Genomic DNA, 221,938 nt, shown 5'->3' on the forward strand with positions numbered 1-221,938 from the left:
ATGCCGACCTTGGCACGGATGACTTTCTGTTCCTGAGTCATGGCGGACTCCTTGTGGATTCCGCCGCACACTGGCACTCCGGGCTACGCCCTTCGCACCAACGTGCGGCGGCATGGATAACCAACCACTGTCAGATTTAGTCTAGGCTAATACAAATCATACTCCGCGGGAAATCACCGTCGCCCGTGTAATCGGAGGTGAAGTTCGGCGCTATCCCGACAGGGCGGGGTCTTCGTGGACCGCAGCGTTCGAGCAAGACCTGATGCAGGATGTCTTTGGCTTCCCCCTTGCCGATTAGTTGGTTGTTCACTTCCGCCTATGCGACGATTCATCGTGATGGCGTCCGGCGTCAAGTTCAGCGCGATGGCCCGGGAGGGCATCTGATATTTGAAGGAGGCTTAGCGCGTTCGCTTATACACAAATGTCTGCACTGCCGCCCTCATCCCGTAGGCCACGCAGTGTTCTTGCTGCAACATGAACCTCTTTGAGTCCAAGCCAGATTGTTTCGACATCGGGTTCGCCATCGTGCTTGGGGCCGAGGAATCCGCCGAGGCGCGTGATCAGGCGCAGAATTTCATTGAGCTTCGGCGTTGCCGGTTGCCGTACTTTCGTCAGCAAGTAGGCACCCCGAATCGAAATGCTGACGTTGGGTTCCGGCCGAGACCTCTATTCTGTCTATTCCGCAGAGCTGCCGACATCTGCACCCGCCAACCCGTGGCCAGGAGGCAACCATGGATCGCCACGACTTTCTTGCCCTTGGCAGCGTGCTGCCGCAGATCCGGCTGGCGCTGGCTGAGCGCGGCATGGCGTAGAGCATGAGTCCACGGCCCGGGCGTATTTGGCGGCTTGCGCATCGGACGCGTGTGCGCGCGTAGCGACGTTTTCACCGCCGCCCGGGCAACCTTGATCCGGTGATGCTGGCCATCCTGCTCGAACGACAGGTAATTCGCCGTCCACACCATCTTCTCGATGTGGCGCGTCTCGATGCCTTGCGCGGTGACGGCACTGGCCGTTATGGGGGATGAGGGTGCCGAGTATTCCCTCCGTGGGAATATGGCGGGAATAGAACACCGCTTTGGGACGCACAAACAAAAACAGCGCCTTGGCTAAGGCGCTGTTTTTGCAAAGAAAATTCTGGGGTGGCTGATGGGACTCGAACCCACGACGACAGGAATCACAATCCTTGTTCAATTTTCATTGAAATCAATGGGTTAGGTTGTTTCATTGGAATTTGACCCACCCTGAAACCCGCGTCGCTTCGTGGTCATTTTCGTCAAGTTCCAACAAATTCAGGCTGTCGGCCGCACTTTTCTGACCCGCCGCCGGTCGTAGATTTTGGCCACCATCTTGCCGTCGGCGTGGCCGGTGGCATCCGTAATCCGGTCGTCGCCTTCCTCCATCCGATCGGTCACCGCGCTGGGTCGCATGTCCGCCAGCGTGAAGCTGCTGAACATGACACCACGCTCTTCCGCGGCCTTTCCACAGTACCCCATCAGGCGTTTCCAGATCGTGTTCCAGCCGCTGCGGCTGTACACCTGGCCGGAGGTGTTGCCGAACACGTAGACGCTCGCCGTGCGCTGGAGCGCCAGGGCTTCGTCGACTGCATGGCGCAAAGCCGGGGACCAGCGTACGACCTTGGTCCGTTGCATCTGCCCGGCCTTGCGCTTGCCTACGGGCACCAGCAGGCCGTCAGGCGTGATGGCCTGGCGCACAAGGCTGCGCATCTCCTCCGGCCGGCTGACCGTCAGGTAGGCCGTCTGCACGCACAGGGCGAGGATCAGGTAGCTGCCGCCGCGCACCCGCGCGATCTCGACGGCCAGCGCCACTTCTTCTGGCCTCACGTACTTCTGCCGCGGCTTGGTCGGGTTGTACTTGATGCCGGTGCACGGGTTCCTCTCCAGTTCGCCTAGCCGGCGCCCATACTCGAGCGTGGCCGACAGCAGAGCGACTTCCTTGTTGGCTTTGGCCGGTGCCCCCTGTTTCGCCCGCAGGTCCAGGTATCGGTAGATGTGATGCGGCTTGATCGCCGCCGGCTTCACCTTGCCGAACACCTTGCAAACGGTCTTGGCCTCGACCCGGTTCTCGGTCAGCGTTACCGCGGCCTTCTTCCTTTCGTCCGCCTCGGGCAGCCCTTCTTGCCAGCTGAAGTAGGCATCGAAAAGAGCCTGAGTGGTGCCCGCCAAGACAGCATCACCGTTCAGCTCGTCTGCGCGCCGGCGCGCCTCGCGATCGATCTCGGCCACGGCCTCGGCGTTGTTCCTCTGCGCGGACAGGCGGAAGGCCCATTTCCCGTCGGGCAGCTTGTAGCCATAGCTGACCTTGAACTTGCCCTCGCGGCGGTAGAGCCGGAAGGGCAGGCCGTCAGGTGTCTTGCGTCTCGAAATCATGCGGCTAGCGCTTCAAAGTTGGGTTCTTGTTCAGGTTCGTCGGTGCCGGTGGCCGACGCAAGGCCGGAGAGGCGCGCCTGGAAATATGCGCGGCTCACCTGCGGCACGCCGGCGATGTTCACCGCGAACGGCCAGCCGTGTTTCTTGAGCCAGCGCTTCATGCAGGTGTGGCTGCGAGGCTGGCAGCCAACGAGTTCGGCGAGTTCATTCACCGTGAGATACGTGCTCACCTCGGTCTCCAATCCGCCAAGCCTGGCGGGTCAATTCGATGATTCGTTTTGCGGCGACTTCCACTGCTTTCCTATTTCTACTCATCACATGGGTAAATGCGATTTACCCATGTGGTTGGTGTTTGATGGTCTATGGCATGAATGGCTGCGGCCGGACCCTGGCCGCGATATAGAGGGGATGCTTTGGACTGCCGTCCTGATTTAGCCCGAGCTGGTAGAGCAAGGGGCCGCGCCCACACATGCGGATGATGCGCAGCACCTCCGCCGCGCGTACCGGCGCCGCCTTGTGTGCGCCCCAGGCGCAGATCACGAGCGAGCAGCGATCAAGCGCGTCCATGATCGCGCCGTCGTTCCGGTCAGCCCGGTCGCCCAGCGGTGCCGGATGGGCCAGCAGGCCGTCCGGGTCAGTCGAGCGCAGCGGGAACAGATTCACCACTTCCAGGCGGCCATAGCGCCCGGCCAGCGCGCGCTGCAGGCAGCGGGTGATCGTCGGGTCGTTGACCTGGTGGTCTGCGGTCGACGGGTTGAGCATGATGAAGCCTAGGGCCGACCGGCTGCGATCCCACTCGCGCCAGAGGCGGTAGCGGTACTGCTCACAGTCGGAGAGGATGCAGCCTGCTTCGCCGTCGAGGGTCTGGGTGGTCAGGTGCTTCATGCTAGTTCCTCCCGGATTGCTCTAACGCGTGCGCCAGGTGGCGGGCGTAGGTGGAGACGGCGCGCCAATAGGCCGCCATCGGGCCTTTGCGACGACGCCAGGCCTGTTCGGCTTCCATGTTTGCCTCTTCGCGAAGTTCCCGGAAGACCGCGCTAACCGCGCGCCGCTGTTCCGGAGGAAGGCTCATGAGCTTCTTCGCTGCGGGGAGTTTCAGCAGCGGGTTGAGGTAGCCCATTACGCAACCCCCGTCGCGCTGGTAAAGAGGGCGGGGCGTCGTTTGGCCATGCTAGGATTTAGAAAGACCAACCGGAGTTGCGCATGGCTGCTAAACCGAGTCTCACGCGAGTTGAATATATCGAGATGGTGAACGAACGCATGCGAGAGCATCCGGAGTACACCAAAGAGATGTACGTCCACTTTTATCCGCCGGGGGTCGAACCTGAGAAGGCCAGCGGAATTTATATTGCTGGGCCCATCGCTGCGAGAGGGGTTGTGGCGGCAACGGACGCGAAGATCTTTGCCGAGTTCGATTTCGAGGGACTGCCGGCTCAGTAGCGCGGTTCTCGTTTTCACGACGCGCTCCCCGGGTAACCATCGTGCTGCACGCCGTCGAGCAGGCGGCCGGCGGCCTTCTTGCCGATCCTCTCGGCATAGTGAACGCGCTCGCCGTGGAAGCCGTGGCCGCCGGCTAGGTTGATCCAGCGACCCGTCTTCCGGTCCATCTCCGCGCAGCGCCGCCAATCAGGGTCGTCTCGGTCGCGGTCGTAGTTCATCGCGTGCTCGCCCCATTGCTTGAATAGGAACGGCACGCCAGCCGCCGTGCACTGATCGCGCAGGCTCCGCGCCCAATCCGGATGCATCGGGCGCGCGCCGGGGCCGCTCTCGCCGCCGACGATCACCCAGTCGACTCCCGGATAGCGTTCGTTGCGGCTGCAGTGCGGCTGGTGGTGCCACCGCAGCGCGTCGCCGAAGTAGCCGGGACTCGTCGTGTACTGGACTGCGGTCAGATCCACTGGCCCCAGCAGCGGCTCCATGCTGAGGAATCGTACGCGCGCCGGCACCGCCAGCAGCTTCGGGATGTCGCGGTCGGCCTCCTCCTGGTTGCAGACCGTGGCGCCGATCCAGACGTTGGGCAGGTAGTTGTCGCGCCATCCCTCGCGGCCAACTGTGAGCGCGCGCATGGCCTGCTCCAGCATCTCCGCAGCGTTGCCGATGCGCTTCGTCAGCAGCAGCCAATCCAAGTTGGGCGTCTCGATGATCAACCGGAGCAGGTCAAAGCGCCATTGCGCACTGACGGCGTTATCGAACACATCTGCCAGGCTGGCGCAGAAGACGCGCCGGCGGCGCCCATGCGCGGCGAAGAACTCGTCGTGCTGCGCATTCCAGCGTAGCGGCAGCTTCCAGTTGGCGGCGGACGTGCGGTGCCGGTCTTCTTTGGCGCCCCAGGTCACGCCCAGCGCACGGGCCGGCGTCGACACCTCCGCATAGCAGTGGTCGCATGCGGGCGAGACCTTGGCGCAGCCGATCCATGGATTGAAGGTGGCATCGGTCCACTCAATTTTGGTGTTTTCGCTCACGTCCTGGCCCTCCATGTTGATACCCCGCTAAAGAGGGTGTGGTAAGAACGGCGCACGGTCAGCGCGACATGGCGTTGCATACTAGGCTTGATATGGCAGCCGTTGAATTGCAGCGCACTCAGGTTTCGATAGGAGAAGAATTCCCCATGTCCATCGAAAAGTACCGTGGTTACGTAGTTGAGGGTTTTGCAAAGCCTGTGGAAGGCGGAATGTTTGAATCCCTGGGCCGGGTGAGTAGGGGCGACAACGTGATTGCCGAGTCCGACGTGCTTGAGTCTTGCGCGAGGTATGGGGACGCTCAGGCGCGGGCCATCCAATGGGCTCAAGAGTACGTCGATCGCCTGGAAGACCCGCGTTGAGTTCACGGCGGCGCTGCTTCGCACTATGGTGGCGCTGAAGAGGATGGGGCGTTCCTTGGTCATACTGTTTCCTCGAATTTGATTTGCCCAAACATGGTTAATGCGAGGCGACAGTGCTTATGGAAAAATTCGCCAATCTTTGGGAGGCGCGCATGTCGAACGAATGGGATTTCGAAGAGAATCACCACCGGTTTTGGACCGAAGCAAAGCAAGAAGCCGACGGCACTTTCACGGGGCGTGTGCATCTGGTCGAGATAGCGGATCTCAAGCGCCGGTTTGATCCGGCATGGACGATTCCTTTGCCCAGTACGACAGCACGTGCTGAAGATGCACTGGCGCAGGCGAAGGATTTCGCCATTCTGTTGGCGAAGTCCGGGGCGTTGCGGTTCTTGTAGGCGATTCACGTCGATACCTCCAGCATTCCTCCACCATTCAAGGAGACGCGATGACACCCGCCACCATTTTCTCCATCATTGAGCAGCCAGAAGACGGTTTCGACGGTATACGCTTTGTTGTTCGCGTTACCCAGCCTCTCGTTAAACAACGAACCTACCGTGGCATGGCCACGCGAAATGCTCTTCTTGAACTCGGCAAGGGCAACAGCGAAATTGCTGGCAACTACCAAGCAATCTTCGCCTTTCACAAGAAGAAATTTGAGCAACGGGCTGAAGAGCTTTGGAATAATCAGGAAGAGACCGTTGAATACGTCATTGATCAGACGAATGCCTCTGACGGCGGTGGATTCGTGAACAACGGCTAGGCTCATGGTGCCACCTCCGGCTGGACCACAGACAACGCCACTGCCACCGGCCGCACCCACACCGGCGTGGCCGACAGCCTGAACGTCTTCCCGGTCTCTGCTAGCAGCAGCGTGGTGTCCATCACCTAGGTTATGGCGCCATGGTGTCTTGGGAGCGCTCATGCCGCTTCTCCAAATAGTGATTCCTGAATGGGATGTGCCTTCCGTTCCCAGAAGACCAACGACTGGCGTGACTCGATCCGCTCGCGCATGACCTGCGCACGGGATTCCTTGCTGGCCGGTGTATAGGTGCCACGCCAGGCGCTATCGATGCCCACGTTCTGCGCGATGTTCGTGCTGTCGGCGCTGGCGAACGGGAAGCGGCTGAACACCTCGGGATCGAGCATACGCAGGCCGTGGAGCTTGCAGACCGGTCGGCCGCTGCGATCGCAGACCACGTCCATGGCCTCAGCCATGCGTGTCCACCACCGCGGTGTTCCGATCGTCGCGAACTCGCCCGAACTACCGAGGCAGACGCGCGGCCACTCGAGCGCGATGCGCTCTAGGCGGTCTAGGCTTTCATGCAGGTGCCAGACAGGCGCGCCCACGCCCGGCGCACGATCGCGCCAAGGCCACTCGGCCAGCAGCGCGTCGTTTGCGGGCTCGTCGCCATCGATCACATCCGGGATCACCGCGAAGTCGAACGAAGGATAGCGATGCAACTCGGCCACCCATTCGTAATAGGGCTGCCAGTCCGTAACCGGCGCGCCAGAGCGCCAGGCCGAGAAGGCGCCGTTGTCCACCGCGAACGATTGGGCCACGTCCAGGACTATGCCGAGTTGCTCCGGGTACCGAAACGACACGAAGGCATGGCCGGAGAAGATGGCCTTGGCCGCCGCGGTCGTCGGGGTGATGGGCATGCCATGGTAGTGGATCATCGGATGCTTTCCATCACGCTTTCGATGAAGACGCGCGCCGCTTCAGCATTGATGGCGTTTCCATAGGCGCGCAGTCGTCCCACTCGGCTGGCAGCCCCATGAGCCAGCGGCTGTGTGCCGGGTTCAACTGGCCGCCACTTTCCATCTCGGCACAGGAGCCAGTCAGCATCTCGCCAGAGGCCGTTAGTCGGGCCGGGCAGTCCTTGAGGAAATAGCCGGCCTGCATGCCAAGGTCCGTCACCGTTGCGTGCGTCCGCCCCATGGACCGCAGCTTGCGTTCCACATGCGCCTCCGGTGTCCCGCCCGGTTGATTCGCCGTCGGCGTGGCCCAGCCGGCCAGATGCACCGCTACGTCCGCTAGGCCAATCTGCGGGTCCGTCGGCTTTCGTCCGCTCGTGATCGGCGGACGCGGCTTGGCGTCCACTATCGTCGCGTTCGGCGTTGGCCAGCCCGACAGCACCACCGCATGATTGAGCGTGATGTTTGTGGTCGTGAAATTCTGTGAGGGCTGGCGCACGCTGTCCATCTGCGTGGGGGTAGGCCAACCCGCGATCTGTACCTGATCGTTCAAGTTCGCCATGCCGTGGCCCTGCGCCTTCTTCTCTGCGATGTACTCCGGCGAGTGCGCCGGGAAGTGATCCCGCGCGCAGGGCGTCGCCCAGCCGGCCATTGCTGAGGCCGTGTGCAACGAATGCCCGCGCGTGCCGCGCTCCAGCGCCCCCCTTCCGCCGGCCTGCTCCGAGTCCTGCCAGGTTGGCGTGGGCCACCCAGTAGGCTCGGTCTCGGATGTGCGGCGCACCGACGCCCGCAGACGGGAACGGCTGCGCCCCGAAGGCGTAGTCCACGGCTTCCATGTCATCGTGTACAAGGTCGATCCAAGGGTCAGCATCCTTGCTCGCAACCTGCTCTCCAAAGACGACTGCAGGGCGGCACTCGCTGATGAGGTGGTACCAGAACGGCCAGAGGTGCCGCTCGTCAGCAAAGCCAAGTCCTGCGCCTGCCGCGGAGAAAGGTTGGCACGGACAGGAACCAGTCCAAACAGGTCTGTCATCGGCCCAGTCGGCGCGGCGGAGCGCGAGCGACCAGACGCCCACACCGGCGAAGAAGTGGCACTGTGCGTATCCGCGTAGGTCGTCAGGTCGAACATCCCTCATATCCCTTTCGTCGACGTCACCGGCGGCGATGTGGCCAGCGGCAATCAGGTTGCGCAGCCACTGGGCTGCGTATGGCTCGATCTCGTTGTAGTAGGCGGGGGTCATGCTAGGATGCCTGCCAAAAAAGGGGGGGCGAAATGACGGAAATCAGGTATCGCTACTACGTAGTCACGTTGATAGCGATCTCGGTCACTGCTCTTCTTGGGTGGTTGTTCAGCCTGTGGAAGCCGAAGGACAGTGCAGAGGTGGCGAGCTGGGTTCAGGCAGTTGGCAGCATACTTGCGGTCGCCGTGGCCGCGCTCATACCGTTCATTCATACCCGCCTGATGGAAAGAAGGCTGCAAGCATCTCGAATGGAGTCGTTGCGGATATTGGCGAATCTCGCGGTGCACTTGATGTCGGATCTTCGAGCCGCGTTTGCGACTGAGGTGGCAATGTGGAACTACACCGCTTCGCGAAACCTCCTCGATTGGGATGAAGCCGCCGGCACACTCGCCACGTTCCCAGTTTGGGATGTCGCCGATGTCGATGTTGTGAAATACCTCGGGCCCATTCGTGATGCACTGAGAGTTTGCCGCGAGATTGCGCATATGCTGCCGCTGGAGGTGAACAGCCCGGCGTTCGGCAAGGCTCAGCTCGACGTGGGAGGGTCCCTTGTGAGCGCGCAAATTTGTGCCGACTGGATAGCGGAATTGGCTGGATTCGCATCCTATCGCGAAGGGAAATAGAGAGTCTTGATCGGGCCTGCTTACCGCGAGTGTCGTGTATAGATCCATGACCGTGCACTTCACACCCACAAGCCGCTCGAAGGTGCGCACGGCGGCCGGGTCCACGTCGATGCCGCCGATGCACTTCCAGGTGGCCACCATGTTGCCCACCTGGGAAGCGGCCTTCTTGAAGCCCTTGGCGCCGCCGCCGAGGCCGCAGCAGAAACCGAACGTCTTGTATTCGCGGCGGATCATGCGCGTGCCTCGTTGTAGGAGAAATTCTCGTTGTAGGAGAGCCCATTTCCTACATCCGACCTGCAACCCAATGCGTATCCTGAAGGAAGGCGAAAGTTGAATAGGAGAGCCTTATGAAGCCCATTCTTTTGCTGCTGGCCGCTTCCGTTGCGCTGCTGAGCGGCTGCGTTGTGGCCCCCTATGGAGATGAGCACCGAGGCGGCGGCGGATACTACGGCGGTGATGGCCGAGGGGACCACGACCGCGACCACGGCGATCGCCGGGACTACGGTGGTGATCGAGATCGGTGGCAGGGCGGGCCGCGCTACTAACGCCGAGTCAGTGAGGGCATGGGCAGTCATGCGCGGTCCTTTTTGTTGAGTGAGTAGGCCACGCACGCGCACGGCGGCGTGGTGTGCATCATGGTCGGCTGCTCGGCCATTTCGGCGCGGTCGATGCGCTCAATCTCGGCGAGGATCAGCGCACCAGCCTTCACGAGGTCGCGGCGGGGCGTGGTCGGCTTCCACCATGCCTGCGTCCACGGGAAGAAAGACGGCACCTCGTCTGCCCATGCTGCGCCACCGGCGTTTGCTGCATAGCAGCCGGCTGCGAGTGCCATCTCGCCATTGCCATGCTTGTCGTCGTGCTCTGGCGTCCAGCCTTCTGCCTCAACCTGACGGCCGCGCTCGGCCAGCACGTCGCGCGCCGCTGCGGTGCTGTCGTGTTTGTCCGCGCTGGGCTGCTCCTCGCCGCCAAGCGTGGCATTGGCGCGGTCAACCATTCGGACCGCCCAGCTATAGCCCGCCGGGTCGGACTTCTTGACCCAGTTCGCCATGACCCGCATAGCATCGCGCGATTCGAACAGCGCCTTGCGCAGTTGCTCAACGCGAGTCAGTACTTCCTTGCTGGGCTGCTCTGCGGCCAGGAGGGCGCGGGCTTGCCATACGATCCACGCATCTGCCTCGTTTAGGTCGTCAGTAACACTCTTTGGGGTCTGCTGCGCATACCAGTGGTTAAACGCGTCTCGCTCGTCATCGCTGGGCTGCTCTGCGGCCAATTTCGTCACGTCGCGAGAATGGTCGGCCAGGAGGGCGCGGACACGATGCATGTCTTCGATAGCGAACCAGCCGTCGAAATCAAAATCGAGATCGCCAGACAACAGGTGGACGCCATACAGATCGTGCAGTAGTGCCAACGTCTTGACGCTCGGTTGCGGGGCGGCAGGCGATGCTGCGAGCAGGCGACGATAGTTGTCGATGCTGCCATAGAACGGAATATCATCTTCATCGAACCCGAATCCTGCTGCCTTCGCCTGCCGGATTACCTCTGCGTTGGTAAGCACAGGCGATGCGCTCGGTTGCGGGGCGGCCTGGGCGAAGATGTCGTGCACGCAAGCCAGAAAGTTCTTTTCGGCCGCCACGGTATGCCCGGGCTTGAAATGACCCATCGCAATTTCCAGAATGCGCGCATCTGAAAGCCTCAGCGCCATCGGCTCGCTTTCCGGCTGCTCGTTGCGGAGGGCAGCGTCAAAGTTGACAGCCATCTCTTGCGCCTCGTTCAGCATGGCTACGCTAACCTCTTTGCCCCAGGCGTTCTTGATCGGATTCGAGCAGCACTGAGCGAACAGCGAGGTATGAGCTTTCTCAACGGCCGCGATCAGCTTGCGCAGCATTTCGCTGGCGGTTTCGGTTTGCTGGCTCACTTCGGTTCCTTGTTGTCGCCGGCCATCTTCTTGAGCAGGCGGTAATGGGCGTAGCCACCGATCACCAGGCAGATGAGCATGCCGGCGACGGTGACGACCAATGCAACTTGGCAGTTCATGCTGCCGTGGCGAGATGCCGCTTGATGCCGTAGTACACGGTGCGGCAGCCGGCCAGGTCGACGGCGGCGTTGTGCGCGCCCACCAGGTCGGTGCCGGTGAAGTGCCGGAAGGCTTCGCCCAGGTTCGGCGACTTGGGCGTGCGGCGGCCGGCAGCCAGCATCTTCTCGGTCGGCGGCAGGTTGATGATCTTGGTGCTCTTCGACTGCGTGCAGAAGGCGGGGGCGGTCTTCCATTGCTCGTGGAATCCCTCGTCGTGGTCGAGCTGGCGCATCAGCTCAATGCGCACCATCCGCATATCGAAGGACTCGTTGTGGGCGACGCGCAACTGCGACTTCTTCCACATGTCGATGAAGAGGGTGAGCGCCTGCTCGATGGGTACGCCGAACTGCGCGGCCTTCTCGTTGGTGATGCCGGTCAGCGCTTCGAGCTCTTCGGGGATGGTCCAGCCGTCGGGCCGGATCAACAGGTCCATGAAGGCCAGCGTGGTGCCGGTGTCTTCGTCGTGCAGCTCGGCCGCGATCTGCGTGATGTGCGGCTGGCTCGGGTCTTCGCTAGGCAGGCTCCATTGCGGCAGGCCGGAGGTCTCAGTGTCGTAGAAGAGGATGGGCGTCATGATGTCGTTCCTGTGGGGGTAGCGGTGGTGGGTGCTTCGATCAGGGCGGCTGGTCAGTGGAATGAGACGGCACCGTTCTGTGCGGCCATGTCGAAGGCGTTGCGCCATTCGGCGTATTTCTCGCGGAAGTACTCCGACTCGTGCGCATCGGCGCGCGCCTGGAAATTGGCGAAGTCCTTTGCGAGCTTGGCGCTCACCACCGGGCCGATGGTGCCTTCGCAGTCCGAGAAATTGATCAGCTCGTAGAAGGGGCCAGCGCCGGCTTTCCATGCACCAGCATCGTGGCGTTGCTCGACCGTGCCGAAGGATTCATAGCCCACGGCGGGGTAGCCGGCCAACTTCGCAAGGTCCTCGCGCCAGCGGTTGTATCTGCTGTACGCGCCACAGCAGAAGCCGTCGCATTCCTCTGCGCTATAGACGGTGCCGGCTTCGATGCCCTCCATGCGCCCCGGGAAATCGGGGTTCTCGCGGAACATGCGCTCGCCGTCGTCGTCGTGCTCTGGCTGGCCGTCGGCGTCCAGTTCCGGGTTCTCCACCTTCGTTAACCCGCGATATACAGTGATGTCCAGTCCCACAATTTCTCCTTTGCGCCGGATCTCGGCTAGTTGGTTGGCAGGCGCTGTCTCAGCGCCGCGCGGTCATGCAAAGCGCCTCAAAGCGGCGCAGGCCGGCTTCCCAGCCGCGCAGCTCGCCGCGGCCAACGATGCGTTCTGGGCGGGGCTCGCTGCTGCCCGGCGCGGCGACGAAGAACACACGGGTGGTGCCGTCGACGCCGCTGCGGATCAGCTCGTTTGCGTGCAGGTCGTCCAGCACCTCGCGCGCCTCGGCGTTGCTGCGCTTAAAGTTGTTCGCGATCTGCGTCGGCGTGAAACGCTGGCCGGTGCGCTCTTGCAGATAGGCCAGCACCGACTTGCGAGTGAATTTCATTGCGCGCGGCATCAGTGGCCCCCGCGTGTGGCTGTGATCTGGGTTTCGACCCACTTTTGAACCTCTTCCTCAATCCAGCCGCTGGCGCGGCCAAGCTTGATCGGGGAGGGGAACGTGTGTTCCTTGATGCGCTCGTAGATCGCGGTCTTGCCCAGGCCGACCAACTGGCTGACCTCGGGCAGTCGGATGATCCGGCGTTGTGCTTCGGTGTTCACGAGAAGTGCCTCCCATGCAGTTCGTCCAGCTTGTCGACCTGGTTGCCGGTGAGCTTCGTCACTTGGCCGGCATGCATGTGCTCGGCCAGCTTGCGCACGAAACCCTGTTCCCAGTCGTTCAGGTCCTTGGTGCCCAGCAGCCCTTCCAGGCGTTGGATCATCACGGTCGTGCTCACCATCACGCGGCCTCCCGCACGGTGCCCACCTCGCGGTCGGCGATCCAGAACGAGGCGATCGATTCCGGCAGCGCGCCCGGGGGCGACTTGAGGCTCATGAAGATCAGCGCGGTGTCGATCGCGTCGGCGGCGGCCAGGTCGTCGAGCCAATACAGCAGGCGATCGCGCTCGGGCCCGATCAGCACGTCCGCGCGATCCAGCACCAGCAGACGAAGGCCGGTCAGGCGCGAGATGGCCTCGGCGATCATCGCGTCGGCGCGCCAACGCTCGGACTCAGACAGCAGCGCATACGGGCGGCCGCCAGCGGCGGTGATGGTCATGTCCGCCTCGATGCCGATGCGCATCCACTCGGATTCGTTCGCGGCGGCGGCCAGACGCTCGTTGATTGGGTCCAGCGCCTCGGACAGCAGATCGGCGGGGATGCCGCTGGGGCCAAGGGCTTCCGCGAGCGCGTCCCATGCGGCCACGTCGGCGTGGTGTTGGCCGGCCCGCTTGGTGAGCTCACCAGCCTGGGCGGCGGCACGCTGCGACGCGCGGGCGGCGTCCAGATCCTTGCCGAACTGGGTGATGCTGCCCTGGATGGCTTCCAGGCGGCTCGCGATAGCCTGGCGTTCCACGTCGTCGGCGCTGTCGGTGGCCTCGCCAGCTGCCTGGTCCTGCAGCAGGCGCAGCTGCTTTGCCGCGGTGTCGGCGGCGTCGCGCTCGGCGGTGCGGCTCTTCAGCGCGTTTTCCAGCACCGTCAGGCTGCGCTCGTACTCGGGCAGGCGGCCAGCGGCCTCCGGATCGACCTTCGCCGACTCGTACTTGGCCAGCTGGCCGGCCAGGAAGAGCAGCATGGCGCCGCAGTCCGGGCAGGTGCAGGGCATGCCCGCCACTTTGCCGCCGGCGGCGTCGCGCAGGGCGGCCACCTTGGGCAGGAAGGCATCGCGCTCGGCCAGCGCGCGGGCGGCGGTGTCCTGTGCCTTGGGCAGCAGCTCGGCCTTGGCGCGCAGGTCTGCGATCTGGTTGGCACGCTGTGCGCGCTGGCGTGCCGCGGCGTCGATCTCGCCCAGCTGGCGCTGCAGCTCGCCGGCCTCGGTGGACAGGACCTTGATGGTTTCCTCGGACTCGGAGATCAGGCTGGCGAGTTCCTCGGGGTCCTCGGCGTCAGCCGGCAGCGGGGCGACCCAGCTGGCCGCCTTGACGCTGCCATAGGTCTCGCCGGTCAGCTCGCGCCAGGCGCCCTTCGCAGCGGTGGCCTTGCCGCCGGCTTCCTTGGCGGCGGCGTCGAAGCCGGCGCGCACCAGCGGCAGGACGGCTTCGATCTTCTTAGCGTTGCATTTGCGTGCCAGCAGGCGCTCCCGCACCTGGTCGGTGCCGATCTTCAGACCCATCAGGTCGAACAGGAACGCTCGGCGCTCTTTCACATCCATGCGGGCGAAGCGCTGGGCATCCAGCACGAACGGCGTGCGCGCGTCGGTGGGAATGCCCTTGGTGGCCTTGCCGGAGGGCAGCACGATGCTGTTTGCCTGTGGGCCGACAGAAACCACAATCGAACCAGATTCGGTTCCATCGCGCAGCAGCTTGGCGTATTCCTTCTTCAGGCCGACGCGGACGGTCTCCTCGGTGAGCGCCATGCGGACGGCTTCCTGAATCGAGCTTTTGCCGGCGCCGTTGGGGCCGCAGATCAGCGAGACCGGCGTGGCCGGGATGATGTCGGCTGCCCGGATGCCGAGGAAGTTACGGGCGTGGATGGCGGTAATGCGCATGGCGAGTTACTCCTGTTCCTCGGTGCTCTTCAGCACGTTGCGGTGGCCTTCGAGGTCGGGCATGCTCACGACGCCTTCGGCTTCCAGGTGCTCGATCAGGCGGCCGGCGCGGTTGTAGCCGATCTTGAAATGGCGTTGGATGAGGGTGATGCTCACCTTCTGCTTTTCGACCACGAAGGCCACGACCTGGTCGTACAGCGGATCGGCGCCGGTCTGCTCTTCGTGCCAACGCTTCCAGCCCTTGACCCAGGCGATGCAGAGTTGGCCGGCGATCTTCGGGCAATCGGATTCGGGCTTGCCTTCACCGGCGGCCTTGTGACCGGCCTCGTGCGCGGCTTCCAGTTCTTCCTGCAGGGGCTGTTGCTCAATCGTCAGCGGCGTCTCGGTGAAGGTGGCGTCGACCACGTTGTCGTCGGCAGGGGCGCCGTCGGTACCGGGCATGCCGTCACCATCGCCGTCGGTGTATTCCTTGCCGAGGTCAAAGGCGCGCTGGTCGGATTCGCCGCGGACTTCATCCATGCCGTCGGTGAACTCGTTGTCGCCACTCAGGACCAGCATCACGGCTTGGCCCTCGGCATCGACCAGGCCATGCAGGTTGGGCGCCGACTTTCCGATCTTGATCGTTGCTTGCGCGCCGCCCTTGAAAGTCACCTTGTCCAGGTCGCCCACCACCACGGTGCGGCCCTGGCTGGCGATCAGGTGGACGGCCATCTTCACGGATGTGTCGACGCGGTTGCGCAGGCGATCGAGGATGTCGTCTTGCTTCTTCTGCGACAGCTTCACCCAGGTGTCGGGCATCATCTTCATTTCCAACACAAGAGCGGACAGCAGATCCTTGCCCAGCGTGCCGGCGGTCATGTTCAGGGTGTTCTTGAATTCAGGCGATTGGTTCATTTCTGTGTCCTGTCAGGTGTTGGGGTGGGGTACTCGCTGCATCCGCCGGCCTTGCTACGCCGCCTTCCGGTCGGCGGCAGACTCCGTGGCATCCGCTTTCCCCCCTGATCGTTCAGTCGGCGTTGATTGGCGCGCGTGCGCGGCGGGCGGGCTGCGCGGCGGCGGCCTCATCCGGCGGCGCCAGCTCGCGCATACGGCGTGCCGCTACCGAGTTCAGCGTGGCCTTGGCCTTCTCGTCGGAGATCTGCTTGATGAGGCTGCGCGCATAGTCCAGGTCATCGATGGTCCTGGCGGTCAGCAGCTCGCGGTTCACATCCTGGAAAGTGAGGGCGGCTTCGCCGTCGCCGGTGCCTTCCTGGCCGACCTGTTGGCCTTCGTCCAGCGGCAGTTCGCGATCTGCCGCATCGTCGCCGGGGACATCCGCCACCTCGGGCTCGGCTGCAGCGGTGGCAACCGGATCGGGCTGGCGCTTGACCACGTCGGCGGGCTGTGTCGGCTGGGCGCGCGCGGTGTTACCGCGAAGGTCGTCTACCGAGGTGCTGGCCACCGTGTACGAGCCGTCCGGGTTCAGATCGATGATGTCCTGCGCTTCCTCGACGGATTGCAGGCCCATCAGCAGCTCGGGCGCATAGAGCTTCCCGAAGAAGCTGGCAGTGCGGTAGCGCAGCATGACCTCGTCCATGGTCTGCCACTTGCTGCCGTTCTTCGTGTACCAGCCTTCCTTGACGGCCATCTCGATCGTCACCGGCGGCGATTCCAGGCGCTCTTTGGTTTCGCGCTCTACCGCCCAGGCGATGGCGATCTTGTCGATGATGGTCACCTTCTTCGTGACGACATTGCGGTTGCCGTTCTCCCACACGGTTTCCACGCGCTCGACGGTCTTCTCGCCGAGCACCTTGATGTCGAAGCGCAGCGGCGAGAAGCGGCCGCAACCGTTCACGGCGGCGATGATCCACTGCGACGACCAGGACGGACGGCCCTCGACGATGTAGAGGTTCTGCATCACCATGAGTGGGTCGGCGCCCATGCGCTGCGCCATGTTGAGCGCCACCACGCTGTTCGCAATTGCGTTCGGGTTATCGCGCGATTCCTTCACGTTGCCGAACTTGTCGAGCTTCTCGATGACTTTGCGATAGGCGGCCGGCACCAGGGTGGACGACGACAGCAGGTTGGCGGCGCGTTGCATCAGCTCGAAGGATTGCGACGAGCCGAAGCCCATGGTGACGATGGGGGCGGGCTCGCGCACGGCGGGTGCGCGCATTTGTTCGAGGGTGGCGGTTGCTGTGTTCATGGTCGTGGTCTCGGTCAGCAGTAGGGGTCAGGACTTGTAGTGGCAGGTTGCGTGCCGCGGGCAGTACTTCGCCGAGCACAGGACGGATTTGCCGTTGCCGTAGAAGGCGCCGGAATGAATTAGGCGAGAGGCGTGCTGCAGTAGGCCGGGCTGCTCCTCGGTGCCCAGCAGCGCCGTGCGCGGCGACTCGATTTCGCCCACCCCCACGCGCTGCGCGGCGGCCGTCTTGCCGGTGTTCAGCCCGACGATCTGCGCGGGCGCGGTGATGGGGATGCCGACCGCGTGTTCGGCGAGCAGCTCGTAGACGCCCAGCTGCGGGCCGTGGCCGGCCGTGACCGCAATGCCGTCGGCGCCCACGGCGCGCCCGCCTGATTTGAGGTCGGAGATGCCCGCGCCAGCGGCGGTGGTGCGCACGCGGTCGGTGGTGCCGGTCAGCGCGATGCCCAGTTCGGGGATCTCCAGGCGCTCGCAAGCCACCTCGACGCCGATGTAGTGCTGGAGCGGCGCGATCTCGGCGCAGTAGCGCGAGTGCAGCGCCAGCCCGATGCGCTCGGCATCGTCCGGGTTGGTGTCTTCCCAGTCCACCTCGGCGCTCTTGTCCCGCAGCGTGGAGACCAGCGCGCTGGCGGCGTCGTCAGCGGTGATCGGCTGGCCGTCCAGTTCCGCCTGGTCGAACGCGGCCGTGCCGGCATGGATCGACGTGCCTAGGTGAGCTGCCGGGCCGGAAGGCATGCGCATGCCCAGCAGGTGCTTGGCTTCCCAGCGCGCGGGGCAATCAAACAACTCGGCCAACGAGCTGGCGCGGATGGTGACGATCTTCATGGCGTGTTCTCAGCAGTTGTGGATGCGGGTCAAACGGCGCCGGCGCGGATCGCGACGGTCAGGTACCAGATGAAGCCGATGGCCAGGCCGTAGCCGATGGCGCCGGCCCACTGGCGGGCGCGCGAGCATTTCGCAACGGCCAACAGGGCGTTGGATTGGGGGTCGTAAGTCATGTCAGCTTCCGGTGGGCGGTGGGCTTGATGGGGCTGCTCTTGGCCTGGGCCGCGTCGTAGACGCAGAACAGGGCGGTCATGGCCACGGTGGTGCCGATCCATAGGGCGATCAGCTGGGCGACCGGGTGGCGCACGAGCTTGCGCAGGCGGCTCACGATTGCTGCTCCAGTGCGGCCAGCATGGCGTCGGCAATCTCAATGGCGCGCCGCGAGGCGAGCTCCGTAGTGCCGTTGCTGAACACGTCCACCAGCGCCGGGTTCGAGACGATGGCCTGCATGGCCTTGGTCGCGATGTAGGCACGCTGGGTCAAGCCGGTGCTGTCCAGATACATGCTGCCGACGAGCTGGCTCGTCTGCTCGTCGGGGGCGAGGGCGCTGTAGGGGAACGCCGAGTTGTCGCCTTTGCGCGTGCTCATGCTGCTTCCTTTGCGAGTTGAAGGCAGGCGGCCACGACGCGCCGGCACGTCTGCACATCACACCATCCGATGTGGCATTCCCCGACGTTCGCGATACCGAGCGCGCCGGCCAGCCAGGTGTAGGCTTCCGTGCGTGACATACGACTGCTTTTCCACAGTGGGTTGAAAGCCGCCTTGGCCTGCTTCCGGGCTTCCCGTGTGGGCGCATCGGCGAGCGTGCCCAAGGGGATGCCCGTGAAGGGATGCATGCCTACGTAGGCGCCGCAGTCATCGCCCATGCAGAGGTAGGCCCACGGCCATTCGCCGTACTCGCGGCCGTAGATCATCTCGTTGCTCACGATCTCGACAGGCTCACCGCAATGGCAGCACTTGGTCGGCGCCGGCAGCGGGTTGAGCACGCGCGCAATGGCGCGGCGCGAGGGATTCCAGGGTGTCTTTGCTTCGCTCACGCTGCAACCCCAGTGCCGTTGAACAGAAGGCGGTTCGGCGTGGCCTGGCGCATCACGCGTGCTTCGGCGGCGCGGTCGCGATCCATCTCGACGCTGGCGCGCGCCTTGGTGACCAGTTCGTCGTGCAGGTCGGTGTAGTGCCCGAGCTGGACGATGTCGTGGTCTTCGCGCGTCATGCCCGAGTAGTCGAAGTTCTCGATCTGCAGGAATTTCGCCAGCGCGTCGGTCCGCTCTTGCGGAGACAGGTGGCTGAGGATTTCGGCGGGGCCCATATGTGCGGCCCCGATCAGTAGCCGAGCAGGTCGCGGGCGGCGGCCACGGTGGCCGGGATGGTTTCCTTCACCTCATGGGCGACGCCGTTGTGGCACTCGATGCTGGTGACCGTCAGCGTGCCGTCGGCGGTGTTGAAGGTCGTCAGGGCCGGACGGTCGTGCAGATCAATCCAGGCCATCAGGCGGACTACCTGGGGTGCGGCGATACCATGGCATTCGTTGTGCGTAAGGCGGGTGGCGGTCATTTCTGTCTCCGGCGAACCGCTGTGAACGTCAGCGGTGTATGAATACTAGCGATGCTAGTCATTCATTTCAATAGCTAAGCTAGTCGCGTTTGATTGTTTGTTTTAATAGCTGTGCTAGTTTTGATAGCGGGCGCCTGAATCCCGTGGTGCGCGAGGCGAAAAAAAACCGCCTCGCGGCGGTCTTGCTGGCGGCCTAGACTGGTCTGGGGCGACCTTGGGGGAGGTGGGATGGAACCGGATGACGTGATACGCCAGTTCGAGCAGCTGGCGCTGGATGAGGAAATCGAGCTACCGATCGACGATGCGATAGCCGGCCTGGCGGTGCTGCTGGCCGATCCAGCTATTCAGGGGAAGGAGAGGGTATTGCTGACAGATGTGGGGGCGACCCTATACCGGCTGGGGCTTGATGCGGGAGTGAGGGCGGTGCTGGGGCGGTGATGCCGGATCGTCTCAGGGCACGAGTGGCGCACTGAAGTTTTCTCGGGCGGGGGACGCAAAAAGCCGCCTGAATGGCGGCTTGCGGGAGGGCTTTGAGGAAGGGGGCGCCTGTGGCAGATCGGCGACAGGAAGTCGCTCTAAATCCTTCTGGTACGGGTTAGGACGAGCGAATCTCAGTCCTCCGAATCCTACGATAGTAGGGGAATTGACTTGGATAACGGTCTCGAAAACACTGCTCTAGGAGGTCAATCAGCTCCTCTGTCGCCCACGAAATACCTTCGAGGATGTCACTCTCAGCCGATTGCCGATGGAAGGCGCTCTTGGTGAAATTCTCTAGGGAAATCGATTGGCGAAGCCTAACTATGCCCGGGGCAAACTCCTGGTCATCAAAAAAGCGGAGACGCAACAAGCGCCGCTCCAGAGAGTCCAACAAAGACAAAGTGCTCCGAGCTAAATTTCCATCAAAGCGGCGAGCGCAGTGGAAGCTGTGTGCAATAACTTCTAATTCGTGTAGTGCTTTATAGGTCGCATCGAGCTCTGTTCGGACCTCTTTTTTCCGTTCGCGGGCCTCACCCAAAAAGTGAACGACCACCCACCCAGCTATGACTAGCAGCCATGTTATGAACTGGGGCCAAACCGGAGCTTGGCTAACTGGCACTATCTTGGGCCACCCGAAAGTCTTGGTTTTGCGTCGGAGATATAACCGAGAATCTCAGTGACCAAACTTGCACGTTTAGAGTGCAATTTTAGGACTTTGAGTGCCCTCTCTTTCGTAGTTCGACACTCCCGGATCAGGCCCCCAAATGCTTCTTCGAGAAAAGAGGAGCCATAGGCTCGTGCGCCATCAAGTTCGATGACGATGTCGTCCTCGACGTTGATGATAGGGACCAGCATTTCCTCGCGGAAACGCTCGCCGCTGTAGGGGCCATCGGATAGGTAGCGGCCGGCCGGGTATCTTGAGAACTCGTCGGCGACGCGGATCGTTTTCATCATGCTTGCCTCAACGGTATCCGCCATTGGATCAGTGTTCCGAGGATGCTATCACGGAAATTATAGGTGCCAGTCTTGGCTCGTTGCTTGTAGTAAACCCCTGAATTGCTATGGATCGTGAGGTGACTGTCTTCTAGTTGGTTCACAAAGTCCAGGAGCTGCCAGAGCCCGCGACCACGACCATCTTGGCCGGTGCGCGTGGCCCCGAGTTTTACTGCTTCGGTCAACACATCGGCGTCCTTAGTCTTACCCAGGGAGGTTAGCCAGTTCCAGATCGTGGGGTGTTTGAACGGGAACGTGCGAGGAATTCCAACGCCGAGGTCACATAGCACCACATTGAGATAGCCCTCTTTTGCCGTAGAGAACATCCACCACTGCTTCTGCGAGATCGGAATCAAACCGTCATCACGGGCCCCATCGTATGCATGGTGTATGACATTTGTCATTGCCTCCGTCATGCCCACGTAGAGTGCCTCGTGAAGGGGCTGTGCCAAGCTCCCCTCGAACGGAATCCCCACGACATCCTCGTAGCGCTCGCCATCTACCGAACTACCTGTTGCAAAGTTCCAGTGGATTACGTCCGCACGTGACGGCGTGATCTTTTTTCCGCAACCCAGCAGGTCGAGCAAACCAATCTGTTTGAGTACCTCTGCGACTTTCGAGTTCGCTGGGAGTCGGCATTTGATCTTCACCTGCGGATAGTCAAAGCGAAGCCGCCGGACCTCCGCGTAGAGAAGCAGCATGCCATCGGCAAATGCCTTTCGCGTGCGGCTGAAATCCAAGACTGTGTGCTTGCCCTCCGTGCCAACGGTTTGCCGGAGGGATGCTATCGCAGAGAGCAGGCCCGCCCTCATCTCCTCATGATTAATCCGAAGCACCTCCGGAACTTCGACGGATGGCCACGCCCTTGGCTTTGCCTTTGGCGTCGCCTTTAGCTGGTGGCGGAGAGGGGCAATGGACTTCGAGGGGAGGCGGGAATGCCGATCAAGAAATAGCTTTCTTTTGTAAGGGAGAAGCTTCATAGGTTTCAGTCTGGCCGCCAGGCCGACGTCTTCACAATGCCCGCGACATAGTGCATCCGCTCGATCTGGTCCTGAGGGACCCGCAGCATGCCATGGCGCTCGTTGACCGACGAGAGGCTGACCACCCCATCGCGCACGTAGGCCAGTTCCTTCACCATGACGCGGCCGTCCTGTGACTTCACCAGGACCTCGTCGCCGTTGGTCACAGTGCGGTTCGGCTCGATCACGACAAATTCGTTGTGCTTGATGCGCGGGCGCATGGAATCGCCATTGCATCGAAGAGCGTAGGCATCGGGATCGTTCGAGGGGAACGTGAGAAAGCCATCGCCGTGCCCAACTGGATACTCGATGTCCGAGAAGTGGCCGTTGTCGCCAAGTTGTGCCATGCCAACAACTGGAATGCGCCGGAAGCTGTTTGGGGGGATTTCAACGATGTCGAAGGCGAGGCTAGGTTCGTCGAGCTCTGGCTCGACTTGGCCGGAAAGCTTGCTATCGCCCTTGCCGTTCGCTAGCCATTTCGGGCTGTAGCCGTACGTCTCCTGCAACTTCACGATGTGGTGAAGTGGCAGTTTAGTGCCATCGCCCTCGAGCCATGCACGAACGACGGCCGCCTCGACGCCCAGTACCTTGGCGAGGGCCGCGGGGTCGAGCTGCTGCTCAGCCATTACAAGAGTCAGCCGGTCGACAGGGCGCCCGGAATCCCCTGAGGTAGGCGCAGGTACGGGCACTGCTTCGGTGATCGAATTGGACGCCCGCCGGATTTCCTCCGCCAGGCGCGGGCTGAACGTGTCGACGTCAACCCCCAAGCCCCGGGCAAAGCCGGTCGCGGCCTTGATGTTCAGCGGGCGGCGCGCATTCAGGTACTGCCAGACCATGCCTTGACTGCCGATTTCAAACCGGCTGCCGAACTCCTCCTGGCTCATCCCGCCCTTGCGTTCGTTGTATAGCGCCTTCAGTCGAACGGAGTCTTCGACTTGCCACTGCTCCAGGGAGTTACTTGCTCGCGTCATGCGCGCGAGTTTAGCAATGCTATTAGATTCCACAACGAGCATAGCTATTCCTTTTTTCACTAGCTATGCTAGTATTGTGTTTATGAAACTCGCCGAATACCTCGACTCGACCAAGACCAGCCAGGCGGCCTTTGCCAAGCTGCTCGGGGTCTCCCAAGGGCTCGTCTATCAATGGATCGCCGGGAAGCGCCCGATTTCTGCCGAGCAATGCCCGGTGATCGAGCGCATTACTGGCGGGGCAGTGACGTGCGAGGAATTGAACGGCAGGGTCGACTGGGCCTTCGTGCGAGCCTCGCGCGTCGGCGCGCCGAGGGATGCGCCGTCGAAACGGTCGCGAAAGCCAAAGGCCGCCACCCACGAATCCCATCCCGAGGCCGCTTAAAAGCGACCCGACCAATACGACCTTTGCCGCGCCTCTCGGCGCGCCACAACTGAACGGGCTGCGGCCCGACCGGGGGAATCACCATGCTGCGACGTACGCAGATGGCTGCACATGACCGAAGCAGGCGCGACCGCGCCGGCCGGGCCGCATCCTGCAGGGGCGCTCGGTGATGGCATCCGTTTCCCATGTTTCCCTTTTCCTGCCGGCGGCCTCGGCACGCCAGCTGCGTTGTCTTGTTGGATTGAATCTTATGGAACGGTTAATGCACACGGGAGCACCGCATGCCTAGCCTGGAATCGATGGTTTTGAACCGCGTTGCTCCCATGACCCAGAAGCGCGTCGCCGAGCTGATCGGCGTCGAGCCGACGAACTTCTCGCGCTTCCTGAACAACAACGGGCACAGCCTGCCGTTCGCGAAGATCTGCCAGCTGTTCGAAGTACTCGAGCTGGACGTGGTCGCGCCCGGAGACGGCAGCACGGTCTGCCTGCCGCGCGCCGAGTACGAGGCGCTGCGCTGCCTGGCCAAGAAGGGATTGGAGGGCGTGTGATGGACGACCTGATGATGGGCTGGGTGGCGCTGGTGATCGTCCTCGTGGGCGGCCTGGTCCTGTGGACGTGGGGAAACAAATGAAAGTCCTTTTTCTCGACATCGATGGCGTGCTGAACAGCCGGCGCACGCTGATCGCGCACAACGGACTCCCACACGGGTTCACGCCTGACGATATGGGGATGTTCGACCACGCAGCCATCGGCCTAGTCCGCGACCTGTGCAAGCACTCCGGTGCGGTGGTCGTCCTCTCGTCGGCTTGGCGCACGCACCATCTCGTCGAGGAGGTTGCGGTTGGACTTGGTCTTCCGGTTATCGACCGCACACCGAGCCTCGCGGGCAATCGAGGGCAGGAGATTGCGGCTTGGCTCGCCGAGCATTCCGCAGTGATGGTCTACGCGATCGTCGACGACAACAGCGACATGCTGGAGTCGCAGCGTGCGCATTTTGTTCAGACGAGCGAGGAAGAGGGGCTTTCGTACCGTGACTACGTGGCCCTGAAGCGGATTCTGAGTGGCGAGGATGCCGGCTATTCGCACAAGGCGTTGTTCTGGGAGGAAGCATGAACCCGAGCCTGTACTGCACCAACTGCTCTGCGACTGACCATACGCTCTCGCGGTGCCCCTGGCTCCGCGGCGTGCGGATTGCAAGGCCGGCATGAAACGCAATATGAGCCGATGGGAAGTCAGGCGCATCGTGCTGAATGTGATCGTCGACGGCCCATTCGAGCGCCGTCAGTTTGAGGATCTCGTGGAGTTCGCATGGATGACAGTGCTTGGGCCAATCGGCCTTTGGGCATGCGTCATTCGCTGGGCCTACAGGTTGGCAAGGCTCATTGCCGTCCCCGTGGCTTTCCCGGCGACAGTGTTCTATTTCCGACGTAAGCGCGTGAAGCAGATCAAGGCAAACCGCGCAGCCCGGATCGCGAGGCCCCAATGACGTTCACCTTAGACGCATGGCAGATCCTGGCGATTGTGCTGCTGTCCGGCGTCTCGGGCGCGGCGGCGACGGTGATGTTTGTGGCGTGCTACGCGGCGCGTCGGCAGGCTCTGGAGGGATAGATGACACCACATAAGCAACTGATCTCGCACGACCCCGAGCACGGGTTTTGGGGCGACTGCTGGCGGACCTGCATTGCCTGCCTGCTCGACATGGCGCCGGCAGAGGTGCCGAACTTCGCGGCGGGCGGCGACCAGGAGGCGGCGGACGTGGCGTGCCGCGCCTGGCTCAAGGCGCGCGGCTACAACCTGGTCAAGTTCTGCATGTTGGCGGAACACGCGCACGCAGCGGCCGATTGGTTCGACGACACGCTGTACATCCTCTGCGGCGCGAGCCCGAACATCCCTGGCGTGGCGCACTGCGTGATTGGGCGTGGGGCTTTCGAAGTGGTATGGGACGTCGCGCGGAGCGGTGCAGGTCTCGCCGGTCCGTGGGAGGACGAAATCGGCCAGCGGGTTTACTGGGTCGAGTTCATTGTGCCGCTGCAACAAGCGGCGCTTCGGGAGGCCGCATGAAGGTAGCGGATCTGGAAGGGGTGATGTTGGACTACTGGGTAGGGAAGGCTGAACGCATCGTCCCGGCCAGCCTGCGGATCGCCCAGCCGCAGAATGTTTGCGAGTGGCGGGAACCCCATAGCGGAACGTGGCGGCGGTGGACCCCGGCCACGAAATGGGCGCAGGGCGGCCCGCTCATCGAGCGCGAGCGCATCACGTTCGCGCAAAGCGGCTTGCGGTGGTCGGAGGAGAAGCAAGACCTAGAGGCGATCGTGCCGCCGCTTTATGTCGCCGCAATCGGGAGGGATGGCCGAATCGTTGGTGAAGGCAGGGGGCTGACACACCTTGTCGCCGCAATGCGCGCCTACGTCGCATCGAAGTTTGGCGAAGAAGTCCCGGAGGTGTCCCTGTGAACTGCAAGCCCGGCGATCTTGCCTATATCGCGCGCGACGACTTCCCCGAGAACATCGGCCGCGTCGTCGAGATACTGCGCCCCGCGATGCTCGACGGTACCGAAGCGCCAGGGTTCTGGTGGGAGGTTCGCGCAATCGGTGCGCCGATGCCCACCCTGTACCACGGCGAGGAGGAGTTCGCGGGATATGTGAACGAGATGGAATCCTTGGATGCCGACCTGCGCCCGATCAGCGGCGTGCCGGTTGAGGATGAGGTTTGCGACGAGGTGACGGCGTGACGGACTGCCTATTTCGAGCCCTGAACCGAACCATGGCCGAGGGCGTTAGACAGGGCTTTGTATTTCCGGTACGCATCCGAGTATTGCAGGTTCAATTGCTGAAGATGCGTGCCGTCTACGCCGCCCAGCCTGTACCGCTCCTTCTCTATCTCAAGGAGCCGCAGCGCCTCATCGCACTCTTTTTTCAGCGCATCAAGGAGCTTTTTATCTCGGTTCGCACGGCTCATGTCAGTCTCTCTGGTCGTTGGTCGGAAATCCTAGCATGTTGACCAACTACTGCTACCAAGGCGACTGCTGCGCCGTCATGCGCGACCTGGTCGCCGCTGGCGTGCGCGTGCAGTGCATCGTCACCAGCCCGCCGTACTGGGGCCTGCGCGACTATGGCGTGGCCGGCCAGCTCGGGTTGGAGCCGACGCTGCGCGAGTTCCTGGACAGCATGGTCGAGGTGTTCGACCTGTGTCGCGAGCTGCTGGCGGACGATGGCACGCTGTGGCTGAACATGGGCGACGGCTACGTGCCATGCCGCGCGGCTGGCGTAAAACCCAAGGACGTCACGGGCCAGCCGTGGCGTCTCGCCCTTGCGCTACAGGACGCGGGCTGGTGGCTGCGCCAGGACATCGTCTGGCACAAGCCGAACCCGATGCCTGAGAGCGTGCGCGATCGCTGCACGAAGGCCCACGAATACGTGTTCTTGCTCACGAAGTCCGAGCGCTATTTCTGCGACTTTGCCGCCATGCAAGAGCCGGTCAGCGGCGGCGCGCACTCGCGCGGCGCGGGCGTGAATCCGAAGGCCGATATCCCGAGTGGCTGGGACACGTCCGCCGGTGGCCACCGCGCGCTGAAGGGCAGGTATGCCGGTACCGGCGTTGGCTTCGGCCGCGGCTATGACAAGGTCGCGAAGCCGCGCGCCAAACAGAATGCCTCTTTCGCAGCGGCTGTGGCGCCGCTGGTCGACACCCGCAACCGCCGCAGCGTCTGGACCATCCCGACGCAGTCCTATAGCGAAGCCCACTTCGCCACATTCCCTGAGGCGCTGGTCGAGCCCTGCGTGCTCGCCGGCAGCCGCCCCGGCGACATCGTTCTCGATCCCTTCATGGGCTCGGGCACGGTGGCCAGCGTGGCGCAGCGCCTGGGCCGCCGCTGGCTTGGCGCCGAGCTGAACCCCGAATACATCGCGCTGCAGGCCGAGCGCACGCGCCAGCCTGGGCTGGTGCTGGAGGTTGCTGCATGACATGGACCCACGACGCCCTGCAGGAAGACCTGGCGCAGTACCTGCGCGACAAGACTCAGCGCATGGTCTGGACGAACATGCAGATGGGCCCGGTCGGCTCGCCGCGGCCCGACGCTTACAGCCTGCCGTTCAGCTTCACCCGCTTCATGCCGCTGGCCTACGAGGTGAAGGTCTCCGTGGCCGATTTTCGCCGGGACGTGACCGCCGGCAAGTGGCAGAGCTATCTGCGCTATGCCGCCGGCGTGACCTTCGCCGCGCCGGCGGGCCTGATCACCAAGGGCGACATTCCCGAGGGTTGCGGCCTGCTGTTGCGCAGCGAGGCAGGCTGGCGTGCTGCCAAGGCGCCCACGCTGCGCCCTGTCGAGAACCTGCCGCTGGAGGCCTGGATCAAGCTGCTCGTCGATGGGCTGGAACGCCAGGCGAAGCTGCGCTATCCGCAGGCGGCGGACGAATATGGGCTGATCCATCGCGTCGAGCAACGCCTCGGCAAGGAAGTGTCTCGGCTGTTGCACGACCGGCGCGCCGCGCGGTACCGCTACGAGTCCGCCACCGAGAGCCTGAACAAGAGCGCAAAGGCGGCAGAAGCCGAATACCGCAAGACCCTGGACGAGGCGCGCAAGAACGCCGAGCGCGACGCAGCGCGGATTGATGGCGCACGCGCCGAGCTGGCGCAGGCATTGGGCCTTCCGTCGGACGCCAGGACGTTTGAGATTACCAACGCCGCGCAGGCAGCAGCGCGGCGGCTGGACGCGGATGCTGAGGTGCAGCGGCTGAGAAGCCTGTTTGAGCGCGTTGAGAGCGCCATAGCGAGCGTGGACCGGCCGCTGCCGGAGATTGCGAGGGCAGTATGAATCATGAACACCAACCGTTAACACCATCCGACTGCGACTTGCGAGATTTCCAGTTTATGCCGCTCGACGTGGTACGCCTGCGCGACAGCGACTTGGCCGCGCTAGAGGACCCGGCCGCGTGCTGGGCCGCTGTGCTGCTGTGGTGCGCCGCGTGGCACCAGTTGCCGGCGGCGTCGTTACCCGATGACGACCGCGTGCTGTCGCAGCTCGCTGGCTTCGGCCGCGTTGTGAGGGAATGGCAGAAGGTCCGAGAGGGGGCGCTGCGCGGCTGGATCAAATGTAGTGATGGCAGGCTCTATCACCCCGTTGTGGCCGAGAAGGCGCGCGAGGCCTGGCATAGCAAGGTAGAGCAGCGCTGGAAGACCGAGTGCGCCCGCATCAAGAAGCACAACCAGAGACATGGGACATCGGTTCCTTTCCCCACGTTGGAGCAGTTCATGTCCTCGGGACGTTCTCGTATTGTCCCTAGGGACAAGCCCGATATGTCCACCGGGACAGAGGATGATTGTCCCGGTTTTGTCCCTCGGGAAACGTCATCCAAGGGACAGGGAGAGGGACAGGGACAGTTAACTAAAAGCAATAGCGGCGGCGTAGGTAGTTCGAACGTGGTGGACCCTGTGGATAACTCGGCATCGCCGCCGCCGCTTTCCGCCGATGAAATCGGCAACCACCTGTTGCAGCTGGAAGCCGAGCGGGGCAAATCCCTCGCCCTGTCCTCGCGCGCGCACGAGGCGTTGCTCCGGCTTGCGGGCCGCCACATCGCCATGCCCGTGTTGCTCCGGGCTCATGCTCTCGCGTGCGCGCGACGGGCTGCCGACCAGGACGCGTCCCCGGTGAACCCGGGGTTCCTTGAGCCGTTCGTGGACGAGGCGCTGGCCGAGCTGCGCAGCGCGCCGCCGGCGGCCGGCTGGGACGAGACTCGCGATGGCGTTCGCGCCAAGGCCGCAGAGCTTGACGTCCCTCCGCAGCCCGATGAAGAGCCGTGGCACTGGTTCCGGCTGCGCGTCATCAAGGCCGCGGGCGACCCGCACCTGATCGAGCGCGAGGTCAGCAAAGCCGAGCGGATGAACCCGAACGAGCACGAGCGGGTGTACCGGCTCATGTACGGCGTCGCGCCGGGGCAGAGGGCCGCATGAGCCCGCTCGAGCAGTGCGACCTGTGCCGCCGGCAGGGCGGCCGCCTCGACTTCAACCACGTCTGCTGCCGCGTGCGCTTCCTGCTGAAAATGCCCCACGTCGAGATCCGGCGCGCATGGATCGACTACTGGCGCAAGCGCGACGGCGACACCATGGCGACGGAGATCGAGAACGAGGTCAAGGCCCGTTGGGCGGAAAGGAACCGAGCATGACGACATCGCTGTTCGACGGCGCGCCGCAGCTGCGCCGTGTTGAGTTCTCGGTGCCCGGGCAGCCGGTGGCCAAGGGCCGGCCCAAGTTCTCGCGCCAGGGCGGCTTCGTGCGGACCTACACGCCCGAGCCGACCGCGCGCTACGAGAACCTGGTCAAGCTGGCCGCTACCGCCGCCATGGCCGGTAAGCCCCCCATCGAGGGACCGGTGGAGCTGTGGCTCGACATCAACCTGCAGATCCCGAGCAGCTGGTCGAAGAAGCGCCAGCAACTGGCCGCCGCGGGCCAGGTCGCAGCAACGAAGAAGCCGGACGCCGACAACGTGCTCAAGGCCGTCAAGGACGGGATGAACGGCATCGTCTGGGTCGACGACGCCCAGGCGGTCGAGTACCGCATCAGCAAGCGCTACAGCACCGCGCCCGGTGTGTGCGTCAGCGTGGAACAACTGCCGCTGCAAGCGGCTTGAAGGAATGAAATTGACTGGGGAAACCATGACCGAAGAACGCCTGTTCGACAGTTCTCACGCGGCGCTCGTGTTCGCGTTCAACTTTTCCGGGCAGCAGTACCAGGCGTCGGCGATGAACAAGGCTATKACGCCGCAGATCGGTTCCGGCAAGGGGCTGGTCGGTGTCGACGGCGCGGCGCAGGCCGGCATGATCCGTCGAGAATTGGGTACGCTGCCGCAATTGCACCAGGCCGTGCTGACCGCGCGCGTTGCGCCGCGCGACGTGCCGTGCGAGTGCGGCCGTGCCTGCTGCGTGGGGAAGCAGCTCAATGCCGAGTGGGCTGACGCCATTGTCTGGCTGACCGAGCGCGCCATGCAGCAGCTGTCCGGGTCGTTCTCGCACTACCGCGTGCGTCGGTCGATCCTGGAAAAGATCTTCGGGGTGAAGGTCAATCTGGCCGACATCGCCGAGGCCTGCGGCGCGCACCGCAACACGGTCAGCGACCAGAACGCGAAGCTGAAGCTGTGGATCGAAGGGGAGAGGGCGAAGAAGGGCGGCCAGTTGAATGCCGCGCCCGGGGTCGAGGCGGTCGCCTGGATGGCGATTGACGGTCGCCTGAAGGCCGCGCGGATGGTCGGCGTCGAGGAGGCTGCGTAGGGCCGTTTTCCGAGTTTTTCTTGACAATGTGCAAATCGTGCACAAAAATGGCTCGTATTCGATACACCTGCGAATTACGTCCAAGGCCCGCGCAAGCGGGCTTTTTGCTTTTTTGGAGCCCGCCAGGTTCAGCCTCGCGGGCCTTTTGCTTTGGGCACTTAGGCGTACTTGCTACGCGTAATCGCCAAAGCGATCAGGGTCGTCTGGCATCGTCCACTTGATGGCTTCTTCTTTGACGTCTACCGCCTGTTTCGGTGGTGGCAACGTCGTGTGAGGTGCGAACGCCAAGATTAGCGCGGACTGTGGCACGTTGAGGACTTCCTCGCCGTCTTCAGACCAGCACCTGAGACTGACAGACATAGTGCCTCCGGTATGTGATTCCAGAAATCCCTGCTGCATTGGGAATGCAGAGGGGGTGAACTCTTACCTTAGACCCGCTTTATGACAGTTTGCTGACGTCAATGGCGACAGGAAACTGGATGCAGACCTGGAGCCAGCCATGTTCCTGCCGACCCATTGGTTCCTGCTCTGGGGCGTGTGGTTTCAGGCGCCCTGGCGAATGCCGGACGCCTGATCCATCCGCTACGCGACGCTCAGCTCAAGGCGTTTGCCGAGGGCGGCCATCGCTTCCGCGATGCGGTCGATTTTGGTCGTATGGCCGAGATCGATCAGCCGATTCACTTCCTGCTTCGTGGTGCCCAGGCGCGTGGCCAGGTCGCTGGGGCGCACCTGCTGCGCCAGCATCTCGTTGAGCAGCAAAACCTTGGCCGCCGCGCTGAGGGGAAGGGCAACAAGCCGTTCCCCTTCCTCTGCCTTCGAAGGTGGCGGAACAGGGCGCTTGTCCTCGAAGTAAAAATCCATCGCGGTGAGAAGCGCGTCGGCGGCCATCTCGCAGGCCTCGACCTCCGTATCGCCCTGGGTGATGGCTTCCGGGATGTCGCGGAAGGAAACGACGAAGCCAGCCGGACGACCGTCTTCGGTAACGTCCGGCGTAAAGATGGCGGGATATTGCATGCTGGTCCTTTCGATCAGTGCGGTGAAGCGTCGCGGGACAAGCCCCTTTCGGGGCCGCCCTCACTTTAGGTTCAGTTGTTTTTTGATCCCTTCTACCGTTCCCTTCTTCAGTTCGGTGTGTCTCGGGATCACCGTTTGCTTTCCGTTCAGGTAGACCTTCAAGTGGTTGCTGCCTTGCTTGAAGGTCGCCCCCTGTTGGGAGAGCCACCGGACAAACTCACTTTGCTTCACCGCACCTCCGTTGTTTGTTGCGATGGATGTATAGTAATCAAAAATGTTTACCAACACAAGAGGTTGAGTAAATATTTTTGTGTACTCCGCAGCGAGTGGGGTGGCTCAACGTGTCGCAGGCGAATCAATAAGCTCGTGCAGGCGTTTAATGTGCCAAATACGGTGCAGCGCCGCACCGCGTAGCGTATGCGCTTGCAGTTGCTATGCCTCCGCACCACGATCTCCATGGCTATGAGCTTCGCTCGTAGCCGATACCAGTGTCTCCTCCACCCACCCCGTGGTGGATTGCCCGGCTCCCCGTCGGGCTATTTTCTTCCCCATCCCGCGCATTGTTGTCGTCTATGAAAGCAGCCAATCAGCTCGCCATTGCCTACCGCGCGGTGGATGACTTGGTCCGGTACGACAGGAATGCGCGGACGCACAGCGCGGCCCAGATCGAGCAGATCAAGGCCTCGCTGCGCAAGTTCGGTTGGACGAACCCGGCGCTGATCGCCGGCGACGACCTGCTGGCCGGGCACGGCCGGATCGAGGCCGCGACGCTGATGTGGGCAGCCGGCGAGACCATCCACCACTGCCCGGTGCCCGGCCAGGTGCCCACGGTCGACCTGTCGCACCTGTCGGCGGACGAGCGTCGCGCCTACATCCTGGCGGACAACAAGCTGCCCGAGAACGCCGGCTGGAATGTGGACCTGTTGGCGGTCGAGCTGGCGGACCTGCGCGACGCTGACTTCGACCTGTCGGTGATCGGTTTCGACGCGGGCGAGCTGGCCGAGCTGCTGGACTCGCCGCAGCCCGGGCCAGGCCCCGGTGGTGGTCGCTCGCTGGCCGAGCAGTTCATGGTGCCGCCGTTCAGCACGCTCAACGCGCGCGACACGGCCTGGCAAGACCGCAAGAAGGCCTGGCTGGCGCTGGGCATGCAGTCCGAGCTGGGCCGCGATGCACCGGCGTTCTCGTCGGCGTCCGACCAGCAGAAGGCGGATCGCGGCGCGCCCGCGCAGCACCGCACCAGCATCTTCGACCCGGTGCTGTGCGAGCTGGCATACCGCTGGTTCTGCCCAGCCGACGGCCTCGTGCTGGACCCGTTTGCGGGTGGCAGCGTGCGCGGCCTCGTCGCGGCGCGCCTGGGGCGCCAGTACATCGGCATGGACCTACGGGCCGAGCAGGTGCAGGCCAACCGTGCGCAGCTGGATCTGCTGCACGCCGGCGACCCGGCACCAGCCTGGCACGTGGGTGACAGCCGCAAGATCGGCCAGCACCTGGCGGACGTCGAGGCCGATTTCGTGTTCTCGTGCCCGCCGTACGCGAACCTGGAACGGTACTCAGACGACCCGGCGGACCTGTCCACGATGGACTATCCGGCGTTCGTGACGGCCTACCGCGAGGTGATCTCTGGCGCGTTGGGGCAGCTCAAGCCGGACCGCTTCGCTTGCTTTGTGGTCGGCGACGTGCGCGAGAAGCGCGGCACCGGCTGCTACCGCAACTTCGTGGCCGACACTATCGAGGCGTTTCTGGATGCCGGCATGCAGCTGTACAACGAGGCCATCCTGCTGACCGCGCTGGGCAGCCTGCCCATCCGCGCGGCCAAGCAGTTCAGCGCCAGCCGGAAGCTCGGGAAGGCGCATCAGAACGTGTTGGTGTTCGTGAAGGGCGACTGGAAGCGGGCGGTGGCCGCGTGTGGCGATGTGGAGGTGTCCGACGATCTGTTTTCCGAAGCGGCAGACGACTAGCGGAGGGATTGGACAAGCCAGCCTGATCCGAACATGAAGCAAGCGAGGGATGTGCTGCCAAGCCATTTGAACCAGCTCGACTCCTTTGTATCCAGCATTTCAGGGTGGACGTTGTCATTGCTGGCAATGGCCTGTATTTGGCCGTTCCGGTAACGGTGGAGAGTCTGGCTACCCATGAACACCCCGAGTGTTGCTGCATAAAGACCGACAGTGAAGAGCCAGATCCAGCCACCAATGACCACTTGCTTGCCTTGCATCATGCTTGCGCCAGCTAAGGTCGCGGCGGCAGTTATGCCGAAGCCATTCAGGATGATCACGTGCTTGAGTGATTCCAGCTTCCAAGTCCAGTACTGACTGAACACGTTCGCGTAGACAGCAAGCTTCTCCGCTCGCAGATGGGATGTTGTGGCCGGTGTCTCCAGCGTCCAGGCTGGGGGTGCTTCCTTCAGGGTGTTGCTGCTGGGGCGTCTCAGGGTCTTTCGTGGCTGTGCCATGCTCGTTCCTTGGGGGTTGGTATCTCATTTGTCGGAAGCCGCACGGATTTTTAGACCCATCGGAAGTCGGGTATCGATGAGATTGATATGGCCGGACGCAAACCTTTTGAGCCGACAACGGCAGACTGCAAGTTGGTAGAGAGCGCCGCGGCCTTTGGCATCCCCCAGGATGAGATCGCTCGGTTGATCATCAACCCGCAGACGGGCAAGCCGTTGGCGGCCGTGTCCCTGCGCAAGCATTTCCGCACGGAGCTGGAAACTGGCGCCACGAAAGCCAACATCGCGGTGGCGAATTCGCTCTTCCGCGCGGCCACGGGCAGCGGCAAGGGCGCGGTGACGGCGGCTATCTGGTGGACGAAGTCGCGGATGCGCTGGCGCGGCGACGGCACGGACCCCGAGGACGATACCCCGCCGGCGGCGCAGAACTTCACGTTTGTAGTGCAGGATGCCCGGCGCAACGTCGGCGAGCCCGATGGTAGCGATTAGCCCGACCCTGAACATCCCGCAGGCCGAGTTCCTGCGCATGCCACACAAGTTCCGGGCCTATGTTGCCGGTTTCGGGTCCGGCAAGACCTGGGTGGGCTGCACCAGCATCTGCCAGCACTTCTGGCGGTGGCCGAAGATCAATCAGGGGTACTTCGCACCGACTTACCCCCAGATCCGCGACATCTTCTATCCGACGATGGAGGAGGTGGCGGCCACGATGGGCCTGCGGGTCAAGGTCAACCAGAGTAACCACGAGGTCCACGTCTACGAGGGCCGGCGGTACCGCGGCACGATCATCTGCCGGTCGATGGAGAAGCCGGAGACCATCGTGGGCTTCAAGATCGGCCACGCGCTGATCGACGAGTTGGACGTGATGAACCTGATCAAGGCCCAGACGGCCTGGCGGAAGATCATCGCGCGCATGCGCTACAACGTGCCGGGGCTGCGCAACGGCATCGACGTGACGACGACCCCGGAGGGGTTCAAGTTCGTCTACCAGCAGTTCGTCAAGGCCATTACGGAGAAGCCGTCACTGGCGAGCCTGTACGGGCTGATCCAGGCCAGCACGTTCGACAACGAGCTGAACCTGCCGGATGACTACATCCCGTCTCTTCGGGAGAGCTATCCGCCGCAGCTGATCGAGGCGTACCTGCGGGGGAAGTTCGTCAACCTTGCAGCCGGGTCGGTGTACCCGAACTTCAGCCGGAAGCTGAACCACACCGACGACGCCACGGCGGCCGGCGAGCCGCTGCACGTCGGCATGGACTTCAACGTACTGAAGATGGCCTCGGTGATCTACGTGGTGCGCGACGGCACGCCGCGCGCGGTCGGCGAGCTGACCAAGGTGCGAGACACGCCCGAGATGGCGCGGATGCTGAAGGAGCGGTTCAAGGACAAGGGCCATGCCGTCTTGATCTATCCCGACGCGAGCGGCCAGAACACCAGCAGCAAGAGCGCCAGCGAGTCGGATCTGTCGATCCTTCGGAGCGCTGGGTTCCAGCTGCAGGTCAACCCGACGAACCCGGCCGTCAAGGATCGGGTGAACTCTGTCAACGCCCTGATCCTGAACGACAAGGGCGAGCGCCGGCTGAAGGTCAACACGCACCTGTGCCCGGAGTTCACCGAGGCGCTCGAGCAGCAGCCCTACGACAAGAACGGCGAGCCGGATAAGTCGACCGGCCACGACCACGTCAACGATGCCGGCGGCTACCCGCTGGTGAAGCTGTGGCCGATTGTGAAGCGCACCGCGACCGTCCGCCCCATGAGCATGTAGGCGGCGCATATCACCGAGCAATCTTGCATGACATCGACCGTCCGAGAGCAAACAGCCGCCGTGAAGGCGATGGCGGAGAACTATCCGCTCATCACCGCGCTACTGGGCGGCACGACGGCCATGCGCGCTGCGGGCATCAAGCACCTTCCGCAGTGGCCCAATGAGGCCTCCGATGCGTACAAAGCACGCCTGGCTTCGGCCACGCTGTTCCCAGCCTTTGGCCGCACGTGCGAGGTGCTGACCGGCAAGCCGTTTTCCAAGCCGATTACGATTGGCAAGGACGTGCCGGGGCGCATTGCCAAGTGGTGCGAGAACATCGACCTGCAGGGCCACAATCTGCACGCGTTCGCTGCGGCGGTGTGCTTTCACGCCATTTCCTATGGCCTCTGCGGCATCCTGGTCGACTTCCCCAATGCCGGCGGCATTCGGACGAAGGCCGAGGAAGAGGCCGCCGGCGTGCGCCCGTACTTCGTCCACATCCACGCGCAGAGCATCCTCGGTTGGCGTGCGGAGCGGATCAACGGGGTTCAGACGCTGACGCAACTGCGGTTCCTGGAGGCGGTCGCCGAGCCTGACGGCCAATTCGGCGAGCGGGAGATCGAGCAGGTGCGGGTGCTTTACCCGGGGCGCTGGGAGGTGTGGCGCGAAGCCGAGAAGGCCAACTCGACGGAAAAGGAGTGGATCCTTCACGACGAAGGCGCCACGACGCTGCAGAAGATCCCGTTCGTGCCGGTCTATGGTCGGCGCATTGGATTCATGCAGGGCGTTCCGCCGCTTGTCGAGCTGGCGCACATGAACGTTGAGCACTGGCAGTCGAAGAGCGATCAGCAGACGATTCTGCACGTCGCGCGCGTGCCGATCCTGTTCGCGAAGCTGCTGGGGGATTCGCCGATCACAGTGGGTGCATCGTCCGCGGTCAATGCCGACCATCCGGATGCGGACCTTCGGTTTGTCGAGCACGGCGGCAAGGCGATCGAGGCGGGCAGCAGGGAGCTGGCGGCGCTTGAGGACCGGATGCGCCAGGTCGGCGCCGAGCTGCTGGTAATCAAGCCAGGCAACCTGACCGTCGCGCAGACCGTCTCCGATAACGAGGCCGGCATGTGCACGCTGCAGCGGATCATTCAGGACGAAGAGGACGCGATCGACGCGGCCCTGCAGCTGGCTGCCGAATGGGTGAAGGAATCCGAGGGCGGCCACATCCAGATCTTCAACGATTTCGGCGTGGCGTCGCTGGCGGAGGCCTCGATGGAGATTCTGCGCGATATGAACGTCGACGGCACCTTCTCCGACGAGTCGCTCTTCAACGAAGCGAAGCGGCGCGGCCTCGTTAGCCCGGAACTGACCTGGGAAGACGAGAAGAAGCGCATCGCGCTGAACGCTCCCAAGCCCGGTAAGGCGAACATCAACGACTAGGCGAACCAAATTCTTTTCTGCAGCCGCACGGCCTCTTCGGGCCCTGCGGCTGTTTTTTTGCCGGCCCGCGGATGCGGAACGGCGCGTGGGTCGGATGACCCGGTTCACTGGCTGGATAGCCAAAGGAATGAGCATGAAGCTGAAGATCGACGAGCATGGCCACGTGGTGGTCCAGGACGGCAAGCCGGTGTATGTGCATGACGACGGCCGAGAGATCCCTCACGACGCAGCCGGGACGGTAGCCACGATCTCGCGTTTGAACGGCGAGGCAAAGTCGCATCGTGAGCGCGCCGAGGCCGCCGAGGGCCGGGCAAAGCTGTTCGAGGGCATTGACGACGCTGACGCGGCGCGCAAGGCACTGGAAACCGTCCGCAACATCAAGGATGGCGAGCTGATCACGGCCGGCAAGGTTGAGGAAATCCGGGCGGCTGCCAAGAAGGCCGCCGAAGAGCAGGTCGCCGCCGCCAGCAAGTCGCACGTCGAGGAACTCGCGCGCGTGAAGACCGAGCGCGACACCCTCCAGAGCACGCTCTACGACGAGCGCATCGGCGGCAGCTTCGACCGTTCCAAGTTCATCGCCGAAAAGCTGGCCATTCCCGGCGACATCGCCAAGGCCGCGTTCGGTAAGGCATTCAAGATCGAGGACGGCAAGACGGTTGCCTACGACGCGACCGGAAACAAGATCTTTTCCCGTGTGCGCCCCGGTGATATCGCCGACTTCGACGAGGCGCTCGAAACGCTCGTCGAGAACTACCCGCATCGCGACCAGATCCTGAAAGGGTCTGGCGCCAGCGGTGGTGGTGCGAGCGGCGGTGGCTCGTCGGGCGGAAAGCGCGCCTACACCCGAGCCGAGTTCAACACCTTCGATCCGGCCAAGCAGCAATCGGTGTCCGCCGAAGTTCGCGCCGGCAAAGCAACCCTCAACGACTAAGCGGTGGCGGCCCTTCCTGGGCCGCTCTGCGGATCACGCGGTATCTAGCCAAGCCTTGGATGAGGCGCGGCGCTATGGGCTGGATGGCCCGATCAATCTCAAATCGTACCAACCACCCATATTTGGAGTATCCAAGTGGCAAACACTCTGACTGGCCTTATCCCGACGATGTACGAGGCACTCGATGTGGTGTCTCGCGAGCAGGTCGGCTTCATTCCCGCGGTGTCGCGCAACAGCTCGGGCGAGCGCGCTGCGCTGAACCAGTCGATCCTGATCCCGATCGCGCCCCCGGGCACCATGGCCGACAACACGCCGGCCGTCACCGCCCCGAACACGGGCGACTCGAACATCGGCAACGTGTCGATGACGATCAGCAAGTCCAAGCACGTGCCGATTCGCTGGAACGGCGAAGAGCAGACCGGCATGATCAATGCGGGCAGCTACGGCGGCGTGCTGATGAACCAGTTCGCGCAGGCTTTCCGCACGCTGTGCAACGCGATCGAGGTCGACCTGTTCACGACCACCTACCAGAACGCGTCTCGCGCCTACGGCACGCCGGGCACGGCGCCGTTTGGCACTGCCGGCGATCTGTCGGACATCGCCCAGCAACGCAAGATCCTGGACGATAACGGCGCGCCGCAGACCGACCTGCAACTGGTGCTGGGCTCGGCGGCGATCGCCAACCTGCGCGGCAAGCAGAACGTGCTGTTCAAGGTGAACGAAGCTGGTACCGATGACCTGCTGCGCCGCGGCATCATCGGCGAGCTGGAAGGCCAGATGCTGCACAACTCGAATGCCGTTCAGGCGGTGACGAAGGGTACGGGCGCGAGCTACACCACTGACACGGCCGGCTATGCGGTCGGTGCGACGGCGATCAACCTGATCACCGGTACCGGCACCGTGCTGGCCGGCGACACGGTGACCTTTGCGGGCGACACCAACAAGTATGTGGTGGTGTCGGGCACCGCTGCCCCGGGCGCGATCACGCTGGCGGCGCCCGGTCTGAAGCAGGCCATCGCCGCTTCGGCGACCGCGGTGACGGTGGGCGCAAGCGCAACGCCGAACGTTGGCTTCAGCCGCTCCGCAGTGCAGCTGATCACGCGCGCGCCGAAGATGCCGATCGGCCCCGATGGCAAGGCGATGGACATGGCCGACGACGTGGTGCAGATCACGGACCCCGTCTCGGGCCTGGTGTTTGACGTCGCTGTGTACCGCCAGTTCATGCAGCTGGTTTACCACGTGCGCCTGGCGTGGGGCACGCAGGCCATCAAGAGCAACCACATCGCCGTGCTGCTGGGCTAAACGCCGCGGGGCGGCGCTGTGCCGGCCGCCCCGGCTTCCAAAGGAATCATCATGCAATGCGAAACTGTCAAGGTGGTCTCCCCGGTGTCGGAGGGGAACCCGCTGGGCTTCATCGTCATCAACAAGTCCGACCTGACCAACGAGCACGAGCTGTTCGAGGCCAAGCGGCAGCCTGTCGCCGCGCGAATCGATCTCGATACGGCACTGGCCAGTCTGCCTGGCGAGTACACCGACGCGGAATATGTGGTGACGCAGATGCGTGCCCACTTCGGCGACATCTTCACTGCCGACGACGAAAGCAAGGTGCGCTCGCTGGTCAAGTCGAAGGACAAGAGTCCGTCCGACGGTCTGAACGTTGAGCAGCTCAAGGCAGCGCTGACCGAGAAGGGTATCGAGATCCCGGACGGCGCCAAGAAGGCGGACCTGCAGGCCCTGCTGGATGCCTCGGCTCAGGGGTAACCGATGCTGACAGACGCGCAACTGACCGATGTCCGGCGATTCATGGGCTACCCGCTCACCGGGCTGACGATGCCCATCACGGACTACCAGGACGTGGTCTACGGCACGTTCGGCATGGTTGTGATGTCGCTGCACCAGCGCCTGACGACCCTGTCCGCGAGCGAAGAGGCCGTTCTGATCAATACCTACCTGACGAACCTGGCCACGCTCGAGAGCGCCATTCCGGCGGTCAGCGACAACCTCGACACCGACCAGGCGGCAGTCTGGAAGCACAACGCACGCGAGCAGGCCGACCGGGACCGGTTGTTCGACTCGTGGCGCCGGCGCTTGTGCGAGTTCATCGGGTTCGCGCCTGGGCCGGTGTTGGGCCGCGGTGGGATTTCCATCGCAAGGGGATAGGAGAGCGCTGTGACAACGATCGCATGGGACGGAACGACGCTCGCCGCCGACCGCTGCTCTTGGTCCGGCGGCGTGCGCCGGCGCGTCCGCAAAATCTACCGGGTGAGGGCGCCTGGCGGCCGCGTGTTTCTCGTCGCCTTCTGCGGCAACGGCGATTTCGCCATGGCCATCCTGGCCTGGATGCGCGGCGGGGGCCGCCCCGACCCGGCGCACTTCGACGTCGACAAGACCAGCACCTGCGCCGTCGTCATCGGCGAGCGCGGCGGCGTGTGGCAGCTGTCTGGCGCGCTCTCCTACGGGTGCCGCATGCGGGAGCGGATCTTCGCCCAGGGCGCGGGCCACGAGTTCGCCTGGGGCGCGCTGGAGGCGGGCGCGACCGCGCGCCAGGCTGTTCTGATCGCGGCCAAGCGCAGCGACTATGCCGCGCTCGGTGTCGACTGCGTGAGGTTCTGATGGATGCAGCCAAACTCCAAGACCGCATCTATGCCGGCTATGCCAAGGCGGCCAAGCGGATCGGCTACGTCTACGACGTCTACCGGCCGGCCAGCGCGGCTGACCCGCTGACGGCCAAGGTGGCAAGCCTGAATGCTTCGTTCAGCGCGCAGGAATGGTCATACACGCGGCCCAACCTGCCGGACAAGCCGTACTGGTACTGCCTGCTCGACGGCCGCCAGACGCAGGTCGGCGACTACGTGGTGCGCGGGCCTGCTGCGCACTTCATCGCCGGCATGCAGCCCGAGCTGCCGATCCTGACGGTCGAGTGCAACGGCAAGGTCTGGCTGGCGCGGCCAGCTGCATCCGACGCCGTCGGCGATGTGGGCTATTCGGGCAGCTGCGGCCATGTCGACACGCCGGTGCTGGGCACGCCCGGTGGTCCGGGCTGGCCGGCGTCGATCCTGTTCGGTGGCCGCACCCGTCGGTATGAGCCGCTGCCAGCGTCCGCCGACGAGCATGGGTTCCAGGTCTTGCTGCCGTCCAGCATTCCCGTGGCGCTGCGCGCCGCTGACACGTTGACGGACGACCTTGGGCGCCGGTTCCTGGTGGTGGGCGCCGAGCGCACGGACCAGCTCTGGCGCATCGATGTGACTGAGGTGCATGCATGAAGATCGAGGCGTGCCGCGCGATGGTTGAGCGCGCAAAGAGTGACCAGGAACTGGCTGAGCTGATCGCGAAGATGCTGCACGAGGCGGACGCCGCGAAGGCGATGCTGCGGCGCGCCGGATATGGCGTGACAGGGATGGGCCTGCTCGCTACTCTCCACGAGGTGCTTGATGGCTGATCTATCCGACGCCTCGCGCGCGCTGGTGGCACTGGTCGCGCAGACCGCCTACCCAGGGGGCACCGGCCAGCCGTCCATCAGCGGGCAGCCAATCAAGGTCTACGCGGGCTGGCCGAACCCGGCGCAGCTGGCGGACGATATGGCCGCCGGGAAGGTGCACGTCAGCGTCTTCCCGCGCGCGGTGAAGCCCGTTGATAACGCGATTTCGAAGTGGCGGACCATCACCCCGCCGGTCCACACGGTCACGCTGACCGTGGCGGGGCAATCCGTCACGCTTGGCGGTGCGATGTCGACGCCGCAGAACCTGGTCGTGTTCGTCGAGGCGGTGCCCTATGTCTATTCGGCGCAGCCGGGCGACACCCTGGCAAGCGCGGCAACGGCGCTGGCGACGCTCATCGCTGCCGACTACCCTGGCACCACCAGCTCGGGACAGGTGATCACGATCGCCGGCACTCTGGTGACCACCAATGACGGCGTGAACGTCGTGCTGGCCGACGGCACGCCGGTCTACATACAGGGGCCGGTGCCGCCGGTGTTCTGCCGCGTCGGCGGCGCTGCCATACGGCTGCGAGAGGTGCGCCGGCAGGATCAGGAGTTCCTCATCACCGTCTGGGCGAACTGCTACGACGCGCGCGACCCGCTGGCCGGCGCGATCGACTCGGCGCTGGCCGGCATCAACCGGATCACGCTGCCCGATGGGTCGTTCGGGACGCTGCGCTCGCGCGCGCTGTCCAATTCGTGGGACGACCGTGGGCAAAAGGAGCGAATTTACCGCCGTGACCTGGCCTGCTGGATCGAGTACTCGACCACCGTGCAGGCGCAGCACTACGAGGTGACGCAGGGCCAGGTCGTTATCGAGAACGACGCGCCGGCCGTCATCAAAACCATCTACATGTGAGGCCCACCATGATTCTTCGCGTCATTTCGCCATTCAACGGCTACCAGATCGGCGACGAGATCACCGATGCTCAGGAAGTGGCCGCCGTCCTGGCGTCCGAGCAGTCGAACAACGTTGTCAAGGTGGCCGCCCCGCCGGCCAAGTCCAAATAACCCACATCGCATCAATGCGGGCCACCTGAGGGTGGCTCTTTTCGTTTCTGGAGCCATCCATGACCGTTGTTCAAGCAGGGCAGGTGAACCTGACGGCACAGCAGGTGCCTGGCGTCATCGTCGCCATCCAACCCCCGGGCCCGGCGCCCATCAACGGCGTGCCGAGCAACATCGGCGGAATCGTTGGCACGGCCACCTGGGGGCCGGTCGGCGTGCCCGTTCCAGTCTCCGACTATGCCGGTGGTGCTGCGGTGTTCGGCCCGATGCAGGCGCGCAAGTACGACCTGATGACGGTGCTCAACTGGGCCGGCATGCAGGGGAACGTTGGCGCTTTTGCGCTCGTGCGCGTGACCGACGGCACCGACGTGGCTGCCGCCGCGACCTTCAGTACGAACTTCGTGACCCTCACGTCGAAGTACACCGGTTCGCTGGGCAATAGCATCTCGGCGATCCTGGGCGCCGGCACCGCGGCCAGCACCACCAAGCTGACCATCACGCTGGCCGGCTACCAGCCGGAGGTCTACGACAACATCCCAGGGGCCGGCGCCACGCTGCGGGACAACATCGTCAAGGCCGTGAACTTCGGCAACAGCCAGTTTCGGGGACCGTCGACGATGTGCGTGGCCACCGCTGGTGCTGGTACCGCGCCCCCGACCCTGCCGGCCACCGTCTCGCTCATCGGTGGCACCGACGGGGCGGCCTCCATCACCGGTTCGATGCTGCTGGGCGCGGACACGGCGCCCCGCAAGGGCATGTACGCCCTGCGCAAGTCCGGGGCCAGCGTGATTGCGCTGGCCGACTGCGACGACTCGACGACCTGGTCGACGCAGGTTGCCTATGGCCTGGGCGAGGGGTCTTACATGCAGATGGTCGGGCCGGCAGGCGACACCATCGGCAATGCCGCGACGACGAAGGGAGCTGCCGGCATCGACACATACGCGGGCAAGGTGATCTTCGGCGACTGGGTGTACGTGAACGACACGACCATCAACCAAGTGCGCCTCATCTCTCCGCAAGCGTTCGCGCTGGGCCTGATGGTCAACCAGTCACCCGAGAAGAGCACGCTGAACAAGCAGTTGCAGGGCATCGTCGCTACCCAGCGGACCTACAACAACCAGCCTTACTCGACCGCCGAGCTGCTGCAGCTGGTGCAGGCCGGCATCGACGTGCTGACCAACCCGTCCCCGGGCGGCAAGTACTTTTCATTCGTGCTGGGCCTGAATTCGAGCAGCGACCAGGCATTGCGCGAAGACAGCTACACGCGCCTGACGAACTACATCGCGTACAGCATCGATGCCTGGGGCGGGAAGTTCACTGGTGAGCTGCAAGGCTTCGACGACGAGGACGATACCCGTTCGAATGCGTTTGCCGGGCTGGATCAGTTCATGTCGAACATGGCAGACGTGAGGCCCAAGATGATCGACGCCTACAAGGTCGTGCTCGACAGGACCAACAACCCTGACGCGCGTATCCGCGCGGGCTGGATGCAGGCAAACGTCCAGGCGCGCTACATGGCGGTCGTCCGCAACTTCCTGGTCAACCTGCAGGGCGGCCAGACCACCGTGATCGTGCAGTAAGCACCCGATAACACCGCCCGGCTCGCCGGGCTTCTCTCTTTCTGGAGAACAACATGCCGCAACAAGGGCTTTCCGTCGGGCGCGATACCACGCTGGTCATCCAGACCCCGACCGGTCCACTGCAGATCCCGAAGCTGACCACCTTCCGGAAGAAGCAGGACACCACGCAGGAACGCGTGAAGCTGATCACCGGCCTCTCTGTGCACCTACGCTTCTTTGATGGCTGGTCCGGCTCGTTTGGCGTCAACCGGGCTGGCCCGGAGATCGAGTCGTACTTCGACCAGCTCGAAACGGACTACTACTCGGGAATCAACGAGCAGCCGTGCCAGATCTACGAGACCGTCTCGGAACCGAGTGGCGCAATTTCGCAGTGGCGCTACGACGGGGTCGTGCTGTCGCTCGACGATGGCGGCGAGGCCGCTGGAGACGCCTCGGTCAAGCTCTCCCTAACATTCATGGCCTCGCGCCGCAAACGGATCGCCTGAACTCATGAGCACCCCAACCGTTACCCTTCGCCCTTCCGAAGAAGTCGTCGCGCGCGCCGCGGCGGAAACCACCGTGTCCGATTCGACAGGGCGCCAGATCACCCTCAAGAAGCCCGGCATCCTGGCGCAATTCCGCCTGGTCGAGGCCATGGGGCCCGAGGCAGCAGAGAACAGCGTCTACCGGTACATGTGCCTGCCGGTGCTTTACGTGGCCGCGATCGATGGCGAGCCGGTTCTGCCGCCCACCAGCAAGCTGGAACTCGAAGCGCTGATCCAGCGCCTGGACGAGGCCGGTATGGTGGCCGTGCAGCAGGGCATGGCCAGGATCGATGGCGCTGCCGGCGGCGGGGGCGCGGAAGCCGCAAAAAACTAGCGCGGGCCCCGGCGTTCAGGCAGGCCATGCTGCTGATCAAGAATGGCGTGCCGTACGACGTGGCCTTTTCCTACACGGCCGAAGAGCGCTTCGCAGCCTGCGTGGTGATGCGAGAGTTTGATGGCGAGAAGTTCGACTGGGAGGCGATGGCCTTCAGGGAGCGGGGATGAAGACATTTCGCAGTATGGCCGACTTCGCCAACCACTTGACGATACTTGCCGCCGAGGCCCCCGCCGTCACGCACCACGTGACGGAGAAGGGCGCGGAGCTGATCCAGAAGATCGCCAAGTCGGAGATCGCCCATTACCAGCCGGCCGTCGGCCCGTTCGCGAAGTGGGAAGAGCTGACCGCTGAAACCGAGTTCGACAAGATCCGGAAGGGCTATCCCGTTGACGCGCCATTGCTTCGCAATGGGCAGATGCGCGACAGCATCGAGACGACTGTGATCGGCAACGAGGCGGTGGTGGGTTCGAATGACCAGAAGATGGTCTGGCACGAACTCGGAACTCGGACGATTCCCCCGCGCGCCGTGCTAGGCCCGGCGGCTATCCGTGCCGGTAAAGACATTCAGGCGAGGTTTGGCCGGACTGTCGCTGCCTGGTTGGCGGGCCGGAGCTGGCGCAACCCGCGGCTCAAGTAGGCCGGAGATCGCGCCTGCGAGAGCGGGTAGGCCAACAAGCAGGATGGCAAGCGTCACGAAAACGCGACGCACACGGCGGTCTAGGCGCGCTTGCTGCTCTTCATCGCTCAGCACCAATTCTTGTCGCACGCCAGGGTATTGCATCCATGAAGTGTGCTCTGCTAGCCACTTGTGAATGCGGATCTTCAGCGAGTGCATGGGTTCGGCAACGGACTCTGGAATGATAAGTATAGGCCACCATGATCGACGTTTATAAGATCGGCGCCACCCTGGTCCTGAACGACCTCATCGCTCCGCAGCTGCTCAAACTCGCCTCCGAATTCCGGAAAGTCGACGCGCTGGCGGCCAACGTGAACCGGCATCTGGCCCAGATGGACAGCCACGTGGCAGGTATCCGCGGCATCGCACGCGCCAGCGGCACCATGGCGAACAACATGGGTCGGGCCAATACCGAGGCCGCACAGCTCGCGCGCAGCATGAATGCCGTGCACGCCGCTGGCGTCGCGGCCTCGCGGTCGGCCTTTATTGGGCAGTTCGGTCCAGGTGGTGGGGGTGGCGGGCGCCGGCCACCCGTTCCCCCTGGGCCGGTAGGCTTCAATCCAATTCCGCCGAGGCGCCAAGGCGCCGGTGGGGCTGGTGGCGCTGCCGGTGGCGGGGGCGGCTTTGGCGGGCACGGCGGTAACGTGCATGTCGGCTCGGGTGGTTTCGGGGTGGGCGCAGTCGGCATGGGGCTGCCCGGCGGCGCGCTGGCGCCTGTGGCGGCCGGCTTCGCGGGCCTGTACGTGACGAAGGCCCTGTACGACGCGGGCAAGGAATACCAGCTGGCCGCCGCTCGATTCAGGACCATGAACCTGGGCGATGAAGTCAACAAGGACGCGGACAAGTTTGCCCGCGGCACTAAGGTCTTCGGCACGTCCAGCGCCACGCTGATGGAAACCCTTCGGGAATCCGTGGGCATGTTCGGCAATCTGGATGTTGCCAAGCAGGTCGCGCCGACGCTGGCGGCCCTGAACGCAGCCAACTCCGTGCTGTTCAGCGGCAAGGTGGGCAGCCTTGACGAGGGGGCGGTGCGCGCGGTCATGCGCTTCAACGACATGCGCGGCCTGACCAACAACAAGGAAGAGTTCATGCGCGGGCTGGATCTTGCCCAGCGCATGGTGACCGGCTCTGGCGGTGCGCTCAAGTTCACCGACCTGGAGGCCATGGCCAAGACGGGCGGCGCGGCGTTCAAGGGGCTGAGTGACCAGGGGATCATGAACCTGGCCACGCTAGCCCAAGAGCAGGGCGGTTCTCGCACCGGTACGGCGCTGATGTCGATGTATCAGAACCTGGTCGCCGGGCGCACGCCGAAGAAGACCATGGCCGCGCTCGCTGACGCCGGCCTGGCCGAGCTCACCGAGGTGACTAGCGGCAGCGTGGGTGGGAAGACCATCAAGTCGATGGCGCTGAAGAACATCGTCGACGAGAAGATGCTGCGCGAGGATCCTGCGCAATGGCTGATGACCTACGCCACTGGTGCTGCGAAGAAGGCCGGCGCCAAATCCGATTCCGAGGTGATCGCCTTTGTGAACCAAATTCTTTCGAACCGGCAGGGGTCGAACATGGGCGCCAACTTTACTACGCAGCAGGCGCAGGCACTGCGCGATGCGAAGCTGGTGAAGAATGCCAAGGGTGTCGAGGGCACGATCAAGGAAGCGAAGGAAACTGCGCCAGGCGCCGAGGCGGACTTTATCGCCGCGTGGGAATCAATGAAGTCAGAGATGGGTAAAGGCATTCTGCCCACGGTCACCAAGCTGCTGAACACAGGCGCCGACTTCTTCCGTTCGGTGAACGACTGGGGGCAGAAGAACGCTGGGCTGAGCGAGAAGCTTCAGGCCGCGGGCAGTCCGTTCTCTCTCGATCCGCGTGCCATCGGCACCGGCGGGGCGATCGGCTGGGGCTATCGGGCGATAAAGGCGTACCTCTCACCCGATGTCAGCGACCAGAACGACCGCCGACTGGCCAAGGCGGATCCAATCGGCACCCCTGCGCCGCAGATGGTCCAGGTAAATACTGCGATCAAGCTGGACAGTCGGGTGCTGGCCGAAGCCACCAGCTTCCACCAAGCCCGGGACCTCGCTCGACCCCAGACCGGCCCCGGCACCTTCGACACCGGCATGGGCATGCGCCCGCCAGCACTGAGATAAGCCATGACCGACTTTGTCATGCAGCTCGGCGACTTCCAGTTTGATCGCGAAGAGGTCCCCGAGAAGATCCCGTTTGGTGGCGAGCAGCAGCTGGCGGTCCACCGTCTGGTGGGCGGCGTGAAGGTCGTGGACGCCATGGGCGCGTTTTCTGCGCCACCAGAGTGGTCGGGCTGGTTGCGCGGTCCGAAGGCGTTGGCGCGCGCGCGGGCGCTCGATGGGATGCGGGTGGCGGGGGCGCCGGTGGTCCTCAAATGGTCTGAGCTGGTGTACGCCGTGCTGGTCCGGGAATTCCGGGCGGACTTCGAGCGCTTCTACCAGATCCCGTACCACATCACTTGCGAGGTGGTGGAAGACCTCACACTCTCCACCGCCGGCAAGGGCGGTCCCAGCATCGATAGTCTGATCAACGGAGACATCGCCTCGGCCGACAGCCTGGTCTCGGGTATCGGCAATATCTCGCTGTCGAGCATCATGGGCACCGTGAAGAACGCCGTCAGCAACGTGTCGAGCTTCGCCAACGCGGCGCAGTCCACATTAAATAGTGTGCTGCAGCCGATCGCGGCCCTGCGCAATGAGGCGCAGAGCATCGTCGCGCAGGTGAACAACACGCTGGTCAACGTGACCACGCTCGGCGGCATCCTGCCGAACAACCCCATTGCACGCCAGGTGCAGACGATTTCGGGCCAGATCCTGGCGGCGCAGCAGCTGCCGGCGCTGATCCAACTCGATCGCGTCATGGGCCGGGTGCAGTTGAACGTCGGATCGATCTACGCCAGCGCGAAGCAGGTCACTGTAGCCGGCGGCAACCTTATGGACATGGCCGCCAAAGAGTGGGGCGACGCCATGGCCTGGACGGGGCTGGCGAAGGCCAACCCGCAACTCGGCGGGGATCCGCAACTGCCGCCCTCGGTCCAGACGGTGACGATTCCGCCTTCCAAGGACCAGGTTGGCGGACTGGTGAACTCATGAGCCTGAACGAACTCCCTGTGCAGGCCACTTCCCGGCAGCCGCGCGGCATCGTCAAGGTCGCCGGCGTGCGCGTGGATGCCTGGATCGACTGGTCAGTGGACAACAACACGTTCTACCAGGCCGACACGTTCCGCGTGTCGTTCGCGGTGACCGCGCTGCCCGCCGAGACCAACGCGGCGTGGTTTGCGGCTCAGAAGGAAGCGTTCGTCGAGATCTTTGCCGGCTTCCCGGGCGATCCGTCCAACTTCAGCGAGTCCGACCTGCAAAGCCTTATTTATGGACGGGTGGACGACCTTGACTATGACCCGGTCGCTACCACCCTGGTGCTGACCGGGCGCGACCTGACAGCGGCGTTCATCGACGCCAAGACGTCCATGCAGTACCAGAACCTGACTTCGTCGGAGATCGCAATCCAGCTGGCACAGGCGCACGGCCTGACGCCAGTCGTGGCAGCGACGACGACAAAGGCCGGCAGCCTGTATGCCTATGACCACGTGCGAATGGTCGACCAGCGCAGCGAGTGGGACTTGCTCACGTGGTTGGCGTCGGAAGAGGGGTTCATCTGCTACGTGAAGGGGCAGGAGCTGCATTTCGAGCCGCGGCAGGAAGACACGCTGCCAGTGGTGCCAGAGGACAAGGCCGCCCTACAGAAGGAGTTCGATGAGGTGTCGGCAGCGTGGCGGGCCGAGCAGGAGAAGGCGAAGGCCTTGAACAAGGCGGCGCTGGCCGATTCCGATGCGAAGGATGCCGCGGTGGCCGCTGGCGACGATGCAGCGGCCGCAGCCGCGCAGCAAGCGGGGCTGGCAAAGGTGGCAGAGGCGACCGCAACCCTGGATAGGGCGCGCGGGCTGTACAAGAAGCGCTACCACGACCTGAACGAGCAACTCAGCGGCATCTCGTCCGCGCCAGTGGGTGGGCCTTCCAACGTCTATGAGCTGCGCTGGGTTGTGGATGGCCAAGGGAACCCTTCGGCCAACGTGCGGGATCTGCGGCTTTCGCGAAGCCTGACGGTTGCGAAGGGCGTCACAGTGGTGGTGCGGTCCTGGCACTTGAAGCCGGGTAACAGGATCACGGCCTATTACCCGAGCCGCGGCAAGACAATCCAACCGGGCAAGGCGTCGCCCTTTGGAAACCAGCAGATCTACACGATCAACCGCGGCGGCCTGGATCAGGACCGGGCCAACAAGCTTGCCGAGAAGACGCACCGCGAGATCACGCAGCACGAGATGAAGTTGCGCGCGCGGCTGCCGGCCGACAACGTGCTGACGCAGACCACCCTGGTGCGCCTGAACGGCACCGGGACCGCCTTCGATCAGGACTACTACGTGGACGGCATCACGCGCCAGATGAGCCTGGAAGAGGGCTACGTGATGGACATCTCGGCCAAGAACCACAATCCCGACTCGGTGCCGCCCCTATGATGCAGCGCTTTCGCAACCAGATGGCCCTTGCTGCCGAGCTGGCGCAGGCCGGGCGGGCGGAATGCTGCGTCGGCATCGTCACCAGCTACGACCCCAGTAACGCTTCAGCAAAGGTCCGCCTGGAACCCGCCGACCCGGACTTCCCCGACCGTACCCTGACAGGCTGGCTGCCTGTCGCCTCGCCATGGGTCGGCAATACCTGGGGCCTGGACGCGCCGCCCAGCCCTGGCGACCAGGTTGAGGTGAAGTTCTTTGGGGGCGAAATCGAGACTGGCTACGTGTGCGGGCGGCTGTACAGCGACGCGGCGCGGCCACCCGGCGCGCCGTCCGGCGAGTTCTGGATCGTCCATCAATCCGGGTCGGCGCTGCGGTTCAAGAACGACGGCACCGTCGAGGTGGTGGCTCAGACCACGGCCAAGTACACCGCCCAGTTGCACCACTTCGTCGGGCCCGTGCAGATGGACAACACGCTGCTGGTCGAACAGACCATCACCGGGCAGGGCGGCATGGACATCTCGGGGGACAACGGTTCGGGCGCCACCTCGACGGTGACCGGCAACCTGGACACCACCGGCACCATCCACAACAACGGCGTCGACATCGGCAGCACGCACCGCCATAGCAACGGCAACGGCGGCGCCAACACAGGCACACCGGTATGACCCAGCAGCTTCTCAACGACGTCGACCACTGGGTCGGGAACGACCTTGGCGTCTCGCCGACCGGCGATCTCGGACAGGCCAGCGGTGACACGCGCACACAGCAACGCATCGTGCGCCGATTGGTCACCAACCCAGGCGAGTACATCTTCCACCCCGAATACGGTGCGGGCCTGCCGGCCAAGATTGGCCAGAACGCCGATCTGCCTGCGCTGCGCGCGCTCATCCGCGGCCAGGTCCTGATGGAAGACGCGGTTGCCCGGCAGCCCGAGCCCGAGGTGGACCTGCAGCAGATCAATTCCGGCTTCGCCGTGACCGTCCGGTACACCAGCGCGACCACGCGCAAGCCGGTAACCCTCAGCTTTGACGTGAACCGCTGACATGGCCATTTCCACGAAGGACTTCACCACGCTGGTGCGCGAGAGCGTGACGGCCATTCAGGGCTATGCGAGCGTCCTGCTCGATCTCACGATCGGGTCGATCCTGCGTGCGGTTGTGGAGGCGAACGCCGCGGTGACGGTCTGGCTCGAAAGCCTAATCATGCAGGTCCTGGCGATCACGCGTGCGGCTACGTCCAGCGGTGCCGACCTGGACAGCTGGGTGGCCGACTTCGGCGTGAGCCGGCTGCCGGCCACCTACGCGACCGGGCAAGTCACATTCTCTCGCTTCACCGCGACGCAGCAGGCCGTGGTGCCGGTCGGCGCCACAGTCCAGACGGGCGACGGCACGCAGCAGTACGCTGTCGTCGCCGACACGACCAATCCGGCCTACAGCGCCACGCTGGGCGGCTTTGTGTTGGTGGCGGGCACGCCTAGCGTGAGTGTGCCCGTCCTGGCGGTGCTGGCCGGCGCGGCCGGCAACGCTGTAATCGGGGCGGTCTCGGTGATTGCCGGGGCGATTTCGGGCGTGGATACCGTCACGAACGGCGCCAGCTTTGCCAACGGCGCTGACGCTGAATCGGACCCAGCCTTGCGCACGCGCTTCATCGCTTACATCCGCAGCCTGTCCAAGGCCACAAAGGACGCCGTAGGCTACGCCATCACGTCCCTCAAGCAGGGCGTCACGTACGCGCTGGTCGAGAACCAGACGTACGCCGGCGCGGTGCAGATGGGTTACTTCTATGTGGTGGTAGATGACGGCACCGGCGCGCCCGGCAGCACGTTCCTCGCCACCGTGGCGAACGCGATCGACGCAGTGCGGCCGCTGTGTAGCAGCTTCGGTGTGTTCGCGCCGGCGCTGGTGAATGCCTCGGTGGCGATGACGTGCACGGTTGGTGCCGGCTACGACGGCGCTGCCACGCGGCAGCTCGTTGCGACGGCCCTGGCGAACTACATCAACGCGCTGCCGCGCGACGTGGTGGCGCAGACCATGACGCTGCCCTATAGCCGGCTGGCACAGGTGGCCTATGATGCCTCGCCGGGGGTCACCAACGTGACGGGCGTTACTCTGAATGGCGGCACGGCTGACCTGGTGGCCACGGCCAAGCAGACTGTCAAGGCCTCTACGATCTCGGTGGCATAAATGGCAGTCGGCGATCAAAACGATGTCCACCGCCGGCTGCGGGGCTACCTGCCGCGCTGGTTCCCCGATGAGAGTCAATCCCCAGTCATTACCGGCCTGCTGCAGGGTCTGGCCTACACCAGCGCCTTTATCTACAGCCTGCTGAGCTACGCCCGCCTGCAGACGCGAATCAAGTCCGCCACCGACGGCTGGCTCGACATGATCGCAGCTGACTTCTTCGGCTCGGCGCTGCTGCGCGCGGCAAACCAGTCGGATGACTCGTTTCGGGCGCGGATCCTGATCAACCTGTTCCGCGAGCGAGCGACGCGCGCGGGCCTGATCCGGGTACTGCAGGACCTGACGGGCCGCACGCCGGTGGTGATCGAGCCGACGCGGCCGGCGGACACTGGCGCATACGGCGGTCCTCTGATCGGGTACGGCGTGGCCGGGGCGTACGGCTCGATGCTGATGCCATTCCAGGCCTTCGTGACAGCGTTTCGCCCGGCCGGCACGGGGATTCCAGTCATTGCCGGCTACGGCATCTCGACCGGGGGCTATTCGCAGGCCTCCCGCGCCGCCTACGCCTCTCTCTCAATGATCCAGGGGGGCGTGACCGACGCAGACATCTACGCCGCGATCGACAGCGTCAAGCCGGTGGCCACGATCGTGTGGACGCGGATCAGCAGCTAACCCTACCTTCACAGCTTTGCTTTGCGGCGCCTACGGGCGCCGCTCTCATTTCCGGAGCCTAAATGGACCGCCAGATCGTCTACCCCGGCCAGATCCCCCTCGAGACGGATCTGCTCAACACCAACAAGTACGCCATGGTCGCGCTGGCCAAGATGGCCGCTGCGATGCTGGGTACCGCCACCGTGGTGAGTGGCCTCGGCTGCGTGCCGACCGGCCCGGCCTCGTTGCAGGTCGTCGTGAACCCCGGGGAGATCTACAGCCTTGCCAACATCGACGCGACGGCCTACTCGTCGCTGCCGGCGGACACCGCGCACAGCATCCTGAAGCAGGGCATTTCCCTCGACCCCGTCACGCTGAGCTGCCCCGCGCCGGCCACCGCCGGCCAGAGCGTGAACTACCTGATCCAAGCGGCATATCAGGACTCGGATACCGGCCTGATCACGCTGCCGTACTACAACGCCAGCAACCCCACGCAGGCCTGGTCCGGCCCGGGCGGCAGCGGCGCCCAGCAGGCAACCGCACGCAAGGGCATCGTTAGCATCCAGGTGAAGGCCGGCGTGGCGGCCACCACTGGCACGCAGACGACGCCCGCGCCGGATGCAGGCTACTCTGGCCTGTGGGTGGTGACGGTCGCCAACGGCCAGACCACCATCACGTCGACCAGCATCGCCCAAGCGCCCAACGCGCCAATCCTGCCGGCGGACCTGCTGCATGCGATCCAGCAGAATGCGCTGACGACGGCAGTGGACACCGGCACGGCCAATGCCTATGCCGTCAGCTACTCGCCGCCGATCACCACGCTGACCGACGGAATGGTGCTGTGGTTCAAGGCCAAGACGGCAAACAATGGCGCCTCGACGCTGAACGTCAACGGCTTGGGCGCGCAGCCGATGGTCGGTGGCGCGCACAGCGCGCTGCAGGGCGGCGAGATCGTCGCCGGCGGCAAGGCTCAGGTCGTCTGGCGCGCGGACATCAGTTCGTTTGTGCTACTGGAATGCACCGGTGGCGCGCTGCAGGTTGCGCCTGCGACACAGCCACAGCATGCGGTGCAGCTCACCCAGGCGTCCGGTATCGTGGGGTCGGCGCGCAACGCCCAGATGCTGGTCGCAGCCGCGTCCTCGACGGCCACGTTCACAGCCGACGAGCTGATTGTCGAATCGGCGCTCGGTGGGGCACGATACTGCCTCGCCGGGGTCAATCAGACGATCAACCTGGCCACCACCGGCGCAGGCGGCATGGACGGCGGGACCCCGCCCGCCAATGGCTACGTGGGGATCTACGAGATCTACAACCCTACCACCAACAGCCGTGCGCTTTTGGGGCGCGATGCGACTAGCGTGCTGCTGCCTGATGTCTATGGTGGCGCAAACATGCCAGCCGGCTACACGGCGTCGGCGCTTGTTGCCGTGTGGCCGACCGACGGCGCCGGGAAGTTGGTCTCGGCAAGCATGATCGGTCGTAGGGTTCTGATCCCCACGACGGGGGTTCTCAGTTCCAGCGCTCAACAGGCATCGCTCACGCCGCTGTCCCTTGCGGGGGCGGTCCCGAAGAATGCAAGGCATGTCAGGGGCTGGTTAAGCGCCCTATGCAATACCGTCGGAACGGCGCAGAACATGTCCCTTTCAAGCGCCGCCTCGGCGTTGGGGTCGGCATACTTCGGCGCCGCCGCCTCGTTGGCCGGCGTGAGCACCATTGGCATGGTGGAGATCGACATCGTTGTCCCCCAGACGGTCTACTACACGGCGCAGACTACAGGCGGCATCGCGACGTTCAGCATTTCCGTTATGGCATACGATTTCTAACGAGAGGCGTGCGATGAAAGACATTTGCGTGCAGTTTTTGGACGCATCGGAAGCCACGGTGGTCTCCGTGTTTGGTGCCCCGCAGGACCCGGCCGCATGGTCGAACTTGGGCCGGGTTCCGAGTGATGATCCGAGGTATGCCGCCTATTACGACTCGCTTCCCGAGATGTCGCGGCAGTTCATGGTCGCGTCTGGCGCCTGAGTTGTGCCGGTGGTTCTCTACGGCACCAAGCCGAGCGGCGCCGTTAGCGTGAGGGTTTAGAATGCGAAGGGATAAAGATCCAAGCAATTCGGGGAAGGAAATTGGACAAAAGCAGAAGACGGCTCATAGCCAGCATCTGGGGTGCTAGCTTGCTAGTCGGCGGCGTTGGCATTCGGTCGCTAAGTGTCAATCGCTTGCATCGAGTGCGCCCGGTCGGATTTGAGTACGTGCCGGGAAGCATTCTCGGATGCGCTGGGCCTGGCCGCGCTCGGCATGACATCGATCTGCAGGCGCTCTTCGACCAGCGGTTCAGGTCCGAACAGGGGGCGACGGAGGTATGGGTGGACCCCGTCAACGGCTCTGACTCCAACAAGGGCGGCCAGAGCCACCCCTACCGGTCAGTCGGCGCGGCTATGACAAACACTCCGTCGCTAGGCTGTATTTGGCTCAAGCCAGGCACGTATACGGATCGACTTGATCTTCGCGCTTCGCAAAACATGATAGGCAATGGGTCGATTGCGCGTGCGGTGCACATCAAGGCTTGGGGCGGTCCTGGCTCAGTGACGTGGCGCGCGCCAGGCGCCCAGCCGGGTCAGATGGAGTGGCACAGCGGCTACCCTACATCGACGCTCTTTGATGCGGTGCCGCCGGGTGGCGAATTCGTGTCGCACATCGTTTTCCACGAGCAGGACCGCGAAGTACAACTGCAGTGGTACGCGACGGCGGCCGAAGTCAACGCCGTTGGATCAGGCTGGAGCCAGAACCCCAGCACCAAACGAATCTACCTGCGGCACGAGAACCGGGATTTCACCAAGACGGCTGAGCTCGGCCGGGTCGAGATCATGTATGAGCGCCCGGCTGACCATCTGATCTACGGCGCCAAGCTCTACTTGGAGGGCATTGCGATACGGGGCGACAATCAGCTCTCCGTAATCCCCCAGAATGGCATCCGCCCCATCGTGTACGCAAAGGACTGCCGCCTTCAGTATCTGGGGTACCACAACCTACAGGTGAAAGGTGGCGAGATCTACCTGCAGAACTGCCTCACCGAACGCAGTCTCAACGGGGATGGGCTCAACTACAACGATGATGATGCCGGGCGATCATCAGAAGTTGTCGAGATCGATTGCATTGGCCGGCTGAACGGCGTCATCCAGTATCGCAAGTTCACTGGCGTACGGAACTGTCAGGGTAGTAGCGGCCACGGCAGCACCAGGGTGTGCAGGATCAACGGGGTCTATGAGGGGAACTACGGGCAGAACATCGCTGACACTGGCCACGGCAGTAAGACGTGGATGGTTGGCTCCAAGCTAGGAAATGCATCCAGCGTTCTTTCGCCTCAGCCCACACCCGCGCGCTTTTACGCCAATCTATGGACTGAGGGCGATGCGTGGCTAGACCACGTACAGGCGGTTGGCGCAATGTCCCCATACGGGCTCTGGATCGAGAATGGGTCTGCTCGCTTGTACCGATGCCCACTCTCGGGGACTGCGGCCGCCATTGGCGGCCGTGTCAAGCCGACGGAGTACAACCCGGCCGTGCCCATGCAATAGCGAGCGCCGACCTGACAGCGCCAGTTGCGCGGTTCCGGCCGTTGGGGCTCGCCTATGGCAAAGCCCCCTGGTCGGCCAGGTGTTGGGCTACGAAGGTTGCCCCCTCTGTGGTCAGGTGCCCGTAGTCCCAGCTCAGCAGCGCATCGGGTTCATTCGGGACATGCGTCAGGCAGCCACCTGTTGTGCAGAGGTACTGCACGATGGAGACGAACCGGACGCCCTCCGAACCCATCGCCTTCTTCATTTGAGCGTCGACGGTGAAGGAGGTCGGGTCCAGATTGGTCGCGAGCCGCTCTGGAATCCTGCGCGCGGGATAGCTTTGCTTCCAGTCCTGGTAGACCAGCTTGGGCAGCATATCCTTCCAGCGCGGCGCTGGCCCAAGGACGACTATCTGTTTGATGCCGGCGCTCTTGAGCGCTGTGATTGCCGCGTGTAGACCTTGCCGCGCGGGCGAATCGACGTCCCAGTTGTCCTGGTAGTGGTTCCACACGGCAAAGAGAATCACCATCTGTGGCTGTGTGCGCCGGATTGTCGCGAGCGCGTATTCGTTGCTTCGGGCGCAGGATTCATACCTGAAGTTCAGGATTGGGGGGCACGAATCACGTGTGAATTGTGATATGGCGTAGTCATCGCCGAGAAGCTTGCGCAAGCCGGGATAGAGCCGCGCAGCGTGCGAGTCGCCCCAGACGAAAATCGAGCGGCCACCGGGCACCTGCGGTGCCTGTATGCATTCTTCGCTGAACCCATCGAATGCATTCTCGGCAGCCAGCCAGCACTTGGAAGTGCGCGCGTCGATCGCGTAGTTGTACTTGAAGTCCGCAATGTGCCTCACCTCTTCCGGGAACCGCGATGGGATACCGTCGTGGGCGAACGTGATGTAGCCCACGCAACCGGCCAGCGCCGCCGTTCCGCACAGTCCAGCCAGCTTTGCGCGACTGCGGCCGCCGAAACGGAGGGGGCTTTCCACCAGCCGATACGTCAGCCAAGCCAGCGCGACGCTGGCGAGTACCGCGGCGATGCGCATTGTGATGGGTGGCGTGCCGAGCTCAAGGATGCGTGCAAAAGACAGAAGGGGCCAGTGCCACAGGTAGAGCGGAAAGCTGATGGCGCCGAACCACAGCATCGGCTTGGCGGACAGGATCTTTCGGTTCAGCCATGCATTGGGCCCGGCGTCGATCAGCAGATACGTGCCAAGCGTGGGCAGCAACGCCCACCAGCCGGGGAACGCTACGTCTTGCTTCAGCAGCACAATTGTGAGGCCGACTAAGAGCGCGCCCAGGATTGACTTCGCGTTTCCGTGCCCAGGGAAGAATGAGCCCTTGTTGAGGTGCTGGTACGCCAGCAGCGTGCCAATCAGCAGTTCCCATATGCGGCTCAGCGGAGAGTAGAAGGCGGCCGTTGGGTCACTGTGAATCGTCAGTATGTTGAGTGCAAAAGACGCAGCGCAGACCACGGTGATCGGGATCAGCGCATTCACGCGGGCGCGCCAGCACAGCCAGAGAATCAAAGGCCAGAAGATGTAGAACTGTTCTTCGATGCCGAGGGACCAGAGGTGCAGAAGCGGCTTCACCTCGGCGGCCGGGTCGAAGTAGCCGGCTTCGCTCCATAGGGCGAAGTTAGACACGAATCCGGCACCCGATGCCAAATGCTTGCCAAGTTCTTTGAGCTCGGCGGGCATAAGGCTAGACCAGCCGAACGCGAAGCACGCTATCAGCACTAGCGTCAGCGCTGGGAAAATGCGGCGTATGCGCCTGGCATAGAAGTGCGAAAAACGGAACGTGCCGGTGGCAACGCCTTGCAGGATGATTTTCCCAATCAGGTAGCCGGAAATGACGAAGAAGATGTCAACCCCAACGAATCCCCCGCGAAGCGCTTGGGGGAAAGCGTGGAACAGCACGATAGAGCAAGCGGCGACGGCACGAAGCCCATCAATGTCTGCGCGGTAATCCTTATGGCTCTGTGGGGTGCTGAGTACGGGGCCCGGCGTACTGGCTTCGATGCGCATTTTTCTGGCAGTGGTTTCTAGTTTTGAGCCGAGATTCTACGGCAGAACCGGCCCGCCTCCGGCTACAAGTGCCTGCATGATCTATTGGGCACCACCGTCAATCCTTCGTTGTTTGAACTCACGGCCACCTTCGGGTGGCTTTTTTCATGCCCGCCGTGCGCGGGTTGAAAAGGCAAAAAAAAAACCGGATTGTGCGGGGTGCCCATTCCGGTTTCGCGCAGCGTGCGCATAAGTGGTGCAGCAACGCTGCGTGCTGCCAATTTAAACATATGAAGATCTGATATAGGAGTTGCCTAATTCTCTTGTTGTTGTCGGCCAACGCTTAGAAATATTCAGGGGCGGACCAAGTGCATGCCTCTTCATTCCACGTGCGGTCTTCCGCGCACAAAGCCACCTTCGGGTGGCTTCTTCATTTCCGGGGTCACAAATGTCCGAACCAATCAGCGGCGGTGCCGCAGCCGGCGCGGCGGGCGCCGCTGCTTTCAAAGCCTTCGGCGGCCCAGCGGCGGTCGCCGCTGGCGCATCCGGTCTTGCCGCTCTTGTAGTGATGATGATGATGACTCCACGAAGCCCAAGAGAGTGGGCGGTAGGGCTGATCTCTACCGTCGTTTCCAGCGTGGCCGGCGGCGCGGCCGTCGTGCAGAAGTTCGGGCTGCAGGCCTGGACGCACGACTACATCGGTCTGGTGGCGCTGTTCGGCGTCGTATTTGCCTGCGGCCTGCCAGGCTGGGCCATCGTGCGCTGGCTGTTCAACTTCATCGAGCGTCGGCGCGACAAGGACCTGGCCGAGGTGGCGGGGGAAGTGCGTGACGCGGTGACGGGGGGCAATCATGGTTGATGCTCTGGTCATCGCCGCGCGGCTGCGCCCCTGTTGATTGAGCGCAGCGATGAGCGTCGCGAGCTGCGGCGTGTGCTTGCCGCTGGCGTCAAACTACTGACTATAGGCACGATCTATGAGGGCGGCGAGTGGGATGCCGCTGGCAACGTGCTCACGCCGCCGGTGGCCGTGCCCGGCTGGCACGTGAACCTGCGGCTGGAGCGCCCGTTGACCGCCGGCGAGGCGGCGGCGCAGGGGAGCATTGTCGTCGCGCCTGAGCCGGGGTCGCCGTATCGGGTGTGGGCTTGATGCAGGCAGCGTGCCGGACGGTAGTTACCTACCGATCACCGATATGAATCAGCCACTCGTCGCCGAATGGGCCAGGGGCGTATAGCCAGGATCCACGCACAGATTAGCGGCCCTAGGGCGGGAAAGATTGCGAGAAAAGCGATCGACGTTGGCAGATGTGTCCGCGCAAAGATCCGGCGAAGAGGGAAGATCCAGAGCAACTGGAAAGCGAAGAGGCAGGCGAGTTGAGTCATATCGGCAACTGAGGCTATCGAATCTGGGGCCGTGGACGGCCCTGGGGCCACGCTACATCCCAAAGTGTCCGAGGTCGGCGGCTCGAATGATGCGCCGATTGCTCGGAAATCGCTCCCCTCCAACGGGGGATATTCTGAGCGTCCTAGCATCTCAAGATCAGAGGCACCAGATCATTCACAGCCCGCCGCGCGCGGGCTTTTTCTATTTCGGAGTCCGCATGGACCTACAAATCTTCCGGGCTGCCGCTGGCCTATCGCCGGCGCTCGCCGCGCGCTGGTGGCCACAGGTCGAACCCGCGCTGTTCGAGTTCGGGATCCTGTCGCCGGCTCGCGTGGCCGCGTGGATCGCGCAGACCGGCCACGAGTCGCTGGGCTTCTCGCTGACCCGTGAGCTGTGGGGGCCAACGCCGGTCCAGATGCGCTACGAGCGCGACCTGTCGGCGCCGTGGCCGCCGGCGAACAAGACTAGCCGCAATCAGAAGCCATTCGAGCTCGGCAACATCCAGCCCGGGGACGGCAAGCGCTTCATGGGCCGTGGCCTCATCCAGATCACGGGGCGCGCGAACTACCGGGCATGCGGCGCCGCCCTCGGTTTCGACCTGGAGGCCACGCCGGCCATGCTCGAGGGCGACGCGTTGGCCGCGCGCTCGGCATGCTGGTTCTGGGCCAGCCGCAACCTGAACCGCTTTGCCGATGCCGGTGACTTCGTGGGGCTGACGCGGGCCATCAACGGCGGGATCAACGGTATCGCCGAGAGGCGCGCCTTCTGGGCGAAGGCCAAAACAATACTGGGGGTCGCATGAGCGCGCTATCGAAGGTCTTGCAGGACTCGCCCGGCAATGGGCTCTCCTTCTGGTGCCCGGGCTGCGGCACTTCCCACACGATTCAGCATGGCGACGGGCCTGGCCCACGTTGGGGCTGGAACGGCGATGTCGAGCGCCCGACCTTCACGCCGTCTGTGCTGGTGCGAACTGGTCATCACGTCCAGGGCTACGACGGCGGCGGGTGCTGGTGCGACTTCAACGCCGAACTGAAGGCCAAGGGCGAGGAGCCGTGCGCCTTCAATTGCGAGGTGTGTCACAGCTTCGTGACCGACGGCCGCATCCAGTTCCTGGGCGACTGCACGCATGCGCTAGCCGGCCAGACGGTGCCACTGGCCGAATTCCCTGAGGGTTGGGGCTGCTGACTCCCAGCCAAGTTTTCTCTCAGTCTTCCAAGTTTTCTCTCATGCCAGCCGCCTTTGGGCGGTTTTTTGTTTTTGAGGCCCCTATGGCTGTCACCGATACCCACGAAGAGAAAGAGGCCCTGGCCGTCGACGTACTGCTGCCCGGGCACGAGGCGCGCACCACCACACCGCTCTTCCTGCATTCCAAGAAGGCGCTGATCGAGCGCGAGGGCGGGCGCTGCTTCATCTGCGGCGAGACGGCAGAAGAGAGCGGCCATCCGCTCGAGGCGCACCACCATCCCATCGAGCGCTCGCTGGCCAACATGATCGACTGGGCCAGCGTGGCCGAATTCGCGCGCGCCGGCGCGCTGGGCCCGCACGCCGCCGCGTTTGACTGGGACGCCTTCGACACGGCCGACCCGTACACCTTCGTGGACGACATGACGGTCAACGGCCTGCTGCTCTGCAAGGCCCACCACACCGGCAAGGACGAGGGCATCCACGACATGCCGTTCCCGCTCTGGATCGCCCAGAAGTACGCGCGGGAAGGGTACCAATTCACGCCCACGGAGGTGATTCACCATGCTGATTCTTGATTCTATCGGGGCGGCCGTCAAAGCCGTCTTCGCCACGCCCGAGCGAATCTTCTTTGCTGCGGTGCTGGTGGTGCTGGCGCTGGCGGGCGGCTCGGTCTGGGTCTATCGCGGTGAGCGGGATTCGGCGCGCGCGGAGCTCGTGCAGGCAAAGGCCGATCTGGGCAAGGCCACGGAAGCCAACAAGGCGCTGGCTGGCTCGGTGGCCACCCAGAACGCCGCGGTGGCAACGATCGAGGCGCAGGCCAAGATCCGCGCCTATGCCGCCGCGAAGGCCGATGCCGAAGCGCAGGCCGCCCAGTCCAAGTACACGCTGCTGGCCGGCAAGATCCAGGCTCAGGTGCCGGGCTCGGACCAGTGCGCATCGCTGCACGGGCTGCGGCAGACCTTCACGACCGAGCGGGGGAAGCTATGAAGTGGCAACTTGCGAAATTTCGGAATTTCGCGGCGTTGGCTGCACGCAGGAATATTTTGGGAATATTCTGCGCCGCGCTTTGTAGTCTCGCCGGCTGCGCCGCCGGGCCGCAGGTGATCGAGAAGCCGGTGGAGGTGAGGGTGCCGGTGGCCGTGCCGTGCAAGACCGCCGAGATCCCCGAGCCAGACTGGCCGCTGGCGAGGGTGCCAGAGACGGCCAGCGACTTTGAGTGGTACCGCGCCGCGCTCGCGGAGCTGCTGCTGCGCGGGGGGTATGAGGTCCGGTTGAAGGCAGCGGTGGCGGCCTGCCAATGAGTTCGCCGATGGTCTACGATCAAATTCCGATCACCACGTCGGAGACCATCATGAGGATGTCAAAGCATATTGCCTGCCGTGCCGGCCAGCCGGCGCCTGCAAATCCAAACTGGCCGAGCCGGACCGGCAGCCCATCTGGGGGCGGGCGAGGCAACAACCCGCCTAGCAAGGGGAAGTAGGTGGAGACAGGCGGGGGCAATTCGGCGGCTTCTGCCCGCGGCTCGCGCGGCGCCGCGGCAGCGTCCATCAATTCGGGCAGTTAGGGGTGCAGGATCGTGGGGCGCCGTGTTAGGTTCCGGACGCGCCGGCGGCGGCCGACTATGACGCGTGGCAGGAGTGGGTTATGGGGTCGGTGCTGGGCGCGCTGGGGAATTGCGCTGCGCGGCACCGAGCGACGGTGGAGGCGTGGCCGAAGTAGCCATATGTCGTCACGGTCAGAAGAAAGAAGGGTGTAGGCAGCATGGGCCTGTCGCCTACACCCCAATGAATAGCGACCGGGGTCAATTCAATCGCCGTACCGGAGTATGTCGTGTTGTAGTAGTTTCAGTAGCCCCGCTGATGGGGGGGCGCCTAAAAGGAAGGGAAATGCCTTGCCGAGCCCGATTGGGACGGCAAGGCGAAGGCACGCAACGGCCAGAGAGATCCCGCTCGCGCAGCACGAATCCTGTTTGAGATACGGCAAAGCAACAGTTTGGTAGCGCACACTTGGACGCTTTGTGCCGACGTCTGCATAAAGGGGGCGCTAGGCGCTGGTGGAGGTGCGGCAGCGCAGCGTATGAGGCTGGAGGCGGCTTGCCAACGATGGTAGCGGATGCTTCTGGGTAAGGCTCGGGCGATTCCAAATAAAAAAACCGCTGGCTAGAGCGGGCCGAAGTGACATTGAGCGGACGCTTAAACCGCTCAACCGAAATATCTCATAATTAAGTCAATTATGATGCCACCCGTGGTGGGGGCTTTAAGAGTTTGCGCGGCGCCGGCTTTTTACGCTCCTCCCTGTTTCGGAAAACTGAGAGGTGTGTTCAATTAGGATTATGCGACCTCGCGTGACCACGCCCGGTAGGAAACCTGCGCTGAACATACAGCAGACAATAGAGCAGCCGCCAGTCGTTTTCAAGGTATAGGAAGCGCCCGCTAGTTGGCAAACCGAGGGGTTTCCCTTGGTAAGCCGGAAAGACCTTGAATATCCGAAATGAAATGTATTGAATGCATTGGCCCGGCGCGAGTAGGTAGCACCTGGCGGTCAAGATCTCATAAGAGGTTGCAAGCTACGCCGCCGAGCGATAGCGGCCTTGATGCATCGGTTGCAATCTACGCTTCCCAGCTGCCGTTCAAAAATATAAGAGGCAAGAATGCTGAGCCCACATGAAGTAGCGACCCTCATGCTAGTCCAGGGCGCACCGGATCACACTGAACTCGATCGCGCGGATTTGGAAGCGCTCCGCGAGCACCAACTTGTCAACCTGGAAGAGATCGCTTTAGGGCGCCGACCCTGCATCACGCCCAAGGGCGGCGCTGTCCTCGAGGCCATCACTCGCATACGCTGACGGTCGAGACTGCAAAAGAGTCACTCTATCGGGCCGGCCGGGATGCTCATCCGCGCGACACTGGCTGCGATAGGGCAGTCCGACCCCCGCGCGCGGAGTTCATAAAAAAGCACCCGCGGCCGGGAAGGTGCGGGTGCAGAAGGGAAATGCAGGCCAAATCCGCGTGGCCAGACGGCATTCTAGTGAATTTATGTCCGAGATAACATAACTCTTCAGAGTGGTACTTTCCGAGTTTCCCGCGGGTATTCTCATAGCCAGGCTCTACCCCTCGACCTCCTAGGCATAGAGCAGGCCGTGCAGCGGATTGGCCCCAGAGGCGCGTGGTGATAGTGGCATACGCATTGCGTTGCAACGCATTGAACTCAGACCTATCCTGAAAAAAGAGGTCTTTGTGCTTCGCAACTGTACCGGAGGCCCCCTATGAAGCCCGTGATCCACCACTTCCATACCAACCCGCCTCATCACGGTGCGCGGTACTACTTGGCGATTGCAGTCTGGTTACTGATGCCGGCACTGGCTTACCTAGTGTGGGAGGCAATCTCTGCAGGCCACTGAGATGCGGGAGTGTTTCAAGTAGTAAGCCCTATATACGAAAAGATCCCTATTGGTCACACTTGGCGCTGGCGTGCAGTCCGAGTTTTAAGGGGAGTAGCCGCATCGCAGCGGAGCCACATCATGTTACGGGTATTGGTGCTGTTTCTAATTCTTCTGGTTTTCCGAGCGATTTGGTTGCATCGGCATGTCGCCACTATGCGGTTGGTTCGACGCGACTCGTCGGGCTGGTTGAGTTATGAGTTGCGTCGGCGTGTTCGATTGGCGGCAGTTCCTGCACATATCTCGGCCTATCCCGTTCCGAGAGAGGAGCGCGTCCGTGTCGTTCGGATGGCAGGGCTGGTTCTATGGCACAAGGAACTCAGCGTCGCGCTGCCGAACGAGGCAAGTTCGCATCTGGGCGATATTTCCCCGCAGGAATTCGATGCCCGCTTTCCCAGTTGGCTGCAATTGGGTCCTCCAGGGCACGGCGCTTAGTGCGTGCCTGCATCCGATGCGAGCGAAAAGGGCTCCACCGGTACCAGGCGCTTTTCGGAGAATGTCAGGCCTTCTCTTTGAGGGGCCGTGGCGCCGGTTCTGCATCCATTCGCTCTGCCGGGTAGGGCCGCATGAAGCTGCGTGCCCGCTCTGGATCCCGGCAGGTCAGCCAGTCATCCCATTCCGCCCGCGGCACGATGACGATCATCCGTTTTTCCTTGCCCGGTGCATGGAAGCGGTTCATCAGCGGGTGCTTGTCCGAGTTGATGGTCAGCATGGTGAACGAGAAGGCGCCATCCGGCCAATCCCGCCACAGGCCGGCGATGGCGAACTCCGGGTCGTCCTTCAGCCAGATCTTCCAGCGCACGGACTTGGGTCCGGCTTCGTAGTTCGGCTCGTAGAAGCCGGTCGCCGGCACCAGGCAGAGCTGCCCCTTCTTCCACGGCCCGGAGAACGACCGCTTCTCGCCGACCGTCTCCGATCGCGCGTTGGTGGTGTCGAACTTGGCCACGCCCGGCGGGATGCGGTTTTTGGGCACCATGCCGAACGTGCCCACCAGCGCCTGCCGCGCGCCGTCAGCTTCGGTCACTACGATCGGCGCCGCATAGTCCGGCCAGGTCTCGGGCGGATAGCCCAGGGGCGGCGGCTCGACGCCGAAGACGTCGCGCAGCAGCTGGCGCTGCACCGGGGCGTAATTAGTGCACATCCTCATCTCCTGGCAAGGGCGTGAGTGGCAACACCCGCCGCGCCTTCTCCGAGACGCGCCGGTGCTTGTCCTGCGCATCTTGCCACGTCGCCGAGGTGAATATCTTGTCGATGCCGCCGCCGGCCAGGTGGGTCAGGAAAACCGGTTTGTCGCTTATCTTGTCCGACCACGGGCAGAAGCATGTCCAGACACGGGCATCCTGCTCGGGAAGGTCCGTGCGCAGCACGAAGCGTTTGAACCAGCCCCTCAGAAATTCATGATGGGCGTTCCCGTCCAGCGTCTGGACCGGCTGGCCGTGAGGGTCCAGAAGGTACAGCTGCATTCTGAATGGATCGCCATAGGCATCCGGCGTGCCGCCGCGAACGGCATGGCGCAGCGCGCGTACCCAATTCTCTGGGGTGTCGGGGGGCATGGTGGGGCGGCTGCAGCTAGTCAGCGGCGCGGGAACCGTGCGCGTAGCGGCGTTTTCACCGCCGGCCGGGCCACCTTGATCCGGTGATGCTGGCCATCCTGCTCGAACGACAGGTAATCGGCCGTCCACACCATCTTCTCGATGTGGCGCGTCTCGATGCCATGCACGGTCACCGCGCTGGCCGTGACGGTGACGCCTTCGCAGTCGAGGCGCAGCTCGGCCGTGTCGCCGGGCAGGAACTGGGTTTCCAGGAAGATCGATGCCGCCTGGTAGGTCACAGGGAACATGCCGTCTCCTGCCGGGTAGCGTAGTGGCGCTCACCGCGGGTGCGCAGCCGGATGGTGTTCGGGCCGAGGATGTCGGCGCCATCGGCGAGGCAGAAGCTCAGGCGCGCACCGTCGTGTTCGAACGCCAAGCGGTCGATTGTCCACGGCAGCGCCTGGAGGGCCGCTGTATCGACACCCACCAGGTGCAGCGTGGCGCCGGCGGCCTGAGCGGCTGCCTCTACCTCCGGGTTCCATGTGTCGGCCGTGAGCAGCGGATCGTCGATCGTGAGGCTGGGGCAGCGGATGGCCAAACGCGCAGCCCCATGGGACTGGCTATATAGATAGACGGTATCGGGGGCGCAGGCGAACATGTCTCTCTCACTGGATACTGTATGGATATCCAGTATAAGAGTCGTCCTAGGCCGAACGAGGATAGTTGAGTCAACTGTATGGATATACAGCAATCTCTCTACCGCGCACTTATGACCCGAGGTTAAGTGCGCTCACATCAAGGGTCAGGCGATAGCGAACGGGGCACTCTGGATCAGGATCCTCTACGTTTTCCAAAACATAGGGGAAACCACCTAGCGGAAGCGTTTCGACGACGCACCCAACCAGCGTCACTTCCGCTAGCCCAGTCAAGAAAGGAACCAAATCCGCCATTTCTGCGCCGATCGATAAGGGTTCCTCGCCATCGAGATGCCATATTGGCTGTCTGACCTCATTGGAGGGCATTAGCTGAAAGTTGCTGACGGTCAGCTTTGGGCCCTTTGTAGTCGCACTGTGCTCCTGGCCATTCCTCAAATTGACCAGCCTTGAAACGCCTGGGCGATGCTGAGAAAGGCAGTTCAGAAGCTGACTCTCTGGGCTCAGTGCATTGATGAGTTCCTTGTCAAGCAGGTGATCGAGTGACGAATGCTGCCGGCCGAGCTTAAAAAAAATGCCCAGGTATCTGACAGATTTCTGTGACGGCGCGGCGTGCAGCAATAAGAAAGGCTGTGACCAAGCCGTCCAAATTATGGATGACGGGAAAATACGCGTGTGCCTGCGCCTGCGTCCCCTGAGGCAATCGCTTTGCCTGGAACTTTAACAACTCAGTCTGCTGCGCATCCTTGGCGTGGGCGCACTGCAGTAACGTTTCTTTGATTGCATACATCAGGGAAAGCACGTCGTCTCGAGCGCTTTTGTCCAACTGACCCGCCCGAGGAAGCATTTCGAAGGCCGTAATGAAAGTGCTTGCGACGATGGGTGACGCAGACCCGACATCGTGTGTCTTTGCGTTCACCCACATCGCATTCGGATTTGTGCGGTCTGGGTCAATCCCATCCGGGGTCTGCATGAGAAACGTTTCGTGCGGCGTGTATATCTCGAGATGGCGGCTAGGAACTTCGCAAATTAGCTTGATCGCGCCTTCCTTCGTGGAGGGAACCTGAAAGCTGCCAGCGTTGTCGCGGGGGAACATTGATTTGGTCGTCACACTTCGTCTCTCGCAAATGAACTGCGCTGTACCGCTTCTCGCCGGCCTGAGGGAGGGCGCGCGGAAGTGTTGTATTCAGAATGCAAAAAAGCCCACCGCGATGGGTGGGCTTCAATTCAAGTTCCAAATTTTGGAAGTTCTTATTCCAAAATTCTGATTAAGTTAGCAACTGCAAACCTCGCTAACCTTATAAATTCTGGGGTGGCTGATGGGACTCGAACCCACGACGACAGGAATCACAATCCTGGACTCTACCAACTGAGCTACAGCCACCGTCGATGTCGTTTTGCTTGGTGCCGAACGACGAAGAACAAGATCATACAATGCCGAGAGCCGGATGGCTAGTACTCCGCACAAATTTTTTTCAGTGCCACCTGCTTAACCAGCCAGCTTGGAGGATTCCTCCAACTCGAGCATTCGGCAGATAGCGGCCATGCTGCCAACCATGGTGCGTCGTTGTGCGCCCTGGTAGATGCGTACGCCTTTGGATTGGCGGAAGGGTACGGGCTTGACGGGGCGGCGGGCGGAGAGGCGGTTGGCTGGCAGCATGGCTACACCTGGTGACTTGCAACAACAGTTAGCGGTACCCGCTATGCGGGTGCGTTGGCACAATCGGGTGTCGGCTTGTACGGGGTTCACCCGCCTCAGCCGCACTCGTCAGAAGGCGCCGGGGCGGATGAGGCCGACAGCGATGCCTTCTAGTGAGAACTCTTCGCGGCCGGCTTGCACGATGATGCTGGGGAAGTCGGGGTTTTCGGCGATCAGCTCGATGGTGTCGCCGCGGCGGTTGAGGCGTTTGACGGTGACGTCGTCGCCCAGGCGGGCGACAACGATCTTGCCGTTGGCGGCTTCGCTGGCGCGCTTGACGGCGAGCAGGTCGCCATCGAGGATGCCGGCGTCGCGCATGCTGAGGCCACGCACCCGGAGGAGGTAATCGGGCTGCACGTCGAACACCGAGGCGTCGACCTGGTATTGGCGATCGATGTGTTCGGCGGCGAGGATCGGGCTGCCGGCTGCGACGCGCCCGACCAGTGGCAGGGTTAGCTGCATGACGCCGGCCATAGGCAGGGAGAACTGGTCGGGTAGCTCGGAGTCGCTGCGGGAAACTTTGAGGCGGATGCCGCGGGAGGCGCCCGGAGTGAGCTCGATCACGCCTTTGCGGGCCAGGGCACGTAAGTGTTCCTCGGCTGCATTGGGTGAGGAGAAGCCGAACTTGGCGGCGATCTCCGCGCGCGTGGGCGGGAAGCCCGTGTGCTGGAGGCTGCTGCGGATCAAGTCGAAAATCTGCTGCTGTCGCGGTGTCAGGGTCGCCATGGTCGCCGGTATTTAAAAGCACTGTATGTTTAAACAGTATGCTGTGATTTTATACAGTATCGAGTGAAGTGCAAGCGGAATTTTTGGGAGTTTGCGCATTGACAGGTGCGTCCTACGGGTCTTGGCGCGTGCCGTGACGAGCGGGCAGAGGGTTACAATTCCGCGGCACCTAGAGCGTCTCGCGCTGCTTGCTGCTCAACTTTTCTGGCTCCCGACCAATTTTCCGCCATGTCTCTCCTGCCTCGTGTCGTCGTGCTCGCTACTGGCGGCACCATTGCCGGTTCTTCTTCCAACCCAGCTAGCAGCGCGAAGTACCAGGCGGCGACGGTGCCGGTGACGGCGCTGCTCGATGCGGTGCCGGCGCTGGGCACGGTGGCGCGGATCGAAGCCGAGCAGGTTGCGCAGATAGATAGCAAGGACATGTCGTTCGCGCTCTGGTCCAGGCTGGTGGAGCGCGTGGCGTTCTGGTCCGCGCAGCCCGATGTGTCGGGCATTGTCATTACGCACGGCACCGATACCCTGGAAGAGACGGCCATGCTGCTGCACCTGGCTTGCGTGGGTAGGGTGCCAGTTGTGCTGACGGCTGCGATGCGGCCGTCGACCTCGTTGTCGGCGGATGGCCCGTTGAACCTGCTGGATGCGGTGCGCGTAGCGGCGGATGCTGGCGCGACGGCGAAGGGCGTGCTGCTGGTGATGAATCAGGAGATCCATGCAGGGCGCGATGTGATGAAGGCGCACACATCGGCGGTGAATGCGTTCGTGTCGCCGGTATCTGGGCCGATTGGTTTTGTTCAGGACAACCTCGTGCGCTTTGTGCGTACCCCCAGCCGCTTGCCGGTCAAGGCCTGGCCGGTCCCTTGCGCATGGCCGCAAGTCGAGGTCGTGGCTAGCTATGCGGAGCCGGGCCGGATCGTGGTGGATGCCTTGGCGCAGGCGGGCGTGGCGGGCCTGGTCGTGGCGGCCGCTGGCAACGGGTCCGTCCACCAGTCGCTGGTGGAGGCGCTAACTGATGCTGCTGGCGCGGGCGTGGCAGTGGTGCGCAGTTCGCGCACAGGAGCGGGGCATGTGGCGATTCCTGCGCCTCCCCGGCCGGCGTCGGGCGTTTTTGTTTCGGCCGGCGACCTCAATCCCTATAAGGCGCGCGTACTCCTGGCGCTGGCTCTGGCTGCGGAGCCAGGACTGGCAGAGGATCCGGCTGCGCTGCAGGCACTTTTCACCGAAAACTGAGGCGGCTTGCTCCCGATAGCAAAAGCACGCTATACTTTAAGGCTATTCAACCTTGCTGCACCGGACATGGCGCTCGGGCAGCTTATCCAAAAGGAGCGTCAATGCGTCATTACGAAATCGTATTTATCGTCCATCCGGACCAGAGCGAACAAGTCCCGGCCATGATCGAGCGTTACAAGACGCTGGTCACATCCCAGGAAGGCCAGATCCACCGCGTGGAAGACTGGGGTCGCCGTCAGATGGCCTACATGATCCAGAAGCTGGCCAAGGCTCACTACGTTTGCCTGAACATCGAATGCGGCAAGGAAACCCTGGCTGAACTCGAACACGCGTTCAAGTTCAACGATGCAGTGCTGCGCCACCTCATCGTTCAGACCAAGAAGGCTGAAACCGCACCGTCCCCGATGATGAAGGAAGTGCAGCGCGAAGAAGCTCGCAAGGCCGCGCAACAGACCAGCGAAGTCCAGGCCGCCTAAGTGCGGACTGTTGTGGTTGCCGCCGGCGTTGATCGCCGCGGCGGCAAGTGCGGGCATCGGTGCGGGAGAGTGCGTTGAACCAGTTAAGGCTCTGCGCAACGCTCGCGGAACGCGATGCCTTGCGTTACACCCCGGCCGGGGTCCCCGTGGTCAACTGCATCTTGCAGTACGCGGGCGAGACGGTCGAGGCGCAAACGCCCAGGCAGGTGGAGTTCGCCATCGCCGCCATGGGAATTGGTCAGATCGGCCAGCGGCTTGAGCGTACCCCGCTCGGCGCGATGCTCGACTGCGAAGGATTCCTGGCCCGCAGGCACCGCAACAGCAAGGCTCTCGTCTTTCACATCACTGGATGTAAAGCATTCGAAAAGGATTGAATCATGGCATTCGTCAAACGTGACAACAAGAACAAGAAGCGCTTCCAACAGCAAAACCCGCTGTTCAAGCGCAAGCGCTTCTGCCGCTTCACCGTGGCTGGCGTGGAACAGATCGACTACAAGGATCTGGACACCCTGAAGGATTTCATCGGCGACAACGGCAAGATCACGCCGGCCCGCCTGACCGGCACCAAGGCRCACTATCAGCGTCAGCTCGACACGGCCATCAAGCGCGCGCGTTTCCTCGCGCTGATGCCCTACACCGACCTGCACAAGAACTGATCGGCCCTAGGTCCGTTAAGGAGAAAACACGATGCAAATTATTCTGCTTGAAAAAGTCATCAACCTGGGCAACCTGGGTGACATCGTTCGCGTGAAGGACGGCTACGCCCGTAACTTCCTGATCCCGAACAAGAAGGCCCGCCGCGCTACCCAGACCGCTATCAGCGAGTTCGAAGTCAAGCGCGCTGAACTGGAAAAGGCAGCCGCTGAAAAGCTGGCAGCGTCGCAAGCCGAAGGCGAAAAGCTGAATGGCCTGACCGTGCAGATCACCCAGAAGTCGGGTGTGGACGGCCGCCTGTTCGGTTCGGTGACCAACGCCGACATCGCTGAAGCCCTGGCTGGCCAAGGCTTCAAGGTCGAGAAGGCGCAAGTGCGCCTGCCGAATGGTCCGCTGAAGGTTGTTGGCGACCACCCGGTCAGCGTCTCGCTGCACACCGACGTGCTGGTCGACGTGACGGTTTCCGTCCTGGGCGAACACGCCTAAGCATCGGCCTTGCTGCCGGTTCCCAATTGTCCTTCGGGATGGTGGGAGCCGGATGCCAGCGCCGCTTGCTTGACCAAACAAAAAGGCAGGAGCATCGCGCTCCTGCCTTTTTGTTTGGCCGCGCCCCTAGCTTGCCTGATTGGCCGATTGCTACAGGGCGGGGCCGGTTGTCCCGCCGTCACACGGCAGGATGCCCCAACAGCCGGCTGCGAATTCTCCGCCGGCTCGCTGGCGCCGACCGTTATAATCCCCCCCTATGAACGCGCCTGTCGCAGACCCCCAACTAGACAATCTCAAGGTACCGCCGCATTCCATCGAGGCCGAGCAATCGGTGCTGGGTGGCCTGCTGCTGGACAATGCCGCCTGGGACCGTATCGCCGACTTCCTGAACGAAGCCGATTTCTATCGCTTCGATCACCGGATGATCTTCCAGAGCATCTCCCGGTTGATCGCCGCCACCAAGCCGGCCGACGTCATCACCGTCTACGAGTCGCTGCAAGGCGCAGGCAAGGCGGAAGAGGTGGGCGGCCTGGCCTATCTGAATTCCCTGGCGCAGAACACGCCTAGCGCGGCCAATATCCGCCGCTATGCGGAGATCGTGCGCGAGCGCTCGGTGCTGCGCAAGCTGGTGACCGTGGCCGACGATATCGCTACCGCGGCTTTCGCCCCCAAAGGGCGCGAGGTGCGGGAGCTGCTCGACGAGGCGGAATCCAAGGTGTTCGCCATCGCCGAGGAAGGCTCGCGCGGGCAGAAGGGATTCCAGGAAATCCAGCCACTGCTGACCCAGGTGGTCGAGCGCATCGACGAGCTGTACCACCGTGACTCGAGCACCGATGTCACCGGCGTGCCTACTGGTTTTATCGACCTGGACCGCATGACCAGTGGCATGCAGGCCGGCGACCTGATCATCGTGGCGGGGCGCCCCTCCATGGGTAAGACCGCTTTCTCGCTGAATATCGGCGAGCACGTGGCGGTGGAGCAGGGCCTGCCGGTGGCCGTGTTCTCCATGGAAATGGCGGGCACGCAGCTGGCCATGCGTATGCTGGGCTCGGTCGGCCGGCTTGATCAGCACCGCCTGCGTACCGGCCGCCTGCTTGACGAAGACTGGCCGCGGCTCACGCACGCCATCCAGCGCATGAACGATGCGCAATTGTTCATCGACGAAACGCCAGCACTGAGCTCGATGGAGTTGCGCGCCCGTTCGCGCCGGCTGGCGCGCCAGTGCGGCCAGCTCGGACTGATTGTCATCGACTACCTGCAGCTGATGTCGGGCTCGGGCGGCGGGGAAAACCGCGCCACCGAAATCTCGGAAATCTCGCGCTCGCTCAAGGGCCTGGCCAAGGAACTCAACTGCCCGGTGATTGCACTGTCGCAGCTGAACCGAAGCTTGGAACAGCGCCCGAACAAGCGCCCGGTGATGTCGGACTTGCGTGAATCCGGCGCAATCGAGCAGGATGCCGACGTGATTCTGTTTATTTACCGCGACGAGGTCTACAACCCCGATTCGCAGGACAAGGGCACGTCCGAGATCATCATCGGCAAGCAGCGTAATGGCCCAATCGGCACCGTGCGGCTGACGTTCCTGGGGCAGTTCACCAAGTTCGACAACTTCAGCGGTGGCCCCGCCTTCTTCGACAACGACAACTGAAGCCAGTCTTGGCGCGGCTTGCCGGGCATCGTGGCTCGGTGGCCACAGTCGATCGCGCCTGCCGCGTGTCAAAGTCCCCCGGCATCGCCGCACAAACCTGTAAAATATTGCGTTTTGATGACAGCCGCCCTCGGGCGGCTGTCGTTTAATGCGTATCCGCCTGATTCAGTAACTACCCGCGGCGCCCCCGCGCTTCGACAAGGAACATTCCATGTTCGGCCGATTCATGCCCACTGAGGGCAAGTTCTTCGAATACTTCAACCAGCATGCCGATTGCGCGGTGACCGCCGCCCGCGAGCTGGAAGTGCTGGTCAACGACCTGCCCAATGCCGAGGCCCACGCTCGCCGCGTGCAAGCCACGGAAAAGAAAGCCGATCGCATCACGCATGACACGATTGACCTGCTGCACAAGACCTTCATCACGCCGCTGGACCGCGATGAGATCCACAAGCTCATCACCACCATGGACGACATCCTCGACCTGATGGAAGACGTGGCGGAAACCATCTCGCTGTACGACGTGACCAGCCTGACCGATGAGGCGCGCAAGCTGGCCTCCATCTGCGTGCAGTGTTGCGACCAGGTCAAGATCGCGGTCGGCCTGCTCGAGGACATGAGCAACGCGGGCGCTATCCTGAAGACGGCGCAGCAGATCGACCAGCTCGAGTCCGAGGCTGATCGCGTGATGCGCGCCGCCATGTCCAAGCTGTTCCGCGACGAAACGGACGTCAAGCGCCTGATCAAGCTGAAGGCGATCTACGAGCAGCTCGAAACCATTACCGACAAGTGCGAGGACGTCRCCAACATTCTCGAAGGCATCGTCCTGGAAAACGCCTGAGGCACGAATCGGCATGCAAACAATACAAATGAGCCTGTGGGTCATTGGCCTGCTGGTGGCTCTCGCCCTGCTGTTCGATTTCATGAACGGCTTTCACGATGCCGCCAACTCGATTGCCACGGTGGTGTCGACGGGCGTGCTCAAGCCGCACCACGCGGTGGCCATGGCGGCCATGTGCAATGTGGTGGCGATTTTCATCTTCCACCTGAAGGTGGCGGCAACCGTCGGCACTGGCACGATCGACGTCAACATCGTCGATCACTACGTGATTTTCGGTGCCCTGATGGGTGCCATTGCCTGGAACCTGATCACCTGGTACTACGGCATTCCCTCGTCGTCCTCGCACGCGCTGATCGGTGGCTTGGTTGGGGCTGCGGTGGCCAAGAGCGGCACCAGCGCACTGGTGGGCGGCGGTCTTCTCAAGACCGTGGCTTTTATCGTCATTTCGCCGCTGCTGGGCTTCCTGCTTGGCTCGCTGATGATGGTGATCGTGGCCTGGACATTCTTCCGTACGCCGCCGTCGCGGGTCGATCGCTGGTTCCGCAGGCTGCAGCTGGTCTCGGCATCGCTGTACAGCCTGGGCCATGGCGGCAATGACGCGCAGAAGACCATCGGCATCATCTGGATGTTGCTGATCGCCAGCGGCCACGTGGCGCAGGGCGGTGCGGAGCCGCCGATCTGGGTCATCGTTTCCTGTTACGTGGCGATCGGCATGGGCACCATGTTTGGCGGCTGGCGCATCGTGCGCACCATGGGCCAGAAGATCACCAAGCTCAAGCCGGTAGGCGGCTTCTGTGCGGAGACGGGCGGCGCGATCACGCTGTTCATCGCTTCGGCGCTGGGCGTGCCGGTGTCGACCACCCATACCATCACCGGCGCCATCGTCGGCGTGGGCTCGGTGCAGAAGATGTCGGCGGTGCGCTGGGGCGTGGCCGGCAACATCGTCTGGGCCTGGGTGCTGACGATTCCCGCATCCGCCTTCATGGCCGCTATCGCATGGTGGATTGGCCGGCAGATCCTCTAAGCCTCCGGGCCATCGGATACTCGCTCGACGAACAAACAAAAAGCCAGGCGCATTGCCTGGCTTTTTGTTTGTCGGGAAGGCCGGAGCCGATGGCTATCGATTGGCGAACGCGGCAATCGGATCGTCATCCACGGGGGCCGGGGGCGCAACGGAAGGCGGCGGTGGGGCTGGTGCGGCCGGGGGCGCGACCGATGCCGGCGCCTGGTTGATTCCCGATGCAACCCGCCGCGCGCCGTTGTACCGGGAGGCCCAGTACGACTTGGTCATGTCTTCGAGCCGCACCGTGCCGCCGGTGGATGGCGCGTGGACAAAGCGGTTCTGCCCGACATAGATGCCGACATGCGAATTGGCCCGGCCGGTGGTATTGAAGAAAACCAGGTCGCCCGAGGCCACCTGGCTGCGCTCCAGCGAGACGCCGCGGTCGCCCATGGCTTCGGTGGTGCGTGGCAGGTTGACGTTGGCGGCGCGCAGCACCACATAGCGGACCAGGCCGCTGCAGTCGAAGCCCGAGTCAGGCGTATTGCCGCCGTAGCGATAGGGCGTGCCAACCAGCGACATCGCCTGGATGGAGACTTCTTCCAGCCCGGCGCTGGGATCCACCATGGGGGTGCCTGCCGGCCTCGGCTGGGTGCTATAGCGCCCAGGCGGCGTTGAAGCGCAGGCGGCGAGCAGCAATGCCGCCGCGCAAAGCAGGGGCAGGCGGGCAGTGCGGAAGGCGTGGGCCACGCTGGGCACATGTCTTCCGGCAGGGGCTATCTGGCGCAGAGGCATCCTTCTTGGTCCGATCCCGGGCCAGGAGCCGTGGCGTGAGGGTGCAGCCCGGCGAGGGTGCCTCCGCTGGCGCCTTACCAGCGCAATTGCGCGTTGTAGGTGCCCGTACTCACGTTGACCGACTTGGCCTGTCCCTTATAAGTCGCTTCGATATTGTAGCTGCCTTGCGGGGCCTTGATCAGGCACTTGGGCCCGGAAGCGGTAAAGCTGGCCACTTCGTGGCCTTCACGCGTCATCTTGACGGCCACGTCGGCGAGGAATTCGCCGCGCTCACCCTGGGTGAACAGCAGGCCCATGTTGAAGTTCTTTTGCTGCGCGGCCAGTTGCTGTTGTTCGTCCGCGGCAATGCCGCCGCAGACGTAGCTGACGGGTCCCATGGTGCGGATTACCATTTCGTCAGCGGCGCGCGCGGGACCCGCAAGCAACGAGGCCGCGGCAATTGCGACGCTGCTTGCCAGCGCGAGCCGCAGCGGTGTGTGGTGCAGGTGGTTGTCCATCAATGTCTCCATCGATCCAACAAGCCGGGAGGGGCAAAAAAAGCGCCCGCCAAGCGCCGGCACGCGRGRTGCCGAAATGGCGGGCGCTCCGGATGCYTTGATGCTAGGCCACGCCGGCAGGCAAWKCTGCCGGKCGYGGTCCTACAAGGCATCCGATGGTGCCAGAGGTTGCGAAAGCTCAGTCTTCAGCGATGATGCGCCCCCGCCCCTTAGAGGACATCCGCGGCATGGTCGGCCAGGCGCGAGCGTTCACCGCGCGCCAGCGTCACATGGCCACTGTGGCTCCAGCCCTTGAACCGGTCGACCACGTAGGTAAGGCCGGACGATCCTTCGGTCAGGTAAGGCGTGTCGATCTGCGCGATGTTGCCCAGGCAGATGATCTTGGTGCCGGGGCCGGCACGCGTTACCAGCGTCTTCATCTGCTTGGGCGTCAGGTTCTGGGCCTCGTCGATGATGACGAACTTGTTGACGAAGGTGCGTCCGCGCATGAAGTTCATGCTCTTGACCTTGATGCGCGAGCGGATCAATTCCTGGGTAGCCGCGCGACCCCACTCGCCGGCGCTGTCGTCGCTCTTTTGCAGCACTTCCAGGTTGTCGTCGAAGGCGCCCATCCAGGGCTGCATCTTTTCTTCCTCGGTGCCCGGCAGGAAGCCGATGTCCTCGCCGACCGGCACGGTGGCGCGGGTGACGATGATTTCGTTGTAGAGCTTCTGGTCGAGCACCTGCTCCAGGCCCGCGGCAAGCGCCAGCAGGGTCTTGCCTGTACCGGCCTGGCCCAGCAGGGTGACGAAGTCGATCTCCGGATGCATCAGTAAGTTGAGCGCGAAGTTCTGCTCGCGGTTGCGGGCGGTCACGCTCCACACATTGTTCTTGTGGTGCGTGTAGTCCTTGAGCGTTTGCAGCAGCGCGGTCTTGCCGTTGATCTCCTTGACCTGGGCGTACAGCGGCAGGCTACCGTCGCTGGGCTCCAGGAAGACAAACTGGTTGACCAGGAAAGAGGGCACCAGCGGGCCCGTCAGGCGATAGAACATCGCGCCGGACTTCGGGTCCTGCCAGCTTTCCACCCCCTTGCCATGCTTGGCCCAGAAGTCGTTGGGCAGCAGCATCACGCCCGAGTACAGCAGGTCCTTGTCCTCGAGGACCTGGTCGTTGAAGTAATCCTCGGCGGGCAGGCCGAGCGCGCGCGCCTTGATGCGCATGTTGATGTCTTTCGACACCAGCACGACCTGGCGCTCCGGGAACTGCTGCTGCAGGGCGCTGACCACGCCCAGGATCTGGTTGTCCGCCTTGCCCTGCGGCAGGCCGTCGGGCAGCTTAATCTCATTGAGCTTGGTTTGCAGGAACAGCTTGCCCTGCGCGTCGCGGTTGCCCAGCTTGGCGAGCGGCAAGCCGTCGTCGAGCACGCCGTCGGTGCCGCCCACCAGCGCATCGAGGGTGCGGCTGACGGTGCGGGCGTTGCGCGCGACTTCGCTCATGCCCTTCTTGTGGTTGTCCAGCTCCTCGAGCGTCATCATCGGCAGATAGACGTCGTGCTCTTCGAAGCGGAACAGCGAGGACGGGTCGTGCATCAGCACATTGGTGTCCAACACGAACAGCTTGCTGGGGCCGGTGTGTTTTTGCATGCGACGGTTGGTCGTGCCGGGGGCCTTGGCGGGAGCCTTGGGCACGGCGGCCAGCGACGGCACGGACTTCAGCGCGGACGGCGGCGCATCCTTGGTGCGCGCTCGCGTCGAACCGCTGGCGCTGGCCACCACGGCCGGCGCATTTTCCGCTTTGCTAGTTCCGGTTTCCAGCAAGGCCACACGCTCCAGCGCCGGCACAGGTTTCTTACCCTGCGACGCTGATTTGGCCTTAGTCAGCTTGGTCACCGGGGCGAATTCGCTCGGGTCAAGCAATTGGGCAGGCTTGGCGGGCATGGTCGGCAGCGGCATGCTAGGCTTTCCTTTCAGGGGGAGAAGACGGCTGGAAAACGGCGCAGGACACTGGCGCGGCCGCATGGCGCCGCGTACTTGGGGATCGTGTCCTGTGCGTACAAAACACACAAACAAAAAAGCCGCCAACCTGGGTAGCAGGTTTGGCGGCTTTTTTTCGGACCGGAGACACGGCAGGTCCGCTACCGGCCTGTGGCAGGGTGCGCCTGGGCCGGGACGATGAAGCAGCGTGGCATCCGGATCTTGAACTCATTAAAGGTCAATGTATCCGAAGGTTTTCTCTTTTGCAATCGCTTGCCGAGAGGACTTTTGAAGGTGTTGCTGCGCCGCATTAAAGCGCCGGGCCGAATCACCGTGGATCAAGCCCTGGATCAGAGCCCGCGCACGATTTCCAGCACCTCGTCGACGTGGTTGGGCACCTTGATGCCGCGCAGCGCATGACGCAGGATGCCCTTGCCGTCGATGATGAAGGTGCTGCGCTCGATGCCGCGCACTTCCTTGCCATACATTTTCTTCATCTTGATGACATCGAACAGATGGCACACGGCTTCATCGCCATCGGAGATCAACTCGAAAGGCAGTTCCAGCTTGGCCTTGAAGTTCTCGTGTGACTTCAGGCTGTCGCGCGAGATGCCGAAGACCACCGTGCCTGCCTTGACGAAGTCGTCATGCTGGTCACGGAAGTTCATGGCTTCGGTGGTGCAGCCCGGGGTGTTGTCCTTGGGATAGAAATACAGGACGACGGTCTTGCCACGCTGGGCGGCAAGGCTGAACGTGCCGCCGGTGGCGGGCGCGCTGAAATCGGGTACGGGCTGGCTGAGACTGGCTGTTGTCATTCTTATGGCTCCTGGGAGGGACAGGAAGGGGGGGCTGCGTGAGTGCGGCCACCATGGTGGCGGCAGATGGGGGCGGGGCGGCTAACTTCAAGCGTGGCGTGTGCCTAACTTGCGAGAACCGGCCACCCGAGCCGCCGGGCGGGCTCAGGCAGGCTCCTCCAGCAGCAGGATGGCCGCCACCTTGCGGCCTTCAGCCATCAGGATGTTGTATGTGCGGCAGGCGGCCTGCAGATCCATGGCGTCCACCCCAACATGCAGGCGCGCCAGTGAGGCGGTCAGCCGGGGATGCGGGAAGCGCAGGCGGCTGCCGGTCCCCAGCAGCACCACCTCGGGCGAGTGCGCCAGCAGGCCCTCGAAGTGCGCGGGTTCCAGGTCTTCGAAGCGTTGCACCGGCCAGGGCTGGATCTCGCCTTCGGGCATGACCAGCACGGATTGGGTGTGGCGCACCATATTGATTTCGATATAGCCCGGGCCGTACGACGTTACCGTATTGAGGGCATTGGGCTGGTCAGCGTGGAGTTTCAAGGGCGAACCTTATCTGGCGCTGCCCTTCGCGGCGCGCGCGGCGACTTGGCCGGGGCAGCGCAGGGCGGGTTGAGAGCATTTTGGGGCAGGCGGGCCGGGAGGCTTTGCCGCGGCCCCGTGGTACCGGCGGCGTACGCTGCAATGCAAGAATCCCTGCCGAAGTCTGTCATAATCCGATAAATTATAGCTTTTGCCTCCCTGCCTGCCACGTTTTGCGTTGCAACGCAGCGCACAGGCTACCCGGGCCGCTCCATTTCCACCCAGATTCCCTAGATAGCCGCCGCTACCCGGCGGCGCTTGCCTCCTGCCAACATCGCCGTGAAACCGATCCAGAAATCCAACAAGCTCAACAATGTTTGCTATGACATCCGCGGCCCGGTGCTGGAGAAGGCCAAGCAGATGGAAGAGGAAGGCCATAAGATCATCAAGCTGAACATCGGCAACCTGGCCGTCTTCGGCTTCGATGCGCCGGAAGAGATCCAGCAGGACATGATGCGCAACCTGCCCAATTCGGCTGGCTACTCGGACTCCAAGGGCATCTTCGCCGCGCGCAAGGCGATCATGCACTACACGCAGCAGAAGAATATCGAGGGCGTCGGGCTGGACGACATCTACGTCGGCAACGGTGCCTCCGAGCTGATCGTGATGTCCATGAATGCGCTGCTCAACAGCGGCGACGAAGTGCTGGTCCCGGCGCCGGACTATCCGTTGTGGACCGCGGCGGTGAGCCTGTCGGGCGGCACCCCGGTGCACTATGTGTGCGACGAGGCCAACGAGTGGATGCCCGACCTGGACGATATCCGCGCCAAGATCACGCCGAATACCAAGGCTATCGTCGTCATCAACCCGAACAACCCCACCGGTGCGTTGTATTCGGACGAGTTGCTCAAGTCCATCGTGGCGATCGCGCGCGAACACGGCCTGATCATCTTTGCTGACGAGATCTACGACAAGGTGCTGTACGACGGCCATAGCCACACGTCCATCGCCGCGTTGTCGACCGATGTGCTGACCGTGACCTTCAACGGCCTGTCCAAGAACTACCGCTCGTGCGGCTACCGCGCCGGCTGGATGGTGGTGTCGGGGGACAAGCGGCCCGCGCTGGACTATATCGAGGGGCTGAACATGCTGTCCTCGATGCGCCTGTGCGCCAACGTGCCGGCTCAGTGGGCCATCCAGACCGCGCTGGGCGGCTACCAGAGCATCAACGACCTGGTGGGCGAAGGCGGGCGCCTGCGCCGCCAGCGCGATCTTGCCCATGAGCTGATCACGCAGATCCCGGGTGTCACCTGCGTCAAGCCCAAGGCCGCGCTGTACCTGTTCCCCAAGCTCGACCTGTCGATGTACCCGATCCAGGACGACCAGGAGTTCATTTATGAGCTGCTGCAGGAGTCCAAGGTGCTGCTGGTGCAGGGCACTGGCTTCAACTGGGGCAAGCCCGACCATTTCCGTATCGTGTTCCTGCCCCACGAGGAAGACCTGCGCGAGGCCATCAGCCGCGTCGGGCGCTTCCTCGAGACCTACCGCAAACGCCACGGCCGCGCGGCCTGAACCGGCACGCTTGCGGCGCAATCCATTTTTCAGCAACTCAGAGTCAGATCGTCCATGAATCCCATCAAAGTAGGCCTGCTTGGCATCGGTACCGTCGGTAGCGGCACGTTCAATGTGCTGCAACGTAACCAGGAAGAAATCCGCCGCCGCGCCGGGCGCGGCATCGAGATTGCCATGGTGGCCGACCTCAACACCGAACGCGCCCGCGAGCTGACCGGTGGGCTGGTCGAGGTGGTGGCGGACGCCAATGAGGTCGTCACCCGCCCCGAGATCGACATCGTGATCGAGCTGATCGGCGGCTACGGTATCGCCCGCGAGCTGGTGCTCAAGGCCATCGAGAACGGCAAGCACGTGGTCACCGCCAACAAGGCGCTGCTGGCCGTGCATGGCAACGAGATCTTTGAAGCCGCGCGCAAGAAGGGCGTGATCGTCGCCTTCGAAGCCGCGGTAGCCGGTGGCATCCCCATCATCAAGGCGCTGCGCGAAGGCCTGACCGCCAACCGCATCGAGTGGATCGCCGGCATCATCAACGGCACCACCAACTTCATCTTGTCGGAAATGCGCGACAAGGGCCTGGACTTCGACACCGTGCTCAAGCAAGCGCAAGCGCTGGGCTATGCCGAGGCCGATCCCACCTTCGACATCGAAGGCATCGACGCCGCGCACAAGATCACGTTGATGAGCTCGATCGCGTTTGGCATGCCGGTGCAGTTCGACAAGGCCTACGTGGAAGGCATCACCAAGCTGTCGGCCGTGGATATCCGCTACGCGGAAGAACTGGGCTACCGTATCAAGCTGCTGGGCCTCACGCGCCGCCGCGAAAACGGCATCGAGCTGCGCGTGCATCCGACGCTGGTGCCGGCCAAGCGCCTGATCGCCAACGTGGAAGGTGCCATGAACGCCGTGCTGGTGCAAGGCGACGCCGTGGGCGCCACGCTGTACTACGGCAAGGGTGCCGGCGCCGAGCCGACCGCTTCGGCCGTGATCGCCGACCTGGTCGACGTGACCCGCCTGCACACTGCCGACCCCGAGCACCGCGTGCCGCACCTGGCTTTCCAGCCGGACGAACTGTCCAGCGTGCCGGTGCTGCCGATCGAGGAAGTCACCAGCTCGTACTACCTGCGCATGCGCGTGGCGGACGAGACCGGCGTGCTGGCCGACATCACCCGCATCCTGGCTGACGCCGGCATCTCCATCGATGCCATGCTGCAGAAAGAGTCGCGTGAAGGCGAGCCGCAGACCGACATCATCATGCTCTCGCACCTCACCCTCGAGAAGCAGGTCAACGCCGCCATCGCCAAGATCGAGGCGCTGCCGACCGTGCTGTCCGCCGTCACGCGCCTGCGCATGGAAGAACTGAACTGAACGCACCGATGAAATACCAGTCGACGCGCGGCCATGAGATGCCGCAAACCTTCTCCGACATCCTGCTGGGCGGCCTGGCGCCGGACGGCGGCCTGTACCTGCCCCGGGAGTACCCGCAGGTCACGGCCGACGAGCTGGAAGCCTGGCGCAAGCTGTCGTACGCCGATCTTGCCTTTGAAGTCCTGTCCCGCTTTTGCGACGACATCCCGGCCGAGGACCTGCGCGCCCTGACGCGCAAGACCTACACCGCCGAGGTGTACTGCAACGCCCGCCCTGGCGACAACACCGCCGACATCACCCCGCTGCGCACGCTGGGCGAAGAGGGCGGCACGCAGCTGCAGCTGCTGGGCCTGTCCAACGGCCCCACGCTGGCCTTCAAGGACATGGCCATGCAGCTGCTCGGCAACCTGTTCGAGTACGCGCTCGCGCGTGCCGGACAGGAGCTGAACATCCTGGGCGCTACCTCCGGCGATACCGGCAGTGCGGCGGAATACGCCATGCGGGGCAAGCGCGGCATCCGCGTGTTCATGCTAAGCCCGCACCGCAAGATGAGCGCGTTCCAGACCGCGCAGATGTTCAGCCTGCAGGACCCGAACATCTTCAACCTGGCGGTGGAAGGGGTGTTCGACGACTGCCAGGACATCGTCAAGGCGGTCTCCAACGACCTCGGCTACAAGGCTCGCCAGAAGATCGGCACGGTCAACTCGATCAACTGGGCACGCGTGGTGGCCCAGGTGGTGTACTACTTCAAGGGCTGGCTGCTGGCTACCGACGGCCCGGGCCAGAAGGTCTCGTTCTGCGTGCCGTCGGGCAATTTCGGCAACGTCTGCGCCGGCCATATCGCGCGCATGATGGGCCTGCCGATCGACAAGCTGGTGGTKGCCACCAACGAGAACGACGTGCTCGACGAGTTCTTCCGCACCGGYACCTACCGCGTGCGCAAGTCTGCCGAGACGTATCACACCTCCAGCCCGAGCATGGACATCTCGAAGGCGTCGAACTTCGAGCGCTTTGTCTTCGACCTGCTGGGCCGCGATGGCGACAAGCTGGCCAAGATGTTCCGCGAAGACGTCGACACCAAGGGCGGCTTTGACCTGTCCGGCACGCCGGAATTCGAGCGCATCCGCGCCTTCGGCTTTGTCTCGGGCCGCAGCACGCACGAAGATCGCCTCGCCACCATCCGCGACCTGTCCGAGCGCTACGGCATCACCATCGACACCCACACCGCCGATGGCATCAAGGTCGCGCGCGAGCATCTCACGCCCGGCGTGCCGATGCTGGTGCTGGAGACCGCGCTGCCGGCCAAGTTTGCCGACACCATCCGCGAGGCGCTTGGCCATGAGCCGGAGCGTCCGGCAGCCTTCGAAGGCATCGAAAACCTGCCGCAGCGCTTCGAGGTGATGCCGGCGGATGCCGACCGGATCAAGGCTTACATCGCCGGCCACACCGGCCTGTAAGCTCCGGCCGCTGCCGGCGGTGTTCCTGCCGGCAGCGCGCCAACTCGCTACAATCAGACTTGCCGAGCAGAAATCGCACGGCCCTCGCATTGCTCCGGATGTATCGGGAGCGGTACGCGGGCCGTTTCCCATGGGCGCTGCATGGCCATGGGTTTGCGGCTTGACATTGCTTACGCTGACTACGCTGTCTCACTTACCCGTTTTCCTCATGACCCAAGCCGCCGCGCCCGCCCGTCCCCCCATGTTGACCATGGCCCAGGCTCTCGAAGCCTTGCTGGCCGGCGCCCGCCCGCTCGCCGAGGCTGAGCGTATCGCCACGCTCGACGCCAATGGCCGCGTGCTGGCCGCGCCGGTGTCGAGCACGCTGGACGTGCCGCCGGCTGACAACACCTCGATGGATGGCTACGCGGTGCGCAGCGCCGACCTGGCGGCGCCCGGCACGCGCCTGCGGGTGGCCCAGCGCATCCCCGCCGGCCATGTCGGCACGGCACTGGCGGCCGGCACGGCGGCGCGCATCTTTACCGGTGGGCTGATTCCGCCGGGGGCCGACGCGGTGGTCATGCAGGAGCAGTGCGTGGCGCAGGGTGAGGATGTGATCGTCAATCACACGCCGCAGCCGGGCGAGTGGATCCGCCGGGCCGGCGAGGACATTCGCGCCGGCAGCGTGATCCTGCCGGCCGGCACGCGCCTGACGCCGCAGGCGCTGGGCCTGGCGGCCTCGGTGGGGCAGGCGTCGCTAGACGTGGTGCGGCGGGTCAAGGTGGCCGTGTTCTTTACCGGCGACGAGCTCGCCATGCCGGGCGAGCCGCTCAAGCCAGGCGCCATCTACAATTCCAACCGGTTCACGCTGCGCGGGCTGCTGGAAAACCTCGGCTGCGAGGTCAGCGATTTCGGCATCGTGCCTGACACCCTGGCCGCGACGCGCGACACCCTGCGCCGGGCGGCCGAGGGGCATGACCTGATCATCACCTCGGGCGGCGTCTCGGTGGGCGAGGAAGACCATATCAAGCCGGCGGTCGAGGCCGAAGGCCGGCTCAACCTGTGGCAGATCGCTATCAAGCCGGGCAAGCCGCTGGCGTTCGGCGAGGTGGCGCGCGCTGGGCAGGCGCCGGCATTTTTCCTGGGGCTGCCGGGCAATCCAGTCTCGAGCTTCGTCACCTTCCTGCTGTTTGTGCGGCCTTTCATCCTGCGGCTGCAAGGCGTGCAGGACGTGATGCCGCGCCGGCTGCCGCTGCGTGCCGATTTCGACCTGCCCAAGGGCGACCGCCGCAACGAGTTCCTGCGCGTGCGCCTCAACCAGGCCGGCGGGCTCGATTTGTTCCCCAACCAGAGCTCGGGTGTGCTCACTTCCACGGTGTGGGGCGAGGGCCTGGTCGACAACCCGCCCAACCAGCCGATCGCGCGGGGCGATACCGTGCAGTTCATCGGCTTCGATGGCCTGCTGGCATAAGGAGCGAGACCGCCATGAACATCGAACTCCGTTTTTTTGCCAGCGTGCGCGAGCAGCTGGGCCTGGGGCAGGAGCGCGTCGCGGTGCCGGCCGAGGTGGCTACCGTGGCGGACCTGCGCCATTGGCTCGGAGCCCGCGGTGGCGCCTGGGCCGAGGTGCTGGCCGAGGGCCGTGCCTTGCGCATGGCCGTGGACCACGAGGTGGCCAGTGCAGACAGCGTGTTGGCCGAGGGCTGCGAAGTGGCGTTTTTTCCGCCCGTGACCGGAGGCTGAAATGAGCGTCAGAGTACAGCGCGAGGATTTCGACCTGGGCGCCGAGGTGACGGCACTGCGCCGCGAGCAGCCAGGCGTGGGCGCGGTGGCCAGCTTTGTTGGCACGGTGCGCGACATGAACGACGGCAGCGCGGTCAGCGCGATGGAGCTGGAGCACTATCCCGGCATGACCGAAAAGGCGCTGGCCCGGATCGAAGCGGTGGCGCGGGAGCGCTGGGCGCTGCTTGGCGTCACCATTGTGCATCGCGTTGGCCCCTTGCTGCCGCTGGACCAGATCGTGCTGGTGGCGGTAGCCTCCGCCCATCGCGGCAATGCCTTTGCCGCCTGCGAATTCATCATGGATTACCTCAAGTCGGAGGCGCCGTTCTGGAAGAAGGAGCAGACGCCGGAGGGTGCGCGCTGGGTCGACGCGCGCGTGACCGATGCGTCCGCGCTGGCGCGCTGGGGCATTCGCTCGCTCAATGCCAGCGGCGAAGGCGAGGCGGAGCCGGCGGAACCCTTGGGTCTCAAGCGCTGATGGGCGCGCTCGGTTTTGTGGCGGTCGGGGTCGGGGCCGCCGTGGGAGCCTGGCTGCGCTGGGTATTCTCTGTGCTGTGGAATGCCGCCAACCCGGCGTTGCCCTATGGGACACTGACGGCCAACCTGGTCGGCGGCTACCTGATCGGGCTGGCGGTGGGATTTTTCGGCGCGCATGCGGAGTTGTCACCCGAATGGCGCTTGCTGGCGGTGACCGGCTTCCTGGGTGGCCTGACCACGTTTTCCACGTTCTCCAGCGAAGTGGTGGGCAACCTGATGGCGGGCGATTATGGCTGGGCGGCGGTGCACCTGCTGGCGCACCTTGGCGGCTCGCTGCTGCTGACCGCGTTGGGCCTGTGGACCTATCGGCTGCTGGCCTGAGCGCCCGTTGAAGCCAATGAGCCTGACGACTCCAATGAATCCAATGACTCTAATGAGTCCAGCCACGCAAGCATCTGCGCCAGCGCGGCGTTGAAGGCGGCCGGCCGTTCCATGTGCGGGGCATGGCCGGTGCCGTCGATGGTGACAAGCTTGGCAGCCGGCTGCAGTGCCAGCGTGGCCTGTCCCACTGCCGGCGCGTAGAGGCGGCTGCGCTCCCCAACCAGATGAAACAAAGGCAGGCGAGTATGGCGCAACGCCAGGCGGTAATCCTGGCGGGCCATGTCTTCCCACAATGCGGCAAGCGCATCCGGCGCGCACTGGCGCATGATGCCGGCGATCCGGTCCGTCTCGTGCACATCGGGTTTGCTGCCGGCAGCCCATAAGCCGGCGCGCACCGAGTCGATCAGGCGCGGCCAGTCCCGGCGCACGTGCGCGGCCATGTTGGCTGCCTGCGCGGTGTCGTAGTGCGTATGCAGGCCATGCGGCCAGTCCGTCGCGCTGGCCAGCCGCGGTGTCATGTCGATGGCGCCGATTGCCGCCAGGGGCAGGGCGGGCTCACAACGCATCAACTCCCAGGCCACCATGGCGCCCATCGACCACCCAATCACCACCACGTCCCGCAATCCCAGGTACCCGATCAACCCGGCAGCGTCGGCGGCAAGCTGCGCAAGGCTGGCTTGTCCGGCGTGCGGCAGTGCAGCAGACAAGCCATGCCCGGCATGGTCCGGGGCGATCACACGATAGCCATCACGCGCCAGCGCGCGCTGGCCGTCGAACGCCTCGCCGGATAGCGACCAACCGTGCAGGAACAGCAGTGCCCGGCCATCGCCGGCCTCCCGCCAGCCGGGCCGCGAACCGGAAGCAGGGTGGCTATCGAAGGTGGGGACGGGCTCGGCATTAGTCATTGCGTGTGAAGCATCCAATGGCGATGCAGTCTGGGCATCTGGCCTGGCCACGTGCGTGGCCAAAGCTCCGGGTAAGCCATGTATTGACATACGGATCGCTAACTTTATATCATGAAACATGAATCAGTTATCATGTTTTGAGAGTCGCCGGAGGAAGCAGTTTTCGCGGTGCAATACCGCTGACTGACTGCCGTTTTCCGGTCTGACGAGCCACTGCGGAGCCCCGATGTCCCTTACCGAATCCGGCGTAAGCCAGCCCAAGACCGCGCGCGGCCAGAAGACCCGCGAAGCGCTGCTGCGCGCCGCCGAGAAAGTGTTCGGCGAGAAGGGCTATTACGTGGCTTCGATCTCCGAGATCACGCAGGAGGCAGAGGTGGCCATGGGCACCTTTTATCTCTATTTCAAGGACAAGGAAGACATCTTCCGCGCGCTGGTGCAGCACATGCTGGAACTGGTGCGGGCCCACCTGCGCAAGCACGTGGGGCCGGCGCAGACGCAGATCGAGGCCGAGCGGCTCGGGCTCAAGGCTTTCCTGTCCTTTGTGTCGCGCCACAAGAATCTGTACCGCATCGTGCTCGATTCTTACTCGGTTGACGAGACCATCTACAGCAGTTACTTCCAGGTGTTCGCGGACGTCTACAGCCGGCGCCTGGGCAAGGCCGAGGACCAGGGCGAGATCTCGCCGGGCGACGCCGAAGTGCGGGCGTGGTGCCTGATCGGCATCAGCAATTTCCTAGGCATGCGTTATGCACTGTGGAAGCGGCCGGCGTCGATGGACAAGGTGGTCGATACGGCCTTCGACATGATCTCGCACGGGCTGGCGGCGCGATGAGCGCGTTGCTGCTGGTCGAACGTGTTGGCAGCACGGCCGTGCTTCGGCTCAATCGCGCCGAGCGGCACAACAGCCTGGTGCCGGAACTGCTCGAAGCGCTGCTGGCCGCGCTGGAACGCATGGAGGCGGACCCGGAGGTGCGCGCCGTGGTGCTGAGCCATGCGGGGCGCTCGTTTTCCACGGGTGGCGATGTCGGTGCTTTTGCCGCCTTTGTGCCGCAAAGCGCGGAGTTGGCGCAGTATGCGCAGCGCCTGCTCGGCCTGCTCAACGCAGCCATCCTGCGCCTGGCGGCGCTGCGCTGCCCGGTGATCGCGGCGGTGGAGGGCTGGCTGACGGGGGGCTCACTGGGTTTGGTGCTGGCCTGCGACATGACGGTGCTGGGCGAGGGCACGCGCATTGCGCCTTACTACACCGTGTTGGGATTCAGCCCGGACGGTGGCTGGACGGCGATGCTGCCGCAGCTGATCGGCGCCGCGCGCGCGCGGGCGATCCAGCTTGAGAACACCACGCTGACGGCCAGCCAGGCCGTGGCACTGGGCCTGGCGACGCATCTCGCGCCGGCCCGCGAGGCCGAGGCGATGGCGCTGTCCCTGGCGGCCGGCCTGAAGGACAAGGTACCCGGCAGCGTGGCGCATACGCGCGCGCTGCTGCGCTGGGATGCCGATGCGCTGGCCGCTGGGCTGGAGCGCGAGCGCGTGGCGTTCGTGGCGCAGGTGACGAGCGCCGAGGCTGCGGCAGGCATGCGCCGCTTCCTTGGCGATGGGCGCACAGGCTAAGGCAGCAAACGGAAAGGCAGGACGGCAGGAAAGAGCACAGAAGCGAGCGCAGGAACGAGCGCAGGAACGAGCGCAGGAACGAGTACAGGAAAGCGAAGCAGCAACAAGCAGGCAGGATCTGCACTTGCAACGACAAGCGACACCCTCAGAGGAGACAAGAATGCAATTCAAGCACCAAGCCGTTGGCGCGATCGCACTGGCCAGCCTGCTGGCCGCCGGCGGCGCCCTTGCCAAGGACATCCGCATCGCCCACGTCTACGACAAGACCGGGGCGCTCGAGGCCTACGCCAAGCAGACCCAGACCGGGCTGATGATGGGGCTGGATTACGCCACCAACGGCACCATGATGGTCAACGGCAACAAGCTGGTGGTGATAGAGAAGGACACCCAGGGCAAGCCCGACGTGGCCAAGGCCCAGCTTGCCGCTGCATATAGTGACGATCGTGCGGATATCGCCGTGGGGCCGACGTCCTCCGGCACGGCGCTGGCGATGCTTCCGGTGGCCGAGGAGTACAAGAAGATCCTGCTGGTCGAGCCAGCCGTGGCGGATTCCATCACCGGCGAGAAATGGAACCGCTACATCTTCCGCACGGGCCGCAATTCGTCGCAGGACGCCATCTCCAACGCCGTGGCGCTGGACAAGCCCGGCGTGCAGATCGCCACCCTGGCGCAGGACTACGCCTTTGGCCGTGACGGCGTGAAGGCCTTCAAGGGCGCGCTCAAGAACGCCAAGATCGTGCACGAGGAATACCTGCCGACCAACACCACGGACTTTACCGCCGGGGCGCAGCGCTTGTTTGATTCGCTCAAGGACAAGCCGGGCCGCAAGATCATCTTCATCATCTGGGCGGGCGCCGGCAACCCGTTCAAGATTGCCGACCTCGATCCCAAGCGCTACGGCATCGAGATCGCCACCGGCGGCAATATCCTGCCCGCCATGAGCAACTACAAGAACTTCCCCGGCATGGAAGGCGCGACGTATTACTACTTCGGCATTCCCAAGAACAAGGCCAACGAGTGGCTGGTGTCCAACCACTACACCAAGTTCAAGTCGCCGCCCGATTTCTTCACCGCCGGGGGCATGACGGCTGGCATCGCGCTGGTCGAGGCGCTCAAGAAGACCAATGGCGACACCAACACCGAGAAGCTGATCGGCGCGATGGAGGGCATGTCGTTCGAGACGCCCAAGGGCAAGATGACCTTCCGCAAGGAAGACCACCAGGCGCTGCAGTCGATGTACCACTTCAAGATCAAGGTCGATCCCGCGTTCGCCTGGGGGGTGCCCGAGCTGGTCCGCGAGATCAAGCCGGAAGAAATGAACGTGCCGATCCGCAACAAGCGGTGATGACAGTGGGCGCCGCTTCCATCGATACAACGGCAGCGCTCTCGCGGGCGGTGGCGGGGCCGCCCGCGCTCGAGACGCGAGACCTCACCATCCGCTTTGGCGGCCACGTGGCGGTCAACGCGGTGTCCTGCGCGTTTCATCCCGGCGAGCTGACCTGCATCGTCGGCCCCAACGGGGCCGGCAAGACCACGTACTTCAACTTGATCTCGGGCCAGTTGCCGCCCAGCGTCGGGCAGATCCTGCTCGACGGCGAGGACGTGACGCGCCTGCCGGTGCCGCACAAGGCGCTGCGCGGCATTGGCCGCGCCTTCCAGCTGACCAGCCTGTTTCCCAATCTGTCGGTGTTCGAGAACGTGCGCCTGGCAGTGCAGTCGCGCCGGCGCATCGGGCTGGATTTGTGGAGCGTGTGGAGCGCAAACCGCGCGGTCCGCGAGCAGGCCGAGGACTGTCTCGAACGGGTGGCCCTGGCCGACAAGCGCCACCTGCCGGTGGCCTCTTTGCCGCACGGCGACCAGCGCAAGCTGGAGGTGGGCATCCTGCTGGCGCTGCAGCCGCGCATCTTCATGTTCGACGAGCCGACCGCAGGCATGAGCGTGGACGAGGTGCCGGTGATCCTCGGCCTGATCCAGGAGATCAAGCGCGACAAGAGCAAGACGGTGCTGCTGGTGGAGCACAAGATGGATGTGGTGCGCTCGCTGGCCGACCGCATCATCGTGCTGCATAACGGCAACCTGATGGCCGATGGCGATCCGGCCGAGGTGATCGCCTCGCCGATCGTGCAGCAGGCGTACCTGGGCATCGCTGCCGGCGACGAGAGCGCGCAGCAGGAGGGCAGTCATGGCTGAAGCACCGGCAGCACCCGCATTATCCCCAGCATCCGCAGCACCCATCCTGAGCCTGGATGGCGTGCAGACGCACATCGGGCCATATCACATCCTGCACGGCGTGAGCTTTGCCGTGCCGCGCGGCGGCGTGACCATGCTGCTGGGGCGCAACGGCGCGGGCAAGACCACCACGCTGCGCACCATCATGAACCTGTGGCAGGCGAGCGAAGGGCGGATCGTGTTCGACGGGGCCGACATCACGCGCCGCGGCACGCCCGCCATCGCGCAGGCCGGCATCGCCTATGTGCCGGAGAACATGAGCGTGTTCTCCGAGCTGACGGTGGCCGAGAACATGCGGCTGGCCGCGCGCAGCGGCGCGATCGACGGGCAGCGGCTTGACTGGGTGTTCCGCATGTTCCCCGCGCTGAAGATCTTCTGGCACCAGCGCGCCGGCGTGCTGTCCGGCGGGCAGAAGCAGATGCTGTCGGTGGCGCGCGCCATCATCGAGCCGCGCAAGCTGCTGATCGTGGACGAGCCGACCAAGGGCCTGGCGCCGGCCATCATCCAGAACATGATCACGGTGTTCCGCGAGCTCAAGCGGACGGACGTATCGATCCTGCTGGTGGAGCAGAACTTCCACATGGCCAAGTCGGTGGGGGATACCGTTGCCGTGATGGATGACGGGCGCGTGGTGCATACGGGAACGATGGCAGCGCTGGCGGGGGACGAAAGCCTGCAGCAGCGGCTGCTCGGTTTGTCGCTGGCGGCGCACCAGTAGCGCGCATCAGCGCGCATCGATAGCGGCCAGCAGGACAAGACACATAACAAGACACATAACAAGATATCGTCAGGACCGAGACAATGGCGAGTACAAGCTCCTTACCCACCACCCCGGCGACACCGGCCGATCTGCCCAAGGTCGGGCTCGACTGGACCCCGCTGGCGCTGGCGCCGCTGCTGATGCTGCTGGCCTATCCCTTGATCGGCAGCGGTTCGACCTGGCTTACGCTGACCATCGCCGGCCTTGCCATGGGCATGATCGTGTTCGTGGTGTCGTCGGGCCTGACGCTGGTGTTTGGGCTGATGGACGTGCTCAACTTCGGGCATGGCGCGTTTATCGCGTTGGGAGCCTATGTGGCGGCATCCGTGCTGCTGCCGCTGGGCGCCTGGGTCGAGGCAGACAGCCTGTGGCTCAACCTGGCGGTGTTTGGCCTGGCCATCCTGGCCGCGATGGCGGCGGCGGGCGCCATTGGCTTCCTGTTCGAGCGCATCGTGGTGCGTCCGGTCTACGGCCAGCACCTCAAGCAGATCCTGATCACCATGGGCGGCATGATCGTGGCCGAGCAGCTGATCAAGGCGATCTGGGGTGCTGAGACCATCGCGCTGCAGGTGCCCACCACCTTCCGCGGCGCGGTGCTGCTGGGCGATGCGGCCATCGAGAAGTACCGGCTCATCGCCGTGGTGCTCGGGCTGGTGATCTTTATCTCCATGGTGCTGGTGCTCAACCGCACGCGCATCGGCCTGCTGATCCGGGCCGGCGTGGAGAACCGCGAGATGGTGGAGTCGCTCGGCTACCGCATCCGGCTCTTGTTCATTGGCGTGTTCGTGGTGGGGGCGGGGCTGGCCGGCATGGGCGGCGTGCTGTGGGGGCTGTACCAGCAGAACATTACCGCGTCCATCGGGGCCCAGGTCAATGTGCTGATCTTTATCGTGATCATCATCGGCGGGCTCGGCTCCACCACAGGCTGCTTTGTCGGCGCCTTGCTGGTGGGCCTGATGGCCAACTACACCGGCTTCCTGTTTCCCAAGGTGGCGCTGTTCTCGAACATCCTGCTGATGGTGATGATCCTGCTGTGGCGTCCGCAGGGCCTTTACCCGGTAGCCAAGCGCTGAGCGCCTAGGAAAAAACCATGACCCGACTGCTTTCCGGCGACCTGCCACGAAGCCGCGTGCTGACCGTGATCCTGGTGGCCATGCTGCTGGCGCTGGCGTGCGCGCCTTTCCTGTTTCCTGGTGCGCGCGCGCTCAATATGGCGGCCAAGATCTGCATCTTCGTGGTGCTGGTGGCCAGCTACGACCTGTTGCTCGGCTATACCGGCATCGTCTCCTTTGCCCACACCATGTTTTTCGGCATTGGCGGCTATGGCGTGGCGATCGCCATGTCGCGGCTGGAGCCGGGGTGGGGCGCGCTGGCGCTTGGCACGTTGGGCGCGCTGCTGGTGTCGATGCTGCTGGCCTTCCTGATCGGGCTGTTCTCGCTGCGGGTCAGGGCGATCTTCTTTGCCATGATCACGCTGGCGGTGGCCACGGCCTTTGCCACGCTGGTGTCGCAGCTCTCCGAGTGGACCGGCGGCGAGGATGGCATCAGCTTCAAGGTGCCGGAGGTGTTCACGCCGGGCTTTTCGCTGGGCGACGCCGAGTGGCTTGGCGTGCCGCTCAACGGCAAGCTGTTTTCGTATTACTTCGTGTTTGCGAGCGCGCTGGTGTTGTTCCTGTTGCTGCTGCGCGTGGTGAACTCGCCGTTCGGCCGGGTGCTGCAGGCGATTCGCGAGAACGATTTCCGGGCCGAGGCCATCGGCTACCGCACCGTGGTGTACCGTACCGTATCCACCGTGCTGTCGGCCGGGTTTGCCACGCTGGCCGGGGTGCTGATGGCGCTCTGGCTGCGCTACAACGGCCCGGACACCTCGTTGTCCTTCGAGATCATGGTCGACATCCTGCTGATCGTGGTGATCGGTGGCATGGGCACGCTGTACGGCGCGCTGATCGGCACCACGCTGTTCCTGGTGGCGCAGACCTACCTGCAGGACGTGATGAAGCTGGCGAGCGATGCCACCGCGGCGATCCCGCTGCTGTCGGGGCTGCTGCATCCGGACCGCTGGCTGCTGTGGCTCGGCCTGTTGTTTATCCTCAGCGTGTATTACTTCCCGCAAGGCATCGTCGGGCGGCTGCGCGGCGATCGCGCCGAGCACGAGGTGGCGTCGTAGACCTGCATGCAATAAAAAGGCTAGCAAGATAACAAGAACACCCACAAGCGGAGATCCCAGACCATGTACGTAGTCGACTGGCTGCACAAGAATGCCCTGCATACGCCGGACAAAGTCGCCCTGGTTGACGTGGAGAGCGGCCGCACGGTGACCTACCGGCAGTTCGACGAGCGCGCCAGCCGCTTCGCGGAATACCTGGGCGAGCGCTTGGGGCTGGCGCCCGGGGCACGCGTGGCCGTGCTGGCCCACAACAGCTCGGACTATTTCGAGATGCTCTATGGCTGCGCCAAGGCCGGCATGGTGATGGTCTGCCTGAACTGGCGGCTGGCGGCCGCGGAGCTGCTGCCGATCCTGCGCGACTGCTCGCCCGACGTGCTGGTGGCCGGTGATGGCTTTCTTGCCACCGCCGCCGCGCTGGCCGACACCTTGCCGCTGCGCGCGGTTTTGCACCTGGCCGACGACGAGAGCGCGGACGTGCCGGGTGGCTGGACCGAGTACGAAGCGATGCTGGCGGGTAGTTCCGGGCGCGTCATCGAGATGCCGTGCCGCGACGAGCGCGAGGTCTGGCACCTGCTTTACACCTCGGGCACCACGGGACGGCCCAAGGGCGTGATCCAGACCTACGGCATGGTGTTCTTCAACGCCGTCAACGCCATGCTGGCCAACAAGATCACGCGCGACGACGTGTTCCTGAACGTGCTGCCGTTCTTCCATACCGGCGGGCTGAACCTGTACGCCAATCCCGTGCTGCATGCCGGCGGCACCGTGCACATCATGCGGCAGTTCGACGCCGAGGTGACGCTGCGCAAGCTCGATGCCAATGCCGGGGAGGGCATCACCATGTTCTTCGCTGTGCCCGCGGTCTACCTGTTCCTGAGCCAGCATGCCGGCTTCGCGGCGGCGGATTTTTCCCGCGTGCGCAATATGTCCGCGGGCGGCTCCGCGGTGCCGCGGCCGCTGCTGGAGGCCTACCTGGCCAAGGGCGTGACCATCTGCTTCGGCTTTGGCATGACCGAGACCGGGCCAACCGTGTTCGTGTGCGACGAAGCCACGGCGCGCCGCAAGATCGGCACCATCGGCAAGCCGGTCGGCTCCATGCTGACGCGGGTGGTGGATCCACAGGGCCGCGACGTGGCGCCCGGCGAGCGTGGCGAGCTGCTGATCAAGGGGCCGGGCGTCACGCCCGGCTACTGGAACCTGCGGGAGGCCACCGAGGCCGCCATCCGTGGCGGCTGGCTGTATTCGGGCGATATCGCTTACATGGACGAGGAGGGCGACTACTACATCGTCGACCGCGCCAAGGACATGTTTATCTCCGGCGGTGAGAACGTCTACCCGGCCGAAGTGGAGAATGTGCTGTTTCAGCTTGCTGCCGTATCCGAGGCCGCCGTCATCGGCGTGCCCGATGCGCGCTGGGGCGAGGTCGGCATGGCGCTGGTGGTAGCAAAGCCCGGCATGGCGCTCGATGCCGAAGGCGTGCTCGCGCATTGCCGCGCCGCGCTGGCAAGCTACAAGGTGCCGCGCCACGTGCGGATGATCGAGGCGCTGCCGCGCACGCCGTCGGGCAAGGTGGAAAAGCACAAGCTGCGCGCGCGCTTCCAGTCGCAGTGAGGGCGGCGCGCCGTGTGAAGTCATGCAGTGGCTGTCTCGTGAAATTCTCGTTTCTGTCGTTTCTGTATTGCGTTCCGATCGATCCAGCATGCCGGGCCGGCATGCAATAAGGGGGCACAACATGTTGCGCGGACTTGCAGGGCATAGCGATTTGACCAGATACGGCGTGCGCCTGGCGCTGGCAGGGGCGGCGGGCTTGTTGCTGGCGGCGTGCGGCTCGGGCGATAACAACACCAGCAGCGGCAATACCAATCCCAATACCAAGCCGGCCAATATCGGCACGGTCACGATCAAGACCTACGACGGCAACACGGACGATCTGCTCACTGCTGGCCTCGGCAAGGACGGCCTGGGCTCCGCCACCGCGCCGTTGCCGCTGAACCCGGCCGCGCCCACCGCGGCCGAGCTGCGCCGCTACGCCATCTACACCAACTACCGCGCGCTGGTGGATACCACGGCGGGCGGTGGCTATGGCTCGCTGTACGGCCCCAATGTGGACGCGCAAGGCAACATCACGACGGGGCAGGGCAAGGTCGCCGGGCGCGAGTACCTGGCCTTCTCCGACGATGGCAGCGGCCAGCAGAACGTAACCATGCTGGTGCAGATTCCCGACAGCTTCAATGTGGCCAAGCCGTGCCTGATCACTGCCACGTCGTCCGGCTCGCGCGGCGTCTATGGCGCGATCTCCACCGGCGAGTGGGCACTCAAGCGCGGCTGCGCCGTCGCCTATACGGACAAAGGCACCGGCGCCGCGCCGCACGACCTGGACACCGACACCGTTGCGCTGATCGACGGCACGCGCGCCAGCCGCGCCGCGGCCGGCGCCAACGCGCAGTTTGCCGCCCCGTTCCCCAACACCAGCCTGGCCGCGTTCAATGCGCTGGCGCCGCACCGGCTGGCGTTCAAGCACGCGCATTCGCAGCGCAACCCCGAGAAGGACTGGGGCACGTTCACGCTGCAGGCCGCCAGTTTCGCCATCTGGGCCATCAACGACCGCTTTGGCAACGTGGCCACCGATGGCACGCGCCAGCGCAGCCTGGGCCCGGACAAGGTCGTGGTGATCGCGTCCAGCGTGTCCAACGGCGGCGGCGCGGCGATTGCCGCGGCGGAGCAGGACACCCAGGGCCTGATCGACGGCGTGGCCGTGGGCGAGCCGAACCTCAACCTGCCCAGCAACACGGGCGTCACCGTCACCCGTGGCGGCGTGCCGGTCAGCCTGTCCGGGCGCCTGCTGTACGACTACACCACCACGGCCAACCTGCTGCAGCTCTGCACCTCACAGGCGACCGCGCTGGTGAATGCGCCGGGTGTGGCGCTGTACGCGCTGCCCACCGTCGGGCTGGCGCAGCCGGCGCTCAACCGCTGCCAGTCGCTGGCCAACGCGGGCCTGGTGACCGGGCCGGATGCCGCCAGCCAGTCCGCCAGCGCGTTGCAGGCGCTGCACGCCTTTGGCTGGGAAGCCGAGTCCGATGCGCTCCATCCGTCGCTTGCCCTGTTCGAGGTGGCCAATGCGGTCTCGGTGACCTTTGCCAACGCGCTCGCGCGGGCCGGCGTGGCGGATCGCTTGTGCGGCTTCAGCTTTGCCGCGACCGGCACGGCAGTCCTGACGCCGGCGGCGATCGCGCCGGCTACGCTCAACGTCCTGTACGCGACTGGCAATGGCGTGCCGCCGGCGGCCGGCGTGCAGCTGATCAACGACAACAATCCCGGCGGCCCGCTGCGCGACATCTATTCCCAGTCGCCGAGCAACAATGTGGCCGACGCCAACCTCGACGGCGCGCGCTGCCTGCGCGGGCTGCTTACCGGCACCGGCGCGCAGGCCCAGGCGCTGCAAGCGGGCCTGGCCCAGACGCTGCGCTCGGGCAACCTGCACGGCAAGCCGGCCATCATCGTGCATGGCCGCAGCGATGCGCTGCTGCCGGTCAACCATACGTCGCGGCCTTATCTCGGCTACAACCGGCTCCAGGAGGGCAGCGCCAGCAAGCTGTCCTATATGGAAGTCACCAATGGCCAGCATTTCGACAGTTTCATCGGCGCGGTAGCGGGCTACGACAACCGCTTCATCCCGCTCCACGTCTACCTGAACCGGGCGCTCGACGCGGTCTACGACAACCTCGCCAACGGCCGCGCGCTGCCACCCTCGCAGGTGGTGCGCACGGTCGCGCGCGGTGGCACCGCGTCGCCGGCACCCGCCATCTTGCCCACCAATCTGCCGCCGTTCGCCGCAACGCCCGCTGATGCGGACCGGATCACGGTCAACGGCAGCACCGTAGAGGTACCCAACTGATGAAGGCATCCCGCCCACGCGTTCTGACGCAAGAAGATTTCGACCGCTTCGCCTCGCTCTCGCGCGATGACAACCCCATCCACTGCGATCCGGCGTTCGCGCGCACGACGCATTTTGGCGCCACGGTCGCGCATGGCATGTTCCTGTTCTCGCTGCTGTGCGCGCAGATGCAGCGCAGCAACCCCCGGCCGGTGCTGCCCATCGCGCAAACGCTGATGTTCCCGCGTCCCACCTTTGTCGGCGACGGTGTGGCCGCCGTGCTGGTGTTGAACGAAACGCCCGGGCGGGACCGGATCGCGCTGGACACGTCGGTGCGCTGCGTGCAGCGTGGCCGCAACCGCACGCCCGTCACGGATGAGCAGATAACGGCACATGGCGACGCGGTGCTGCTGGTCGACGCCAGCGCGGAATCGCTGGCCGAGGCCCAGCGCCAGGATGCCGACGAAGTTGCGCAATCCGCCGGGCAGCTTGTGGGGCAGCCAGCGGGCGACCGTACGCTCTATCACCTGAGCGTGGGCCAGGAGGCTTCGGCGGTACGCAGCTTCAGCGCGGGCGATATCGATGAATACGTGGCGTTGACTGACGATGGCAATGCGTTTTATACCGACCCGGTGTTCGCCCACAGCCGTGGCTTCGAGGGCACCATCGTGCCGCTGCCATTGCTGGCCGGGATGTTCTCGGATCTGCTGGGCACGCGCTTGCCGGGCCGCGGCACCGGCTGGATGAAGCAGTCGCTGCGGCTGCGCTCGCCCGCGCGGCTGGGCGAGCTGCTGACCGCATCGGTGCGCATCGTGCGCCTGCGCGGCGACAAGGACCTGGTCAACCTGGCCACGGTGGTCACCGGCGACGATGGCCGCGTGGTGCTGGCCGGGGAGGCGCTGGTGCTGGTGCGCAACCTGGAAGACAAGCGGTCGCTGGCGGCCGCCTGAAGCCGCGTGGGTGGCCAAGGTGCAACGTATTTCCTGCGCCACATCAAGGGCCGTGCAGTCAGGCCTTGAAATGCACGCGCAAAGCCTTATCTTTCGATCAGACACCAGTGTCCGGCCCGCGTGGCGGGATCGGCAGGCCGGGGCGCAAGCGCCTTGCCTACCGCATCGGGCACTCATCCGAAAAAGAGGGCTCCTAAATGCGACTTGACAAACTGACTACCCGATTCCAGGAAGCGCTGGCCGATGCCCAGAGCCTGGCGATCGGCAACGATAACCAATACATCGACCCGCTGCACGTGCTGCGCGCCTTGCTGGCGCAGAACGACGGCGCCGCCCGTGCGCTGCTGGCGCGTGCCGGCGTCAACGTCGGCGGCCTGACCACCGCGCTGGATGCCGCCATCAAGCGCCTGCCGCAGGTGCAAGGCACCAGCGAGGTCCAGGTCGGGCGCGAACTCAGCGCGCTGTTCAACGCCACCGAGAAAGAGGCCATCAAGCGCGGCGACCAGTTCATCGCCAGCGAGCTGTTCCTGCTCGCGGTGGCCGATGACAAGGGCGAGGCCGGCCGCATCGCGCGTGAAAACGGCCTCTCGCGCAAATCGCTCGAGACCGCCATCGAAGCCGTGCGCGGCGGCGATTCGGTCAACAGCGCCGACGCCGAAACCCAGCGCGAAGCGCTGAAAAAGTACACGGTGGATCTCACTGAGCGCGCCCGCATCGGCAAGCTCGACCCCGTGATCGGCCGTGACGACGAAATCCGCCGCACCATCCAGATCCTGCAGCGCCGCACCAAGAACAATCCGGTGCTGATTGGCGAGCCGGGCGTGGGCAAGACCGCCATCGTGGAAGGCCTGGCCCAGCGCATCGTCAACGGCGAAGTGCCGGAAAGCCTCAAGAGCAAGCGCGTGCTGGTGCTCGACATGGCTGGGCTGCTGGCTGGCGCCAAGTACCGCGGCGAGTTCGAGGAACGGCTCAAGGCCGTGCTGTCGGACATCGCCAAGGACGAAGGGCAGACCATCGTCTTTATCGATGAGCTGCACACCATGGTCGGCGCCGGCAAGGCCGAGGGCGCGATCGACGCCGGCAACATGCTCAAGCCGGCTCTCGCGCGCGGYGAGCTGCATTGCATCGGCGCCACCACGCTGGACGAGTACCGCAAGTACATCGAGAAGGAYGCCGCGCTGGAGCGCCGCTTCCAGAAGGTGCTGGTCGACGAACCCAGCGTGGAGGCCACCATCGCCATCCTGCGCGGCTTGCAAGAGAAGTACGAGCTGCACCATGGCGTGGAGATCACCGACCCGGCCATCGTCGCGGCGGCGGAGCTGTCGCATCGCTATATCACCGACCGCTTCCTGCCCGACAAGGCCATCGACCTGATCGACGAAGCCGGCGCGCGCATCAAGATGGAAATCGACTCCAAACCGGAGGTGATGGACAAGCTCGAGCGCCGCACCATCCAGCTCAAGATCGAGCGTGAGGCCGTCAAGCGGGAAACCGACGAGGCGTCGAAGAAGCGGCTCGAACTGATCGAGCAGGAAATCGGCCGCCTGGAGAAGGAATACGCTGACCTCGAAGAGATCTGGAAGGCCGAGAAGGGTGCCGCCCAGGGCGCAGCCGCGCTCAAGGAAGAGATCGACAAGATTCGCCTGGAGATCACGCGCCTGCAGCGCGAAGGCAAGCTCGACAAGGTGGCGGAGCTGCAGTACGGCAAGCTGCCGGAACTGGAAGGCAAGCTCAAGGCCGCCACGGCCGCCGAAGCCAGCGAGCAGAAGCAGCCCAACAAGCTGCTGCGCACGCAGGTGGGCGCCGAGGAGATCGCCGAAGTGGTGAGCCGCGCGACCGGCATTCCGGTGTCCCGGATGATGCAGGGCGAGCGCGAGAAGCTGATCCGGATGGAGGACTACCTGCACCGCCGCGTGGTGGGCCAGGACGAGGCCGTGCGCCTGGTGTCGGACGCCATCCGCCGCTCGCGCGCCGGCCTGTCAGACGAGAACAAGCCCTACGGCTCGTTCCTGTTCCTCGGCCCCACCGGGGTGGGCAAGACCGAACTGTGCAAGGCGCTGGCCGAGTTCCTGTTCGATTCGCAGGACCACCTGATCCGTATCGACATGAGCGAGTTCATGGAGAAGCACAGCGTGAGCCGGCTGATCGGCGCGCCGCCGGGATACGTGGGCTATGAAGAGGGCGGTTACCTGACCGAGGCCGTGCGCCGCAAGCCGTACAGCGTGATCCTGCTCGACGAAGTCGAGAAGGCCCACCCGGACGTCTTCAACGTGCTGCTGCAGGTGCTGGACGACGGCCGCCTGACCGACGGCCAGGGCCGCACGGTGGACTTCAAGAACACGGTGATCGTGATGACCTCGAACCTGGGATCGCACATCATCCAGGCAATGACCGGCGAGCCGCACGAAGCGGTCAAGGGCGCGGTATGGCAGGAAGTGAAGACGCATTTCCGGCCCGAGTTCCTGAACCGTATCGACGAGGTGGTGGTGTTCCATTCGCTCGACCAGCAGCATATCGAGTCGATCGCCCGCATCCAGCTGGAGCGGCTGACGGCACGGCTGGCGCGCATGGACATGACGCTGGAGGTGAGCGAAGCCGCGCTGGCCAAGATCGCCAGCGCTGGCTACGATCCGGTGTTCGGGGCGCGTCCGCTCAAGCGTGCGATCCAGCAGCAGATCGAGAACCCGGTGGCGCGTCTCATCCTCGAAGGCAAGTTCGCCGCCAAGGATGTGGTGCCGGTGGATTACCAGGATGGGGAGTACACCTTCGGCCCGAAGGGCCACTGAGGCACGGCACTACCACGGCAGTACGCCAGAACGAAAAACCGCCCCTTTGCCGGGGCGGTTTTTCTTTGTAATCAACGTTAATAAAATGCGGTCCGGGCCGTTGCATCCGCGCCACCCTCGGGTCACGCCTGCATCACATGTATCACATGCATCCCGGAGATGCGCTCGTCAGCGCCGGTAGGGGTGATGGTAGGCATACCAGTCGCGGCGGCCCCACCAGCGCCGTCCATCCCAGTAGCGCTCACCGTGCCACCCGATCACCACCGCCGGCGCCACCACCAATGGCGGCCCATATCCGACATAACCGGGAGGGGGCCCATAGACCGGAGCCGGCGCAGGATAGGCCGCGGGCGGCGGGGGGGCGGGATAGGCGGGCGGCGCCTGATACACGGGCGCGGGGTAGGCCGGCGCCACCACCACCGGCGCAGGCACGCCGACGTTCAGGTCCACATCGACGCGTGCCAATGCGGGCTGGGCGAGCGCCAGGACAAATGCGCCAAGCCCCAGCGCGTAGAAGTTACCTTGCTGCATGTCGATCCTCATCTTGCAGTCGCAATAAGCTGACTCTAGCCATGCCGCCGCACTGCAGGGGATTACAACTGTAACGATATTTCACGGCGTGCCGGACGCAAGGGGGCATCAGGCCGAGCGCTCGTTGGTGAGGCGGTACAGGGGCATCAGTTCCCGGACGCAAGCGTCCGAGGCCGATTTGCTTTCCACCCTGATTGCACGGGTCACGGCATCCTTGACCCGGCGCAGCCCGCCCTGCTCAAGGAAGGCCTTCAATGCGGGGTTCTCCATGAAGCGGTTGAATTCGAGCAGGTCGGCACCCGTAATGCCGGCTTCAGCGATCTCCTTGCCCGACAGCGCCGCCTCCTTGGTCTTGCGCCCGACCGGCGAGCCCAGCAAGCGCGCCAGCCGCATCGCCAGTCCGGCATCCTGGATCTCCGGTGCCAGCGCGGGCCGGACTGCCGCCTCGACCACCTCGGGCGAGAGCTTCGCGCGGGCGCATTGCGTGTAGCGCTCTCTGGGGATGGGCCCGATTTTCGCCGGCAGCCTGGCAAAGGCCTGGTCCAGGCCAGCGGCAAGGATGGCGCCGACGTCAAACGCACGGATCAGCGCCGTGACCGCTTCATCGTAAGTCGGGGGAAACAACTGGGGCGGCTCCGTCGGACGCTCTTCGATGCTTAGCGTGGGTTGCTCGGCCTGGGGCGCCGCCCAGCCGTCGTGGCTGAGGCCGAGTGCCAGCGCCAGTGCGGCTGCCAGAAGTATCGCCGGCAAGATCGGCGGCTTCCCGATCGGTAGTGGGGCCGCAACGCCATGGGTAACCTTGCCAAGGGAAGCGGCAAGCCCTGGTTGAGCGCATCGGGGACAGTCGTTCATGTTTTGCGCCGGCTCGTCTGGGTAACTCCTGCGGATTATGCCGGGATTGGGCGCGCACGGCCCGCCCGTGCCACGCTGCAAAGCGCCAATCGGGCCGCAGGTCCGGGCGCATGTCGTGTGGAAAACGAGCAACGCGCGATTTACGCGCCCGCGCCGCCTGTGTAATATCCGGCACCTGCACGCTTGTGCAGTTGATCGTTCACCCCTTGTTCCTGGAGAGTAAAGTGCCCCGCACGTCCGCCATCACCCGCTGATGCCGACGACACCTGCACACGCAGCGTGCCGATGGCGCGCCCGCGCTCTTCGCCTGCTGTGCTTGCCTCAAGCGCTTACGCTGTCCCAGGCCTGAGTTGCCTGCCGGGGCACCGCCAATGCCACCACGCGCCATCCCATCGTCGGCTCCAATCTTTTCTGGAGTTCGAAATGACGATGCAAGAACCCGAAGTGCTTCGGGAAACCAACCCTGCCGACCCGCTAGCCGATCGCGTGAAATATCCGCGCACGCTGCATTTGCCGTGGTCGCCAGGACTTAGCGACGATGACCGGAGGATCGAGTCCCTGGATGCCTTCCAGGGCTGCCGCGTGATTGTCACGTCCAAGATGGACGGAGAAAACACCTCGCTCTACCGCACGGGCATGCACGCCAGGAGCCTGGACAGCCGCCATCATCCAAGCCGTGACTGGCTCAAGGGATTCTGGGGCGCAATGCGCATGGATATTCCGCAGGGTTGGCGAGTCTGCGGCGAGAATCTGTTCGCCACGCATTCGATCCGTTACCGGGAACTGGCTTCGTTCTTCCTCGGGTTCTCGATCTGGAACGCGCGTAACGTATGCCTCGGTTGGGATGAAACGCTGGAGTGGTTTGCCTTGCTCGGTATCGAGCCGGTGCCGGTGCTTTACGACGGCGTGTTCGACGCCGCGGCGATCCAGGCCCTATGGAGCGAACGCGAGCGTGAGCGGATGGAGGGCTATGTGGTCCGGATCGCGGGCGCGTTCCCCTATGCCGGCTTCAGGCGCTGCGTGGCGAAGTTCGTGCGCAGCGGGCATGTGCAGACGGACGCGCACTGGATGCACAACCACGCGTTCGAGCAGAACCACATGCGTGAACACGCAGGAGAGCCGCAATGGAAATGACCGAACTGTTGACCGCAGCGAACCTGCAATCGCTGCGCACGGCACCCGTGCTGCGCGCGCCTGCCTACACGAGCCTGATGGCGCTTGTGCCTGCCCCGGGTGTTGACCCGGACTGGCAGGCCTTGATGGCGGCACTCCCATGCCTGGAGCCGTTGCGCCGCACGCCGCAGGACCCGCGTTATCACGCGGAGGGCGACGTCTGGACCCATACCAAGCTGGTGGTCCAGTCCCTGGTGGGGCTGGATGACTATGCGGCGGCCACTTCCGAGCGCCGCTTCGTCCTGTTCCATGCGGCGCTGCTGCACGACATCGCCAAGCCCGCCACCACGCGGGTAGACCCGCAAACCGGGGCAATCGGCCAGCCGGGCCACTCGGCGCGCGGCGCGGTCGATGCGCGCGTGCTGTTGTGGCGCAGCGGTGTGCCCTTTGCCTTGCGCGAAGCGGTTTGCCGGCTGATCCACGTGCATCAGCTGCCGTTCTATGCCATCCGGGGAAGCCGGTCTGGCGAGTCCGCGGAGATGGTGGTGCGGCGCCTGTCGCTGGAACTCGATATACGCGAGCTGGCGGCGCTGGCCGAGGCCGACATGCGTGGGCGGGTATGCGCAGACAGCGAAGACGTGCTGGTCGACATCGCGCTGTTTCGCGAACTGGCGCGCGAGGAGGGATGCTATGGCCAGCCACGCGCCTTTGCGGACCGCTGGACTCGGATGCGCTACCTCAGGGGCGAAGACGTTCATCCGGACTATGCTTACCACCGCGAGGCGGGCTCCACCGTGACGGTCCTGAGCGGCCTGCCGGCCACAGGCAAGAGCACCTGGATCAAGACATGCTGCGCCGGTCTGCCGGTTGTGGGGTTTGACGACGCACGCGAGGCCCTCGGGCTGAAATACGGGAAGAACGAGGGCGCGGCGATGCACTTTGCCGTCGACCAGGCAAAAGCGCTGCTGCGCGAGGGCAGGCCATTCGTCTGGAACGCGACGCACCTGAGCCGGCAGATGCGCGCGAAAACCCTCGACTTGCTGTTCGCCTACGGCGCCGAAGTCAATGTCGTCTATCTGGAGGCCGCGGAGCAGACCATCCTGTCGCGCAACCGCAAGCGCGACACCACGCTGACCAACGCCGCCATCGAGAGAATGCTCCACAGGTGGGAGGTGGTGTCGCCGGTTGAGGCGCACTCGGTCACCTATCACATCGCCAATTGAACCGGGTGCCGGCCCGTGCCATGCCATGCGGCACGGGCGCATCAGGGCTCAGGAACCTGCGGGAGGCGCCGCCACCTTGCGCCCGGCCATGTGATGCAGATACGCCAGCAGGTCCTTCAGGTCAGCGTCGGGCAGCGTTTTCTCGTCGATCGCCGACATGCGCGCGTYRGGCCACCAGCGCAGCGACTGCGGGTCGCGGATCAGCGTGGCCAGCTTGTCGTCGCCCAGGTAGTCGACCGCGCTGTTGGGTATATTCAGATCGGGGCCAAGGTGCGCGTCGCCGACCCGGTTGAGGGAGTGGCACGAGAAGCAAACGCGCTGGAATGTCGCAAAGCCGCGCATGACCGCGCCGTCCGCCGGCAGGCCGGGGGCGGGCCGGATGGCCGCAAAGCGCTCCGCCGGCGGCGCGGTGATGTCGATGCGCACAATGCTGTACGTCCAGAGGCTCTCGTTGACAAGGGAAGCGGCGCGGCCCGCCGGCACTGTCCAGATCAGGCGGAACGGCCCGATGTCCTGGCCCTTGAGCGTCGGCCACGGCGCGGCAGGATTTTCCACCGCGAGCCAGGCGCGCGGCTCGTCGGCGCTATCGGCCAGCAACAGGCGCGTCGGCAGGTGAGAGACATAGCCATCGCTGGCTGCGGTCGTCGCACTCGCGTCGGCCGTCACCGGCATGCCGCGCAGCAGGGCGGCCAAGGGAATCGCCTTGAACGTCAGGCGGCGTTTCAGGTTGTCGTCGTCCACCGTCACGTCGGTCAGGCGGCGGTCTTTCAGCAGCGCATCCCGCGTCCAGTTGCGCTGTTGCGCACCGGCGGCAATGGTCAGCGTCGCCGTGTCCGCGGCGCAAGCCGGACCCGCCAGGAACGCCATGGCGCATCCAAGCGCACCAACGGCCATTGCGATCCAGACTTTCATGGGTCTTCCTCCAGAGCGAGCGAACAATGTGCGGCGGTCGTTGGCGATCATTCTAGCCGTTGCAAGCGAGCGTCGGCTTTATCGCCGGCTCGGCGGCAGGCGCGGTCGCTTGCATGATCGTTTGTCATTTCTGCGTATCGGCGCGCCCGGCGCCGAGCGCTTCGAGCAGTGGCTTCAGTGCATCGAGTTCCGCGCCAAAGCCGCCCCAGTCGCCTGCCTTCAATCGCTCCATGGCGCGGTCATAGTGGGCGAGTGCCTCGCGGGCGCGGCCGTCTGGTGCGCCGCCGGGCGCGGCCGCCACCGGGGCGGCTTCCTTGAAGAGCGCCGCCAGGGCCGCGCCCAAGGTTTCCTCCATCACCACATGGTCGCCATAGGCGGCGATCACCCGTTTCAGTTCGGGCAGCTGACCGGACTCCGCGCGCAAGTAGAGCGGCGAGACGTAGAGAATCGAGTTGTCGATGGGCACGACCTGGAGGTGGCCGCGGATGACGCGCGACCCCATCTGGTTCCACAGCGAAATCTGCTGCGAAATCTCGGTGTTTTGCTGGATGCGCGCCTCGATCTGGAATGGCCCATAGACCAGCTTGTCCTTGGGAAAGGCATAGACGACGAGCTTGCCGTAGTCAGGCGGATCGCAACGCGCCGCCAGCCACGCGATCATGTTCTCGCGCTGGCTGGGCACCATCGGCAGCATCAGCACGAATTCGGCGCGCGGCTGCGCGGGCAGCCGCACGATCATGTAGTAGGGCGTCATGGGGGTGCCAGGGCCGGTGCCCGCATCGATGTCGGCCTGCTTGCGCGGGAACTGCCAGAGATCCTCGCGGTTGTAGAAGACTTCCGGCGTTTCCATGTGATAGGCGCGGTAGACCTGCGCCTGGATCAGGAACAGGTCTTCGGGGTAGCGGATATGCTGCTGCAGGTCTTGCGGCATCGCGCCCAGCGGCTTGAACAGGCCCGGAAAAATGCGCTGGTACGTCCGCACCACGGGATCGGCGGGGTCGCTGATGTAGAAATCGGCAGTCCCGTTGTAGGCATCGATCACCACCTTGACCGCGTTGCGGATGTAATTGTCGCCGTCACCGGTGCCCGGCTGGGAGTATGGGAACCAGCGGCTGGTGGTATAGGCATCCTGGATCCAGAAAAGCCGCCCGCCGACGACGACGATGTAAGGGTCATGGTCGAGGCTGAGGAACGGGGCGATCGTGCGCACCCGGTCCTGGATATTGCGATGGAGCAGGATCCGGCTCGCGGGCTTGATATAGCTGGTCACCAGGATGTTGGGATCGTCGAATTGCCAGGCGAAGAGGGCCTGCAGCGCCATGCTGCCGATGGCGACACCGTCGCGCCCGTGGTAGGTCGTATAGACGTTCTCATCGCCTTTGGGGTAATCGAATTCGGGCGCGTTGCCGTTGACGATCACATAGCCCTTGCCGCCTTCACCAAAGTACAGGCGCGGTTCACCGATGGTCGGGCCGCCGTTGGAGACAGGCGGAATATCCTTCAGGTAGAGCGTAGGCAGGCCTTCCGTGGATTTCTCGGTGACCGGCGACATCACGACGCCATTGCCGTGGGTGAACAGGAGATGCAGGTTGACCCAGGTCTGGGCATTGGCAGGAAGCAGCGACGGCTCCAGCTCCCGCGCCGAGAGCATCACCTGCTGGTAACGGGTGTCGAACCGGTAGCGGTCGATGTCCGTCGCCAGGAATTTGTAATAGGTCCTGATCTCCTGCAGCTGCGCGTAGGTATCGCGCAACGGCTGCAGATCCCACAGGCGGATGTTGTCGATGGTCGGGCGATTGGCCTGCAGCGCGGCGAGATCGAGGTTCTGCTCGGCGGGAAACGGCTTTACCGAGATTTGCGCCAGGCCATAGGCGTCGCGTGTCAGCGCAATGTTGTGGGCGATATAGGGCGTCTCCAGCTGCAGTTCGTTCGGCTTGACATAGAAACGCTGGAACAGCGCCGGGTAGATCAGCACCAGTACCAATGCGCTGCCGAACACGGCTAGCGCCGAGGCGGCAGGAATGCGATAGCCTCGCCAGCGCATATTGGCCCACGAGGCGGCTGCGGCCGCGGTGGCCAGGCCGATCAGCGGCCACAAGACTGGCAGCCCGACATGGATATCGGTATAGCCGGCGCCTACGACCACGCCGTTGTCCCCGTAGAGCAGCAGAAAGCGGTCGAGCCAGTAGGACCAGGCCTGCAGCAGGAAGAACAAGCCCAGCAGGGCCGAGCCGTGGGCGGCGGCCGCGGGTGAAAGCCCGCGCGGCGAGCGCATGCAGGCGATGTCGCCGCGCATTCCGTACACCGCGGCGGCGGCCGCCGCGCTGCAGCACAGCAGCAGTAGCAGCCAGTTCCTCAGCGCAAGATAGGCGGGCAGCGAGAAGAGATAGAAGCCGATGTCCTTGCCAAAGATCGGATCGGCCTTGCCAAAGGGCACCTGGTTGAGGTAGCGAAGCACGAGGTCCCAGTCCGGAATTTCGCTGGTGGCGAGGAGCAGGCCCAGGAGGACGGCGGCACCGGCGATGGCGGCGTGCCAGGGCAGATGCGGCGCGACTTCGCCCACCAGCTCGCTCAAGACCTCTGCCTTCCAGGAGCCAGGCGGGCTCGCATAGCGGTGCGCCAGCGATCCTGATACCCAGATCGCGCCCGCCGACGCAGCGAAGACAGCGGCGAACAGAAGCACCTTGGTGACAAGGACCGTCCAGAAGACGTTGACATAGCCGATGGAGGAAAACCACAGCCAGTCAACCAGCATGCCGGTGAGGCGGCCGATGACGATCAGGCCGATGATGCCAACCGCAACCCTGGCGGCAATGCGCCTCAGGCGCAGGCTGGATATCCCTGGCGAGCGCATCGATCATGCTCCTTTGCTGGACCGTCATCCGTGGCCTGCGGCTGCCCGCAACAAGGCAAAGGTCCAAGTTGGCCCGGCCCGACAATTCATTGTAGGTGGGGAATCATCCGGCAGCAGATGGACATTTACGGGCTGTTTATGCCTGGCCGATAGCTTTCTACGCCATTTGCATGGGCGAGTTCTTAACCTGTGGACTGTCACAATTCGGTGAGCAACATGATGCCGCACAGCCGCAATGCACTACGCACAGGCCAGCCTCATCACGGTGGCGGGTATTACCTGAAACTGACCGGATGCCTGCTGGCCCTCGGTTTGCTGTACGCCTTGTCATCGTGAAACCAGTCTGCGCCGACTGCGCAAGGCGACGCGCGCAGGCGTGCCGTCAGCCTGCCGCCTTCTGTTCCAGGTAGTCCACCAGCAGCCTTGCCGCTGGCGAAAGGCTTGCCTCGTCGCGCATGCAGATCGCGAAGCGGCGCTGCGCCCAGCTATCGGTGAGCGGGACCACCCGTACGCCAAAGCTGGCGTAAATGGGCTCAACCACCTCGCGGGGCACGATGGCAAGACCCAGATTCGCGCGCACGCAGCGCAGGGACGCATCGAACGAGGAAACCACCACGCGGTACGCCATCGGCTTGCCGATGATGGCCGCGGCGCGCGCGAGCATGGTGTGCACAGCCGTCTGCCCGGGCAGCCCGATGTGGTCGAACTCCAGCGTTTGCTCAAACGTGCAATCCGGCTGGCTGGCGAGCGGATGCTCGGGATGCACGATGGCCGCCAGGGCATCGCTGCGATAGGGGCGGGTCTGGAATCCTTCCAGATCCGCGGCATCCCAGCAGATAYCCAACGGTGCGGATCCCTCACGCAATGCGCGGACGAGGTCGCGGCTGAGGCTTTCCTCGACGGTGACGCGGATGTCCCGATGCTCGGGCACCTGCAGGAAGCTCGCGATATCGTCGGGCAGCGACTCGGCCATGCACGATACCGTGGCCAGCAAGCGGACTTGTCCCTTGATGCCGGTCCCGTAGTCGGCCATGTCGCGCTCCACGCGATCAGCTGCGGCCAGCATGGCGCGAGCGTGCTCAAGCAGGATCTCACCCGCCGCGGTCGGGATCACGCCGCGCCGGCGCCGCTCGAACAGCGTGACGCCCACCGTGTCTTCCAGCTGCGCCAGCCGCTTGCTGATGGCCGAAGCCACGATGTGCTGCTGTTCGCCGGCGCGCGCCATGTTGCGGGTCTCGCAAACCGCAACAAACAGGCGCAGGGAGGTGAGGTCTAGATCACGCATCGAAAGCCTTGCACAGAGGATTTCCAATTTGGAAATTTAGCGCGGCCATCTTAACGCTTTTTGTCGCAACCGGAAATTCCTCGGGCTGGACGCAAGCGTTGGCACTTGGCACCTCCTGTGCGGCAGTCGGCGGGCCGCTGGCTCGGGCACGCATCGGAGTGATTCGCTCAGATGTTCCAATCCGGAATGCTAGCGCTTCTTGATTACCGCTTCTGGCCTAGGCTGGAACAACATAGAGTGCATAGGCCAGACTGAAGCACCAACCTCCGAGGGGACACAGATCCAATGACAACGCACATTCCATCGGCACCGCGCCAAGCCGTGATCCGCGAGGTCGGGCTGCGTGACGGGCTGCAAAGCATCGCCACCATCCTGCCGACTTCCGCCAAGCGCGAGTGGATCCAGGCGGCCTATGCGGCGGGCCAGCGGGAGATCGAAGTCGGCTCGTTCGTCCCGGCGAAGCTGCTGCCGCAACTTGCCGATACCGCGGAACTCGTGGACTTTGCCAAGTCGCTGCCGGGGCTGTTCGTCTCGGTCCTGGTGCCAAACCTGCGGGGCGCGGAGAACGCCATCGCCAGCGGCGCGGACCTGATGCTGGTACCGCTTTCCGCCAGCCATGCGCATAGCCTGGCCAATCTGCGCAAGACCCCCGACGAAGTCGTGGCCGAAGTCGCCAGGATCCGCGCCGAGCGCGACGCGGCCGGCTCCCGCACGCTGATCGAAGGTGGCGTGGGCACGGCCTTTGGCTGCACGATCCAGGGCCATGTGGATCCGGAGGAGGTGCTGCGGCTGATGCAGGCCCTGCTGGACGCGGGCGCCGATCGCGTGAGCCTGGCCGACACGGTGGGCTACGCCGATCCCGGCATGGTCCGCCGCCTGTTCGAACGCGCCACGGCAATGGCCGGCGACCGCTTCTGGTGCGGCCATTTCCACGACACGCGCGGGCTTGGCCTGGCCAACGTCTATGCCGCCCTGGAGGTCGGGGTGCCCCGCTTCGATGCCTGCCTCGCCGGCATCGGCGGCTGCCCGCACGCGCCCGGCGCCAGCGGCAATGTCGCCACCGAAGACCTGGCCTACCTGCTGGGCAGCATGGGCTTCGATACTGGCATCGATATCAGCCGTCTGCTGGCGCTGCGCGAGCGCGTGGCCGGCTGGCTGCCCCATGAAACCCTGCACGGCACGCTGTGGCGCGCCGGCCTGCCCAAGACATTTCCCGCATCGGTTACCGATGCGGCTGTCCACCTGGGAGAGAACCATGCACGCTGAACATGCCTCCTTGCCGCTCGCCGGCGTCCGCGTGGTTGAGTTCACCCATATGGTGATGGGCCCGACCTGCGGCATGATCCTCGCGGACCTGGGCGCTGAAGTCATCAAGGTCGAGCCGCCCGGTGGCGACAAGACCCGCAACCTGCCCGGCCTTGGCATTGGCTTCTTCCGCTCGTTCAACCGCAACAAGAAGAGCGTCGTCATCGATATCACCACCCCGCAAGGGCAGGCCACGGCAGCGGAGCTGGTTGGCCAGTGCGACGTGCTGCTGGAGAACTTCCGCCCGGGGCTGATGGCGAAATGCGGGCTGGATTACGCTACGCTGTCCGCCAGGTTTCCCAAGCTGATCTACGTCTCGCACAAGGGTTTCCTGCCCGGTCCCTATGAACACCGCCTGGCGCTCGACGAAGTCGTGCAGATGATGGGCGGCCTGTCCTACATGACCGGGCCCAAGGGCCGCCCGCTGCGTGCCGGCACCTCGGTCAACGACATCATGGGCGGCATGTTCGGCGCCATCGGCGTGATGGCTGCCCTGCGGGAGCGCGACCGTACCGGCAAGGGGCAGGAAGTGCAGAGCGCGTTGTTCGAGAATTGCGTGTTCCTGTCGTCCCAGCATATGCAGCAGTTCTCGATGACCCGCGAGCCGCCGCCGCCGATGCCGTCGCGCGTGTCCGCCTGGAGCGTCTATGACGTGTTCACGCTGGCCGAAGGCGAGCAGCTCTTCATCGGGGCCGTCAGCGACAAGCAGTTCAACACCTTGTGCGACGTGCTGCAACGTCCCGACCTGGCCTCCGATCCGGCGCTTGCCACCAACGCGATGCGGGTGGCGGTACGCCCGGCATTGCTGGAGCGGCTTGGCGAGATTCTCAAGGACCACCGTGTGGCAGCGCTGTCGCCGAAGCTCGAAGCCGCGGGCATTCCCTACGCGCCCATCATGCGTCCGGAGCAACTGCTCGATGACCCGCACCTGAGAGCAAGCGGTGGCCTGGTGCCGATGCAGACCGAGGACGGCGGCACCACCGACGTTGTGCTGCTGCCGCTGTTGATGGGGGGACGCAGGCCCGGCGTGCGCATGCCGCTGCCGGGCATTGGCGAGCATAACGACGAAATCCTGTCCGGCCTGGGCGCGCATAGCCCGGACTGAATCCTCCCGCATTGCCACGTGGCTTCGGACGGCCACGCGGACCAGAACGATAAACATACGGAGACAGACATGGCATTCCCCCTTTCGCGCCGGGCAGCACTCGGCATGGCCGTTTCGGCGATCGCATTTACGCTTGCCTTGCCGGCCGGCACCGTGCTGGCCCAGGGCTCGGGCCGGCCGGTGCGCCTGATCCTGCCGATCAGCGCTGGCTCGGGCGTGGACGCGATCGCACGCGCTGCCGGGCCTGCGCTGGGCAAGAGCCTGGGCCAGCCGGTAGTGATCGAGAATCTTCCCGGCGCCGGCGGCATAACCGGCGCGGCGGCGGTGGCCAAGGCGCCACCCGACGGCACCACGCTGGGCCTGTTCTCCAACAACCACGTGATCAACCCGAGCGTGTACAAGAAGATGCCGTTCGACGCGATCAAGGACTTCACGCCCATCAGCGTGATCGGCTCGACGCCGCTGGTCCTGGTGGTCAACCCCAAGGTCCCCGCGAAGAATGTGCAGGAACTCGTTGCCTTGCTCAAGGCCAAGCCCGATTCGCTCAACTATGCCTCGTCGGGCAACGGCACCATTATCCAGCTCGCCGCCGAGATGTTCCTCGATGAGGCGCATGTCAAGGCTCGCCATGTGCCCTACAAAGGCACCGGACCGATGATGACCGACCTGATCGCGGGCCAGGTGGAGATGGGTGTCGTGGCCCTGAACGCCGTGGCGCCCCACCTGAAGAGCGGCACCCTGCGCGCGATCGGCCTGTGCGGCGCGACGCGCTCGCCGGCCGCACCGGATCTTCCCACCATCGCAGAACAAGGCTTGCCCAACTACGCGGTCGAGGGCTGGTTTGCCGTGGTAGGCCCCGCAGGGCTGCCGCCGGCCGAGGTCAAGCGCCTCAACACGTTGTTCGCCAAGGCATTCACCAGTCCGGACGTGCTGGAAGCGATGAAGAAGCAGGGCAATACGATCAGTCCCAGCACGCCGGAGGCAGCCGCCAGGTTCTTCCAGAGCGAAGCGGCGCGCTATGCGGCTCTGGTCAAGAAGGCCAATGTGACCCTGGAGTAAGGGCAGGGGCCGCATAGCGCATCGCATCGTTCGGCGAGTCGAGGCGATCCGTGCGGCAGACGCCGGCCCACGCCGTGGCGTTCACCGCTTCTCCGGTTTCATTGAATGTTGCCGCTGCCCGCGCAGCCCGCTTGGCGTGGGGAGGCGCCGATGTCATGATGGCGAGGTGCGAGCGAGCGGCATTTCCAGCCAGCGCGCCGGCATTTCACCTACGGTATCAATGAGGAGACACGGATATGCAAGGCAGGCAAACGCAGGGGATGTCCCGCGAGCGGCTTGGGCGGGTCGAACGTTTCATCGACGACGCCTATGTCGCCACCGGCAAGTTGCCCGGCACGCTCATCCAGGTGTGGCGGCGCGGCGAATTGGCGCTGAACTCGGTGTTGGGCCTGGCTGACCGCGAGCGGCAGGTTCCGCTGGCCGAGGATTCGATCTTCCGCATCTACTCGATGAGCAAGCCCGTCACCTCGGTGGCGGTCATGATGCTGGTCGAGGAATGCAAGATCGCCCTGGACGATCCGGTCAGCAAGTACATCCCGGCATGGGAAAACCTGGGCGTCTACGCCGGGGGCTTCATGGAGAGTTTCCAGACGCGCCCGGCTGCACGCCCGATGCTGGTGGTCGACCTGCTGCGCCATACGTCCGGCCTGACCTATGGTTTCCAGCAGAACACCAACGTCGACGCCGCTTACCGCAAGCAGATGCTAGGCGAACTCGCCACCGGCGGCACGCTGGACGACATGATCGCGAAGCTGGGCAAGCTGCCGCTCGAGTTCTCGCCGGGCGAGGCCTGGAACTACTCGGTTGCCACCGACGTGCTGGGTTACCTTGTCGGCAAGATCAGCGGAATCCCTTTCGAGACCTTCCTGAAGGAACGCATATTCGATCCGCTGGGCATGGTTGACACTGCCTTCCACGTGCCGCAAGACAAGGCCTCGCGCCTTTGCGCCTGCTACGCCGTCGGCTCGCTCGGTTCGAAGGTGGTATCCGCGCGCGCGCCGGTCCTGCAGGACGATCCCCGCACCAGCCCCTACCTGAAGCCGCCAAGCTTTATCTCCGGCGGTGGCGGCCTGGTGTCCACCGCGGCTGACTACATGCGCTTCGCACGCATGCTGTTGCAAGGCGGTGAGCTGGATGGGGTGCGCCTGCTGGGGCCGAAGACCCTGGCGCTGATGACCGCCAACCATTTGCCGGGCGGCGTGGACCTGCCGCGCATGTCGCGCTCCATGTTCAGCGAAGCCACCTATGATGGCGTTGGCTTCGGGCTCGGCTTCGCCACCACGGTGACGCCGGCGACCACGTTGATTCCCGGCAGCGCCGGCGACTTCTTCTGGGGCGGCGCGGCCAGCACCTTCTTCTGGGTCGATCCGCAGGAGGACCTGATCGGACTGTTCCTGACCCAGCTCCTGCCCTCGTCCGCCTACCCGGTGCGCCGCCAGCYGCGCACGCTGGTCTACAGCGCCATCACCGAGCCCGGTGCGGCGGCACGCTAAGCGCCTGGCGAGCCGCAACCCGTGGTCTCCCAAACGCTGCCCAGCACGTCTCCCTGCCCAATGTCGCATCCCTCCCATTTGAAGAACTGCAGTTCTTCCGAGCTGGCCAGGCCATTGGCCAGTACCTGCATGCCGAGTGTGTGCGCCAGTGCGATCACGGCACGCGCGATGGCGGCGCGTTTGGCATCGGTTGCCACGTTACGCACGTAGTCCTGGGGAATCTGCAGCCGGTCGGGCAGCAAGCGCTGCAGGTTGGCCAGCGAGATGGGCGTGTTGCCAACGTCGGCCAGCGTGACGGACGCGCCTTGCTCCTGGATGCGGGCGCAGGCCAGGCGGGCGGCTTCCGTGGCGGTGCCCAGCAGGATGCCCGGCAATTGCAGGTCGAGCACGTTGCCGGCCTGGGCGGTCTCGCGCAGGTATTGGCGGAGCAGCTCCGGCAACGCCAGCAGTTCGGACTCCTCGGCGCCGGCCATGAGCGGCAGCAGGATGGGGACGCTGACGCGGGCCGCGCCGGATAGGGCGGCTTGCGGATCCGTGTGCCAGGCTAGCGCGAGTTCGCACGCGCGGCGCAGCAGCGCGGCATTGATCGCGCCAATGAGGCTTGGGCTGCGCACGTGGCTGGCGATCTCGGCATGCGGCATCCAGCCGGTGGGACCCGGCCACGCCGGCAGCAGCGCGATGGCCGCAATGGCGGCGGAGCCCAGGTCGAACTGGGAGACGGCTTGCAGCCGGTACTGGCCGCTGTGCAGCGCTTGCTCGATGGCAGCTTCGACCTGCGCGCCGCTACCTGCCTCGGCGGCCGGGCGCTCGGGCGGGCGCGGCGCGCCTTGCGTGTGCGGGGCCGGCTGGGGCAGGGCATGGGCTTGCTGCAAGGCCTTGACGTACTGGTACGCGCGCAGGCCGCCGATGACGACGGAGGTCAGCTTCTGCGCGGTCATCTCCGTCTTGAGGAAGTAGCCATTGATCTCGTAGCCGGTCACCACCTCGCGCTCCGGCGCCATGCCGGGATGCCCGGTGCGCAGCACGATCTGGAGGTCGGGGTTGCGCAGTTGCTCGCGGATGTAGCGCACCGTGGCCAGGCCGGCATCGTCGGTTTCCATCACGACATCGAGCAGCACGAGCGCGGTATCAGGGTGAGCGGCGAGATGGGCCCTGCAGGCTTCGCCGGAATACACGCTGTGGAACTGGATCTTGCGCCCGGAGAAGGTCAGGTCCATCAGCACCAGGCGCGTGATCTCGTGCACGTCGGGGTCGTCGTCGACCAGCAGGACCTGCCACGCGGGCATGGACAAAGAGGAGTTCATGGCAGAGTCCTGGCGGATACGATCGGGATGGTGGCCTTTGCCGAGGGCGTGATGCGGGGCATGCGCAGGGTGAAGACGGTACCGCCGCCATGGGTACTGCCCGCATGGCCCACGGCGATGGTGCCGCCCAGGCGCTGCGTCACCAGGTTGTAGACCAGGTGCAGGCCCAGGCCGCTGCCACCCTTGCCGCGGCGCGAGGTAAAGAAGGGCTCGAAGATCTTCTCATGCAGGGCGTCGGGAATGCCGCTGCCGTCGTCGGCGTAGCGGATCACGACTTCGTCACCGGCGGCGAGCCGGGCGGCGATGCGGATGGTGCCGCGCACAGGGCCTGTGTCGCCGCTGCCGAATGCGTGCACCAGCGAGTTCATGACCAGGTTGGTGAGGATCTGCGCGATCGCGCCGGGGTAGCCGTTCATGGCGATGCCGGCCGGGCAGTCGATCAGCAATTGCACATGCGTGTCGCGCAGGCGCGGGTCGAGGCTGACCACGGTCTCGCGGATATAGTCGCCCAGGTCGAAGCTGCGCCGTTTTTCGCTGGTCTGGTCGACCGCCATCTGCTTGAAGCTCTGCACCAGCTCCGCCGCGCGGTTGGCGTTGGACAGCAGCAAACGGGCGGATTGCGCGGCGTCCGACAGGTAGCGTTGCAGCGCCTCGGGTGCCAGCTCGTTGCTCGCCACCAGCGCCTGCGTGGCGCTGGTGCGGTCCTGCAGGTAGGAGGCGGCGCTGACGGCGATGCCCACCGGCGTGTTGATCTCGTGCGCCACGCCCGCAACCAGTCCGCCGAGAGAGGCCATCTTTTCCGCGTCCACCAGGTTCTTGCGCGCGGACTCGAGATGGCGCAGCGACTCCATCAGTTCCGCCTGCGCCAGCTCGCGGCTTTCGTGTGACAGCACGATCCACCACGCGCCGAAAGCCAGCAGCGGCAGGGTGGCCGAGTACACGCGCAGCAGCAGGCCGCCGATCCCGTCGGCGTGCGAGGCATGGCCTTCGCCGATCAGCCGGTAGGCGAGCAGGAACACGGCGCCCATGGCCGCCGCGGCAATCACGAACAGGCCGAGGAAGCGCGCCAGCCGCCGCAGGAAATGCGGCGGCAGTATCCGCAGGAAGCTGCCTTGCCACGGCGCCGCCTGCATTTGCGCGGCGGTGCCGGGCGCCTTGCAGGCATCGTGGCAATGGTTGTCCAGGCCGCAGCACAGCGAGCAGATCGGGCCCGCATAGAAGGGGCAGTGCGCCATGTCCTGTGCTTCGTAGTCGCGCTCGCAGATGCAGCAGCGGATCGGCTCGTCGGTGTGCTTGTCGAGGGGCTGTGGGTCTTCCCGCGCGATGTAGTACCGGCCGCGGGTCGCATAGGCGATCACGATGGCGCTGGCGAACGAAGCGCCCAGCGCGATAAAGGCGCAATAGGCTTGCGCCAGCGCGCCAAGCAAGCCGGAGTAAGCACCGATGCCGGCGAGCGAGGCAATCAGCATGGCGCCGCAGCCCACCGGGTTGAACGCATACAGGTAAGCCCGGCGGAACTCGATGTGCCGCGGGCTGATGCCTAGCGGCTTGAGCACGACAAGGTCGGCCACCAGGGCGCCGAGCCAGGCGATCACCAGGTTGGAATACACGCTCAGCACGGCCTCCAGCGTGCTGAAGATACCCAGCAGGGTGAGCAACAATGCGATCAGCACGTTGAACACCAGCCAGACCACGCGGCCCGGATGGTAGTGCGCCAGCCGCACGAACACATTGGACCAGGCCAGTGAGCCCGCATAGGCATTGGTCACGTTGATCTTGATCTGCGACACGAGCACGAACAGCATCGCCACCGCGAGCACCACCTCGGGCCGATCGAATACCTGCCCGTATGCCCACACGTACATGTGGATCGGTTCCATCGCGTGATTGGCGGCTACGCCGGCTTGCAGCGCGAGCACCGCCAGCAGGCTGCCCGCCAGCACCTTGAGGCCGCCGATCACGATCCAGCCCGGGCCCGCCAGCAGCAGCGCGCTCCACCAACTCCAGCGGTTCTGCGGCGTGCGGTCGGGCAGGAAGCGCAGGTAGTCCACCTGCTCGCCAATCTGGCCCATCAGCGAGAACAGCACGCCGGTGGCGGCGCCAAATGCGAGCACATTGAAGGCCGGCGAGGCCGCATCGCGCCCGGTGAATGCCGCCCATTGCGCCAGCACGCCGGGATCGTGGCGCAGGATGTAGGCGAAGGGCAGCACCAGCAGCACCGCCCACAGCGGCTGTGTCCACATCTGCAGCTTGTTGATCAGCGTGACGCCGAAGAACACCATCGGCACGATCACCAGCGAGCAGACCAGGTAGCCCACTGTCAGGTTCAGGCCGGTGGCAATGGCGAGCGCCTGGGCCAGGATGGCCGACTCCAGCGCGAAGAAGATAAAGGTAAAGGACGCGTAGATCAGCGAGGTGATGGTGGACCCGGCATAGCCGAAGCCCGCGCCGCGCGTGAGCAGGTCAATGTCCACGTTGGCCATGCTGGCGTGGTATGCCACCGGCAGCCCGATCAGGAAGATCAGCGCGCAGACCAGCAGGATGGCCGGGAACGCGTTCTGGAAGCCAAAGCTGAGCGTGACGCTGGCGCCGATGGCTTCCAGCGCCAGGAAGGACACGCCGCCGATGGCTGTGTTGGCCAGCGTGAACGGCGACCAGCGCCGGTAAGAGCGTGCCGCATAGCGCAGCGCGTAATCCTCCAGCGTTTCATTCGCGACCCAGGATTGATATTCTCGTTTGATGCGCATGGCGTGGTGGCGTCGGGTGCGATCCGGGTCGGGACGGATGGCTGGCAGCGGGCGCTCCGATTATTGTCTGAATCCGCCCCTCGCGCAATGACATGCGCGCTGCGCGGCAAAGGGTGCGGAACGCGCTGCAGCATGCCGTACGGATGCTGCGCGGCAGCATGGCGCGGCGCCTTGACATTTGGGGTGTCAGCGCAAACACTGGCCGGCAGTCCTCATATCGAAGAGGCCGCGGGCAGCGCCGCATAGCGCTCGCCGTTGCCCGAATCCGCTGTGCCCGATGCCATGGAGAAAGCGCGGTTGCCCGCCCAGAATGCTGATAGCGCCTATAAGGCCGATAGCGCCGATCCCCAGGCCGGGGAGCTGATCTACCGTATCCACGCCGCGCGCGATGATGATGGCTGGCGCGGCGTGGTTGCGCTGGTGCGCGATCAGTTCGCCGCGGGCACTGCCGTGCTGGCGCGGCGGCACCTGGCCGGCGGCCAGGGCGCGGTGCTGCACGGCGCCCCGGACGACCCGGCATTTTTTCACACCTTTGCGCAGTACTCCGCGCGCAACCCGTGGTTCCTCTCCAGCACGGCCTACCAGCCCCTGCAGGTGATCAGCGGCGACGACATGCTGGGCAGCGGCGACCTGGTCCGCACGGACTACTACCAGGCGTTGCTGCGGCCCCATCGCTATCTGCATCGCTTGTGCGGGGTGGTGGCGCGCGAGGCGGATGTCGTCTACTACCTTGAGTTGTACCGGCGCGAAGACCAGCGGCGCTTTGCCAGCAAGGAGAAGGCGGAGTTTCGCGGCCTGCTGGCGCATATGGCGCTGTCGCTGGAAAACCGCTGGCACCGCCACAGCGCCGCCGACCTGAGCCAGGCGCTGATGTGCGTCATCGACGGCCATCCAAACGCGACCTTCCTGGTGGAGCGGGATGGCCGCATCGTCTACTGCAACCGCAGCGCGCAGGCGCTGTGCGGGCAGGGCAGCGGCCTGTACCGGGATGGCGAGTATCTTGCCGCGGTGATGCCGACCGATCACCGCACCTTGCACGAGATGCTGGCCACGCTGGCCGGGGCTTCCCAGGGACTTCCCTCCAAGGCCGGTGACACGCGCGACGCCCACCCGGGCCAGGCCACGCTGGTGCCCACACAGGTGCTGTCGGTTTCCGCGCCCGGCTTTGCCTTGCCCACGACGCTCACGTTGCAGCCCGCCGGTGCGTCCATGCGCAACGGGCTGGGCGAGGAGCGCGCGCTGGTGGTGGTCAGCGCGCGCCGGCAGGGTGCGAAGCATGCGCACCACGATTGCCTGTTCGCGCGCCAGTTCAAGCTGAGCGAGGCCCAGGCGCGGGTCAACGCGCTGGTCTTCGCCGGCCACTCCATCGCCAGCCTGGCGCAGGTACTGCACGTGTCCGAGAACACGGTGCGCAGCCACCTCAAGCAGATCTTCCAGAAGACCAACACCCATGGGCAGATGGAATTGGTGCGCCTGCACGCGCAGCATTGCCCGCCGGCCTGAACGTCCCTCACCTGGCCATCGCGCCGTTGCCTTGTCCGCTGCCTTATCCATTGCCTCATTCAATTGGGTGAGGCCACCTCACCCAGCCACATGATGCGCGGAATCCTCGTCGTGAAGGATTCGCATCTGCGCGGGCCTGCTTATAGTTGACCCGTCGCCACGCGGCCGCCGCGAGGCAGCCGGCGCCAACAGAAAAAGAACAACCAGAATCCGTCACGCAGGAGATACGCCATGCTAGGCCTGACGTTGCTTTACGTAGGTGCCGTGCTGTGCCTGAACGGCTTGTGGCTGCTGGGCAAGATTGGCGACCGTGAGATCTGGGTCGTCAATATCTTTGCCGGCGGGGTGACGATGCTGGTGTCGCTGCGGCTGATCTTCGGCGGCGAGGCGGACAGCGCATCCATCAAGGCCGGCGCGCTGACGCTGTTGTTCACCTTCACCTACCTGTGGGTTGCGCTCAACCGCTTCAACGGCGCGGACGGGCGTGGCCTGGGCTGGTTCAGCCTGTTCGTGTCGGTCACGGTGATTCCCGTCGCCATTGATGCGCTGCGCCATGCCAACTCCGTCTGGGATACCTGGTTCGCCTGGTGCTGGGTCGGCTGGGGCGTGCTGTGGTTCCTGTACTTCCTGTTGCTGGCGATGCAGCGCCCGATCCTGAAGTTCACCGGCGTTGCCACTGTCCTGGCAGGTATCGCCACCGGCTGGCTGCCAGGCTATCTGCTGCTGAGCGAATCATTCAGATAGACCGCAAAGACAGACCGCAAAGGTCGACCGCAAAGATCGACCACAGCGCGGCGGCGGGCAGCCGCGCGCGACCAACGCTGATCCAGGCATGCAGCCAAGGCGGCTGCATCGTTTCACGGCCGCAATCCGGCGACTGACCGGACACACACCAAGGAGACAGGCACATGGCAGATACCCTGATCAAGGTCGATCTCGCGCAATCGGCGTACGAGAACGAACAGGTCCACAACCGCTGGCACCCGGACATTCCCATGGCCTGCTGGGTCAATCCCGGCGACGAGTTCATCCTGGAAACCTATGACTGGACCGGGGGCTTCATCAAGAACAACGAGTCGGCGGATGACGTGCGGGACATCGACCTGTCCATCGTCCACTTTCTCTCCGGGCCGGTGGGCGTGCGCGGCGTCAAGCCGGGCGACCTGCTGGTGGTCGACCTGCTGGACGTAGGCGCCAAGCCCGAAAGCCAGTGGGGCTTCAACGGCTTCTTCTCGAAGAAAAACGGCGGCGGATTCCTGACGGACCATTTCCCGCTGGCGCAGAAATCCATCTGGGACTTCCACGGGGTCTACACCACGTCGCGCCATGTGCCCGGCGTGGAGTTCGCCGGGCTGATCCATCCCGGGCTGATCGGCTGCTTGCCCGATCCCAAGCTGCTGCATACCTGGAACGAGCGCGAGACAGGGCTGATCAAGACCGACCCCGATCGCGTGCCGCCGCTGGCCAACCCGCCGTTTGCCGCGACCGCCCATATGGGCAAGCTCGTTGGCGACGCCGGCAGGCGGGCGGCAGCCGAGGGCGCGCGTACCGTGCCGCCGCGCGAGCATGGCGGCAACTGCGACATCAAGGACCTGTCGCGTGGCTCCAAGGTGTACTTCCCGGTGTATGTGGATGGGGCGGGGCTGTCGGTCGGCGATCTGCACTTCAGCCAGGGCGACGGCGAGATTACCTTCTGCGGCGCCATCGAGATGGCGGGGTGGGTGCACATGCGAGTGAGCGTGATCAAGGACGGCATGGCGAAGTACGGCATCAAGAACCCCATCTTCAAGCCCAGCCCGATCACGCCGACCTACAACGACTACCTGATCTTCGAAGGCATCTCGGTGGATGAACAAGGCAAGCAGCACTACCTGGATGTCAACGTCGCCTACCGGCAGGCCTGCCTGAACGCGATCGAATACCTGACCAAGTTTGGCTACTCGCGCGCGCAGGCCTACGCCATCCTGGGCACGGCGCCGGTGCAGGGGCATATCAGCGGCGTCGTGGACATCCCCAACTCCTGCGCCACGCTCTGGATACCGACGCAGATCTTCGACTTCGATATCCGGCCGCAGGCCAATGGACCCACCGTGCATATCAAGGGAGGTGCCGACGTCCTGCTTTCGCAGGATGTGGCCTGAATGCCGATCTGAGCGCCAGCCAGAGATGTGAAGTCACGGCGGGCGCGGGCTTCCGCCTTCCTCCTCCTTCCCCAAGGGGGCCCGCGCTTGCCACCTTCCACCAAGTGGAGATACCTGTATGCCCATGTATGAATACGCCTGCGAGGCGTGCGGCAGCTTCACCGCGGTGCGCCGCATCGACGAGCGCGACGCGCCGCAGCCATGCCCCGGCTGCGGCCACGCAGCCCGGCGCCAGGTCACCGCGACCATGCTGGCCCTGATGCCATCGGCCCGCCGCGTCGCGCATGCGGGCAACGAGCGCAGCGCCCATGCGCCATCAAGTTCCCAGGGGCACCGGCATGGGCCGGGTTGTGGCTGTTCGGGCGGCAGCGTCGGCCTGGCCGGCAAGCCGGGTGCGGCAAAGTCCTTTCCCGGCACGCGGCCCTGGATGATCAGCCACTAGGGGAGTCATCCCGATGGGGGCCAGCCCGATCGCCATCCCGGCTATTCGCCAACCACGGTCGAGCTACGCACCCGGTCCAGCAGCGGCAGCCATACGCCGCGCGCCGTGTCGCGGCACGAGAGGATGAGCAGTAGCTCCTGGTCCGGCGTATAGATGTCGAAATGCTGCACGTAGATCGTGCCTTGCGCGCCGGTGCGCACGTAGTTGATGGCAATCGCCGGCCAGCCACCGATTGTCTCGAGGCGAGGCTCGTCGATGGAGAGCATCTCCCTGCCCGATGTCTTCAGGGAGGCGCGCATCCTGCGCTCGAAGCTCGCCGCGTATGCCAGAAGCAGTGACCTGTCGAACCGGCGGACCTGCTCGGGCGTGACCGGCGCTTGCGCCATCGAGTTGACGATCACGGCCGCGTACGGATTCTGCACATTGGATACGGCATGCAGGAGGTTGACCGTTTGGCCCGCCGGCGCCGGGACGATGGAGACACCCCCCACCGCGTCCGCGATGGTGCCGTGGGCCCGGCCCTGGGCGCCGGACAGGATGGTCCAGTCCCGGGGAACCTGAACGGCAACCTGCCTAGCGAGCCTGATTTGCACGAAAGGCACTGGCGTGCCCCCACCGGCCTGGGCGAAACACGGCGCGGAATTCAGGGCCAGGCCCAGTGCGCAGGCAGTCGCCGCCGCCAGGACAAGCCTGCCGCATTGCGCACGCATGCTCCCTCCGTCGTGATCCCGAACAGGAACAATATAGACGCGAAGCGGCTATCCGGCACGGATCCGGGCGTCGCACGAGCGCCATCGTCCTTGTCCGGCCAGATGCCGAGGTGCACGCCAGTGGCCGCCGCGGCTGGCGGGTCCCATGCGCATGGGACGCGGGGGCAGGGTAGGAGAGGGCTTAGCCCGTCACCACATTGCGCGGCGAGCCAGCCGCGAACGCCGCGATATTGTCGATCAACTGGTCCGCCAGCGCCTGGATGGCCTCCCGGCTCGCCCAGGCCACGTGCGGCGTGAGCAGGAAGGCGGGATGGTCGCGCAGTGCGTGGAACGGGTGGCCGGGGCCGGGCGGCTCCTGGGTGGCTACGTCGAAACCAGCCCCGGAAACCTGTCCTTGCCGCAGCGCCTCGACCAGTGCGGCCTCGTCGACCAGGCCGCCGCGCGCGGTGTTGATCAGCAGCGGGCGGCGCGTCATCTGCGCGAACTCCTCGCGGCCGATCAGCCCCGCGTTGGCGGGGGTCAGCGGGCAATGCAGCGTGATGATGTCGCTCAGGCGCAGCATGTCCGCGAAGGGCGTGTGTTGCGTGTTGGCGCTGTGCTGGCCCTTGCGGGCGGCGTACAGCACCTTGAGTCCCAGCAGCCGGGCGATCTCGCCCACCGCGCGGCCCAGGGTGCCGCCGCCGACGATGCCGATGGTCGAGCCGGCCAGGTCGTGGATCGGATAGTCGTGAAAGCAGAACTGCCCCGAGGCCTGCCAGCGGCCCGCGCGCACCGCGTCGCAATAGGCATGCAGGCTGCGGCGCAGCGCGAAGATCAGCGCGAAGGTGTGCTCGGGCACCGTATGCACGGCGTAGTTGCGCACGTTCGACACGCAGATGCCCCGGGCGGCGCAGGCGAGCAGATCGACGTGGTCGGTGCCGGTGGCCGCGATCGCCACCAGGCGCAGGTTGGCGGCCTCGCGCAGCACCTCGGCCGGCAGCTTGACCTTGTTAGTGATCACGATCTGCGCGTTGGCGATGCGCGCGGCCACTTCATGCGGCGCGGTGGCGTCAAAGACCGTCAGCTGGTGCGCGAACGGCAACGCGCGCAGCACGGTCTCGGGGGCCAGCGTGCCGCGGTCCAGGAAAACGACTTCCGGCGTGGTCTGGGTTGGATTCATGGGGTTTGTGGGGTTTGCCTGTCGGTAAGCCTGGGTGGTGAATACGCCACGCCTCTGGCCATCGGCCGACGCGCGTGGACTGGCCATGGTGGCCCCGGGCGCCCAAATTGACAATGCCGTTCTCGTCCACTAGCCTTTCCCGATTCTCAAACCTCGGGGCATGGCTTGACGGCCCTGGCCATCCGGTCGCCATTGATGCCGCCGCCCACCGGACGCTTTCGCGTGATCAATCCCGCCCATCTCGACCTGCAGTCCCTGCGCCTGTTCCTGGTGGTGGCGCAGAGCGGCAGCTTTACCAAGGCCGCCGAGCGCACCCACATGACGCTGTCGGCGCTCAGCCGCCGCGTTGCCGACCTGGAAAAGACGACCGATTGCGCCTTGTTCGTGCGGCTGCCGCGCGGGCTTGAGCTCACCCCGGCCGGCGTTGGGCTGGTCGGCCATGCGCGGGCGGTGCTGGATACCGTGAATCGCCTGGCGGGCGACATGAGCGATTTCGCCATCGGCGTGCGGGGGCATGTGCGCGTGTGGGCCAACACCTCGGCCATCATCCAGTTCATGCCGCGGGACCTGGGCGTGTTCCTGCACGCGCAGCCGCTGATCCGCGTCAGCCTGGAGGAGCGCATGAGCGGCGAGGTGATCGCGGCGGTGGCGGGCGGGCAGGCGGATATCGGCGTGTTTGCCGACAACGTCGCGGCCGGCACGCTGGAAAAGTTCGAATACCGCCGCGACCGCCTGGTGGTGCTGGTGCCGCCGGATCATCCGCTGGCGGCGCGCGCCGAGGTGGCCTTTGCCGACGCGCTCGAATTCGATTTCGTTGGCCTCAACCAGGGCAGCTCGCTGCTGCAGCGCTTGGCCGACGCCTCGGCCGCGCTGGAGCGCGTGCTCAAGCTGCGGGTGCAGGTCAGCAGTTTCGATGCGATCTGCCGCATGATCGAGGCGGGCCTTGGCATCGGGGTCTTGCCGGAGGGCGCCGTGCGCGCCGAGATACTTGGCGCCGGGTTGCGCGCCATCCGCCTTGCTGATCCGTGGGCCTCGCGCACGCTGTGGCTTGGCGTGAAATCGGCCGCGGCGCTGCAGCCCGAGGCGCGCAAGCTGTTCGATCACCTGCTGGCGCGGCACTGAGGCGGCCGCTTCAGCCTTGCGTTTTCGGAAAGGGTGCTGGCGCAATCCGACATATTCATGTGCCCGCGCGACTGCCATGATGGCTTCCGGCTAAACCGCAGAGAGAGCAAGCGCGACATGATTGACCACCTCGACCACCTGGTGCTGACCAGCACGGATGCCGGCGCGACCATCGATTTCTATACGCGCGTGCTCGGCATGCAGCTGGAAACCTTCGGCGAGAATCGCGTGGCGTTCCGCTTCGGCAACCAGAAGATCAACCTGCACGTGCGCGGCGCAGAGTTCGAGCCCAAGGCGCACCTGCCGGTGCCCGGCGCGCTGGACCTGTGCTTCATTGCGTCGATTCCGCTCGATGCCGTGATCGAGCGGCTGCGCGCCGCCGGCTGGCCCATCGTTGCGGGCCCGGTCGCGCGGACCGGCGCCACGCAGAAGATCCGCTCCGTCTACGTGCGCGATCCGGACCTGAACCTGATCGAGCTCTCTGAGCTGGACGCGCCGTGACCGGCGCGACGGCGTTGAATAACGTGCCGGCGCGAGCGCTGCGCGTGCTGCTCGCGCCCGATTCGTTCAAGGGCAGCCTGGACGCGCCGGCGGTGGCCCGGCATATGGCCTGCGGCATCCGCCATGTGCTGCCGCACGCCGTGGTCACGCAGGTACCGATTGCCGATGGCGGCGAAGGCACGGCCGCGGTGGTGGCCGCGGCATGTGGCGGGCGCTGGCATGCGGTGGACGCGACGGATGCCAACGGCCAACTGGTGCGCATGCCGTTTGCCGCCTGCGAGAGCGCGGCGCTTGGCGCCTTTGCGATCTTCGATGTGGCGGCCGTGGCCGGCCTTCCCGATGCGGTGGCGGCGCCCGGCGCGCGCACCACGCGCGGGGTAGGGCAGGCCATACGCGGGATTGCCGCGCGAGGTTTCACCACCATCGTCATTGGCCTGGGCGGCTCCTCGACCAACGATGCTGGCGCCGGCATGCTCTCGGCGCTGGCGTTCGACTGCCTCGATGCCGCGGGCGAGCGTGTCGACCCGGTGCCCGACAATCTTGCATCGATCCGCAGCCTGCGCCCTCGGGTCGATGCGGACCTGCTGCAAGGGCTGCGCCTGGTGGCGCTCACCGATGTCACCAGCCCTTTGTGCGGGCCGCTTGGCGCCAGCATGATGTTTGGCGGACAAAAAGGCGTGACGGACCTCGCGCAAGCGGACGAGGTAATCGGCGAGTTCGCGGCCCGTTGCGAGCTGGCGCTCGGTTGCCACGCAGCGCAAGCGCAGGGCGCGGGCGCTGCGGGCGGGCTGGGCTTTGCCTTGCGGCTGCTTGGCGCGCAATTGCTGCCGGGAGGCCGCTTTATTCTCGACACCGCCGGGTTGGCGACGGTGGCCGGATACGACTGGATCCTGACCGGCGAAGGCCGCTCTGATCGCCAGACCTTGCTTGGCAAGGGCCCGGCGCTGGTCGCGGCGCTGGGGCGCCGGCACGGCGTGCCCGTGACCTTGCTATCGGGAGCGATTGCCGATGGCGCACTGCTGCGCGAGGCATTCGATGGCTGCTTCTCGGTGCAGGCCGGCCCTGCGTCGCTGGCCTGGTCGATCGCGCAGGGCGGGGCGCTGCTGGAGGCCGCCGCCGCGCAGTTGGCGCGGCTTTATGCGGCCGCGCGGCGTTCCGTTTAGAAGGACGACCAGTCGGACGCCGGCGCCGAAGCCGCAACGGCACGCGGTGCCACCGGCGCGGCGCGGCGCGGCGACGGTGCCGCGGGCCGGCTTGCGGCTCGCACGGCATGGGGCGCCGGCGCACTCGCCGCGCCGGCTACGCCCTGATTGCCCAGCCTGAACACGGCCACCGTGTCGTTCAGCTTGGCGGCTTGCTCTTCCAGCGATTGCGCTGCCGCCGCTGCTTCCTCCACCAGCGACGCGTTCTGCTGCGTCACTTCGTCCATCTGGCTCACCGCGTGTGCGACCTGGTCGATGCCGGCGGTCTGCTCGACGGACGCGGCGGAGATCTCGCCCATGATGTCGGAGACGCGCTGGATGTCGCGGATGATCTCGGTCATGGTCGAGCCCGCCTGGTCCACCAGCGCGGTGCCGGTCGTCACGCGCGCCGAGGATTTGTCGATGAGGTCCTTGATCTCCTTGGCGGCGCTGGAGGAACGCTGCGCGAGCGAGCGCACCTCGCCCGCGACGACCGCGAAGCCCCGGCCTTGCTCGCCGGCGCGCGCCGCTTCCACGGCCGCATTCAGCGCCAGGATGTTGGTCTGGAAGGCGATGCCCTCGATGATGCTGATGATGTCGGCAATGCGGGTTGAGCTCTCGTTGATCTCGCTCATGGTCGCAACCACGTCGCGGATCACTTCGCCGCCGTGATTGGCGGTTTCCGATGCCGTGGCCGACAGCACCGCAGCCTGGCGCGCGTTGTCCGCATTCTGCTTCACGGTGGTGGTGAGCTCTTCCATGCTGGCCGCGGTTTCTTCGAGCGACGCGGCCTGCTGTTCGGTACGCGACGACAGGTCGACGTTGCCGGCGGCAATCTGCCTGGTGGCCGCCGCGATCGTTTCGCTGCCCGTGCGCACGGACAAGACGGTTTGCGCCAGGCCGTCCTGCATCTTCGCGATGCCCGACAGCAGCTGGCCCATTTCATCCTGCGAGTGGATTTCAACGGGGCGGCTCAGGTCGCCCGCGGTGATGTGGCCGAAGTGCGCGAGCGCCGCGTCGAGCGGGCGCGCAATGGCGCGGCGCAGGGCTACCCAGCTATAGATGGCCAGCGCCAGCCCCGCCAGCAACGCGGCAATGGTGATCGTCCTGAAGGTGGCATAAGACGCCTCGGCGGCCTCATAGCTGCGCTTGGCCAGGGCCGACTGGAACTGGCTGAGCGTTTCGCCGCTGGCTTGCAGCGCGGCGTAGTACGGCGTTTGCGCGACCCCCGCCTCGATGATCTTCTGGTGGTCGGCCGACTTGACGGCGGCGGCGAAGGCATCGAGCGCGACGTACAGCGCCTTGCGCTTGGCAATGACATCCTGGGCCAGCCGCTCTTCTTCCGCGTCGCGCGGCAAGGACAGGTAACGCTGCCAGGCGGACTCCGACTGCGCCAGGAATTTCTCCGTGCGGGTCAGCAGTTCGGCAGCGTGGGGAGATTCGGGATCCATGCCAGCGCTGAACAGCGCCGTGCGGACCCGGCCCAGCCAGATATCAGCTTCCGCGATCGCCATGGCGCTCGGCATCTGGTTGGCATACGTGGCGTGGTTCGCCGCATTGCTGCGCGACATGCCGAGCAAGCCCAGTGCACCGACGACGAGCAGCAAGACGGAAAGCACGAGCATCGCAATGGCGAGCCGTGCCTTGATGGTTACGTTGGGGAGCATTGTTTAATCCATGAATTGAGAAGAATCTCAATGCTCGTTTACGGCGATTCCTTTTCAAGTTGAAGCAAGGCAGGCGCGCGCCGGATGTCTGCTACAACCACGAACGTGCTGAGAAAATCGGGCGCGCGCGTGGTTGGTGGCCCGCGGGCAGGCCGGCGGGCGAGGCTTTAGGCCCAAATTGTTTACCTGGCTGAACAGAGATTCCCGCTGCGAGGACAATAAAGACTTCGCAGCGGCGCGCGCAGCATGTGCTGCGAAGCCCAGGGAGGAACGCACTGGAAACCATACTTGCCTTCAGCCGCGCATCGCGCGCTTCGGCGTGATTGGCGTAGCCGCCACCATTTCTCGCACCATGGCGCGAAAGCGCGTCACGGCTGCCGGCAGCGCGCCTTGGCGCATCGCGAGGTGCAGGGGCGCGCTCAGCGGCGGGCTCTCGCCCAGCGGGCGATAGACGATGTCCTCGCCACCCAGGCGGTGCATGGACGCGGGCACCACGGACACGCCAAGGCCTGCTGCCACCAGGCTCAGCGTGGCCGGCAGGCGTGGCGCTTCCTGCGCCACCAGCGGGCTGAAGCCCGCGGCGCGGCAGGCGGTCAGGATCGCGTCATACAAGCCGGGCCCGGCGGGGCGGCGATAGAGGATGAACGGCTCGCGCGCCAGCGCTGATAGCGGCAGCGCGCCGGCCTGCGCTGCCAGCGGATGCCCGGCCGGCAACGCCGCCAGCATCGGCTCGTCCAGTACGGCCTCGAGCACCAGCCCGGCGGTGCTGCCCACCGGCGAGCGGACGAACGCGGCGTCCAGCCGCTCGTGCAGGATCGCGTCCACCAGCTCGCTGGTGCCGGCTTCCTCCAGCGTCACGGCAACGCCCGGCACGCTCTCGCGAAACCGGCGCAGCACGGCGGGCACGAAGGGGTGCAGGGCGGCGGAGCTGGTAAAGCCCACCGCCAGCCGCCCTTGCTCCCCGGCCGCGGCGCGGCGCACCACGTCGGCCACGCCTTCGGCCCGGGCCAGCACGGCGCGGGCCTCTTCCAGCAATGCCAGGCCGGCCTCTGTCGGGCGCACGCCGCGCGGCAGGCGGCGCATCAGCAAAACACCCAGCTCCTCCTCCAGCCCACGCAACAGGCGCGTGAGCGGCGGCTGCTGCATGCCCAGGCGCTCGGCGGCGCGGGTGACGTGGCCTTCCTCGGCCAGCACGACGAAGGCGCGCAGCCGGCGTAGCTCAATCATTGTCATACTCTCAAGGTATTGAAAATGTGCTCAATATGCATTGGAAATCATAGCAGTTCGGCTCTATCCTGACGGCATGCATCGGGCATCCACGGAGCACGGCCATGCAAGAACAAGATCTGGAAAAGGACGACAAGGACGACGACAAGGACAACGACAAGGACGCCAATCTTCCCGCGTCGTCGCACCCGGGCAACCTGCTTGCGTTCCTGGCGTGGCTAGACGCCATGCCGCGTACCTTCGCCGACACCATGGAGGCATGGCGCACGTCTTGCCCACGGCTGTCCGCGTGGGAGGATGCGACGACGGCCGGCTTGGTGGGCATGCTGTCCTGGCCCGGTGTGCCGCGCGCGCAGGCCATCGTCACGCTGACCGCCAAAGGCAGGGCCGTGTTGCAGCAGGCCAGGCAGCCCGCGATGCCGAAGAATCCGAACAAGCCAGAACTTCCAAAGCACTAGAACCGAACCCGCAAAGGAGCAGCAATGACTTGGTCAGCCAAGCAATACGTGAAATTCGAGAACGAACGTACCCGCCCGGTGCGCGATCTGCTGGCCGCGGTGCCGGGGCGCGAGCCGCGCGTCGCGGTAGACATCGGCTGCGGTCCGGGCAACTCGACCGAAGTGCTGGCCGCCTGTTTTCCCGGCGCGAGCGTGACCGGGCTGGACAGCTCGGCCGACATGGTCGAAGCCGCGCGCAAGCGGCTGCCGGCGTTGAAGTTCGAGGTGAGCCGCATCGAAGCCTGGTACGACCCGGGCCCTTACGACGTGATCCTCGCCAATGCCGTGCTGCAATGGCTGCCTGACCACGGCCGCCTGCTGCCCGCGCTTGCCGCCAAGCTGGCGCCCGGCGGCAGCCTCGCGATCCAGGTGCCCGACACGCTGGACACGCCCGCTCACCGCCTGATGCGCGAAGTCGCCGCCGACGGCCCGTGGGCCGGCAAGCTGGCCGCCGCTTCGCAGGCGCGTACCGGGCTGCAGGGGGCTGGCTGGTACTACGAACTGCTGCGCGCACATTGCGCAGCGGTCGATGTCTGGCACACCACCTACCATCACGCACTGGCCGGCGGCCCCGCGGCGATTGTCGAGTGGTTCAAGGGCACTGGCCTGCGCCCCTTCCTGGACCCGCTGGATGAAGCCGAGCGCGCGGCTTACCTGGAGCGCTACACCGCGCAAGTGGCGCGCGCTTATCCGCCGATGGCGGACGGCACGGTGCTGCTGCCATTCCCGCGGTTCTTCATCGTGGCCACGCGCTGACCGGAACCGGGGCCGCAACCAACAGCGTGCGGAGTGTCAAGCAGGCTCAGGCCTTGCGCAGGTAGCAGGCCTTGAGCATGAAGCTGCCGGCGTCCATCTTGCAATCGACCTCGTGGTCGCCGCCCACCAGCCGGATGCTCTTGACCTTGGTGCCCATCTTCAGCGTGATGGACGAGCCCTTGACCTTCAGGTCCTTGATCAGCACCACGGCGTCGCCGTCGTTCAACACGGCGCCGTTGGCATCTTTCACCACGGCCTGGGCGCTGTCATCTTCCTGCGCGGCGGCCACCATGGCCCACTCGTGGCCGCAGTCGGCGCAGACATAGTTGTCGCCGTCGGGGTAGGTGTTCTCCAGGGCGCATTGGGGGCAGGCGGGGATAGTGGGCATGACGGCTTCCGGTTACTTGAGGCTTGAGGCTTTTGAGGGGCTAGAGTATAGCGGGCGGCGGGCCCGCGTTCGGCCACGGCGTATGGCCCGTTCAGGTAATCRTGATTCTCTCGCGCCGGCTTATCCGGCAACCTTCGGCCAGCACCTTGGAACAGGCAAGCGCTCCAGCTTGCCGGCCTGGTTTCGGAGACAACGATGACTGGCATGACCGCGATGAAGCACGTAGGCACTGGCTTGAAGTGGATGATTTTCGGACCGCTTGCGGCGGGGCTTGCCTCGGGCGCGATGGCCGTGGATGCGTTCCCATCCAAGCCGGTCACGCTGGTGGTTCCCTTTTCGGCGGGCGGCCCGACGGATGTCGTGGCGCGGGCACTTGCGCAGGCGATGTCCAGGGATCTCGGGCAAAGCGTGATCGTGGAGAACCGCCTCGGTGCCGGCGGCACGGTCGCGGCGGCCTATGTCGCGCGGGCCCAGCCGGATGGCTACACGATCCTGATCCACCACAACGGGATGGCGACGGCGCCCGCGCTGTACAAGAAGCTGTCGTACGGCCCGCTCAAGGACTTCGAGTACATCGGGCAAGTCGCGGATGTCCCGATGACGCTGCTCGGGCGCAAGGACCTGCCCCCGGCCACCACGCAAGACTTGGTGAAGTACGTCGCCCAGAACAAGGACAAGGTATCCCTGGCCAACGCCGGCCTGGGGGCGGTATCCCAGCTGTGCGGGCTGCTGTTCGAGGAGGCAGTGCATGTGAAGCTGAACGCGATTCCTTACCAGGGCACCGGGCCGGCGCTCACTGCGCTGCTCGGTGGGCAGGTCGACCTGTTGTGCGACCAGACCACATCAACACTGCCGCATATCAACGCCAACCGGCTCAGGTTCTATGGCGTGACCACGCCCAAGCGCATCAAGGCGCTGCCCAATGCGCCGACGCTGCAGGAGGGCGGCCTGAAGGGCTTCGAGATGAAGGTCTGGCATGGCGTCTACGCGCCCAAGGGCACGCCGCCTGCCGTCACCGCACGCCTGACCAAGGCACTGCAGCAGGGCTTGCAGGACCCGATGGTAGCGAAGCGCCTCGATGACCTTGGCGCCGAGATCGTGCCCGTCGACAAGCAGACGCCGGAAGGACTGCATGGCTGGCTCAAGACGGAAAGCGACAAATGGCAACCGCTGCTGAGAACGATGAAGGTGGAAGCGGACTAACGCTGGAGATGACAGCGGGCCATGGCCCGCCGCCATGGCAAGCACGCCGCCCTGCAACCGCAGCGCGGCGTTTTTGCGTTCGGCGCCGCCTGGGCGCGCGCTGCAGGCATGTCGTTCGCTGATGGCAGCAGCGTCATTTTCTATTTCACCATTCGCTTGCCCGCTGGCTACCATCGTCTCCACGGGTTTGGCGATTTTCCCCTGGCCCGCACCATAACAATCGTGGCCGCCGTGCCGATGGTGCTCTCGGTGAACCCATCGGTGAAAGCCAACACGGCAAAGGAGCTGGTCGACGAGATCAAGAAGAATCCCGGCAAGTACAGCTACGGCTCCGCCGGCAAGGGCAGCGCGTTGCATATGGCCGTGGAGCTGCTGAAGTACCAGGAGCACCTGGACGTCGTCCACGCGTCTTACCGGGGTGCCAGCCAGGCGATCCAGTCCGTGATGTCCGGCGACCTGCAGTTCATTACCGATGCCGTATCCACCTCCGCGCCCATGATCAAGGCCGGGCGCCTGAAGGCGCTCGCGGTCACCACCGGGACGCGTTCCAGCGTGCTGCCGAATGTCCCGACGATGAAGGAAGCGGGCTTTCCCAACTACGAGACGTCGATCTGGAACATGGTGATGGTGCCCCGTGGCACCCCCGCGCCCGTGATCGAAAAGCTGAGCGTGGCCCTGCAGCAGGCCGTCAAGGACCCGGAAGTGCGGGAGCGGATGGAGAAGATCGGCGTGGAGCCCGTGGTGGATTCCAGCCCGGATAACGCCGCCAGGTTCGTGCAGGCGGAGACACGTCGCTGGGCGGAGGTGATCAAGGCGGGCAACATCCAGGCGGACTGAATGCGGGGCCGGCAGGCTACGCGCCAATCCAGGTGGCGCCCGGCCAGGCGCCATCCAGCACCAGGCGCTTGATCAGCGTGGCCAGTTCCGCCGAGGCGAAGCTGGCGGCAGGCGACATCCGGCGTGTGGCCGGATGCGCCAGCACGATACGCCGGGAAAGGTTGGGCGAGGTGATCGGCGCCGCGGCCAGCGTCCCTTTTTCCAGCTCTTCGGAGACGGCGGAGCTGGGCAGGACCGTATAGCCAAAGCCCTTGGCAACCAGGGATTTCTGCACGCTCAGGGAGTTGGTCTCGACGGCGATCGTGAGCGTCACCCCCGCCACCGCGCACGCATGCTCGACCACAGTGCGCAGGCCGTGCGGCGCATTGGGCAGCACCAGCGGCAGGTCCCGCAGGCTCTCGATGGTATGCGCGGCGCCCGCGGGCACGGTGCCGGGGAGGCCAATCAGGCAGAGCTGCTCGTCGAGCAGCGCCTCGACCTGCAAGCCGGGGGACGCCTTGATGTCGTACAGCAGCGCGATCTCGACGTCGCCCGCCTCCAGCCATTGCAGGAGGTTGCCCGCGTAACCCACGTTGAGCCGCACGACCAGTTGCGGGTGCTTGCCTTTGACAGTTGCGACCAGCTCCGCGGCCAGCAGCTCGCAGGTGCTGGGAAGCAGGCCGACGGCGGCCATGCCGGAGATTGCCCCGGCTACCGGCTGGATCTCCGCCTTGGCCCGGTCGAGCTCGCGCAGCGCGCGGCGCCCGTACTCAACCAGCGTCCGGCCCGCGTCGGTGAGGACCATGCCGTGCCGTTCGCGCTCGAACAGCTCTACGCCGAACTCCTCCTCAAGCAGCCGCACATGCCGGGAAACGGCCGGCTGCACGATGCGAAGAAGYTCGGCGGCCTTGGTGGCGCTGCCGGTCTCGGCGATGGCCAGGAGGGCGCGAAGCTGCTTGATGTCCATGGGCGTGATCCTGTGATTCTGGTGATTGGCCGGCTATCCAAATTACTGATGGAGGAATCAAATTATTGTATTTCATTGGAGATTCCATTCAATTCTATGATAGCAGCGTTGTTCCCCTCCCTGGATCACTACCCATGACAAATCCAAATCCAAATCCAAATTCAGCTCCTGAGCCTCTTGCCTGGCAAGAGGACATCTTCCAAGTCATCAAGCAAGCCGGGGTCCGGCAAATTGCCTACGTGCCGGATGCCGGGCACTCGCACGTCATCAAGCGGGCCAAGGCTGACCCGGCGATCCGCGACATTGTCCTCACCACCGAGGAGGAGGGCGTCGGCGTTGTCAGCGGCGCGTGGCTGGGCGGCGAGCGCGCGGTCCTGCTCATGCAGAGCAGCGGCGTGGGCAACTGCGTGAACATGTTCTCGCTGCTGGATAGCTGCCGTTTCCCGTTTTTCACCATCGTGACCATGCGTGGCGAGTACGCCGAGTTCAATCCCTGGCAGGGACCGATGGGCCTGGCAACCGAGGCGGCGCTCAAGCTGATGGGCATCACGGTGTACCGCGTGGACTCGCCGCAAGACGCTGCCGAACTGGTCGACGCAGGCCTGGCTAGCGCCTTCGACGCCGGGCAACGCGTGGCGATTCTTCTCTCTCAAAGCCTCATCGGCCGCAAAAAATGGGTGCACTGAACCTATGACTACCTTGACCTCCAAGCCGGCGATCGACCGCCGCGATTTCGTTGCCACGCTGCTCAGGCAGTTTCCCGATGCGCTGGTCGTGACCGGTCTCGGCTCGCCCTCGTACGACGTCTTTGCCGCCGGCGACCGCCCGGGCAATTTCTACCTGTGGGGCGCCATGGGCGGCTCCACGTCGGTGGCGCTGGGGCTGGCCCTGGCACAACCGCAAAAGCAGGTGATCGCCATCACCGGCGATGGCGAGCAGTTGATGGGCATCGGCAGCCTGGCGACCGCCGCGGCGCAGAACCCGAACAACCTCGCTGTGGTGATCCTGGACAATGGCCACTTTGGCGAGACCGGCATGCAGCAAAGCCACACCAACCTGGGCACCAACCTGGCAAAGGTGGCCAAGGCGTGCGGCGTGCCTTCCACGCTGGAGATCTTTGACATGGAGGAGGTGCACACGCTGGTGCAGGCGATCAGGAACGCCGACGGCATGACCGTGGCGCAGGTGAGCATCGCCGCCGAAGAGCACCAGCGCGCCTTGCCGCCGCGCGATGGCGTTTTCGTCAAGAACCGGTTCCGCCAGCATCTGGGCTTCGCGCCGTTCTAGCCGTCCCGCCGCGGCTTGCCATCCTGTGCATCCATCCTGCAATTTCAATCTGACCGGACAGCATCGCGCCATGAAGCAATATCAAATGTTCATCGACGGGACCTTCGTGAATGCAAGCGACGGTCGCTGGTTCGAAACCCAGAACCCTTTCACCGGTAAAGCCTGGGCAGAGGTAGCCCGCGGCACGGCGGCCGATGTGGACCGCGCGGCCGGCGCAGCCGATCGTGCGTTCCGCGCGGGCCCCTGGGCGGCGCTGACAGCCACCCAGCGTGGCGCGTTGCTGCGCAGGCTCGGCGACCTGATCGCCAGGGATGCGGAGCGCCTGGCAGAGTTCGAAGTGCAAGACAACGGCAAGCTGCTCGCCGAGATGAGCGGGCAGGTAAAGTACCTGCCGCAGTGGTTCTACTACTTTGGCGGCCTGGCCGACAAGATCGAGGGCACGGTCATCCCGCTCGACAAGAAGGGCTACTTCAACTACACGCGCAGCGAGCCCCTGGGCGTGGTGGCCGCCATCACGCCCTGGAATTCCCCGCTGATGCTGCTGGCGTGGAAGATCGCGCCGGCGCTGGCCTCCGGGTGCACGGTGGTGGTCAAGCCGTCGGAGTTCACCTCGGTTTCCGCGTTGGAACTGGCGCTCCTGGTTCAGGAGGCAGGTTTTCCGCCCGGCGTCTTCAACGTCGTGACGGGTTTCGGCGCGGAGGTCGGGTCGCCGCTCGTCACGCATCCGCTGGTCAGGAAGGTCACGTTCACGGGGTCCGATGCCACCGGCCGCGTCATCAACCAGCAGTGCGCGGCGCAGTTCAAGCATGTCAGCCTGGAGCTTGGCGGCAAGTCGCCCAACATCGTGTTCAACGACGCCAATCTGGACGATGCCGTMAACGGCGCGGTCTCGGGGATCTTCGCGGCCAGCGGGCAAACCTGCATTGCCGGTTCCCGCCTGCTGCTGCAGCAAGACATCCATGATGCCTTCGTCGAGAAGCTGGTGGCACTGGCCAGGACGGCAAAGCTTGGCAACCCCATGAATGCCTCGACGCAGGTCGGCCCCATCACCACGCCGGCGCAGTACGACAAGGTGCTTTCCTACATCCGGATTGCCAGGGACGAGGGCGCCAGCCTTGTGCTGGGCGGGCGGCCTGCGTCGTGCGGGGAAGGGTGGTTTGTCGAGCCGACCATCTTCTGCGGGGTGACCCCGCAAATGCGCATCGCGCGCGAGGAGGTCTTTGGCCCGGTACTCTCCATCCTGAAGTTCAAGGACGAAAGCGAGGCGATCGCGATCGCCAACGATAGCTGCTACGGCCTTGGAGCGGGCGTGTGGACCCGCGATATCGGCCGGGCATTCCGCATGGCCGAGAAGATACAGGCCGGCACCGTGTGGGTGAATACCTATCGGGCGGTCAGCGTCATGTCGCCATTCGGCGGTTACAAGGATTCCGGCCTGGGGCGGGAGAACGGCATCGACGCGATCCGGGCGTATCTCCAGACCAAGAGCGTCTGGATCAATACCGGCGCGGGCGCCGGCAATCCGTTTGCCATGCGGTAGGCGCCAGATTGGCGGGAGAGATCGGTGGGACGTCCACGTGCTTAACCGATCAGCTTTGCCGGGCTCCCGCCGGCAGCTTGCGCCACGCTGATCAGCTCGTCGATGAGGGCGCGCGCGCAGCCGGGCAGCCCCTGCAGTTCGCGCACGATGACCGCACGCTCGCGGATCACCCACGGGTCGTCCAGCTCGACGATGGCGAGCTTCATGGTCTGGCGGTGCCGCAGCGCTGCGGACAGCGGCACCACGCCAATGCCCACGCCCGCCTCGATCATGCGGCACATGGCTTCGAAGCTGCGAATCTGGATGCGGATCTGCAGCTTGCGCCGTTGCTCGTGGAGCAGATCGGTGAGGAAAGCGTGCAGGGTGCTGCCCTCGTGCAGGCTGACGTGCTCGTACTCGAGGGTGTCGGCGAGCGAGACCTTGCTCTTTTGCGTGAGGGGATGGCCGACGGGCGTGGCAAGCACGAGCTTGTCGGTGCTGAAGTGCACCACTTCAAGCCCTTCCGGGTTCACGGGCCCGGAGATGATGCCGAGGTCGGCGCTGCCGTCGAGCACGCCCCGGATGATGTCCCGCGTCAGGCGCTCCTGCAGGTCGACGGTCACGGCGGGGCGCTCCGCCATGAAGCGCGAGAGCACTTCCGGCATGAACTCCGTGACCGCGGTGGTGTTCGCGAAGATGCGGATGTGACCGACGGAATCCTTCGAGAACTCCTCGAAATCGCTGCGCACGTGTTCGAACTGCCGCTCGATGACCCGCGCATGGCGCAGCAGCCGTTCTCCGGCAGGCGTCAGCGCCAGCCCTCTGCTCTCCCGGTAGAACAGCCGGGTGCCCAACTGCTCCTCCAGGGACTTGAGGCGCGCGCTGGCCGCGGCGGGGGACAGAAATGCCTTTTTCGCACCGCGAGAGAGGTTTTCTTCCTCGGCGATGCGGGCAAAGAGCCTGAGGTCGGCAAAGTCAAAGTGCATGGATACTCCTTCGCCGCCACTGTACCAAGGGGTCGCTGGTGCCGCAATTCATGCGGCGGGCCCGCTGGCAAAGCGATGCTTTCCATTGAAGCGAATGGCTGGTTCGAGAAAGCGAGATGGTGCGATGCCCTCCACTCTGGGAGACTAGCTTCGGTGCGCATCGCACCAGGCGTGCTGCCCATGCGTGGCGACTTCCGGCCGGGCCGGGGCGCCGTGGACCCACTTCTCCCGTTTGCCGCTGCGCTGCGCAGGGCAGGCGGGCCCAGACTGAACAAGGCTGCTATGCGTCCCCTGGATGGCATCACCGTCGTTTCCCTCGAGCACGCCATTGCCGCGCCGTTCTGTACCCGGCAACTGGCGGACCTCGGCGCCCGGGTCATCAAGGTCGAGCGGCCCAAGGTGGGCGATTTCGCGCGCGGCTACGATGAGCGGGTGGATGGCCTGTCCTCGCATTTCGCCTGGACCAACCGTTCCAAGGAAAGCCTTGCGCTGGACCTCAAGCACAGCGAGGCCCCGGCCATCCTGGGCAAGCTCCTTGGCCAGGCCGATGTGCTGGTGCAGAACCTGGCGCCGGGCGCGGCGGACCGGCTCGGCCTTTCCTATGCGGCGCTGTCGCAGCGCTATCCCGCCATGGTCGTCTGCGATATCTCAGGCTATGGCAGCGATGGCCCCTACCGGGAGAAGAAGGCCTATGACCTGCTGATCCAGGCGGAATCCGGCTTCGTCTCGATCACCGGCACCCCCGATAGTCCCGCCAAGGCTGGCTGCTCCATTGCCGATATCGCGGCTGGCATGTATGCCTACTCCAACATCCTGGCGGCGCTGCTGCAGCGCGGCAGGAGCGCAAAGGGCGCACATATCGACGTGTCGATGCTGGAGAGCATGGTCGAGTGGATGGGCTATCCGCTTTACTACGCGTTCGATGGCGCCACGCCACCGCCGCGGGCCGGCGCCTCGCACGCCACCATCTTCCCGTATGGCCCGTTTGTCGCTGGCGACGGCAAGACCATCATCCTGGGCCTGCAGAACGAGCGCGAGTGGGATGCCTTTTGCCGCGTCGTGCTGGAGCGGCCGGAACTGACAACGGACGAACGCTTTGTCTCCAACTCCCTGCGCACCCAGAGCCGCGCGGCGCTCACCGACATCATCACGACGGTGTTCTCCGCCCTGACCATCGAGGTGGTGATCGAGCGGCTTGAGCGCGCCCAGATCGCCAATGCCCGCATGAACGACATGCGCGACGTCTGGAACCATCCGCAGCTCAAGGCGCGCGAGCGCTGGACGTCCGTGCCGTCGCCCGTGGGCATCATTCCGGCGCTGCTGCCGCCCGGCACGCCACAGTCGTTCGCGCCGCGGATGGACGCGATTCCCGCGCTCGGCCAGCATAGCGAGCGCATCCTGCTCGAACTGGGCTACACAGTGGACGACGTGGTTCGGCTCAGTGCCGAAGGCGCGATCTGACCCTATGTCCTCCATCCCGGATAAAGACCCCATGGCCGCCGCCGCTATTGCCCGCTCCTATCTCTTCGTGCCCGCCAATCGTCCCGAGCGTTTCGCCAAGGCCAACGCCTCGGGCGCGGACGCGGTCATTCTCGATCTCGAGGACGCGGTGTCCGACGAGGACAAGTGCCGGGCAAGGGGGTTGCTGGAGGCGTACCTGGCCGACGGCGGCTGCGCCATGGTGCGGATCAACGCCACGCAGACCGAATGGTTTGAAGATGACGTGCGCCTTTGCCGCGAGAAAGGCGTGACGGGCATTGTGCTGCCCAAGGCGGAAAACGCCGCGGACATCGCGCTGGTGGCCAGGCACCTTCGGCCCGGCGTGCAGGTGCTCCCGCTCATCGAGACGGCCAGGGGCATGGCCAACGTCAAGGAGGTGGCCGGTGCGCCGGGCGTCGACCGCCTGATTTTCGGGACCGTGGATTTTCGCACCGAGCTGGGCATCGAGGGCGACGACCAGGAGCTGCTGTTTTTCCGCTCCATGCTCGTCCTCGCGTCGCGGCTCGCGGGCATTGCGCCGCCGGTGGACGGGGTGACGGTTGCCATCTCCGATGCCGAGGCACTGCGCAACGCTGCCGAACGCGGGCGGCGCCTGGGCTTCGGGGCAAAGCTCTGCATTCACCCTGCTCAGGTGGGCGAGGTCAACGCCGCCTACCGGCCAACCGAAGCGCAGCTTGCCTGGGCCACGCGAGTGGTCGAGCAGGCAAGGTCAGGCCCGGGCGCATTCCAGCTCGACGGCGAGATGATCGATGCGCCCGTCATTGCGCGCGCTGTGAGCCTGCTCGAGCGCGCGGGCCGGGCGCCGGCCTGATCGGCATCAACGACTGATCAGAACATAACCATAGAGAGATTGATGGACACTGCCAAACTGAAGGCGTGGATCGGCAAATCAACCGAGTCCCAGGACGACATCACTGCGTTTCCCGTCAAGGCGCTTAGCGCGACCCTGGACCGCGAAGACGCGCCGCCCGTGCACGGCGATGCCTTGCCCCCGCTCTGGCACTGGCTCTACTTCTTGCCGCTGCACCGGCAGTCCGAGCTGGGCATCGACGGCCATGCCAATCGGGGTGGGTTCCTGCCGCCCGTGCCGCTACCGCGCCGCATGTGGGCCGGCGGGCGCCTGCGTTTTCACCAGCCGCTGCGCCTGGGCGATGCCGTGTCGAAAACGTCCACCATCCTGGATGTGAGCGCCAAGGCGGGCCGCACCGGCTCGCTGGCTTTTGTGACCGTGGAGCATCGGTACTCGGGGCCGCAGGGCCTTGCGGTGACGGAGGAGCACGACATCGTCTACCGCGAGGACGCCGCCCCGGGCGCGGCCGCGCCGGACCCCATCGCCGCGCGCACGGACGAAGACTGGTCCCGCGAAATCGTGCCCGACCCGGTGCTGCTGTTCCGCTTTTCCGCGCTGACCTTCAATGGCCACCGGATTCACTACGACCACGATTACGTGACCACGGTCGAGCACTACCCGGACCTGATCGTCCACGGCCCGCTGCTGGCCGTGCTGCTCCTTGACCTGGTACGCAGGAACCTGCCGGACGCCACCGTCAGCAGTTTTTCCTTCAAGGGCGTGCGGCCGACCCACGTGCCCCAGCGTTTCCAGGCCTGCGGCAAACTGAGCGAGGACGGCAAGACGGTCGCGCTGTGGATTCGCCAGGCGGGCGGCGCCCTCGCCATGACCGCCACCGCCGAGCTGGGCTAAGCCAGGCGCCTCCAGATCCAGCCAAACCAGGCAAAGAAGAACACTCACGGAGACATCTCGTGCTGAACAAAGTCGATGAACACCAGGAAATCCGCGAAGCCATCCGCGACCTGTGCGGGCAGTTCTCGTCGGAGTATTTCCGCAAGATCGATGAGGCCCGGGGCTATCCCGAGGCATTCGTCAATGCGCTGACCGCCGCTGGCTGGCTGGCGGCCCTGATCCCCGAGGAATACGGCGGCTCGGGGCTGAGCCTCACGCAAGCCTCGGTCATCATGGAAGAGATCAACCGTGCCGGCGGCAACTCGGGCGCCTGCCACGGCCAGATGTACAACATGGGCACGCTGCTGCGCCATGGCTCGGCGCAGCAAAAGCGCGACTACCTGCCGAAGATCGCGAGCGGCGCGCTGCGCCTGCAATCCATGGCGGTCACCGAGCCGAGCACCGGTACGGATACCACCAAGATCAAGACCACCGCGGTGCGCAAGGGCGACAAGTATGTCGTCAACGGACAGAAGGTCTGGATCTCGCGCGTGCAGCACTCGGATCTCATGATCCTGCTGGCGCGGACCACGCCGCTGGCGGAGTGCAGGAAGAAGTCGGAAGGCATGTCCATCTTCCTCGTCGACCTGCGCGAAGCGATCGGCAAGGGCCTGACGGTGCAGCCAATCCTCAACATGGTCAATCATGAGACCAACGAGCTCTTCTTCGACAACCTGGAGATCCCGGCGGAGAACCTGATCGGCGAGGAGGGCAAGGGGTTCAAGTACATCCTGGATGGCCTGAACGCCGAGCGCACGCTGATTGCCGCGGAGTGCGTCGGCGACGGCTACTGGTTTATCGACAAGGTGACCAGCTACGTCAACGAGCGCGTTGTGTTCGGCCGGCCCATCGGCCAGAACCAGGGCGTGCAGTTCCCCATCGCAAGGGCGTTCGTCAATGTGGAGGCCGCGAGCCTGATGCGCTTCAAGGCTGCCAGGCTGTTCGACGAACACCAGCCCTGCGGCGCCGAAGCCAACATGGCCAAGCTGCTGGCCGCGGATGCCTCCTGGGAGGCCGCCAACGCCTGCCTGCAGTATCACGGCGGGTTTGGCTTCGCCGCGGAATACGACGTGGAGCGCAAGTTCCGCGAAACCCGCCTGTACCAGGTCGCGCCGATCTCGACCAACCTGATCCTGTCCTATGTCGGGGAGCACATCCTTGGCATGCCGAGGTCGTTTTGACGCTTCGTTGGAAGGATTGGATGGCAGCGTAGCGCCAGTGTTCAGCCGCTCAGTGATATGCAGAACCGCTGGATCGCCTGGCATGCCTGGCGCAGCGACTCGGTGTCCAGCGCGTAGGCAAGGCGGATGTAGGGCGCAAGGCCGAAGGCGCTGCCGTGCACGACGGCCACGTTGGCTTCGTCCAGCAGCGCAAGCGCTACATCCTCGTCCGTGCTCAGCAACGTGCCGGCGGGTGTTCGCCGGCCGAGCAGGCCTGCGCAGCAGGCGAATGCATAGAACGCCCCGCCGGGTACCGCGCAGGCCATCCCCGGTGTTTCGTCGAGCAGCCGGACCATCAGGTTGCGCCGCGCCTCGAATACCCGCCGCGTGTCGGCGATGAATGCCTGCGGCCCGGTGAGCGCCGCCAGCGCGGCGTGCTGGGAAATGGCGCTGGCGCCGGAGGTTTGCTGGCCCTGGAGCTTTTCCATGGCCTCGAGCAGCCAGCGCGGGCCGGTGCCAAAGCCGATGCGCCAGCCGGTCATGGCGTAGGCCTTGGAAACGCCGTTCATCGTCAGCGTGCGCGCCGCCAGGCGCGGCTCGACCGCGGCGATGGTGTGGAAGCGCTTGCCGTCAAACGTCAGGTGCTCGTAGATGTCATCCGACAGGATCAGCACATGCGGGTGCGCCAGCAGCACCTCGGCAAGCGCCGCCAGCTCGCCGTGCGTGTAGACCGCGCCTGTGGGGTTGGAGGGCGAATTCAGGATAAGCCAGCGTGTCGCCGGGCCGATTGCCACGGCGAGGACGGCCGGCGTCAGCTTGAACCCAACGTCCGCATCGCACGGCACCACCACGGCATGCGCCCCGCACAGCTGGACCATCTCCGGGTAGCTGACCCAGTAAGGCGCGGGCACAATGACCTCGTCACCCTCGTTCAGGGTGGCCGCCAGGGCGTTGTAGATCACCTGCTTGCCGCCGCTGCAGACGATGGTGTCCTGCCAGGCCACGTCGAGCCCGTTCTCGCGCCTGAACTTGGCGGCGACGGCTTCGCGCAGGGCGCGCAGGCCAGCGACCTGCGTGTACCGGGTGTGGCCCTGGCGAATCGCGTCGACCGCGGCGTCGCAGACATGCACGGGCGTATCGAAGTCCGGCTCGCCCGCGCTGAGCGAAATCACCTTGGCGCCGGATGCGCGTTTAGCCGCCACGCGGTCCATCATCCGGTAAGTGGCCGAGGGCTGGGCGCTAGCCAGGTTCTCATTCAATCGTTGTACATCGGTTGTCATCATGCCTTCCTCTGCAGCGTGTGGTAGCCCAGTGCCGCGCGGGCTTCCCCGAGGGTTTTCCCGTTGGCGATGTGCTCGCGGATCCGTGCTTCCACGGATTCGATCTGGCGCGCCAGTTCGGCAACCTCGCGCGCCCGGTCGCGCGGGACGACGACCACCCCGTTGGCGTCCGCCACGACGATGTCGCGGCCGCAGACGCGCGCCGTGCCGATGGAGACTGGCGCATTGATCGCTTCGACCTGGACACGGTCCTTGCCGGTGCGCATGAACCGGCCGCGCGTGAACAACGGATAGCCGTCGCCGAGCGCCTTGGCCACATCCCGGCACACGCCGTCGATGACGGTGGCCGCGATGCCGCGCGCGCCGGCGTACTGGGTCATGATGTCGCCCCAGACCGTGCAGTCGGTGCGGCCGTCGTTGTCGATCACCACCACGTCGCCTTCGGCCACATCATCGATGAAGTCGCCGACCGTGCCCGGCGGCGTGCTGGCGGATACGTACCTGACGGTGTAGGCGGGCCCGACCACGACCTGGGCGTAATTGTCCAGCGGCGCAATGCCAAGGCACTGGCCGGGCAGGCCCAGCTTGTCCATGGCGTCGGACACACCCGGTGTATCCAGGCCTGCGAACAGGTCCGATAGTTCTTTGTCTGCTGCGTTCATTTGGCGTCTCCACTGTGGATGGCGTCGAATTCCTTGTCATGCATGACTTCAGCCACGGAGCGTCCGGCGCGCACGGCCTTGACCATCGAGTCCTGGCGGCGTGCAATGCGTTCGCCAAGCGCCACGATGTCTTCGATGCGCGCGGCCGCCACGAACGCCGTGCCGCAGCGATCGGCGATCACGTAGTCATCCTGACGCACAACCACGCCAGCAAAGTTGACAGGTTCGCCGGCACCCACCTGCACAACCCGGTTGCGCGCGCTGAGCATGGTCACGCCGCGCCCAAACACGGGGTAGCCGATTGATTCGCTGCCTTCGATGTCGCGGCTCAGGCCGTCGATCACCGAGCCGCGCACCTGCCTGGCGGTGGCGGCATTGGCCAGGATGTCGCCCCAGCAGGAGACGCCATCGATGCCGCCTGCAATCACAAGCACACGGTCATCGGTCTGGATGGCGGCGACGACCGGGGTGATCAGGTGCACCGTCGGTTGGGCATCCGTCTTGCGGCCCAGCTGGATGGTGCTGGCCCGGCCAACGATCTTCGGGCAGTCCCAGAGCGGGCGAATGCCGAAGGTCGCGCCGGGGAGGTTGTAAAAATCGAGGGCATCGGACACCGTGTTGGTATCGAGTGCGGCGAGGCGGTCGAGCAAGGAGCGTGAGGTGGGGGAGGTCATTTCGAGCCTGCAAAGCGGGTTGCCAGGTTTGCACTTTCGGCGATGGAGTCCGATCTGTAAATTCCGAATCCGGTAAGCTATCCATATGTAAAACCTATCAAGGCAGCCATGATCAATTTCCGGCTTGTCCGTCACCTCTGGGTGTTCCTGGCTGTCGCCGAGGAGCAGCATTTCGGGCGTGCCGCCAAACGGCTGGGCATGTCCCAGCCGCCCGTCACCGAGCAGATCCAGATACTGGAGCAGGCACTCAAGGTGAAGCTCTTCGAGCGCTCGAGGCGCGGCGCGCAGCTCACGCCGGTTGGCGCCGCGCTGCTCCCAGCGGTGCAGAAGCTCGCGGAGCAGCTGGAGCGGCTCGACGTGGCGGTGCGCGAAGCCGTGCATGGGCAGACCGGGCTCCTGACGATCGGCGCGATCTCGTCCGCGATGCTCGATACGCTGCCTGCGCTGCTCGACCATCTCAAGGCAGCGTACCCGCAGCTGACCATTTCCGTGACGGAGATCGATAGCGTCGACGCCGTGCCCGCGCTGGAGCGCGGTGATGTCGATCTGGCCTTCGCGCGTCTGGAAGGGGAGCTGGGCCCGTCGATCCAGTCCATGGCTCTCAAGCAGGACCGGCTGGCGGTCGCGCTGCCGCGGTCGCATGCCCTGGCCGAGGTGCCGCGTATCAGGCTGGCGGCGCTGGCAGATGAAGAGTTCGTGATGTTCTCCCGGCAGGTCAGCCCGGTCTACTACGACAGCCTCATCGCGACCTGCCGTACCGCGGGATTCTCACCGCGGGTGCTGCACCAGGTGCGCACGGTGTCTTCGCAGATCGCCTTCGTGGGTTGCGGGCAGGGGATCGCGCTTGTTCCCGCGTCCTTGAAGAAGGCCGCGCCGGACAATGTCGTGGTCCGGCCGCTGAAGGAATCGGTGAACGTGGTGACCACCGCCATGGCGTGGTCGACCACGCGGGAGAACCCCATGCTGGCCAACGTCATCGCCGCGCTTTCGGCCGGGAAAGCCACGCCGCGATTGCGAACGGCCAGGGCTTGAGCAGGCGCCACGCCCACGCCCCGATCTGCGCCTTGGTGTATCGTTGGAGATTGCGCAAAACGCGGGAATCTCCAACGGGAATACATCGAATGCTGACGATCTGGGGCCGTGCGAATTCGGTCAATGTGCAAAAGGTACTGTGGGGTTGCGAAGAACTTGGCTTGCCGTTCCGGCGGATCGACGCCGGCATGCAGTTCGGCGGCAACAACGAGCCCAACTATCTCGCCATGAATCCCAACGGGCGCATCCCGACGATCATGGATGGCGATTTTGTGCTGTGGGAGTCGAACTCCATCCTGCGCTACCTCGCCATGGAGTATGGCAAGGCAGGTGCGCTGTACCCGGCCGGGCCAAAGGTGCGCGCCAGCGTGGACCGCTGGCTGGACTGGTCGTTGTCGACCTTGCAGCCGGCCGAACGGCCGGTCTTCTGGGGCTTTGTGCGCACGCCCGCCGCCGAACGCGATGTGGCTCGCCTGACGGCTGACGCCGGCGTGGTGGCAGGGCTGTGGCGCATGCTCGACCAGCACCTGGAAGGCCGCGACTATATGGAAGGCGGCGTCTTCACGCTGGCCGACCTGGTGCTGGGCGCCTACGCACGCCGCTGGTTTGGCCTGGACGCCCAGATCGATCGTCCCACGCTGCCCAATCTCGAACGCTGGTATGCGCACGTGGGCGAGCGCGCCGGCTTCCGCCAATACGTTGCCGCGCCCTTGAGCTGAGCCTGGATCCCCTTATCACGAACCGATCATGAACCGATTTCCATGACTATCACCCTGCACACCTGGAATACGCCGAACGGACGCAAGATCAGCGTCGCGCTCGAGGAAATGGCGCTGCCTTATGCCGTCAAGACCGTCAATATCACCAAGGGCGAGCAACACCAGCCGGATTTCCTGCGCATCAGCCCCAACAACCGGATCCCGGCCATCGTCGATGCGGATGGCCCCGATGGACAGCCGATCAGCGTCTTCGAATCCGGCGCGATCCTGCTTTACCTGGCCGAGAAGACCGGCAAGTTCCTGCCTGCGAGCTTGCGTGACCGCGTGCCGGTGCTGGAGTGGCTGATGTGGCAGATGGGCGGCTTCGGGCCCATGCCGGGCCAGGTGCATCACTTCCGCACGGTCGAGGCGGAGGCCGACCGGCACTATGGGCTCAAGCGCTATTCGGAAGAAACGCGGCGTCTTTACGGCGTGCTGGACCGGCGGCTGGCGGAGGTGGAGTACGTGGCCGGCGACCTGTCCGTGGCGGATTTCGCGATCCTGGGCTGGGCCTGGCGCCACGAGCGCCATCAGGTCTCGCTGGAGCAGTTTCCGAATGTCAGGCGCTGGTACGACGCCCTGTTTGCGCGCCCCGGCGTGCAGCGCGGCTTTGCGGTCAAGCTGGATGACCTGGCTTGACGCCGGCAAATCCGTACAAGCTCCATACAAGCGCCGCGCTACCTTCGCGCTACCTTCGCACAAACCGGACGGCCATTTGACATGGGTCAAGAACCAGAATGGTGCCGCCCGCTAATATGATTTCCGTCATGGAGATGCGGGGGCGCTCTTCATGACTTGTCTACCCGTTTCCAGAATACGGAAACTTGGCCCGCGCCACGTAAGTGGGGCGGGCTTTTTTCTGCGCGCTTTTCCGCCCGGCGCTATCGGTTCCTATCGGCCCGGCTCACCCGGTTGTGCGCAGTGGCCAGCACGTGGCAACTGCTAATATGCCAGACGGGCCCCGCAGACGGGCCAGCGACCCGCAAGTACATCCAGAGGATTCGAATGCCTCAGACAGACGCCCCTTCGCCGCATGACGCCACCGTGCAAAGCCGCGTGTTCCAGGAAGGCCGCCTCTCGCTTGGCCTGACCTTGCCGATGCTGCAATCCGGCCAGGTCGTTGCGGACTTTCGCGAGCAGGTGACGCTGGCCAAGCTCGCCGACGCGCTCGGATTCCGCGCGCTGTGGGTGCGCGACGTGCCGCTGAACAGCGCCGACTACCCGGACCCGGTCGGGCATCTCGATCCCTGGGTGTTCCTTGGCGCGCTGGCCAGCCAGACCGAGCGCATCGCGCTGGTGAGCGGCGCCATCGTGCTGACGCTGCGGCATCCGTTGCATGTCGCCAAAGGGGCGATTTCAGTCGGCGCGTTGTCGCGGGGCCGCTTCGTGCTCGGCCTGGGCTCTGGCGACCGTCCTGCCGAGTACGCTGCGTTCGGGCAGGCTACGGCCGCACGGCGCGATTTGTACCTGCGTCACTGGGAGGTGGTGGCGGCGGCGGTGGGAGAGCCTTCCCGGGTGATCCCGGATCAGTTCCATGACGACACGCCCGAGTTTTTCGTGCTCCCCAGGCTCCCCACGCCCATTCCCTTGCTGGCCGTGGGCTCGGGCGGGCAGAGCGTCGACTGGATCGCGCGCCATGCCATCGGCTGGATGACCTATCACCGCGAGCCTGCGGTGCAGCGGGAACGCTATCGCATGTGGCGCGCGGCGGTTGAGCGTGCCGCGCCCGGGCAGTTCCGCGCCTTTGGCGTGGCGATGCAACTGGACCTGAGCGCCGATGCCGGCGAGCCGCCTACCGCAATCTCGCTTGGCTATCGCACCGGGCGAAATGGGCTCAAGGAGTTGCTGCGGGACATGCGCGGCAGCGGCACGCATCATGTTTCTCTCAACCTGCGGGCATCCGAACGTGCGCCGCGAGAGGTGATTGAAGAATTGGCCGCCGAAGTACTGCCGGCATTTCACGCGGACTAGTTTTTTTCTTCGCTAAGCGATGTCGCGGCGCAGTGCCGCTTCCACGAACGCGACAAAAGCCCTGACCTTCGTGCTGGCCATGCGGCCGGTCGGAAATACCGCCCAGAGGTCGACCGGTGCCAGCGTCCATTCGGCGAGCACCTGTCTGACTTCGCCGCTGGCCAGTTCCGGCGCGAACATCCATTCGGAGCCGATCGCCACACCGATATCCGCGAGCACCGCGGCGCGCACGCCCTCGGCGGCCGTGACTCGCAAGCGGCCGGACACCTCGACGGAAACCTCGGCGCCGCCCCGGCGAAATACCCAGGCATCGCCACCGCCCTCGCGGTCGTAGACGATGGCCTCATGCGCGAGCAAGTCGGCGGGCACCTTTGGCTCGCCGGCAGCGGCGAAGTAGCGCGGCGTGCCGACCACGACCCGCCGGCTTTGCGCGATCTTCCTGGCGGTCATGGCCGAATCTCGCAGCGCGCCCATGCGCAGGGCGACATCCACTCCATGCTCGAGCAGGTCGATATTGCCATCCTCCAGCAGCACGTCTACMACCAGTTGCGGATGCTCGGCCAGGAAGGCTTTGAGGTGCGGGACGATATGCAGTCGTGCGAAGGTGACGGCCGCGGTCACGCGCAGGCGGCCGGACAGACTGGCGCCCGAGCCCCTGGCCGCATGCTCCGCCGCATCCGCTTGCTCGATTGCGCGCTTGGCGTGCTCGTAGAAATTCTTTCCTGCTTCGGTCGGCGACAGGCCGCGGGTGGACCGCACGAGCAGCCGCACACCGAGCTGTTCTTCCAGTTGTGCGACCGACTTCGATACGGAGGGCTGCCCGACCTTCAGCAGCCGCGCGGCGCCCGAGAAAGAGCCTGCCTCGACGACGGCAACCAGTGTTTCCATGGCAGTCATCCTGTCCACGATGCGCTTCCTCTCATAGGATTGTCGCCGGGTTATGCCCAGAAAGAATGAATCATATTCCCGCGGCTCGCCTACCGCCGTGAAGCGGCTTGACCGAACATGATTCCAGCAACGTGCACCTTCGCATCGAGCAGCTTACTTGGATCAGATGGAGTAGTCATCATGTCACTGCAGCAAAAACTCGACGCCTTCAAGGCGGACTTCAAGGCCGGCAAGGCACCGTATTTCGCACCGCCGGAAATTCATCCCATCATGGAGCGGGCCACCGCTCAACTGATTGCCTCGGGACAAGCAGGCCGCGCGCTGAAGGCGGGGGACAAGGCGCCCGTCTTCACGCTGACGGACCCGGAGGGCGCACCCGTTTCCTCGGAGGAACTACTGACGCAAGGGCCTCTCATCGTCAGCTTCTACCGCGGGGTGTGGTGCCCGTATTGCAATATGGAACTGCAGGCGCTGGAGGAGGCCGTGCCGGCGTTCAGGGAAGCCGGCGCCAGCGTGGTGGCCATTTCGCCGCAGAACGCGGTCAATAGCCGCAAGTCCGTGCGCACCAACAAGCTCAGCTTTCCCATCCTCAGCGACACGCATAACGACGTGGCTGCGGCGTTTGGCTTGCGCTTCGCACTGCCGGACTATCTGGTGGATCTGTACAAGCAACTGAAGAACGACCTGCCGGCCTTCAACGGCGACGCGAGCTGGACGCTGCCGATGCCGGCGCGCTACGTGATCGGGCAGGATGGGACCATCCTGTATGCCGAGGTCAATCCTGACTACACGCACCGGCCGGAGCCTTCCGAGATGTTGCCGGCGCTGCGCCACGCCAAAGGCGGCAGGCAGGGGCAGCACCATCCTGTGTCGGTGTGATGGGTGAGCAAGACCGGCGGAATTGTACCGCCGGGTAGCCACGGCGGCCCAGGGAGCGCGCGGCAGGTGTGGCTGCGCACCCTGGTGCCGCAAGGAGAGCACCGCTGGCCCTGGACTCCAGGTTGCGGCAGGAACCTAGTCCGGCTGGCGTTTCTTCAGCAGGTAGCGCTGGGTGCCTTCCATCACGAGCCTCGCCGACTGGTTATGCACCGTGGAACGCATGGTCAGCACGCCGGTGCTGCGGTTCGGCGCGAGTTCGCTGACTTCCAGCGTGCTGTAGAGGGTATCGCCGGCAAAGACGGGATGCAGGAAGCGGCTGCTCTGGTCGATGAACCCCTTCAGCGATTCCTCGATCRTATGCGGAAAGAGCCCGGCGCCGGCGGCCGTCTGGATCACGACCTGGAAGCCATGGGCGAGCAGTTGCGGCATGCCGTGCGCGCGGCAGTATTCCACGTCGTAGTGCACGGGATGGTTATCGCCGCTGGCGAGTTGGAACGCGGCAAACATGGCATCGGTCATGGTGCGCGATGGCAGTACGAAGCGCTCCCCAACGGTGAAATCCTCAAAATACCGCTGTGCGCACATGCGGTGCTGGCTGGGGTCGAATGCGCTTGCAAAGCCGGGTCGGGTCATGCCTCACGGCTCCTTGATATCGGCCGCCTGCGCGACGGTCCGCCATTTGGCGATCTCACTGCCCACGTGCGCGGCGAGTGCCTGCGGCGTTGGATCGGACTCGAGAACCAGGCCCATCTCGAAGGCTCGCTTCTTCAGGCCGGGGTCGGCAAGCGCGCGGCGCAACGCACCGTTCAGCGTGGTGATCACCGCCGCCGGCGTTCCCGCGGGGACGAAGGCGCCATTCCACGTATAGGCTTCGTAGCCGGGTACCGCTTCGGCGATGGCCGGCGTGTCCGGTGTCTGCGCGAGGCGCGATTGCATCGACGTGGCAATCAGCCGCACTGTTCCCGCGCGGACCTGCGCGAGTCCCGTCGGCGCGCTGTCGATCATGAAGCCGATCTGCCCGCCGATCAGGTCGGTCATGGCGGGCCCGGTGCCGCGATACGGGATGTGCGTGGTCTTCAGCGCGGCTTTGAGGTTCAGCAGCTCGGTCGCGACATGCGGTGCGCTGCCGTTGCCGGCGGAACCATAGTTGATCTGCCCAGGATGCGCTTTGACGTACGCCAGGAATTCGGGGAGATTCCTGGCCGGGAAGTTCTTGTTCACCAGCAGGACCAGGGGCGCCTTGGCCGCCAGTCCGACAGGCGCGAAGTCCTGCGTGGTGCGGTAGGGCAGACGGGGCACGATACTCTCGTTGACCGCGTGCGCCACGGTCGTCAACAAGACCACATAGCCATCCGGCTTGGCCTTGGCCACATAGTCGGTGCCAACCACCGTGCCGGCGCCCGTGCGGTTTTCCACGATCATCGGCTCGCCCAGTTGCTTGCCCCATTGCTCAGCCAGCACGCGCGCAAAGGCATCGGTCGGTCCGCCGGCTGCATACGGCACCACGAGCCTCACGGCCTGGGCGGGCCATGCATCCTTCGCGCTGGCGCCACCGGGGTGCGCTGCGAGCAGCACAAGGATGACGGTGGCGCTCCGGCGCAGGGTGTTCAGGAATCGCATGCGTTCACTCCGCTTCCGTTGAGGGCGATTGTTAAATGATTGCTGATGCCGGCACGATCAGGCTTGCCAGGATGGCTTGCGCTTTTCCACGAACGCGGCGATGCCTTCCTTTGCATCGTCCGTTGCCACCACATTGCCGAAGCTCTCCACCGCCGCGGCGACGCCGCGCCGGTAGTCGTTGTCATTGGCGCGCATGAAGGCCTTGCGTCCCATCTTGACGACGACAGGAGATTTCGCGCATAAGGTCTGGGCAAGCGCTCTGGCCTCGCGCATGACGTCCTGCTCGGGCACCACGCGGCTGACCAGTCCGAGGGACATGGCTTCGGCGGCGTCGAACGCGCGTCCGGTAAAAAGCAGGTCGAAGGCCCGGTGACGGCCAATCACACGCGGCAGGTGCGTGTAGTGGATGGCGGGCGTCAGCCCGACGTCGATTTCCGGATAGCCGAAGGTGGCCGTGTCGGCGGCGACGATCATGTCGCAGGAGATCGCGAGCGTCATGCCGCCGCCACGGGCGGTGCCGTTCACGGCGGCAATGGACGGCTTGCCCAGGTTGAATTGCGCGTCGCACAGTTCGTTGTACAGCTTGTCGACCAGGCCATAGATCCGGGCCGGCGGCGCCCCATGCAGCGCATCCAGCCGCAGCCCGGCGCAAAAGCGCCTGGGCAGGGTGCTGCCCAGGATGACGGCCCTGACCGAATCGTCCTGTGCCGCGCGCCGCAGCGCCGCCAGCGTTTCGTCGATCATCGCCTCGTTCAAGGCATTGACCGGCGCGCTATCGAGGAGGATTTCCGCGACCCTGTCGCGCACTTCGTATCTGACTGAATTGACTGAGGGCATGGTGACTCCTGATGTCATGCGGCCGTGCAAAGGCCGCCGGTTTTGCTGGCATCGGCGCTGGCAATCACGCCACGCGCCTTGAATCGTTCAATGGACTCGGGCGTATAGCCCGACTGCAACAAGATCTCGTCGGTGTGCTGGCCCAGCAAAGGCGGCGCGCGGCGCGCTTGCCGGCTGCCGCCGCGAAAGCGCACCGGCAAGCCCATATTCCTCACCTTGCCCAGCACTGGATGCTCAGACTCGGCGATCAGCGCGCGCTCGGCCACTTGAGGGTGCGCCAGCGCCTGGTCCAGCGTGTGGATCGGGGAGCAGGCCACGCCAGCCTTGCGCAATGCGTCGATCCAGTAGGCAACCGGCTGGGTCCGAATACGCGCCTGGACCATCTCGACTGTTTCGGTGAAGTGCGCGACACGGGCCGCATTGGTGGCGAACCGCGGTGCGTCGGCCACATCCTGCAACCCGGCGACCGGGCAGAAGCGCCGCCACTGCGCGTCGTTGCCGACGCCGATCATCACCGGCCCGTCGGCTGCGTCGAACACCTGGTAGGGCGCCATGGCCGGATGCGCGGTGCCCATGGCCCGCGGCACCTTGCCGCTGAGCCAATAGTTCTGGGCGAGATAGCCCATGAAACCCATTGCCGTATCCAGCAGGGACACCTCCAGGTGCATGCCGTGGCCGGTCTTCTGCCGCTCGATCAGTGCCGCCAGGATGCCACTGAACGCATGCATGCCGGTGCCCAGGTCCACCGGCGAAAAGCTGGCGCGCGCATGCTGGCCGCCGGCCTGGCCCATCGTGCTGATCATGCCGCTGAACGCCTGCAGCATGACGTCGTAGCCGGGCTCCTGGCCCAGGGGGCCCGTGCGTCCGTAGCCGGAGATCTCGCAATAGATCAGGGCCGGGTTCAACGCCGACAGCGTGTCGTAGTCAACACCGAGCCTGGCGGCGGCGCCACTGCCGAAGCCTTGCAGCACGACGTCCGCCTTGGCCGCCAGCGTCTGGACGATCTGCCTGCCCTCGCTGGTCTTGAGGTCAACGGCGAGACTGCGCTTGTTGTGATTGACGGCGAGAAAGGTGGCGGACTGCCCGCGATCCTGCGGCAGCCAGGCGCGCGTATCGTCGCCGCTGCCGACTGGCTCGACCTTGATGACTTCGGCGCCAAGTTCGCCCAGGTACTGCCCGCACAAGGGGCCGGCAAGCACCTTGCTCAAGTCGAGGACGCGAATGCCCTGCAATGCGATCATGGATATGTCTCCGAAACGAATCGGCGGCGGACGCCGCCCGGAGTTGCGGGCGCAGGTCCGGCGTCGTGTTGTGGCAAGGGGATGCCGGGTGAGTCGGGGCGCTACTCGGGCTTGATATCGATGGAGCGGGCCAGGGCCGTCCACCGGGCGGTATCGCGATTCACATAGGCCTGCACATCGGCGGGCGCCATGTGGAACGGCTCGGCTCCCCGCGCAATCAGCGCACGGCCATAGCCTGGATCGCCCGCGCTTTGCGCCACGGCCTGGCGCAGTGTCTCGATGATGGCGGGCGGCGTCTTCGCGGAGGCTTGCAGCGACAGCCAGAACTTCAGGTCCAGCGCCGGATAGCCGGCTTCCTGCAGCGTCGGCACATCCGGCAGCAGGGGCGAACGCGCAGCGGAAGTGATCGCCAGGGCCTTGAGCTTGCCGCCCTGTATCTGGCCGATGGAGGTGGTCATGCTGTCGAAGAGGAAATCCACATTCCCGGCCATGACATCCGTGCTTGCCGGCGCGCTGCCCTTGTAGGGCACGGCCACCGCGGTGAAGCCTGCGGCCTTCTGCAGCAGCGCGCCATAGATATGCGGAGAGCTTCCCGCGCCGAAGGTGGCATAGGTGAGATTGTCCGGCCGCTGCTTGCCGACACGGACTAGCTCCGCCAGGGAGCTGACCCCCAGCTTGGTTGGATGCACCACCAGCACGTTCGGCACCGTCGCAACCACGCCGATGGCCACCAGGTCGCGTTGCGGGCGAAACCGCAAGTCGGGAAACAGCAGCGGGTTGACCGCATGCATGCCGACCGTGTTCAGCAGCAGCGTATAGCCATCGGCGTTGGCATCGAGCACATTCTGCGTGCCGAGATTGCCGCCGGCGCCGGGCTTGTTCTCGATCACCACGGGCTGGCCGAGCCGGTTGCCCAGCGGTATGGCAATCAGGCGTGCCACGAAGTCGCCGGGGCCACCCGCGGCGAACGGGACGACAAGCTTGATTGGCCGCGACGGCCATTGCTCAGCATGGAGCGGCGGGGCGAGCAAGGATGCGGCTGCGCCCGTCAGGAAAGTACGGCGGCTGAGTCCCATTGAGTCTCCGTGGATTATCTGTCTTGGCGTCCGCGTGCGTTGCGCGGAAGCTGGCATCACTATGGGCTTCGGTACCGCTATATGTCCAAGATAGATTTTTGATATGTAGTATATTTTTATGCTATACCCGGCTGGACCTTGCTGCCATCGTGCCGCCGCCCCGGCAGGCCCCGTGGTGTCACATGCGGAGATGTGCTTATGTCGATCGATGTACGTGGACTCAGATGCTTTCTGGCGGTGGTGTCGGCGGGATCGATCTCCCGGGCTGCGGAGAACATGCATCTCGCGCAACCGGCGCTGAGCCTCCAGATCAAGCACATCGAGCAGGATCTTGGCGTGGCCCTCTTCATGCGCAGCCACAAGGGCGTCGTCCTGACTGCCGCTGGGCTGAGATTCGAGAGCCACGCCAGGGATATCCTCAAGCGGCTCGACGTCGCCTGCGAGGACGTGCGTGACCTGGTGACCGATCCCGCGGGCAGGGTCGCGATTGGCCTGCCGCAATCCATGGCAAAGATCCTGACCGTGCCGCTGGTGCGCGAAGCCATCCGGCGCTGGCCCAAGGTCCAGTTGCAGGTGGTGGAGCTCAGCACCGGTTACATCCCGGACCATCTGCTGAGCGGGCGCGTCGATATTGGCCTGACCTTCCAGGCGGACGCTGGCTCCGGCCTGCTGTTCGAGCACGTGGTCGACGAGGATCTTGTCTTGCTGGCGCCCCCGGGGCAGTTCGCCGATGCCCGCAAGCGCGGAGCCGATTTGACGAAAACGGTGCGGTTCAAGGACCTGCATCGCTTCCCCATGATCCTGCCGGCCGGCGAGCATGGCCTGCGCGCGTTGATCGATGGGTATCTGCGCGCTCACCAGGTCGCGCTCTCGGTGCTGGCGGAGGTGAATGCCATACCGCAACTCATCAATCTCGCCGCGGCAGGCGTGGGGTGCACGATCCTCTCCTACGCATCGGTCTGCGAGGAGTTGCACAATGGCTTGCTGTCCGCGGCGCGGATCACCCATCCGAGCATGTCGCGCCCGGTCTATCTGTGCCGCTCCGCCACCATGCCACTGTCGATCGCGGTCTCTGCGGTGCTGGATCTGCTGATGGAAACGGTTCGCGCGCTGATCGCCGATGGACAGTGGCCGGCCCGCGTCAACAGCGCAGGCCGCTGACGGCAATGTCCAGGTGGTGAGCCGGGGCGGCCAGCGTCGATACAGGCTGGTGTGCTGGCCGCCCCGGGATGCCGCTGCGCTGAACTCAGGGCGCGGGCGTGGCCAGCGGCTTGCCCTTCTCGACAACGTACACGCCAATCAGCCGGGTCGGTGCCGTGCCGGAATTGTGGGCGTCATGCACAACTCCCGCGGGCACCACGAACGACTCGCCCGCCTTGATAAGGCGAGGTGGCTGCCCCTCGACCAGCAACTCGGCCTGTCCCTCGGCCACATAGCTGATCTCGTCTCCCGGGTGCGTATGCCGTCCGGCATAGATCCCTGGCGCCAGCTCCACGCGCGCCACTACCGCTTCGCGCCCCGGCACGGAAACGTCGGCCTTGCCGACCAGCGTGCGCGTGAGGCCGCTGTTCTGCGCCAGCACGGCGCCGGACGCGATCGACAGGCCGATGCCCGCCAGCACACCCAGAATCCGGATCTTCATCATCTGTCTTCTCCCGTTATGGTCTTCTTCTGCTGCGTTGGACTACAGAAGGCATGTCCCCTGGAAAGCGAAACACGCCGGTGACGCGTGGAACCGGGCTCAAGCGGGCAGGGCGGCTGCATGCCGCTGAATGTCGGACATGCTAGCAGCTGGCTCGTGAAATTGCCGCACCTGCGTGATATGTCGTTTGACGCATATTTTTTGGTGGCCGGTGCCAGTGTCTTGCCTCTGCGAGCCGCGCTGCCACCCCCTTCGGCATGTTCATATTTCCGTCGAATCTTATGCGGAAAACGTGCAAGGATCGGCGAAACCATTCGTTCCTTTCAGATAGGCCCCTCGGTAGTCTTCATCCCTGACGCAAGCCTTCCCACGCAAGGAAGGCCATGAAACGCGGCGCGGACGCGCCATTTCACGACGAGAATACGGGAGCAAGACACATGATTCGCAAGCTGGCCATCGGACTCGCGGCACTGGCCGTCATCGGTTCCACCCAGACCGCCTGGGCCAACACCGCCCTCCTGAACGTTTCGTACGATCCCACGCGGGAGCTGTATGTGGACGTGAACGCCGCCTTCGCCAAGGCGTGGAAGGCCAAGGGCGGCGACGCGCTGACCATCCGCCAGTCGCATGGCGGCTCGGGCAAGCAGGCGCGTTCGGTGATCGACGGGCTGGATGCGGATGTGGTCACGCTGGCGCTGGGCTATGACATCGATGCCATCGCCGAGAAGGGCTTGCTCAAGCCGGACTGGCAAAAGCGCCTGCCGCACAATGCGTCGCCCTATACCTCGACCATCGTGTTCCTGGTGCGCAAGGGCAACCCCAAGGGCATCAAGGACTGGAACGACCTGGTCAAGCCGGGCGTGCAGGTGATCACGCCCAACCCGAAGACCTCGGGTGGCGCGCGCTGGAATTATCTGGCGGCCTGGGGCTACGCGCTGCGCCAGCCGGGCGGCAACGAGCAAAAGGCCAAGGAGTTCGTCGGCCAGTTGCTGAAGAACGTGCCGGTGCTGGATTCCGGCGCCCGCGGCGCCACCACCACCTTCGTCGAGCGCGGCCTGGGCGATGTGCTGATTGCCTGGGAAAACGAGGCCATCCTGGCGATCAAGGAACTGGGCCCGGACAAGTTCGACATCGTCGCGCCGTCGATCTCCATCCTGGCCGAGCCGCCGGTGGCGGTGGTGGACAAGGTGGTGGACAAGAAGGGCACGCGCAAGGTGGCCGAAGCCTACCTGCAGTTCCTGTACACCGACGAGGGCCAGGAAATCGCGGCCAAGAATTACTACCGCCCGATCTCGGAGAAGATTGCCGCCAAGTATGCGAGCAACTTCCCCAAGGTCAAGCTGTTCACCATCGATGAGGCCTTTGGCGGCTGGCAGAAAGCGCAGAAGGCGCACTTCGCCGACGGTGGCTCGTTCGACCAGGTCTACCAGCCTGGCAAGAAGTAAGACGTAGCCGGCGGCGCCCGCCCGCCGGCTTCCGTGCCTTATCCCCGCTTCCTATTTCTATTTCTATTTCTATTTCGATGCCGATCCGAGCCAGCGCCCCGCCGCGCCCTGCCAAGCATGTACTGCTGGTGGCGCTAGTCACCGGCGCACTGGGTGCTGCCTTGCTGGTGATCGGCCTGGATGCGGCAGGCGAGGGCCGGACGGCCACGATCCACAAACAGAGCTGAAGAGGCACGGACATGCAGGTCTTCTGGTTCATCCCCACGCACGGCGACAGCCGCTACCTCGGCACCTCCGAAGGGGCGCGCGAGGTCAATATCGATTACCTGAAGCAGATCGCCACCGCGGCCGATACGCTTGGCTACGAAGGCGTGCTGATTCCCACCGGCCGCTCCTGCGAGGATCCGTGGGTGGTGGCCTCCACGCTGGCCGCGGTCACCTCCCGGCTGCGCTTCCTGGTCGCGGTGCGCCCGGGGCTGATGGCGCCCACGCTGGCCGCGCGCATGGCGGCGACATTCGACCGCCTCTCCGGCGGACGCCTGCTGGTGAACCTGGTGACGGGCGGCGATGTGTCAGAGCTGGAAGGCGATGGCCTGTTCCTGGACCATGCCGGGCGCTACGAAGCCTCGGCCGAGTTCATCCGTATCTGGCGTAAGGTGTTGGCGGCCAGCCATGAAAGCGCCGAGCTCGACTATGAGGGCAAGCATCTCAAGGTCAAGGGCGCGAAGGTGTTGTTCCCGCCGCTGCAGCGCCCGCATCCGCCGGTGTACTTTGGTGGCTCCTCGGCCGCCGCGCACGAGCTCGCGGCCGAGCAGGTGGATACCTACCTGACCTGGGGCGAGCCGCCGGCGGAGGTCGCCAGGAAACTCGCCGACGTGCGCCAGCGCGCGGCGCACCATGGGCGTAGCGTGAAGTTCGGCATCCGCCTGCACGTGATCGTGCGCGAGACCGAGGACGAGGCATGGGCCGCGGCCGACCGGTTGATCAGCAAGCTCGACGATGCGACGGTGGCGCGCGCGCAGGCGGTGATCGGCAAGATGGATTCCGAAGGGCAGCGCCGCATGGCCGCGCTGCATGCCGGTGGCGGCGGACGCAGCCGCGCGGAGCTGGAGATCAGCCCAAACCTGTGGGCCGGCGTGGGCCTGGTGCGCAGCGGCGCGGGCACGGCACTGGTGGGCGACCCGCACATCGTGGCGGCGCGCATCAAGGAGTACGCGGCGCTGGGCATCGATACCTTCGTGCTGTCCGGCTACCCGCATCTGGAGGAAGCCTATCGCTTCGCCGAGCTGGTCTTTCCGCTGCTGCCGCGCTCGGTGCGCGACAAGCTGCAGGGCAAGGTGCTGTCCGGCCCCTTCGGCGAGGTCATGGCAACTGGCATCGTGCCGCGCGCGGCGCGCGGGTAGGAGGCAACCATGTCCGCTCCCTTGACCCTGCCCGCGCGCAACCCTGACTGGCTGCGCCATGCCGCTCGCTCGGCCGCGCCCTGGATCGTGCCGGTGCTGCTGGTGGCGGCGTGGCAGCTGGCCTCGCAGCTGGGCTGGCTGTCCAACCGCATCCTGCCGGCGCCGCTCGACGTGGTGAAGGCCGCCTGGGGCCTGTCCGTGACCGGCGAGCTCTGGCGCCACGTGTGGGTCAGCACCTGGCGCGCCGTGCTCGGCTTCACCATCGGCGGCGGCTTCGGGCTGGCGCTGGGCCTGCTGACGGGCACCTTCCGGCCGGCCGCGACCCTGCTCGACAGCACCTTGCAGATGGTGCGCAACATTCCGCCGCTGGCGCTGATCCCGCTGGTGATCCTGTGGTTCGGCATCGACGAGACCGCCAAGCTGTTCCTGGTTTCGCTGGGCGTGTTTTTTCCGATCTACCTGAACACGTACCACGGCATCCGCGCGGTCGACCCCGGGCTGATCGAGATGGCGAAGAGCTACGGCCTGTCGGGCTGGCGCCTTTACCGCGAGGTGATCCTGCCGGGCGCCTTGCCCAACATCCTGGTCGGCGTGCGTTTCTCGCTCGGCCTGATGTGGGTGATCCTGATCGTGGCCGAGACCATCTCGGCGCAGTCGGGCATCGGCTACATGACCATGAATGCGCGCGAGTTCCTGCAGACCGACGTAGTGCTGGTGGGCATCCTGCTCTACGCGCTGCTAGGCAAGCTGGCGGATCTGCTGTCACGCGGGCTGGAGCGGTTCTGGCTGCGCTGGCACCCCGGCTACCAGACGCACTGAGCGCCGCCTGCCAAGGAGAACCCGATATGCAAAGCAACCCGATCGAGCAAGCCGCGCTGGCCGACGTGCCCGCCAGCCAGGATGGCAAAGGCCTCGCGCTGCGCGTGCAGCAGGTGGTCAAGCGCTACGGCGGGCGCGAGGTGCTGCACGGCATCGACCTGCAGGCCGCGCCCGGCGAGTTCCTGGCCATCGTGGGCCGCAGCGGTTGCGGCAAGAGCACCTTGCTGCGGCTGGTGGGCGGCCTGGAAGACAGCGACGGCGGTGGCGTGACGCTGGACGGCGCGCCTGGCAACAAGCAGCGCGAGGCGGTCCGGGTGATGTTCCAGGACGCCCGCCTGCTGCCGTGGAAGACGGTGCTGGACAACGTGGCGCTGGGGCTGCCGCGCGCGCGGCTGGCCGATGCGGCCAGGGTGCTGGGCCAGGTCGGCCTGGCCGAGCGCGCGGGCGAGTGGCCGGCGCGCCTGTCGGGCGGGCAGCGCCAGCGTGTGGCACTGGCGCGCGCGCTGGTGCACCACCCGCGCTTGCTGCTGCTGGACGAGCCGCTGGGCGCGCTGGATGCGCTGACCCGCATCGAGATGCAAGGCTTGATCGAAGCCTTGTGGCAGCGCCTGGGATTCACGGCGCTGCTGGTTACCCACGATGTATCGGAAGCGGTAGCGCTAGCCGACCGCGTGGTGCTGATCGAAGACGGCCGCATCGCGCTGGACCAGAGGGTGGCGCTGCCGCGTCCGCGCCAGCGCGGCTCGGCGGCGTTCGCGCAACTGGAGGACGCGGTGCTGCGCCGGGTGATGTGGCGTGAGGGTGCGCCGGCTGTCGATGAGCACCAGCACGGGCAAGCATTGTTGCCTGCAGTGGACTGGTCGGTGGCGCGCACGTTCGATTCAGTGCGCTGGGCGATCTAGGGTGCAAGCAGCGGCGCAAGCAGCAATGCGGGCAGCCCGCCAAGGAAGCAGCAAACAAGTATGAAACAACGGACGCGCGGCCAGCCTCGAGCGAAGCCGGCGCAACCCGCGCAAGGGGGGGCAGCCATGGGTGAGCGGGCAACGTCACTCACCCGCGCGGAGCCCATCCGCTGAACCAGAGTTTTACGCATTTCTCATTTTCACTCACGCAAAGGAACTTCTATCATGAGCATTCAAGCGATCAACGTACGTAACCAGTTCCGCGGCAAGGTTGCCGCCATCATCGAAGGCCCAGTGGTCTCGGAGGTCGACGTCGAGACGCCGGCCGGCATCGTCACCTCGGTCATCACCACCCGCTCGGTCAAGGATCTCGGCCTTACCATCGGCAGCGAAGTCGTTGCCCTGGTCAAGGCTACCGAGGTATCCCTGGCCAAGCTTTGAAGCCTCGCCCGAGGCGCAAGCGCAACGCAAAGGAAATCGCAATGGCAAGCGCGAACGAAGCAGGCGCGGCACTGACGGCGCTCACCCACTACCTGGAAGGGCTGCCGCGCCGCCCCGAGAGCGATCGCCAGCTGTGGCGCGACGAGCGTGGGCAGGTGCAGGGCCAGTTCTATAACTGCTCGCTGACCAGCGCGTTCGAGCCGCTCATCACCCTGTCCAGCCGCGATGTGGTGGCGCACGAAGGCACGCTGCGCACATACGCCGGCGACGGCGTCGGCCTGACCGCATGGAAGCTGTTTGCGATGGCGGCGGACGATGCCTCGCTGGTCTCGCTCGACCGGCTCTCGCGCCTGGTGCATGCCATCAATTATTTCGCGGCCGATGGCGATCGCAAGCTGGTGCTCAACGTGCACAACCGGTTGCTGGCCGCCGTGGCCGACGATCACGGCGCGGCCTTCCGGCGCGCGCTGCAGTCGCTCGGCCTGCCGCTGGACCGGTTCGTGATCCAGGTGCCGGCCAGCGCCAACGACGATCTGCCGCTGTTGCTGCACGTGGTGGGCAACTACCGCCGCAACGGCTTTGCGGTGAGCCTGCAGGCATCGGACCCGGCGGAAGCCGGCGCGCTGATGGCGCACGCGTTGCCCGACTGGCTCAAGCTGGACATGCGCCGCAATTGGACCGACCGCCAGCTGGCGGGGCTGCAGGCCAGCGCCGACAGCGCCGGCGTGACGCTGATCGGGCGCCGGCTGGAGAACGCCGAGAACGCCGAGCGGTTGCAGGCCGCCGGCATCGTGCTCGGGCAGGGCAGCTTCACCGGCGAGGCGGTCAGCGCGCGCCACCTGCATGAAGTGTCCGGCGCGGCTGGCATTCAGGAGTTCAAGGGCGGGGTGCCCCGGAGCGGATCCGGCGGCGTCCCGATGGCGTTGACCAAGGAGCCGATATGACGCAGACGAAGAGGCCGGCCGCGCGGGAGCAGCGCGGCGGCCAGGCGGGCGCAAGCGCGCGACCCGCCGACGTACGGTTGAAGGTGCCCAAGGGCTTGCAGATCCTGACGGTGCCGGGGTTGCATGGCAGTGGCCCGGGCCACTGGCAAAGCCGTTGGGAGCAGCGTTTCCCGGACTGGCAGCGCGTGGAGCAGCACGACTGGTCGCGCCCGAGCCTGCCGCTGTGGGCCGAGCGCGTGTCGGAAAGCGTCATGCGGGCGCAGCGCGTGGCGCCGCGCGGGGCCATCCTGGTGGCGCACAGCTTCGGCTGCCTGGCCACCTTGCGCCAGGCAGCGCTCGACCCCGAGGGCATCGCGGGCGCGGTGCTGGTGGCGCCGGCCGACCCCGACAAGTTTGGCGTGGCCGGGCTGCTGCCCGCGTACCGGCTGCCGTTTCCCACGATCCTGGTGGCCAGCCGCAACGATCCCTGGATGCAGCAGCGCACCGCGTTCAGCTGGGGCACGCTGTGGGGCAGCGAGCTTCATGATGCGGGCATGCTGGGTCACATTAACGCTGATTCCGGGCTTGACCAGTGGCCCGAGGGGCTCGCCTTGCTCGATACGTTGATCCAGCGGATCGAGGCCGACGGCAGCGCCGGCCCGTCCGGCGACCGCGCCGGGCCTTGGGAAGGCGGGCTGGAAGTGTCGTCCACGTTCCCTTATATCTAAAACGCCTAAGAACATACGTAAAGATTCGTTCTGTTTATAAGGCGGTATCTGCAGAATTTGTCTCGTAGGCCGGTGTGTTATGCGCCGGCGTCATAAAGAAGCCGCCCCCGCTGCTTCGGTTTCCGGCGAATCCCGCTTGGAATCCATTCTCCGGAGGCGGATACGACACTGACGGCACAGACGAGACAACATGCCACCCTCGATTTCCCTGGCGGACAATCCGCCCCCGGCGAGGCCGGATGCTCCCCAGGCGCGCAAGGGCGCGCCGCCCAAGCCAGGCAAGCAGCGCTTTACCGTGCTGCCAGGCTTTGGCCTCTCACTGGGCTTCACGCTGTTCTACCTGACGCTGATCGTCCTGATCCCGCTGTCGGCCACCTTCCTCAAGACCTTCACCATGACCTGGGAGGCCTTCTGGGCCGCGGTGAGCTCGCCCCGGGTGGTCGCCTCCCTGCAACTGAGCTTCGGCGCCTCGCTGATCGCCGCCATCGTGAACACGGTGTTCGGGCTGATCGTGGCCTGGGTGCTGGTGCGCTACCGCTTTCCCGGCAAGCGCCTGGTCGATGCGCTGGTCGATCTGCCCTTTGCCCTGCCCACCGCGGTGGCCGGCATCGCGCTGACCGCGCTGTTCGCCGGCAACGGCTGGATCGGCCGCTACCTGGAGCCGCTGGGCATCAAGGTGGCCTTCACCCCGCTGGGCGTGGTGGTGGCTCTGACCTTTATCGGGCTGCCGTTCGTGGTGCGCACGGTGCAGCCGGTGCTCGAAGGCGCGGAGCAGGAGCTGGAAGAAGCCGCGGCCAGCCTGGGCGCCACGCGCCTGCAGACCTTTGCCCGCGTGATCCTGCCAACCATCCTGCCGGCGCTGCTGACCGGGTTTGCGCTGTCGTTCGCACGAGGCACCGGCGAGTACGGCTCGGTGGTATTCATCTCCGGCAACATGCCGATGGTCTCCGAGATCGCGCCGCTGATGATCTATTCCAAGCTGGAGCAATACGACTACGCGGGCGCAACCGCCGTGGCGGTGGTGATGCTGGTGATCTCCTTCGCGCTGCTGCTGCTGATCAACCTGCTGCAAGCGTGGACGCGCCGTCACCACCAGGCCGTGCGTGCGTCCGTCTCGCCGGATAAGGAGAGCTGAAATGGCTGGCGTCGTTACCAAGGGCCTGGGCGGCCGTGCTGCCCCCGCCGCCACGCGTTTCCGGGATGCCACGGGTGAAGCCCCGTGGGTGCGCTACACCCTGATCGCGATCGCGGTGCTGTTCCTCGCGCTGTTCCTGTTCATCCCGCTGGCTTCGGTGTTTTATGAAGCACTGCGCAAAGGCGTGCAAACTTATTTCGATTCGCTGGTGGAGCCCGATGCCGTGGCCGCGATCCAGCTGACGTTGCTGGTGGCCGTCATCGCGGTGCCGCTCAATGTGGTGTTTGGCGTGGCGGCCTCCTGGGCCATCGCCAAGTTCGATTTCCGCGGCAAGAGCCTGCTGACCACGCTGATCGACCTGCCGTTCTCGGTGTCGCCGGTGATCTCCGGCCTGGTCTATGTGCTGCTGTTCGGCGCGCAGGGCTGGCTGGGGCCGTGGCTGGAGGCGCACGACATCAAGATCATGTTCGCGGTGCCGGGCATCGTGCTGGCCACCATCTTCGTCACCTTTCCCTTTGTGGCGCGCGAGTTGATCCCGCTGATGCAGGCGCAGGGCAGCGAGGAAGAAGAGGCCGCCATCGTGCTGGGCGCCTCGGGCTGGCAGACCTTCCGCCGCATCACGCTGCCCAACATCCGCTGGGGCCTGCTGTATGGCGTGATCCTGTGCAATGCGCGGGCGATGGGCGAGTTCGGCGCGGTCTCGGTAGTGTCGGGCCATATCCGCGGCCTGACCAACACCATGCCGCTGCACGTGGAGATTCTCTACAACGAATACAACTTCGCGGCCGCCTTTGCGGTGGCGTCGCTGCTCACGCTGCTGGCCCTGGTCACGCTCGGCATCAAGACGCTGGTGGAGTACCGCGCCAGCCGCGAGCACAGGGAAGACGAGAACTTTGCGCCGGAGAACCCGAGCGCTGGCAAATTGCAAGGACAGGCATCATGAGCATCCAGGTCAAGAACGTGCAGAAGCGCTTCGGCAATTTCGTTGCGCTCGACGACGTCACCCTCGATTTCGACGAAGGCCAGCTGACGGCGTTGCTGGGGCCCTCGGGCTGTGGCAAGACCACGTTGCTGCGCATCATCGCTGGCCTGGAACGCGCGGACGCCGGCCAGATCCTGCTGGAGGGGCGCGATGCCTCGCATCAGCATGTGCGCCAGCGCCAGGTTGGTTTTGTGTTTCAGCATTACGCGCTGTTCAAGCACATGACGGTGTTCGAGAACGTGGCCTTCGGCCTGCGCGTCAAGCCGCGTGCCGAGCGTCCCAGCGAGGCGCAGATCCGCGACAAGGTGCGCGCGCTGCTGGAACTGGTGCAGCTCGACTGGCTGGCCGACCGCTATCCGCCGCAGTTGTCAGGCGGGCAGCGCCAGCGCATTGCGCTGGCCCGCGCGCTGGCGGTGGAGCCGCGCGTGCTGCTGCTCGACGAGCCGTTCGGCGCGCTCGACGCCAAGGTGCGCAAGGAACTGCGCCGCTGGCTGCGACGCCTGCACGACGAGCTCCATGTCACCAGCGTGTTCGTCACCCACGATCAGGAAGAGGCGCTCGAAGTGGCCGACCAGGTGGTGCTGATGAACCGCGGCCATGTGGAGCAGGCGGGCACGCCGGAGGCGGTCTACAACCATCCGGCCACGCCGTTCGTGTTCGGCTTTCTCGGCAACGTCAACCTGTTCCACGGCCGGCTTGAGGTCGGGGAGCGGGGCGGCCTGCTCCATACCGGCGATTCGATCCTGCCGGTGATCGGCAGCGGCCATGAGACCGCCGGCGACGCCGTGGCCTATGTCCGCCCGCACGATCTCGACCTCGAGCGCTATTCGCCCGGCACCGACGGCATTGCCGTGACGCTGCGCCGCGCGCTCACCCTGGGCCCTGTGGCCCAGCTCGAACTGGAACGTGAAGACACCCAGGAAGTCATCGAAGTGGCGCTGCCGCTCGAGCGCTTCCGCCACCAGGGCTTCCGCGAGGGCGAGCTGCTCGCCGTGCGGCCGCGCCGGCTGCGTGTCTTCGTCCAACCCCATTCATCCGCCCCGGCTAGCGCCAGGGGCACGCCGGCAGGAGCCGCACAATGAACTTCCAGCAACTGCGTTCCATCCGCGAGGCGGTGCGCCGCCAATTCAACCTGACCGAGGTGGCCAATGCGCTCTACACCTCGCAGCCCGGCGTTTCGCGCCAGATCCGCGAACTGGAGGAAGAACTCGGCGTCGAGATCTTCGAGCGCTACGGCAAGCGCCTGACCGGCCTGACCGAGCCCGGGCGCGAAATCGTGCGCATCGTCGAGCGCCTGCTGCTCGAGGCCGAGAACCTGCGCCAGGCGGGCGACGAATTCGCCGGGCGCCATACCGGCCGCCTGACGGTGGCCACCACGCACACCCAGGCACGCTATGCCTTGCCCAAGGTGGTGCAGAGCTTCCGCCGCGCCTACCCCCATGTGACGCTGGCGCTGCAGGAGGCCTCGCCCGCGCATATCGTGGAGCTGGTGCTGAGCGGCCAGGCCGATATCGGCATTGCAACCGAGGCGGTGGCCAGCGAGGCCGGGCTGACCTCGTTCGAGGCCTATACCTGGCGCCACGTGCTGGTGGTCTCGCCGGAGCATCCGCTGACGCAGCTGCCGGAGCCGACGCTGGAAGACATCGCTGGCTTCCCGATCATTACCTACGATGCCGGCTTCACCGGGCGCCGCAAGATCGATGGCGCCTTTGCCGCCGCCGGCCTGCAGCCGGAGATCGTGCTGACCGCGATGGACGCGGACGTCATCAAGACCTATGCGGAGCTGGAGCTGGGCGTGGGCATCATCGCCTCGATGGCCTACGACGAACGCAAGGACGCCGGGCTGGTGCGGATTGCTGCCGACCATCTGTTCGAGCCCAACACCACCAGCGTGGCCGTGCGCCGCGGCGCCTACCTGCGCGGCTACGCGCACGCCTTCATCAACATGTTCGCGCCGCACCTCTCGCGCGACACGGTCAGCAGCGCGCTATCCGAGCCAGCGGGCGGGCAGGTGGTCGAGGCTTGACAGCCCGGGCTGCCGGGGCCTGAGTGCCCCGGTGCCGATCGCGCCGCATCCTCGCGTTTCGCGCCATCTGTTCTCCATTCGTCGCACGCCACTTTCGTAGCGACCGGTGTCCGCGTAAAGTCGCTACTGTCCGTGGCGGAATACGTTGATACCGTCACATGGCTTGATGCACCGCAATATCGACGGTGCGCGGGTCCGCACGAGAGGAGAGCGAGATGAAACAAGGCCGTGGCGGCAAGGGGCTGATCGCCCCGATCATCCTGATTGCATTGGGCGCAGTGTTCCTCGCGCAAAACGGCGGCCTGCTGCCTGCCTACCTGGTGCGGGATGGCTGGCCCGTGCTGCTGATCGCCCTGGGCGCCATCGTGCTTGTGCGCCGCCTGGCCTGGCGGCGCGTCGACCAGCGCGGCCCGAAGCCATGAGCGCGCGCCCTGAAGGGCTGCTGAGCTGGCAATGGCGCGGCTACGCCCGCAATCACAATCACCCTCGCAGCCTGCTGCTGCACATTGCCGCGGTGCCGATGTTCATGGCCGGCAATGTGCTGTTGGTCTATGGCGTGCTGTCGCTATCCGTGCCTGCGGTAGGGCTTGGCGTGCTGTGCATGGCCTTGTCGATGATGCTGCAAGGGCGGGGACATCGGCTCGAGGCGGTCAGGCCCGAGCCGTTCGCCGGCCCGCTCGACGTGGCACAGCGCATCCTGGCCGAACAATGGATCACGTTTCCGCGCTATGTCCTGTCCGGGCAGTGGTGGGCCGCGTTGCACGGCCACGGTGCCGGTCCCGCGATTGATGACGCCAACGTGTCGCAGCGTACATGTGAGCCGGGCGACGGCTGTCGGCGCCTGTGATCGGCCTTTACAATAACGCTCAGTTATCCTCGACCTTGCCCCTATGAAAGCGCTGGATCGCTGTCCCGCCGCCATTCCCTCCAGGATCTCGATCCTCGCGCGCGACCTGGTGTTCGTGCTGTGCGCGAACACCATCATCGCCGTCAGCCTGAACTACGGTTTCCGCACGGGCGGCTCGCTGTGGCACAACTTCGTCTACAGTCAGCTTATCGGCCTGTCGATCTGGCTGCTGATCGACATCGCCCGCGTACTGATCTGGTGGAATGATCGTCCCAGGCGCTGGCCCTTCCTGTGCCTGACCGCCGTTGCCGTGCCGCTGGGCGTGATCATGGGCAGCTGGACCACGCGCGTGGTACTGAGCGAGCCGGCGAAGTCCTTCGAGGAAGCGACCGATATGCTGCGCATGTGCCTGGTAGTGGGCATGCTTGCGTCGGCCAGCATGATTTACTTCTACTGGTCGCGCGAGAAGCTCGCCCATCTCGAACGGCAGGCCGCGCTCGACGCGCTGCAGCGCGAAGAGGCCGAGAAGCAGCTGGTGCGCGCGCAGCTGATGGCCCTGCAGGCGCAGATCGAGCCGCATTTCCTGTTCAACTCCCTGGCCAACCTGGATTGCCTGATTGCCACCGACCAGCAGGCCGCAAGGCGCCTGCTGCAGCGGCTGATCGGCTTCCTGCGCATGTCGCTGTCCCACACGCGCGCCGAGCAATGCACGCTGCGCCAGGAGTTCGAGTTGCTGCGCAGCTACCTGGACATCCAGGCGCTGCGTTTCGGCACGCGCCTGGCCTATGAGATCGAGCTTCCGCCCGAGCTGGCGGAGGTCGAGATCCCGCCCATGCTGATCCAGCCGCTGGTGGAGAACGCGGTCAGCCACGGCATCGAGCCGTGCATGCATGGCGGCAGGATCGTGCTGTCGGCCCGGGCACAGGGCGACAACGCCGTGCAGGTGGTGATCACCGATACCGGGGTAGGTTTCGGACATGCCGTGACCAAGGGCTCCGGCCTCGGGCTGACCCATGTGCGCGAGCGGCTGGCGCGGATTTTCGGGGCGGCGGCCAGCATGCAGATGGAAGAAAACACGCCGCGCGGCGTGATCGTCCGGCTGACGTTGCCCGTTGTGCGCACGGCGGCGTCTGCCGCCGCCCACGCACCCATGCCGGTGCCCGCGGGCAAGGCCGCCGGCGCGCGCGCCATCCCCCCTGTGAGCGCCGCCACGCAAGGCATTTCCCATTCTTGATGCACCTCGCTGTTTAGCCGTTTCGACTTCTTCGACTGCTTAGACTGCATCGACCCATCCGCCCCTTACTTCCGTTTCCATGGCCCCGACCCTGTTGATTGCCGACGACGAGCCGCTGCTCGCGCGCGCCTTGCATGCCGAATTGTCCAGCCTCTGGCCAGAGGCGCAGATCGTCAGCGTGGTCCATGACGGCGTGTCCGCGCTGGAGGCGGCCCGCCAGCACCAGCCCCATGTCGCGTTTCTCGATATCCGCATGCCAGGCATGAGCGGCATGGACGTGGCGCGCGAGCTGATGGAGTTCGATCCGCCGCCGCTGGTGGTGTTCGTCACGGCGTACGACCAGTTCGCGCTGGAAGCCTTCGAGCGCGAGGCGGTCGATTACGTGCTCAAGCCGGTGCAGCCCGAGCGGCTGGAGGCCACGGTGCACCGCCTCAAGGCGAGGCTGGCGGCCCAAGCGCAGGCCAGCGAGGAGGGCGGCGCCGCCCTTGATACCGATCGCCTGGCGCAATTGCTGGCGCGCCTGGAGACCATGGAGCCAGGCGGCGGGCCCGGGCAGCATGCGCCGGCGGGCGCGCAGCAACATGGATATCTGCGCTTTATCAAAGCGCTGGTTGGCCAGGAGATCCGCATCATTCCGGTGGATGAGGTGATCTACCTGGAGGCGACGGACAAGTACGTCAACGTGGTGTCCGCCAGCGGCGAGGCGTTGATCCGCACCAGCCTGCGCGAGCTGTCTCAGCAGCTCGACCCCGAGCGCTTCTGGCAGATCCATCGCGGCACGGTGGTCAATATCGACTGCGTGGCCAGTGCCGTGAACCAGTCGCTGKGGCGGCTCGCGCTCAAGCTGCGCAATCGCTCTGAAACCTTGCCGGTGGCGCGTCAGTACGCCTATCTGTTTAAACAGATGTAACGCGCAGGGCACCCCTGCCACGGGTTGTTTTACTCTATGATGCGGTATTCGCAGCGCGCCTCTTGAGCCTGGCAGCATGGCCGGCGCGCCATGCCAAGCCCAGCCAGATAGCCGCCCGATGACTGCCGCCACCCTCGATCCCGTTCGCAATCCGCTGCGCCACGACGCCCAGGTCATCGGCCTGGTCGGCCTGGCCCACGGCGTTTCCCACTTCTTTCACCTGCTGCTGGCGCCCCTGTTCCCGTGGATCAAGGCCGAGTTCGGCCTGAGCTATGCGGAGCTGGGCTTGCTGATGACGGTGTTCTTTGCCGTGTCGGCCGTGGTGCAGACCGCGTCGGGCTTCGTGGTGGACCGTTTTGGCGCGACGCCGGTGCTGTTTGGCGGCCTCGGGCTGCTGGGTGCGGCGGCCTTGCTGCTGTCGATCAGCCCGAGCTACGCGATGCTGCTGCTTGGCGCGGGCGTGGCCGGGATGGGCAACGGCGTGTTCCATCCCGCCGATTTCACCTTGCTCAACAAGCATGTTTCCCAGCCGCGGCTGGGGCATGCGTTTTCGGTGCATGGCATCTCGGGCAACCTGGGCTGGGCCGCGGCGCCGATCTTCCTGGTCACCATTGCGGAGCTCGGCAGCTGGCGCACCGCGCTCGCCAGCGCCTCGGCGGTGGCCTTTGGCGTGCTGGCCGTGCTGCTGGCTTTTCGGCATGTGCTGGATCCCCGCGCCGCGGCCGGCGCGGCGCCCAGGGCGGCCGCTGCGGCGGCCAAGGCGGGCGGCAGCATGCTGGCGTTCCTGAAGCTGCCGCAAGTGTGGATCTGCTGGGCCTTCTTCCTCGTCACCACCTTTTCGTTTTCCGGCATCCAGAGCTTCGCGCCGACCGCGCTGACCCAGCTCTACGGCATGCCGCTGACGCTCGCCACGGCGTCGTACACCGTCTATATGTTGTGCAGCGCGGGCGGCATGATCGTGGGTGGCTTTGCCGCGGGACGCACCAGCAACCACGACCGCCTGATCGCAATGAGCTTCACGCTGTCGGGCTTGGTCGCGATCGTGGTGGGGCTGGGCGTGCTGCCGGCCGTGATGGTGCCGGTGCTGATGGGCGTGATCGGCTTTGGCGCGGGCACGGCCGGGCCTTCGCGCGACCTGCTCGTGCGTGCGGCAGCGCCTGCCGGCGCCACCGGCCGGGTTTATGGCGTGGTCTACTCCGGCCTGGATATCGGCCTGGCCAGCGGGCCCTTGTTCTTCGGCATGCTGATGGACGCGCACTGGCCGAGCTGGGTGTTCTTCATGATCGGCGCCTTCCAGATGCTGGCGATCTTCACCGCTGTCACGGTTGGCAATGGCAACCGCTCCCGCCGCGAGGTGGCGGGCAAGCGGGCGGCCGCCGGCTGACACGGACTGACGCACGCACCCGCACCTCATCCAATTTCCACTTTTCCGATTCGGGAGTCCTTCATGAGCTTTGCTACCACTGACCTGTGCGATGCCAACGAGGCGCGCCTGGCGGAYGGCTCGCTGCGCGTGCTGTCACCGGTATTCCAGCATTTTGGCAAGCGCGCCGCGTTCTCTGGCCCGGCGGCCACGCTCAAGGTGTTCGAGGACAATTCGCTGGTGCGTGAGGCGGTCGAATCGCCGGGCAACGGCCGCGTGCTGGTGGTCGATGGCGGCGGCTCGCTGCGCTGCGCGCTGGTGGGCGGCAACCTCGGCGTGCTGGCCGAGAAGAACGGCTGGGTCGGCATCCTCGTCAATGGCTGCGTGCGTGACAGCGGGGAGCTCGCGGTGTGCGACATCGGCGTGCGCGCCCTGGCCCTGCATCCGCAAAAGAGCCAGAAGCGTAATGTGGGCGAGCGTGAGGTCGCGGTGCAAATGCCCGGCGCCGTGGTGCGGCCTGGCAACTGGATCTATGCTGACGCCGATGGCGTGCTGGTGGCGGACACCAGGCTGGAGGGCTGAGCATGCCAGTGGTCTTTGTCTATGGCACGCTGCGCGCGGGCGAAGTCAACGACCTCAACGCGGCCGCGCGCAAGCACGGCATTGCCGCGCCGCGCCTGATCGGCAGCGCGACCGTGGCGGGGCGGCTCTATGACTTCGGCACATATCCCGGGCTGGTGCTGGACGCCGCCGCGCCCGGCGTGGCCGGCGACTTGTACGAGGTCGATGCCGCGCTGGTACCGGTGCTCGACGAGATCGAGGAGGTCTATCCGGGCCAGGCCTCGTTGTTCGTGCGCGAGGAGCGCGTGGTGGCGGTTGGYGATCAAGCCGTCAGCTGCCTGCTTTACCCGGTGGGCGAGGACGCGGTCGCGGGCCTGCCGCGCATTGCATCCGGAGACTGGGTGGCCTACCGGCACGCCCGCTAACCCGTTAGTCCGCTTGCGTTTGAAACGCCATGCCGCGCGCTCGCCGCGCGGCCGGTCTTGGCGTAGCATCGGCAATCATTCCATCGCCTGATGTCATGGTTAAGCATGCATGCTCCCCATTCCCTTCCCAACCAGCGATTCGTCCAGTCCGGCGGCGTGCGGCTTGCCGTCAAGACCTGGGGCGATCCCGCGCACCCGGCCATGGTGCTGGTGCACGGCTATCCGGACAACAGCGCGGTCTGGCATGGCGTGGCGCCTCTGCTGGCCAATGACTATTACGTAGTCGCCTACGATGTGCGCGGCGCCGGTGGCTCTTCGGCGCCCAAAGGCGTGGCGGCCTATCGCCTGGAGCGCCTGGCGGAAGACTTCAGCGCGGTCATCGACGCTATGTCACCCGATGCGCCCGTCCACTTGGTCGGCCATGACTGGGGCTCGATCCAGTGCTGGGAGTTTGTCACCGAGCCACGCCTGCGCGGCCGCATCGCTTCATTCACGTCGTGCTCCGGGCCTTGCCTGGACCATGTCGGCCACTGGATGCGGGGAAACCGGCGCCTGTCGTTCACGGCGCTTTCGCGCTCGCTGCGGCAGATGGCCTCGTCCTGGTACATCTATATCTTCCACCTGCCGTGGCTGCCCGAACTAAGCTGGCGGCTCTGGATGGGCCGCGCCTGGCCGCTTTACCTGAGGCGGACCGAGGGTATCGAGGCGCATCCCAACCCCACCCAGGCGGCGGACGGCCGTCACGGGCTGGCGCTGTACCGCGCCAATATGCTGCCGCGCCTGCTTTCACCGGGCGAGCGCCACGCGCACGCGCCGGTGCAGGTGATCGTGCCACTGCTGGATCGCTATGTCAGGCCGGCGCTGTCCGAGGATCTTTCGCGCTGGGTGGAGCGCTGGTGGCGCCGGGAGGTCAGCGCGCGGCACTGGCTGCCGCTGGCGGACCCCGCCGGCATGGCGGCAATGGTGCGCGACCTGGCCGGACATATCGATGGTGGCCCGGAGCCGCTGGCATTGCGCCAGGCACGGATGGCGCCAAATCCCGAAATTTCATAATGCGGAAAGATGTTTTGTGCGGCAAAAAATGGTGATGCGTAGCACAACGGGCATTTCTCATGATGGAGGATTGCTTGCCACATCATGAAAAATAAAATGTAAATAATTGATTATAAAAAGGAAAAAACTAAGCGAAGACTGCATTCTGAGCTGTTGCGACGCGGGGCGTTTCCCTACACTCTTATATAAGACACATGACCTGAGCGGCAGAAACCAGGGGTGGCGAGGCCGGCAGATCAGCGCCGCCGAAACACCCCCGAAAGTGCCCTGGTCGGCAAGTCGGCACCACGGTCCGCCCAGCCTGTCGCAAGTTTCCAATGCCATCCCCGCTCTAAACTCTAGGAGAGTGAAATGTCCCGCGAAACCGAAGCAAAGAACCTGCAAAAAGAATGGGATACCAATCCTCGCTGGAAGGGCGTCGCGCGTCACTACACTGCGGATGACGTCGTGCGCTTGCGCGGCTCCGTGCAGATCGAGCACACCCTGGCCCGCCGCGGCGCCGAGAAGCTGTGGCACCTGCTGAACACTGAGCCGTTCGTCAACACGCTGGGTGCGCTGACCGGCAACCAGGCCATGCAACAGGTCAAGGCTGGCCTCAAGGCCATCTACCTGTCGGGCTGGCAAGTCGCAGGCGACGCCAACCTGGCCGGCGAAATGTACCCCGACCAGTCGCTGTACCCGGCCAACTCGGTGCCGCAAGTGGTGCGCCGCATCAACAACACCTTCCAGCGCGCCGACCAGATCCAGTGGAGCGAAGGTAAGGGCGATACCGATTTCTTCGCGCCGATCGTGGCTGACGCCGAAGCCGGTTTCGGCGGCGTGCTCAATGCCTTCGAACTGATGAAGTCGATGATCGACGCAGGCGCTGCCGGCGTTCACTTCGAAGACCAGCTGGCTTCGGTCAAAAAGTGCGGCCACATGGGTGGCAAAGTGCTGGTGCCGACGCGTGAAGCCGTTGCCAAGCTGACCGCCGCTCGCCTGGCCGCCGACGTGTCTGGCGTGCCGACCCTGGTGATCGCCCGTACCGATGCCGAGGCCGCCGATTTGCTGACTTCCGATGTGGACGAGCGCGATCGCCCGTTCTGCACCGGCGAGCGCACGGTGGAAGGCTTCTACCGCGTCAAGCCGGGCATCGAGCAATCGATCTCCCGTGCCCTGGCCTACGCCGAAGTGGCCGACCTGGTGTGGTGCGAAACCGGCAAGCCTGACCTGGAATTTGCCAAGAAGTTTGCCGAAGCTGTTCACGCCAAGTTCCCGGGCAAGATGCTGGCCTACAACTGCTCGCCGTCGTTCAACTGGAAGAAAAACCTGGACGATGCCACCATCGCCAAGTTCCAGAAGGAACTGGGCGCCATGGGCTACAAGTTCCAGTTCATCACGTTGGCCGGCTTCCACTCGCTGAACTACTCGATGTTCAACCTGGCCTACGGCTATGCCCGCAACCATATGAGCGCATTCGTCGAACTGCAGGAAAATGAGTTCACGGCCGCCGAGAAGGGTTTCACCGCCGTCAAGCACCAGCGCGAAGTCGGCACCGGTTACTTCGACGCCGTGACCCAGACCATCGAAGGCGGCCAGTCGTCCACGACCGCCCTCAAGGGTTCGACCGAAGACGAACAATTCTTCGATAAGAAGGTGGCCTGAGGCTTCAGATCGCGAGATCGAAAAGCGGAATGGCTGACTGGCCCGATAGCCGGTCGTCTTGAAGGGCGTGCGACCATCATGCCCCTCAATTAGGCGCCGCGCCGTCTCCCTCTCAGGGACGGCGTGGTTTTTTGCTTTTTGGGGCCGGCTTGCGGGGAAATGTTAAAGATTGTGTCTGTGGCAATTAAGTCATTTATGGGGCGATTGGGATGTTTTAGGCGATATGATGCTGCCCGTGTGTAAGCAGAGCCACACCGCAGGTCGCCGGCCAGCCGCCGGCACATCCCCACTCAAGTCACTGGCGAGCAATCCGGCCGGTGTCGATCCCAAGAAGGCAACAAACATGAAGCACAAACTTTCCCTGGCCGCTATCGTCGCGCTCTGCGCTGCCTTGGCCGGCTGTGCCGGCACCAATGTCGACGGCATGATGGGCGCCGGCACCTCGCTGTTCAAGGCGGCCTCGCTGAGCGATGGCGACGTCAAGGCCATGTCCGACCAGTCTTGCGCCGAGCTCGACAAGGCCAACAAGATCGCGGCCCCTAGCAGCACCTACAACAAGCGCCTGACCAAGATCATGGCGGGCCTGCAGTCGAGCGGCCTGCCCAGCGTCAACGCCAAGGTCTACCTGACCAAGGACGTCAACGCCTGGGCCATGGCCAACGGCTGCGTGCGCGTGTACAGCGGCCTGATGGACATGATGACCGACGACGAAGTGCGCGGCGTGGTGGGGCATGAGCTGGGCCACGTGGCGCTGGGCCACACCAAGAACAAGATGCAGGTGGCGTACACCGCCATGGCGGCGCGCGGCGCGCTGGCCGCCGCCGGTGGCACCGTGGCCGCGCTGTCGGCCTCGCAGCTGGGCGAAATGGGCGAGCAACTGATCAACGCGCAATTCTCGCAAACGCAGGAAAGCGCCGCCGACGACTACTCGTTCGATGTGCTGACCAAGAACAAGGCCAACACCCGTGGCCTGGTCACGGCGTTCCAGAAGCTGGCCAAGCTCGATGGCGGCAAGTCCAGCATGTTCTCGTCGCACCCTGGCTCGGACGACCGCGCCAAGCACATCGAAGACCGTATCAATAAGGGCAGCTGATCCGGGCCGGCCTTGCCGCATAGGCGGGCCGGGCAGGCAAAAAGGCTGGCTGCCCTGTTCGGGGTGGCCAGCCTTTTTGTCGTTCGTCGTTTGTCGCCAGGGCGCGCTCAGCGATACACGATCACCGGGATGTCGGTGTGCGTCAGCACTTTCTGGGTTTCGCTGCCCAGCAGCAGGCCCGACAAGCCGCGCCTGCCGTGCGAGGCCATGAAGATCACGTCACAGCCATGGCGCTCGGCCGCGTCGATGATGCCCAGGTAGGGCACCGCAAAGGTGGACATGTCGGCGTCAAAGCTGATGCCGTCGGCCCGGGCGGCGGTTTCCACTTCCTTCAGGTATAGCTTGGCCTGGCTTTCGATGCGGTCCCTGAAGGCCTGTGGCGCCTCCACCACGATCTCGCTGAACGGCGTGTAGGGATACTCCTCCAGGCAGACATAGGCGGTGACCCGCGCGTTGATTGTCTTGGCCAGCTCCAGCGCGCCGTCGATGGCCTTCTTGGACAGTTCCGAACCGTCGGTGGGTAGCAAGATGTGCTTGAACATGCTGGACTCCTTTGGGGCGAATGGACCGGATTTACCTTTGGACGGAGGCAGGCCGCACGGCACCTGTCAGCTTTCATTGTAGGCAGGGGTGGCGCATGCGGCATTGCCCTAAATCAAATCGAACTAGGAATTGACCGCCAGTTGCGGCTTGCCGGCGGCGGATGCCTGTTCCGCGCGGCGCCAGTAGGCCGGGTTCCCATAGGTGTTCTTCAGGTGGTCGATGAACAGCCGTACCCGCAGCGGCAGGTGCTTGCGCTGCGGGAAGACAGCGTGGATGCCAATTGGTGGCGCCTGGAACTCGTCGAGCACCGTGACCAGCCGGCCGCTAGCGATTTCCTGCCCGACTTCCCACCAGGAGCGCCATGCCAGCCCGTGGCCATGCAGGCACCACGCGTGCAGCACCGCGCCATCGGTGCACTCCATGGTGCCGCCCACCTTGACCGTGACCGCGCGGCCTTCCTGCTGGAAGGCCCAGCCGCGCTGCACGTTGGCGCTGGCGCCGAAGGCCAGGCAGTTGTGACGGGTGAGTTCCTCGGGCAGGGCGGGCACGCCATGGCGTGCCAGGTAATCGGGGGACGCCACCACCACGCGCCGGTTCTCCGCCAGGCGGATTGACACCAGGCTGGAGTCGGGCAGGTCGCCCAGGCGGATGGCGCAGTCGAAGCCCTCGTTGACGAGATCCACCACGCGGTCCGACAGGTCCAGCGTGATGGTCACATCCGGGTGCGATTCGATGAACAACGGCACCAGCGGCGCCACGTGCTTGCGTCCGTAGCCCGCCGGCGCGGTCACGCGCAGGTGGCCGCTGGCCTTGACGCCACCCGCCGAGACGCTGGCCTCGGCGTTGTGCAGGTCGTTGAGGATGCGCTGGCAGTCTTCCAGGAAGGCCGAGCCTTCGAAGGTCAGGCTGATCTTGCGCGTGGTGCGCAGCAGCAGCTTGACGCCCAGGCGCTCTTCCAGCGCATCGATGCGCCGGCCGATGATGGCCGGCGCCACGCCTTCAGCCGCCGCGGCCGCCGAAAGGCTGCCGCGCGCGGCTACCGAGACGAACGTCTCCAATTGTTTGAAATGATCCACGAAGCTCGCCAGTTTTGTGCCTCATGCCGCCCAAAGCAAGGGGCGGGTGAGGCAATGGGGTGGATTTGGTGCCTTATCTTTACACCGCTAGCGAAGATTAGTGGGGTAAAAGTAAAAGATCAAGTGACCCCGACCGACTTTGCCGCACTGCAACGTCTCCCTACAATGCTATGCATTCATTGGTGTACAGGCCCACGCAGTGGCGCTGGCCTGCCGGGTATGCCGGGTTTGTCGGGTTTGTCCAAAGGAACCGCTCCAGCTCATGCAAAAGATCCGCGCCGTCGTCTTCGATGCCTATGGCACGCTGTTCGACGTGTATTCCGTCACCGCGCGCGCGGAGCAATTGTTTCCGGGCAAGGGCGAGGCGCTGGCGCTGCTGTGGCGCGAGCGTCAGATCGACTACACCCGCATCCGCTCGATGGCCGCGCCCGACGGCGCCTACTACAAGCCGTTCTGGGCGCTGACGGTGGATGCGCTGCGCTATGCGGCCGAGCGCCTGCAACTGGTGCTGGACCCGGCCCTGGAGGCGCAACTGCTCAAGGAGTACGCGTGCCTGTCGGCCTTCCCGGAAAACCTCGGCGCGCTCAAGCGCCTGCGGGCAGCCGGGCTGCCGCTGGGCATTCTCTCCAACGGCAATCCGCAGATGCTGGATATCTCGGTCAAGAGCGCAGGCATGCACGGGCTGTTCGACCACGTGCTGTCGGTCGACGCGGTGCGCATGTACAAGACCGCACCCGAGGCCTACGCGCTGGGCCCCAAGGCGTTTGGCATGCCGGCAGGGGAGATCCTCTTCGTCTCGTCCAATGGCTGGGACGCTTGCGGTGCCACCTGGTACGGCTACACCACGTTCTGGATCAATCGTGCCGGTCATCCGGCGGAGCGGCTCGATGTAAGCCCTTCCGGCACCGGGCACGACATGAATGACCTGCTCGAATTCGTCCACACCCAAGGTGCGGCGGTTTGACGGCGGGCACTTTTAATCAACCATCGAWCACAGGAGAACACWGATGGCCATCACGCTGCCTGCGGGCATGAAGATYACCGGCGAAATCCTGCCGGCCTACGAAGACATCCTCACGCCGGCGGCCCTGGCCCTGGTGGACAAACTGCACCGCGCCTTCGAGCCGCGCCGCCAGGAACTGCTGGCCGCCCGCGTCGAGCGCACCAAGCGCCTGGACGCCGGCGAGCTGCCCGACTTCCTTGCGCAGACCAAGAGCGTGCGCGAAGGCGACTGGAAGGTCGCGCCGGTGCCGCCGGCACTGCATTGCCGCCGCGTGGAAATTACCGGCCCGGTCGAAGCCAAGATGGTCATCAACGCGTTCAACTCCGGCGCGGACAGCTACATGACCGACTTCGAGGACTCCAATACCCCCAACTGGCACAACCAGTTGCAGGGCCAGGTCAACCTCAAGGCCGCCGTGCGCCGCACCCTCACGCTGGATTCCAACGGCAAGCACTACAAGCTGAACGACAAGATCGCCACGCTGCAAGTGCGCCCGCGCGGCTGGCACCTGGACGAGAAGCACGTCACCATCGACGGCCAGCGCGTCTCCGGCGGCATCTTCGACTTCGCGCTGTTCCTGTTCCATAACGCCAAGGAACAGATCGCTCGCGGCGCCGGCCCCTTCTTCTACCTGCCGAAGATGGAAAGCCACCTCGAAGCGCGTCTGTGGAACGACGTCTTCGTCATGGCCCAGAACGAAATCGGCCTGCCGCAAGGCACCGTCAAGGCAACCGTGCTGATCGAAACGATCCTGGCCGCCTTCGAGATGGAAGAAATCCTGTACGAGTTGCGCGAGCACAGCGCCGGCTTGAACGCTGGCCGCTGGGACTACATCTTCTCGTGCATCAAGAAGTTCAAGGTCGACAAGAACTTCTGCCTGGCCGACCGCGCCAAGGTCACCATGACCGCGCCGTTCATGCGCTCGTACGCGCTGCTGCTGCTCAAGACCTGCCACAAGCGCGGCGCGCCCGCCATTGGCGGCATGAGCGCACTGATCCCGATCAAGAACGATCCGGAGAAGAACGCCATCGCCATGCAAGGCATCATCAACGACAAGAAGCGCGACGCCACCGACGGCTATGATGGCGGCTGGGTGGCTCACCCGGGCCTGGTCGAGCCGGCCATGAAGGAATTCGTGGCCGTGCTGGGCGACAAGCCCAACCAGTTCGACAAGCAGCGCGACGACGTCAACGTGGCGGCCAAGGACCTGCTGGACTTCCAGCCGGAAACCCCGATCACCGAAGCCGGCCTGCGCATGAACATCAACGTCGGCATCCACTACCTCGGCTCCTGGTTGGCAGGCAACGGCTGCGTGCCCATCCACAACCTGATGGAAGACGCCGCCACCGCCGAAATCTCGCGCTCGCAAGTGTGGCAGTGGATCCGTTCGCCCAAGGGCAAGTTGGAAGACGGCCGCAAGGTGACCGCCGAGATGGTGCGCGCGCTGATCCCGGAAGAGTTGGCCAAGGTCAAGGCTTTCGTCGGTGGCGACACCACGACGTATGACCGCGCCGGCGAGATCTTCGAGCAGATGTCCACGTCGGAGGACTTTGCCGAGTTCCTGACGCTGCCGCTGTACGAAGAGATCTGATCGGGCGGTACCACTTGCCTGGCCGGGGCTTTTGCCCCGGTGCAAAAAACCGCAGCCTGGTGCTGCGGTTTTTTTTTATGGTGCGCCCGGCAGGGCGCACTCACTCGATCTCCTCGTTGGCGGGAAATCGATAGGTAGTGATGAGTGGTCTCCACGCATCCATCGCACGCGCCCCGAATGCTTGCCGTCGGCCTGGCCGCAAACCGTTTGCGCAGCGCCTTTGCACGTCGATCCCGCCTCGGATCGTTGAGATCCAGCCCCTCGAATTCTTCGTCCGCCCGCGCGCCCCGGCGCGTTGTCCATTCGCGCCAAAGAATACGAGCGTGAAGGCGAGTCCGCGCATGCTCACAGCCCGCTGTGTCCAGATTCCATTAGTTACCGGCCGCATGCTGTCGAGGCGGGGCTTCGACTTTCCTATGACGATATGGCTTGAAGTATCCAGGTATTGATTTAATTGTTTTTCAGAAAAACAAGAATTTTCTTGGGTTTATTTTATTTCGTGAGATCTATGATTTGGTCACCGTCGAGTGGCCTCAGTGCCATTGCGTATCTTTCCGTGACTGCCTCTGGCGTGGAATGCGTCAGGCAGGGTGCGGTTCGATTCGGAAGCCGGTGCATCGGTCCCCTGTGGGCCTGCATTTAAACCTGGGTGCATCTAATAGTTTGATTCATTGCCCCAATTACCAACGGAAGAAGGAAATCACATGAAGCGTACTATTCTCGGGAAACGTACTATTCTCGGTTCTCTCGCAGCCGGCTGTGTGGTCATGGCCGCCATGGCTCCCTCGTTGTCCCATGCGTTCGACGGCCAGCTGGACTTCACCGGCTCCATCACGGACGTCACCTGCACCATCAACGGCAAGCCGGCCGGGCCCAACAATCGCACCACCGTGGATCTGGGTCGCGTGGATCCCATCATCTTCACGGGCATTGGCGTTAAATCCCCCGCAGTACCGTTCAGCCTGGTACTGGGCGGCGGCACGGCCTGCAAGGATAAAACGAAGGCCTCTATCTCCTTTGATACGGGCTCCGCCAACATCGATCCYRYYACCGGCAACCTGATCCTGCAGGGCACCGCTGCGGCRAARGGCGTGCAGATCGAGGTTAGCGACAACGGCAACAAGGCCACCGGCAAGATCCCGCTGCACCTGGCTCAGACGAGCCCGCAGGTGGCCACGATCACGGACAACACCGCAACGCTGACCTACAGCGCGGCCTATGTCCAGACCGCTGCCTCCGTCACGGCGGGTGCGGGTAACTCGTTCATCCGCTACACGATGGCCTACTACTAAATCGAGCCAGGTTTCATTGCCAGGAATGCCATGACGTCGGTCGCTCGCATCTCTTCACTTCTTGCCGCCGGTGTCGTGGCGCTCGCCGCCTGCGCCAGCGTGGCGCAGGCTTCCATTGTCATACAGGGTACGCGACTGGTATTCCCGTCCGATGCCCGCGAGGTTACCGTAAGGCTGAACAACATCGGCAGCGAGCCCGTTCTCGTGCAGAACTGGCTGGACGATGGCCAGGCGGACATGCCGCCTGAGAAAGTCCGCGTTCCCTTCATGCTCTCGCCGGCGGTCGGCCGGGTAGAGCCGAGCAAGGGCGCGGTGCTGCGCATCGTCTATACGCAGGAGCCACTGCCGGCCGACCGTGAGACGGTGTTCTGGCTCAATGTGCTGGAGGTGCCCTCGAAGAAGGAGGACGCCGAGAATGCGCTCCTGTTCGCCTTCCGCAGCCGAATCAAGGTCTTCTTCCGGCCTGTGCAACTGACGGACGTCGATGCCGCTCCCGGCAAGCTTGCCTGGAAGCTGGTCACTGTGGATGGCCAGGGGCCGGGTGGAAAGACGGCGAAGCAGCTTGCCGTTGAGGTCAGCAACCCTACGCCCTACTACGTTTCCTTCGGCCGGGTCGACGCCAGGCTGGAGGGCAAGTTTGTCTCCGCGGGCGGTGGCATGGTGGCCCCGCTTGGCAAGGAGACCTTTGTGCTGCCCGAAGCAAAGCCCGGAAATCATCCCGGTGCCCTGGTCCGATACGAAGTCATCAACGACTACGGTGGCCGGTACACGGAAGAGAAGGCATTGGCAAATTAGCCACTAAGAGGCCGTTTCAACATGAAGCGAAGCGGTTCTGTTTTGAAACGGCCTCTAGGCACTCCCGTCCCAATTCCTTTCGCCTTATCGGTTGTACAGCGGCCTCCAGCTTCCGCAGATAGGACAAATTCGTCGGTCTATGCCATCCTCAGTTCGCCTTGTTCAACCCGCATGCCCAGCTCGCGCCGGCAGTGTGGCTGCGCTGCCGACCTCCAGGCCGGGGCGCCTTGCGCCTCGCCTGATCGGCGCCGTGGCGGCGATCGCGATGTCGCCTACCGCCTGGGCGGCGGCGACCGTTGTGGGTGGGCAGGGCGCGGGGACGCGCCAGTCCATGGATCTCGGCGCGCAGATTGGCGAGACCCTGGCGCAGGAAAGCAAAGAGATACAGGACAGCGACCCGGAGCGCGCGCGAAGTGCCGGCAGCGATGGAAGCGGGCCCGCGCCCGAGCCGCGGCTGCTGTCCGCCCTGGACGGCAAACGGGTGATATTCGACTCCTACATGCTGGCGCAGGGCACCGAGGGCATCACGATCGATACCAGCCGTTTCGAACGGCTGGATATCGTCGCACCGGGCAAGTACCGCGTCGAACTGCATGTCAATGGCCAATGGCGCGGCACCGAGGATATCGAGTTCCGGCAGGTTGCAGGCCGGGAAAGCGCGCAGGCATGCTACGACCGCGATCTGCTCACCCGCGCAGGTGTCGATCTGCGCAAGAGCGCGCGCGGCCAGGATCCCGCACGGCCGCCCAACCCGATGCCGGAAGGCCCGGTCTGTGCCGACATCGGTAGCTATGTTCCCGGCGCCGAACTCAAGTTCGACCAGGCGGAGCAGGCGATCTATCTTTCCGTGCCGCAATACTATCTGCGGCTGACCACATCGAAGAACTATGTCGATCCGCAGCGTTGGGACAGTGGCGTTCCGGCGCTGCTGCTCAACTACAACACCAATGTCTTCACCACGCAGAGCCAGGGACGCAACACCACCCAGGCCTACGCGGGCCTGAACCTGGGGGCAAACCTCGGGCCGCTGCGATTGCGCCACAACGGCTCGGTTACCTGGTCGGCGCCGACTGGCACGCGCTATCAGCGTGGCTATATCTATGGTCAGACCGATCTGCCCGAGCTGCGCTCGCAATTGCTGGTCGGCGAGAGCTCGACCAGCGGCGAGCTGTTCGATTCGGTGTCTTTCCGTGGTGCGCAGATCTTCAGCGACGACCGCATGCTGCCCGAGACGCAGCGCTACTATGCACCCGTGGTGCGTGGTACCGCCGGCTCGAACGCCCGGGTATCGGTCCACCAGCGCGGCTTCCTGGTCTACGAGACCACCGTGGCACCGGGGCCGTTCGAGATCAATGACCTGCAGGTTGCCAGCTACGGCGGCGACCTGCAGGTGACCGTGACAGAGGCCAACGGGCAGGCGCGTACCTTCCTGGTGCCCTTTGCCACCACCGTGCAATTGTTGCGGCCCGGCGTCACGCGCTACAGCGTGACCGCGGGCAGGGCTAGCGACCCCTCGCTGCAAGGCAGCGGACAGTACGTCATGCAGGGCACACTGCAACACGGCATCAACAATATGGTCACTGGCTACGGTGGTGTGGCCTTCGCCAGCAACTATGTGTCCGGGCTGCTGGGCGGAGCGCTCAACACGCGCTTTGGTGGCTTTGGCGCCGACGTCACGTGGGCCAGGGCCACCGTGCCAAACGGCGATAGCCTGCGTGGCTCCAGCTTCCGTGTTTCGTACAGCAAGAATTTGCCGAACAGCGGTACCAGTTTCTCGCTGCTGGCGTACCGCTATTCCACGCGTGGCTATCTTGGTCTGCGCGATGCGCTGATGCTGCACGATGCCGTCGAGCGCGGCGCGGCGGCCGATTCGTTCGCGCGCACGCGCAGCAGAGTGGATGCCAATATCAGCCAGCAGCTCGGCGCGAGCGGCGGCAATGTCTACCTCAACGGCTCCTCGCTCCAGTACTGGAACYAGCGTGGCCAGGCGCTCAGTTTCACGCTGGGCTACACCAACCAGTGGCGCGGCAACACCTATTCCGTGTCCGTGCAGCGCGTGCAGAACGCGGGGGGCGGTGGGGCCTTGTATGGGGGAGCGAGCAGCGGCAACAGCACGCTGGTCAGCCTCAACCTGTCGATTCCACTGGGAAAGTCCGCCCGCGGCGCTCCCGTCCTGAACGCCTTCGTCACGCACGACGACAGTGCCGGCACGCAGGTTTCTTCCGGCGTGTCGGGGATCATCGACCAGCAGGGCAAGGGCTCGTACTCGGTCTCCGGCACTTATGACGACCGGCGCAATGCCGCCTCGGGCAACGCCAGCATCAACTGGCGCCTGTCCGACGTCACGCTGGGTGCCAGCATTGGCCAGGGTCAAGGCTATCGGCAGGCATCGGCCAGCGCGCAGGGCGGCATGGTCGTTCATCCGGGCGGCATTTCCATGGCACAGACCCTTGGCGAGACCATCGGCGTGGTCCATGCAGCGGATGCGCAGGGCGCCCGGGTCGGCTACGGCGGCGCCAGCGTGGACCGGCGCGGCTACGCGGTCGTCCCCAGCCTGATCCCTTATCAGTTGAACAGCATCGATGTCGATCCCAAGGGCATCCCCGACGACGTCGAACTGAAGGTGACCTCGCGCAGTGTCGCGCCGCGCGCTGGCTCGGTGGTGATGCTCACCTACGAAACACGCAGGGCGCGCGCCGTGCTCATCAACAGCCGCATGCCCAATGGCGAACTGCTGCCCTTCGCCGCCACCGCCATCGATGCCGAAGGCGGCATGGAAATCGGCGCCGTGGGCCAGGGCAGCCGCCTGGTGGTGCGCACCGAGAAGGAAGGCGGCTCGATCCGCGTCGAATGGGGCAAGAAGCCCGAAGAGCGCTGCGTGATCGACTACAAGTTGCCCGCGCGCGTGCAGGGCAAACGCAGCGGCTACGAGATGCTGGACCTGCCGTGCCTTCCATTGTCGGCCAGTGGCGTGGGCAGCAAAGAGCTGGCGGCGCGTCCGTGAGGCCGAAGCAGCCCGGAGCCGGGCAACCGTGCAGCACCAGGACGGCAGCGCCAGGCAACCCGGCCGGCATGCTGAACCAGGGGAGGCCGAGCAGCATGACCCATCCGATCATTGCGGGCAGAAGCGATCGCAGGCCGCGTTGCGAGCGGCCGTGGCGCGGCGCTGGAGCCATGCTGGCCTTGCTGCTGTGCCTGGCGCCGGCCGGGGCGCTGGCGGCGTTGTCGATCATCGGCACCCGCTTCGTCTACCCCGCCGATCTGTCGGAGCTGAGCGTGAGGCTGCGCAATGCAGGCGACAGCCCGATCCTGGTCCAGGCCTGGCTGGACCAGGGCGAGGTCAATGCCGATCCGGCCAGGCTGAGCGTGCCCTTCATCTTGTCGCCGCCGTTGCTCAGGCTGGACCCGGAGCGCAAGACGGTGCTCCGGCTGCGCTACACCGGTGAGCCGCTGCCGGGGGATCGCGAGTCGGTGTTCTGGATCAATTTTCTGGAGGTGCCGCCGCTGGCCGGGGATAGCGCCAGTCTGCTGCGCCTGTCTTACCGCACGCGCATGAAGCTGCTGTTCCGGCCGGCAGGATTGCCCGGCACTGCGGACGAGGCCATCGGGCAGGTGACATGGGCGTTCGGCAGGGAAGGCATGGCGGGCGGCGCCGTCCTCGAAGCAAGCAACCCTACGCCTTACCACGTGTCGCTGGCGCGGATGGAAGTCGGGCGCGGGGGCGCATCGGTGGAGCTGGACGGCCAGACCATCGCGCCGCTTGGCGTCACGCGGTTCACGCTGCCCGGCTTGAAGGGCGCCACCGCGGACGAGGCGGTGGTGCATTACGAAGCCGTCAGGGATAGCGGCGAACTGATCGTCGGCAATGCAAACGTCAAAAGGTAGTTTCGGCGCGGGTCGATGGGTGGCTCGATGAGGAAGTCCAACGCCATCGGGCTGAGAGCGGCGCATGCACATCGATTGCGCCGCTCGTGAAATGAATGGATTGCCATGGGAAGAAATCAAGTGACTGCTGGTCGTGAAAATTCTGTCGATGTCGATGTCGATGCACAAGCCCGCCGGGCGGTCGGTGACCGGGCTGCGCGCCGCGCCTTCGGGCTGCGAGCCTGCGGTGTCGGCCTGATGTTGCTGCTGCCGGTCGCGGGGCATGCGCAGGTGCCCGGTGCGCCCAATGCGCCCAACGCCCCCAACGCCCCCAGTACGGCGAATGCGGCGAGTGTACCCAACATACCCAGGGCCGGGCAGACCATGCGCGATCTCGAGGCCGTGCGTCCGGAACTGCCTGCGCCGTCCAGTCTGGAGCTGGACCTGCCCAAGGCGGACGATCGCACCGCGCCCGCCGCGCCCGCCGCGTCCGCCGATCCGGGGATGCGCCTGAAGGTGCAGGGCTTTCGCATCGACGGGAACAAGGTGTTCGACTCGGCGCAACTGCTGCCCTTGCTGAGCGACCTGAACGGTAGCGAGCAGGACCTCGCAGGCCTGCGCGCGGCGGCGGACCGCATCACCGCGTATTACCACGAGCATGGCTACCTGCTGGCGCGCGCCTTCCTGCCGCCGCAGGATATCGAGGACGGCTTGGTCCGGCTCGAAGTCATGGAGGGCAGGTACGGGCGGATCGTGCTGCAGAACAAGTCGCGCGCGCTTGACGGCGTGCTGCGCCAGCCGCTGTCGGGGCTCAGGAGCGGCGAGGCGGTGCATAGCGCGGAACTGGAAAGCAGCCTGCTGCTGCTCAACGATATCCCCGGCGCCGAGGCCAAGGGTACCTTGCAGTCCGGCACCGAGCCCGGTACCACCGACCTGCTGGTCGAGGCGGAGCCCGGGCCGCTGGCCGGTGGCAGTCTGGAGGCGGACAACTACGGCGGCTACTACACCGGCGAATACCGCCTGGGCGGCAGCTTCTACCTGAACAACCCGTTGCGGCTGGGGGACCAACTGAGCCTGCGCGTGCTTGCCAGCGACAAACGGCAGCGCTACTACCGTGCCGGCTACCAGTTGCCGGCCGGTCCCTGGTCCACACGCGTGGGCGTGTCGTACTCGGATATGGGCTATCACCTCGGCAAGGATTTCGCGGTGCTGGAAGCGCACGGCCGCGCCAGCATCCGCAGCGTCTTCGTCTCGCAGCCGCTGCTGCGCGGCCGCGCCTTCAACCTGAGCGCCCAGCTGCAGTACGACGACAAGCGGCTGCGCGACGAGATGGATCTCTTCGAAACCAACGTCGGCAAGCGCGTGGGGCTGTGGACCGCCGGCGTGAACGGCAACGGCCAGGACAACGTATTCGGCGGCGGCCAGACCATGTTCTCGGCGAGCTACAGCACGGGACGGCTTCGCATCGACGATCCGCTCACCGAGTTCATCGACCAGATCAGCGCGAGAACCGGCGGCAGCTTCAGCAAGATGAACCTGAGCGCGGCGCGCCTGCAGCGGCTGAGCAATCGCTTCCAGCTCTATGGCCAGGTCAACGCGCAATGGGCGTCCGGCAACCTGGACGGCTCGGAGAAGTTCGGCATGGGCGGGCCCTATGGCGTGCGCGCCTACGCGCTCGGTGCCGGCAGCGGCGACCAGGGCTGGCAGGCCAGCCTGGAGTTGCGCTACGCGGTGGCCCCTGGCTGGCAGTTGAGCGCCTTCGTGGACAAAAGCGTGGTGGACATCAACAAGCAGCCTTGGACCAGGGAGCGCAATACGCGCCGGTTGACGGGGGCGGGCATCGGTGGCGCCTGGGCCGGGCAGGGACATCAGATCAGCCTGGCGCTGGCCTGGCCGGTGGGCCAGCGCGACGCAAGCGGGGGGCCGGTGCGCAGCCCCAGGTTTTGGGTTCAGGGCGCGCAGTACTTCTGAGCGCGCCGTGGACCGTGTCGGTGCAGTACCCGTGCTGCCGGGATGGATGCAGCTTTCTCAATAACAAGGAAAGAGGTCAATATGAACAAAAGCTATGCACTGGTCTGGAATCAGGCCCAGGGATGCTGGAACGTCGCCAGTGAAGGGGCTCGCCGCCGCGGCAAGTCTGGCGGTGCCAGGCGCGTGATTGCTGCCGCCGTGGCACTGTTGGGGCTGGGGGCGCTTGCGCCGGCGCATGCCTTGCCGACCGGCAATGTGATCGTATCGGGCACCGGCAACGTTGCGTCCTACAACAACGGCCGGGACATGTCGATCAACCAGTCGAGCGACAAGCTGATCATCAACTGGAACGGGTTCAGCATTAACGCGGGGGAGAAGGTCTCCTTCAACCAGCCCGACAGCAACTCGATCGCGCTCAACCGCGTGGTCAGTGCGAACGCCAGCAATATCCAGGGCCAGATCGATGCCAATGGCCGCGTCTTCCTGGTCAACCCCAACGGGATGGTGTTCGGGCAGACCGCCCAGGTCAACGTGGGCGGCCTGGTGGCCTCGACGCAGGACATCAGCAATGCGGATTTCAATAGCGGGACCTACCGCTTTGCCGGCGGCGCGGGTGCGTCGATCATCAATTCCGGCCGGATTACCGCCGCCCCGGGCGGCAGCGTGGCGTTGCTGGGCAGGACGGTGAACAACACTGGCCTTATCCAGGCGCAGATGGGCCGGGTGGCGCTAGGCGCCGGCAATGACTTCACCGTGAGCTTCGACGCCAGCAACCTGCTCAACCTGAAGGTGAATGACGGCCTGGTGGGCTCGCTGGTGCAAAACGGCGGCCTGCTCAAGGCCAACGGCGGCCAGGTGCTGATGACGGCCCGTGCCGCGGGCAGCTTGCAGCAGGCGGTGGTGAACAATACCGGCATGATCGAGGCCAAGACCTTGCAGGGCAATTCCGGCAAGATCACGCTGGACGGCGGCAGCGCCGGCGTCGTGCGCGTGGCCGGCAGCCTGAACGCCAGCGCGATGGCCGGCCCGGGCAACGGCGGCACCATCGAGACCCGCGGCGCGGATGTGCAGGTGCAGTTGGCCACCCAGGTCAACACCCAGGCCAATAACGGGCAGACAGGCACCTGGAAGCTCAGCGCGATGGATATCAACGTCGGCCAGACCGCTGCCAGTGGCGAAAATACCGCGTTTAGCGACACGCTCTCGCGCAACCTCGGCACCACCAATATCGAGCTGGCCAGCACCGTTGGCAGTATTTCGGTCAACGCGCCGATCAGCTGGAACAGCGGCAACAAGCTGACGCTGGCCTCGGCTGGCGATGTCAATGTAAACGGAGCGCTGAGCGCCACCGGCGTCAACGCCAGCGTGGCCATGACCGCCGGCGGCGCCAAGGATATCAACCTGAACAACAAGGTCACGCTCAGCGGGGCCGGCAACGGCCTGGAGTTGAACTATGGCCGTTCGCTGAACCTGAACGAAGGCGCGGTGGTCACCTTGTCCGGGACGGGCGCGTCGTTCAGGTCGAACGGCTTTTCCTATAACGTGATCCAGAATCTCGCGCAGCTGCAGGGCATCAACGACAATCTGGGCGGCTACTACGTGCTGGGCAACAAGATCAGCGGCGGCAGCATGAAGTCGATTGGCGGCGACTACGGCACGTTCTACGGCACCTTCGACGGCCTGGGCAACACCTTGAACAATCTCTCGGTGACCAGCACCGGGCCTTTGTCCGGCCTGTTCTCGGCATCGTCCGGCAGCATCAGCAACCTCGGCCTGGCGGCGTTGACGGTCAACGCGACGTCTGCCAATGCCGGCGCCGCTGCGCTGGGCGCGCTGGTCGGTCAGAACTCCGGCACCATCTCCAACGTCAACGCCACCGGCGTGCGCCTCACTAACAACACCGGGCGGGGCTATTCAATGGGTGGCCTGGTAGGGAAGAACCTGATCGACGGCTCCATCGACCGCGCTTCGGTGAACGCTTCCTGCCTGTCTGGCAGCGCCCTGACCCAGTCGATCGGCGGCCTGGTCGGGCTGAACGCCGGGCCTAACGCCTATATCGCCGATTCGTCCAGCCGGGGCACCGTCGGCACATCCTACGGCGGCCTGAACGTGGGCGGCCTGGTGGGCTACAACAACGGTGGCGTCATCGAGCGCGCCTTCTCCGCCGGTAACACAGGCGCCTCCGGCAACGCCGTGATCGGTGGCCTGGTTGGCCTCAACGACAGCAGCGGCAGGATTTCCGATTCCTACACCAGCGGCAATGTAAATGGCAACGGTGCCGCGGCTATCGGCGGCCTGGTGGGGCAGAACCGGAGCGGTAGCCTGGCCAATGTCAAGACCAGCGGCACCGTCATGGATAGATCCGGCATCGATGTGGGCGGCCTGGCCGGCACCAACGAGGGCGGCACCATCTTCGGCGCGGAAGCCATCGGCGCCGTGATCGGCGGCACCAACAACCGTGTGGGCGGCCTGGTCGGCAGCAACTACAGCGGCACCATCCAGAGTTCGGTGGCGCGAGGCAAGACCACGGGCGGCGATAACAGCCACACCGGCGGCCTGGTTGGCTACAACGGCGGAGACTTGCTGGCGGTGGAAGCGAGCGGCGAAGTCTATGCCGGTGCGAACAGCTCTGTCGGCGGCCTGGTCGGCACCAACGTCGCCACCAATGGAACCGCGATCGTGTCAGGTGTGGCCAGCGGCAACGTCAAGGGTGAAAGCCGCAGCCTGGTGGGCGGCCTGGTTGGCCAGAACCACGGCGCGGTTAGCGCTTCGTCGGCTTCCGGCATGGTAAGCGGTGGCAGCTATGTGACGATGGGCGGCCTGATTGGCCTGAATCAGGGCGAAGTCGATTACTCGACCGCGAGCGGCAAGGTCAACTTCGTGTCGAGCTACTCCCAGAACTATGGTGGCCTGGTCGGTGTGAACTTCGGTCGCATGCAAGGCAACCGGGTTTCCGGTAATGCTGCCCAGCTGCCGCAGGCCGGCATCAACTACGGCACCATCATTCAATAAAGTGCTGAAGCAGTCCACTGACCTGCCTGCCTAGCAGGCCCCTTGCATGCCGTGTTTCGGCACGGCATGCAAGGGCATTTCAATACCGCGCCATGGAACACAAGAACGGATATGCGTTGCTGGCGGCACAGGTGGCGGGTCCTGCTGGCTGCGCGCACCGTGGATTTTGACGCCGCCTTGAAAGGCTGGGGAGACAGGGGTGGGGAGATGGAGAGCTGCATGAATACGAATGCATTGCCTATTGCCTATTGCCTATTGCCGGGCATCCGGGCAGCCGGGAATGGCACGGGCGCGCGCCGATCGGCACACCTGTTCTTTGCCGTGCTGATGCTGGGGCTGGCGAGCGGCAGCGCCCAGGCACAATTTGAAAACCGCGTGGCCACCAACTGCACGAACCCCAATCCGCAGGAGATCCAGCCGTGGACGGTCACCAATCCCCTGACCAGCAGTACGGCCATCGGCACGATCCTGATGGAACGGCGGTTCGCATTGTCGACGTCCTTCACCTTTGGTTCGACGCCGGCCGTGGACGCTCACGAGCTGATCACGGGCGCGCACTGGGCAATGGGGTTCGGGCCGCCCGTTGGTGCGGATGGTATTGTGCCAACGAATATTGACGGCATCGGCTTCAAGTGGGAAGCCCTATCGTCGGACGGTGTCGCCAGAACCCTGCGCAAAGAGACTGACCCGCTTGCCGTCGAGAAGATCAATGTCTTGCTTCAGCCCGATCTGGGGATAAAGACCGGGTCCACCATCGCCAGCTACAAACAGTACCTGGTGCTGACCAAGGACCCGAATGCGCTCCCCCCGGGCGAGATCAAGGTGACCAATGTTGCGGGTGGTCTCCAGGTGACGATCTATGCAGCGGATTTTATGAAGTCGGTGGGGGTGAGCCTGGGCAGCACGTTCCAGATGCCCACCTTGGGCCCGGGATGCCATCAATCTGTTACCTACGACAGCACGGGTATGGTCGGCATTGGCGGCGGCCCTCCGCCCCCGATTCCGAACAAATGCGACGTGGTGGCCAATCAGATCATTCCGGTCGATCTGGGGAGTATTCCCATCGATCGGTTCAAGCGGATCAACGACACATCCCCGCCGAAGCACTTCGAAATCGCCCTGAGCAATTGCGCGGCCAACGCCAAGCCCACGATCAGCTTCAGGGACAAGGCGACGCCGCCCAATGCAGACAAGACGGTATTGCGGCTCAGCGCGCCGGGCGGGCAGAGCCTGGCCCAGGGGTTCGGCATCATCATGACGCGCGAGGATGGCAGCCGGGAGCGTATCACCTATGGCGATCCGGGCGCTGCCAAGAAGTACGAGATGACGCTCGACAAACCGGGCAGGACAGCAAAGATCCCGCTGTCGGCACAGTACATCCGCACCGGTGGCGACGCCGAGGTCAAGGCCGGTTACGCGGGAGGCTCCGCCGAATTCACCTTCACTTTCCCCTGAGGGGGGTGTCCAAGACCAGCTTAGAGGCCGTTTCAAAATGAAGCGAAGCGGTTCTGGCTAGGCGCGCGGCCGCAGACAGTACAACTGGATCGGCCAAGGCCGCGCAACGACGCCAGAATCTTTTTGAAACGGCCTCTTGGCAACGCTGCGCTGACCACACGCGTGCCATCAAATGAAATCGAGGCGCTACCTCACCCGAGTTCGATGCCAAATTCGGCATGAACGTGGACCAGCGGCCTGAACTTGGTTACAGCGGCCATCGTCTTGTGGAATACCGTCTATCTCGAGCGCACAGTGCCGGCGATGCCAGATCGCGATCTGCCGGTCGACCCGGTCCTCTATCCGTATTTGTCTCCGCTAGGGTGGGAGCATATCAACCTGACTGGTGACTACGTTTGGCGCCAGAGTCATCAGTTGACTCCGGGAAAGTCTCGGCCCCTGCGAGCAATGTCAGAGCGCTAGATTGCGGGGCAGGTACCGCACATCGGCCAATCATCAAAGAATTTGAAAATGCGCAGAACAGATATCAAAAATCATCAGCATGAATTCTGACAAATCCTATTGCATCTCATAAAGTTTTACGAATAGATGGTCGACGAATATCACGATGCCAACCCACTACGGAGCTATATGAGGAATGCACAGTTGTCAGTCACGACCGCGGAAGCCGGATTATGATGCGCAGGATTGCAGTCGCTGGAGACCAACTCGGCCCGCACGGCGGTCAAGTGGCTGGTTATGAGGGCCGGCCAGCTTTCTTCCATGGACACCAGCCGGCGCTTGTTGGTGGGACAGCATACTGCCAAGGATGCAAGAGTACCGGCACTATTGCAAAGTCTGGTGGGCCGCGTCAGATGCAGTTCATGGGCGAGATTGCTCTTGACGGCGACATTGTGCTGTGCAAATGCCCGAGTCCATCACGCATCGTCGCGGTACTGGCCGGCGAGGCCTGGTATGAAGACATGGGCGGCGAGAGCGGAGCTTCAGCCAACGCGGGGAACTCGGTTGCGTCAAACTCGCTCGTCGAAACCTACGACGAGCTTGTAATCGCAATGGGGCCTACGGGACCAATTGAAGGCTACCCCTATTTCGTCGAGACATCCGATGGCCGACAGCTGTTTGGACATACCGACGAACGTGGCCAGTTGCCGCGCATCTCTACCCTCTCCGCCGGTGCACTGTCCGTCTACTGGGGGGATGAAGCTCTTGCCAAACAACACGAAAACAGCAATGCCTAACAAGAAAAAAGAGGTTTCTACCAACACCCGCCTGCAATCCAAGGTAGAGGCGCCGTTGAGAATGGTGACCTTCGCAGAATTATGGTCGGCCTATCCACAAGAGTCGGCTCCGTGCAAAGATCCTGCAACCGGCAAGGCGGCATTTTCGGACGAATGCGCTATCCGGCTTGGAACTTGCTTGGGCGCTGCCGGCATTACCAACAAGTCATTCAAAGGGGCGTGTTGTTGGTACGAAGGACACCCGCGAGCCCATATGCTGCGGGCTGAGGAGGTTGCCAATTGGTTGCAGCTACGGCCTTTTGCGGGATGCCCGAAGCCCACGGACATCACCAGCAAGGACTGGCGAAATACCGCCAAGAACAAGCGGGGTATTTTTTTTCAAGGACTATTGGCTGCGTGACAACGAAGTTTCGCCGACAGGCGACCACATCGACCTGTGGAACGGCGAAACACTCACGGCCGCGTCGCTACAGGGCCGGCTCAATAACTTCCTGCGCTTTACCGTGGGGCTTGGGTCGGCGTGGTACTCGGATTTAGGCAAATCGAAAAAGATCCTGCTGTGGGAAGTCGCATGACGCGTCTCGCTTGGTGTGTGGCTTTTATCGCCATGGCGCTGGTAGCGATGAGGCAGTCGGCTCTAGTAGCCGCGAAATTGGCAGAGAAATACGCATGGCCGCTCATCGAGCAGTGGCACAGCTGTTGGGACATCGAGCATTGTTCGGTGTCATGGTGGGGTCAAGCCGCGATCGTCCTTTTTTTGGTCGGCCCTGCTGTGGCTTGGGCATCGGCGGGGTGGAAGTACTCGCGTCAGCCAACTGCTGGTAGGTTCGCTTGGACAATGCTCTCGCTGTTGGCAGGCACTGCCCTGTTCTATCTGGGGTACTACGCCTTGATTTGGTGACGTGGATAATTCATGGCCACCAACCATCGGCGGCATCTGGCAGACCATGACAGCTTAGCGTGCAGTATTTTCCGTTTTCTGAAGCGCCCCCCATGAGCATGATGCCGATCTCGTCGAACAGCTTTCGCGTCAGTTCATGCTCGACAAGCAGGCGGCGGAACTTCAGCAGTGTGGTCGCGTCTGGCACCGCTTCGACTGCCAGGTCGATCCCGGCGATCGCCCGCATCCCCATGCTGTTGTACAGCGCCTCGTCCGACAGCCCGTACCACTGCTGAACGAAGTAAATTCGCAGCATTCGCTCCAGTCCGATCGGCGGCCGTCCACGTTTGCCCTTGGGGTAGTACGAGTACGACTCGACAGCCGCAATCTGGCGCGACCACGGCACCACGCTTTCCATCTCCGTCAGGAAGCGCTGGCGTCGCGTCCCCCGTTTCTTGCCGTGGCTTTCCGCTTCCGTAAAACTGATCTGTCGCTTGGAAAGCGTTGATTCGGTGTTTTCTGCCCACCGATGGCGTAGCACTGTGACTTTTTGTAGCGGATGGTTTGGAGCGTACTTTGTGCCTTTATACTGCGCAGGTCGTTGCAAACACGGCGACCGGGTTTGACAGCCTGCTAAGAACGCGGACATGTGCCTCTATATGGCTTTTGTTCGTCTTGCCTTTGCGCGTCCCTACGGGCGGGCCTGGGCGGGGGAGCTTTCGAGCTCACCGGTTCCTTCTTTCCGGCTGTCAACTCCGATTGACAGCGGGGAGCGGGGTCGAAATCGCTTAAGTAGGAGGCACACCCATGCCCCAGTCGTCGCTCGCCCATCCCGGGCAAATCTCAGCTCCAAAGCCCGCCATCCTCGGCCAGCGCCGGCGCGCCTCCCAACGGAGGGCGCCCGATGCATAGGTATCCGCACTACAACATCACCGCCCAGCGCGCCGGGCGCGACACCTTCCTCACGGCCCACGCGCCTTCCGAAAGCCCGCTAAGCCTCGCCGCGGAAAAAACCGCGCAACTCAACGCGCTGCTTTCGGTGGCTGTCGAGAACGCTGCCGGCGGCTCCTTGTGCAACATCACCGAAGAGGCGCAGAGCCATCTGCTTTCGCTGGCGGCCGTGCTCGCACATGAAACGCTGGTGTTGAGCGAGTTGGCCGCGCAGGATGATGAGGGGGAGGGTGGTGATGGATAATGGGTAGACTGCCAAGCGCGGAAGTAGGTGAAGTCCGGAACCCGGAGCCGATCGGGGCGCTCAAATCTCGTCGTGTGCCAAGGTCTCGCGTGGATCCATTACAGCTTTCCTTAGCTGCCTGTCTGGCGTGAATTGGATGACAATCCGTTGTCAACCTCACGAGCTTAATGCGACCCATGCGAGCCATGGGCACTTGGGCATGATCAGCGGCTTTCGCCCACATCGTTCTGCGCAAACTGGACTGCAAGGCCGATCGCTCGTACTCTATATCCATTCACCCGCCAGCCGCCCCCGGTCTTCTGCGGATGGTCGGGTCCAAACGGTATCGCCAGAACCCTGAGCCCTGCCCAGGGGATCTCACTGCGCGCCGATGGCCGCACGTCGATCAATATGCCGTCCCGATGCAAGCCACCCTGCGTTTCGGAGTAAGGCTGTGCGACGGCACCCCAATGGTGTAGCCAGGCACACAGATGCGTGGCGACCTCCCTCACATCCGAGCGCACGTACACCACGCCAGGCCGTAGTTGAGGCGTCACGATATCCGGTGCATCGATGCACAACGGGAAGGGCAGCGTAGCCGAGAAGAGGCTTCCCAGCCCAGGCTCGCTTACCACCTGGATAGCGCCGCCCATCAACTGGGCAAGCCGATGGCAGATCGAAAGTCCGAGTCCCGAACTGGCTGTCGCCTGCCGGCTACCGCTTGCCTGATAATACGACTCGAAGATGCGCTCCTGGCTTTCCGCGGCGATACCGATGCCGGTGTCCGCCACCTGCCACATCAGTTCGACGCCTTCCGGCCGGGTTGCCACCATCCGCGCGCGCAGCACCACCCGGCCCATCTGCGTGAACTTGATGGCGTTGTTCAAAAGGTTGTTCAGGATCTGGCGCACGCGAGCGGCATCGCCAAGTACGCTCCCGGGAATGTCCGCATCGATACAGGCGTAGATGAGCAAGCCCTTGCGCTGCGCGCGTGCAGCGTACGACCCAAGCACGTCTTCCGTCAGGTCGAGCGGCGAGAAGGCCACCGGTTCGAGCATCAGGCTCCCGGCTTCGATCCGCGAGATGTCCAACGTGTTATCCACCACCTGCAATAGGGAATCCGAGGACCGTTCGATGGCCTTGATGTACTCTCGCTGCTGCCCTGACGTGCCGCTCAACGCCAGGAGCTCAAGTGTTCCCAGAATGCCAAAAAGCGGCGTACGAATCTCATGACTCATGGTGGTCAGGAAAACGGTCTTGGCCTCATTGGCGGCTTCCGCCCGTTGAATGGCCAACTGCGTGGCTGCTTCCATTTCCTTGCGGGCCGTGATGTCGCTGAACGCGCAGATCACCACGTCTTCGCCTTGGTAGCGCGCTGACGCGAAAGACACATAGACGCTACGGCCGTCATGCAGCACCAGTTCGCGGCCGGAGCCCGGATGGCGGTCCTTGGAAAGCGCGGCTTCGCGCCACGAGACATCGGGATCAAACCAGCTTCGCGCCAATCCGTTGGCAAGCGGCACGTTGCCATCGCGGCGGCGAAGCACGCACAATGCCACCGGTGCCGCCTCGATAATGGATCGGCTAAACGCTTCGCTTTCAATCAGGCTGTCAAATTGCTGCCGCGCCGGCAGCATCTGGTGCCGATGGATATACACGATGCCGATGCCCATGCCGATGATCAGCAGAAGGAAGCCCCCCAGCGCCAGCCGGATAGCCGGCATGCACACCTTCAGCAGCGCGCTCGCACGAATGAAATAAACAACACGCCAGCCGTCGTCGCCCACCGCCTTGCTGAGCGTCAGGTACTTGGGTATTGGGCCTATTCCGTATCGAATAAACGCATCCTCGCGCGTCATTCTTGCCAGATCGCGTCTTAATTCGACATCTCCCGTGCTTTCGAGAACAACGTTATCGTGACGGTCCAGCAGCATGTAGCTTAGGCCAGGCTTGGACAGCATGAGACCCGGCTCGACATTGTCCAACGCCAGTCCAAGCCAGCCGGCTGTCTTCTCGCCAGGATCGACCCGGCCAAACATATAAAGACGGTGATGGATACGATCGCTGGCCCAGATAATCGACCCGGTGTCAGCCGATTGCGCGTGCCGCGCAACCAGCATGTTCCTCACCTCGGGCGAGAGTGCCTCCCGGATGGCACTGCGATCGCTTTTCAGTCCTGCCTGAGTGGCCCGGGCAGCGGTCCAGTAGACCAGATGGGCGCCTGAACGCGCGATGGCATCCCTGTCCCGTTCAGTCACATACAAGGTCCAGCTCTTCCCAACTTGCTGATCGATGGCGAGCGAAATCCCTTCGATGCGATGAGCCTCGCTTGTCGGCAACTGGACAGGCACGCCGCTGCCTTCGGATATGGAGTCGATCAGGGATCTCAGCAGCGAGCTACGTCGCCCCAGGAACACCTGCGCGTTATACGCCGCAGCATTCATCTGGCGCCGATAGGCGGAAATACTCCTCTCGAATTGAGACTCCAGGTACAAGAACGCGGCCATGCCCGCGCACAGCAGCAACGCCGTGGCCAGAAGATATAGCATCACAACGGCTACGCGCGGCGGCGATATCTTGACGCGACGGCGCCCAGCACGAAGTCGATGGGAATGCATGATCGAATAGTGCCGCCGATCGGAATGCTTTCCTATCGGACAATTCTCAATTTTCGATTTCCGCTGCGATTTTCCCTAGACCCCACGCCATTCCGCGGGCAAGCCTCTGAAGTGTCGCTATCCGCGCAGGGAATTGACCGTCTTCACTGCTGCAGTCTCCTCGTTGGCAGGGGCAAACCGAAATGCGAATGCGTACTCATACAGCTCGCGGTCGTTTGCAAGTCCCAGCTTTTTCATGCCCGTGATGCGCTGCGTGCTCACGGTCTTGACGCTGCGGCCCAGCGCCGTGGCGATCTCACCGACGGTCATGCCTCGCGTATAGCGGCGCAGCACTTCGGTCTCCCGTGCCGAAATGCAGTCGTTGGCAAAGACGTCGATCGGTTCCTCCGCCATCCGCGAATGCGCCATCAGCCTGCGCACCGATGGCGCGATGTACATTCGCCCTCGCGCGACGGCCCGGATGGCACCCGCGATCTCCCTCGCCGGGTCGCTCCTCAGCAGCAGACCATGGGCACCCGAGACGATCATGGCTCGCAGGACCAGCGGGCTGGATACCTTCGTGATGATCACGACTTTCAAGCGAGGACAAGTGCCATGCAGAAGATCCAGCAATGCAATATTGTCGTCATGTCGCCGGCCCGGACGATGAAAGGCGCAGAGCAGGACATCGGCCCTGGCACTGCCCAGCCACTGCATCAGTTCGGAGGAATCCACGGGTTCCCCAACGATCTCGACTTCATCCATCAGCGCTAACACCTGGCGCATCTTTTTCTGCGACGTGGAATGGTCATCCGCAAGAAGCACTCTGATTGGCACAACTAAGCCCTCCGATCAACGAATCTGTGTAAAACCGATCCGGCGCCTGGCGCCCGGCGGACCGTGCCCGGTGCGGCGCACCCCACTCCATAGAGCCGGCGCATCCGGGATACCGCGGCCATCCACTACACGTTGGCCCGCGCTCGGATGAACGGCTCCCGGATATTCGGTCTCGGGAATCTCCGGCGTGGCGGCGGCCGCGTAGCCGCCGGCTGGCAGCAGCACACACAGGCTGGCGCGGGCGGCCTGGCGGGCAGCTTCGATTATTTCGGGCGCTCGGTATGGCAAGGGTTTGTAAATCTCCAGCCGCGTAACAGCGGCACGGCAAATAGCGATGACTGGAATGGCGTAGCAATATCTTGCCCCTGCTTCAAGGCGACAGGGCTTGGCAGCAAGCCAATCCTCCTGCGGGTGGCGGCAAGGCGTGACCCGGATCAATCGGGGGCGGGCAAGACCTTCCGATGGCTTGGTTCCATGAAAGTGCATATTGGCCGCCAAAGCCCCGGTATGGATCGCATGTATCAGCAGATATTCGCCAGAATTCCCCGGTAGCGACACAGGATAGTTCTTGTTTTCGGCAAAAATAAATGAATTGAGATTATCGCCACACTTAACAACGCGCGCGTGCTCAAGGTGCCTGGCGGTGCAAGTCAGCCTCTCATCAAGGTCAGGCGTGGACCAATTCGCCCAATCCCGCCCGATTTGGTCATCTGGCGTGCACAAGAACACTAACCTCATCTGGAACGTGCACTGTTCTTTGCGCACGTCAGATATCGATGTTTCGTCTATCGAGGAATTACCATTCGTTGTCGCCAATAAAATTGTAATAAAGTATGCAAAATACTGAAATTATAATTAATTGGGAAGTGTTATATTTTTGACTGGGCAATTAAATGAAATAGGATTCTACGGTGCGGACGAAGCCAGGGCAGTTATCCGGCGCGCACCTGCTAAGTGGTGGGGATTCTTGCGTCGTTCTAGTCGATGATGATCAACCATCCCCGCTAGCCAGCCGCCCAGCGGCTGTCAATGTCGAACTGGCCGTGTGCCGGCACGTTGCTGCAGAACCAGATTATTCTGGTAGAAGAGGCGTGATGACTTCAGTATTCTTGAGGTCGTCGGCATCAACATTCCCTGGTGATGCCGACTCCCGATTCCGGCGAGGATTCCCTCCCTCTGCCCGGACTTCTACCCACCCAAGCGACCCTCGCGGGCTGCTTGGGTTTTTTTTGCGCCCGGCAGGGCGCGTCCATGGCGCCCCGCTACTGAAAGAGCTCGGTAGTAATGCAGAAGGTAATGAGCTGCTGGTCGGTTGTTATACCGAGCTTCTGCATTGCCGACACCTTGTGGCCACTGACGGTCTTGATGCTGCGGTTGAAGTGCCTGGCGATATCCTGAACCGACTCCCCGCCAACGAAATGGCGAAGCACTTCATATTCGCGCGGAGACAGCGTCTTGATTCGCTCGCCAATGGACTCCGCCCCCGAACTCGCGCGTAGAGACGCCTGGAGGGAGGCTGGAATGTACCTGCGGTTGCTCCGGATCGCGAACAAGGCGGCGAGGATGTCGTTGAGGGAGTCGCCCTTGAATACCACCCCGTGCACGCCGGCATCGTACAGGGCCGATACGATGATCGGGTTGGTGAGCATTGTCAGCACCAGCAGCTTGACGTCGGGAAACGTCCTGGTCAGGTATGCGATGAGCTTCAGGCCATCCCCGAAGACCGAATCACCGGGCATGGCAAAGTCGGTGACAATAATATCCGGACGGGCAACGGGAATCTTGGCGATCAGGTCCGAGGGGCCCGAGGCGGAATCCACCACCACGAAACGCAGGTCCTGCTCGATGACTTCGCGTACTCCCATGAGTACCAGGGGATGATCGTCCGCTAAGATGATTTTGGTCTTTTTCATGGAGTTCAAAAATCGGATAAAGGGAAGCCGTCGCCTGGTTGAGTTGTCAAAACTCAGCAAGAATGGCCTCGATCTGCGAGGCAACCAGCGCTATGCCTGCCTTCTGCTTTTGCAGAAGGCCTTCGCTGCGAATGTCTTCCTCCAGGGCTTCACAGTATTTCACGAGTCTGAACAATTTTACGGTAGCCAGCGCTCCGCGGATACGATGCAACGTATCCAGGGCGCTGTCGGCGGACGAATTCGCTATGGCTCGATTGAGCACCGCGATATCGCTTCGCATGGTCTCGGAAAATACGTTGCGGAACCTGAGCGGCACGAACCCGGCTTCATTATGGCTGGCCGGGGACTCCGGGACGGCTTGCGCCACGTGCCGTATGACAGCAGGCGAGCGAATGGACTGGAGATGGGACCGTAGCGCCCCCAGGTCAAATGGCTTGACCAGCCAGGATGTCATGCCCGCGTCCATGCAGCGCTGCTCCTCTTCGCGCATCGCATTGGCTGTGATCCCGATAATAGGGCCCTCGTAGCCTTGTTGCCTCAACACTTCGGCCAACTCGTAGCCATTTGCCCTTGGCATGTTGATGTCCGTGATCACGACATCGAACAGATCGGGGTGCCATCGGGCCAGCGCATCCACCCCATCGCAGACCAGGGCAACCAGGCAGCCGATCTGTTCGAGTTGCTCCTTCAGGATCATGCCATTGATAGCGTTATCCTCGGCCACGAGGACCCGAAGCTGTGCGCCGGCAGCGAGGGGTTCCGCCTGCCTGTCAACTGGCTCGGATATGCCCGGCTCCGCCAGGGCGATGGCGCTGCCGATCGCTTGAACGCTGTGCGCACTCAGGTAGCCACGTCCCGCTGACAAGGCAGCGTCCGCGGCAGCAGGCTGGCTGCCGGCAAACAGATAACTCCCGGGCCAGCCCGCGGGAACAGGGTAGGAGACGAGAAGATCCAGCAGGTGCGCGCGCGGCGCAGCAGCGACAGGCATATCGTCTGCCATGTGGGTGGTGGCCCCCCAGCGCTTGAGCCATGCGCACACATTGTCGGTCAACTCCTTGCTTGGGGATCGCACGTAGACGGATTCCCCCGTCAGCACCGGCGCTTGCGACGGTACCCGCACCGTGGCATGCGACAGGGGGAGCATCAGCGAAAAGCTGCTTCCCAGGCCCGGATCGCTGACCACCCGGATGTCCCCATGCATCAGCTTTGCCAGGCGCATAGAGATGGACAAGCCCAGTCCGGCGCCGCTGACCGTATGCATATTGCTGTCGATCCGGTAGAACGGGGTGAAGAGTTCTGCTTGACGTTCCCGCGGTATCCCGACCCCCGTGTCCGCCACCTGGAACAGCAGCGTCACGCCAACGCGATCTGTCGAAACTTGCCGGACGCGGAGAATCACGTGGCCGGATTCGGTAAATTTAATGGCGTTGCCCAGGAGATGGTTCAGTATTTGCTGAATCCGCATGGCGTCGCCACGCAGGTGCTCAGGCAGATCGGGCGCAACGCAGGCGTACAGGAGCAGGCCCTTTTGCCCGGCGCTGGCGGCATAGCGGCTGACGGTAGCCTCCACCAGCGATAGCAGGCAGAAGTCGTCCGCCTCGACTGACAACTGCCGCGCTTCGATCTTGGCGATATCCAGGACGTCGCTGATGATTTGCATCAGTATTTCAGACGAGTTACGGATAGTCTGGACATATTGCCTCTGCGCGCTGCCGAGGCCGGTGAGATCCAGGAGTTCCAACGCGCCCATGACGCCATACAGCGGCGTCCGGATTTCGTGGCTCATCGAGGCCAGGAAGGTGGTCTTGGCCTCGCTCGCGTTGTCGGCATCCTGCTTTCCCTTGGCCAGGGCGCGTTCGATTTCCTTGCGTGCGCTGATATCGGCGAACGCGCACAGCAGCACGGCTTGACCACAGTAGCGGGCCGGCGCGAATGCCAGGGAGAGTGGCCTGCTGCCGTCGCCCCGGATTTCCTCGATCGCGCCGGGCAGGGTAGCAGCAAGCACTTGCGTGGCCTGAGAGGCATTGTCGAGAACGCACTGCAGGTCCTGGTGCTTATCCAGGCCCGGGTCCAGGCCCCGGGCCTGGTTGAGCCATTGCTTTGCCAGATGGTTGCCGAACAGCGCCGTTCCGTCCGCCCGGCTGTAAATGCACAGCGCCACAGGCGCGGTCTCGATCAGCGCGCGGCAAAATGCGTTGGTTTCCGCCAGCTGCTCGTGCGCCCGGCGCGCTGGCAATACCACGCGCCGGTTGTGCCAGCGGACGAAGGACAAACCGCCGCCCAGCCCGAATAGCACCAACAGTGCGAGGATGGCTGGCAGGCCCTTGTTATGGCGGAAGAGGGTCGGATAACTGATGCGGTATAGCGCGTGCCACGACCCGCTCGGGTCCGTTAGCCGAAAGTACAGTCCGTCGGCGGCATAGGTGACGCCATCCGTCTTCGATGCGGGCATCGGCGTCTTTCCCGCAAAGGTGGTGCGGGCCTTGTCTTCCAGCCAGAAATCGTCGTAGCTGGGTGGTTCCAGAGAACCCCGAACACTGCCAATGCTATCCAGGCTCAGCAGCGCGGCAGCGTAGAGCGTATCGTTCCCGGATTGCGTCTCTCGCGGTATGGCCGCCGCGGCATCGAGAGGCAGGACCGCGAGCATTTTGCCTGCCCCCCCGGCTGCCAGATCTGCGCGGAGCCAGCTGACAGCCTCCGATGCAACGTTGCGCCCGCCTACGTGCGTGCCGGCATGCTGCGAGCCCATCGAGAACACCACGCCGTACTCCTCGGACCTGTTGCCCGAATTGGAGCGGAACGCCTGCATGCCGACGCTGGTATCGGCGTGCGCCGCGATCAGGAAGACATCTGCCGGAGGATGTTGGGATGCTGCCCAGTACGCGCTGTAGTAATCGAAAAAAAATGTGCCAAACCGGAGCACGGACCTGTCTTGCGGAGGACAGTCCGCCGTGCCCCTGCAGGCAATGCTGAACATGACCGACGTGCGCGGAACCCGCGCCTCGAACAGCATCACGCCGCCATGGACGCTCGAATCGATGCGCCGCAGCTTGACATCGCCCGTGTAATCATCGGGATGCAAGCTCTGGACTCGCGTGCGCAGGCGTATCAGGAAGGCCTCCTGCTCCCCGATATAACCAGTGAGTTTGGAAAAATGGATGGCGATCCGTTCTTCCTGATCTTCCACAACGCGGAACATGCCCCAGCCAAGCGTGCCGGCCAACATCAGCGCCAGCGGAATGACGGCGAACAGCACGAGACTCAGTTGCCGCTGCATGCGGACAAGGCGGCGGATCGGACTGCTTTCCATTGGCACGGCAGGTAGTAAAAGGCATCGTCTCTACGAAGGAGACCCGGGGGAAATTGGAAACCTTTACGGCGGTGCCACGCTGCAGCCCGGTGTGGCCGGCATCGCGCACACGCCAAAGGACGGAGAATGGCCTGCTCTGCCCCGAGCAATACATAAGCGTCACTGGACGTGTCACTGAAAGTGGGGCAACTCGATGTGTACACCAGATCTGGCAATTGCTCAATAGCCCCGGATCATATCCCGGCATGCAGGAAGGGCCCTGCTGATTTGCGGGGCGGATCGGCAGGGTGGCTGTGGTGACTTCTGCGCTTGGCGAGGCCCCGTCCTTAGCTTGCAGCTTTCTTTCTCTGCTTATCGTGGATGGACTGCCTATCCACGGGGCTCCCCGCAGAATTTACGCCAAGTCATTGTCGTGCTAGATTGGCGCCTCAATGTCTTGCCATCACGGAGCCGATCTATGCGAACGCCAACAAGGCAGCAAGCCTATGACGAGGCGAAGCGATTTATCGAGACCATTGGCCTGCGAGATGCACAGGCGCTACGGCACAAGTTTGGCATTTCCAGCGCAGTGGCCGAAGAGATATTCGAGTGCATTGATGAATACTTCGATGAGGGGGCAAGCCTATCCATTGCGCCACTGGAGACGGCCTTTGATTCGCGTACGCAGAAAAGGCCATGGATTGATGTCTATGAAACCAACGGAAAGGCACTAGGAATGGAGTGTGTGCTCTTTGAAAATGGCAGGCCCGGTGAGGCTATTCTTCATATTGAAGTTTCAGAAAATAGCGAAAAACTGGATCTGTACTACAAGTACATTGGATCCTGATGAGATTTCTGGCTTGATCTCCTCAGGTTAAAAGGCCCTGCCGCTGGCAGCGGTACGCGGATCTGTTCCCGGCGGGTCAAGGATCCGGCCGCCTCAAGCTGCCTCAAGCCGCCGCGAGCGCAGCGCCCGTGGGCTTCCAGACCGCGCCAGCATAGAACTCCGCCCCAAAATCCGCCGGCACGTCTGCACGAATCCTCTGCTCATGCAGCGCCAGGTCGGCCAGCAGCAGATCCCGGCTGATGCGGGCGACCGAGCCCGGAATATCGCGCCGCATGCTGGGCACATCGCCCAGCGGCACGCCGACGCTGGCAAAGCCTGCCGGGTTATGCACATGGAGATCGCGCAGCCACGGCGCGGCACCCGGTGTTTTCTCAAGGTACTCAAGGCCGCTGCCCAGGTAGGGCGACGCGGCGAGCTCGTCGTCGCGCGCATCGGCCGCGGGCTGGTAGCGGTCGCGCCAGCGCAGGATATGCGGCGCCATGTCGGCCAGTTCCGCCCGCGCCGACGGATCCACCAGGTAGCCCGTGCCGGCAATCGCAAAGTCGAAACGCAGGGTCTGCCCTTGCACTTCTGTGACAATGCGGCCGGACTCCACCTCGGCGGCGGACAGCGAGGTGCTCAGGTGCAGATGGAACTGCGGGAATTTGAGCACCCGCTCCACCGAGTCGGCCGGTGGCGTGGATCCGGCGCGCCGATAGCGGATGGCTTGCTCCCAGCGCGTGGCATCGGGCAGGGCGTGGTAATTGTCGTAAAGGCCGGGGTAGGCGCGCACGCGCGATACCGGCGTGGCGGCGATATGGTCGCGGCGCGCGAACAGGTGCACGGCGGCCGCGCCGGATTCCAGCGCCACGGCGGCGGCGTCGAAGGCGGAGGCCGCCGCGCCCAGCACGGCTACCGTCTTGCCGCGCAGCGCGCCGAAGTCGATGGCATCGGCCGTATGCGCGGCCAGCCCGGCGGCCACGGCCTGCGACAACACAGCGGGCACGAACGGCGCGCCATTGCCGGCCACGCCATTGGCCAGGATGACCTTGCGCGCCGTCTCGATGCGCGGCTGCCCATTCACTTCAAGATGCAGCCGGAAGTGCTGCAGCGCGGCGCCGGCGACGGGCTCGATGCGTACCACGCGCGTGGCGTAGCGCACCGGCACGCTGAGGAAGGTGCGGTACCAGTCCAGGTAATCGGCCCAGTCCAGGCGCGCAATGCGGTCGATGGCGGCATAGGCCTCGGCGCCGTGCCGCGCTTCATACCAGGCCTGGAAGCCCAGCGTTGGCAGGCCGAGCTCGGGCCCGACCAGGTTCTTGGGCGTGCGCAGCTTCTGCATGCGGGCGCGCGCGCGCCAGACGCCGGCCAGCGCACCGTCTGGCGCGGCGTCGAGCACCGTCACGCGGCCAATGCCCGCGCGGCGCAGCGCGAAGGCATAGGCGCTGCCGCTCTGGCCGCCACCAACGATGGCCACGTTGTGGTCGATGCCGGCATGGTCCGGCACCCAGTTGTCGGGTGCGGGGCCGAGCAGGCGCAGCGTTTCGCGTGCGAGGAAATCGGGATCGGAGCCGGGGAAGGAAGAGGTTGTCGTCATGCTGCAGCGGCAAGGGTTGAGGCGGCGGGCCTGGAGGAAGCGGCGGGATGCGCTGGGCGCTTGAGCCCAAGGTGCTCGCGCAGCGTGCTGCCGTCGTACTCCGCGCGGAACAGGCCGCGGCGGCGCAGCTCAGGCAGCACCAGCGCGATGAAATCGGTGAGTCCGCCCGGCAGCACCGGCGACATGATGTTGTAGCCGTCGGCGCCGTATTTGCGGAAGCGCTCTTCGAGCTGGTCGACGATCTGCTCGGGCGTGCCGATCACCTGCCAGTGGCCGCGCGCACCCGCAACGCGCTGGTAAAGCTGGCGGATGGTCAGGTTCTCGCGTCGCGCAAGGTCGATCACCAGGCGCTGGCGGCTCTTGCTGGCATTGGTCTCGGGCAACTCGGGAATCGGGCCGTCGAGCGGATAGCCTGACAGGTCGAAGCCGCCCGTCAGGCCAGACACCAGCGCCAGGCCGACCACCGGGTCGATCAGCGCTTGCAGTTGCTCGAATTTCTCTTTGGCTTCGCTTTCACTCTGGCCCACCACCGGGAATACGCCGGGCAGGATCTTCAGGTCATCCGGCTCGCGCCCGTAGCGGGCGAGCCGGCCTTTGACGTCAGCGTAGAACGCCACGGCATCCTCCACCGTCTGCTGCGCCGTGAACACGGCTTCGCCCGTGCGCGCGGCCAGTTCCTTGCCGGCTTCGGAGGAGCCGGCCTGCACCACGACCGGATGGCCCTGCGGCGTGCGCGACACGTTGAGCGGCCCCTGCACCGAGAAATGCTTCCCCTTATGGCCTAGCACATGGCGCCTGGCAGGCTCGTAGTAGCGGCCGCTGGCCTTGTCGCGCAGGAAGGCATCGTCCTCCCAGCTGTTCCACAGTCCGGTGACCACATCGGCGAACTCCGCCGCGCGCTCGTAGCGCTCGGCGTGGGCGAAATGGTGGTCGCGGTTGAAGTTGCGCGCTTCGTGCTCGTTGGATGAGGTGACGAGGTTCCAGCCGGCGCGCCCGCCCGAGATATGGTCCAGCGAGGCGAACTTGCGCGCCACGTGATACGGCTCGTTGAAGCTCGTCGAGGCGGTGCCGACCAGGCCGATGCGCTGCGTGACCGCGGCCAGCGCGGACAGCAGCGTGATGGGCTCGAACTGCGCCTGGTAGCTGTGCGCGGTACGGCTGAGGAACTCGACATCGTCGCCGCGCGTGCCTACGCCGTCGGCCAGGAAGACCAGGTCGAACTTCGCCGCCTCGGCGGCCTGGGCGAGCGCGATGTAGTGCTTGAAGTCGATGCCCGCGTCGGCCTTGGCATCGGGATGGCGCCAGGCGGCGATATGGTGGCCACTGGGGTAAAGAAAGGCGCCCAGGCTGAGGAAACCGCTACGTTGAGCCATGATTGCTTATCGGTTGTTGAGGGATATCAGGCGGCTATGCGTGTGCTTTGCCGGCCTTGCGGCCGTGCCAGCCCCAGGTGCTCGCGCAGCGTGCTGCCTTCGTACTGCGTGCGGAACATGCCGCGCCGCTGCAGGATCGGCACCACGCCGTCGACAAAGTCCTGCAGCCCGTCGGGCAGCGCATCGGGCATCAGGTTGAAGCCATCGGCCGCGCCGTGGCGGAACCAGTGCTCGATGTCGTCGGCAATCTGTTCGGGCGTGCCCACGATCACGCGGTGGCCGCCGCCGCCCGCCAGCTCGCGGATCAGTTCGCGCACGGTGTAGCCATGGCGCCGCGCCAGCGCCAGCGTGGCGTTGAAGAAGGTGTGGTTGCCATTGCCGTTGGCGGGCAGGGCGAGGTTGTCCGGCAGCCGCTCGTCCAGCTTCAAGCGGTCCGGCGTGATGCCGAGCGTGCCGGCCAGCCGCGCCAGGCTGTAGTCCCAGGGGATCAGGTCGATCAGCTCGTCGCGCCGCCGGCGGGCCTGGGCTTCGGTGGCGCCGATGATGGTGGTCAGGCCGGCCAGCACCTGCACGGCATCGGGCCCGCGCCCAAGCGCTTGTGCGCGCGCCTTGAGCTCGCGCCCGTAGGCCAGCGATTCCTCGAACGATTGCGATGCCGAGAACACGGCCTCGGCATGGCGTGCGGCCAGCTCGCGCCCGTCGGCGGAGCCGCCGGCCTGCACCACCACCGGATGGCCTTGTGGCGAGCGCGGCAGGTTAAGTGGCCCCTGCACGCTGAAATGCTCGCCATGGTGCGCAATCGGTTGCACCTTGGCGGTGTCGACGAAGCGGCCCGATGCCTTGTCGCCGAGAAAGGCGTCGTCCTCCCAGCTGTCCCACAGGGCCTTGACCACGGACGTGAATTCGGCCGCCCGCGCATAGCGCTGCGCGTGGTCCGGCGCCGCATCGCGCCCGAAATTGCGCGCCGACGGCACATCGGCCGTGGTGACCACGTTCCAGCCGGCGCGCCCCGCGCTCACATGGTCTAGCGTGGCGAAGCGCCGCGCGATGTTGTAGGGCTCGTTGTAGCTGGTGGACGCCGTGCCGATCAGGCCGATATGCGTGGTCGCCGCCGCGATGCTGGCCAGCAGCACCGTGGGTTCCAGCGCCGGGATCGGGCGGAAATGAATCTGGTCGACGATAGCGGCGTTGTCTGCCAGGAACACCGCGTCGAGCTTGCCGGCTTCGGCGATCTGCGCCACGCGGATGTAGTGCCGCACGTCGGTAAAGGCGGCGGGATCGCTGTCGGGAAGCCGCCACGCGGAGGGCACGAAGCCCGAGTGCAGGATATTGATGTTGAGGTGGAGCTGGCGCTGGCGCGCCCCGTTCGATGCACTCATTGGTAGGTCCCCGGTTCCGGATGGCCTTCGCCCAGCACCCAGCGGCCGACATTGCGGGTCTTGTACTCGGACGGGTTGTGCAGGGTATGGATGCRCACGTTGCGCCAGAAGCGGTCCAGGCCGGTCTTGCGCACCGCCGAGCGCGCGCCCGTGACCTCGAAGATCTCGCTGGAGACCTGCAGCGCGACCTCGCCGGCCAGCACGTTGGCCGCCGCAATGGCCACGGCTGCTTCACCGCGCTCCTCGGCGCTGAGCGCTTCGCCGCGTGCGATCACGCTGTCAAGCGCAAGCAGCGCGCGGTCGGCCAGCGCGGTGGCGGCCTGGGTCTTGACCCAGAGCTCGCCGTATTGCCGGCGCACCCACGGGTCGTCCACATGGCGCCCCACGCCTGAGTGAATCCACGGGCGCGACTCATGCACCGTGTACTCACGCCCGGCGCGCAGCGCGCCTTGCGCCGTGCCGATGAACACATTGAGCAGCACGCTTTGCTGCTGCAGCGGCGTGACCGTGCGGTAGGGCTCGGCCGGCGCGCCGGTGGGGTTCAAGGGCACCGGCTGCCCGAGCACTTCGCTCTCGTGCACGCGCACGCCCTGGTAGGTGACGCGGCCGCTGCCGGTCTGGCGCTGGCCGATGCCGTCCCAGTCGTCCTCGATCACGATGCCCGCGCGGTCCGCGGGAATCGCGGCAAAGCGGCGTTCGCCGCTGTCGGCGTCTTCCCAGGCAATCGCCAGGAAATCAGCCACGTGCGAGCCGGAGGTGAAGGGGCGGTAGCCGTCCAGCACGAACCACTCGCCATCGCGCCTCCCGAACAGGCTCCTGGAAAAGCTGTTCGCCGTGTTGCCCCAGAACCAGTTGCCCTCGGCCGAGCGGCGCCACAGGCTGGCAGCCTTCTCCGGTGCGTTGCGCAAGCGCGGGCTCAGCAGGCTGCTGTAGTGATAGCCGAACAGATGGCCGAGCGAGCCGTCCACCTGCGCGAACAGGCGCGTGATGCGCAGCACGGTCGACCAGGTTTCGCCCTGGCCGCCGACTTCGCGCGGCAGCAGCAACGTAAGCAGGCCGTGCTCCTTGAGCAAGCGGATCTGCTCCGCGGGTTTCCCGCCGAGGTGGTCGCGGGCGATGGCGTCTTCGGCGAAGCGCTCGCGCAGCAAGACCGCGCGGGCGATGAATGGGTTGCTGGTGTCCGGCTCGAACAGCGCAGGTGCCGGTTCGGCCTGCGCATGAAGATAGGCGACGTTGGCGGTCATGATGTTCAACGGGTTTAGCGGGTTTAGCGGGTTTAGCGGATTCAGCGATAGATGGCAGGCGAGGGGAACTCGCCCGTGAGCAACCACGTGCCCACCGTGCGCTTCTTGTACTCGGCCGGGTTGTGCAGCGTGTGGGTGCGCACGTTGCGCCAGAAACGGTCAAAGCCATTGGCGTTGGTGGCGGAACGCGCGCCCATCACCTCGAAGATCTCGTTCGATACGGCCAGGCCGGTTTCCCCGGCGTACAGGTTCGCGGTAGCCAGCGCGATGGCTACGGGCCCGCGCTGCTCCAGCGTCAGCGCTTGTCCGTAGCCATAAATGGCATCCAGGCTGCGCGCCGCCTGGTCGGCCAGCTCGGTTGCCGCCAAGGTGCGGATGGCGAGCTCGCCGTATTTGCGCTGGACCCACGGATCATCGACATGGCGCTCCACGCCCGAGTGGATCCATGGGCGCGATTGCGTGGCGGTATAGGCGCGGCCTTCGTCTAGCGCGCCCTGTGCCGTGCCGACAAACACGTTGAGCAGCACGCTTTGCTGCAGCAGCGTGGTCAGCGATGCGAAAGGGGTGAGCGGATCGTCGGGCTTGCCGAGCAGTTCATCGTCGCGCACCAGCACGCCGTTGAACGTCACGGTGCCGCTGCCGGTCTGGCGCTGGCCGATGCCATCCCAGTCATCCTCGATCACGATGCCCGCGCGATCGGCTGGCACCACGCCCATCAGGCGTTGGCCCAGCGCGTTCTCCCAAGCCAGCTGGATCACGTCCGCCACTTGGCTGCCGCTGGAGAAGGGCCGGAATCCGGTGACCACCCAGCCATCGTTGCCGGGGGCGCGCTGCGCACTGGACGTCTTCGACAGCGCATTGCCCGAGTTGCTCCACAGCCATTGCGCCTTGGCGGCGGCGCGCAGCCAGCGCTCCTGCTGCGCCGGCGTGCCGCGCGCCTGCACGGCGTGCACGGGCAGATGGTGGTAGCCGAAGAGGTGGGCCAGCGAGCCATCGGTACGTGCGAATTCGCGCACCACGCGCAGCAGTGAAAGCCACGAAGCACCGCCCCCGCCGTAGGCCGTGGGAATGCCCGCTGAAAGCAGGCCGCTTTCCTTGAGCAAGCGGATTTGCTCGGTAGGCCGGCCGCCAGCCTTGTCGCGGGCGACGGCATCGGTATGGAAGGTCTCGCGCAGCACCACCGCGCGGGCGACGAAGGGATCGTTCAGATCGGGGCCGAAGTTGGACATGCCGCGTTGTCTTCTCGAAGTTGCACCCGAGACACGATAGAGCAAGGTTTGCGCGCCACCAACGAAGCAAACCGCGCTTGCATATCCACTTTTGTGGATGCTATTGCGCTATGGATTCTGCAACGCCGGCTCCCTGGTTTCCTTTCCCGTTTCGGCGGCGCTATAACCGTCACCCGTCCACTCGATAAAGCAGAGCCCGTGGCCAAAAGGGTCGGACAGCGTCGCCTGCCGTCCCCAGGCGAAATCCTGCGGCCAGTCCTCCAGCTCGGCGCCGGCTTCCAGCGCACGCTCCACCGCGCTTTCCAGGTCCGCCACCACGAAATCGAGATGCGCCGGCGTCCAGCGCCGGCGATCGTCGCGCCGGCCGTCGGCGCGCGTGCTGGGCCTGGTGCCCGGCGCCTTGGCCTGCAGGTAGATCGGCGCGCCGCCGCCCAGCATTTCCGCCACGGAGCCGTCGAACAGCTTGCGCGCCAGGCGCAGGCCAAGGCCGTGCTGGTAGAAGCSGATGCCGTGCGCGAGGTCGTCGACGTCGATATTGATCAGCAATTGCATCGCGGTCTCCTGCTTGGAATGGGGGCGCGGCCCGCAAGGAAGCACTCCGCCCGAAGACCAGGATTGTGCGCCGGCACTCCTGACACGTACTGTCAGGAGTGTTCTACTCGGCGCCTGTGACGCGCAAGGCTGGTAGCGGCCCCGGGAAGGCCCCCGGAGGGCCTCAGGCGCGCATTGGCGCCAGCAGGGCATCGACCACGGGTGCCAGCGCATCGCCTAGCGCGATGTGGTCGGCGGCGTCCAGGTGCACGCCGTCGACTTCGCTGCTATGGATTACCGTACCGGTGTCGAAACAGTCGCAGCCGCGCGAGCGGCAGACTTCCTGGAAGGCTTGCGCCAGCCCCACGCATTTGTGCTCGCCCCCGGCAAACTTCGGCGCCAGCGGCCCGCGCGGCGTGGTGATGGGTGGGGGCACCAGCACCAGCACCGGCGGCACGGGCATGCCGGGCTCGATGGGTGCGCCGCGGATGGTGTCGAGCAGGGCGCCGATGCCTTGCGCGGCGTGCCAGGCGTTATGCGGGTGCATGGACTGGAAATCGTTGCTGCCGAGCATCAGGATCACCAGCGCCAGTGGCGCGTGCAATTCCATGCGCTGCGCCAGGCCTTGGATGCCGTTGCGGCCCGGCTTGAAGGGATCGTCCCAGACCGTGCGGCGGCCGTTGAGGCAGTCTTCCAGTATCCGCACGGGGCGCTGCCCGCCGGCCTTGGCACCGTTCAGGGCAAGCTCCAGCCGGCCGGGCCAGCGCACCGCCCAGGGCAGGCGCTGCCGCGTGCCCGGCACGATGCCCCACGATAGCGAGTCGGCGTAGACCAGTACCTGCAGCGGATCGATGGCGCCAAGGACATCGGTTCGGGTGTCGGGAGACGGCAGGGCGCTCATGGGCGGGCTCCGGGAAGTTTTGCTGCGGACCTTGGCACAGACCTTCATAATATCGGCTAACTATAGATCGGGAGAGTTAAGTTGCGTTTCGAGCACCTGGTGGAGATCAACGATCCACAAAATATCCAGTTGGACACGCTCACGCCGGAGCAGCTCTGGCAAGGGCTGGTGCTGCGCAGTGCCGAGCCCGAGCTGTTTGTCATGGGGCTGGACCGCGCGGAGATCGTGGAGCGCGGCGACAACTGGGTCGAGCGCAAGCTGCATTTTGGCAAGGCCACGATTCGCGACCGCGTCGTCTTCGAGCCGCGCCGCGTCGTGCGCTATGAAACCGCCCCCACCGACGAGCACGCCGGCGGCACCCTGACCATGGCGATCGAGACGCCGGGCCCGGGCGCCTTGCTGCTGCGCTTTGTCTACGAAACCACCATGCCCGCGGTGGACGACAGCGGCGACGATCGTTTCGCCGAAATCGTCAAGTCGGCTTATCACGAGGCCGACCTCGACACCGTGCGCAAGATCCGCGAACTGGCCGCCCTCGGACGGCTGGGGTGAGCGAGCTGCCCTCGTCGCCTGCCGCCGGCAGGCAGCCGGGTGGTCCGACCCGGGAATCGCTGCGGGCACGCTATGGCAGCCAGCTGCGCTGGCTGGTGCTGCTGACGCTGATGCTGGGCACGGTCTCCTCGATCGTGTCGTCGACCATCGTCAACGTAGCCATTCCCGACCTGAGCCGGCATTTCGTGCTGGGGCAGGACAGCGCGCAGTGGGTGGCGGCCAGCTTCATGATTGCCATGACGCTGTCGATGCTGCTCACGCCGTGGCTGCTTAACCGCTACGGCTTGCGCCGCACGTTCATTGGCAGCTTGCTGCTGCTGGGCATGGGMGGGCTGGTCGGCGGATTCTCGCCCACGTATGGCGTGATGATCGCCATGCGGGTGGCCGAGGGCATTGCGGCGGGGATCCTGCAGCCGCTGCCCAACATCCTGATCCTGCGGGTGTTCGAGGAGCGCGAGCAGGGCAAGGCGATCAGCATGTTCGGCTTTGGGGTGGTGCTGGCGCCGGCGCTCGGCCCCAGCGTGGGCGGCTTCCTGGTCGAGGCCTTCGGCTGGCGCTCGATCTTCTTCGTGGTGGTGCCGCTGACGCTGATTGGGCTGTGGATGGCGCGCCGCTTCATGGCGGTGGACTCGGCCATGATGGGCGAGCGCAAGCCGCTCGACTGGCAGGGCCTGGGCCTGGCCGGCATTGCCACCGTGAGCCTGCTCAACGGGCTGGTGCAGATGCGCGAGAGCCTGCCTGCCGGCATGGCGCTGGCTGGCTTTGGCGTGCTGATGCTGGTGGTGTTCGTGCTGTGGCAGTTGCGCGCGGAGAACCCGCTGATGAACATGCGCCTGTACAGCTACCGGCAGTTTTCGGCCGGGGCGGTGGTGGCGTTCATCTACGGCGCGGGGCTGTTCGGATCGACCTACCTGCTGCCCGTCTACATGCAGATGGCGCTGGCCTATACGCCGTCGCGCGCCGGGCTGGTGCTGCTGCCGGCCGGCATCGCGCTGGCCCTGACCATTGCCGCGGCGGGGCGGCTGACCCATCGCGTCTCGCCACACCTGCAGGTGTCGTTCGGGCTCGCGCTGCTGTCGGCTTCATTCCTGCTGATGGCGATGGGGTCCCAGGCCACGCCTTACCTGCTGCTGGTGGGGTTTGCGGTGCTGGGGCGGATCGGGCTTGGCTGCATCCTGCCGTCGCTGACGCTGGGCTCGATGCGGGGCGTGGATTATTCGCTGATTGCGCAGGGTTCCAGTTGCATCAACTTCATCCGGCAACTGGGCGGTGCGATCGGGGTAAGCCTGGCCGGCGTCGGCCTGCAATGGCGGCTGGCCGCGCAGGGTGCGGTGCTCGGTACCGACGGCGACCCGGCCGCGCGCATCCGCGCCTTCGACGAGACCTTCCTGGCGGTTGGCCTTGTCATTGCCACCGCCATCCTGGCAGCCTGGCGGATACGGCCAAGGCCGCTGGCCGAAGCCTGAAGGGTTAGCCGGCTGAGCGCGGGCTAACCCATATGGCATATGGCTTCAGGCGGTGGCGCCGCTGCGCAGTTCTTCCACCAGCGCGATGTATTTTTCCTGCGCGTCTTCCTGGGCGGTGCCCTTGAGCGTTTCCCAGGCTTCGAACTTGTAGCGGCCGACGAAATCGGTCATGCCCGGCTTGTCGCCATGGGCGTCGCCCTCGCTGCCTTGCTTGAACAGCGCGTAGAGGCGCAGCAGGGTCATGTTGCTGGGGCGCTCGGTCAGTTGCTTGACGTCGATCTGGGCTTGGGCAAAGCGTGCCTTCAGGTCGCTCATGGGGTTCTCCTGGCTGGATGGGGGGATGCGTTCTGGATTCGGTGTTCGGGAAAGACCCGGCAGCCGCGATGATAGCGCCCGCCACCGCGCGTTTGAGCCGAAAGAAACCGAAGAACGCTTCAGTCTGGCGCACCCCGGGCGGGGCGTGCGCACTGCACGCTAGTTCAGCTTTTGAGGCTGCTCCGGATACAATCTCGCCATGTCCTGGATTCTTGCAGTTGAAACCTCCACCGAGTGGTGTTCCGTCGCGCTCGGGCGCATTGCCGATGGCGGCGCCCTGGAGTGCCTGGTTCGTCATGAACACACCGGCCCGCGCTCGTCTTCGCGCGTGCTGCCGGCCGCTGGCGAGTTGCTGGCCGAAGCTGGCATTGCCCTGTCGGACTGTGCCGCCATCGCATTTGGCGCCGGGCCGGGCTCCTTCACGGGCCTGCGCACCGCCTGCGGCGTGGCCCAGGGCCTGGCCTTTGGCGCCGATCTGCCTGTGATTCCCGTCAATTCGCTGATGGCTTGCGCCGAACGCGTGCGCCTGGGCGGGGAAGGGATGCCGGCGCTGCCACCCGACGTCTCCGTGCTGGTAGCGCTGGACGCCCGCATGGATGAAGCCTACGCAGGCGCGTTTCGCTGGGATGGCGCCGCGCAGGCGTGGCAGGCGGCGACCGACATGCAGGTGTGCCCGCCGGAGGCCGTCAGCCTGCCCACCGGGCCGTTCTGGCTCGCGGGCAGTGCCGCTGCCGTGTTTGGCGAGCGCCTCAAGGCCACGGCGCTGGCGCTGCACAGCGTGCCCGAGGCCTTGCCCGCCGCGCCGGCCCTGGTATCGATTGGCTTGCGCGCGCTGGCCCGCAACGAAACCGTTGCGCCGTCCGATGCCATGCCGATCTATCTGCGCGACAAGGTCGCCCAGACCATCGCCGAGCGCCAGGCCGTGGCGGCGCAGCGCGCTGCGCTGGCGGCGGGAGACCAGCCGTGAGCGTGGAGCGCAACCCGCCACCGGACGCCGGCTCGGCCAATCCCGGCCAGGGCGCGCATGCAGCGTGCGGCAGCGGGTACGCATGGCCCGAGGTGCCGGTGATGCCAAGCGTGCCGGCGGGCTGGAGCATTGGCCGCATGACGGCGCTGGACGTGGAAGCCGTGGCGCAGATCGAAGCCCGGGCCTACACCCACCCATGGACCCGTGCCAATTTCGAGAATTCCGTCAAGGCCGGGCACATCGGCCTGACCTTGCGGGATAACGGGGGCGTGCTGGTCGCCTACACGGTGCTGATGCCGGTTGTCGACGAGATGCACCTGCTCAATATCACCGTGGACCCGGCGCGTCAGCGCGGCGGCCTTGGCCGGCTGCTGCTGGCCGCTGCCATGGCTACCTCGCACGCGCATCATCTGCACACCATGCTGCTCGAAGTGCGGCCCTCCAATGTGGGTGCCATCGAGCTGTACCGTCAGGCAGGCTTTGCCGAGATCGGCCGGCGCAAGGGCTATTACCCCGCAGCCGGCCAGACGCGCGAGGATGCGCTTGTGCTGCGCCGCGCGTGGGCGCCCACGGAGGCCGTGCCATGAGCCGCCGCGCCAGGTTCCTCGAAGTGCTCGGCATTGCCGATGAATGGGTGCTGCGCCGCGCGCCAGCCCTGCCGGAGGCGGTCGAGCCATCCGCCATGGCGGGGCTCGCCGACCCGAGCGCCGAAGATCCCATCGTCAACGACGACACGGCCTCGCGCGAAGCGGCCCAGGCCGCCGTGACGCTCGCCGCCGTGGCCGACGCTGGCGTGGACGAAGCCCAGCCCGGAGCGCAGGCCGAAGCAGCGCCTTCCGCATGGTCGGCACAAGCCGATATGGAAGCGGGCGTGTCGGCCACGGCCGAAGCCGCCGTCGCGCGCATGCCGTCTGAGCCTGCGGTGGCGCTGGCAGATACCGGCACGCGCGAAGCCGTGATTGCGCGCCTGGACTGGGCCGCGCTTGCGCAGCGGGTCTCCGGCTGCACCGATTGCCAGTTGTGCGATGGCCGCACCCAGACCGTGTTCGGCGTGGGTGACCGCCAGGCCGAATGGGTGCTGGTCGGCGAAGCCCCAGGCGAAAACGAGGACCTGCAAGGCGAGCCCTTCGTGGGCCAGGCCGGCAAGCTGCTGGACAATATGCTGGCGGCGGTCGGCCTGGCGCGCGGGCGCAACGTGTTTATCGCCAACGTGCTGAAGTGCCGCCCGCCCGGCAACCGCAATCCCGAGCCGGAGGAGGTCGCCCAGTGCGAGCCTTACCTGCGCCGGCAGATCGCGCTGATCCAGCCCAAGCTGATCGTGGTGCTGGGGCGCTTTGCCGCCCAGTCCCTGCTGCGCACCACCACGCCGATCGGCAAGCTGCGCGGCACTGTCCATAGCTACGAAGGCATTCCGGTGGTGGTGACCTACCACCCGGCCTACCTGTTGCGCACCTTGTCCGACAAGGCGCGTGCCTGGGAAGACCTGTGCCTGGCCCGCGAGGTACATGCCCGTGCGGGAGCCAAGGCCTGAGTTCGCGCTGAGCCCCGGCGGCGCCATCGAGATGGCGCCGCTCTGGCGCCATGCCGTCTCGCAGCGCCTGCGCGAGCTCGCCTGGTGCTCGCTGTCGCCTCCGCTGCTGGCATTCCTGCCGACGGACGACGCAGGCAACGCCAGCATCAATGGCAACGCCCCCGGGCATTCGCCAGCGGCGCTCGCGCGCTGGCCGGAAGGGGCGCTGGCCGCCTGGCAGCGTTGGCTGCCCGCTGCCGACCCCGCCGCGCTACCCCCCACCAYTGCCGAGCTTGCCGCGGGCCTGGAGCAGCAACGCGTGCGCGGCCCGTCGCCCGCGCCCAGCCTGCGGCTGGGCCGGCATGCGGAGCGCCTGCTGCAATTCACGCTGGAACACGCCGAGGGGCTGGAGCTGCTTGCGGCGAACCTGCCGGTGCGCCGTGCCGGCGCGCATGGCGTGCAAACGCTGGGCGAGCTCGATTTTGTCTGGCGCGACGTGGCCAGCGGCGCCACCGTGCACTGGGAGATGGCGGCCAAGTTCTACCTGCTGGTCGAGCCTGCGCCGCACGGCGCGCCGCGCGGCGGCGGGCCCGGCGCTGCCATGCTGGACCGCCATTGCTTCGTCGGCCCCAACCTGGTGGACCGCCTGGGCGACAAGCTGGATCATATTGTGCGCAGGCAACTGCCGCTGTCACGCACCCCCGAGGCCCTGGCGCTGCTG

General features: G+C 64.8%; 235 protein-coding genes, 1 tRNA gene and 6 pseudogenes (1 of these 242 cut by a window edge). 152 read left to right on the forward strand and 90 right to left on the reverse strand.

The window, feature by feature from the left end:
- Positions 1-411: 411 nt before the first annotated feature.
- The 5 genes and pseudogenes from AC1DQR_RS08310 to AC1DQR_RS08330 form a co-directional block, all read right to left on the reverse strand.
- A pseudogene (locus AC1DQR_RS08310) lies at positions 412-633 on the reverse strand (IS4 family transposase); the annotation flags it as partial.
- 656 nt (positions 634-1,289) lie between these two features.
- Entirely contained in the window at positions 1,290-2,387 is a 1,098-nt protein-coding gene (locus AC1DQR_RS08315) for a hypothetical protein (protein WP_441629909.1), read from the reverse strand.
- Entirely contained in the window at positions 2,384-2,617 is a 234-nt protein-coding gene (locus tag AC1DQR_RS08320) for a DUF4224 domain-containing protein (RefSeq protein WP_170302025.1), read from the reverse strand. Before AC1DQR_RS08320 ends, AC1DQR_RS08315 begins: the two co-directional genes overlap by 4 nt.
- A gap of 130 nt (positions 2,618-2,747) precedes the next feature.
- The gene (locus AC1DQR_RS08325) at positions 2,748-3,272 is read right to left on the reverse strand and encodes a DUF1643 domain-containing protein (RefSeq protein WP_441629912.1); all 525 of its coding nucleotides are present in this window, start codon (positions 3,270-3,272) and stop codon (positions 2,748-2,750) included.
- A 1-nt stretch (position 3,273) separates the two neighbouring features.
- Positions 3,274-3,507 carry a hypothetical protein gene (locus AC1DQR_RS08330; protein ID WP_441629914.1) on the reverse strand — a complete coding sequence of 78 codons (234 nt, stop codon included), beginning with the start codon at positions 3,505-3,507 and terminating at the stop codon, positions 3,274-3,276.
- Between the two features lie 83 nt (positions 3,508-3,590).
- Here AC1DQR_RS08330 and AC1DQR_RS08335 point away from each other — a divergent pair, with 83 nt between their 5' ends.
- The gene (locus AC1DQR_RS08335; protein ID WP_441629916.1) at positions 3,591-3,827 is read left to right on the forward strand and encodes a hypothetical protein; all 237 of its coding nucleotides are present in this window, start codon (positions 3,591-3,593) and stop codon (positions 3,825-3,827) included.
- A 14-nt stretch (positions 3,828-3,841) separates the two neighbouring features.
- On the opposite strand, the gene AC1DQR_RS08340 is transcribed toward AC1DQR_RS08335, so the two are convergent.
- Together AC1DQR_RS08340 and AC1DQR_RS08345 are read right to left on the reverse strand one after the other, a co-directional pair.
- Positions 3,842-4,849: a phage Gp37/Gp68 family protein gene (locus tag AC1DQR_RS08340; RefSeq protein WP_441629918.1), complete on the reverse strand. Its 1,008-nt coding sequence runs from the start codon at positions 4,847-4,849 to the stop codon at positions 3,842-3,844.
- On the reverse strand, positions 4,846-5,271 hold the full coding sequence (locus AC1DQR_RS08345; RefSeq protein ID WP_441629920.1) for a hypothetical protein: 426 nt from the start codon (positions 5,269-5,271) through the stop codon (positions 4,846-4,848). Before AC1DQR_RS08345 ends, AC1DQR_RS08340 begins: the two co-directional genes overlap by 4 nt.
- A 56-nt stretch (positions 5,272-5,327) precedes the next feature.
- Here AC1DQR_RS08345 and AC1DQR_RS08350 point away from each other — a divergent pair, with 56 nt between their 5' ends.
- Both AC1DQR_RS08350 and AC1DQR_RS08355 read left to right on the forward strand, forming a co-directional pair.
- Positions 5,328-5,603, forward strand: a complete 276-nt coding sequence (locus AC1DQR_RS08350) for a hypothetical protein (RefSeq protein WP_441629922.1) — start codon at positions 5,328-5,330, stop codon at positions 5,601-5,603.
- Positions 5,604-5,653: 50 nt separating this feature from the next.
- Positions 5,654-5,968 (forward strand): hypothetical protein, encoded by a 315-nt coding sequence (locus tag AC1DQR_RS08355; RefSeq protein ID WP_441629924.1) that lies wholly within the window; start codon positions 5,654-5,656, stop codon positions 5,966-5,968.
- Positions 5,969-6,126: 158 nt separating this feature from the next.
- On the opposite strand, the gene AC1DQR_RS08360 is transcribed toward AC1DQR_RS08355, so the two are convergent.
- From AC1DQR_RS08360 to AC1DQR_RS08370, 3 genes and pseudogenes are all read right to left on the reverse strand, one after another.
- Positions 6,127-6,885, reverse strand: coding sequence for a hypothetical protein (locus AC1DQR_RS08360; RefSeq protein WP_441629926.1), 759 nt, complete (start codon positions 6,883-6,885; stop codon positions 6,127-6,129).
- A gap of 13 nt (positions 6,886-6,898) precedes the next feature.
- Positions 6,899-7,555, reverse strand: coding sequence for a hypothetical protein (locus AC1DQR_RS08365; RefSeq protein WP_441630458.1), 657 nt, complete (start codon positions 7,553-7,555; stop codon positions 6,899-6,901).
- Positions 7,556-7,697: 142 nt separating this feature from the next.
- Positions 7,698-8,144, reverse strand: a pseudogene (locus AC1DQR_RS08370) (DNA cytosine methyltransferase); the annotation flags it as partial.
- A gap of 32 nt (positions 8,145-8,176) precedes the next feature.
- Between AC1DQR_RS08370 and AC1DQR_RS08375 the strand changes: the two are divergent.
- Complete coding sequence (locus AC1DQR_RS08375; protein WP_441629927.1) at positions 8,177-8,767, forward strand: hypothetical protein; 591 nt, start codon at positions 8,177-8,179, stop codon at positions 8,765-8,767.
- A 230-nt stretch (positions 8,768-8,997) separates the two neighbouring features.
- Here the strand turns inward: AC1DQR_RS08375 and AC1DQR_RS08380 are convergent, their stop codons facing one another.
- From AC1DQR_RS08380 to AC1DQR_RS08465, 18 genes are all read right to left on the reverse strand, one after another.
- Complete coding sequence (locus AC1DQR_RS08380) at positions 8,998-9,342, reverse strand: hypothetical protein (protein WP_441629929.1); 345 nt, start codon at positions 9,340-9,342, stop codon at positions 8,998-9,000.
- Entirely contained in the window at positions 9,339-10,682 is a 1,344-nt protein-coding gene (locus AC1DQR_RS08385; protein WP_441629931.1) for a DUF7181 domain-containing protein, read from the reverse strand. Before AC1DQR_RS08385 ends, AC1DQR_RS08380 begins: the two co-directional genes overlap by 4 nt.
- On the reverse strand, positions 10,679-10,801 hold the full coding sequence (locus tag AC1DQR_RS08390; RefSeq protein WP_441629933.1) for a hypothetical protein: 123 nt from the start codon (positions 10,799-10,801) through the stop codon (positions 10,679-10,681). Before AC1DQR_RS08390 ends, AC1DQR_RS08385 begins: the two co-directional genes overlap by 4 nt.
- Positions 10,798-11,415, reverse strand: a complete 618-nt coding sequence (locus AC1DQR_RS08395) for a 3'-5' exonuclease (protein ID WP_441629934.1) — start codon at positions 11,413-11,415, stop codon at positions 10,798-10,800. The genes AC1DQR_RS08390 and AC1DQR_RS08395 overlap by 4 nt, the downstream gene beginning before the upstream one ends.
- A 53-nt stretch (positions 11,416-11,468) precedes the next feature.
- Positions 11,469-11,990, reverse strand: coding sequence for a hypothetical protein (locus tag AC1DQR_RS08400; RefSeq protein WP_441629936.1), 522 nt, complete (start codon positions 11,988-11,990; stop codon positions 11,469-11,471).
- Positions 11,991-12,039: 49 nt separating this feature from the next.
- Positions 12,040-12,354: a hypothetical protein gene (locus AC1DQR_RS08405; RefSeq protein WP_441629938.1), complete on the reverse strand. Its 315-nt coding sequence runs from the start codon at positions 12,352-12,354 to the stop codon at positions 12,040-12,042.
- A complete protein-coding gene (locus AC1DQR_RS08410; RefSeq protein WP_045239601.1) occupies positions 12,354-12,557 on the reverse strand; it encodes a helix-turn-helix transcriptional regulator in 204 nt (67 codons plus the stop codon). The genes AC1DQR_RS08405 and AC1DQR_RS08410 overlap by 1 nt, the downstream gene beginning before the upstream one ends.
- On the reverse strand, positions 12,554-12,736 hold the full coding sequence (locus AC1DQR_RS08415; protein WP_416048991.1) for a hypothetical protein: 183 nt from the start codon (positions 12,734-12,736) through the stop codon (positions 12,554-12,556). Before AC1DQR_RS08415 ends, AC1DQR_RS08410 begins: the two co-directional genes overlap by 4 nt.
- On the reverse strand, positions 12,736-14,481 hold the full coding sequence (locus tag AC1DQR_RS08420) for an AAA family ATPase (RefSeq protein WP_477109124.1): 1,746 nt from the start codon (positions 14,479-14,481) through the stop codon (positions 12,736-12,738). The genes AC1DQR_RS08415 and AC1DQR_RS08420 overlap by 1 nt, the downstream gene beginning before the upstream one ends.
- A 6-nt stretch (positions 14,482-14,487) precedes the next feature.
- Positions 14,488-15,375 (reverse strand): DNA translocase FtsK, encoded by an 888-nt coding sequence (locus AC1DQR_RS08425; RefSeq protein WP_441629943.1) that lies wholly within the window; start codon positions 15,373-15,375, stop codon positions 14,488-14,490.
- A gap of 112 nt (positions 15,376-15,487) precedes the next feature.
- Entirely contained in the window at positions 15,488-16,666 is a 1,179-nt protein-coding gene (locus AC1DQR_RS08430) for a hypothetical protein (protein ID WP_477109125.1), read from the reverse strand.
- Positions 16,667-16,693: 27 nt separating this feature from the next.
- Positions 16,694-17,488, reverse strand: a complete 795-nt coding sequence (locus AC1DQR_RS08435) for a RecB family exonuclease (RefSeq protein ID WP_441629947.1) — start codon at positions 17,486-17,488, stop codon at positions 16,694-16,696.
- Positions 17,489-17,517: 29 nt separating this feature from the next.
- Positions 17,518-17,661 (reverse strand): hypothetical protein, encoded by a 144-nt coding sequence (locus tag AC1DQR_RS08440; RefSeq protein WP_253927196.1) that lies wholly within the window; start codon positions 17,659-17,661, stop codon positions 17,518-17,520.
- Complete coding sequence (locus AC1DQR_RS08445; RefSeq protein ID WP_441629949.1) at positions 17,658-17,816, reverse strand: hypothetical protein; 159 nt, start codon at positions 17,814-17,816, stop codon at positions 17,658-17,660. Before AC1DQR_RS08445 ends, AC1DQR_RS08440 begins: the two co-directional genes overlap by 4 nt.
- A complete protein-coding gene (locus AC1DQR_RS08450; RefSeq protein ID WP_441629951.1) occupies positions 17,813-18,076 on the reverse strand; it encodes a hypothetical protein in 264 nt (87 codons plus the stop codon). Before AC1DQR_RS08450 ends, AC1DQR_RS08445 begins: the two co-directional genes overlap by 4 nt.
- A complete protein-coding gene (locus AC1DQR_RS08455) occupies positions 18,073-18,525 on the reverse strand; it encodes a zinc-finger-containing protein (RefSeq protein WP_441629953.1) in 453 nt (150 codons plus the stop codon). Before AC1DQR_RS08455 ends, AC1DQR_RS08450 begins: the two co-directional genes overlap by 4 nt.
- On the reverse strand, positions 18,522-18,797 hold the full coding sequence (locus AC1DQR_RS08460; protein WP_441629955.1) for a hypothetical protein: 276 nt from the start codon (positions 18,795-18,797) through the stop codon (positions 18,522-18,524). The genes AC1DQR_RS08455 and AC1DQR_RS08460 overlap by 4 nt, the downstream gene beginning before the upstream one ends.
- Positions 18,798-18,811: 14 nt before the next feature.
- Positions 18,812-19,042 carry a hypothetical protein gene (locus AC1DQR_RS08465; protein ID WP_441629956.1) on the reverse strand — a complete coding sequence of 77 codons (231 nt, stop codon included), beginning with the start codon at positions 19,040-19,042 and terminating at the stop codon, positions 18,812-18,814.
- Positions 19,043-19,270: 228 nt separating this feature from the next.
- Here AC1DQR_RS08465 and AC1DQR_RS08470 point away from each other — a divergent pair, with 228 nt between their 5' ends.
- On the forward strand, positions 19,271-19,480 hold the full coding sequence (locus AC1DQR_RS08470) for a hypothetical protein (RefSeq protein WP_441629958.1): 210 nt from the start codon (positions 19,271-19,273) through the stop codon (positions 19,478-19,480).
- 657 nt (positions 19,481-20,137) lie between these two features.
- Here AC1DQR_RS08470 and AC1DQR_RS08475 read toward each other — a convergent pair.
- From AC1DQR_RS08475 to AC1DQR_RS08485, 3 genes are all read right to left on the reverse strand, one after another.
- Entirely contained in the window at positions 20,138-20,473 is a 336-nt protein-coding gene (locus AC1DQR_RS08475) for an STAS-like domain-containing protein (RefSeq protein ID WP_441629960.1), read from the reverse strand.
- Positions 20,470-21,252: a hypothetical protein gene (locus AC1DQR_RS08480; RefSeq protein WP_441629962.1), complete on the reverse strand. Its 783-nt coding sequence runs from the start codon at positions 21,250-21,252 to the stop codon at positions 20,470-20,472. Before AC1DQR_RS08480 ends, AC1DQR_RS08475 begins: the two co-directional genes overlap by 4 nt.
- Before the next feature lie 245 nt (positions 21,253-21,497).
- Positions 21,498-22,544, reverse strand: a complete 1,047-nt coding sequence (locus AC1DQR_RS08485; RefSeq protein WP_441629964.1) for a S24 family peptidase — start codon at positions 22,542-22,544, stop codon at positions 21,498-21,500.
- Between the two features lie 40 nt (positions 22,545-22,584).
- Between AC1DQR_RS08485 and AC1DQR_RS08490 the strand changes: the two genes are divergently transcribed.
- From AC1DQR_RS08490 to AC1DQR_RS08525, 8 genes are all read left to right on the forward strand, one after another.
- Positions 22,585-22,884, forward strand: coding sequence for a helix-turn-helix domain-containing protein (locus AC1DQR_RS08490; protein ID WP_441629965.1), 300 nt, complete (start codon positions 22,585-22,587; stop codon positions 22,882-22,884).
- Positions 22,885-23,165: 281 nt separating this feature from the next.
- Positions 23,166-23,432, forward strand: coding sequence for a CII family transcriptional regulator (locus AC1DQR_RS08495; RefSeq protein WP_150990572.1), 267 nt, complete (start codon positions 23,166-23,168; stop codon positions 23,430-23,432).
- A gap of 79 nt (positions 23,433-23,511) precedes the next feature.
- The gene (locus tag AC1DQR_RS08500; protein ID WP_441629967.1) at positions 23,512-23,997 is read left to right on the forward strand and encodes an HAD domain-containing protein; all 486 of its coding nucleotides are present in this window, start codon (positions 23,512-23,514) and stop codon (positions 23,995-23,997) included.
- A 91-nt stretch (positions 23,998-24,088) separates the two neighbouring features.
- Entirely contained in the window at positions 24,089-24,370 is a 282-nt protein-coding gene (locus tag AC1DQR_RS08505) for a hypothetical protein (protein ID WP_441629969.1), read from the forward strand.
- The gene (locus AC1DQR_RS08510; protein ID WP_441629971.1) at positions 24,367-24,492 is read left to right on the forward strand and encodes a hypothetical protein; all 126 of its coding nucleotides are present in this window, start codon (positions 24,367-24,369) and stop codon (positions 24,490-24,492) included. Before AC1DQR_RS08505 ends, AC1DQR_RS08510 begins: the two co-directional genes overlap by 4 nt.
- On the forward strand, positions 24,493-24,945 hold the full coding sequence (locus tag AC1DQR_RS08515; RefSeq protein WP_441629973.1) for a hypothetical protein: 453 nt from the start codon (positions 24,493-24,495) through the stop codon (positions 24,943-24,945).
- Positions 24,942-25,337 carry a phage protein NinX family protein gene (locus AC1DQR_RS08520; RefSeq protein WP_441629975.1) on the forward strand — a complete coding sequence of 132 codons (396 nt, stop codon included), beginning with the start codon at positions 24,942-24,944 and terminating at the stop codon, positions 25,335-25,337. The genes AC1DQR_RS08515 and AC1DQR_RS08520 overlap by 4 nt, the downstream gene beginning before the upstream one ends.
- The gene (locus tag AC1DQR_RS08525) at positions 25,334-25,615 is read left to right on the forward strand and encodes a hypothetical protein (RefSeq protein ID WP_441629976.1); all 282 of its coding nucleotides are present in this window, start codon (positions 25,334-25,336) and stop codon (positions 25,613-25,615) included. The genes AC1DQR_RS08520 and AC1DQR_RS08525 overlap by 4 nt, the downstream gene beginning before the upstream one ends.
- An 8-nt stretch (positions 25,616-25,623) precedes the next feature.
- Here the strand turns inward: AC1DQR_RS08525 and AC1DQR_RS08530 are convergent, their stop codons facing one another.
- A complete protein-coding gene (locus AC1DQR_RS08530) occupies positions 25,624-25,842 on the reverse strand; it encodes a hypothetical protein (RefSeq protein WP_441629978.1) in 219 nt (72 codons plus the stop codon).
- Positions 25,843-25,877: 35 nt separating this feature from the next.
- On the opposite strand from AC1DQR_RS08530, the gene AC1DQR_RS08535 reads away from it, so the two are divergent.
- From AC1DQR_RS08535 to AC1DQR_RS08560, 6 genes are read left to right on the forward strand one after another with little or no spacing between them, the layout of a single operon-like run.
- Positions 25,878-26,846 (forward strand): DNA-methyltransferase, encoded by a 969-nt coding sequence (locus AC1DQR_RS08535; protein ID WP_441629980.1) that lies wholly within the window; start codon positions 25,878-25,880, stop codon positions 26,844-26,846.
- A complete protein-coding gene (locus AC1DQR_RS08540) occupies positions 26,843-27,697 on the forward strand; it encodes a hypothetical protein (RefSeq protein ID WP_441629981.1) in 855 nt (284 codons plus the stop codon). The genes AC1DQR_RS08535 and AC1DQR_RS08540 overlap by 4 nt, the downstream gene beginning before the upstream one ends.
- Positions 27,694-28,833, forward strand: a complete 1,140-nt coding sequence (locus tag AC1DQR_RS08545; protein WP_441629983.1) for a DUF1376 domain-containing protein — start codon at positions 27,694-27,696, stop codon at positions 28,831-28,833. Before AC1DQR_RS08540 ends, AC1DQR_RS08545 begins: the two co-directional genes overlap by 4 nt.
- A complete protein-coding gene (locus AC1DQR_RS08550; RefSeq protein ID WP_416048964.1) occupies positions 28,830-29,045 on the forward strand; it encodes a hypothetical protein in 216 nt (71 codons plus the stop codon). The genes AC1DQR_RS08545 and AC1DQR_RS08550 overlap by 4 nt, the downstream gene beginning before the upstream one ends.
- The gene (locus tag AC1DQR_RS08555) at positions 29,042-29,509 is read left to right on the forward strand and encodes a RusA family crossover junction endodeoxyribonuclease (RefSeq protein ID WP_183031726.1); all 468 of its coding nucleotides are present in this window, start codon (positions 29,042-29,044) and stop codon (positions 29,507-29,509) included. Before AC1DQR_RS08550 ends, AC1DQR_RS08555 begins: the two co-directional genes overlap by 4 nt.
- 25 nt (positions 29,510-29,534) lie before the next feature.
- A complete protein-coding gene (locus AC1DQR_RS08560; RefSeq protein ID WP_477132878.1) occupies positions 29,535-30,146 on the forward strand; it encodes a DNA-binding protein in 612 nt (203 codons plus the stop codon).
- 582 nt (positions 30,147-30,728) lie between these two features.
- On the opposite strand, the gene AC1DQR_RS08565 is transcribed toward AC1DQR_RS08560, so the two are convergent.
- Positions 30,729-31,160 (reverse strand): type II toxin-antitoxin system HicB family antitoxin, encoded by a 432-nt coding sequence (locus AC1DQR_RS08565; protein WP_441629988.1) that lies wholly within the window; start codon positions 31,158-31,160, stop codon positions 30,729-30,731.
- Positions 31,161-31,220: 60 nt separating this feature from the next.
- Complete coding sequence (locus tag AC1DQR_RS08570) at positions 31,221-31,391, reverse strand: type II toxin-antitoxin system HicA family toxin (RefSeq protein ID WP_416048961.1); 171 nt, start codon at positions 31,389-31,391, stop codon at positions 31,221-31,223.
- Between the two features lie 341 nt (positions 31,392-31,732).
- Here AC1DQR_RS08570 and AC1DQR_RS08575 point away from each other — a divergent pair, with 341 nt between their 5' ends.
- Positions 31,733-33,118: a DNA methyltransferase gene (locus AC1DQR_RS08575; RefSeq protein WP_477132879.1), complete on the forward strand. Its 1,386-nt coding sequence runs from the start codon at positions 31,733-31,735 to the stop codon at positions 33,116-33,118.
- On the opposite strand, the gene AC1DQR_RS08580 is transcribed toward AC1DQR_RS08575, so the two are convergent.
- Positions 33,115-33,612, reverse strand: coding sequence for a hypothetical protein (locus AC1DQR_RS08580; RefSeq protein ID WP_441629992.1), 498 nt, complete (start codon positions 33,610-33,612; stop codon positions 33,115-33,117). The two genes, AC1DQR_RS08575 and AC1DQR_RS08580, sit on opposite strands and share 4 nt — an antisense overlap.
- An 87-nt stretch (positions 33,613-33,699) precedes the next feature.
- On the opposite strand from AC1DQR_RS08580, the gene AC1DQR_RS08585 reads away from it, so the two are divergent.
- The 27 genes from AC1DQR_RS08585 to AC1DQR_RS08715 all read left to right on the forward strand — a co-directional run bounded on the left by AC1DQR_RS08585 (position 33,700) and on the right by AC1DQR_RS08715 (position 56,261).
- Complete coding sequence (locus AC1DQR_RS08585) at positions 33,700-34,098, forward strand: hypothetical protein (protein ID WP_441629993.1); 399 nt, start codon at positions 33,700-33,702, stop codon at positions 34,096-34,098.
- Positions 34,085-35,371 (forward strand): terminase large subunit domain-containing protein, encoded by a 1,287-nt coding sequence (locus AC1DQR_RS08590; RefSeq protein WP_441629995.1) that lies wholly within the window; start codon positions 34,085-34,087, stop codon positions 35,369-35,371. The genes AC1DQR_RS08585 and AC1DQR_RS08590 overlap by 14 nt, the downstream gene beginning before the upstream one ends.
- Positions 35,372-35,398: 27 nt before the next feature.
- On the forward strand, positions 35,399-36,784 hold the full coding sequence (locus AC1DQR_RS08595; protein WP_441629997.1) for a DUF4055 domain-containing protein: 1,386 nt from the start codon (positions 35,399-35,401) through the stop codon (positions 36,782-36,784).
- A gap of 133 nt (positions 36,785-36,917) precedes the next feature.
- Positions 36,918-37,715: a DUF6651 domain-containing protein gene (locus AC1DQR_RS08600; RefSeq protein ID WP_441629999.1), complete on the forward strand. Its 798-nt coding sequence runs from the start codon at positions 36,918-36,920 to the stop codon at positions 37,713-37,715.
- A gap of 135 nt (positions 37,716-37,850) precedes the next feature.
- Positions 37,851-39,017: a major capsid protein gene (locus AC1DQR_RS08605; RefSeq protein ID WP_416048953.1), complete on the forward strand. Its 1,167-nt coding sequence runs from the start codon at positions 37,851-37,853 to the stop codon at positions 39,015-39,017.
- Between the two features lie 51 nt (positions 39,018-39,068).
- Positions 39,069-39,476, forward strand: coding sequence for a HeH/LEM domain-containing protein (locus tag AC1DQR_RS08610; protein WP_441630001.1), 408 nt, complete (start codon positions 39,069-39,071; stop codon positions 39,474-39,476).
- Between the two features lie 3 nt (positions 39,477-39,479).
- The gene (locus tag AC1DQR_RS08615) at positions 39,480-39,875 is read left to right on the forward strand and encodes a hypothetical protein (RefSeq protein ID WP_441630003.1); all 396 of its coding nucleotides are present in this window, start codon (positions 39,480-39,482) and stop codon (positions 39,873-39,875) included.
- 9 nt (positions 39,876-39,884) lie between these two features.
- Positions 39,885-40,328 carry a hypothetical protein gene (locus AC1DQR_RS08620; protein WP_441630004.1) on the forward strand — a complete coding sequence of 148 codons (444 nt, stop codon included), beginning with the start codon at positions 39,885-39,887 and terminating at the stop codon, positions 40,326-40,328.
- Positions 40,328-40,978, forward strand: a complete 651-nt coding sequence (locus AC1DQR_RS08625; RefSeq protein ID WP_441630005.1) for a hypothetical protein — start codon at positions 40,328-40,330, stop codon at positions 40,976-40,978. Before AC1DQR_RS08620 ends, AC1DQR_RS08625 begins: the two co-directional genes overlap by 1 nt.
- Positions 40,975-41,154, forward strand: coding sequence for a hypothetical protein (locus AC1DQR_RS08630; protein WP_441630007.1), 180 nt, complete (start codon positions 40,975-40,977; stop codon positions 41,152-41,154). The genes AC1DQR_RS08625 and AC1DQR_RS08630 overlap by 4 nt, the downstream gene beginning before the upstream one ends.
- Complete coding sequence (locus AC1DQR_RS08635) at positions 41,147-42,052, forward strand: hypothetical protein (protein ID WP_441630009.1); 906 nt, start codon at positions 41,147-41,149, stop codon at positions 42,050-42,052. Before AC1DQR_RS08630 ends, AC1DQR_RS08635 begins: the two co-directional genes overlap by 8 nt.
- Positions 42,053-42,060: 8 nt before the next feature.
- Positions 42,061-42,204, forward strand: coding sequence for a hypothetical protein (locus AC1DQR_RS08640; protein ID WP_416048947.1), 144 nt, complete (start codon positions 42,061-42,063; stop codon positions 42,202-42,204).
- 59 nt (positions 42,205-42,263) lie between these two features.
- Entirely contained in the window at positions 42,264-43,781 is a 1,518-nt protein-coding gene (locus tag AC1DQR_RS08645) for a phage tail protein (protein ID WP_441630011.1), read from the forward strand.
- Between the two features lie 53 nt (positions 43,782-43,834).
- On the forward strand, positions 43,835-44,266 hold the full coding sequence (locus tag AC1DQR_RS08650; RefSeq protein ID WP_441630013.1) for a hypothetical protein: 432 nt from the start codon (positions 43,835-43,837) through the stop codon (positions 44,264-44,266).
- A 4-nt stretch (positions 44,267-44,270) separates the two neighbouring features.
- Positions 44,271-44,639, forward strand: a complete 369-nt coding sequence (locus AC1DQR_RS08655) for a hypothetical protein (protein WP_441630015.1) — start codon at positions 44,271-44,273, stop codon at positions 44,637-44,639.
- 26 nt (positions 44,640-44,665) lie between these two features.
- Complete coding sequence (locus tag AC1DQR_RS08660) at positions 44,666-44,809, forward strand: hypothetical protein (RefSeq protein WP_441630017.1); 144 nt, start codon at positions 44,666-44,668, stop codon at positions 44,807-44,809.
- The gene (locus AC1DQR_RS08665) at positions 44,806-45,279 is read left to right on the forward strand and encodes a phage virion morphogenesis protein (RefSeq protein ID WP_441630019.1); all 474 of its coding nucleotides are present in this window, start codon (positions 44,806-44,808) and stop codon (positions 45,277-45,279) included. The genes AC1DQR_RS08660 and AC1DQR_RS08665 overlap by 4 nt, the downstream gene beginning before the upstream one ends.
- Positions 45,280-45,518: 239 nt before the next feature.
- A complete protein-coding gene (locus tag AC1DQR_RS08670; RefSeq protein ID WP_441630021.1) occupies positions 45,519-47,465 on the forward strand; it encodes a phage tail tape measure protein in 1,947 nt (648 codons plus the stop codon).
- A gap of 3 nt (positions 47,466-47,468) precedes the next feature.
- Positions 47,469-48,434 (forward strand): hypothetical protein, encoded by a 966-nt coding sequence (locus tag AC1DQR_RS08675; protein ID WP_441630023.1) that lies wholly within the window; start codon positions 47,469-47,471, stop codon positions 48,432-48,434.
- A complete protein-coding gene (locus AC1DQR_RS08680) occupies positions 48,431-49,855 on the forward strand; it encodes a hypothetical protein (protein ID WP_441630025.1) in 1,425 nt (474 codons plus the stop codon). Before AC1DQR_RS08675 ends, AC1DQR_RS08680 begins: the two co-directional genes overlap by 4 nt.
- On the forward strand, positions 49,852-50,517 hold the full coding sequence (locus tag AC1DQR_RS08685) for a phage baseplate assembly protein V (protein WP_441630027.1): 666 nt from the start codon (positions 49,852-49,854) through the stop codon (positions 50,515-50,517). The genes AC1DQR_RS08680 and AC1DQR_RS08685 overlap by 4 nt, the downstream gene beginning before the upstream one ends.
- Entirely contained in the window at positions 50,514-50,894 is a 381-nt protein-coding gene (locus tag AC1DQR_RS08690; protein ID WP_441630029.1) for a phage tail protein, read from the forward strand. The genes AC1DQR_RS08685 and AC1DQR_RS08690 overlap by 4 nt, the downstream gene beginning before the upstream one ends.
- A 1-nt stretch (position 50,895) precedes the next feature.
- Complete coding sequence (locus AC1DQR_RS08695) at positions 50,896-52,035, forward strand: baseplate J/gp47 family protein (RefSeq protein ID WP_441630031.1); 1,140 nt, start codon at positions 50,896-50,898, stop codon at positions 52,033-52,035.
- Positions 52,036-52,704 (forward strand): hypothetical protein, encoded by a 669-nt coding sequence (locus AC1DQR_RS08700; protein ID WP_441630033.1) that lies wholly within the window; start codon positions 52,036-52,038, stop codon positions 52,702-52,704.
- Between the two features lie 62 nt (positions 52,705-52,766).
- The gene (locus AC1DQR_RS08705; protein ID WP_441630035.1) at positions 52,767-54,506 is read left to right on the forward strand and encodes a hypothetical protein; all 1,740 of its coding nucleotides are present in this window, start codon (positions 52,767-52,769) and stop codon (positions 54,504-54,506) included.
- A gap of 13 nt (positions 54,507-54,519) precedes the next feature.
- Positions 54,520-54,708 carry a hypothetical protein gene (locus AC1DQR_RS08710; RefSeq protein WP_416048933.1) on the forward strand — a complete coding sequence of 63 codons (189 nt, stop codon included), beginning with the start codon at positions 54,520-54,522 and terminating at the stop codon, positions 54,706-54,708.
- 596 nt (positions 54,709-55,304) lie between these two features.
- Positions 55,305-56,261 carry a hypothetical protein gene (locus tag AC1DQR_RS08715; RefSeq protein ID WP_416048932.1) on the forward strand — a complete coding sequence of 319 codons (957 nt, stop codon included), beginning with the start codon at positions 55,305-55,307 and terminating at the stop codon, positions 56,259-56,261.
- A gap of 52 nt (positions 56,262-56,313) precedes the next feature.
- Here the strand turns inward: AC1DQR_RS08715 and AC1DQR_RS08720 are convergent, their stop codons facing one another.
- Positions 56,314-58,266: an acyltransferase family protein gene (locus AC1DQR_RS08720; protein WP_441630038.1), complete on the reverse strand. Its 1,953-nt coding sequence runs from the start codon at positions 58,264-58,266 to the stop codon at positions 56,314-56,316.
- Positions 58,267-58,693: 427 nt separating this feature from the next.
- On the opposite strand from AC1DQR_RS08720, the gene AC1DQR_RS08725 reads away from it, so the two are divergent.
- From AC1DQR_RS08725 to AC1DQR_RS08760, 8 genes are all read left to right on the forward strand, one after another.
- On the forward strand, positions 58,694-59,104 hold the full coding sequence (locus tag AC1DQR_RS08725; RefSeq protein ID WP_416048930.1) for a hypothetical protein: 411 nt from the start codon (positions 58,694-58,696) through the stop codon (positions 59,102-59,104).
- Between the two features lie 33 nt (positions 59,105-59,137).
- Entirely contained in the window at positions 59,138-59,392 is a 255-nt protein-coding gene (locus AC1DQR_RS08730) for a hypothetical protein (protein WP_441630040.1), read from the forward strand.
- A 451-nt stretch (positions 59,393-59,843) separates the two neighbouring features.
- Positions 59,844-60,428 (forward strand): glycoside hydrolase family 19 protein, encoded by a 585-nt coding sequence (locus AC1DQR_RS08735; RefSeq protein ID WP_441630042.1) that lies wholly within the window; start codon positions 59,844-59,846, stop codon positions 60,426-60,428.
- A complete protein-coding gene (locus tag AC1DQR_RS08740; protein ID WP_441630044.1) occupies positions 60,425-60,811 on the forward strand; it encodes a ubiquitination-like system serine protease family protein in 387 nt (128 codons plus the stop codon). The genes AC1DQR_RS08735 and AC1DQR_RS08740 overlap by 4 nt, the downstream gene beginning before the upstream one ends.
- An 83-nt stretch (positions 60,812-60,894) precedes the next feature.
- Entirely contained in the window at positions 60,895-61,386 is a 492-nt protein-coding gene (locus AC1DQR_RS08745; RefSeq protein ID WP_441630046.1) for a hypothetical protein, read from the forward strand.
- A complete protein-coding gene (locus AC1DQR_RS08750; RefSeq protein ID WP_441630047.1) occupies positions 61,373-61,798 on the forward strand; it encodes a hypothetical protein in 426 nt (141 codons plus the stop codon). Before AC1DQR_RS08745 ends, AC1DQR_RS08750 begins: the two co-directional genes overlap by 14 nt.
- Positions 61,795-62,112 (forward strand): hypothetical protein, encoded by a 318-nt coding sequence (locus AC1DQR_RS08755; RefSeq protein ID WP_441630049.1) that lies wholly within the window; start codon positions 61,795-61,797, stop codon positions 62,110-62,112. The genes AC1DQR_RS08750 and AC1DQR_RS08755 overlap by 4 nt, the downstream gene beginning before the upstream one ends.
- Before the next feature lie 1,349 nt (positions 62,113-63,461).
- A complete protein-coding gene (locus AC1DQR_RS08760) occupies positions 63,462-63,656 on the forward strand; it encodes a hypothetical protein (RefSeq protein WP_441630051.1) in 195 nt (64 codons plus the stop codon).
- Positions 63,657-64,749: 1,093 nt separating this feature from the next.
- On the opposite strand, the gene AC1DQR_RS08765 is transcribed toward AC1DQR_RS08760, so the two are convergent.
- The 7 genes from AC1DQR_RS08765 to lexA form a co-directional block, all read right to left on the reverse strand.
- Complete coding sequence (locus AC1DQR_RS08765; protein ID WP_441630053.1) at positions 64,750-65,391, reverse strand: SOS response-associated peptidase; 642 nt, start codon at positions 65,389-65,391, stop codon at positions 64,750-64,752.
- Positions 65,381-65,803 (reverse strand): hypothetical protein, encoded by a 423-nt coding sequence (locus AC1DQR_RS08770; RefSeq protein WP_441630055.1) that lies wholly within the window; start codon positions 65,801-65,803, stop codon positions 65,381-65,383. The genes AC1DQR_RS08765 and AC1DQR_RS08770 overlap by 11 nt, the downstream gene beginning before the upstream one ends.
- A 20-nt stretch (positions 65,804-65,823) precedes the next feature.
- Positions 65,824-66,090 (reverse strand): hypothetical protein, encoded by a 267-nt coding sequence (locus tag AC1DQR_RS08775; protein WP_441630057.1) that lies wholly within the window; start codon positions 66,088-66,090, stop codon positions 65,824-65,826.
- On the reverse strand, positions 66,078-66,440 hold the full coding sequence (locus AC1DQR_RS08780) for a hypothetical protein (protein WP_441630059.1): 363 nt from the start codon (positions 66,438-66,440) through the stop codon (positions 66,078-66,080). The genes AC1DQR_RS08775 and AC1DQR_RS08780 overlap by 13 nt, the downstream gene beginning before the upstream one ends.
- Before the next feature lie 560 nt (positions 66,441-67,000).
- A complete protein-coding gene (locus AC1DQR_RS08785) occupies positions 67,001-67,546 on the reverse strand; it encodes a hypothetical protein (protein ID WP_477132880.1) in 546 nt (181 codons plus the stop codon).
- A gap of 197 nt (positions 67,547-67,743) precedes the next feature.
- A tRNA-His gene (locus AC1DQR_RS08790) sits at positions 67,744-67,819 on the reverse strand.
- A gap of 384 nt (positions 67,820-68,203) precedes the next feature.
- Positions 68,204-68,860: a transcriptional repressor LexA gene (gene lexA / locus AC1DQR_RS08795; protein ID WP_006163593.1), complete on the reverse strand. Its 657-nt coding sequence runs from the start codon at positions 68,858-68,860 to the stop codon at positions 68,204-68,206.
- 228 nt (positions 68,861-69,088) lie between these two features.
- Here lexA and AC1DQR_RS08800 point away from each other — a divergent pair, with 228 nt between their 5' ends.
- The 8 genes from AC1DQR_RS08800 to AC1DQR_RS08835 all read left to right on the forward strand — a co-directional run bounded on the left by AC1DQR_RS08800 (position 69,089) and on the right by AC1DQR_RS08835 (position 75,213).
- A complete protein-coding gene (locus AC1DQR_RS08800) occupies positions 69,089-70,087 on the forward strand; it encodes an asparaginase (RefSeq protein WP_477132881.1) in 999 nt (332 codons plus the stop codon).
- 101 nt (positions 70,088-70,188) lie between these two features.
- Positions 70,189-70,563, forward strand: coding sequence for a 30S ribosomal protein S6 (rpsF, locus tag AC1DQR_RS08805; RefSeq protein WP_006163598.1), 375 nt, complete (start codon positions 70,189-70,191; stop codon positions 70,561-70,563).
- 74 nt (positions 70,564-70,637) lie between these two features.
- Entirely contained in the window at positions 70,638-70,937 is a 300-nt protein-coding gene (gene priB / locus AC1DQR_RS08810; RefSeq protein ID WP_043352030.1) for a primosomal replication protein N, read from the forward strand.
- Between the two features lie 3 nt (positions 70,938-70,940).
- Positions 70,941-71,219: a 30S ribosomal protein S18 gene (rpsR, locus tag AC1DQR_RS08815; protein WP_006163606.1), complete on the forward strand. Its 279-nt coding sequence runs from the start codon at positions 70,941-70,943 to the stop codon at positions 71,217-71,219.
- 31 nt (positions 71,220-71,250) lie between these two features.
- Positions 71,251-71,703, forward strand: coding sequence for a 50S ribosomal protein L9 (gene rplI / locus AC1DQR_RS08820; RefSeq protein WP_150983655.1), 453 nt, complete (start codon positions 71,251-71,253; stop codon positions 71,701-71,703).
- A gap of 256 nt (positions 71,704-71,959) precedes the next feature.
- The gene (locus tag AC1DQR_RS08825) at positions 71,960-73,351 is read left to right on the forward strand and encodes a replicative DNA helicase (protein WP_043347242.1); all 1,392 of its coding nucleotides are present in this window, start codon (positions 71,960-71,962) and stop codon (positions 73,349-73,351) included.
- A gap of 211 nt (positions 73,352-73,562) precedes the next feature.
- Entirely contained in the window at positions 73,563-74,189 is a 627-nt protein-coding gene (locus tag AC1DQR_RS08830; protein WP_477132882.1) for a DUF47 domain-containing protein, read from the forward strand.
- Positions 74,190-74,202: 13 nt separating this feature from the next.
- Positions 74,203-75,213 carry an inorganic phosphate transporter gene (locus AC1DQR_RS08835; RefSeq protein WP_416048916.1) on the forward strand — a complete coding sequence of 337 codons (1,011 nt, stop codon included), beginning with the start codon at positions 74,203-74,205 and terminating at the stop codon, positions 75,211-75,213.
- A 93-nt stretch (positions 75,214-75,306) separates the two neighbouring features.
- Here the strand turns inward: AC1DQR_RS08835 and AC1DQR_RS08840 are convergent, their stop codons facing one another.
- From AC1DQR_RS08840 to AC1DQR_RS08860, 5 genes are all read right to left on the reverse strand, one after another.
- Entirely contained in the window at positions 75,307-75,984 is a 678-nt protein-coding gene (locus tag AC1DQR_RS08840) for a C40 family peptidase (protein WP_416048915.1), read from the reverse strand.
- Positions 75,985-76,058: 74 nt separating this feature from the next.
- Positions 76,059-76,481, reverse strand: coding sequence for a hypothetical protein (locus AC1DQR_RS08845; protein ID WP_416048914.1), 423 nt, complete (start codon positions 76,479-76,481; stop codon positions 76,059-76,061).
- Between the two features lie 209 nt (positions 76,482-76,690).
- Positions 76,691-78,412, reverse strand: a complete 1,722-nt coding sequence (locus AC1DQR_RS08850; RefSeq protein WP_043347227.1) for a PhoH family protein — start codon at positions 78,410-78,412, stop codon at positions 76,691-76,693.
- Positions 78,413-78,783: 371 nt separating this feature from the next.
- Positions 78,784-79,248 (reverse strand): peroxiredoxin, encoded by a 465-nt coding sequence (locus AC1DQR_RS08855; RefSeq protein ID WP_150983651.1) that lies wholly within the window; start codon positions 79,246-79,248, stop codon positions 78,784-78,786.
- A 144-nt stretch (positions 79,249-79,392) separates the two neighbouring features.
- Positions 79,393-79,773 (reverse strand): Mth938-like domain-containing protein, encoded by a 381-nt coding sequence (locus AC1DQR_RS08860; RefSeq protein ID WP_043347222.1) that lies wholly within the window; start codon positions 79,771-79,773, stop codon positions 79,393-79,395.
- A gap of 318 nt (positions 79,774-80,091) precedes the next feature.
- Between AC1DQR_RS08860 and AC1DQR_RS08865 the strand changes: the two genes are divergently transcribed.
- From AC1DQR_RS08865 to crcB, 7 genes are all read left to right on the forward strand, one after another.
- On the forward strand, positions 80,092-81,324 hold the full coding sequence (locus AC1DQR_RS08865) for a pyridoxal phosphate-dependent aminotransferase (protein ID WP_174427399.1): 1,233 nt from the start codon (positions 80,092-80,094) through the stop codon (positions 81,322-81,324).
- Positions 81,325-81,378: 54 nt separating this feature from the next.
- Positions 81,379-82,689 (forward strand): homoserine dehydrogenase, encoded by a 1,311-nt coding sequence (locus tag AC1DQR_RS08870; protein WP_416048913.1) that lies wholly within the window; start codon positions 81,379-81,381, stop codon positions 82,687-82,689.
- An 8-nt stretch (positions 82,690-82,697) separates the two neighbouring features.
- Positions 82,698-84,146 (forward strand): threonine synthase, encoded by a 1,449-nt coding sequence (thrC, locus tag AC1DQR_RS08875; protein WP_477132883.1) that lies wholly within the window; start codon positions 82,698-82,700, stop codon positions 84,144-84,146.
- A gap of 208 nt (positions 84,147-84,354) precedes the next feature.
- Positions 84,355-85,596 carry a molybdopterin molybdotransferase MoeA gene (locus AC1DQR_RS08880; protein WP_043347214.1) on the forward strand — a complete coding sequence of 414 codons (1,242 nt, stop codon included), beginning with the start codon at positions 84,355-84,357 and terminating at the stop codon, positions 85,594-85,596.
- A 14-nt stretch (positions 85,597-85,610) separates the two neighbouring features.
- Positions 85,611-85,868, forward strand: a complete 258-nt coding sequence (gene moaD / locus AC1DQR_RS08885) for a molybdopterin converting factor subunit 1 (protein WP_043347211.1) — start codon at positions 85,611-85,613, stop codon at positions 85,866-85,868.
- A 1-nt stretch (position 85,869) separates the two neighbouring features.
- Positions 85,870-86,385: a molybdopterin synthase catalytic subunit MoaE gene (gene moaE, locus AC1DQR_RS08890; RefSeq protein ID WP_416048910.1), complete on the forward strand. Its 516-nt coding sequence runs from the start codon at positions 85,870-85,872 to the stop codon at positions 86,383-86,385.
- Positions 86,385-86,765 carry a fluoride efflux transporter CrcB gene (gene crcB, locus AC1DQR_RS08895; protein ID WP_416048909.1) on the forward strand — a complete coding sequence of 127 codons (381 nt, stop codon included), beginning with the start codon at positions 86,385-86,387 and terminating at the stop codon, positions 86,763-86,765. Before moaE ends, crcB begins: the two co-directional genes overlap by 1 nt.
- Here crcB and AC1DQR_RS08900 read toward each other — a convergent pair.
- A complete protein-coding gene (locus tag AC1DQR_RS08900) occupies positions 86,747-87,670 on the reverse strand; it encodes an alpha/beta fold hydrolase (RefSeq protein ID WP_477132884.1) in 924 nt (307 codons plus the stop codon). The two genes, crcB and AC1DQR_RS08900, sit on opposite strands and share 19 nt — an antisense overlap.
- A gap of 226 nt (positions 87,671-87,896) precedes the next feature.
- Between AC1DQR_RS08900 and AC1DQR_RS08905 the strand changes: the two genes are divergently transcribed.
- The 11 genes from AC1DQR_RS08905 to clpB all read left to right on the forward strand — a co-directional run bounded on the left by AC1DQR_RS08905 (position 87,897) and on the right by clpB (position 102,047).
- Positions 87,897-88,502, forward strand: coding sequence for a TetR/AcrR family transcriptional regulator (locus AC1DQR_RS08905; RefSeq protein WP_150983643.1), 606 nt, complete (start codon positions 87,897-87,899; stop codon positions 88,500-88,502).
- Positions 88,499-89,278: an enoyl-CoA hydratase/isomerase family protein gene (locus tag AC1DQR_RS08910; RefSeq protein ID WP_416048907.1), complete on the forward strand. Its 780-nt coding sequence runs from the start codon at positions 88,499-88,501 to the stop codon at positions 89,276-89,278. Before AC1DQR_RS08905 ends, AC1DQR_RS08910 begins: the two co-directional genes overlap by 4 nt.
- 160 nt (positions 89,279-89,438) lie before the next feature.
- Positions 89,439-90,623, forward strand: coding sequence for a substrate-binding domain-containing protein (locus AC1DQR_RS08915; RefSeq protein ID WP_416048906.1), 1,185 nt, complete (start codon positions 89,439-89,441; stop codon positions 90,621-90,623).
- Positions 90,623-91,468, forward strand: a complete 846-nt coding sequence (locus tag AC1DQR_RS08920) for an ABC transporter ATP-binding protein (RefSeq protein WP_416048905.1) — start codon at positions 90,623-90,625, stop codon at positions 91,466-91,468. The genes AC1DQR_RS08915 and AC1DQR_RS08920 overlap by 1 nt, the downstream gene beginning before the upstream one ends.
- A complete protein-coding gene (locus AC1DQR_RS08925) occupies positions 91,461-92,225 on the forward strand; it encodes an ABC transporter ATP-binding protein (protein ID WP_416048904.1) in 765 nt (254 codons plus the stop codon). Before AC1DQR_RS08920 ends, AC1DQR_RS08925 begins: the two co-directional genes overlap by 8 nt.
- A gap of 83 nt (positions 92,226-92,308) precedes the next feature.
- The gene (locus AC1DQR_RS08930; RefSeq protein WP_477132885.1) at positions 92,309-93,340 is read left to right on the forward strand and encodes a branched-chain amino acid ABC transporter permease; all 1,032 of its coding nucleotides are present in this window, start codon (positions 92,309-92,311) and stop codon (positions 93,338-93,340) included.
- Between the two features lie 17 nt (positions 93,341-93,357).
- Complete coding sequence (locus AC1DQR_RS08935) at positions 93,358-94,434, forward strand: branched-chain amino acid ABC transporter permease (protein ID WP_043347191.1); 1,077 nt, start codon at positions 93,358-93,360, stop codon at positions 94,432-94,434.
- 63 nt (positions 94,435-94,497) lie between these two features.
- Positions 94,498-96,045 (forward strand): acyl-CoA synthetase, encoded by a 1,548-nt coding sequence (locus AC1DQR_RS08940; RefSeq protein WP_416048903.1) that lies wholly within the window; start codon positions 94,498-94,500, stop codon positions 96,043-96,045.
- A 121-nt stretch (positions 96,046-96,166) separates the two neighbouring features.
- Positions 96,167-98,332: a D-(-)-3-hydroxybutyrate oligomer hydrolase gene (locus AC1DQR_RS08945; RefSeq protein WP_477132886.1), complete on the forward strand. Its 2,166-nt coding sequence runs from the start codon at positions 96,167-96,169 to the stop codon at positions 98,330-98,332.
- Complete coding sequence (locus AC1DQR_RS08950) at positions 98,332-99,261, forward strand: MaoC/PaaZ C-terminal domain-containing protein (protein WP_416048901.1); 930 nt, start codon at positions 98,332-98,334, stop codon at positions 99,259-99,261. The genes AC1DQR_RS08945 and AC1DQR_RS08950 overlap by 1 nt, the downstream gene beginning before the upstream one ends.
- A 197-nt stretch (positions 99,262-99,458) precedes the next feature.
- Positions 99,459-102,047 carry an ATP-dependent chaperone ClpB gene (gene clpB, locus AC1DQR_RS08955; protein ID WP_416048900.1) on the forward strand — a complete coding sequence of 863 codons (2,589 nt, stop codon included), beginning with the start codon at positions 99,459-99,461 and terminating at the stop codon, positions 102,045-102,047.
- A gap of 168 nt (positions 102,048-102,215) precedes the next feature.
- On the opposite strand, the gene AC1DQR_RS08960 is transcribed toward clpB, so the two are convergent.
- Together AC1DQR_RS08960 and AC1DQR_RS08965 are read right to left on the reverse strand one after the other, a co-directional pair.
- A complete protein-coding gene (locus AC1DQR_RS08960; RefSeq protein ID WP_477132887.1) occupies positions 102,216-102,578 on the reverse strand; it encodes a hypothetical protein in 363 nt (120 codons plus the stop codon).
- Positions 102,579-102,686: 108 nt separating this feature from the next.
- On the reverse strand, positions 102,687-103,328 hold the full coding sequence (locus AC1DQR_RS08965) for a hypothetical protein (RefSeq protein WP_416048898.1): 642 nt from the start codon (positions 103,326-103,328) through the stop codon (positions 102,687-102,689).
- 525 nt (positions 103,329-103,853) lie between these two features.
- Here AC1DQR_RS08965 and AC1DQR_RS08970 point away from each other — a divergent pair.
- Complete coding sequence (locus AC1DQR_RS08970; protein WP_416048897.1) at positions 103,854-104,564, forward strand: RNA ligase family protein; 711 nt, start codon at positions 103,854-103,856, stop codon at positions 104,562-104,564.
- A 77-nt stretch (positions 104,565-104,641) separates the two neighbouring features.
- The gene (locus AC1DQR_RS08975; RefSeq protein ID WP_416050508.1) at positions 104,642-105,766 is read left to right on the forward strand and encodes an AAA family ATPase; all 1,125 of its coding nucleotides are present in this window, start codon (positions 104,642-104,644) and stop codon (positions 105,764-105,766) included.
- A 48-nt stretch (positions 105,767-105,814) separates the two neighbouring features.
- Here AC1DQR_RS08975 and AC1DQR_RS08980 read toward each other — a convergent pair whose 3' ends face one another.
- The 3 genes from AC1DQR_RS08980 to AC1DQR_RS08990 all read right to left on the reverse strand — a co-directional run bounded on the left by AC1DQR_RS08980 (position 105,815) and on the right by AC1DQR_RS08990 (position 110,817).
- Positions 105,815-106,678 (reverse strand): c-type cytochrome, encoded by an 864-nt coding sequence (locus tag AC1DQR_RS08980; RefSeq protein WP_477132888.1) that lies wholly within the window; start codon positions 106,676-106,678, stop codon positions 105,815-105,817.
- Between the two features lie 124 nt (positions 106,679-106,802).
- Positions 106,803-109,532, reverse strand: a complete 2,730-nt coding sequence (locus AC1DQR_RS08985) for a UPF0182 family membrane protein (protein ID WP_416048895.1) — start codon at positions 109,530-109,532, stop codon at positions 106,803-106,805.
- Between the two features lie 382 nt (positions 109,533-109,914).
- Positions 109,915-110,817, reverse strand: coding sequence for a LysR family transcriptional regulator (locus AC1DQR_RS08990; RefSeq protein ID WP_477132889.1), 903 nt, complete (start codon positions 110,815-110,817; stop codon positions 109,915-109,917).
- A gap of 285 nt (positions 110,818-111,102) precedes the next feature.
- On the opposite strand from AC1DQR_RS08990, the gene AC1DQR_RS08995 reads away from it, so the two are divergent.
- The 4 genes from AC1DQR_RS08995 to AC1DQR_RS09010 all read left to right on the forward strand — a co-directional run bounded on the left by AC1DQR_RS08995 (position 111,103) and on the right by AC1DQR_RS09010 (position 115,779).
- Entirely contained in the window at positions 111,103-112,083 is a 981-nt protein-coding gene (locus tag AC1DQR_RS08995; RefSeq protein WP_477132890.1) for a hydroxymethylglutaryl-CoA lyase, read from the forward strand.
- Positions 112,073-113,227, forward strand: a complete 1,155-nt coding sequence (locus AC1DQR_RS09000; RefSeq protein ID WP_416048892.1) for a CaiB/BaiF CoA transferase family protein — start codon at positions 112,073-112,075, stop codon at positions 113,225-113,227. Before AC1DQR_RS08995 ends, AC1DQR_RS09000 begins: the two co-directional genes overlap by 11 nt.
- 69 nt (positions 113,228-113,296) lie before the next feature.
- Entirely contained in the window at positions 113,297-114,286 is a 990-nt protein-coding gene (locus AC1DQR_RS09005) for a Bug family tripartite tricarboxylate transporter substrate binding protein (RefSeq protein ID WP_416048891.1), read from the forward strand.
- A 236-nt stretch (positions 114,287-114,522) separates the two neighbouring features.
- The gene (locus AC1DQR_RS09010; protein ID WP_477132891.1) at positions 114,523-115,779 is read left to right on the forward strand and encodes a serine hydrolase domain-containing protein; all 1,257 of its coding nucleotides are present in this window, start codon (positions 114,523-114,525) and stop codon (positions 115,777-115,779) included.
- On the opposite strand, the gene AC1DQR_RS09015 is transcribed toward AC1DQR_RS09010, so the two are convergent.
- Together AC1DQR_RS09015 and AC1DQR_RS09020 are read right to left on the reverse strand one after the other, a co-directional pair.
- Positions 115,776-117,083 (reverse strand): EAL domain-containing response regulator, encoded by a 1,308-nt coding sequence (locus AC1DQR_RS09015; protein WP_416048889.1) that lies wholly within the window; start codon positions 117,081-117,083, stop codon positions 115,776-115,778. The two genes, AC1DQR_RS09010 and AC1DQR_RS09015, sit on opposite strands and share 4 nt — an antisense overlap.
- A complete protein-coding gene (locus tag AC1DQR_RS09020; RefSeq protein ID WP_416048888.1) occupies positions 117,080-119,830 on the reverse strand; it encodes an ATP-binding protein in 2,751 nt (916 codons plus the stop codon). The genes AC1DQR_RS09015 and AC1DQR_RS09020 overlap by 4 nt, the downstream gene beginning before the upstream one ends.
- Positions 119,831-120,127: 297 nt before the next feature.
- Between AC1DQR_RS09020 and AC1DQR_RS09025 the strand changes: the two genes are divergently transcribed.
- From AC1DQR_RS09025 to AC1DQR_RS09040, 4 genes are all read left to right on the forward strand, one after another.
- Entirely contained in the window at positions 120,128-121,333 is a 1,206-nt protein-coding gene (locus AC1DQR_RS09025; protein WP_416048887.1) for a LuxR C-terminal-related transcriptional regulator, read from the forward strand.
- A gap of 231 nt (positions 121,334-121,564) precedes the next feature.
- Complete coding sequence (locus AC1DQR_RS09030; RefSeq protein WP_174427428.1) at positions 121,565-122,077, forward strand: AmiS/UreI family transporter; 513 nt, start codon at positions 121,565-121,567, stop codon at positions 122,075-122,077.
- Positions 122,078-122,241: 164 nt separating this feature from the next.
- The gene (gene fmdA, locus AC1DQR_RS09035) at positions 122,242-123,474 is read left to right on the forward strand and encodes a formamidase (RefSeq protein ID WP_150983617.1); all 1,233 of its coding nucleotides are present in this window, start codon (positions 122,242-122,244) and stop codon (positions 123,472-123,474) included.
- Between the two features lie 118 nt (positions 123,475-123,592).
- Positions 123,593-123,916, forward strand: coding sequence for an FmdB family zinc ribbon protein (locus AC1DQR_RS09040; protein ID WP_416048886.1), 324 nt, complete (start codon positions 123,593-123,595; stop codon positions 123,914-123,916).
- A 41-nt stretch (positions 123,917-123,957) separates the two neighbouring features.
- Here AC1DQR_RS09040 and AC1DQR_RS09045 read toward each other — a convergent pair whose 3' ends face one another.
- Both AC1DQR_RS09045 and AC1DQR_RS09050 read right to left on the reverse strand, forming a co-directional pair.
- Positions 123,958-124,626: a hypothetical protein gene (locus AC1DQR_RS09045; RefSeq protein ID WP_416048885.1), complete on the reverse strand. Its 669-nt coding sequence runs from the start codon at positions 124,624-124,626 to the stop codon at positions 123,958-123,960.
- Positions 124,627-124,807: 181 nt separating this feature from the next.
- On the reverse strand, positions 124,808-125,785 hold the full coding sequence (locus AC1DQR_RS09050; RefSeq protein WP_416048884.1) for a D-2-hydroxyacid dehydrogenase: 978 nt from the start codon (positions 125,783-125,785) through the stop codon (positions 124,808-124,810).
- 222 nt (positions 125,786-126,007) lie between these two features.
- Between AC1DQR_RS09050 and AC1DQR_RS09055 the strand changes: the two genes are divergently transcribed.
- From AC1DQR_RS09055 to AC1DQR_RS09065, 3 genes are all read left to right on the forward strand, one after another.
- A complete protein-coding gene (locus tag AC1DQR_RS09055) occupies positions 126,008-126,907 on the forward strand; it encodes a LysR family transcriptional regulator (RefSeq protein WP_416050507.1) in 900 nt (299 codons plus the stop codon).
- Positions 126,908-127,024: 117 nt separating this feature from the next.
- Positions 127,025-127,408 carry a VOC family protein gene (locus AC1DQR_RS09060; protein ID WP_416048883.1) on the forward strand — a complete coding sequence of 128 codons (384 nt, stop codon included), beginning with the start codon at positions 127,025-127,027 and terminating at the stop codon, positions 127,406-127,408.
- Entirely contained in the window at positions 127,405-128,571 is a 1,167-nt protein-coding gene (locus tag AC1DQR_RS09065; RefSeq protein ID WP_416048882.1) for a glycerate kinase, read from the forward strand. Before AC1DQR_RS09060 ends, AC1DQR_RS09065 begins: the two co-directional genes overlap by 4 nt.
- Here the strand turns inward: AC1DQR_RS09065 and AC1DQR_RS09070 are convergent.
- On the reverse strand, positions 128,568-130,256 hold the full coding sequence (locus AC1DQR_RS09070; RefSeq protein WP_416048881.1) for a methyl-accepting chemotaxis protein: 1,689 nt from the start codon (positions 130,254-130,256) through the stop codon (positions 128,568-128,570). The genes AC1DQR_RS09065 and AC1DQR_RS09070 overlap by 4 nt on opposite strands.
- Before the next feature lie 294 nt (positions 130,257-130,550).
- Complete coding sequence (locus tag AC1DQR_RS09075) at positions 130,551-131,489, reverse strand: LysR family transcriptional regulator (RefSeq protein WP_416048880.1); 939 nt, start codon at positions 131,487-131,489, stop codon at positions 130,551-130,553.
- A 98-nt stretch (positions 131,490-131,587) separates the two neighbouring features.
- Between AC1DQR_RS09075 and AC1DQR_RS09080 the strand changes: the two genes are divergently transcribed.
- Entirely contained in the window at positions 131,588-131,941 is a 354-nt protein-coding gene (locus AC1DQR_RS09080; RefSeq protein WP_416048879.1) for a hypothetical protein, read from the forward strand.
- 24 nt (positions 131,942-131,965) lie between these two features.
- On the forward strand, positions 131,966-132,736 hold the full coding sequence (gene tam, locus AC1DQR_RS09085) for a trans-aconitate 2-methyltransferase (RefSeq protein ID WP_416048878.1): 771 nt from the start codon (positions 131,966-131,968) through the stop codon (positions 132,734-132,736).
- A gap of 46 nt (positions 132,737-132,782) precedes the next feature.
- Here tam and AC1DQR_RS09090 read toward each other — a convergent pair whose 3' ends face one another.
- Positions 132,783-133,124, reverse strand: coding sequence for a zinc ribbon domain-containing protein YjdM (locus tag AC1DQR_RS09090; RefSeq protein ID WP_416048877.1), 342 nt, complete (start codon positions 133,122-133,124; stop codon positions 132,783-132,785).
- 213 nt (positions 133,125-133,337) lie between these two features.
- Between AC1DQR_RS09090 and AC1DQR_RS09095 the strand changes: the two genes are divergently transcribed.
- A complete protein-coding gene (locus tag AC1DQR_RS09095) occupies positions 133,338-134,327 on the forward strand; it encodes a tripartite tricarboxylate transporter substrate-binding protein (RefSeq protein WP_416050506.1) in 990 nt (329 codons plus the stop codon).
- Between the two features lie 21 nt (positions 134,328-134,348).
- Positions 134,349-135,164: a Bug family tripartite tricarboxylate transporter substrate binding protein gene (locus AC1DQR_RS09100; protein WP_416048876.1), complete on the forward strand. Its 816-nt coding sequence runs from the start codon at positions 134,349-134,351 to the stop codon at positions 135,162-135,164.
- Between the two features lie 16 nt (positions 135,165-135,180).
- On the opposite strand, the gene AC1DQR_RS09105 is transcribed toward AC1DQR_RS09100, so the two are convergent.
- Positions 135,181-136,110, reverse strand: a complete 930-nt coding sequence (locus tag AC1DQR_RS09105) for a LysR family transcriptional regulator (RefSeq protein WP_416048875.1) — start codon at positions 136,108-136,110, stop codon at positions 135,181-135,183.
- Between the two features lie 134 nt (positions 136,111-136,244).
- Here AC1DQR_RS09105 and AC1DQR_RS09110 point away from each other — a divergent pair, with 134 nt between their 5' ends.
- The 3 genes from AC1DQR_RS09110 to AC1DQR_RS09120 all read left to right on the forward strand — a co-directional run bounded on the left by AC1DQR_RS09110 (position 136,245) and on the right by AC1DQR_RS09120 (position 138,937).
- Positions 136,245-136,796 (forward strand): phosphonopyruvate decarboxylase, encoded by a 552-nt coding sequence (locus tag AC1DQR_RS09110; RefSeq protein ID WP_416048874.1) that lies wholly within the window; start codon positions 136,245-136,247, stop codon positions 136,794-136,796.
- A gap of 4 nt (positions 136,797-136,800) precedes the next feature.
- Positions 136,801-137,397: a thiamine pyrophosphate-dependent enzyme gene (locus tag AC1DQR_RS09115; protein ID WP_477132892.1), complete on the forward strand. Its 597-nt coding sequence runs from the start codon at positions 136,801-136,803 to the stop codon at positions 137,395-137,397.
- 70 nt (positions 137,398-137,467) lie between these two features.
- Positions 137,468-138,937, forward strand: coding sequence for an aldehyde dehydrogenase (locus AC1DQR_RS09120; protein WP_416048872.1), 1,470 nt, complete (start codon positions 137,468-137,470; stop codon positions 138,935-138,937).
- A gap of 41 nt (positions 138,938-138,978) precedes the next feature.
- Here the strand turns inward: AC1DQR_RS09120 and AC1DQR_RS09125 are convergent, their stop codons facing one another.
- Positions 138,979-139,902 (reverse strand): LysR family transcriptional regulator, encoded by a 924-nt coding sequence (locus tag AC1DQR_RS09125; RefSeq protein ID WP_416048871.1) that lies wholly within the window; start codon positions 139,900-139,902, stop codon positions 138,979-138,981.
- A gap of 282 nt (positions 139,903-140,184) precedes the next feature.
- Here AC1DQR_RS09125 and AC1DQR_RS09130 point away from each other — a divergent pair, with 282 nt between their 5' ends.
- The 4 genes from AC1DQR_RS09130 to AC1DQR_RS09145 are packed head-to-tail and all read left to right on the forward strand — an operon-like array spanning position 140,185 to position 144,324.
- The gene (locus AC1DQR_RS09130; RefSeq protein ID WP_416048870.1) at positions 140,185-141,363 is read left to right on the forward strand and encodes a CaiB/BaiF CoA transferase family protein; all 1,179 of its coding nucleotides are present in this window, start codon (positions 140,185-140,187) and stop codon (positions 141,361-141,363) included.
- Between the two features lie 31 nt (positions 141,364-141,394).
- On the forward strand, positions 141,395-142,213 hold the full coding sequence (locus AC1DQR_RS09135; protein WP_477132893.1) for an HpcH/HpaI aldolase/citrate lyase family protein: 819 nt from the start codon (positions 141,395-141,397) through the stop codon (positions 142,211-142,213).
- A 42-nt stretch (positions 142,214-142,255) separates the two neighbouring features.
- Positions 142,256-143,104 (forward strand): HTD2 family dehydratase, encoded by an 849-nt coding sequence (locus AC1DQR_RS09140; RefSeq protein ID WP_416048868.1) that lies wholly within the window; start codon positions 142,256-142,258, stop codon positions 143,102-143,104.
- 59 nt (positions 143,105-143,163) lie between these two features.
- The gene (locus AC1DQR_RS09145; RefSeq protein ID WP_416048867.1) at positions 143,164-144,324 is read left to right on the forward strand and encodes an acyl-CoA dehydrogenase family protein; all 1,161 of its coding nucleotides are present in this window, start codon (positions 143,164-143,166) and stop codon (positions 144,322-144,324) included.
- 41 nt (positions 144,325-144,365) lie between these two features.
- On the opposite strand, the gene AC1DQR_RS09150 is transcribed toward AC1DQR_RS09145, so the two are convergent.
- The 3 genes from AC1DQR_RS09150 to AC1DQR_RS09160 are packed head-to-tail and all read right to left on the reverse strand — an operon-like array spanning position 144,366 to position 146,919.
- The gene (locus tag AC1DQR_RS09150) at positions 144,366-145,583 is read right to left on the reverse strand and encodes a pyridoxal phosphate-dependent aminotransferase (protein ID WP_416050505.1); all 1,218 of its coding nucleotides are present in this window, start codon (positions 145,581-145,583) and stop codon (positions 144,366-144,368) included.
- Positions 145,583-146,245, reverse strand: a complete 663-nt coding sequence (locus tag AC1DQR_RS09155) for an RraA family protein (protein WP_416048866.1) — start codon at positions 146,243-146,245, stop codon at positions 145,583-145,585. Before AC1DQR_RS09155 ends, AC1DQR_RS09150 begins: the two co-directional genes overlap by 1 nt.
- A complete protein-coding gene (locus AC1DQR_RS09160; protein WP_477132894.1) occupies positions 146,242-146,919 on the reverse strand; it encodes an RraA family protein in 678 nt (225 codons plus the stop codon). Before AC1DQR_RS09160 ends, AC1DQR_RS09155 begins: the two co-directional genes overlap by 4 nt.
- Before the next feature lie 108 nt (positions 146,920-147,027).
- Between AC1DQR_RS09160 and AC1DQR_RS09165 the strand changes: the two genes are divergently transcribed.
- The 4 genes from AC1DQR_RS09165 (at position 147,028) to AC1DQR_RS09180 (ending at position 150,680) form a co-directional block, all read left to right on the forward strand.
- Positions 147,028-147,951 (forward strand): LysR family transcriptional regulator, encoded by a 924-nt coding sequence (locus AC1DQR_RS09165; protein WP_416048864.1) that lies wholly within the window; start codon positions 147,028-147,030, stop codon positions 147,949-147,951.
- Positions 147,952-148,040: 89 nt separating this feature from the next.
- Positions 148,041-148,670 (forward strand): glutathione S-transferase family protein, encoded by a 630-nt coding sequence (locus AC1DQR_RS09170; protein WP_416048863.1) that lies wholly within the window; start codon positions 148,041-148,043, stop codon positions 148,668-148,670.
- 42 nt (positions 148,671-148,712) lie between these two features.
- Positions 148,713-149,348, forward strand: a complete 636-nt coding sequence (locus tag AC1DQR_RS09175) for a glutathione S-transferase family protein (protein WP_416048862.1) — start codon at positions 148,713-148,715, stop codon at positions 149,346-149,348.
- Positions 149,349-149,714: 366 nt separating this feature from the next.
- Complete coding sequence (locus AC1DQR_RS09180; protein ID WP_477132895.1) at positions 149,715-150,680, forward strand: LLM class oxidoreductase; 966 nt, start codon at positions 149,715-149,717, stop codon at positions 150,678-150,680.
- A gap of 12 nt (positions 150,681-150,692) precedes the next feature.
- Here the strand turns inward: AC1DQR_RS09180 and AC1DQR_RS09185 are convergent, their stop codons facing one another.
- The gene (locus AC1DQR_RS09185) at positions 150,693-151,586 is read right to left on the reverse strand and encodes a LysR family transcriptional regulator (RefSeq protein WP_416048860.1); all 894 of its coding nucleotides are present in this window, start codon (positions 151,584-151,586) and stop codon (positions 150,693-150,695) included.
- A gap of 162 nt (positions 151,587-151,748) precedes the next feature.
- Here AC1DQR_RS09185 and AC1DQR_RS09190 point away from each other — a divergent pair, with 162 nt between their 5' ends.
- On the forward strand, positions 151,749-152,447 hold the full coding sequence (locus AC1DQR_RS09190) for a peroxiredoxin-like family protein (RefSeq protein ID WP_416048859.1): 699 nt from the start codon (positions 151,749-151,751) through the stop codon (positions 152,445-152,447).
- Positions 152,448-152,582: 135 nt separating this feature from the next.
- On the opposite strand, the gene AC1DQR_RS09195 is transcribed toward AC1DQR_RS09190, so the two are convergent.
- From AC1DQR_RS09195 to AC1DQR_RS09215, 5 genes are all read right to left on the reverse strand, one after another.
- The gene (locus AC1DQR_RS09195; RefSeq protein ID WP_477132896.1) at positions 152,583-153,080 is read right to left on the reverse strand and encodes a MaoC family dehydratase; all 498 of its coding nucleotides are present in this window, start codon (positions 153,078-153,080) and stop codon (positions 152,583-152,585) included.
- A 3-nt stretch (positions 153,081-153,083) separates the two neighbouring features.
- On the reverse strand, positions 153,084-154,067 hold the full coding sequence (locus AC1DQR_RS09200) for a tripartite tricarboxylate transporter substrate binding protein (protein ID WP_416048857.1): 984 nt from the start codon (positions 154,065-154,067) through the stop codon (positions 153,084-153,086).
- A 57-nt stretch (positions 154,068-154,124) separates the two neighbouring features.
- The gene (locus tag AC1DQR_RS09205) at positions 154,125-154,904 is read right to left on the reverse strand and encodes an enoyl-CoA hydratase/isomerase family protein (protein WP_416048856.1); all 780 of its coding nucleotides are present in this window, start codon (positions 154,902-154,904) and stop codon (positions 154,125-154,127) included.
- 14 nt (positions 154,905-154,918) lie between these two features.
- Entirely contained in the window at positions 154,919-156,145 is a 1,227-nt protein-coding gene (locus AC1DQR_RS09210) for a CaiB/BaiF CoA transferase family protein (RefSeq protein ID WP_477132897.1), read from the reverse strand.
- Positions 156,146-156,246: 101 nt separating this feature from the next.
- Positions 156,247-157,221, reverse strand: a complete 975-nt coding sequence (locus tag AC1DQR_RS09215; RefSeq protein WP_416048854.1) for a Bug family tripartite tricarboxylate transporter substrate binding protein — start codon at positions 157,219-157,221, stop codon at positions 156,247-156,249.
- 198 nt (positions 157,222-157,419) lie between these two features.
- Between AC1DQR_RS09215 and AC1DQR_RS09220 the strand changes: the two genes are divergently transcribed.
- Positions 157,420-158,382 carry a LysR family transcriptional regulator gene (locus tag AC1DQR_RS09220; protein WP_416048853.1) on the forward strand — a complete coding sequence of 321 codons (963 nt, stop codon included), beginning with the start codon at positions 157,420-157,422 and terminating at the stop codon, positions 158,380-158,382.
- An 85-nt stretch (positions 158,383-158,467) separates the two neighbouring features.
- On the opposite strand, the gene AC1DQR_RS09225 is transcribed toward AC1DQR_RS09220, so the two are convergent.
- On the reverse strand, positions 158,468-158,863 hold the full coding sequence (locus AC1DQR_RS09225) for a cupin domain-containing protein (RefSeq protein WP_416050504.1): 396 nt from the start codon (positions 158,861-158,863) through the stop codon (positions 158,468-158,470).
- A gap of 437 nt (positions 158,864-159,300) precedes the next feature.
- Here AC1DQR_RS09225 and AC1DQR_RS09230 point away from each other — a divergent pair, with 437 nt between their 5' ends.
- The 21 genes from AC1DQR_RS09230 to loiP all read left to right on the forward strand — a co-directional run bounded on the left by AC1DQR_RS09230 (position 159,301) and on the right by loiP (position 178,797).
- Entirely contained in the window at positions 159,301-160,308 is a 1,008-nt protein-coding gene (locus AC1DQR_RS09230) for a sulfate ABC transporter substrate-binding protein (protein WP_043347114.1), read from the forward strand.
- A gap of 239 nt (positions 160,309-160,547) precedes the next feature.
- The gene (gene ssuD / locus AC1DQR_RS09235) at positions 160,548-161,711 is read left to right on the forward strand and encodes an FMNH2-dependent alkanesulfonate monooxygenase (protein ID WP_477132898.1); all 1,164 of its coding nucleotides are present in this window, start codon (positions 160,548-160,550) and stop codon (positions 161,709-161,711) included.
- A gap of 9 nt (positions 161,712-161,720) precedes the next feature.
- Positions 161,721-162,530: an aliphatic sulfonate ABC transporter permease SsuC gene (ssuC, locus tag AC1DQR_RS09240; RefSeq protein WP_416048850.1), complete on the forward strand. Its 810-nt coding sequence runs from the start codon at positions 161,721-161,723 to the stop codon at positions 162,528-162,530.
- A gap of 26 nt (positions 162,531-162,556) precedes the next feature.
- Positions 162,557-163,432, forward strand: a complete 876-nt coding sequence (locus AC1DQR_RS09245; protein WP_416048849.1) for an ATP-binding cassette domain-containing protein — start codon at positions 162,557-162,559, stop codon at positions 163,430-163,432.
- A 225-nt stretch (positions 163,433-163,657) separates the two neighbouring features.
- Positions 163,658-163,873 carry a TOBE domain-containing protein gene (locus AC1DQR_RS09250; protein WP_006161487.1) on the forward strand — a complete coding sequence of 72 codons (216 nt, stop codon included), beginning with the start codon at positions 163,658-163,660 and terminating at the stop codon, positions 163,871-163,873.
- Between the two features lie 41 nt (positions 163,874-163,914).
- A complete protein-coding gene (locus tag AC1DQR_RS09255) occupies positions 163,915-164,817 on the forward strand; it encodes an EAL domain-containing protein (protein WP_416048848.1) in 903 nt (300 codons plus the stop codon).
- Entirely contained in the window at positions 164,814-165,524 is a 711-nt protein-coding gene (locus AC1DQR_RS09260) for an RBBP9/YdeN family alpha/beta hydrolase (RefSeq protein ID WP_416048847.1), read from the forward strand. Before AC1DQR_RS09255 ends, AC1DQR_RS09260 begins: the two co-directional genes overlap by 4 nt.
- Before the next feature lie 190 nt (positions 165,525-165,714).
- Complete coding sequence (gene cysT, locus AC1DQR_RS09265) at positions 165,715-166,659, forward strand: sulfate ABC transporter permease subunit CysT (protein ID WP_477132899.1); 945 nt, start codon at positions 165,715-165,717, stop codon at positions 166,657-166,659.
- A 1-nt stretch (position 166,660) separates the two neighbouring features.
- Entirely contained in the window at positions 166,661-167,602 is a 942-nt protein-coding gene (cysW, locus tag AC1DQR_RS09270; RefSeq protein ID WP_416048845.1) for a sulfate ABC transporter permease subunit CysW, read from the forward strand.
- Positions 167,599-168,723, forward strand: a complete 1,125-nt coding sequence (locus tag AC1DQR_RS09275) for a sulfate/molybdate ABC transporter ATP-binding protein (protein WP_477132900.1) — start codon at positions 167,599-167,601, stop codon at positions 168,721-168,723. The genes cysW and AC1DQR_RS09275 overlap by 4 nt, the downstream gene beginning before the upstream one ends.
- A complete protein-coding gene (locus tag AC1DQR_RS09280) occupies positions 168,720-169,667 on the forward strand; it encodes a CysB family HTH-type transcriptional regulator (RefSeq protein ID WP_150983579.1) in 948 nt (315 codons plus the stop codon). The genes AC1DQR_RS09275 and AC1DQR_RS09280 overlap by 4 nt, the downstream gene beginning before the upstream one ends.
- 215 nt (positions 169,668-169,882) lie before the next feature.
- The gene (locus AC1DQR_RS09285; protein ID WP_150983578.1) at positions 169,883-170,089 is read left to right on the forward strand and encodes a LiaI-LiaF-like domain-containing protein; all 207 of its coding nucleotides are present in this window, start codon (positions 169,883-169,885) and stop codon (positions 170,087-170,089) included.
- A complete protein-coding gene (locus tag AC1DQR_RS09290) occupies positions 170,086-170,514 on the forward strand; it encodes a terminase (RefSeq protein WP_416048843.1) in 429 nt (142 codons plus the stop codon). Before AC1DQR_RS09285 ends, AC1DQR_RS09290 begins: the two co-directional genes overlap by 4 nt.
- 43 nt (positions 170,515-170,557) lie before the next feature.
- A complete protein-coding gene (locus AC1DQR_RS09295; protein WP_416048842.1) occupies positions 170,558-171,748 on the forward strand; it encodes a sensor histidine kinase in 1,191 nt (396 codons plus the stop codon).
- Positions 171,749-171,827: 79 nt separating this feature from the next.
- Entirely contained in the window at positions 171,828-172,658 is an 831-nt protein-coding gene (locus AC1DQR_RS09300; RefSeq protein WP_477132901.1) for a LytR/AlgR family response regulator transcription factor, read from the forward strand.
- Between the two features lie 118 nt (positions 172,659-172,776).
- Positions 172,777-174,042, forward strand: a complete 1,266-nt coding sequence (locus AC1DQR_RS09305; RefSeq protein ID WP_477132902.1) for an MFS transporter — start codon at positions 172,777-172,779, stop codon at positions 174,040-174,042.
- Positions 174,043-174,105: 63 nt separating this feature from the next.
- Positions 174,106-174,603, forward strand: a complete 498-nt coding sequence (gene rraA / locus AC1DQR_RS09310; RefSeq protein ID WP_416048839.1) for a ribonuclease E activity regulator RraA — start codon at positions 174,106-174,108, stop codon at positions 174,601-174,603.
- 2 nt (positions 174,604-174,605) lie between these two features.
- Positions 174,606-175,007, forward strand: coding sequence for a gamma-glutamylcyclotransferase family protein (locus AC1DQR_RS09315; protein WP_416048838.1), 402 nt, complete (start codon positions 174,606-174,608; stop codon positions 175,005-175,007).
- A 105-nt stretch (positions 175,008-175,112) separates the two neighbouring features.
- Positions 175,113-176,060 (forward strand): alpha/beta fold hydrolase, encoded by a 948-nt coding sequence (locus AC1DQR_RS09320; RefSeq protein ID WP_416048837.1) that lies wholly within the window; start codon positions 175,113-175,115, stop codon positions 176,058-176,060.
- A gap of 351 nt (positions 176,061-176,411) precedes the next feature.
- Complete coding sequence (aceA, locus tag AC1DQR_RS09325) at positions 176,412-177,704, forward strand: isocitrate lyase (protein ID WP_416048836.1); 1,293 nt, start codon at positions 176,412-176,414, stop codon at positions 177,702-177,704.
- Between the two features lie 343 nt (positions 177,705-178,047).
- Entirely contained in the window at positions 178,048-178,797 is a 750-nt protein-coding gene (gene loiP / locus AC1DQR_RS09330; RefSeq protein WP_416048835.1) for a metalloprotease LoiP, read from the forward strand.
- Positions 178,798-178,904: 107 nt separating this feature from the next.
- On the opposite strand, the gene AC1DQR_RS09335 is transcribed toward loiP, so the two are convergent.
- Together AC1DQR_RS09335 and AC1DQR_RS09340 are read right to left on the reverse strand one after the other, a co-directional pair.
- On the reverse strand, positions 178,905-179,339 hold the full coding sequence (locus tag AC1DQR_RS09335) for a universal stress protein (protein WP_006161942.1): 435 nt from the start codon (positions 179,337-179,339) through the stop codon (positions 178,905-178,907).
- 123 nt (positions 179,340-179,462) lie between these two features.
- Positions 179,463-180,416 carry a LysR family transcriptional regulator gene (locus AC1DQR_RS09340; RefSeq protein WP_416048834.1) on the reverse strand — a complete coding sequence of 318 codons (954 nt, stop codon included), beginning with the start codon at positions 180,414-180,416 and terminating at the stop codon, positions 179,463-179,465.
- Positions 180,417-180,678: 262 nt separating this feature from the next.
- Here AC1DQR_RS09340 and AC1DQR_RS09345 point away from each other — a divergent pair, with 262 nt between their 5' ends.
- Both AC1DQR_RS09345 and aceB read left to right on the forward strand, forming a co-directional pair.
- On the forward strand, positions 180,679-181,380 hold the full coding sequence (locus AC1DQR_RS09345) for a haloacid dehalogenase type II (RefSeq protein ID WP_416048833.1): 702 nt from the start codon (positions 180,679-180,681) through the stop codon (positions 181,378-181,380).
- Between the two features lie 43 nt (positions 181,381-181,423).
- The gene (gene aceB / locus AC1DQR_RS09350; RefSeq protein ID WP_174427333.1) at positions 181,424-183,010 is read left to right on the forward strand and encodes a malate synthase A; all 1,587 of its coding nucleotides are present in this window, start codon (positions 181,424-181,426) and stop codon (positions 183,008-183,010) included.
- 158 nt (positions 183,011-183,168) lie between these two features.
- Here aceB and AC1DQR_RS09355 read toward each other — a convergent pair.
- A pseudogene (locus tag AC1DQR_RS09355) lies at positions 183,169-183,375 on the reverse strand (transposase DNA-binding-containing protein); the annotation flags it as partial.
- Positions 183,376-183,714: 339 nt separating this feature from the next.
- Between AC1DQR_RS09355 and AC1DQR_RS09360 the strand changes: the two are divergent.
- From AC1DQR_RS09360 to AC1DQR_RS09405, 10 genes and pseudogenes are all read left to right on the forward strand, one after another.
- Positions 183,715-184,302, forward strand: coding sequence for a fimbrial protein (locus AC1DQR_RS09360; protein ID WP_477132903.1), 588 nt, complete (start codon positions 183,715-183,717; stop codon positions 184,300-184,302).
- A 30-nt stretch (positions 184,303-184,332) separates the two neighbouring features.
- A complete protein-coding gene (locus AC1DQR_RS09365; protein WP_416048831.1) occupies positions 184,333-185,097 on the forward strand; it encodes a fimbrial biogenesis chaperone in 765 nt (254 codons plus the stop codon).
- A 265-nt stretch (positions 185,098-185,362) separates the two neighbouring features.
- Positions 185,363-188,101 carry a fimbria/pilus outer membrane usher protein gene (locus AC1DQR_RS09370; protein WP_477132904.1) on the forward strand — a complete coding sequence of 913 codons (2,739 nt, stop codon included), beginning with the start codon at positions 185,363-185,365 and terminating at the stop codon, positions 188,099-188,101.
- Between the two features lie 170 nt (positions 188,102-188,271).
- Positions 188,272-188,982, forward strand: a complete 711-nt coding sequence (locus AC1DQR_RS09375) for a fimbria/pilus periplasmic chaperone (RefSeq protein ID WP_416048829.1) — start codon at positions 188,272-188,274, stop codon at positions 188,980-188,982.
- A 120-nt stretch (positions 188,983-189,102) separates the two neighbouring features.
- Positions 189,103-190,932, forward strand: coding sequence for a ShlB/FhaC/HecB family hemolysin secretion/activation protein (locus tag AC1DQR_RS09380; protein WP_477132905.1), 1,830 nt, complete (start codon positions 189,103-189,105; stop codon positions 190,930-190,932).
- A gap of 81 nt (positions 190,933-191,013) precedes the next feature.
- Positions 191,014-193,944: a two-partner secretion domain-containing protein gene (locus tag AC1DQR_RS09385; protein WP_477132906.1), complete on the forward strand. Its 2,931-nt coding sequence runs from the start codon at positions 191,014-191,016 to the stop codon at positions 193,942-193,944.
- Between the two features lie 219 nt (positions 193,945-194,163).
- Positions 194,164-195,399: a fimbrial protein gene (locus AC1DQR_RS09390; RefSeq protein ID WP_477132907.1), complete on the forward strand. Its 1,236-nt coding sequence runs from the start codon at positions 194,164-194,166 to the stop codon at positions 195,397-195,399.
- Positions 195,400-195,630: 231 nt separating this feature from the next.
- Positions 195,631-195,861, forward strand: a pseudogene (locus AC1DQR_RS09395) (Tn3 family transposase); the annotation flags it as partial.
- Between the two features lie 401 nt (positions 195,862-196,262).
- The gene (locus tag AC1DQR_RS09400) at positions 196,263-196,637 is read left to right on the forward strand and encodes a hypothetical protein (RefSeq protein ID WP_477132908.1); all 375 of its coding nucleotides are present in this window, start codon (positions 196,263-196,265) and stop codon (positions 196,635-196,637) included.
- A 61-nt stretch (positions 196,638-196,698) separates the two neighbouring features.
- Positions 196,699-197,212, forward strand: a pseudogene (locus tag AC1DQR_RS09405) (T6SS effector amidase Tae4 family protein).
- Between the two features lie 420 nt (positions 197,213-197,632).
- On the opposite strand, the pseudogene AC1DQR_RS09410 reads toward AC1DQR_RS09405, so the two are convergent.
- Positions 197,633-198,058, reverse strand: a pseudogene (locus AC1DQR_RS09410) (transposase); the annotation flags it as partial.
- A gap of 363 nt (positions 198,059-198,421) precedes the next feature.
- Here AC1DQR_RS09410 and AC1DQR_RS09415 point away from each other — a divergent pair.
- On the forward strand, positions 198,422-198,712 hold the full coding sequence (locus AC1DQR_RS09415) for a hypothetical protein (protein WP_416048823.1): 291 nt from the start codon (positions 198,422-198,424) through the stop codon (positions 198,710-198,712).
- Between the two features lie 203 nt (positions 198,713-198,915).
- Here the strand turns inward: AC1DQR_RS09415 and AC1DQR_RS09420 are convergent, their stop codons facing one another.
- The 5 genes from AC1DQR_RS09420 to AC1DQR_RS09440 all read right to left on the reverse strand — a co-directional run bounded on the left by AC1DQR_RS09420 (position 198,916) and on the right by AC1DQR_RS09440 (position 207,348).
- Positions 198,916-201,240 (reverse strand): ATP-binding protein, encoded by a 2,325-nt coding sequence (locus tag AC1DQR_RS09420; protein ID WP_477132909.1) that lies wholly within the window; start codon positions 201,238-201,240, stop codon positions 198,916-198,918.
- Positions 201,241-201,426: 186 nt separating this feature from the next.
- Entirely contained in the window at positions 201,427-202,125 is a 699-nt protein-coding gene (locus AC1DQR_RS09425) for a LuxR C-terminal-related transcriptional regulator (RefSeq protein ID WP_477132910.1), read from the reverse strand.
- Between the two features lie 15 nt (positions 202,126-202,140).
- Positions 202,141-202,890, reverse strand: a complete 750-nt coding sequence (locus AC1DQR_RS09430) for a hypothetical protein (RefSeq protein WP_477132911.1) — start codon at positions 202,888-202,890, stop codon at positions 202,141-202,143.
- Between the two features lie 497 nt (positions 202,891-203,387).
- On the reverse strand, positions 203,388-204,038 hold the full coding sequence (locus AC1DQR_RS09435) for a response regulator (RefSeq protein WP_416048820.1): 651 nt from the start codon (positions 204,036-204,038) through the stop codon (positions 203,388-203,390).
- Between the two features lie 46 nt (positions 204,039-204,084).
- Entirely contained in the window at positions 204,085-207,348 is a 3,264-nt protein-coding gene (locus AC1DQR_RS09440) for a hybrid sensor histidine kinase/response regulator (protein WP_477132912.1), read from the reverse strand.
- A 457-nt stretch (positions 207,349-207,805) separates the two neighbouring features.
- On the opposite strand from AC1DQR_RS09440, the gene AC1DQR_RS09445 reads away from it, so the two are divergent.
- Positions 207,806-208,174, forward strand: a complete 369-nt coding sequence (locus AC1DQR_RS09445) for a hypothetical protein (protein ID WP_416048818.1) — start codon at positions 207,806-207,808, stop codon at positions 208,172-208,174.
- Between the two features lie 103 nt (positions 208,175-208,277).
- Here AC1DQR_RS09445 and AC1DQR_RS09450 read toward each other — a convergent pair whose 3' ends face one another.
- The 7 genes from AC1DQR_RS09450 to AC1DQR_RS09480 all read right to left on the reverse strand — a co-directional run bounded on the left by AC1DQR_RS09450 (position 208,278) and on the right by AC1DQR_RS09480 (position 216,407).
- Positions 208,278-209,750 (reverse strand): SidA/IucD/PvdA family monooxygenase, encoded by a 1,473-nt coding sequence (locus AC1DQR_RS09450; protein WP_416048817.1) that lies wholly within the window; start codon positions 209,748-209,750, stop codon positions 208,278-208,280.
- Complete coding sequence (locus AC1DQR_RS09455; protein WP_174428293.1) at positions 209,747-211,123, reverse strand: LLM class flavin-dependent oxidoreductase; 1,377 nt, start codon at positions 211,121-211,123, stop codon at positions 209,747-209,749. The genes AC1DQR_RS09450 and AC1DQR_RS09455 overlap by 4 nt, the downstream gene beginning before the upstream one ends.
- A gap of 26 nt (positions 211,124-211,149) precedes the next feature.
- On the reverse strand, positions 211,150-212,502 hold the full coding sequence (locus AC1DQR_RS09460; RefSeq protein WP_309405143.1) for an LLM class flavin-dependent oxidoreductase: 1,353 nt from the start codon (positions 212,500-212,502) through the stop codon (positions 211,150-211,152).
- Positions 212,499-213,746 (reverse strand): acyl-CoA dehydrogenase family protein, encoded by a 1,248-nt coding sequence (locus tag AC1DQR_RS09465; protein WP_477132913.1) that lies wholly within the window; start codon positions 213,744-213,746, stop codon positions 212,499-212,501. Before AC1DQR_RS09465 ends, AC1DQR_RS09460 begins: the two co-directional genes overlap by 4 nt.
- Before the next feature lie 41 nt (positions 213,747-213,787).
- A complete protein-coding gene (locus tag AC1DQR_RS09470; protein ID WP_477132914.1) occupies positions 213,788-214,975 on the reverse strand; it encodes an acyl-CoA dehydrogenase family protein in 1,188 nt (395 codons plus the stop codon).
- Between the two features lie 108 nt (positions 214,976-215,083).
- Complete coding sequence (locus AC1DQR_RS09475; RefSeq protein WP_477132915.1) at positions 215,084-215,527, reverse strand: VOC family protein; 444 nt, start codon at positions 215,525-215,527, stop codon at positions 215,084-215,086.
- A gap of 163 nt (positions 215,528-215,690) precedes the next feature.
- Positions 215,691-216,407, reverse strand: coding sequence for an SGNH/GDSL hydrolase family protein (locus AC1DQR_RS09480; RefSeq protein ID WP_477132916.1), 717 nt, complete (start codon positions 216,405-216,407; stop codon positions 215,691-215,693).
- Positions 216,408-216,488: 81 nt separating this feature from the next.
- Here AC1DQR_RS09480 and AC1DQR_RS09485 point away from each other — a divergent pair, with 81 nt between their 5' ends.
- Positions 216,489-216,959 (forward strand): SRPBCC family protein, encoded by a 471-nt coding sequence (locus tag AC1DQR_RS09485; protein WP_150983551.1) that lies wholly within the window; start codon positions 216,489-216,491, stop codon positions 216,957-216,959.
- Positions 216,956-218,425 (forward strand): DHA2 family efflux MFS transporter permease subunit, encoded by a 1,470-nt coding sequence (locus AC1DQR_RS09490; protein WP_416048811.1) that lies wholly within the window; start codon positions 216,956-216,958, stop codon positions 218,423-218,425. The genes AC1DQR_RS09485 and AC1DQR_RS09490 overlap by 4 nt, the downstream gene beginning before the upstream one ends.
- Before the next feature lie 45 nt (positions 218,426-218,470).
- On the opposite strand, the gene AC1DQR_RS09495 is transcribed toward AC1DQR_RS09490, so the two are convergent.
- Positions 218,471-218,740, reverse strand: coding sequence for an acyl-CoA-binding protein (locus AC1DQR_RS09495; protein ID WP_416048810.1), 270 nt, complete (start codon positions 218,738-218,740; stop codon positions 218,471-218,473).
- A gap of 199 nt (positions 218,741-218,939) precedes the next feature.
- Here AC1DQR_RS09495 and tsaB point away from each other — a divergent pair, with 199 nt between their 5' ends.
- From tsaB to AC1DQR_RS09515, 4 genes are all read left to right on the forward strand, one after another.
- Positions 218,940-219,707: a tRNA (adenosine(37)-N6)-threonylcarbamoyltransferase complex dimerization subunit type 1 TsaB gene (gene tsaB, locus AC1DQR_RS09500; RefSeq protein ID WP_416048809.1), complete on the forward strand. Its 768-nt coding sequence runs from the start codon at positions 218,940-218,942 to the stop codon at positions 219,705-219,707.
- Between the two features lie 101 nt (positions 219,708-219,808).
- Complete coding sequence (gene rimI / locus AC1DQR_RS09505; protein WP_416050501.1) at positions 219,809-220,294, forward strand: ribosomal protein S18-alanine N-acetyltransferase; 486 nt, start codon at positions 219,809-219,811, stop codon at positions 220,292-220,294.
- Positions 220,291-221,238, forward strand: a complete 948-nt coding sequence (locus AC1DQR_RS09510; protein WP_477132917.1) for a uracil-DNA glycosylase — start codon at positions 220,291-220,293, stop codon at positions 221,236-221,238. Before rimI ends, AC1DQR_RS09510 begins: the two co-directional genes overlap by 4 nt.
- Positions 221,213-221,938 carry the 5' portion of a DUF1853 family protein gene (locus tag AC1DQR_RS09515; protein WP_477132918.1) on the forward strand. It continues 441 nt past the right edge of the window, so 726 of the gene's 1,167 nt are visible here — the first part of the coding sequence; its start codon is at positions 221,213-221,215; the stop codon falls past the right edge of the window. Before AC1DQR_RS09510 ends, AC1DQR_RS09515 begins: the two co-directional genes overlap by 26 nt.

This window comes from Cupriavidus sp. 05L411 (genome assembly GCF_056398045.1).

Coding starts and splice junctions, on each gene's coding strand:
- rimI (WP_416050501.1), top strand. CDS start 219,809: ATGCCAAGCGTGCCGGCGGGCTGGAGCATTGGCCGCATGACGGCGCTG.
- fmdA (WP_150983617.1), top strand. CDS start 122,242: ATGGCAGATACCCTGATCAAGGTCGATCTCGCGCAATCGGCGTACGAG.
- AC1DQR_RS08655 (WP_441630015.1), top strand. CDS start 44,271: ATGAGCACCCCAACCGTTACCCTTCGCCCTTCCGAAGAAGTCGTCGCG.
- AC1DQR_RS08695 (WP_441630031.1), top strand. CDS start 50,896: ATGGCCATTTCCACGAAGGACTTCACCACGCTGGTGCGCGAGAGCGTG.
- AC1DQR_RS08615 (WP_441630003.1), top strand. CDS start 39,480: ATGCTGACAGACGCGCAACTGACCGATGTCCGGCGATTCATGGGCTAC.
- AC1DQR_RS09050 (WP_416048884.1), bottom strand. CDS start 125,785: ATGAATCCAACCCAGACCACGCCGGAAGTCGTTTTCCTGGACCGCGGC.
- AC1DQR_RS09435 (WP_416048820.1), bottom strand. CDS start 204,038: ATGAAAAAGACCAAAATCATCTTAGCGGACGATCATCCCCTGGTACTC.
- loiP (WP_416048835.1), top strand. CDS start 178,048: ATGAAGCACAAACTTTCCCTGGCCGCTATCGTCGCGCTCTGCGCTGCC.
- AC1DQR_RS09230 (WP_043347114.1), top strand. CDS start 159,301: ATGATTCGCAAGCTGGCCATCGGACTCGCGGCACTGGCCGTCATCGGT.
- AC1DQR_RS09345 (WP_416048833.1), top strand. CDS start 180,679: ATGCAAAAGATCCGCGCCGTCGTCTTCGATGCCTATGGCACGCTGTTC.
- AC1DQR_RS08825 (WP_043347242.1), top strand. CDS start 71,960: ATGAACGCGCCTGTCGCAGACCCCCAACTAGACAATCTCAAGGTACCG.
- AC1DQR_RS09255 (WP_416048848.1), top strand. CDS start 163,915: ATGGCAAGCGCGAACGAAGCAGGCGCGGCACTGACGGCGCTCACCCAC.
- AC1DQR_RS09335 (WP_006161942.1), bottom strand. CDS start 179,339: ATGTTCAAGCACATCTTGCTACCCACCGACGGTTCGGAACTGTCCAAG.
- AC1DQR_RS09215 (WP_416048854.1), bottom strand. CDS start 157,221: ATGGGACTCAGCCGCCGTACTTTCCTGACGGGCGCAGCCGCATCCTTG.
- AC1DQR_RS08490 (WP_441629965.1), top strand. CDS start 22,585: ATGAAACTCGCCGAATACCTCGACTCGACCAAGACCAGCCAGGCGGCC.
- AC1DQR_RS08365 (WP_441630458.1), bottom strand. CDS start 7,555: ATGGCCGGCTGGGCGACGCCCTGCGCGCGGGATCACTTCCCGGCGCAC.
- AC1DQR_RS08405 (WP_441629938.1), bottom strand. CDS start 12,354: ATGCCGCGCGCAATGAAATTCACTCGCAAGTCGGTGCTGGCCTATCTG.
- AC1DQR_RS08780 (WP_441630059.1), bottom strand. CDS start 66,440: ATGTTCGCCTGCGCCCCCGATACCGTCTATCTATATAGCCAGTCCCAT.
- AC1DQR_RS09045 (WP_416048885.1), bottom strand. CDS start 124,626: ATGCGTGCGCAATGCGGCAGGCTTGTCCTGGCGGCGGCGACTGCCTGC.
- AC1DQR_RS08435 (WP_441629947.1), bottom strand. CDS start 17,488: ATGAAGATCGTCACCATCCGCGCCAGCTCGTTGGCCGAGTTGTTTGAT.
- AC1DQR_RS08425 (WP_441629943.1), bottom strand. CDS start 15,375: ATGAACCAATCGCCTGAATTCAAGAACACCCTGAACATGACCGCCGGC.
- AC1DQR_RS08625 (WP_441630005.1), top strand. CDS start 40,328: ATGGATGCAGCCAAACTCCAAGACCGCATCTATGCCGGCTATGCCAAG.
- AC1DQR_RS09415 (WP_416048823.1), top strand. CDS start 198,422: ATGCATAGGTATCCGCACTACAACATCACCGCCCAGCGCGCCGGGCGC.
- AC1DQR_RS08945 (WP_477132886.1), top strand. CDS start 96,167: ATGTTGCGCGGACTTGCAGGGCATAGCGATTTGACCAGATACGGCGTG.
- AC1DQR_RS09110 (WP_416048874.1), top strand. CDS start 136,245: ATGACAAATCCAAATCCAAATCCAAATTCAGCTCCTGAGCCTCTTGCC.
- AC1DQR_RS08460 (WP_441629955.1), bottom strand. CDS start 18,797: ATGGGCCCCGCCGAAATCCTCAGCCACCTGTCTCCGCAAGAGCGGACC.
- AC1DQR_RS08540 (WP_441629981.1), top strand. CDS start 26,843: ATGACATGGACCCACGACGCCCTGCAGGAAGACCTGGCGCAGTACCTG.
- AC1DQR_RS08690 (WP_441630029.1), top strand. CDS start 50,514: ATGACCCAGCAGCTTCTCAACGACGTCGACCACTGGGTCGGGAACGAC.
- rpsF (WP_006163598.1), top strand. CDS start 70,189: ATGCGTCATTACGAAATCGTATTTATCGTCCATCCGGACCAGAGCGAA.
- AC1DQR_RS09245 (WP_416048849.1), top strand. CDS start 162,557: ATGCAAAGCAACCCGATCGAGCAAGCCGCGCTGGCCGACGTGCCCGCC.
- AC1DQR_RS08590 (WP_441629995.1), top strand. CDS start 34,085: ATGGTAGCGATTAGCCCGACCCTGAACATCCCGCAGGCCGAGTTCCTG.
- AC1DQR_RS08335 (WP_441629916.1), top strand. CDS start 3,591: ATGGCTGCTAAACCGAGTCTCACGCGAGTTGAATATATCGAGATGGTG.
- AC1DQR_RS09155 (WP_416048866.1), bottom strand. CDS start 146,245: ATGAACGCAGCAGACAAAGAACTATCGGACCTGTTCGCAGGCCTGGAT.
- AC1DQR_RS08845 (WP_416048914.1), bottom strand. CDS start 76,481: ATGGACAACCACCTGCACCACACACCGCTGCGGCTCGCGCTGGCAAGC.
- AC1DQR_RS08595 (WP_441629997.1), top strand. CDS start 35,399: ATGACATCGACCGTCCGAGAGCAAACAGCCGCCGTGAAGGCGATGGCG.
- AC1DQR_RS09470 (WP_477132914.1), bottom strand. CDS start 214,975: ATGTCCAACTTCGGCCCCGATCTGAACGATCCCTTCGTCGCCCGCGCG.
- AC1DQR_RS09190 (WP_416048859.1), top strand. CDS start 151,749: ATGTCACTGCAGCAAAAACTCGACGCCTTCAAGGCGGACTTCAAGGCC.
- AC1DQR_RS08850 (WP_043347227.1), bottom strand. CDS start 78,412: ATGCCGCTGCCGACCATGCCCGCCAAGCCTGCCCAATTGCTTGACCCG.
- AC1DQR_RS08760 (WP_441630051.1), top strand. CDS start 63,462: ATGCTGAGCCCACATGAAGTAGCGACCCTCATGCTAGTCCAGGGCGCA.
- moaD (WP_043347211.1), top strand. CDS start 85,611: ATGAACATCGAACTCCGTTTTTTTGCCAGCGTGCGCGAGCAGCTGGGC.
- AC1DQR_RS09165 (WP_416048864.1), top strand. CDS start 147,028: ATGATCAATTTCCGGCTTGTCCGTCACCTCTGGGTGTTCCTGGCTGTC.
- AC1DQR_RS08835 (WP_416048916.1), top strand. CDS start 74,203: ATGCAAACAATACAAATGAGCCTGTGGGTCATTGGCCTGCTGGTGGCT.
- AC1DQR_RS09205 (WP_416048856.1), bottom strand. CDS start 154,904: ATGCCCTCAGTCAATTCAGTCAGATACGAAGTGCGCGACAGGGTCGCG.
- cysW (WP_416048845.1), top strand. CDS start 166,661: ATGGCTGGCGTCGTTACCAAGGGCCTGGGCGGCCGTGCTGCCCCCGCC.
- cysT (WP_477132899.1), top strand. CDS start 165,715: ATGCCACCCTCGATTTCCCTGGCGGACAATCCGCCCCCGGCGAGGCCG.
- AC1DQR_RS08950 (WP_416048901.1), top strand. CDS start 98,332: ATGAAGGCATCCCGCCCACGCGTTCTGACGCAAGAAGATTTCGACCGC.
- AC1DQR_RS08940 (WP_416048903.1), top strand. CDS start 94,498: ATGTACGTAGTCGACTGGCTGCACAAGAATGCCCTGCATACGCCGGAC.
- AC1DQR_RS08350 (WP_441629922.1), top strand. CDS start 5,328: ATGGAAAAATTCGCCAATCTTTGGGAGGCGCGCATGTCGAACGAATGG.
- AC1DQR_RS08600 (WP_441629999.1), top strand. CDS start 36,918: ATGAAGCTGAAGATCGACGAGCATGGCCACGTGGTGGTCCAGGACGGC.
- AC1DQR_RS08640 (WP_416048947.1), top strand. CDS start 42,061: ATGATTCTTCGCGTCATTTCGCCATTCAACGGCTACCAGATCGGCGAC.
- ssuD (WP_477132898.1), top strand. CDS start 160,548: ATGCAGGTCTTCTGGTTCATCCCCACGCACGGCGACAGCCGCTACCTC.
- AC1DQR_RS08580 (WP_441629992.1), bottom strand. CDS start 33,612: ATGGCACAGCCACGAAAGACCCTGAGACGCCCCAGCAGCAACACCCTG.
- AC1DQR_RS09140 (WP_416048868.1), top strand. CDS start 142,256: ATGGACACTGCCAAACTGAAGGCGTGGATCGGCAAATCAACCGAGTCC.
- AC1DQR_RS08735 (WP_441630042.1), top strand. CDS start 59,844: ATGGACCTACAAATCTTCCGGGCTGCCGCTGGCCTATCGCCGGCGCTC.
- AC1DQR_RS08565 (WP_441629988.1), bottom strand. CDS start 31,160: ATGCAATATCCCGCCATCTTTACGCCGGACGTTACCGAAGACGGTCGT.
- AC1DQR_RS09125 (WP_416048871.1), bottom strand. CDS start 139,902: ATGCACTTTGACTTTGCCGACCTCAGGCTCTTTGCCCGCATCGCCGAG.
- AC1DQR_RS09005 (WP_416048891.1), top strand. CDS start 113,297: ATGGCATTCCCCCTTTCGCGCCGGGCAGCACTCGGCATGGCCGTTTCG.
- AC1DQR_RS09180 (WP_477132895.1), top strand. CDS start 149,715: ATGCCTCAGACAGACGCCCCTTCGCCGCATGACGCCACCGTGCAAAGC.
- AC1DQR_RS08545 (WP_441629983.1), top strand. CDS start 27,694: ATGAATCATGAACACCAACCGTTAACACCATCCGACTGCGACTTGCGA.
- AC1DQR_RS09040 (WP_416048886.1), top strand. CDS start 123,593: ATGCCCATGTATGAATACGCCTGCGAGGCGTGCGGCAGCTTCACCGCG.
- AC1DQR_RS08390 (WP_441629933.1), bottom strand. CDS start 10,801: ATGAACTGCCAAGTTGCATTGGTCGTCACCGTCGCCGGCATGCTCATC.
- AC1DQR_RS08700 (WP_441630033.1), top strand. CDS start 52,036: ATGGCAGTCGGCGATCAAAACGATGTCCACCGCCGGCTGCGGGGCTAC.
- AC1DQR_RS09210 (WP_477132897.1), bottom strand. CDS start 156,145: ATGATCGCATTGCAGGGCATTCGCGTCCTCGACTTGAGCAAGGTGCTT.
- tsaB (WP_416048809.1), top strand. CDS start 218,940: ATGTCCTGGATTCTTGCAGTTGAAACCTCCACCGAGTGGTGTTCCGTC.
- AC1DQR_RS08880 (WP_043347214.1), top strand. CDS start 84,355: ATGACCCAAGCCGCCGCGCCCGCCCGTCCCCCCATGTTGACCATGGCC.
- AC1DQR_RS09455 (WP_174428293.1), bottom strand. CDS start 211,123: ATGGCTCAACGTAGCGGTTTCCTCAGCCTGGGCGCCTTTCTTTACCCC.
- AC1DQR_RS08985 (WP_416048895.1), bottom strand. CDS start 109,532: ATGCGCTCGCCAGGGATATCCAGCCTGCGCCTGAGGCGCATTGCCGCC.
- AC1DQR_RS08555 (WP_183031726.1), top strand. CDS start 29,042: ATGACGACATCGCTGTTCGACGGCGCGCCGCAGCTGCGCCGTGTTGAG.
- AC1DQR_RS08675 (WP_441630023.1), top strand. CDS start 47,469: ATGACCGACTTTGTCATGCAGCTCGGCGACTTCCAGTTTGATCGCGAA.
- AC1DQR_RS08575 (WP_477132879.1), top strand. CDS start 31,733: ATGAAAGCAGCCAATCAGCTCGCCATTGCCTACCGCGCGGTGGATGAC.
- AC1DQR_RS09075 (WP_416048880.1), bottom strand. CDS start 131,489: ATGACAATGATTGAGCTACGCCGGCTGCGCGCCTTCGTCGTGCTGGCC.
- AC1DQR_RS09285 (WP_150983578.1), top strand. CDS start 169,883: ATGAAACAAGGCCGTGGCGGCAAGGGGCTGATCGCCCCGATCATCCTG.
- AC1DQR_RS09495 (WP_416048810.1), bottom strand. CDS start 218,740: ATGAGCGACCTGAAGGCACGCTTTGCCCAAGCCCAGATCGACGTCAAG.
- AC1DQR_RS08495 (WP_150990572.1), top strand. CDS start 23,166: ATGCCTAGCCTGGAATCGATGGTTTTGAACCGCGTTGCTCCCATGACC.
- AC1DQR_RS09320 (WP_416048837.1), top strand. CDS start 175,113: ATGCATGCTCCCCATTCCCTTCCCAACCAGCGATTCGTCCAGTCCGGC.
- AC1DQR_RS08925 (WP_416048904.1), top strand. CDS start 91,461: ATGGCTGAAGCACCGGCAGCACCCGCATTATCCCCAGCATCCGCAGCA.
- AC1DQR_RS09390 (WP_477132907.1), top strand. CDS start 194,164: ATGAATACGAATGCATTGCCTATTGCCTATTGCCTATTGCCGGGCATC.
- AC1DQR_RS09175 (WP_416048862.1), top strand. CDS start 148,713: ATGACTATCACCCTGCACACCTGGAATACGCCGAACGGACGCAAGATC.
- AC1DQR_RS08705 (WP_441630035.1), top strand. CDS start 52,767: ATGGACCGCCAGATCGTCTACCCCGGCCAGATCCCCCTCGAGACGGAT.
- AC1DQR_RS08645 (WP_441630011.1), top strand. CDS start 42,264: ATGACCGTTGTTCAAGCAGGGCAGGTGAACCTGACGGCACAGCAGGTG.
- AC1DQR_RS08935 (WP_043347191.1), top strand. CDS start 93,358: ATGACCCGACTGCTTTCCGGCGACCTGCCACGAAGCCGCGTGCTGACC.
- AC1DQR_RS09070 (WP_416048881.1), bottom strand. CDS start 130,256: ATGCTCCCCAACGTAACCATCAAGGCACGGCTCGCCATTGCGATGCTC.
- AC1DQR_RS08515 (WP_441629973.1), top strand. CDS start 24,493: ATGACACCACATAAGCAACTGATCTCGCACGACCCCGAGCACGGGTTT.
- AC1DQR_RS08415 (WP_416048991.1), bottom strand. CDS start 12,736: ATGGTGAGCACGACCGTGATGATCCAACGCCTGGAAGGGCTGCTGGGC.
- AC1DQR_RS08530 (WP_441629978.1), bottom strand. CDS start 25,842: ATGAGCCGTGCGAACCGAGATAAAAAGCTCCTTGATGCGCTGAAAAAA.
- AC1DQR_RS09450 (WP_416048817.1), bottom strand. CDS start 209,750: ATGACGACAACCTCTTCCTTCCCCGGCTCCGATCCCGATTTCCTCGCA.
- rplI (WP_150983655.1), top strand. CDS start 71,251: ATGCAAATTATTCTGCTTGAAAAAGTCATCAACCTGGGCAACCTGGGT.
- AC1DQR_RS08710 (WP_416048933.1), top strand. CDS start 54,520: ATGAAAGACATTTGCGTGCAGTTTTTGGACGCATCGGAAGCCACGGTG.
- AC1DQR_RS09420 (WP_477132909.1), bottom strand. CDS start 201,240: ATGCTATATCTTCTGGCCACGGCGTTGCTGCTGTGCGCGGGCATGGCC.
- AC1DQR_RS08770 (WP_441630055.1), bottom strand. CDS start 65,803: ATGCCCCCCGACACCCCAGAGAATTGGGTACGCGCGCTGCGCCATGCC.
- AC1DQR_RS09225 (WP_416050504.1), bottom strand. CDS start 158,863: ATGAAGATCCGGATTCTGGGTGTGCTGGCGGGCATCGGCCTGTCGATC.
- AC1DQR_RS09445 (WP_416048818.1), top strand. CDS start 207,806: ATGCGAACGCCAACAAGGCAGCAAGCCTATGACGAGGCGAAGCGATTT.
- AC1DQR_RS09095 (WP_416050506.1), top strand. CDS start 133,338: ATGAAGCACGTAGGCACTGGCTTGAAGTGGATGATTTTCGGACCGCTT.
- AC1DQR_RS08585 (WP_441629993.1), top strand. CDS start 33,700: ATGGCCGGACGCAAACCTTTTGAGCCGACAACGGCAGACTGCAAGTTG.
- AC1DQR_RS08510 (WP_441629971.1), top strand. CDS start 24,367: ATGACGTTCACCTTAGACGCATGGCAGATCCTGGCGATTGTGCTGCTG.
- AC1DQR_RS08465 (WP_441629956.1), bottom strand. CDS start 19,042: ATGACCGCCACCCGCCTTACGCACAACGAATGCCATGGTATCGCCGCA.
- AC1DQR_RS08775 (WP_441630057.1), bottom strand. CDS start 66,090: ATGTTCCCTGTGACCTACCAGGCGGCATCGATCTTCCTGGAAACCCAG.
- AC1DQR_RS08765 (WP_441630053.1), bottom strand. CDS start 65,391: ATGTGCACTAATTACGCCCCGGTGCAGCGCCAGCTGCTGCGCGACGTC.
- AC1DQR_RS08685 (WP_441630027.1), top strand. CDS start 49,852: ATGATGCAGCGCTTTCGCAACCAGATGGCCCTTGCTGCCGAGCTGGCG.
- AC1DQR_RS09115 (WP_477132892.1), top strand. CDS start 136,801: ATGACTACCTTGACCTCCAAGCCGGCGATCGACCGCCGCGATTTCGTT.
- AC1DQR_RS09385 (WP_477132906.1), top strand. CDS start 191,014: ATGAACAAAAGCTATGCACTGGTCTGGAATCAGGCCCAGGGATGCTGG.
- AC1DQR_RS08870 (WP_416048913.1), top strand. CDS start 81,379: ATGAATCCCATCAAAGTAGGCCTGCTTGGCATCGGTACCGTCGGTAGC.
- AC1DQR_RS09260 (WP_416048847.1), top strand. CDS start 164,814: ATGACGCAGACGAAGAGGCCGGCCGCGCGGGAGCAGCGCGGCGGCCAG.
- AC1DQR_RS08550 (WP_416048964.1), top strand. CDS start 28,830: ATGAGCCCGCTCGAGCAGTGCGACCTGTGCCGCCGGCAGGGCGGCCGC.
- AC1DQR_RS08475 (WP_441629960.1), bottom strand. CDS start 20,473: ATGATGAAAACGATCCGCGTCGCCGACGAGTTCTCAAGATACCCGGCC.
- AC1DQR_RS09440 (WP_477132912.1), bottom strand. CDS start 207,348: ATGGAAAGCAGTCCGATCCGCCGCCTTGTCCGCATGCAGCGGCAACTG.
- AC1DQR_RS09365 (WP_416048831.1), top strand. CDS start 184,333: ATGACGTCGGTCGCTCGCATCTCTTCACTTCTTGCCGCCGGTGTCGTG.
- AC1DQR_RS08635 (WP_441630009.1), top strand. CDS start 41,147: ATGGCTGATCTATCCGACGCCTCGCGCGCGCTGGTGGCACTGGTCGCG.
- AC1DQR_RS08665 (WP_441630019.1), top strand. CDS start 44,806: ATGAAGACATTTCGCAGTATGGCCGACTTCGCCAACCACTTGACGATA.
- AC1DQR_RS09280 (WP_150983579.1), top strand. CDS start 168,720: ATGAACTTCCAGCAACTGCGTTCCATCCGCGAGGCGGTGCGCCGCCAA.
- AC1DQR_RS08355 (WP_441629924.1), top strand. CDS start 5,654: ATGACACCCGCCACCATTTTCTCCATCATTGAGCAGCCAGAAGACGGT.
- AC1DQR_RS09375 (WP_416048829.1), top strand. CDS start 188,272: ATGCTGGCCTTGCTGCTGTGCCTGGCGCCGGCCGGGGCGCTGGCGGCG.
- aceA (WP_416048836.1), top strand. CDS start 176,412: ATGTCCCGCGAAACCGAAGCAAAGAACCTGCAAAAAGAATGGGATACC.
- tam (WP_416048878.1), top strand. CDS start 131,966: ATGACTTGGTCAGCCAAGCAATACGTGAAATTCGAGAACGAACGTACC.
- AC1DQR_RS09295 (WP_416048842.1), top strand. CDS start 170,558: ATGAAAGCGCTGGATCGCTGTCCCGCCGCCATTCCCTCCAGGATCTCG.
- AC1DQR_RS09150 (WP_416050505.1), bottom strand. CDS start 145,583: ATGACAACCGATGTACAACGATTGAATGAGAACCTGGCTAGCGCCCAG.
- moaE (WP_416048910.1), top strand. CDS start 85,870: ATGAGCGTCAGAGTACAGCGCGAGGATTTCGACCTGGGCGCCGAGGTG.
- AC1DQR_RS08395 (WP_441629934.1), bottom strand. CDS start 11,415: ATGACGCCCATCCTCTTCTACGACACTGAGACCTCCGGCCTGCCGCAA.
- AC1DQR_RS09060 (WP_416048883.1), top strand. CDS start 127,025: ATGATTGACCACCTCGACCACCTGGTGCTGACCAGCACGGATGCCGGC.
- AC1DQR_RS09275 (WP_477132900.1), top strand. CDS start 167,599: ATGAGCATCCAGGTCAAGAACGTGCAGAAGCGCTTCGGCAATTTCGTT.
- AC1DQR_RS08900 (WP_477132884.1), bottom strand. CDS start 87,670: ATGACTAATGCCGAGCCCGTCCCCACCTTCGATAGCCACCCTGCTTCC.
- AC1DQR_RS09020 (WP_416048888.1), bottom strand. CDS start 119,830: ATGCGCATCAAACGAGAATATCAATCCTGGGTCGCGAATGAAACGCTG.
- AC1DQR_RS08500 (WP_441629967.1), top strand. CDS start 23,512: ATGAAAGTCCTTTTTCTCGACATCGATGGCGTGCTGAACAGCCGGCGC.
- AC1DQR_RS09160 (WP_477132894.1), bottom strand. CDS start 146,919: ATGACCTCCCCCACCTCACGCTCCTTGCTCGACCGCCTCGCCGCACTC.
- AC1DQR_RS08670 (WP_441630021.1), top strand. CDS start 45,519: ATGATCGACGTTTATAAGATCGGCGCCACCCTGGTCCTGAACGACCTC.
- AC1DQR_RS09080 (WP_416048879.1), top strand. CDS start 131,588: ATGCAAGAACAAGATCTGGAAAAGGACGACAAGGACGACGACAAGGAC.
- AC1DQR_RS09170 (WP_416048863.1), top strand. CDS start 148,041: ATGCTGACGATCTGGGGCCGTGCGAATTCGGTCAATGTGCAAAAGGTA.
- AC1DQR_RS09100 (WP_416048876.1), top strand. CDS start 134,349: ATGGCCCGCCGCCATGGCAAGCACGCCGCCCTGCAACCGCAGCGCGGC.
- AC1DQR_RS08720 (WP_441630038.1), bottom strand. CDS start 58,266: ATGCGCATCGAAGCCAGTACGCCGGGCCCCGTACTCAGCACCCCACAG.
- AC1DQR_RS09200 (WP_416048857.1), bottom strand. CDS start 154,067: ATGCGATTCCTGAACACCCTGCGCCGGAGCGCCACCGTCATCCTTGTG.
- AC1DQR_RS08470 (WP_441629958.1), top strand. CDS start 19,271: ATGGAACCGGATGACGTGATACGCCAGTTCGAGCAGCTGGCGCTGGAT.
- crcB (WP_416048909.1), top strand. CDS start 86,385: ATGGGCGCGCTCGGTTTTGTGGCGGTCGGGGTCGGGGCCGCCGTGGGA.
- AC1DQR_RS08750 (WP_441630047.1), top strand. CDS start 61,373: ATGCTGATTCTTGATTCTATCGGGGCGGCCGTCAAAGCCGTCTTCGCC.
- AC1DQR_RS08360 (WP_441629926.1), bottom strand. CDS start 6,885: ATGATCCACTACCATGGCATGCCCATCACCCCGACGACCGCGGCGGCC.
- AC1DQR_RS08325 (WP_441629912.1), bottom strand. CDS start 3,272: ATGAAGCACCTGACCACCCAGACCCTCGACGGCGAAGCAGGCTGCATC.
- AC1DQR_RS09135 (WP_477132893.1), top strand. CDS start 141,395: ATGGCCGCCGCCGCTATTGCCCGCTCCTATCTCTTCGTGCCCGCCAAT.
- AC1DQR_RS08740 (WP_441630044.1), top strand. CDS start 60,425: ATGAGCGCGCTATCGAAGGTCTTGCAGGACTCGCCCGGCAATGGGCTC.
- AC1DQR_RS08930 (WP_477132885.1), top strand. CDS start 92,309: ATGGCGAGTACAAGCTCCTTACCCACCACCCCGGCGACACCGGCCGAT.
- AC1DQR_RS08745 (WP_441630046.1), top strand. CDS start 60,895: ATGGCTGTCACCGATACCCACGAAGAGAAAGAGGCCCTGGCCGTCGAC.
- AC1DQR_RS08725 (WP_416048930.1), top strand. CDS start 58,694: ATGTCCGAACCAATCAGCGGCGGTGCCGCAGCCGGCGCGGCGGGCGCC.
- AC1DQR_RS09000 (WP_416048892.1), top strand. CDS start 112,073: ATGCACGCTGAACATGCCTCCTTGCCGCTCGCCGGCGTCCGCGTGGTT.
- AC1DQR_RS09510 (WP_477132917.1), top strand. CDS start 220,291: ATGAGCCGCCGCGCCAGGTTCCTCGAAGTGCTCGGCATTGCCGATGAA.
- AC1DQR_RS09400 (WP_477132908.1), top strand. CDS start 196,263: ATGGGCGAGATTGCTCTTGACGGCGACATTGTGCTGTGCAAATGCCCG.
- AC1DQR_RS08440 (WP_253927196.1), bottom strand. CDS start 17,661: ATGACTTACGACCCCCAATCCAACGCCCTGTTGGCCGTTGCGAAATGC.
- AC1DQR_RS08910 (WP_416048907.1), top strand. CDS start 88,499: ATGAGCGCGTTGCTGCTGGTCGAACGTGTTGGCAGCACGGCCGTGCTT.
- ssuC (WP_416048850.1), top strand. CDS start 161,721: ATGTCCGCTCCCTTGACCCTGCCCGCGCGCAACCCTGACTGGCTGCGC.
- AC1DQR_RS08450 (WP_441629951.1), bottom strand. CDS start 18,076: ATGAGCACGCGCAAAGGCGACAACTCGGCGTTCCCCTACAGCGCCCTC.
- AC1DQR_RS08905 (WP_150983643.1), top strand. CDS start 87,897: ATGTCCCTTACCGAATCCGGCGTAAGCCAGCCCAAGACCGCGCGCGGC.
- AC1DQR_RS08650 (WP_441630013.1), top strand. CDS start 43,835: ATGCCGCAACAAGGGCTTTCCGTCGGGCGCGATACCACGCTGGTCATC.
- AC1DQR_RS08380 (WP_441629929.1), bottom strand. CDS start 9,342: ATGACTGCCCATGCCCTCACTGACTCGGCGTTAGTAGCGCGGCCCGCC.
- AC1DQR_RS09015 (WP_416048889.1), bottom strand. CDS start 117,083: ATGAACTCCTCTTTGTCCATGCCCGCGTGGCAGGTCCTGCTGGTCGAC.
- AC1DQR_RS08920 (WP_416048905.1), top strand. CDS start 90,623: ATGACAGTGGGCGCCGCTTCCATCGATACAACGGCAGCGCTCTCGCGG.
- lexA (WP_006163593.1), bottom strand. CDS start 68,860: ATGGCGACCCTGACACCGCGACAGCAGCAGATTTTCGACTTGATCCGC.
- AC1DQR_RS08660 (WP_441630017.1), top strand. CDS start 44,666: ATGCTGCTGATCAAGAATGGCGTGCCGTACGACGTGGCCTTTTCCTAC.
- AC1DQR_RS09130 (WP_416048870.1), top strand. CDS start 140,185: ATGCGTCCCCTGGATGGCATCACCGTCGTTTCCCTCGAGCACGCCATT.
- AC1DQR_RS09030 (WP_174427428.1), top strand. CDS start 121,565: ATGCTAGGCCTGACGTTGCTTTACGTAGGTGCCGTGCTGTGCCTGAAC.
- AC1DQR_RS08755 (WP_441630049.1), top strand. CDS start 61,795: ATGAAGTGGCAACTTGCGAAATTTCGGAATTTCGCGGCGTTGGCTGCA.
- AC1DQR_RS08630 (WP_441630007.1), top strand. CDS start 40,975: ATGAAGATCGAGGCGTGCCGCGCGATGGTTGAGCGCGCAAAGAGTGAC.
- AC1DQR_RS08420 (WP_477109124.1), bottom strand. CDS start 14,481: ATGCGCATTACCGCCATCCACGCCCGTAACTTCCTCGGCATCCGGGCA.
- AC1DQR_RS08485 (WP_441629964.1), bottom strand. CDS start 22,544: ATGCTCGTTGTGGAATCTAATAGCATTGCTAAACTCGCGCGCATGACG.
- AC1DQR_RS08520 (WP_441629975.1), top strand. CDS start 24,942: ATGAAGGTAGCGGATCTGGAAGGGGTGATGTTGGACTACTGGGTAGGG.
- AC1DQR_RS09305 (WP_477132902.1), top strand. CDS start 172,777: ATGACTGCCGCCACCCTCGATCCCGTTCGCAATCCGCTGCGCCACGAC.
- AC1DQR_RS08800 (WP_477132881.1), top strand. CDS start 69,089: ATGTCTCTCCTGCCTCGTGTCGTCGTGCTCGCTACTGGCGGCACCATT.
- AC1DQR_RS08535 (WP_441629980.1), top strand. CDS start 25,878: ATGTTGACCAACTACTGCTACCAAGGCGACTGCTGCGCCGTCATGCGC.
- AC1DQR_RS09290 (WP_416048843.1), top strand. CDS start 170,086: ATGAGCGCGCGCCCTGAAGGGCTGCTGAGCTGGCAATGGCGCGGCTAC.
- AC1DQR_RS08345 (WP_441629920.1), bottom strand. CDS start 5,271: ATGACCAAGGAACGCCCCATCCTCTTCAGCGCCACCATAGTGCGAAGC.
- AC1DQR_RS08375 (WP_441629927.1), top strand. CDS start 8,177: ATGACGGAAATCAGGTATCGCTACTACGTAGTCACGTTGATAGCGATC.
- AC1DQR_RS08680 (WP_441630025.1), top strand. CDS start 48,431: ATGAGCCTGAACGAACTCCCTGTGCAGGCCACTTCCCGGCAGCCGCGC.
- AC1DQR_RS09090 (WP_416048877.1), bottom strand. CDS start 133,124: ATGCCCACTATCCCCGCCTGCCCCCAATGCGCCCTGGAGAACACCTAC.
- AC1DQR_RS08960 (WP_477132887.1), bottom strand. CDS start 102,578: ATGCAGCAAGGTAACTTCTACGCGCTGGGGCTTGGCGCATTTGTCCTG.
- AC1DQR_RS08430 (WP_477109125.1), bottom strand. CDS start 16,666: ATGAACACAGCAACCGCCACCCTCGAACAAATGCGCGCACCCGCCGTG.
- AC1DQR_RS08505 (WP_441629969.1), top strand. CDS start 24,089: ATGAAACGCAATATGAGCCGATGGGAAGTCAGGCGCATCGTGCTGAAT.
- AC1DQR_RS08715 (WP_416048932.1), top strand. CDS start 55,305: ATGGAGTGGCACAGCGGCTACCCTACATCGACGCTCTTTGATGCGGTG.
- AC1DQR_RS08315 (WP_441629909.1), bottom strand. CDS start 2,387: ATGATTTCGAGACGCAAGACACCTGACGGCCTGCCCTTCCGGCTCTAC.
- AC1DQR_RS08610 (WP_441630001.1), top strand. CDS start 39,069: ATGCAATGCGAAACTGTCAAGGTGGTCTCCCCGGTGTCGGAGGGGAAC.
- AC1DQR_RS09250 (WP_006161487.1), top strand. CDS start 163,658: ATGAGCATTCAAGCGATCAACGTACGTAACCAGTTCCGCGGCAAGGTT.
- AC1DQR_RS08330 (WP_441629914.1), bottom strand. CDS start 3,507: ATGGGCTACCTCAACCCGCTGCTGAAACTCCCCGCAGCGAAGAAGCTC.
- AC1DQR_RS09480 (WP_477132916.1), bottom strand. CDS start 216,407: ATGAGCGCCCTGCCGTCTCCCGACACCCGAACCGATGTCCTTGGCGCC.
- AC1DQR_RS09220 (WP_416048853.1), top strand. CDS start 157,420: ATGTCGATCGATGTACGTGGACTCAGATGCTTTCTGGCGGTGGTGTCG.
- AC1DQR_RS08970 (WP_416048897.1), top strand. CDS start 103,854: ATGACGATGCAAGAACCCGAAGTGCTTCGGGAAACCAACCCTGCCGAC.
- AC1DQR_RS09460 (WP_309405143.1), bottom strand. CDS start 212,502: ATGAGTGCATCGAACGGGGCGCGCCAGCGCCAGCTCCACCTCAACATC.
- AC1DQR_RS08915 (WP_416048906.1), top strand. CDS start 89,439: ATGCAATTCAAGCACCAAGCCGTTGGCGCGATCGCACTGGCCAGCCTG.
- AC1DQR_RS08840 (WP_416048915.1), bottom strand. CDS start 75,984: ATGCCTCTGCGCCAGATAGCCCCTGCCGGAAGACATGTGCCCAGCGTG.
- AC1DQR_RS08975 (WP_416050508.1), top strand. CDS start 104,642: ATGGCGCTTGTGCCTGCCCCGGGTGTTGACCCGGACTGGCAGGCCTTG.
- AC1DQR_RS08995 (WP_477132890.1), top strand. CDS start 111,103: ATGACAACGCACATTCCATCGGCACCGCGCCAAGCCGTGATCCGCGAG.
- AC1DQR_RS08855 (WP_150983651.1), bottom strand. CDS start 79,248: ATGACAACAGCCAGTCTCAGCCAGCCCGTACCCGATTTCAGCGCGCCC.